General features: G+C 62.6%; 223 protein-coding genes, 5 tRNA genes and 2 pseudogenes (1 of these 230 only partly in view). 159 read left to right on the forward strand and 71 right to left on the reverse strand.

Features of this window, described 5'->3' with window-relative positions; translation table 11 throughout:
- The 6 genes from OW521_RS16305 to OW521_RS16330 all read left to right on the forward strand — a co-directional run.
- Nucleotides 1-255, forward strand: partial view of a GAF domain-containing protein gene (locus OW521_RS16305; RefSeq protein WP_268020654.1) — the end only. 1110 nt of this gene lie to the left of the window's left edge; only the last 255 of its 1365 coding nucleotides appear in the window; its start codon lies beyond the left edge, outside the window; the stop codon is at nt 253-255.
- A gap of 83 nt (nt 256-338) precedes the next feature.
- Nucleotides 339-944 (forward strand): hypothetical protein, encoded by a 606-nt coding sequence (locus tag OW521_RS16310; protein ID WP_268020655.1) that lies wholly within the window; start codon nt 339-341, stop codon nt 942-944.
- Between the two features lie 125 nt (nt 945-1069).
- A complete protein-coding gene (gene exaC, locus OW521_RS16315; protein WP_268020656.1) occupies nt 1070-2593 on the forward strand; it encodes an acetaldehyde dehydrogenase ExaC in 1524 nt (507 codons plus the stop codon).
- Between the two features lie 119 nt (nt 2594-2712).
- Nucleotides 2713-3735, forward strand: a complete 1023-nt coding sequence (adhP, locus tag OW521_RS16320) for an alcohol dehydrogenase AdhP (RefSeq protein ID WP_268020657.1) — start codon at nt 2713-2715, stop codon at nt 3733-3735.
- The gene (locus OW521_RS16325; RefSeq protein WP_268020658.1) at nt 3735-4151 is read left to right on the forward strand and encodes a DUF779 domain-containing protein; all 417 of its coding nucleotides are present in this window, start codon (nt 3735-3737) and stop codon (nt 4149-4151) included. Before adhP ends, OW521_RS16325 begins: the two co-directional genes overlap by 1 nt.
- A gap of 112 nt (nt 4152-4263) precedes the next feature.
- Nucleotides 4264-5844: an amino acid permease gene (locus tag OW521_RS16330; RefSeq protein WP_268020659.1), complete on the forward strand. Its 1581-nt coding sequence runs from the start codon at nt 4264-4266 to the stop codon at nt 5842-5844.
- A 128-nt stretch (nt 5845-5972) separates the two neighbouring features.
- On the opposite strand, the gene OW521_RS16335 is transcribed toward OW521_RS16330, so the two are convergent.
- The 3 genes from OW521_RS16335 to OW521_RS16345 all read right to left on the reverse strand — a co-directional run bounded on the left by OW521_RS16335 (nt 5973) and on the right by OW521_RS16345 (nt 8849).
- Nucleotides 5973-6608 (reverse strand): DUF2461 domain-containing protein, encoded by a 636-nt coding sequence (locus OW521_RS16335; RefSeq protein ID WP_268020660.1) that lies wholly within the window; start codon nt 6606-6608, stop codon nt 5973-5975.
- A 269-nt stretch (nt 6609-6877) separates the two neighbouring features.
- Complete coding sequence (locus OW521_RS16340; protein WP_268020661.1) at nt 6878-8362, reverse strand: catalase; 1485 nt, start codon at nt 8360-8362, stop codon at nt 6878-6880.
- A gap of 7 nt (nt 8363-8369) precedes the next feature.
- Nucleotides 8370-8849 carry a Fur family transcriptional regulator gene (locus OW521_RS16345; RefSeq protein WP_268020662.1) on the reverse strand — a complete coding sequence of 160 codons (480 nt, stop codon included), beginning with the start codon at nt 8847-8849 and terminating at the stop codon, nt 8370-8372.
- A 97-nt stretch (nt 8850-8946) separates the two neighbouring features.
- On the opposite strand from OW521_RS16345, the gene OW521_RS16350 reads away from it, so the two are divergent.
- Together OW521_RS16350 and htpX are read left to right on the forward strand one after the other, a co-directional pair.
- Nucleotides 8947-10218 (forward strand): MFS transporter, encoded by a 1272-nt coding sequence (locus OW521_RS16350; RefSeq protein WP_268020663.1) that lies wholly within the window; start codon nt 8947-8949, stop codon nt 10216-10218.
- 193 nt (nt 10219-10411) lie between these two features.
- Nucleotides 10412-11281 carry a zinc metalloprotease HtpX gene (gene htpX, locus OW521_RS16355; RefSeq protein ID WP_268020664.1) on the forward strand — a complete coding sequence of 290 codons (870 nt, stop codon included), beginning with the start codon at nt 10412-10414 and terminating at the stop codon, nt 11279-11281.
- Between the two features lie 136 nt (nt 11282-11417).
- On the opposite strand, the gene OW521_RS16360 is transcribed toward htpX, so the two are convergent.
- The 5 genes from OW521_RS16360 to OW521_RS16380 all read right to left on the reverse strand — a co-directional run bounded on the left by OW521_RS16360 (nt 11418) and on the right by OW521_RS16380 (nt 16365).
- Complete coding sequence (locus tag OW521_RS16360; protein ID WP_268020665.1) at nt 11418-12077, reverse strand: hypothetical protein; 660 nt, start codon at nt 12075-12077, stop codon at nt 11418-11420.
- The gene (gene efeB, locus OW521_RS16365) at nt 12074-13468 is read right to left on the reverse strand and encodes an iron uptake transporter deferrochelatase/peroxidase subunit (protein ID WP_268020666.1); all 1395 of its coding nucleotides are present in this window, start codon (nt 13466-13468) and stop codon (nt 12074-12076) included. The genes OW521_RS16360 and efeB overlap by 4 nt, the downstream gene beginning before the upstream one ends.
- A complete protein-coding gene (gene efeO / locus OW521_RS16370; RefSeq protein WP_268020667.1) occupies nt 13465-14661 on the reverse strand; it encodes an iron uptake system protein EfeO in 1197 nt (398 codons plus the stop codon). Before efeO ends, efeB begins: the two co-directional genes overlap by 4 nt.
- Nucleotides 14662-14700: 39 nt before the next feature.
- On the reverse strand, nt 14701-15555 hold the full coding sequence (gene efeU, locus OW521_RS16375) for an iron uptake transporter permease EfeU (protein WP_268020668.1): 855 nt from the start codon (nt 15553-15555) through the stop codon (nt 14701-14703).
- A 318-nt stretch (nt 15556-15873) separates the two neighbouring features.
- Nucleotides 15874-16365 (reverse strand): YajQ family cyclic di-GMP-binding protein, encoded by a 492-nt coding sequence (locus OW521_RS16380; protein ID WP_059387254.1) that lies wholly within the window; start codon nt 16363-16365, stop codon nt 15874-15876.
- A 187-nt stretch (nt 16366-16552) separates the two neighbouring features.
- Between OW521_RS16380 and OW521_RS16385 the strand changes: the two genes are divergently transcribed.
- Together OW521_RS16385 and OW521_RS16390 are read left to right on the forward strand one after the other, a co-directional pair.
- Entirely contained in the window at nt 16553-16819 is a 267-nt protein-coding gene (locus tag OW521_RS16385) for a hypothetical protein (RefSeq protein ID WP_268020669.1), read from the forward strand.
- A gap of 129 nt (nt 16820-16948) precedes the next feature.
- A tRNA-Tyr gene (locus tag OW521_RS16390) sits at nt 16949-17030 on the forward strand.
- Nucleotides 17031-17216: 186 nt separating this feature from the next.
- On the opposite strand, the gene OW521_RS16395 is transcribed toward OW521_RS16390, so the two are convergent.
- Nucleotides 17217-17441: a hypothetical protein gene (locus OW521_RS16395; RefSeq protein WP_268020670.1), complete on the reverse strand. Its 225-nt coding sequence runs from the start codon at nt 17439-17441 to the stop codon at nt 17217-17219.
- A 139-nt stretch (nt 17442-17580) separates the two neighbouring features.
- Between OW521_RS16395 and OW521_RS16400 the strand changes: the two genes are divergently transcribed.
- Nucleotides 17581-18126 (forward strand): acyl-CoA thioesterase, encoded by a 546-nt coding sequence (locus OW521_RS16400; RefSeq protein ID WP_268025926.1) that lies wholly within the window; start codon nt 17581-17583, stop codon nt 18124-18126.
- An 82-nt stretch (nt 18127-18208) separates the two neighbouring features.
- Here OW521_RS16400 and OW521_RS16405 read toward each other — a convergent pair whose 3' ends face one another.
- Genes OW521_RS16405 through OW521_RS16415 form a run of 3 tightly spaced genes read right to left on the reverse strand, consistent with a single transcriptional unit; the run spans nt 18209 to nt 20626 of the window.
- Entirely contained in the window at nt 18209-19009 is an 801-nt protein-coding gene (locus OW521_RS16405) for an ABC transporter permease subunit (protein WP_268020671.1), read from the reverse strand.
- On the reverse strand, nt 19002-19964 hold the full coding sequence (locus OW521_RS16410; protein ID WP_268020672.1) for an ABC transporter ATP-binding protein: 963 nt from the start codon (nt 19962-19964) through the stop codon (nt 19002-19004). Before OW521_RS16410 ends, OW521_RS16405 begins: the two co-directional genes overlap by 8 nt.
- Nucleotides 19961-20626: a TetR family transcriptional regulator gene (locus OW521_RS16415; RefSeq protein WP_268020673.1), complete on the reverse strand. Its 666-nt coding sequence runs from the start codon at nt 20624-20626 to the stop codon at nt 19961-19963. The genes OW521_RS16410 and OW521_RS16415 overlap by 4 nt, the downstream gene beginning before the upstream one ends.
- 164 nt (nt 20627-20790) lie before the next feature.
- Between OW521_RS16415 and OW521_RS16420 the strand changes: the two genes are divergently transcribed.
- A complete protein-coding gene (locus OW521_RS16420; protein WP_265981735.1) occupies nt 20791-21162 on the forward strand; it encodes a thioredoxin family protein in 372 nt (123 codons plus the stop codon).
- 39 nt (nt 21163-21201) lie between these two features.
- On the opposite strand, the gene OW521_RS16425 is transcribed toward OW521_RS16420, so the two are convergent.
- Nucleotides 21202-21480, reverse strand: a complete 279-nt coding sequence (locus tag OW521_RS16425) for a putative quinol monooxygenase (RefSeq protein WP_268020674.1) — start codon at nt 21478-21480, stop codon at nt 21202-21204.
- Between the two features lie 102 nt (nt 21481-21582).
- Between OW521_RS16425 and OW521_RS16430 the strand changes: the two genes are divergently transcribed.
- A complete protein-coding gene (locus OW521_RS16430) occupies nt 21583-23256 on the forward strand; it encodes an AMP-binding protein (protein ID WP_268020675.1) in 1674 nt (557 codons plus the stop codon).
- Nucleotides 23257-23387: 131 nt separating this feature from the next.
- Nucleotides 23388-24308, forward strand: a complete 921-nt coding sequence (locus tag OW521_RS16435; RefSeq protein ID WP_268020676.1) for a hypothetical protein — start codon at nt 23388-23390, stop codon at nt 24306-24308.
- Nucleotides 24309-24388: 80 nt separating this feature from the next.
- Here OW521_RS16435 and OW521_RS16440 read toward each other — a convergent pair whose 3' ends face one another.
- Nucleotides 24389-25381 (reverse strand): DNA-3-methyladenine glycosylase family protein, encoded by a 993-nt coding sequence (locus tag OW521_RS16440; RefSeq protein WP_268020677.1) that lies wholly within the window; start codon nt 25379-25381, stop codon nt 24389-24391.
- 151 nt (nt 25382-25532) lie between these two features.
- On the opposite strand from OW521_RS16440, the gene OW521_RS16445 reads away from it, so the two are divergent.
- On the forward strand, nt 25533-25937 hold the full coding sequence (locus OW521_RS16445; RefSeq protein ID WP_268020678.1) for a VOC family protein: 405 nt from the start codon (nt 25533-25535) through the stop codon (nt 25935-25937).
- Nucleotides 25938-26047: 110 nt separating this feature from the next.
- On the opposite strand, the gene OW521_RS16450 is transcribed toward OW521_RS16445, so the two are convergent.
- The gene (locus OW521_RS16450) at nt 26048-26476 is read right to left on the reverse strand and encodes a VOC family protein (RefSeq protein ID WP_268020679.1); all 429 of its coding nucleotides are present in this window, start codon (nt 26474-26476) and stop codon (nt 26048-26050) included.
- Between the two features lie 124 nt (nt 26477-26600).
- Here OW521_RS16450 and OW521_RS16455 point away from each other — a divergent pair, with 124 nt between their 5' ends.
- The 4 genes from OW521_RS16455 to OW521_RS16470 all read left to right on the forward strand — a co-directional run bounded on the left by OW521_RS16455 (nt 26601) and on the right by OW521_RS16470 (nt 31234).
- Nucleotides 26601-27986, forward strand: coding sequence for a cystathionine beta-synthase (locus tag OW521_RS16455; protein WP_268020680.1), 1386 nt, complete (start codon nt 26601-26603; stop codon nt 27984-27986).
- Nucleotides 27987-28000: 14 nt separating this feature from the next.
- Nucleotides 28001-29164, forward strand: a complete 1164-nt coding sequence (locus tag OW521_RS16460; protein WP_268020681.1) for a cystathionine gamma-synthase — start codon at nt 28001-28003, stop codon at nt 29162-29164.
- 157 nt (nt 29165-29321) lie between these two features.
- On the forward strand, nt 29322-29873 hold the full coding sequence (locus OW521_RS16465) for a winged helix-turn-helix transcriptional regulator (protein WP_268020682.1): 552 nt from the start codon (nt 29322-29324) through the stop codon (nt 29871-29873).
- Nucleotides 29870-31234, forward strand: coding sequence for an MFS transporter (locus OW521_RS16470; protein WP_268020683.1), 1365 nt, complete (start codon nt 29870-29872; stop codon nt 31232-31234). Before OW521_RS16465 ends, OW521_RS16470 begins: the two co-directional genes overlap by 4 nt.
- A 13-nt stretch (nt 31235-31247) precedes the next feature.
- On the opposite strand, the gene OW521_RS16475 is transcribed toward OW521_RS16470, so the two are convergent.
- Nucleotides 31248-32432: an acyl-CoA dehydrogenase family protein gene (locus OW521_RS16475; RefSeq protein WP_268020684.1), complete on the reverse strand. Its 1185-nt coding sequence runs from the start codon at nt 32430-32432 to the stop codon at nt 31248-31250.
- A gap of 93 nt (nt 32433-32525) precedes the next feature.
- On the opposite strand from OW521_RS16475, the gene OW521_RS16480 reads away from it, so the two are divergent.
- The 5 genes from OW521_RS16480 (at nt 32526) to OW521_RS16500 (ending at nt 38600) form a co-directional block, all read left to right on the forward strand.
- The gene (locus OW521_RS16480; protein WP_268020685.1) at nt 32526-34010 is read left to right on the forward strand and encodes a sensor histidine kinase; all 1485 of its coding nucleotides are present in this window, start codon (nt 32526-32528) and stop codon (nt 34008-34010) included.
- Nucleotides 34007-34681 carry a response regulator gene (locus OW521_RS16485; protein ID WP_268020686.1) on the forward strand — a complete coding sequence of 225 codons (675 nt, stop codon included), beginning with the start codon at nt 34007-34009 and terminating at the stop codon, nt 34679-34681. Before OW521_RS16480 ends, OW521_RS16485 begins: the two co-directional genes overlap by 4 nt.
- Before the next feature lie 21 nt (nt 34682-34702).
- The gene (locus OW521_RS16490) at nt 34703-35365 is read left to right on the forward strand and encodes an MOSC domain-containing protein (RefSeq protein ID WP_268020687.1); all 663 of its coding nucleotides are present in this window, start codon (nt 34703-34705) and stop codon (nt 35363-35365) included.
- Between the two features lie 427 nt (nt 35366-35792).
- Nucleotides 35793-38039: a DEAD/DEAH box helicase gene (locus OW521_RS16495; RefSeq protein ID WP_268020688.1), complete on the forward strand. Its 2247-nt coding sequence runs from the start codon at nt 35793-35795 to the stop codon at nt 38037-38039.
- Nucleotides 38040-38207: 168 nt separating this feature from the next.
- Nucleotides 38208-38600, forward strand: coding sequence for a LysM peptidoglycan-binding domain-containing protein (locus OW521_RS16500; RefSeq protein WP_268020689.1), 393 nt, complete (start codon nt 38208-38210; stop codon nt 38598-38600).
- A 53-nt stretch (nt 38601-38653) separates the two neighbouring features.
- Here the strand turns inward: OW521_RS16500 and OW521_RS16505 are convergent, their stop codons facing one another.
- Complete coding sequence (locus OW521_RS16505) at nt 38654-38938, reverse strand: hypothetical protein (protein WP_268020690.1); 285 nt, start codon at nt 38936-38938, stop codon at nt 38654-38656.
- Between the two features lie 163 nt (nt 38939-39101).
- Between OW521_RS16505 and OW521_RS16510 the strand changes: the two genes are divergently transcribed.
- Nucleotides 39102-39173 (forward strand) — tRNA-Thr (locus OW521_RS16510).
- Between the two features lie 62 nt (nt 39174-39235).
- Nucleotides 39236-39309 (forward strand) — tRNA-Met (locus tag OW521_RS16515).
- Between the two features lie 208 nt (nt 39310-39517).
- Here the strand turns inward: OW521_RS16515 and OW521_RS16520 are convergent.
- A complete protein-coding gene (locus OW521_RS16520) occupies nt 39518-40486 on the reverse strand; it encodes a LysM peptidoglycan-binding domain-containing protein (RefSeq protein WP_268020691.1) in 969 nt (322 codons plus the stop codon).
- A gap of 541 nt (nt 40487-41027) precedes the next feature.
- On the opposite strand from OW521_RS16520, the gene OW521_RS16525 reads away from it, so the two are divergent.
- Nucleotides 41028-41684 (forward strand): NAD(P)-binding oxidoreductase, encoded by a 657-nt coding sequence (locus OW521_RS16525; protein ID WP_268020692.1) that lies wholly within the window; start codon nt 41028-41030, stop codon nt 41682-41684.
- Nucleotides 41685-41779: 95 nt separating this feature from the next.
- Nucleotides 41780-43351 carry a Na+/H+ antiporter gene (locus tag OW521_RS16530; RefSeq protein WP_268020693.1) on the forward strand — a complete coding sequence of 524 codons (1572 nt, stop codon included), beginning with the start codon at nt 41780-41782 and terminating at the stop codon, nt 43349-43351.
- A 36-nt stretch (nt 43352-43387) separates the two neighbouring features.
- Here the strand turns inward: OW521_RS16530 and OW521_RS16535 are convergent, their stop codons facing one another.
- Nucleotides 43388-44587, reverse strand: a complete 1200-nt coding sequence (locus OW521_RS16535) for an ROK family transcriptional regulator (RefSeq protein ID WP_268020694.1) — start codon at nt 44585-44587, stop codon at nt 43388-43390.
- Between the two features lie 107 nt (nt 44588-44694).
- On the opposite strand from OW521_RS16535, the gene OW521_RS16540 reads away from it, so the two are divergent.
- Nucleotides 44695-46389, forward strand: coding sequence for a glycoside hydrolase family 13 protein (locus OW521_RS16540; RefSeq protein ID WP_268020695.1), 1695 nt, complete (start codon nt 44695-44697; stop codon nt 46387-46389).
- 168 nt (nt 46390-46557) lie between these two features.
- Nucleotides 46558-47523, forward strand: a complete 966-nt coding sequence (locus OW521_RS16545; RefSeq protein WP_268020696.1) for an aldo/keto reductase — start codon at nt 46558-46560, stop codon at nt 47521-47523.
- Between the two features lie 19 nt (nt 47524-47542).
- On the opposite strand, the gene OW521_RS16550 is transcribed toward OW521_RS16545, so the two are convergent.
- Complete coding sequence (locus OW521_RS16550) at nt 47543-48322, reverse strand: FadR/GntR family transcriptional regulator (protein WP_268020697.1); 780 nt, start codon at nt 48320-48322, stop codon at nt 47543-47545.
- Between the two features lie 141 nt (nt 48323-48463).
- Between OW521_RS16550 and OW521_RS16555 the strand changes: the two genes are divergently transcribed.
- The 7 genes from OW521_RS16555 (at nt 48464) to OW521_RS16585 (ending at nt 55472) form a co-directional block, all read left to right on the forward strand.
- Nucleotides 48464-49759 carry an ABC transporter substrate-binding protein gene (locus OW521_RS16555; RefSeq protein ID WP_268020698.1) on the forward strand — a complete coding sequence of 432 codons (1296 nt, stop codon included), beginning with the start codon at nt 48464-48466 and terminating at the stop codon, nt 49757-49759.
- Between the two features lie 82 nt (nt 49760-49841).
- On the forward strand, nt 49842-50795 hold the full coding sequence (locus tag OW521_RS16560) for a carbohydrate ABC transporter permease (RefSeq protein ID WP_268020699.1): 954 nt from the start codon (nt 49842-49844) through the stop codon (nt 50793-50795).
- A complete protein-coding gene (locus OW521_RS16565; RefSeq protein ID WP_268020700.1) occupies nt 50792-51673 on the forward strand; it encodes a carbohydrate ABC transporter permease in 882 nt (293 codons plus the stop codon). The genes OW521_RS16560 and OW521_RS16565 overlap by 4 nt, the downstream gene beginning before the upstream one ends.
- Before the next feature lie 9 nt (nt 51674-51682).
- Complete coding sequence (dgoD, locus tag OW521_RS16570) at nt 51683-52831, forward strand: galactonate dehydratase (RefSeq protein WP_268020701.1); 1149 nt, start codon at nt 51683-51685, stop codon at nt 52829-52831.
- A gap of 5 nt (nt 52832-52836) precedes the next feature.
- A complete protein-coding gene (locus OW521_RS16575) occupies nt 52837-53487 on the forward strand; it encodes a bifunctional 4-hydroxy-2-oxoglutarate aldolase/2-dehydro-3-deoxy-phosphogluconate aldolase (RefSeq protein ID WP_268020702.1) in 651 nt (216 codons plus the stop codon).
- Complete coding sequence (locus OW521_RS16580; RefSeq protein ID WP_268020703.1) at nt 53484-54470, forward strand: sugar kinase; 987 nt, start codon at nt 53484-53486, stop codon at nt 54468-54470. The genes OW521_RS16575 and OW521_RS16580 overlap by 4 nt, the downstream gene beginning before the upstream one ends.
- Before the next feature lie 138 nt (nt 54471-54608).
- Nucleotides 54609-55472 (forward strand): HpcH/HpaI aldolase/citrate lyase family protein, encoded by an 864-nt coding sequence (locus OW521_RS16585; RefSeq protein WP_268020704.1) that lies wholly within the window; start codon nt 54609-54611, stop codon nt 55470-55472.
- A 486-nt stretch (nt 55473-55958) separates the two neighbouring features.
- Here the strand turns inward: OW521_RS16585 and OW521_RS16590 are convergent.
- A protein-coding gene (locus OW521_RS16590; RefSeq protein ID WP_268020705.1) for an IS3 family transposase occupies nt 55959-57247 on the reverse strand; the annotation gives its coding sequence in 2 pieces (ribosomal slippage) (nt 55959-56974 and nt 56974-57247; 1290 coding nt in all).
- A gap of 275 nt (nt 57248-57522) precedes the next feature.
- Between OW521_RS16590 and OW521_RS16595 the strand changes: the two genes are divergently transcribed.
- The 7 genes from OW521_RS16595 to OW521_RS16625 all read left to right on the forward strand — a co-directional run bounded on the left by OW521_RS16595 (nt 57523) and on the right by OW521_RS16625 (nt 63976).
- Nucleotides 57523-58749, forward strand: coding sequence for an IS110 family transposase (locus OW521_RS16595; protein ID WP_268020706.1), 1227 nt, complete (start codon nt 57523-57525; stop codon nt 58747-58749).
- A 75-nt stretch (nt 58750-58824) separates the two neighbouring features.
- Nucleotides 58825-59052: a DUF3188 domain-containing protein gene (locus OW521_RS16600; RefSeq protein WP_268025928.1), complete on the forward strand. Its 228-nt coding sequence runs from the start codon at nt 58825-58827 to the stop codon at nt 59050-59052.
- Nucleotides 59053-59082: 30 nt separating this feature from the next.
- A complete protein-coding gene (locus tag OW521_RS16605; RefSeq protein WP_268020707.1) occupies nt 59083-60582 on the forward strand; it encodes an FAD-dependent monooxygenase in 1500 nt (499 codons plus the stop codon).
- A 64-nt stretch (nt 60583-60646) separates the two neighbouring features.
- Nucleotides 60647-61096 carry an FAS1-like dehydratase domain-containing protein gene (locus tag OW521_RS16610; RefSeq protein WP_268020708.1) on the forward strand — a complete coding sequence of 150 codons (450 nt, stop codon included), beginning with the start codon at nt 60647-60649 and terminating at the stop codon, nt 61094-61096.
- Nucleotides 61097-61098: 2 nt separating this feature from the next.
- Nucleotides 61099-61536 carry a MaoC family dehydratase gene (locus OW521_RS16615; RefSeq protein ID WP_268020709.1) on the forward strand — a complete coding sequence of 146 codons (438 nt, stop codon included), beginning with the start codon at nt 61099-61101 and terminating at the stop codon, nt 61534-61536.
- A complete protein-coding gene (locus OW521_RS16620; protein ID WP_268020710.1) occupies nt 61533-62855 on the forward strand; it encodes an MFS transporter in 1323 nt (440 codons plus the stop codon). Before OW521_RS16615 ends, OW521_RS16620 begins: the two co-directional genes overlap by 4 nt.
- 53 nt (nt 62856-62908) lie before the next feature.
- The gene (locus OW521_RS16625) at nt 62909-63976 is read left to right on the forward strand and encodes a UDP-N-acetylmuramate dehydrogenase (protein WP_268020711.1); all 1068 of its coding nucleotides are present in this window, start codon (nt 62909-62911) and stop codon (nt 63974-63976) included.
- Between the two features lie 17 nt (nt 63977-63993).
- Here OW521_RS16625 and OW521_RS16630 read toward each other — a convergent pair whose 3' ends face one another.
- Complete coding sequence (locus tag OW521_RS16630) at nt 63994-64464, reverse strand: hypothetical protein (protein WP_268020712.1); 471 nt, start codon at nt 64462-64464, stop codon at nt 63994-63996.
- A 109-nt stretch (nt 64465-64573) separates the two neighbouring features.
- Here OW521_RS16630 and OW521_RS16635 point away from each other — a divergent pair, with 109 nt between their 5' ends.
- Nucleotides 64574-65692: a winged helix DNA-binding domain-containing protein gene (locus OW521_RS16635; RefSeq protein ID WP_268020713.1), complete on the forward strand. Its 1119-nt coding sequence runs from the start codon at nt 64574-64576 to the stop codon at nt 65690-65692.
- Between the two features lie 81 nt (nt 65693-65773).
- Here the strand turns inward: OW521_RS16635 and asd are convergent, their stop codons facing one another.
- From asd to OW521_RS16675, 8 genes are all read right to left on the reverse strand, one after another.
- Nucleotides 65774-66913, reverse strand: coding sequence for an aspartate-semialdehyde dehydrogenase (gene asd, locus OW521_RS16640; RefSeq protein WP_268020714.1), 1140 nt, complete (start codon nt 66911-66913; stop codon nt 65774-65776).
- 107 nt (nt 66914-67020) lie between these two features.
- Nucleotides 67021-67242, reverse strand: coding sequence for an NF038396 family protein (locus OW521_RS16645; protein WP_268020715.1), 222 nt, complete (start codon nt 67240-67242; stop codon nt 67021-67023).
- 2 nt (nt 67243-67244) lie between these two features.
- Nucleotides 67245-67832: a dihydrofolate reductase gene (locus OW521_RS16650; protein WP_268020716.1), complete on the reverse strand. Its 588-nt coding sequence runs from the start codon at nt 67830-67832 to the stop codon at nt 67245-67247.
- Nucleotides 67829-68632: a thymidylate synthase gene (locus OW521_RS16655; protein ID WP_326493969.1), complete on the reverse strand. Its 804-nt coding sequence runs from the start codon at nt 68630-68632 to the stop codon at nt 67829-67831. The genes OW521_RS16650 and OW521_RS16655 overlap by 4 nt, the downstream gene beginning before the upstream one ends.
- Nucleotides 68633-68650: 18 nt before the next feature.
- Complete coding sequence (locus OW521_RS16660) at nt 68651-69619, reverse strand: NUDIX hydrolase (protein WP_268020717.1); 969 nt, start codon at nt 69617-69619, stop codon at nt 68651-68653.
- 12 nt (nt 69620-69631) lie between these two features.
- Nucleotides 69632-71881 carry an RNA degradosome polyphosphate kinase gene (locus OW521_RS16665; RefSeq protein WP_268020718.1) on the reverse strand — a complete coding sequence of 750 codons (2250 nt, stop codon included), beginning with the start codon at nt 71879-71881 and terminating at the stop codon, nt 69632-69634.
- A gap of 103 nt (nt 71882-71984) precedes the next feature.
- Nucleotides 71985-72956 carry a mycothiol synthase gene (gene mshD / locus OW521_RS16670; RefSeq protein ID WP_268020719.1) on the reverse strand — a complete coding sequence of 324 codons (972 nt, stop codon included), beginning with the start codon at nt 72954-72956 and terminating at the stop codon, nt 71985-71987.
- Nucleotides 72957-73205: 249 nt separating this feature from the next.
- Nucleotides 73206-73904, reverse strand: a complete 699-nt coding sequence (locus OW521_RS16675) for a winged helix-turn-helix transcriptional regulator (protein ID WP_265979258.1) — start codon at nt 73902-73904, stop codon at nt 73206-73208.
- 303 nt (nt 73905-74207) lie between these two features.
- Here OW521_RS16675 and OW521_RS16680 point away from each other — a divergent pair, with 303 nt between their 5' ends.
- The 7 genes from OW521_RS16680 to OW521_RS16710 all read left to right on the forward strand — a co-directional run bounded on the left by OW521_RS16680 (nt 74208) and on the right by OW521_RS16710 (nt 80352).
- The gene (locus tag OW521_RS16680; protein WP_268020720.1) at nt 74208-74942 is read left to right on the forward strand and encodes a permease; all 735 of its coding nucleotides are present in this window, start codon (nt 74208-74210) and stop codon (nt 74940-74942) included.
- Nucleotides 74943-75108: 166 nt separating this feature from the next.
- The gene (locus tag OW521_RS16685) at nt 75109-75708 is read left to right on the forward strand and encodes an FABP family protein (protein ID WP_268020721.1); all 600 of its coding nucleotides are present in this window, start codon (nt 75109-75111) and stop codon (nt 75706-75708) included.
- 105 nt (nt 75709-75813) lie between these two features.
- The gene (locus OW521_RS16690; RefSeq protein ID WP_268020722.1) at nt 75814-76536 is read left to right on the forward strand and encodes a flavodoxin family protein; all 723 of its coding nucleotides are present in this window, start codon (nt 75814-75816) and stop codon (nt 76534-76536) included.
- Between the two features lie 22 nt (nt 76537-76558).
- Entirely contained in the window at nt 76559-77644 is a 1086-nt protein-coding gene (ygfZ, locus tag OW521_RS16695; RefSeq protein WP_268020723.1) for a CAF17-like 4Fe-4S cluster assembly/insertion protein YgfZ, read from the forward strand.
- Entirely contained in the window at nt 77641-78054 is a 414-nt protein-coding gene (locus OW521_RS16700) for an ankyrin repeat domain-containing protein (RefSeq protein ID WP_268020724.1), read from the forward strand. Before ygfZ ends, OW521_RS16700 begins: the two co-directional genes overlap by 4 nt.
- Nucleotides 78055-78195: 141 nt before the next feature.
- On the forward strand, nt 78196-78756 hold the full coding sequence (locus tag OW521_RS16705) for a PadR family transcriptional regulator (protein ID WP_268020725.1): 561 nt from the start codon (nt 78196-78198) through the stop codon (nt 78754-78756).
- A 54-nt stretch (nt 78757-78810) separates the two neighbouring features.
- Entirely contained in the window at nt 78811-80352 is a 1542-nt protein-coding gene (locus tag OW521_RS16710; RefSeq protein ID WP_268020726.1) for a DHA2 family efflux MFS transporter permease subunit, read from the forward strand.
- Between the two features lie 78 nt (nt 80353-80430).
- On the opposite strand, the gene OW521_RS16715 is transcribed toward OW521_RS16710, so the two are convergent.
- The 5 genes from OW521_RS16715 to OW521_RS16735 all read right to left on the reverse strand — a co-directional run bounded on the left by OW521_RS16715 (nt 80431) and on the right by OW521_RS16735 (nt 84640).
- Nucleotides 80431-81162, reverse strand: a complete 732-nt coding sequence (locus tag OW521_RS16715) for a GNAT family N-acetyltransferase (protein WP_268020727.1) — start codon at nt 81160-81162, stop codon at nt 80431-80433.
- Nucleotides 81163-81236: 74 nt separating this feature from the next.
- Nucleotides 81237-82262, reverse strand: coding sequence for an ATP-dependent 6-phosphofructokinase (locus tag OW521_RS16720; protein ID WP_268020728.1), 1026 nt, complete (start codon nt 82260-82262; stop codon nt 81237-81239).
- A gap of 247 nt (nt 82263-82509) precedes the next feature.
- Nucleotides 82510-82767 carry a PspC domain-containing protein gene (locus OW521_RS16725; RefSeq protein WP_268020729.1) on the reverse strand — a complete coding sequence of 86 codons (258 nt, stop codon included), beginning with the start codon at nt 82765-82767 and terminating at the stop codon, nt 82510-82512.
- Nucleotides 82768-82812: 45 nt separating this feature from the next.
- Complete coding sequence (locus OW521_RS16730) at nt 82813-83112, reverse strand: hypothetical protein (RefSeq protein WP_268020730.1); 300 nt, start codon at nt 83110-83112, stop codon at nt 82813-82815.
- Nucleotide 83113: 1 nt separating this feature from the next.
- Nucleotides 83114-84640 (reverse strand): PspC domain-containing protein, encoded by a 1527-nt coding sequence (locus OW521_RS16735; protein ID WP_268020731.1) that lies wholly within the window; start codon nt 84638-84640, stop codon nt 83114-83116.
- Nucleotides 84641-84765: 125 nt separating this feature from the next.
- On the opposite strand from OW521_RS16735, the gene OW521_RS16740 reads away from it, so the two are divergent.
- Together OW521_RS16740 and OW521_RS16745 are read left to right on the forward strand one after the other, a co-directional pair.
- A complete protein-coding gene (locus tag OW521_RS16740) occupies nt 84766-86193 on the forward strand; it encodes an ATP-binding protein (protein WP_268020732.1) in 1428 nt (475 codons plus the stop codon).
- Complete coding sequence (locus OW521_RS16745; protein ID WP_268020733.1) at nt 86190-86861, forward strand: LuxR C-terminal-related transcriptional regulator; 672 nt, start codon at nt 86190-86192, stop codon at nt 86859-86861. Before OW521_RS16740 ends, OW521_RS16745 begins: the two co-directional genes overlap by 4 nt.
- 197 nt (nt 86862-87058) lie before the next feature.
- Here OW521_RS16745 and OW521_RS16750 read toward each other — a convergent pair whose 3' ends face one another.
- The gene (locus OW521_RS16750) at nt 87059-88288 is read right to left on the reverse strand and encodes a pyridoxal phosphate-dependent aminotransferase (RefSeq protein WP_268020734.1); all 1230 of its coding nucleotides are present in this window, start codon (nt 88286-88288) and stop codon (nt 87059-87061) included.
- Nucleotides 88289-88597: 309 nt separating this feature from the next.
- Between OW521_RS16750 and OW521_RS16755 the strand changes: the two genes are divergently transcribed.
- The 9 genes and pseudogenes from OW521_RS16755 to rplL all read left to right on the forward strand — a co-directional run bounded on the left by OW521_RS16755 (nt 88598) and on the right by rplL (nt 95123).
- A tRNA-Trp gene (locus OW521_RS16755) sits at nt 88598-88670 on the forward strand.
- Between the two features lie 81 nt (nt 88671-88751).
- Nucleotides 88752-89033 (forward strand): preprotein translocase subunit SecE, encoded by a 282-nt coding sequence (secE, locus tag OW521_RS16760; RefSeq protein ID WP_265979286.1) that lies wholly within the window; start codon nt 88752-88754, stop codon nt 89031-89033.
- A 114-nt stretch (nt 89034-89147) separates the two neighbouring features.
- Entirely contained in the window at nt 89148-89936 is a 789-nt protein-coding gene (gene nusG, locus OW521_RS16765) for a transcription termination/antitermination protein NusG (RefSeq protein ID WP_268020735.1), read from the forward strand.
- 129 nt (nt 89937-90065) lie between these two features.
- Nucleotides 90066-90497, forward strand: coding sequence for a 50S ribosomal protein L11 (gene rplK / locus OW521_RS16770; RefSeq protein WP_024365990.1), 432 nt, complete (start codon nt 90066-90068; stop codon nt 90495-90497).
- Nucleotides 90498-90629: 132 nt separating this feature from the next.
- Nucleotides 90630-91337: a 50S ribosomal protein L1 gene (gene rplA / locus OW521_RS16775; protein WP_234749040.1), complete on the forward strand. Its 708-nt coding sequence runs from the start codon at nt 90630-90632 to the stop codon at nt 91335-91337.
- Between the two features lie 204 nt (nt 91338-91541).
- Nucleotides 91542-92633 (forward strand): GNAT family N-acetyltransferase, encoded by a 1092-nt coding sequence (locus OW521_RS16780; RefSeq protein ID WP_268020736.1) that lies wholly within the window; start codon nt 91542-91544, stop codon nt 92631-92633.
- Nucleotides 92612-93762 (forward strand): annotated as a pseudogene (locus tag OW521_RS16785) (GNAT family N-acetyltransferase). Before OW521_RS16780 ends, OW521_RS16785 begins: the two are co-directional and overlap by 22 nt.
- A gap of 301 nt (nt 93763-94063) precedes the next feature.
- Nucleotides 94064-94669 carry a 50S ribosomal protein L10 gene (rplJ, locus tag OW521_RS16790; RefSeq protein ID WP_234749043.1) on the forward strand — a complete coding sequence of 202 codons (606 nt, stop codon included), beginning with the start codon at nt 94064-94066 and terminating at the stop codon, nt 94667-94669.
- 76 nt (nt 94670-94745) lie between these two features.
- On the forward strand, nt 94746-95123 hold the full coding sequence (gene rplL, locus OW521_RS16795) for a 50S ribosomal protein L7/L12 (protein WP_268020738.1): 378 nt from the start codon (nt 94746-94748) through the stop codon (nt 95121-95123).
- Nucleotides 95124-95264: 141 nt separating this feature from the next.
- Here rplL and OW521_RS16800 read toward each other — a convergent pair whose 3' ends face one another.
- Both OW521_RS16800 and OW521_RS16805 read right to left on the reverse strand, forming a co-directional pair.
- A complete protein-coding gene (locus OW521_RS16800; protein ID WP_268020739.1) occupies nt 95265-95732 on the reverse strand; it encodes an aminoacyl-tRNA deacylase in 468 nt (155 codons plus the stop codon).
- A 42-nt stretch (nt 95733-95774) separates the two neighbouring features.
- Nucleotides 95775-96983 (reverse strand): acetyl-CoA C-acetyltransferase, encoded by a 1209-nt coding sequence (locus tag OW521_RS16805; RefSeq protein ID WP_268020740.1) that lies wholly within the window; start codon nt 96981-96983, stop codon nt 95775-95777.
- Between the two features lie 398 nt (nt 96984-97381).
- On the opposite strand from OW521_RS16805, the gene rpoB reads away from it, so the two are divergent.
- From rpoB to tuf, 6 genes are all read left to right on the forward strand, one after another.
- Nucleotides 97382-100888, forward strand: a complete 3507-nt coding sequence (gene rpoB, locus OW521_RS16810) for a DNA-directed RNA polymerase subunit beta (protein ID WP_268020741.1) — start codon at nt 97382-97384, stop codon at nt 100886-100888.
- A 102-nt stretch (nt 100889-100990) separates the two neighbouring features.
- Nucleotides 100991-104890 (forward strand): DNA-directed RNA polymerase subunit beta', encoded by a 3900-nt coding sequence (locus tag OW521_RS16815; RefSeq protein WP_268020742.1) that lies wholly within the window; start codon nt 100991-100993, stop codon nt 104888-104890.
- A 449-nt stretch (nt 104891-105339) separates the two neighbouring features.
- A complete protein-coding gene (rpsL, locus tag OW521_RS16820) occupies nt 105340-105714 on the forward strand; it encodes a 30S ribosomal protein S12 (protein ID WP_009358312.1) in 375 nt (124 codons plus the stop codon).
- A 1-nt stretch (nt 105715) separates the two neighbouring features.
- A complete protein-coding gene (rpsG, locus tag OW521_RS16825) occupies nt 105716-106186 on the forward strand; it encodes a 30S ribosomal protein S7 (protein WP_059387355.1) in 471 nt (156 codons plus the stop codon).
- A 68-nt stretch (nt 106187-106254) separates the two neighbouring features.
- The gene (gene fusA, locus OW521_RS16830) at nt 106255-108369 is read left to right on the forward strand and encodes an elongation factor G (RefSeq protein ID WP_268020745.1); all 2115 of its coding nucleotides are present in this window, start codon (nt 106255-106257) and stop codon (nt 108367-108369) included.
- 237 nt (nt 108370-108606) lie between these two features.
- Nucleotides 108607-109797 (forward strand): elongation factor Tu, encoded by a 1191-nt coding sequence (gene tuf / locus OW521_RS16835; protein ID WP_234749052.1) that lies wholly within the window; start codon nt 108607-108609, stop codon nt 109795-109797.
- Between the two features lie 356 nt (nt 109798-110153).
- Here the strand turns inward: tuf and OW521_RS16840 are convergent, their stop codons facing one another.
- Entirely contained in the window at nt 110154-111581 is a 1428-nt protein-coding gene (locus OW521_RS16840; RefSeq protein ID WP_268020746.1) for a GH1 family beta-glucosidase, read from the reverse strand.
- Between the two features lie 388 nt (nt 111582-111969).
- Here OW521_RS16840 and rpsJ point away from each other — a divergent pair, with 388 nt between their 5' ends.
- The 23 genes and pseudogenes from rpsJ to map all read left to right on the forward strand — a co-directional run bounded on the left by rpsJ (nt 111970) and on the right by map (nt 124879).
- Nucleotides 111970-112278 (forward strand): 30S ribosomal protein S10, encoded by a 309-nt coding sequence (rpsJ, locus tag OW521_RS16845; RefSeq protein WP_038464699.1) that lies wholly within the window; start codon nt 111970-111972, stop codon nt 112276-112278.
- 18 nt (nt 112279-112296) lie between these two features.
- Nucleotides 112297-112947, forward strand: coding sequence for a 50S ribosomal protein L3 (gene rplC, locus OW521_RS16850; RefSeq protein WP_028265107.1), 651 nt, complete (start codon nt 112297-112299; stop codon nt 112945-112947).
- 4 nt (nt 112948-112951) lie between these two features.
- Nucleotides 112952-113569, forward strand: coding sequence for a 50S ribosomal protein L4 (rplD, locus tag OW521_RS16855; RefSeq protein WP_265979315.1), 618 nt, complete (start codon nt 112952-112954; stop codon nt 113567-113569).
- A complete protein-coding gene (gene rplW, locus OW521_RS16860) occupies nt 113566-113871 on the forward strand; it encodes a 50S ribosomal protein L23 (RefSeq protein ID WP_059387362.1) in 306 nt (101 codons plus the stop codon). The genes rplD and rplW overlap by 4 nt, the downstream gene beginning before the upstream one ends.
- 29 nt (nt 113872-113900) lie before the next feature.
- Nucleotides 113901-114740: a 50S ribosomal protein L2 gene (gene rplB, locus OW521_RS16865; RefSeq protein ID WP_028265104.1), complete on the forward strand. Its 840-nt coding sequence runs from the start codon at nt 113901-113903 to the stop codon at nt 114738-114740.
- Nucleotides 114741-114752: 12 nt separating this feature from the next.
- Nucleotides 114753-115033, forward strand: a pseudogene (gene rpsS / locus OW521_RS16870) (30S ribosomal protein S19).
- A 38-nt stretch (nt 115034-115071) separates the two neighbouring features.
- Entirely contained in the window at nt 115072-115437 is a 366-nt protein-coding gene (gene rplV, locus OW521_RS16875; protein WP_028265103.1) for a 50S ribosomal protein L22, read from the forward strand.
- The gene (gene rpsC, locus OW521_RS16880) at nt 115438-116274 is read left to right on the forward strand and encodes a 30S ribosomal protein S3 (protein WP_268020747.1); all 837 of its coding nucleotides are present in this window, start codon (nt 115438-115440) and stop codon (nt 116272-116274) included.
- Nucleotides 116274-116690, forward strand: a complete 417-nt coding sequence (rplP, locus tag OW521_RS16885; protein ID WP_234749058.1) for a 50S ribosomal protein L16 — start codon at nt 116274-116276, stop codon at nt 116688-116690. The genes rpsC and rplP overlap by 1 nt, the downstream gene beginning before the upstream one ends.
- A 2-nt stretch (nt 116691-116692) precedes the next feature.
- On the forward strand, nt 116693-117016 hold the full coding sequence (gene rpmC, locus OW521_RS24210) for a 50S ribosomal protein L29 (RefSeq protein WP_269995957.1): 324 nt from the start codon (nt 116693-116695) through the stop codon (nt 117014-117016).
- On the forward strand, nt 117013-117312 hold the full coding sequence (gene rpsQ / locus OW521_RS16895) for a 30S ribosomal protein S17 (protein ID WP_323054727.1): 300 nt from the start codon (nt 117013-117015) through the stop codon (nt 117310-117312). Before rpmC ends, rpsQ begins: the two co-directional genes overlap by 4 nt.
- 349 nt (nt 117313-117661) lie before the next feature.
- Nucleotides 117662-118030 carry a 50S ribosomal protein L14 gene (gene rplN / locus OW521_RS16900; protein WP_003803789.1) on the forward strand — a complete coding sequence of 123 codons (369 nt, stop codon included), beginning with the start codon at nt 117662-117664 and terminating at the stop codon, nt 118028-118030.
- Between the two features lie 3 nt (nt 118031-118033).
- Nucleotides 118034-118393, forward strand: a complete 360-nt coding sequence (gene rplX, locus OW521_RS16905) for a 50S ribosomal protein L24 (RefSeq protein ID WP_268020748.1) — start codon at nt 118034-118036, stop codon at nt 118391-118393.
- Nucleotides 118393-118971: a 50S ribosomal protein L5 gene (gene rplE, locus OW521_RS16910; protein ID WP_268020749.1), complete on the forward strand. Its 579-nt coding sequence runs from the start codon at nt 118393-118395 to the stop codon at nt 118969-118971. The genes rplX and rplE overlap by 1 nt, the downstream gene beginning before the upstream one ends.
- Nucleotides 118972-119048: 77 nt before the next feature.
- Nucleotides 119049-119447 (forward strand): 30S ribosomal protein S8, encoded by a 399-nt coding sequence (gene rpsH / locus OW521_RS16915; RefSeq protein WP_028265096.1) that lies wholly within the window; start codon nt 119049-119051, stop codon nt 119445-119447.
- 18 nt (nt 119448-119465) lie between these two features.
- Entirely contained in the window at nt 119466-120002 is a 537-nt protein-coding gene (gene rplF / locus OW521_RS16920; RefSeq protein ID WP_236812277.1) for a 50S ribosomal protein L6, read from the forward strand.
- A gap of 3 nt (nt 120003-120005) precedes the next feature.
- The gene (gene rplR / locus OW521_RS16925) at nt 120006-120389 is read left to right on the forward strand and encodes a 50S ribosomal protein L18 (protein WP_265979331.1); all 384 of its coding nucleotides are present in this window, start codon (nt 120006-120008) and stop codon (nt 120387-120389) included.
- Between the two features lie 29 nt (nt 120390-120418).
- On the forward strand, nt 120419-121090 hold the full coding sequence (rpsE, locus tag OW521_RS16930) for a 30S ribosomal protein S5 (protein ID WP_268020751.1): 672 nt from the start codon (nt 120419-120421) through the stop codon (nt 121088-121090).
- A gap of 2 nt (nt 121091-121092) precedes the next feature.
- A complete protein-coding gene (rpmD, locus tag OW521_RS16935; protein WP_059387371.1) occupies nt 121093-121299 on the forward strand; it encodes a 50S ribosomal protein L30 in 207 nt (68 codons plus the stop codon).
- Entirely contained in the window at nt 121299-121781 is a 483-nt protein-coding gene (gene rplO, locus OW521_RS16940; protein ID WP_184740612.1) for a 50S ribosomal protein L15, read from the forward strand. The genes rpmD and rplO overlap by 1 nt, the downstream gene beginning before the upstream one ends.
- A 185-nt stretch (nt 121782-121966) precedes the next feature.
- Nucleotides 121967-123277: a preprotein translocase subunit SecY gene (gene secY, locus OW521_RS16945; RefSeq protein WP_268020752.1), complete on the forward strand. Its 1311-nt coding sequence runs from the start codon at nt 121967-121969 to the stop codon at nt 123275-123277.
- A 5-nt stretch (nt 123278-123282) separates the two neighbouring features.
- Nucleotides 123283-123852, forward strand: coding sequence for an adenylate kinase (locus OW521_RS16950; protein ID WP_268025936.1), 570 nt, complete (start codon nt 123283-123285; stop codon nt 123850-123852).
- Nucleotides 123853-124051: 199 nt separating this feature from the next.
- Entirely contained in the window at nt 124052-124879 is an 828-nt protein-coding gene (map, locus tag OW521_RS16955; RefSeq protein ID WP_268025938.1) for a type I methionyl aminopeptidase, read from the forward strand.
- Between the two features lie 77 nt (nt 124880-124956).
- Here the strand turns inward: map and OW521_RS16960 are convergent, their stop codons facing one another.
- The 3 genes from OW521_RS16960 to OW521_RS16970 form a co-directional block, all read right to left on the reverse strand.
- Entirely contained in the window at nt 124957-126303 is a 1347-nt protein-coding gene (locus OW521_RS16960) for an ABC transporter substrate-binding protein (RefSeq protein WP_268020753.1), read from the reverse strand.
- Nucleotides 126304-126410: 107 nt separating this feature from the next.
- The gene (locus tag OW521_RS16965) at nt 126411-127349 is read right to left on the reverse strand and encodes a carbohydrate ABC transporter permease (RefSeq protein WP_265979339.1); all 939 of its coding nucleotides are present in this window, start codon (nt 127347-127349) and stop codon (nt 126411-126413) included.
- Complete coding sequence (locus OW521_RS16970; RefSeq protein WP_268020754.1) at nt 127346-128296, reverse strand: carbohydrate ABC transporter permease; 951 nt, start codon at nt 128294-128296, stop codon at nt 127346-127348. The genes OW521_RS16965 and OW521_RS16970 overlap by 4 nt, the downstream gene beginning before the upstream one ends.
- 235 nt (nt 128297-128531) lie before the next feature.
- Between OW521_RS16970 and OW521_RS16975 the strand changes: the two genes are divergently transcribed.
- From OW521_RS16975 to OW521_RS17010, 8 genes are all read left to right on the forward strand, one after another.
- Nucleotides 128532-129482 carry a P1 family peptidase gene (locus OW521_RS16975; RefSeq protein ID WP_268020755.1) on the forward strand — a complete coding sequence of 317 codons (951 nt, stop codon included), beginning with the start codon at nt 128532-128534 and terminating at the stop codon, nt 129480-129482.
- A gap of 255 nt (nt 129483-129737) precedes the next feature.
- Nucleotides 129738-129959, forward strand: coding sequence for a translation initiation factor IF-1 (infA, locus tag OW521_RS16980; protein ID WP_009358723.1), 222 nt, complete (start codon nt 129738-129740; stop codon nt 129957-129959).
- A gap of 74 nt (nt 129960-130033) precedes the next feature.
- Nucleotides 130034-130147 (forward strand): 50S ribosomal protein L36, encoded by a 114-nt coding sequence (gene rpmJ, locus OW521_RS16985; RefSeq protein WP_011775570.1) that lies wholly within the window; start codon nt 130034-130036, stop codon nt 130145-130147.
- Nucleotides 130148-130338: 191 nt separating this feature from the next.
- Nucleotides 130339-130716, forward strand: coding sequence for a 30S ribosomal protein S13 (gene rpsM, locus OW521_RS16990; RefSeq protein WP_011775569.1), 378 nt, complete (start codon nt 130339-130341; stop codon nt 130714-130716).
- Nucleotides 130717-130761: 45 nt separating this feature from the next.
- The gene (gene rpsK, locus OW521_RS16995; protein ID WP_028265083.1) at nt 130762-131163 is read left to right on the forward strand and encodes a 30S ribosomal protein S11; all 402 of its coding nucleotides are present in this window, start codon (nt 130762-130764) and stop codon (nt 131161-131163) included.
- Between the two features lie 143 nt (nt 131164-131306).
- Nucleotides 131307-132317 (forward strand): DNA-directed RNA polymerase subunit alpha, encoded by a 1011-nt coding sequence (locus tag OW521_RS17000; protein WP_136321891.1) that lies wholly within the window; start codon nt 131307-131309, stop codon nt 132315-132317.
- 66 nt (nt 132318-132383) lie between these two features.
- Nucleotides 132384-132953 carry a 50S ribosomal protein L17 gene (rplQ, locus tag OW521_RS17005; protein ID WP_268020756.1) on the forward strand — a complete coding sequence of 190 codons (570 nt, stop codon included), beginning with the start codon at nt 132384-132386 and terminating at the stop codon, nt 132951-132953.
- A 32-nt stretch (nt 132954-132985) separates the two neighbouring features.
- Nucleotides 132986-133876, forward strand: a complete 891-nt coding sequence (locus OW521_RS17010; protein WP_268020757.1) for a tRNA pseudouridine synthase A — start codon at nt 132986-132988, stop codon at nt 133874-133876.
- A gap of 156 nt (nt 133877-134032) precedes the next feature.
- On the opposite strand, the gene OW521_RS17015 is transcribed toward OW521_RS17010, so the two are convergent.
- The 10 genes from OW521_RS17015 to OW521_RS17060 all read right to left on the reverse strand — a co-directional run bounded on the left by OW521_RS17015 (nt 134033) and on the right by OW521_RS17060 (nt 142112).
- Nucleotides 134033-134923, reverse strand: coding sequence for a type II secretion system F family protein (locus tag OW521_RS17015; protein ID WP_268020758.1), 891 nt, complete (start codon nt 134921-134923; stop codon nt 134033-134035).
- A gap of 9 nt (nt 134924-134932) precedes the next feature.
- Complete coding sequence (locus tag OW521_RS17020; RefSeq protein ID WP_268020759.1) at nt 134933-135880, reverse strand: type II secretion system F family protein; 948 nt, start codon at nt 135878-135880, stop codon at nt 134933-134935.
- A complete protein-coding gene (locus OW521_RS17025) occupies nt 135877-137316 on the reverse strand; it encodes a CpaF family protein (RefSeq protein ID WP_268020760.1) in 1440 nt (479 codons plus the stop codon). The genes OW521_RS17020 and OW521_RS17025 overlap by 4 nt, the downstream gene beginning before the upstream one ends.
- Nucleotides 137313-138509: an AAA family ATPase gene (locus OW521_RS17030; protein ID WP_268020761.1), complete on the reverse strand. Its 1197-nt coding sequence runs from the start codon at nt 138507-138509 to the stop codon at nt 137313-137315. Before OW521_RS17030 ends, OW521_RS17025 begins: the two co-directional genes overlap by 4 nt.
- Nucleotides 138506-139261 carry a Flp pilus assembly protein CpaB gene (cpaB, locus tag OW521_RS17035; protein WP_268020762.1) on the reverse strand — a complete coding sequence of 252 codons (756 nt, stop codon included), beginning with the start codon at nt 139259-139261 and terminating at the stop codon, nt 138506-138508. The genes OW521_RS17030 and cpaB (OW521_RS17035) overlap by 4 nt, the downstream gene beginning before the upstream one ends.
- Before the next feature lie 50 nt (nt 139262-139311).
- Nucleotides 139312-140250: a pilus assembly protein TadG-related protein gene (locus OW521_RS17040; RefSeq protein ID WP_268020764.1), complete on the reverse strand. Its 939-nt coding sequence runs from the start codon at nt 140248-140250 to the stop codon at nt 139312-139314.
- Between the two features lie 68 nt (nt 140251-140318).
- Nucleotides 140319-140732 (reverse strand): TadE family protein, encoded by a 414-nt coding sequence (locus tag OW521_RS17045; protein WP_268020765.1) that lies wholly within the window; start codon nt 140730-140732, stop codon nt 140319-140321.
- Between the two features lie 11 nt (nt 140733-140743).
- Nucleotides 140744-140905: a Flp family type IVb pilin gene (locus tag OW521_RS17050; RefSeq protein ID WP_268020766.1), complete on the reverse strand. Its 162-nt coding sequence runs from the start codon at nt 140903-140905 to the stop codon at nt 140744-140746.
- An 88-nt stretch (nt 140906-140993) separates the two neighbouring features.
- Nucleotides 140994-141188, reverse strand: a complete 195-nt coding sequence (locus OW521_RS17055; RefSeq protein WP_268020767.1) for a Flp family type IVb pilin — start codon at nt 141186-141188, stop codon at nt 140994-140996.
- 270 nt (nt 141189-141458) lie between these two features.
- Nucleotides 141459-142112, reverse strand: a complete 654-nt coding sequence (locus OW521_RS17060; protein ID WP_268020768.1) for a prepilin peptidase — start codon at nt 142110-142112, stop codon at nt 141459-141461.
- Between the two features lie 295 nt (nt 142113-142407).
- Between OW521_RS17060 and rplM the strand changes: the two genes are divergently transcribed.
- Together rplM and rpsI are read left to right on the forward strand one after the other, a co-directional pair.
- Nucleotides 142408-142851, forward strand: a complete 444-nt coding sequence (gene rplM / locus OW521_RS17065; RefSeq protein ID WP_024817563.1) for a 50S ribosomal protein L13 — start codon at nt 142408-142410, stop codon at nt 142849-142851.
- A 35-nt stretch (nt 142852-142886) separates the two neighbouring features.
- Nucleotides 142887-143396 (forward strand): 30S ribosomal protein S9, encoded by a 510-nt coding sequence (gene rpsI, locus OW521_RS17070; protein ID WP_234749102.1) that lies wholly within the window; start codon nt 142887-142889, stop codon nt 143394-143396.
- Nucleotides 143397-143498: 102 nt separating this feature from the next.
- Here the strand turns inward: rpsI and OW521_RS17075 are convergent, their stop codons facing one another.
- The 3 genes from OW521_RS17075 to OW521_RS17085 are packed head-to-tail and all read right to left on the reverse strand — an operon-like array spanning nt 143499 to nt 146631.
- A complete protein-coding gene (locus tag OW521_RS17075; protein ID WP_268020769.1) occupies nt 143499-145427 on the reverse strand; it encodes an ArnT family glycosyltransferase in 1929 nt (642 codons plus the stop codon).
- Nucleotides 145424-145846 carry a GtrA family protein gene (locus OW521_RS17080; RefSeq protein ID WP_326494040.1) on the reverse strand — a complete coding sequence of 141 codons (423 nt, stop codon included), beginning with the start codon at nt 145844-145846 and terminating at the stop codon, nt 145424-145426. Before OW521_RS17080 ends, OW521_RS17075 begins: the two co-directional genes overlap by 4 nt.
- 32 nt (nt 145847-145878) lie before the next feature.
- On the reverse strand, nt 145879-146631 hold the full coding sequence (locus tag OW521_RS17085) for a glycosyltransferase (RefSeq protein WP_268020771.1): 753 nt from the start codon (nt 146629-146631) through the stop codon (nt 145879-145881).
- Between the two features lie 196 nt (nt 146632-146827).
- Here OW521_RS17085 and glmM point away from each other — a divergent pair, with 196 nt between their 5' ends.
- A complete protein-coding gene (gene glmM / locus OW521_RS17090) occupies nt 146828-148192 on the forward strand; it encodes a phosphoglucosamine mutase (protein ID WP_268020772.1) in 1365 nt (454 codons plus the stop codon).
- A gap of 110 nt (nt 148193-148302) precedes the next feature.
- Here the strand turns inward: glmM and OW521_RS17095 are convergent, their stop codons facing one another.
- Together OW521_RS17095 and coaA are read right to left on the reverse strand one after the other, a co-directional pair.
- Nucleotides 148303-149172 (reverse strand): M15 family metallopeptidase, encoded by an 870-nt coding sequence (locus OW521_RS17095; RefSeq protein WP_268020773.1) that lies wholly within the window; start codon nt 149170-149172, stop codon nt 148303-148305.
- Between the two features lie 5 nt (nt 149173-149177).
- Nucleotides 149178-150188: a type I pantothenate kinase gene (coaA, locus tag OW521_RS17100; RefSeq protein ID WP_268020774.1), complete on the reverse strand. Its 1011-nt coding sequence runs from the start codon at nt 150186-150188 to the stop codon at nt 149178-149180.
- 133 nt (nt 150189-150321) lie between these two features.
- On the opposite strand from coaA, the gene glmS reads away from it, so the two are divergent.
- From glmS to OW521_RS17140, 8 genes are all read left to right on the forward strand, one after another.
- Nucleotides 150322-152214: a glutamine--fructose-6-phosphate transaminase (isomerizing) gene (glmS, locus tag OW521_RS17105; RefSeq protein WP_268020775.1), complete on the forward strand. Its 1893-nt coding sequence runs from the start codon at nt 150322-150324 to the stop codon at nt 152212-152214.
- Nucleotides 152215-152218: 4 nt separating this feature from the next.
- Nucleotides 152219-152566 carry a holo-ACP synthase gene (locus OW521_RS17110; RefSeq protein ID WP_265976849.1) on the forward strand — a complete coding sequence of 116 codons (348 nt, stop codon included), beginning with the start codon at nt 152219-152221 and terminating at the stop codon, nt 152564-152566.
- A 13-nt stretch (nt 152567-152579) separates the two neighbouring features.
- Nucleotides 152580-154124, forward strand: a complete 1545-nt coding sequence (locus OW521_RS17115; protein WP_268020778.1) for an NAD(P)H-hydrate epimerase — start codon at nt 152580-152582, stop codon at nt 154122-154124.
- 74 nt (nt 154125-154198) lie between these two features.
- On the forward strand, nt 154199-156538 hold the full coding sequence (gene glgX / locus OW521_RS17120; RefSeq protein ID WP_268020779.1) for a glycogen debranching protein GlgX: 2340 nt from the start codon (nt 154199-154201) through the stop codon (nt 156536-156538).
- Complete coding sequence (gene treY / locus OW521_RS17125) at nt 156535-158865, forward strand: malto-oligosyltrehalose synthase (protein WP_268020780.1); 2331 nt, start codon at nt 156535-156537, stop codon at nt 158863-158865. The genes glgX and treY overlap by 4 nt, the downstream gene beginning before the upstream one ends.
- Before the next feature lie 57 nt (nt 158866-158922).
- Nucleotides 158923-160743, forward strand: a complete 1821-nt coding sequence (gene treZ / locus OW521_RS17130) for a malto-oligosyltrehalose trehalohydrolase (protein WP_268020782.1) — start codon at nt 158923-158925, stop codon at nt 160741-160743.
- Nucleotides 160740-161777: an L-glyceraldehyde 3-phosphate reductase gene (mgrA, locus tag OW521_RS17135; RefSeq protein ID WP_268020783.1), complete on the forward strand. Its 1038-nt coding sequence runs from the start codon at nt 160740-160742 to the stop codon at nt 161775-161777. Before treZ ends, mgrA begins: the two co-directional genes overlap by 4 nt.
- A gap of 166 nt (nt 161778-161943) precedes the next feature.
- Nucleotides 161944-163029: an inositol-3-phosphate synthase gene (locus tag OW521_RS17140; protein ID WP_268020785.1), complete on the forward strand. Its 1086-nt coding sequence runs from the start codon at nt 161944-161946 to the stop codon at nt 163027-163029.
- Nucleotides 163030-163203: 174 nt separating this feature from the next.
- Here OW521_RS17140 and OW521_RS17145 read toward each other — a convergent pair whose 3' ends face one another.
- From OW521_RS17145 to mshA, 3 genes are all read right to left on the reverse strand, one after another.
- Nucleotides 163204-163842 carry an endonuclease domain-containing protein gene (locus OW521_RS17145; RefSeq protein WP_268020787.1) on the reverse strand — a complete coding sequence of 213 codons (639 nt, stop codon included), beginning with the start codon at nt 163840-163842 and terminating at the stop codon, nt 163204-163206.
- 488 nt (nt 163843-164330) lie between these two features.
- The gene (locus tag OW521_RS17150; RefSeq protein WP_268020789.1) at nt 164331-166025 is read right to left on the reverse strand and encodes a formate--tetrahydrofolate ligase; all 1695 of its coding nucleotides are present in this window, start codon (nt 166023-166025) and stop codon (nt 164331-164333) included.
- A 105-nt stretch (nt 166026-166130) separates the two neighbouring features.
- Complete coding sequence (gene mshA, locus OW521_RS17155; RefSeq protein WP_268020790.1) at nt 166131-167375, reverse strand: D-inositol-3-phosphate glycosyltransferase; 1245 nt, start codon at nt 167373-167375, stop codon at nt 166131-166133.
- Between the two features lie 188 nt (nt 167376-167563).
- Between mshA and OW521_RS17160 the strand changes: the two genes are divergently transcribed.
- From OW521_RS17160 to tsaD, 7 genes are all read left to right on the forward strand, one after another.
- Complete coding sequence (locus tag OW521_RS17160) at nt 167564-168094, forward strand: GNAT family N-acetyltransferase (protein WP_442781168.1); 531 nt, start codon at nt 167564-167566, stop codon at nt 168092-168094.
- 76 nt (nt 168095-168170) lie between these two features.
- A complete protein-coding gene (locus tag OW521_RS17165; RefSeq protein WP_268020791.1) occupies nt 168171-169277 on the forward strand; it encodes a PfkB family carbohydrate kinase in 1107 nt (368 codons plus the stop codon).
- Between the two features lie 52 nt (nt 169278-169329).
- Nucleotides 169330-170535, forward strand: coding sequence for an alanine racemase (alr, locus tag OW521_RS17170; RefSeq protein WP_268020792.1), 1206 nt, complete (start codon nt 169330-169332; stop codon nt 170533-170535).
- Nucleotides 170536-170546: 11 nt separating this feature from the next.
- A complete protein-coding gene (tsaE, locus tag OW521_RS17175) occupies nt 170547-171122 on the forward strand; it encodes a tRNA (adenosine(37)-N6)-threonylcarbamoyltransferase complex ATPase subunit type 1 TsaE (RefSeq protein ID WP_268020794.1) in 576 nt (191 codons plus the stop codon).
- Nucleotides 171122-171793, forward strand: coding sequence for a tRNA (adenosine(37)-N6)-threonylcarbamoyltransferase complex dimerization subunit type 1 TsaB (gene tsaB, locus OW521_RS17180; RefSeq protein WP_268020795.1), 672 nt, complete (start codon nt 171122-171124; stop codon nt 171791-171793). The genes tsaE and tsaB overlap by 1 nt, the downstream gene beginning before the upstream one ends.
- A gap of 44 nt (nt 171794-171837) precedes the next feature.
- Nucleotides 171838-172278, forward strand: coding sequence for a ribosomal protein S18-alanine N-acetyltransferase (gene rimI, locus OW521_RS17185; protein ID WP_268025940.1), 441 nt, complete (start codon nt 171838-171840; stop codon nt 172276-172278).
- The gene (gene tsaD, locus OW521_RS17190; protein ID WP_268020796.1) at nt 172275-173402 is read left to right on the forward strand and encodes a tRNA (adenosine(37)-N6)-threonylcarbamoyltransferase complex transferase subunit TsaD; all 1128 of its coding nucleotides are present in this window, start codon (nt 172275-172277) and stop codon (nt 173400-173402) included. The genes rimI and tsaD overlap by 4 nt, the downstream gene beginning before the upstream one ends.
- Before the next feature lie 6 nt (nt 173403-173408).
- Here tsaD and OW521_RS17195 read toward each other — a convergent pair whose 3' ends face one another.
- The gene (locus tag OW521_RS17195) at nt 173409-174560 is read right to left on the reverse strand and encodes a glutamate--cysteine ligase (RefSeq protein ID WP_268020797.1); all 1152 of its coding nucleotides are present in this window, start codon (nt 174558-174560) and stop codon (nt 173409-173411) included.
- A gap of 227 nt (nt 174561-174787) precedes the next feature.
- Between OW521_RS17195 and OW521_RS17200 the strand changes: the two genes are divergently transcribed.
- Nucleotides 174788-175606, forward strand: a complete 819-nt coding sequence (locus OW521_RS17200; RefSeq protein WP_268020798.1) for a shikimate 5-dehydrogenase — start codon at nt 174788-174790, stop codon at nt 175604-175606.
- A 6-nt stretch (nt 175607-175612) separates the two neighbouring features.
- On the opposite strand, the gene OW521_RS17205 is transcribed toward OW521_RS17200, so the two are convergent.
- Complete coding sequence (locus OW521_RS17205; RefSeq protein WP_268020799.1) at nt 175613-176848, reverse strand: class I SAM-dependent methyltransferase; 1236 nt, start codon at nt 176846-176848, stop codon at nt 175613-175615.
- Nucleotides 176849-176925: 77 nt separating this feature from the next.
- Between OW521_RS17205 and OW521_RS17210 the strand changes: the two genes are divergently transcribed.
- The 13 genes from OW521_RS17210 to OW521_RS17270 all read left to right on the forward strand — a co-directional run bounded on the left by OW521_RS17210 (nt 176926) and on the right by OW521_RS17270 (nt 194645).
- A complete protein-coding gene (locus OW521_RS17210) occupies nt 176926-177336 on the forward strand; it encodes a hypothetical protein (RefSeq protein WP_268020800.1) in 411 nt (136 codons plus the stop codon).
- A 223-nt stretch (nt 177337-177559) separates the two neighbouring features.
- Nucleotides 177560-177856: a co-chaperone GroES gene (groES, locus tag OW521_RS17215; RefSeq protein WP_265976870.1), complete on the forward strand. Its 297-nt coding sequence runs from the start codon at nt 177560-177562 to the stop codon at nt 177854-177856.
- Nucleotides 177857-177941: 85 nt separating this feature from the next.
- Entirely contained in the window at nt 177942-179552 is a 1611-nt protein-coding gene (groL, locus tag OW521_RS17220; RefSeq protein ID WP_234749153.1) for a chaperonin GroEL, read from the forward strand.
- A gap of 353 nt (nt 179553-179905) precedes the next feature.
- Complete coding sequence (locus OW521_RS17225; protein ID WP_268020801.1) at nt 179906-181858, forward strand: acyltransferase family protein; 1953 nt, start codon at nt 179906-179908, stop codon at nt 181856-181858.
- A 183-nt stretch (nt 181859-182041) separates the two neighbouring features.
- Nucleotides 182042-183553, forward strand: coding sequence for an IMP dehydrogenase (gene guaB / locus OW521_RS17230; RefSeq protein WP_268020802.1), 1512 nt, complete (start codon nt 182042-182044; stop codon nt 183551-183553).
- Nucleotides 183554-183685: 132 nt separating this feature from the next.
- Nucleotides 183686-184822, forward strand: coding sequence for a GuaB3 family IMP dehydrogenase-related protein (locus OW521_RS17235; RefSeq protein WP_265976874.1), 1137 nt, complete (start codon nt 183686-183688; stop codon nt 184820-184822).
- 104 nt (nt 184823-184926) lie between these two features.
- A complete protein-coding gene (locus tag OW521_RS17240; RefSeq protein WP_268020803.1) occupies nt 184927-186687 on the forward strand; it encodes a glycerol-3-phosphate dehydrogenase/oxidase in 1761 nt (586 codons plus the stop codon).
- A gap of 38 nt (nt 186688-186725) precedes the next feature.
- Nucleotides 186726-187214 carry a PTS sugar transporter subunit IIA gene (locus OW521_RS17245; protein ID WP_268020804.1) on the forward strand — a complete coding sequence of 163 codons (489 nt, stop codon included), beginning with the start codon at nt 186726-186728 and terminating at the stop codon, nt 187212-187214.
- 65 nt (nt 187215-187279) lie between these two features.
- Nucleotides 187280-188113, forward strand: a complete 834-nt coding sequence (locus OW521_RS17250) for an SURF1 family protein (protein WP_268020805.1) — start codon at nt 187280-187282, stop codon at nt 188111-188113.
- Nucleotides 188110-188628: a DUF3817 domain-containing protein gene (locus OW521_RS17255; RefSeq protein ID WP_268020806.1), complete on the forward strand. Its 519-nt coding sequence runs from the start codon at nt 188110-188112 to the stop codon at nt 188626-188628. The genes OW521_RS17250 and OW521_RS17255 overlap by 4 nt, the downstream gene beginning before the upstream one ends.
- A gap of 107 nt (nt 188629-188735) precedes the next feature.
- Nucleotides 188736-190343 (forward strand): glutamine-hydrolyzing GMP synthase, encoded by a 1608-nt coding sequence (gene guaA, locus OW521_RS17260; RefSeq protein ID WP_268020808.1) that lies wholly within the window; start codon nt 188736-188738, stop codon nt 190341-190343.
- Between the two features lie 127 nt (nt 190344-190470).
- Nucleotides 190471-194502 carry an AAA family ATPase gene (locus OW521_RS17265; protein WP_268020809.1) on the forward strand — a complete coding sequence of 1344 codons (4032 nt, stop codon included), beginning with the start codon at nt 190471-190473 and terminating at the stop codon, nt 194500-194502.
- Nucleotides 194499-194645: a hypothetical protein gene (locus tag OW521_RS17270; RefSeq protein ID WP_268020810.1), complete on the forward strand. Its 147-nt coding sequence runs from the start codon at nt 194499-194501 to the stop codon at nt 194643-194645. Before OW521_RS17265 ends, OW521_RS17270 begins: the two co-directional genes overlap by 4 nt.
- A gap of 20 nt (nt 194646-194665) precedes the next feature.
- On the opposite strand, the gene cpaB (OW521_RS17275) is transcribed toward OW521_RS17270, so the two are convergent.
- The 3 genes from cpaB (OW521_RS17275) to OW521_RS17285 form a co-directional block, all read right to left on the reverse strand.
- Nucleotides 194666-195349, reverse strand: coding sequence for a Flp pilus assembly protein CpaB (gene cpaB, locus OW521_RS17275; RefSeq protein ID WP_326493970.1), 684 nt, complete (start codon nt 195347-195349; stop codon nt 194666-194668).
- 235 nt (nt 195350-195584) lie between these two features.
- The gene (locus OW521_RS17280) at nt 195585-195839 is read right to left on the reverse strand and encodes an FmdB family zinc ribbon protein (RefSeq protein WP_268020811.1); all 255 of its coding nucleotides are present in this window, start codon (nt 195837-195839) and stop codon (nt 195585-195587) included.
- A gap of 157 nt (nt 195840-195996) precedes the next feature.
- Nucleotides 195997-196602 carry a 5-formyltetrahydrofolate cyclo-ligase gene (locus OW521_RS17285; RefSeq protein ID WP_268020812.1) on the reverse strand — a complete coding sequence of 202 codons (606 nt, stop codon included), beginning with the start codon at nt 196600-196602 and terminating at the stop codon, nt 195997-195999.
- Between the two features lie 116 nt (nt 196603-196718).
- Here OW521_RS17285 and galU point away from each other — a divergent pair, with 116 nt between their 5' ends.
- From galU to OW521_RS17320, 7 genes are all read left to right on the forward strand, one after another.
- Nucleotides 196719-197630, forward strand: a complete 912-nt coding sequence (gene galU / locus OW521_RS17290; RefSeq protein ID WP_268020813.1) for a UTP--glucose-1-phosphate uridylyltransferase GalU — start codon at nt 196719-196721, stop codon at nt 197628-197630.
- A 6-nt stretch (nt 197631-197636) separates the two neighbouring features.
- Nucleotides 197637-198257 (forward strand): GNAT family N-acetyltransferase, encoded by a 621-nt coding sequence (locus OW521_RS17295; protein WP_268020815.1) that lies wholly within the window; start codon nt 197637-197639, stop codon nt 198255-198257.
- 308 nt (nt 198258-198565) lie between these two features.
- The gene (locus OW521_RS17300) at nt 198566-199291 is read left to right on the forward strand and encodes a hypothetical protein (RefSeq protein ID WP_326493971.1); all 726 of its coding nucleotides are present in this window, start codon (nt 198566-198568) and stop codon (nt 199289-199291) included.
- A 6-nt stretch (nt 199292-199297) separates the two neighbouring features.
- Nucleotides 199298-200098 carry an SDR family oxidoreductase gene (locus OW521_RS17305; protein ID WP_268020816.1) on the forward strand — a complete coding sequence of 267 codons (801 nt, stop codon included), beginning with the start codon at nt 199298-199300 and terminating at the stop codon, nt 200096-200098.
- 31 nt (nt 200099-200129) lie between these two features.
- Nucleotides 200130-200202: transfer RNA gene (locus OW521_RS17310), tRNA-Ala, on the forward strand.
- Between the two features lie 583 nt (nt 200203-200785).
- Nucleotides 200786-201454: a hypothetical protein gene (locus OW521_RS17315; RefSeq protein WP_268020817.1), complete on the forward strand. Its 669-nt coding sequence runs from the start codon at nt 200786-200788 to the stop codon at nt 201452-201454.
- A complete protein-coding gene (locus OW521_RS17320) occupies nt 201451-204312 on the forward strand; it encodes a hypothetical protein (RefSeq protein ID WP_268020818.1) in 2862 nt (953 codons plus the stop codon). Before OW521_RS17315 ends, OW521_RS17320 begins: the two co-directional genes overlap by 4 nt.
- 289 nt (nt 204313-204601) lie before the next feature.
- Here OW521_RS17320 and OW521_RS17325 read toward each other — a convergent pair whose 3' ends face one another.
- From OW521_RS17325 to OW521_RS24420, 4 genes are all read right to left on the reverse strand, one after another.
- Nucleotides 204602-204871, reverse strand: a complete 270-nt coding sequence (locus tag OW521_RS17325) for a hypothetical protein (protein WP_326493972.1) — start codon at nt 204869-204871, stop codon at nt 204602-204604.
- 65 nt (nt 204872-204936) lie between these two features.
- Nucleotides 204937-205572 carry a hypothetical protein gene (locus OW521_RS17330; RefSeq protein WP_268020820.1) on the reverse strand — a complete coding sequence of 212 codons (636 nt, stop codon included), beginning with the start codon at nt 205570-205572 and terminating at the stop codon, nt 204937-204939.
- A gap of 219 nt (nt 205573-205791) precedes the next feature.
- Nucleotides 205792-206007, reverse strand: a complete 216-nt coding sequence (locus OW521_RS17335; protein WP_268020821.1) for a helix-turn-helix domain-containing protein — start codon at nt 206005-206007, stop codon at nt 205792-205794.
- The gene (locus OW521_RS24420; protein ID WP_442781169.1) at nt 205913-206650 is read right to left on the reverse strand and encodes a winged helix-turn-helix domain-containing protein; all 738 of its coding nucleotides are present in this window, start codon (nt 206648-206650) and stop codon (nt 205913-205915) included. Before OW521_RS24420 ends, OW521_RS17335 begins: the two co-directional genes overlap by 95 nt.
- Here OW521_RS24420 and OW521_RS17340 point away from each other — a divergent pair.
- Nucleotides 206546-207049 (forward strand): hypothetical protein, encoded by a 504-nt coding sequence (locus OW521_RS17340; RefSeq protein WP_268020822.1) that lies wholly within the window; start codon nt 206546-206548, stop codon nt 207047-207049. The two genes, OW521_RS24420 and OW521_RS17340, sit on opposite strands and share 105 nt — an antisense overlap.
- Here OW521_RS17340 and OW521_RS17345 read toward each other — a convergent pair.
- Nucleotides 207003-207326 (reverse strand): ArsR/SmtB family transcription factor, encoded by a 324-nt coding sequence (locus OW521_RS17345; protein WP_268020823.1) that lies wholly within the window; start codon nt 207324-207326, stop codon nt 207003-207005. The two genes, OW521_RS17340 and OW521_RS17345, sit on opposite strands and share 47 nt — an antisense overlap.
- Before the next feature lie 307 nt (nt 207327-207633).
- On the opposite strand from OW521_RS17345, the gene OW521_RS24425 reads away from it, so the two are divergent.
- From OW521_RS24425 to OW521_RS17420, 16 genes are all read left to right on the forward strand, one after another.
- On the forward strand, nt 207634-208419 hold the full coding sequence (locus tag OW521_RS24425; protein ID WP_442781170.1) for a sigma factor: 786 nt from the start codon (nt 207634-207636) through the stop codon (nt 208417-208419).
- 144 nt (nt 208420-208563) lie between these two features.
- Nucleotides 208564-209196: a hypothetical protein gene (locus OW521_RS17350; RefSeq protein ID WP_268020825.1), complete on the forward strand. Its 633-nt coding sequence runs from the start codon at nt 208564-208566 to the stop codon at nt 209194-209196.
- 299 nt (nt 209197-209495) lie between these two features.
- Nucleotides 209496-210314: a C40 family peptidase gene (locus tag OW521_RS17355; RefSeq protein WP_268020826.1), complete on the forward strand. Its 819-nt coding sequence runs from the start codon at nt 209496-209498 to the stop codon at nt 210312-210314.
- A 367-nt stretch (nt 210315-210681) separates the two neighbouring features.
- Nucleotides 210682-211302, forward strand: a complete 621-nt coding sequence (locus tag OW521_RS17360) for a DUF6308 family protein (protein ID WP_268020827.1) — start codon at nt 210682-210684, stop codon at nt 211300-211302.
- An 861-nt stretch (nt 211303-212163) separates the two neighbouring features.
- Entirely contained in the window at nt 212164-212340 is a 177-nt protein-coding gene (locus tag OW521_RS17365; RefSeq protein ID WP_268020829.1) for a hypothetical protein, read from the forward strand.
- 34 nt (nt 212341-212374) lie between these two features.
- Nucleotides 212375-213280, forward strand: a complete 906-nt coding sequence (locus tag OW521_RS17370) for an SDH family Clp fold serine proteinase (RefSeq protein ID WP_268020830.1) — start codon at nt 212375-212377, stop codon at nt 213278-213280.
- Between the two features lie 305 nt (nt 213281-213585).
- Nucleotides 213586-213873 carry a hypothetical protein gene (locus OW521_RS17375; RefSeq protein WP_078108165.1) on the forward strand — a complete coding sequence of 96 codons (288 nt, stop codon included), beginning with the start codon at nt 213586-213588 and terminating at the stop codon, nt 213871-213873.
- Nucleotides 213874-213885: 12 nt separating this feature from the next.
- Nucleotides 213886-215283 carry a type IV secretion system protein gene (locus OW521_RS17380; protein WP_268020831.1) on the forward strand — a complete coding sequence of 466 codons (1398 nt, stop codon included), beginning with the start codon at nt 213886-213888 and terminating at the stop codon, nt 215281-215283.
- Nucleotides 215276-216763, forward strand: a complete 1488-nt coding sequence (locus OW521_RS17385) for an SCO6880 family protein (RefSeq protein WP_268020832.1) — start codon at nt 215276-215278, stop codon at nt 216761-216763. Before OW521_RS17380 ends, OW521_RS17385 begins: the two co-directional genes overlap by 8 nt.
- Nucleotides 216760-218220 carry an ATP-binding protein gene (locus tag OW521_RS17390; protein WP_268020833.1) on the forward strand — a complete coding sequence of 487 codons (1461 nt, stop codon included), beginning with the start codon at nt 216760-216762 and terminating at the stop codon, nt 218218-218220. Before OW521_RS17385 ends, OW521_RS17390 begins: the two co-directional genes overlap by 4 nt.
- Nucleotides 218220-220037: a type IV secretory system conjugative DNA transfer family protein gene (locus OW521_RS17395; protein ID WP_268020834.1), complete on the forward strand. Its 1818-nt coding sequence runs from the start codon at nt 218220-218222 to the stop codon at nt 220035-220037. Before OW521_RS17390 ends, OW521_RS17395 begins: the two co-directional genes overlap by 1 nt.
- Nucleotides 220024-220533: a hypothetical protein gene (locus tag OW521_RS17400; RefSeq protein ID WP_268020835.1), complete on the forward strand. Its 510-nt coding sequence runs from the start codon at nt 220024-220026 to the stop codon at nt 220531-220533. Before OW521_RS17395 ends, OW521_RS17400 begins: the two co-directional genes overlap by 14 nt.
- A gap of 129 nt (nt 220534-220662) precedes the next feature.
- Entirely contained in the window at nt 220663-221775 is a 1113-nt protein-coding gene (locus OW521_RS17405; protein WP_268020836.1) for an ArdC-like ssDNA-binding domain-containing protein, read from the forward strand.
- Between the two features lie 54 nt (nt 221776-221829).
- Nucleotides 221830-222342 (forward strand): single-stranded DNA-binding protein, encoded by a 513-nt coding sequence (locus OW521_RS17410; RefSeq protein WP_268020837.1) that lies wholly within the window; start codon nt 221830-221832, stop codon nt 222340-222342.
- 595 nt (nt 222343-222937) lie between these two features.
- Nucleotides 222938-224206, forward strand: a complete 1269-nt coding sequence (locus OW521_RS17415; RefSeq protein ID WP_268020838.1) for an SIR2 family protein — start codon at nt 222938-222940, stop codon at nt 224204-224206.
- A gap of 89 nt (nt 224207-224295) precedes the next feature.
- Nucleotides 224296-224445: a hypothetical protein gene (locus OW521_RS17420; RefSeq protein WP_268020839.1), complete on the forward strand. Its 150-nt coding sequence runs from the start codon at nt 224296-224298 to the stop codon at nt 224443-224445.
- On the opposite strand, the gene OW521_RS17425 is transcribed toward OW521_RS17420, so the two are convergent.
- Nucleotides 224427-225574 (reverse strand): IS3 family transposase gene (locus OW521_RS17425; protein ID WP_268020581.1). Its coding sequence is split into 2 segments (ribosomal slippage): nt 224427-225301 and nt 225301-225574, totalling 1149 coding nucleotides; the frame shifts between segments, so codons are not numbered across the junction. The two genes, OW521_RS17420 and OW521_RS17425, sit on opposite strands and share 19 nt — an antisense overlap.
- A 192-nt stretch (nt 225575-225766) precedes the next feature.
- Between OW521_RS17425 and OW521_RS17430 the strand changes: the two genes are divergently transcribed.
- The 3 genes from OW521_RS17430 (at nt 225767) to OW521_RS17440 (ending at nt 229146) form a co-directional block, all read left to right on the forward strand.
- Nucleotides 225767-226030, forward strand: a complete 264-nt coding sequence (locus OW521_RS17430; protein WP_268020840.1) for a hypothetical protein — start codon at nt 225767-225769, stop codon at nt 226028-226030.
- Nucleotides 226017-228158, forward strand: a complete 2142-nt coding sequence (locus OW521_RS17435) for an ATP-binding protein (protein WP_268020841.1) — start codon at nt 226017-226019, stop codon at nt 228156-228158. Before OW521_RS17430 ends, OW521_RS17435 begins: the two co-directional genes overlap by 14 nt.
- Before the next feature lie 493 nt (nt 228159-228651).
- Nucleotides 228652-229146, forward strand: a complete 495-nt coding sequence (locus tag OW521_RS17440; RefSeq protein ID WP_268020842.1) for a hypothetical protein — start codon at nt 228652-228654, stop codon at nt 229144-229146.
- Nucleotides 229147-229407: the final 261 nt, after the last annotated feature.

Genomic DNA, 229407 nt, shown 5'->3' on the forward strand with positions numbered 1-229407 from the left:
TACAAAGGCGCCGTCCTACCGCATTCGGAAGCCCCCGGCATTGTGGAGCTCCGCCAGAAGGTCTCCGCGCTCTTGCGCGAGGCGGTCCTCAACGACGGCAGTGCCGAGGCGCTGCTCAAGTATGCCGGGCTGCCTGAGGCAAAGAACGACGTCGACGTCCGGCTCGCTGCCCTCAAGCTCCTGCCGCCGCGCTCGCCCAAGCGGGCCGCCGTCGTCGCCGAGCTCGAACGCCTGGAAACGGAGATGTCGGCCTGACGCTGGCCACCCGTGTGGCACTCGGCAAATACGAAGTTTCGGCCCGTATCGTAGAACCGAGCCAAACGAAAGAAGCTTCCTCCGTGTTGAACAAACGCCTCGCCGTCGCCCTGACCGTGTCCGGACTCCTTGCCGGAGTCACAGCCTGCGGAGCACCTGCCCAGACCGCGCCATCGTCAACGGCTTCTGCTTTGGCAACTACCGCTTCGCCCGCATGGGAACTCGATCCCGCCGCGGGCGCTCAAAAGATCAAGGCTGCCGGCCTGGACATCCTCACGGCCGAAGGCACTGCCGAGCATTACCACGCCCATCTGGACGTGTTGGTGGACGGCAAGCCCGTCACCGTCCCGGCTGAAATCGGCTTCAGTTTCGGGGCCGACGGGCGGCCGGACGGAATCTCGGCCCTGCACACCCACGACACATCCGGCATCCTCCACATCGAAGCGCCCACCGCCGGACTGAAGTACACGCTCGGCCAGGTCCTCACCGAATGGGGCGTCCTGGACGGCAAGGACGCCACCGGAGCACCGCACGGCGGAACCGGCGGCTGGACAGCCTACGTGAACGGCTCAAAGCAGGATGTTCCAGTAACAGACGTGGTTCTCAAAGCCCACGACGAGGTAGTGCTCTCCTTTGGATCGGCGCCCTCCCGGCTTCCGAGCTCCTATGCGTTCTCCGCTGGCCTCTAGGCCTCAAGCCTTCGAACCGGCCTCAAAGTGATCTGAACCACAAGGTTGCAACCTGCTTGCAACCTTCCCGCTCCTACGCTGATGGCACAGCAAAGCCACGATCATGTTCAGCAAAGGAGCTACAGATGACTGTTTATGCACAGCCGGGTGCCGAGGGTTCGAAGGTCACATTCAAGGACCGTTACGAGAACTGGATCGGCGGCGAGTGGGTTGCCCCGGTCAAGGGGCAGTACTTCGAAAACATCACCCCTGTGACCGGGAAGGCCTTCTGCGAGGTTGCCCGGGGCACAGCCGAGGACATCGAGCTCGCATTAGACGCCGCCCACAAGGTGGCTCCGTCCTGGGGCAAGACGTCAGCGACCGAACGCGCCGCAATCCTGAACAAGATCGCCGACCGCATTGACGAGAATACCGAGCTGCTGGCCGTGGCCGAGAGCTGGGACAACGGCAAGCCGATCCGCGAAACCCTGAACGCGGACATCCCGCTCGCGGCGGACCACTTCCGCTATTTCGCCTCCGCGATCCGCGCCCAGGAAGGCCACCTGTCCCAGCTGGACGAGGACACCACCGCCTACCACTTCCGCGAGCCGCTGGGCGTGGTGGGCCAGATCATTCCGTGGAACTTCCCCATCCTGATGGCCGTGTGGAAGCTCGCCCCGGCACTGGCCGCGGGCAACGCCGTCGTCCTCAAGCCCGCAGAGCAGACCCCGTCCTCCATTCTCGTCCTGATGGAACTGATCAGCGACCTGCTGCCTGCCGGTGTGGTGAACGTCGTCAACGGCTTCGGCGTCGAGGCCGGAAAACCCCTGGCGTCCAGCCCCCGGATCCGCAAGATAGCCTTCACCGGGGAGACCACCACGGGCCGGTTGATCAGCCAGTACGCGTCCCAGAACCTGATCCCGGTGACCCTTGAACTGGGTGGCAAGAGCCCGAACATCTTCTTCGACGACGTCGCCGCGCAGAACGACGCGTTCTACGACAAGGCCCAGGAAGGCTTCACCCTCTTTGCCTTCAACCAAGGCGAAGTCTGCACCTGCCCGTCGCGCGCCCTGGTCCAGGAAGGCATCTACGACTCCTTCATGGCGGACGCCGTGGCCCGGACCAACAAGATCATCCAGGGCAACCCGCTGGACACCGGGACCCAACTTGGTGCCCAGGCCTCCAACGACCAGCTCGAGAAGATCCTCTCCTACATCGACATCGGAAAGCAGGAAGGCGCCAAGATCCTCACAGGCGGCGCCCGTGCCCAGCTCGACGGTGACCTGGCCGGCGGCTACTACGTCCAGCCGACCATCTTCGAGGGCCACAACCGGATGCGGATCTTCCAGGAGGAGATCTTCGGCCCGGTGGTATCCGTGACGAAGTTCAGCGACTACAACGACGCCATCGGCATCGCCAACGACACCCTGTACGGACTCGGGGCCGGCGTCTGGTCCCGCAACGGGAACGTCGCCTACCGGGCAGGACGGGAAATCCAGGTCGGCCGCGTCTGGGTCAACAACTACCACGCCTACCCGGCCGGTGCCGCGTTCGGCGGATACAAGTCCTCCGGCATCGGACGCGAAAACCACGCCATGATGCTGGACCACTACCAGCAGACCAAGAACCTCCTGGTCAGCTACAACGAAAACAAGCTCGGCTTCTTCTAGGCCGCACCAAACCCTGCGGGGAGGGATCAGCATAGGCCCTCCCCGCCAACCATCCTGGCCACCGCTCACTCAAATGACACCACCTAGACCACCGCTTTAACGACGCAAGGATTTCGCCAATGACGACAACAATGCGAGCAGCCGTAGTAACCGAATTTGGAAAAGACCTTCAGATCCAGTCCCTTCCCATTCCTACTCCTGGCCGAGGGGAAGCGCTGGTCAGGGTCATCACCACCGGCGTGTGCCACACCGATCTGCACGCCGCGGAGGGGGACTGGCCGGTCAAGCCCTCCCCGCCGTTCGTGCCCGGCCATGAAGGCGTGGGCGAAGTTGTGGCCCTCGGTGAAGGCGTCACTGACCTGGCCGTCGGGGACCTTGTGGGTAACGCCTGGCTCTGGTCCGCCTGTGGCGACTGCCAGTTCTGCCGGACCGGCTGGGAAACGCTGTGCGAAGCCCAGAAGAACGCCGGCTACAGTGTGGACGGCTCGTTCGGGGAGTACATGCTGGTGGACAGCCGGTTCGCCGCGAGGATTCCGGCAGGTTCGGACCCCGTGGAGGTTGCCCCGGTGCTTTGCGCGGGCGTCACCGTCTACAAGGGATTGAAGATGACCGAGGCCAAGCCGGGCCAGTGGGTCACTATTTCCGGCATCGGCGGACTGGGGCACATCGCGGTCCAGTACGCGGTGGCCATGGGCCTGCGTGTCGCGGCGGTGGACATCGCCGACGACAAGCTTGCCCTGGCCAGGAAGCACGGCGCGGAACTCACGGTCAACGCGCTGCATGAGGATCCTGCCGAAGTCATCCAGCGCGAAACCGGAGGCTGTCACGGCGTCCTGGTCACGGCCGTGCATCCGTCGGCATTCGGGCAGGCGATCGGCATGGCCCGGCGCGGCGGGACCATCGTCTTCAACGGTCTTCCGCCGGGAGACTTCCCGGCACCGATCTTCGAGATTGTGCTCAAGGGCCTGACCGTCCGCGGCTCGATCGTGGGGACACGGCAGGACCTGGAGGAAGCGCTGGACTTCTACGCGCAGGGCAAGATCCACCCGACCGTGTCCACACGTGAGCTCTCCGAGGTCAACGCAGTCTTTGATGAGATGAAGCATGCCAAGATCGACGGCCGCGTGGTGTTGAGGTTCTAATGCCCCACAACAGGCTTGACGCCGCAGTGACGCTGCCCGGGGAAAACTTTTCCCGGGTGGCGCTCACCGCCTCCTCCATCGTATTGCTCAATAAGTTGTGGGAGCAGCATGGGCCGCTCATGTTCCACCAGTCCGGTGGTTGCTGCGACGGTTCCTCGCCCATGTGCTACCCGGCAGGCGAGTTCATTACCGGCGACTCTGACGTTTTGCTCGGCCTTTTCGACATCGGCAACCTCGAACGGCCGCAGCCTTTGGAGTTCTGGATGTCCCGGGAACAGTTCAACTACTGGTCCCACACCCACCTGACCGTGGACGTGGTGGCCGGCCGTGGGAGCGGCTTCTCCGTGGAGTCGCCGGAGGGCAAACGCTTCCTCATCCGCTCCACCTTGATGGATTGGATCGTCCCCAAGATTTGATGCCGAGCCACCCTTGCGTCTCACAATCTGGGACAAATGTGGGAGTCCGCTGGCTGGACACTACCCTTGATGAGTCTGTTTCCAACACCCCGTCAAGATTGTGGACTCTTCTATGAACCTCTTCCGGACCAAGTCAATCGAGCAGTCCATTGCGGACGCCGATGAACCCGGACGCAAGCTCAAGCGTTCCCTCAGCACCTGGGATCTGATGATCATGGGTGTCGCCGTCGCCGTCGGCGCCGGGATCTTCTCCGTCGGCGCTAAAGCCGCGGCAAACTTTGCCGGCCCGGCCGTGACGATTTCCTTCGCCGTCGCAGCCGTCACGTGTGCCCTGGCCATCATGTGCTACGCCGAATTCGCCACCGCCATCCCGGTGGCGGGGTCCGCCTATGTCTTCACCTACGCCACCATGGGTGAAGTCCTCGCCTGGATCATCGGTTGGAACCTCATCCTTGAACTCTTCACCGCCGCTGCGGTCATCGCCAAGTACTGGGGCATCTATCTGAGCAAGGTGTTCGGCCTCATGGGCGTGGAGATGCCGCCGGCCTTGAACATCGCAGGCGTGGACCTCTACTGGGGCGCGTTCCTGATTGTCGCGATCTTCACTGGGCTCCTGGTGCTCGGCACCAAGCTCTCCGCCCGCGTGGGCAACATCTTCACGCTGATCAAGATCGCCGTGGTGCTGTTCGTGATCGTGGTCGGCTTCACGTACGTCAAGTTCTCCAATTACGCGCCCTTTGTCCCGGCATCGCAGCCGACCGGTGGCAATGGCGGCGCAGACGTCATGAAGCAGTCCTTCTTTGGCTTCCTCACCGGCGCGGTTCCGGCACAGTACGGAACCCTGGGTATTTTTGCCGGCGCAGCCCTGGTGTTCTTTGCGTTCATCGGGTTCGACGTGGTTGCCACGTCCGCGGAAGAGGTCAAGAACCCGCAGAAGACCCTGCCCCGGGGCATCTTCGGCGGACTGGCGCTCGTGACGCTGCTGTACATCCTGGTCTCCCTGGCCCTGACCGGCATGGTGTCCTACACACAATTGGCGGAAGCCAAGAGTCCCACCCTCACCACGGCCTTCGAGGCTGTTGGAAATACCGACGCGGCCAAGGTCATTGCCTTCGGGTCCCTGATCGGTTTGACCACCGTCATCATGGTGCTGCTCATGGGCCTGGCCCGCGTGGTCTTGGCCATGAGCCGCGACGGATTGCTCCCGCGCTCGCTGTCCAAGACGAGCGAAAAGCGTTCGACGCCGGTCCGCCTCCAGATCATCTGCGGCGCGGCCGTGGCGATCGTGGCCGGCCTGACCAATGTGGATCTCCTTGAGGAAATGATCAACATCGGCACGCTCTCAGCCTTCGTCATGGTGAGCCTGGGCATCCTGGTGCTGCGTAAGAAGCGCCCGGACCTGAAGCCGGCTTTCCGTGTTCCTTTCGGCAAGGTACTTCCCGTGGTTTCGGCTGTCCTGTGCCTCTACCTCATGACGAACCTGGCCGTGGAAACCTGGATCTTCTTCGCCATCTGGCTGGCAATCGGACTTGCCATCTACTTTGCCTACGGTCAGCGCCACTCCCGCCTGAACGAGAAGTTCGCTGCGGCGAGGGCTGCGGTCTCCGGCACGAGCAGCGACTCCAGCGATTCAACCGACTCAAACGATTCAACCGCCTCAAGCGACGACGAGGACAGCCTCAGCAAGGTCTGATGCCCCTGGCTGGTTCCATGGCCCCCTCAAGCTTCGGCTTGAGGGGGCTTCCTATTGGACTCCAACACGTGCGGCTCCAACGCTTGCGGCTCCAACACGTGCGGCTCCAACGCTTGCGGCTCTAACGCTTACGGGGCCGCGTGCTCGTTGACCCACTCGACGAGCGGCCGCAGTACCTCCCAACGTTGGGCGATCTCCTCCTTGGCTGAGGGCTGCGACATCCATTCCGGTTCTCGCAAGCTCACCCCGGCAGACAGGGACTTGTGCTTGAGGAGCTCGGCGCGCGGATGGTCCTTGTCGAAACCACGCGGCACGGTCTTGAGTTTCTCCCCTTCAACCGCGAAACCTGCCGCTGCGATGTCATCAACGATTTTCTGGAGTTCTTCTCCGCTGGCCGGTGCATCCGTGGCGGCGCGGAACCGGGCAATCTGCTCAGGGGTTCTAGAGTGGCATCCGCCGCCCACGAGCAACCCGTCTGCACTGAGCTGGAGGTAGAAGCCCACGCCCTCCTTGTCCGCCGCAAACGCTCCCTGTGCCGTCTTGTAGGGGGACTTGTCCTGGGAGAAGCGGACATCCCTGTTGGGGCGGAAGACCTTGCCCGGCCCGAATCTTGGCTCAAGCTCCTCCAGCAACAGCGTCAGTGGCTCCTTCACAGCGGAGTCGTAGATGTCTTTGTGCGCCAGCCACCATTCGCGGTTGTTGTTCTCTTCAAGTTCGGCATAGAAGGCTATCGCCGCTGCGGGGATCCCGGTAAATGTGCTCATGTAAGGATCCTATGGACGACAATGCCGAGCTAGCCAGAGCCATTGCCGGCTATGTGGAAAACTCGCCGTGGAACCCCGTCGTCGGAACCCCGCCATCGGAACCCCGCCCTGGAACCCCGTCGCGGAGGCACGCCACCAGATCCGTACCTTGTTTCGAGTTCCGCCAGCTACAAGCCCAGGAACGGCAAACAAGCCACGGCTTTGATGCGGATTAAAGAGCAACCCCGCTGCGGAGATTCCGCAGCGGGGTTGCCCGTTATGGGACGTTGTTAGAGCTTGTTGGCCGCTTCAGCGGCCGACTCGCCCTGGCCGGCTCCGAGGTTGGCGCGCAGCTTGGCGCCGAGTTCGGCGTCGACGTTGGTCCAGTACTGGATGGCGCGTTCCTTGATGCCGGGGCTCTTGACGCCGCCCACAGCGCCCGTGATGGTGTCCAGCAGGCGGGCCTTGGCGCCGTCGTCGTACACGTCGCGGTACAGTGCGCCGGCCTGGACGAAGTCGCCGTCCTCGGCGTGCAGGGAGTGTGCGGAGAGCGTCAGCTCACCGTCGTTCTCCCAGCCGCCGGCAGGGTTCTGAGGTTCAACAGCAGCCGGGCCACCCACGGAGTTCGGTGCGTAGACCGGAACCGAAGGAGCGTTGAACAGGTAGCGTCCCGCGCCGTCCTGGCTGTAGTTGTTGACCTGGTTCTTCGGCTGGTTCACCGGGATCTGGGCGTGGTTGGTGCCGACGCGGTAGCGGTGTGCGTCAGCGTAAGAGAAGATGCGGGCCTGCAGCATCTTGTCCGGGGAAGCAGCGATACCCGGAACGAAGTTCGACGGCGCGAAGGTGGCCTGCTCGATCTGCGCGAAGTAGTTCTCCGGGTTCTTGTTGAGCTCCATGGTGCCCACGTGGATCAGCGGGTAGTCCGCGTGCGGCCAGACCTTGGTGAGGTCGAACGGGTTGAAGCGGTACGTCTTGGCGTCCTCGTAGGGCATGACCTGGACATGCAGTTCCCAGGACGGGAAGTTGCCGGCGGTGATGTTTTCCTGGAGGTCGCGGATGTAGAAGTCCGCGTCCGAGCCGGCCAGCTCTTCGGCCTGGTCGCCCGTGATGGTCTTGACGCCCTGGTTGGACTTGAAGTGGTACTTGACCCAGAAGCGCTCGCCCTCGGCGTTGATCCACTGGTAGGTGTGCGAGCCGTAGCCCTGCATTTCACGCCAGGAAGCCGGCAGGCCGCGGTCGCCCATGAGCCAGGTGACCTGGTGTGCGGACTCGGGGGAGAGGGTCCAGAAGTCCCACTGCATGTCGGCGTCGCGCAGGTGGGTGCCCGGGAGGCGCTTCTGGGAGTGGATGAAGTCGGGGAACTTGATGCCGTCGCGGATGAAGAACACCGGGGTGTTGTTGCCCACGAGGTCGTAGTTGCCCTCGGAAGTGTAGAACTTGACGGCGAAGCCGCGGGGGTCGCGCCAGGTGTCCGGGGAGCCGTTCTCGCCTGCAACCGAGGAGAAGCGGATGAGCATGTCCGTCTCGACGCCGGGCTGCAGGAAAGCAGCCTTGGTGTACTTGGAAACGTCCGAAGAAGTCTTGAAGGTACCGAAAGCGCCGCCGCCCTTGGCGTGGACAACACGCTCCGGGACGCGCTCGCGGTTGAACTGGGCGAGCTTTTCCACCAAGTAGTGGTCGGTCAGGATGATGGCACCATCGGCACCAACGGACTTGGAATGCGCGTCCGAGGTGACGGGGGCGCCCGACTGGGTGGTCGAGATGTTCGCGGTCATCGTTCTCCTATTTCGTGGTTACTTGCGTTTGAGTAGGAAGCTGTTGTTTGGCTTGGCAGTCCTGGCAGATGCCTTGGTACAGGACGTCTGCGATCTGGATGGTCATGGGTTTGGAGTGCTCATCCCAGTGCGGGGTGAGGCAGGGGGCATGGCCTACGGCGCAGTCGACATCCTCCACCCGGCCGCAGCTGATGCAGACGGCGTGGTGGTGGTTGTCGCCCACCCGCGTCTCGTACAGCGCGGGAGAGTGGGGCGGTTCGAACCGTCGCAGCATCTGTAGGTCCGTGAGGTCGCTCAGCACCACATAAACAGACTGCGCTGTCAGTTCGGGAAGATCCTTGCGCGCGGCAGCCAGGATGCCTTCGGCCGGGGAATGTGGATTGTGCTGAACGGCCGCAAGGACCGCCAAGCGCTGTTTGGTCACGCGGCGTCCGTGGGAATGCAGGGCGGAAGCCCACACTTCCTGGTCTGCCGAGTGATCTGCCATACCCTCATTGAAGCACTTATTATGAGTACTTCACAATAAGGCTAGGCTAACTTCGGATGAATCGAGCAGGCGGCGGCCCGATGGGTAGGGTTGGACGGTGGCAAAACTCCTGGCTGACATGACCCCGCTTCGCGAAAGCCCGGCCTTCCGCCGCCTGTGGCTCGGGTCCTCCGTGTCGATGGTCGGATCCCAGTTGACGCTCGTTGCCGTGAGCCTTGAGGTCTACAGCATCACCCAGCAGAGCCTCTACGTAGGCCTGCTGAGCGTCTTTGCCTTGGTTCCGCTGGTGATCGCGGGTTTGTTCGGTGGTGCCATTTCCGACGCTTACGACCGACGGAAAGTCGCGATCGTTTCTTCCCTCGTTTTGTGGGCCTGCAGCGTCGCCCTCGCGCTCCAAGCGTGGTTCCAACTCAACAATGTCTGGATCCTGTTTGCGCTCGTTGCGATCCAAAGCGGCGCCCAAGGCATCAACGGGCCCGCACGCAGCGCCATCATTCCCTTGCTGGTCCGGAAGGAGCTGCTGCCCGCCGCCAACGCGTTGAGCATGCTCAACATGGGTATTTCCATGACCGCAGGCCCCTTGCTTGCCGGTGTGCTGGTTGCGTCGAGCGGTTTTGGCTGGACTTACACGATCGACGCGTTCAGCTTCGCTTTCGCGCTGTGGAGTCTGTTCAAGCTTCCGCCCCTGCCCGCGGCCGAGAACGCGTCGGCACCCGGCTTGCGCTCCGTCGTCGAAGGCTTCCGCTTCCTGGGCACCCGGCCCAATCTCCGCATGACCTTCATCATCGACCTCATCGCGATGATCTGCGCCCAGCCGCGCGCCCTCATGCCGGCCATCGGCGCCACCATGATCGGCGGCGGTGACACCACCGTGGGTGTGCTGCTCGCCTCCGTGGCAGTGGGCGCCTTCCTGGCGGGGTTGTTCTCCGGACCCCTGGGAAGGATGCGGCGCCAGGGCAGTGCGGTGGTATGGTCCGTGGCCGGATGGGGCTTCTCGATCGCAGCTTTCGGCTTGGTGGTAGTCCTTGCGGGCGACTCCGGTCGCGACGGCGTGACGCCTTGGATAGTCCCCGCCGCCACCTGTTGTGCCCTCGCCGGAATCTCGGACTCTGTCAGTGCGGTCTTCCGCACCACGATCCTGCAATCGGCCACTCCGGACCACATGCGGGGACGGTTGCAAGGCGTGTTCATCGTGGTGGTTGCCGGAGGTCCGCGAGTAGGGGACGTGCTCGCCGGTGGCGTCACCAAAGTTCTCAGCGAAGGCTGGGTACTACTCCTGGGCGGCGTGCTGTGTGCGGTCCTGGCCTGGCTCGTGCCTCGCTGGCAGCGCGGATTCCTCCGATACGACTCCGTTCACCCTGTGCCCTAACCCGGTGCCCAGCCTCACGCGCCCAAGTAGCTGACAGTTGTTGTCGTTAAAGCGGCTCATAACGACAACAACTGCGACTCAGTTGGGCGGGCGGGCGGCCCCGCATTCCGCAGCCCAGGCTGGAACGTCTGGACCGCCGTCGGCGTTAATCGGAACAGAGACAACAGCGAGAGAACTGCAAGAAAGTAGTGAAGTGCACAATCATCACAATGGCCTGAAGACCGCAGCGCTGTTCGGTGTGCTGTGGGCGGTGCTGCTGGGACTCGGTGCCGTGATCGGTGCGGGCACCCGCAGCGCGGCGCCCATCTGGATCATGGCCCTGGTTGGCGTCGCGACAACGGCCTACGGATATTGGAACAGCGACAAGATTGCCATCCGGTCCATGGCCGCCTACCCGGTCACGGAGGCGCAGGCTCCCCAGCTGTACCAGATCGTCAGGGAGCTCTCAGTGCGGGCAAACCAGCCCATGCCGCGGATCTACGTTTCTCCGACGATGACCCCCAACGCCTTCGCCACGGGACGCAACCCGAAGAACGCCGCAGTGTGCTGCACCGCGGGCATCCTGAACGTGCTCGACGCCCGCGAACTCCGCGGCGTCCTCGGTCATGAACTCATGCACGTCTACAACCGCGACATCCTCACCTCGTCCATCGCGGCCGCCGTCGCCGGCGTCATTACCTCGGTGGGCCAGATGCTGCTCTTCTTCGGCGGCGGGGACCGGCGGAACGCCAATCCGATTGCCATGCTCGCCATGGCGCTCCTGGCGCCGTTTGCCGCCTCGCTGATCCAGCTCGCCATCTCCCGTACCAGGGAGTACGACGCCGATCACGACGGTGCGGAGCTTACCGGCGATCCGCTGGCGCTCGCCTCAGCCCTGCGCAGGATCGAAGCGGGTGTGAAGCAGGTGCCGCTCCCACAGGATCAACGCCTCGTGAATACCTCGCACCTCATGATTGCCAACCCGTTCCGTGGCGGCGCCATGACCAAGCTTTTCGCTACCCACCCGCCCATGCGCGAGCGCATCGAGCGGCTCGAGCGGATGGCTGGACGGCCGCTTTCCTAGCAGGCGGTCCCCAGAGTCACCGAACTGGCGCCGCGTTCGACGACGGGCGGCTTCATGCGAACAAGCCCTCACCAATGAAGCCGCCCGCCATAATGCCCGGGGGCACAGCAAGCAGCTCGGGGCACCGCCACGGACGCTAGTCGCCCGCCCAACGCCGCAGTGTGCTGTTCAGCAGTCCCACCAGCACGGCCGTCCACCAGCAGCCTTGGGAAATGCACAAGGCCACGAGCAACCGCGCTCGCAGTCGGAGCGCCACGGACTTGAAGTGGGTTCCGACCGGGAGCGCATGGAGCCGGCGCATTGCCGGGGCCAAGGCGATCCCGTTCAGCATGAGCACCAAAACACACAGGAGCTTGACCTGGGTGACAGGGCTGGTGATGTCCGGCTTGATCAAGGCTCCGGACACAAGGAGCACGGCCAGGCCACCCCAGATCAGCGGTTGGGCGGCGGTCTCGAGGCGGCGGGTGTCATGGATATCCCGCTTGCCCATAAGCCAGAGGAAGCCCACCCAGTCGACAACCAGGATGGCCCCGAAGGACAGCACCAGCGCAATGATGTGGCACGCCAGGCCGGCACGGTGAAGGTCCGGACCGCAGTCCACCAGGGCACCGGCCGAGACCGATGCCGCCCACGCGACAGTGCAGACACCGCTTAGGACGAGCGCTTTCCGGCGGCCCGGTTGCCGGGCCAGATTGGGGGACGGCCGGCTGCCGTCCCTCTCCGCCACCGGGGCGGCTTTCTCCGTGTTCTCTGTGCTGCTGGTGCCGCCGCCGGGTTCGACGACGGCGGTGCTCATGCGAACAAGCCCTCACCGATGAAGCCTCCCGGCTTGATGCCCGGTGGCACCGCGAACAGGCCGGAGCCGGTGTGCTTGAGGTACTCCAGGGCCAGCTTGTCGCTCTTTGCCATGGCCATCTGCATGGGTACGTAGTGCGTCCGCGGGTCCTTGACGAAGGCGATGAAGAACAGGCCCGCATCGAGGTGGCCGAGTCCGTCCGAGCCGTCGGTGTAGTTGTATCCCCGGCGGAGCATCTTCACGCCGTCGTTCTGGCTCGCGTGCGCCAGCCGGACATGGGAATCGACGGCGATCAACGGCCCGCCGTCGCGGCCCTTGAGCCCGAAGTCCGGTGCCGTGAATTCCTCTCCTCCGGACAGGGGCGCTCCGGCACCCTTGGTGCGGCCGATCAGTCCTTCCTGCTCGCGCAGGGAGGTCCGGTCCCAGATCTCGATGTGCATCCTGATCCGCCGGGAAACCAAGTAGCTTCCGCCGGCCATCCAGGCTTCGCCGGAACGGCTTCCGGCGGTGGCCCACACGTGCTGGTCGAGCAGAGTGCCGTCCTCCACCTTCAGGTTGGCCGTGCCGTCCTTGAAGCCGAAAAGGTTGCGCGGGGTCGTTTGGGCCCGTGACGTGGACGAGGTCCGGCCAAAGCCCAGTTGGGACCATCGGACGCGCACCTTGCCGAAGCCGATGCGCGCCAGGTTGCGGATTGCGTGCACAGCCACCTGGGGGTCGTCGGCGCAGGCCTGGACCACAATGTCGCCGCCGGTCCGTTCTGGCTGGAGGGCGTCGCCGGGGAATCTCGGTAAGTCGATCAGGGCGTCCGGTCGGCGACCGTCCAGGCCAAATCGCGCCTTGCCGTCCTTTTCGAAGAGTCCCGGGCCAAAGCCGAAAGTCAGGGTCAGCTTGCCGGCCGCGAGGTCAATGGCCTCACCTGTGTCCTCCGGCGGAGCATCGTAGGGGCCGTCGACGGCGCCAGTCCGGCCCGTTGTGCGGGCGGCGGTCATTGCTTCGGCCGCGGCAGTCCAGTCCTTCAGCAATTTGATCACCGCGGTCCGGTCCTCAACGGTCACGTCGAAGGCAGCCATGTGAAGGCGGTCCTGGGCCGGTGTGACGATACCCGCCTGGCGTTCGCCGTAAAACGGAACCACATCGCCCGCGGTGCTGGCTGGGGCCGCCTCAGCTGGCACAGCATCATGGCTCAAGTAGCCGGCGGCGAGGCCGGCCACGGCACCGCCCACGCCGGCGAGGGAAAGCAGTCCTCGACGCGACAAGCCGCGCTTGGGGGACCCGACGTCGGACGCGACCGCCGGCTCGGGAGCGGCGGCAGGTGCGGACCCGACCGCGTCAGCCTGGGTGCCGCCGTCGGGCGCCTCAGGGGACGTGCCGCCGAAAGGGCAGCCGCTCACAGGACTACGGCCGAGGTGAGCTTGGACAGCGGCTCTCCCAGGGCATCGACGAGTGCGGCGAGCTGCTGGACCTCGGTGGCGCTGAGCTCGTTGTAGTAGGCGAAGCCGTCACCCGTGGCGTGCTTCTTGAGCTCGGCCTGCAGGGCTGAGAACTTCTCGTCGAGGCTCTTGGCGAGGGCGGCATCTTTCTGCGTGAGCGCGGGCTTGAGGCTTTCGAAGGCGATCCGGGCGCCGTCGACGTTGGCCTGGAAGTCCCAGAGGTCCGTGTGGGACCAGATTTCTTCCTCGCCGGTGACCTTGCCGCGTGCAACTTCGTCCAGGAGTTCCTTGGCGCCGTTGCCGAGCTTGTCCGCGGAGAGTTCCACGGTGCGGGTGCGTTTGCCGAGCTCCTCGGTATCGGCCACGAGTTGCGTGGCGATCTTGGCGCGCTCTGCTGCCGTCAGCGCCGTGTAACCCGCCGGCGGGAACAGGTCCTTCTCCGCGCGGTGCCAGCCGGTCCATTCCTGGCCGGGCTCGAGGTCGGCTTCCCGGGCGTCGAGCTTGGGGTCCAGGTCACCGAAGGATTCCGCGACCGGTTCGATCCGCTCCCAGTGCATGCGGGTCGCGGCGTAGAGCTCACGGGCCTTGCTGGTGTCACCTGCAGCGTAGGCGTCAGCGAACGCCTTGGTGCCTGTGACGAGCTGTTCGGTCTGGTCCTTGACGTACGCCGCGTACTGCTGGACGCCGGTGTCCGCGAGCTTCTGGAAATCGGCGTCGACAGCGGTTTTGTTTCCGGAGTCGGTCACTTCAAAGGCGGAGCGGATGCCGTCGCCCTGCATGCCGGGCTTGCACGCGGTGGTGTACTTGCCTGCCGGGGCGGTGACCACCAAGTTGCGGGTCAGGCCGGGACCGATGTTCTCCACTTCGCCGACGATCCGCAAGCCGTCTTCGGCGAGGAGGTAGAACTCGGTGATTTCCGTGCCTTCGTTTTTGACCGCGAAGCTCAGGTTTCCGCTGGGGACGCTGCCGGTGGAAACCTTGCATTCGGTCTTGGTGCTGGTGACCTGGATCGGTCCGGCTGAGGCGTTGGAGCCGGGGGTCTTTGCGTTGTCTGCGCAGCCCGCGAGGACAAGCGGAACGGCAGCGGCTGCAGCGACGAGTGCGAGAGACTTCCGGTGGCGGGAAGCCATTTTGGGCAGGGGAGTGCCAGGCATGGGGATTTCCTTCTGTTTTTTGGGGGGTGCGGGGAACGTTTAGGCGGCTTTGGCGGCGTGGGGAGCGGCGGCGTTGCCGGAAGATTTCGCGGGAGCGGAACCGTTGGCCCGGATGTAGAAGTAGAGCACCGGAATCACATACAGCAACCAGGCTCCGGCTTCGAGCCACGTGGTGGCCGGGGACAAGTTGAGGGTGCCCTTCAGCAGGGTGCCGTACCAAGACGACCGCGGGATGGCGGCGGAGACGTCGAACGCGAGGCTGTGGAGCCCTGGCAGGATTCCTGCCTCCTGGAGGTCGTGGATGCCATAGGCCAGCACGCCGCCCGCGACCACGATGAGTCCGACCCCGGTCCAGGTGAAGAAGCGCGAGAGGTTGACCTTGAGGACCCCGCGGTGCAGGAGGTATCCGAGCCCGGCGGCAACGGCCAGGCCGAGCAGGGCCCCTAGCAGCGGCTGCGACGATTCGCCAGCGGCTTGGGCAGCAGCCCAAAGGAACAGTGCCGTCTCAAGGCCTTCCCGGCCCACCGCGACGGCGGCCACAAGGACGAGACCCCACGCGGCGCCGTCGGCCATCTTGTCCACTTGTGACTTGAGCTCCCCGCCGAGGCTGCGGGCAGTGCGCGCCATCCAGAAGACCATCCAGGTGACGAGCGCGACGGCGACAATGGACAGTCCGCCCCCGATCGCCTCTTGCGCCGCGAAGGTCAGTCCCTGTGGGCCGAAGGTGAGCAGCGCCCCGAAAGCGATGGACACTGCCACCGCGATGCCGACGCCGGCCCAAAGCCTGGGGAGCAGGGAGCGGCGCCCGGTCTTGACCAGGTAGGCCATGAGCAGGACAACAACGAGCGTGGCTTCAAGGCCTTCGCGCAGGCCGATCAGGAAGTTGGCGGTCATGTGGAATCCTTCGTTAGGGGAGCCACACTTAGGCTCGCCTAAGGAAGTACAGTACCCGCTTGATGCCATTACGCAAACAAAGCGTGTCGTAATTATATTGAGGTTACGCAGGGGTGATTGTCACGCGCGGCAGTCTTTTGACCTCTGCGGATCGGTGCAGTCGCGGAATCTCGGGGTCTTCACCAGGCCTCGACCCCAAAAAGTTGCGCGGCGTGACGCGCCTATCCCCTTTAACGACGACGACGGCGCGTTGCCCGCTCAGGGGCAACGCGCCGTCGTCGTGCTTCTGGATGGCGGCCTGGGCCGCCTGAACCGGGCCTAGCTGCGGAAGTTCACAAACTGGAGATCGGCCTCTTCGAATTTCTTCAGGATGTTCATGGTTTCCTGCAGGTCATCGCGGGACTTCGACGTGACGCGGAGCTCGTCGCCCTGGATCTGGGACTTGACGGACTTCGGGGCCTCATCGCGGATGATCTTGTTGATCTTCTTCGCGATGTCCTGGGCGATGCCTTCCTTGATGGAGCATTCCAGGCGGAATTCCTTGCCGGAAGGGTAAGGCTCGCCCTGGTCGAGGGACTTCAGGGAGATACCGCGCTTGATGAGCTTGGATTGGAACACGTCCAGAACGGCGAGAATGCGGTCCTCGGAGTTGGCTTTCATGAGGATCTTTTCACCGCTGAAGTCGATCTCGGCGCCGACGCCCTTGAAGTCGTATCGCTGTGCGATTTCCTTCTGGGACTGATGGAGCGCGTTGGCGACTTCCTGCTTGTCTACCTTGCTGACGACGTCGAATGTGGATTCGCCTGCCATGACTCTCCTTCTGATTGGTGCGTTGCGGCCCGGAAAGGGGCGGCTTTGTCTGCCATCCAGCCTAATACGGAAGCTCCCGGTGTGTGCCCTAGGTTCACAGTTCGCTCACAGCACACGTATGGCCGGAACTGAGACTGCCCCGACAGAGTTGTACCAGTTTGAAGAGCCCATCCTGAAAGGGAGCACTATGAGCAACCAGGCCGTCCGATACGTCACCAAGTCAGCTGCCGCCGCCGCCGGTTCAATCGGAGTCGCCGCTGCCACCGCTGCGACCGCGGTTGCAGCCGCGGCGCTCGCGGCCTCCGTAGTCCTAAGCCCGGTCCCGGACGCGGCATCCCGGATGGATGGTGTCCACGCCGACCTGCTGCGGGCGGTGCAGCTCAACCAGATCACCATGGAGCAGGCTGCCAGTTTCGAGGCCAAACTGGTGGGCCGGATACTCGGAGATGCCTGAGATTTCCGCTGATTTTGGGGCTCCGAGGGCTCGATTCGATTCTTCGGCCGAAGTTCTGTAAGGTTGTCTTGCTCGCGCTTACCGGATCGGAAACGAAACGATGATCGGGAGTGACTTCTTTTGAAGTTCGGCAGATTACCCGAGCGGCCAAAGGGGGCTGACTGTAAATCAGCTGGCAACGCCTACGGGGGTTCGAATCCCTCATCTGCCACAAAATTAAATCCCGGAACCATGTGGTTCCGGGGATTTTTTGTTGCGCCGGGATCTGGGCACCCGCGCCGTCCTGACCTTGTTTGACGGGTCCGGCCGTCGAAATGACGCGACTCGCCGTGTCGCAAGCGCTTTCCGAATTCAAAGAGGGTCAGGACGGCGCGTGAACACCGACGGCGCGGCCAAGTTAGCTCGCGCTGCCCGGCTCCAGCCAGTATCCATCCAGGTGGTGCACCAGCTGGCGACCCAGCCCACCGGACAACTGGATCCACAGGGTACTGCGGTCGCTGGTCATGCCGTCCAAGGTGCCGACGATCCTGTTGCCGCGGGTGTCCTGCAGGATCAATTCCTGGTGAAGCGGAAGTTCCGGCCACACATCTGCGTGTGTCTTGGTGATTTGGGTGGTGCTCACGGGACCTCCTTGATACCTTCTTCAATTTGTTTTCAGACATTCTGCCGGTGGCACGTGAACCCGCGGTAAACGTCGTGCCATGCAACGACACACAATACAAAGCTATCGTCGGATGTTACTCAGGAGTAACATGGCGGTTATGCATCTGCTTCTCCGAACTCTCCTGCTCTTGTTCACTTCGTCCAAGCGGAGCCGGCTCAGCGTTTGGGGTACGTCCTCGTTGCCCATGCGTGTGCTGCCCACGGACATCGACATTGCAATGCATGTCAACAACGGCATGTATTTCTCGCTGATGGATCTTGGACGCTTCGACCTCATGGTTCGTGCAGGAATCTGGCAAAAGATGCGCCACCGGGGCTGGAATCCCGTGGCTGCGGGGGAGACCATCGCGTTCCGGAAGTCGTTGCAGCTTTGGCAGCAATACACCATCGAGTCCAAGATCATCGGGCTTGATTCAAAGGCCATCTACTTTGAACAGCGCATGGTGGTGGATGGCGAGATCTACGCCCGCGCGCATATTGCCACGCGGCTTGTCGCCAAAGGCCGGCCCGTGAGCCAGGAGGAAATCCTGGCCGAGTTCGGCGAGCCTCCCGCAGACCTCGAGCTTCCGGAATGGATCCACGAGTGGCGTGAGAACAACGGGCTCCCCGGCGCCCGCAAAGCCGCGCCGCACCTCTGGCACTAGCACCCCTAGTCTCGCTCGGCCCCGAGGGGCCGGGCGAGACTAAAGCCGCCCGCACCGAGGGGCCGGGCGCCCGCATGCCGCGTTACGCCCCGACGTCGCGCCTTTGCAGCGCAACCGCGCTCAGCAGCACCAGTCCTGCCGAGATTCCCCACAGCCAGCCGGCCGCGGTCCAATCCGCTCCATTGGTCACCGGTGAGTTGCCGTAGGCCCAGTGATACGGGGAGAGATTGAGGAGCCATTCCACGTCCGGGCTTTGACGCCCGACGGCGTTGAATACGTAGCCCAGAACGCCCACCGCCGTCCCGGCGGCTAGCCCGTAGGTCTTTCGTCCGGTCAGGGTCCCCACGAACAGTGCCGCCGTGCCGCTGAGGAGTGCGAGTCCGGCAAAGAGGACAGTTGCGCCGAACAGGTTCCCGGGATTGATTTTCAAACGGGCGGATTCATTGAGCATCAGGACCATCCCGAAGACGATGGCCGACAGCAGCGTGATGCGCAAGACCATCGACATTGCGCGTTCGAGCACAAGTTGGACGCGCGTGACACCGTGGGCCAGGGTGAGTTCCAGCTGCCCTGATTCTTCGTCGCCGCCTACCGCTGCGGCACCCCATGCCACCGAAGCGATGGTCATGAGGAGGAAGCCGATGAGTCCGTACACCGTTGCCTGGGTGTAGCCCGGTCCGGTCGCGATCTGATCATAGTTGAGCGCTTTGGTCATTTCCCGAGGCATTGCATCGATCATGGCCTGCATCTGGGATCCGCCGGCGATGGCCGGGAAGATTGGCACGTAGAGGGCGATCACGCCTGCAAGGCCCGCTGCCCACCCGAGTGTTGAACGCCAAGGGTCCAGGAATGCGCGCCTGAAGAGAGGCAGTTTCCTATTCATTGCCGGCTCCTTTCGTTGCCTCCAGCACCCTGCGGCCGTTGCCGTTGCCTGTCATCCCGTACAGCTTCAGCACCGATTCCTCCAGGTCGGGCTCTTCCAACACCAAGTGCGTCAGTTGGAGCGTGGACAGCGCTTGTACCAGCGGCTGGATGTCTCCTTCCAGAACCGCGGAGACCTCCACGCCGTCGCCCGCTTTGAGCACCTCAAGCGCCCCGACGCCGGGCACCCGCCCTAGCAGTGCGACGGCGTCGTCCGCTGTGATGCCGGTGGCGGCGAGGCGCAAGTGCCGGAGAGCGGTCTCGCGGAGGGCATCGACGGTGGCCACTGTGACGATCTTGCCGTCCCGAAGGATCGCCACCTCGTCCGCGGCCTGCTGGACTTCGCTCAGGACATGCGAACTCAGGAAGACGGTTTGCCCGTTGTCGCGGGCTTCCCGCACCATGGCCAGGAACTCCTGTTGGACCAAGGGATCCAGCCCGCTGGTAGGTTCGTCCAGAACCAGGAGCTCGGGGGTGTGCATGAAGGCCTGGACCAGCCCAAGCTTCTGCTTGTTGCCTTTGGAAAGTTTGCGCGTGTGGCGGTCGAGGTCCAGGTCCAAACGCTCAGCGAGTTCGTCGATGCATCCGGGTTTCACCGGACCGCTGATCGCTGCGTAGTGGTCCAGGAGCCTGCGTCCGGTGATGCGCTGTTCCAGGAATAGCTCGCCCGGGAGGTAGCCGATCCTGCGTCGCAGTTCGGGTCCGGCGTAGCGCGGATCTTCGCCGAGCACCTGAACATGTCCACCGCTTGGGCGGATGATGTCCAGCAGGCAGCGCATGGTGGTTGTCTTGCCAGCACCATTGGGGCCGATGACGCCGAACACGCTGCCCGGTTCCACGCTGAAGTCGATGCCGTGCAGGACTTCCCGACGGCCGAACGTCTTGCGCAGGCCTTCGACGAGGATTGCCTGTTTCATGATGCGGTCTCCGTTCCAGTGGGTTCCGGTGCCGGTCCCTGCAGTGCTGCGCGGGAGGCATCGAGGAACCGGGTGTCTGTGTAGAAGCCGTGGGTATAGAGGTCGATGGTGGGGAGCGTCAGTGCGCGGAGCATGTCCGGACCCAGCTCACTGGTCCCGACTGCCCGGGCCGCGTGCCTGCCGAGCACCAGCGTCGAGAGGCTATTCGTCGCGACCACGACGGCGGTGGTTGCCACGTCGTCGAAGGCTCGGATAGTGCCGCTAGCGATTCCAGCCTCAATGATGGCCCGGGTCTGGGCCACCACGGCGTCAAAGAAGGCGTCACCGGCGTCGGACTCGTCGCTGAGGGATTGCCGGACATACGCGATCTCGTGGGCGTATTGCTCAGGGTGGGACAGGAAGTCCTGGATCTGTGTGCCCACCGCCTCAGGATCGGTCTTCCGGATGCCCTGGCCTGCGGTTTCGGCCAACACGTGGTTGTCGCAGGCTTCGCGGAGGCCGGCTTTGCTGCCGAAATGGTGGATCACGAGGCCAGGGCTGACTCCTGCCTCGGTGGCGACGGCCCGGATGGTGGCGGCCGAGAAGCCTTGCCGACCGAACAAGGCGATCGCGGCATCCCGGATGCGGGCGCGAGTGCTGAGATCATCAGCTGTTGAACGCATGTTTAACATGCTAAACATCTGTTCAATGTCTTGCAAGGGTTTAGCGATTTTCCCTCGGCGGCTCCGCTCGACCGGGTCTTAGCGGCCGCCGTCGTGCTTTATTCCCGGTTTGCCGGGTAGCGAACAGAGGCGACTTAGGCGGCGCGGTCGCGTACCGTGGAAGCATGGCTACAGTTGACATCACCGGCGAGCAGTTCGCATCGACCATTGAGGGCAATGACATTGTCCTGGTGGATTTCTGGGCAGCGTGGTGCGGCCCGTGTAGGCAGTTTGCCCCCACATACAAAGCCGCTTCCGAGAAACATGACGATGTCTTCTTCGCCAAGGTGGACACCGAGGCCGAGCAGCAGCTCGCCGCCGAAGCCGGTATTTCCTCCATCCCCACGCTCATGGCCTTCCGCGAAAAGGTCCTCGTGTTCTCCCAGCCGGGCGCACTGAACGGACCCCAGCTGGAGCAGGTCATCGAGGCCGTCAAGGGTTTGGACATGGATGAGGTCCACGCGCACATCGCAAAGCAGCGCGCCGAAAACTCGTAGAAGCAGGATCGGCTGCTCCGTGGGAGCAGCCGATGGAATTTAAAGGCGCTCGAGCTTGACCGGCTCTGCCAACAGCGCGCTGAGGGATTCGTTGAGGTCCTGGACCGCGATGCCCTTGGAATGGATGTCGAGGTGTTCCTCGGACACCCACTGCTCGGTCAGGACCAGCTTGTCCTCGTTGGCCTCGGTGAGCTCGTAGCGGATGCAGCCGGGCTCGTTCACCACCTCGTCGATCGCGATTTCCAGGGCGAGCTTAACGCGGAAGAATTCGCCATCGTTGGGAATGAACGTGGCCTGCAGGTCAATGGGTGCACTCATGGGATTCACATTACCGGCTCGCCCGGCAAGTCCTCGAAATATTTTGTAGGACTTCCAAGCAAAAGCCTTCTCTTGGGCGGACGTAGTTGGTAGCGTGCGTTCATGCTTTCCTACACAGCCGGGGACACTGACGTCCCCCTGCTTGAAGAGACAATCGGCGCCAACTTTGAGCACATAGCGGCGCAGTTCCCGCTGCGGGACGCGCTGATCGAAGCAGCTCCCGTGCCCGGCGGGGAGGCCCGGCGCTGGAGTTACGAAAAGCTGAACGACGACGTCGACCGGCTCGCGCGTGCGCTGCTCGCCACGGGCGTCGCCAAGGGGGACAGGGTGGGCATCTGGAGCCCGAACTGCGCCGAGTGGACCATCCTGCAATACGCCACGGCGAAGGTGGGGGCGATCCTGGTCAACGTCAACCCGGCGTACCGTAGCCACGAACTCGAGTTCGTGGTCCGACAGAACGGCATGCGGATGATGGTGGCCGCGCCATCGGACAAGAACAGCGACTATGTGGCCATGGCCCGGGAAGCTTTAGGCAGTTGCCTCGAGCTCCGGGAGCTCGTTTTCCTTCCCGATTTCGGACTGGACATGCTCGACGCCGGTGTGCCGCAAAACTCAGCGGAGCTGACTTTTGCCGAGCTGCTCAGGCGGGCGGACGACGTCGCTCCCTCAACGCTCAGGGCGCGCATGGCGGAACTGGACCCGCACGATCCCATCAATCTGCAGTACACCTCGGGCACCACCGGGTTCCCCAAGGGCGCCACCCTTACGCACCACAACATCCTCAACAACGGCAACCAGATCGGCAGGCTGCTGGGTTACACGGAACACGACCGCGTGGTCCTGCCCGTGCCGTTCTACCACTGCTTCGGAATGGTGATCGGGAACCTGAACGCCCTCAGCTTCGGCGCCGCCACCATCATTCCCGGCCGGGGATTCACCCCAGCTGCCGCTCTGGAAGCCGTGCAGGACTTTGGCGGGACCTCACTGTACGGCGTACCCACCATGTTCATTGCCGAGTTGGCATTGCCCGATTTCGCCTCCTATGACCTCTCCACGCTGCGCACCGGCGTCATGGCCGGCTCCCTGTGCCCCATCGAGGTGATGGAGCGCGTCATCGGGGAGATGAACATGCGTGACGTGGCCATTTGCTACGGCATGACCGAGACCTCGCCCGTGTCCACCATGACCCTTGCGTCCGACACCTTGGAGCAACGGACCACCACAGTGGGGCGCACCATGCCGCGGCTGGAGTCCAAGATTGTTGATCCTGGCACTGGCGAAACGTTGGACCGCGGAGAGATCGGCGAATTGTGCACCAGGGGCTACGCCGTGATGGCCGGGTATTGGGACCAGCCCGAGAAGACCGCCGAGGCAATCGACCACGACGGCTGGATGCACACCGGCGACCTCGCCCGGATGGACCCTGACGGTTTTATGGTGATCGAAGGCCGCATGAAGGACATGGTCATCCGCGGGGGCGAGAACGTCTATCCGCGCGAAATCGAGGAGTTCCTGTACCGGCATCCCGCCATCCAGGACGTCCAGGTGATCGGGGTGCCTGATGCCAAGTACGGCGAAGAGCTGATGGCCTGCGTCATCCTCAAGCCAGGGGCAGCTTTGGACCTGGCCGGAGTGCGGGAGTTCTGCCGCGGCAAGCTGGCCCACTACAAGATCCCGCGCTACGTAGACATCCGGGACAGTTTCCCCATGACGGTGTCCGGCAAGGTACGGAAGATCGACATGCGGGAAGAAGCGATCGCTCGCCTGGGGCTCTAAGCCAACGCGGGGTCACTTACGGCCCATGTCGGGCAGCAACATGGGCCGTAAGTGACCCCGCGTTGCTGGGTTTGGAAGTCAGCCTGTGGATAACTCCTTGCCGGCGTCCGTTTGCGGACAAACTGGATCGCATGGTCCGCATCATTCCGTTGCCGGAGGAACTCAGCAAACGTCCTTTCACGGTCTATGAATCCCGTGCACTCGGCGTTGCTCCGAAGCGGCTCCGGGCCAAGGACGTGTCCGACGGCGGCCGGCTGATCTACTTGCCTGCGGCCCGTGAGTTTGCGCTTGCCGAACGGGCGCGGGTTCTCGCGGCGGCAACACCGGGTGCCTGGGTGTCCCATGAGAGCGCCGCGGTGCTGACCCGGCTCGGCCTTCCTCCGTGGCTGGGCAGCAGCGAGACTGTCCACCTCAGCAAGCCCCATGAGCTTCCCCGGGTCCGCCGGACAGGAGTGACGGGCCACCGAGTTCGCGTCCTCCCTGGCGAAGTCACGGAATTAGACGGAATCCCGGTATCCTCCCCGTCCCGGACGTGGCTTGATCTGGCGCATCAATTGCCGCTGCGGTACGTGATCGCTATGGGCGACCAGCTGATCCGCATGCCCCGGCCGGGCCTTGAAGGAAGGGCGGGGCCTTACGCGAATAAGGAAAGGCTGCGGCTTCTTGTCCGGCAGCATCCGAACATGAAAGGCGTGGAGAAGGCCCGGCTTGCCCTTGAAGACATGCGGGTCGGAGCAGACTCGTTTCCGGAGACATTCCTGCGGCTGGCTATGTTGGACGCAGGGCTGCCGGAACCGGAATTGCAACTCCGCATCGATCCGGATGATCTGTGGTCGCCGTCCGCGGACCTGGGGTACCGGCGGTTCCGGATCGCAGTGCAGTATGACGGCGCCCCTCATCTCACGCGGGAACAGCAGACAAGGGACAATCGGAGGGACGAGGCTTTCACCAGCGCAGGGTGGTCCTACTTCAAGGCCAACGCCAATGACTTGGCGGAAGGGTTCAGTGACCTCATCGTCAGGATCAAGCGGACGAAACTCCGTTCCGTTTAAGCCAACGCGGGGTCACTTACGGCCCATGCCGGGCAGCAACATGGACCGTAAGTGACCCCGCCTTGCAGAGGGCGGCTGCGTTAGTGCCCGCGGTGGTCCTGGATGGTCATGCGCGGTCCAAACGTCGGCTTGCGGAAGCCGCTGAGCCCGAGCATCCGGACTACCCGCTGCCGGTGCCCGCGCCAAGGCTCCAGCAGGGCGATCATGCCGGCGTCGTCGGTTTTCCTGCCGGTCAGCGCATAGCCAACGTACGAGGCCAAGTGGTAGTCGCCCACCGCGATCGAGTCAGGGCACCCATGGGTCCGCTGGACAACCTCGGCAGCGGTCCAGACTCCAATGCCCGGAATGGTCTGCATCTTTGTTCCGGCCTCCGCTGCGCTGAGTGAGGCGAGCCGTTCAAGCGCGACGGCGGAGCGCAGGGCCCGCATGACGGTTGCCGAACGCTGGGGACCCACGCCGGCCTTGTGCCATTCCCATGAAGGAACGGCCAGCCATCGGGCAGCGGACGGAGGGACGAGCAGGCCCGACGGCAGGCCTGACATCGAGGAGCGTCCAGCGCTCGGGGCTGCGGTGCCGTACCGGTACATCAGGTAGCGATAGCCCCGCCGGGCTTCGATAGTAGTGACCTTTTGCTCAAGGATCGTGGGCACGAGCGAGTCCACCACCCGCCCGGTGGAGGGCAGCCGGACGGCGAGGTTCCGGCGTCGGGCTTCCCTGACCATTCGCGGGAGGGTGGCGTGAAACGCGGCGTCGTCAAAGTCGGACCAGTCGTCCCCGCTTCCCAGCAGCACAGGGACGGAATTGATCGCAGAAGCTGCGCCGGATCCCCAGGCTTGCGCATCCACATAAGTGTCCGGGCCATTTCCGGCTGAGGTGAGGCGCAGGGTAACCGGACCGTCCGGCGTCGTGAACGCCATCCACACGCCGTCCTGCCGTGCCGCGAAGGACGGATCCCCGTTGCCCCGCATGAGGATCCCAAGGGTCTGGAGGAGGTCTATCGGACCGCCGGGATGCCATCGCGCCGACGCGTCGGCCGCGGCCGCTGCGGCGGGTGGGGCATCGACGATGGTCATTCATTCATGGTCGCACGCTCGTCTGACAACAGTGGACATGTCCGGAAACAAGCAGTCCACGAAGCCCCTTACGCCGGGAAACCCGGACGACTAGACTCCACGTGTGGCGCGGGGCGTCCGCGTCTTCGCAACGCAATCCAGGAGAACGATCATGGCCGGAATCGTGCACTTTGAGATCCCCGCGGATGACCAGGAGCGGGCTAGGAACTTCTACAAATCGGCGTTTGATTGGCAGATCAACCCGATGCCGGAGATGGACTACAACATCGTCATCACCACCCCGAGCGACGAGAAGACGGGCATGCCATCGCAGCCCGGAGCCATCAACGGCGGGATGATGGCAAGGGCCGGCGAGCTCACCACCCCAGTGATCACGGTGGACGTGGAGAGCATCGACACTGCCCTGGCGGAGATCGAACGATTGGGCGGCTCGGTAGTCAAGCCGAAGGATGCCATTCCGGGAATGGGTTTCTATGCCTATTTCAAGGACACCGAGGGCAATGTCCTGGGCCTGTGGGAGAACATCCCGGCCGGGGAGCGAACCTCGGCAGAGTGAGCCAACGAGGCGGGGTCAGACCATCCCGGGGCTAGTTTGTGGTTCCGGGGCTTGTGCCTGTGGTCTCGCAAACAAGCCCCGGGGTTGACCCAGTATCGCCCCGGCCGGCCCTATTCCCCGAAGCGCCCGCGCGCTTCCACCGGAATCAAGGGCTTCTCGGCGCGGACCTTGAGTTCCTGGACTGCCCAGGTGTTGCCGTCGGGGTCGGCGAACCCGAAGAACGTGCCGCCGTCGCGCTCGTCAAAGACGGTGATTTCGCCGGCCTCGACACCGCGGCTGAGCAATTCTTCCCGCGCAGCGCGCGCGTCCGCGACCACAAGCTGCAGTCCCCGCATGGAGCCGGGAGCCATCTCATTCTGGGCAGGGAGGCTGCCGACCACGATCGAGCATCCTGAGCCCGGGGGAGTCAATTGCGCCACGTGCATGTGCTCGTTGGTGGTGTTGTGGTCAAGGTCGAAGCCCACCTTGTCGCGGTAGAACTCGATGGCTCGGTCAATGTCACTCACGGGGAGCACAACCACTTCCAGGGTCCAATCCATGGTGCATGTCCTTTCCTTGGAGGGTGTCACGGCCAGCTTGCCCCGGGAGGCCTTCCCTTGGCTAGACACGGACCCGGCGCGGATCGCACGGGAGCACCCCCGACCAAGCGGTAACTTGGTACCTATGAAGTACGCCCAGTCCGTCCTGGACCTCATTGGCAATACACCGCTCATCAAGCTCAATCACGTGACCGGCGACATCAAAGCTACCATTCTGGTGAAGCTCGAATATGTGAACCCCGGAGGCTCCATCAAGGACCGCATCGCGGTGAAGATGATCGAGCAGGCGGAGCGGGACGGAAAGCTCAAGCCGGGCGGAACTATCGTGGAACCCACCTCTGGCAACACCGGCGTGGGACTTGCCTTGGTGGCCCAGCAAAAGGGATACAAGTGCATCTTCGTTGTCCCGGACAAGGTGGGCGAGGACAAACGCGCCGTGCTCCAGGCCTATGGCGCAGAAGTTGTGGTCACCCCGACCTCCGTGGCCCCGGACAGTCCGCAAAGCTACTACAGCGTCTCCGACCGGCTCGTTTCCGAAATCCCCGGAGCCTACAAGCCGGACCAGTTCTCCAACCCTGCCGCCCCCGGCAGCCATTACGAGACCACCGGACCTGAGATCTGGCGTGATACCGACGGCAAGATCACGCACGTGGTGATCGGCGCCGGTACGGGCGGCACAATCACCGGTACCGGCCGGTACCTCAAGGACGTGTCCGCCAACCGGCCGGAGTCCGACGGCGGCCGCGTCAAGGTCATCGGCGCAGACCCCGCAGGCTCGGTCTACTCGGGCGGCACCGGACGGCCCTACTTCGTGGAGGGCGTCGGCGAAGACATGTGGCCGATCAACTACGACAAGACCGTGCCCGACGACGTCATTGCCGTGAGCGACGCGGACTCCTTCGAGATGACCCGCCGCCTGGCCCGCGAGGAAGGCCTCCTGGTAGGCGGCTCATCCGGCATGGCAGTGGTTGCCGCGTTGCAGGTTGCCAAAGACCTTGGCGCGGAAGCAGTCGTCGTCGTGATCCTGCCCGACTCCGGCCGCGGCTACCTGGCGAAGATTTTCAACGACAAATGGATGCGCTCCTACGGCTTCCTCTCCGGCGGCGAGGAAGCCTCGGTGGGCGAGGTTCTGAAGTCCAAGACCGGCCAGATGCCGGACCTCGTCCATATCCACCCCAACGAGACCGTCCGCGATGTCATCAACATCATGAACGAATTCGGGGTCTCGCATATCCCAGTCCTTTCGCAGGAACCGCCGGTGGTCATGGGCGAGGTCCTTGGCGCGGTCGACGAGCGTACGTTGACCACCAAGTTGTTCCGCGGCGAGGCGAAATTGACCGACAAGATCTCCGAGCACATGGGGGAGCGCCTGCCGGTGATCGGCTCACTTGAAACGATCTCCGCCGCACGGGAGCTGCTGTCCGACGTCGACACCGTCATGGTGACGTTCGTCGGGGCTCCCGTGGGCATCCTGACCCGCCACGACCTTCTCGCCTACCTGAGCAACTGACACTAGGAGTTCATATGTCTGCAAACGAAGCAGGATTCAACACGCGTGCTGTCCACGCCGGCCAGGCCTTCGAACCGCGTACCGGCGCCGTGGTTCCGCCGCTGCACTTCAGCTCGACGTATGCCCAGGACGGCATCGGCGGTCTGCGCGACGGCTACGAGTACGGGCGCGGCACCAACCCCACCCGCGACGCGCTGCAGGAGCAGCTCGCGGCACTCGAAGGCGGCACCCACGCATACAGCTTCAGCTCGGGCCTTGCCGCGGAAGACTCCCTGATCCGTGCCATTGCCCGGCCCGGGGACCACATCGTCCTTGGCAACGACGCCTACGGCGGAACCTACCGGCTGATCAACCGTGTGCTTGGTGAGTGGGGCATCGGCAACACACCAGTGGACATGTCCAACCTTGACGCCGTTGCTGCGGCCGTGGCCGCCAACAAAACGCGCATCGTCTGGGTGGAAACCCCGTCCAACCCGATGATGAAGATCACCGATATCGAAGCGCTCGCCAAAGTAGCGCACGACGCCGGCGCCCTCCTTGTGGTCGACAACACCTTTGCGTCGCCCTACTTGCAGACCCCGCTCGCCCTCGGTGCCGACGTCGTGGTCCATTCGACCACTAAGTACATCGGCGGCCACTCGGATGTGGTTGGCGGTGCGATCGTAGTCAAGGACGCTGACCTGGCCGAGAAGATCGGCTTTGTGCAGTTCGCCGTCGGCGCTGTGTCCGGCCCCATGGACGCTTTCCTTACTACCCGCGGCCTCAAGACCCTCGGCGTGCGCATGGACCGCCACAGCGAGAACGCCCAGGCCGTGGCCGAGTGGTTGCTTGAACGTCCCGAAGTTGAAGCCGTGCTTTACCCGGGCCTGCCTTCCCACCCGGGCCATGAGCTCGCGGCGAGGCAGATGAAGAAGTTCGGCGGAATGATTTCGGTGCAGTTCAAGGGCGGTGAAGCTGCGGCCCGCAAGGTGGCAGAGTCCACCCAGGTGTTCACGCTGGCCGAGTCCCTGGGCGGCATCGAATCGCTCATGAACTATCCCTCGGAGATGACGCACGCTTCGGTCAAGGGCACGGAGTTGGCCGTTCCGGTCAACTTGATCAGGCTTTCCTGCGGCATCGAGGACGTCGAAGACCTCATCGCGGACCTTGAGCAGGCGATCGGCAACATCACGGACTGAGTGCCCCTCAATATCTGACCTGTTTTGAATATTGGATCGGCCGGGACACGCCATCACACTGGTGTGTCCCGGCCGATCCGCGTTCAAACATGGTCAGAAATGGCGCACCTTACGTTAGGACCTAGCTTTCTTTAGAAAAGCCAGCTACTCTCTAGCCATGCCTTTACGATCCGATTGGTCCGAGCGGACGTGCAGCCTGGCCCGTGGCCTGGATATCCTCGGCGACCCGTGGGGAAGCCTGGTGCTGCGGGAGGTCTTCTTCGGCAACGGACGCTTCGACGCCATCAAGTCCCGTCTCGGAGTAGCCGATAACGTCCTGAGCAAGCGCCTGGGTTGGCTGCTTGAGGCCGGCCTCCTTGCCCAGCGGCCCTACACGGATGGCGCTCGCATGCGTCAAGAGTACGTCCTTACGACCAAGGGCGAGGATGTGTTGCCGGTCTTGAACGCCATCATCATCTGGTCCGAGAAACATCTCGACGCACCCGCGGACAACGCCCACATGCGCGTGATCCACAACGGTTGTGGGCTGCCGACGGCGTCGGCCGATACCTGCTCCCATTGTGGGTCCCGGCTCACGGCGGCCAACACCAGCTGGCACAGCCTCACGCGATCAGAACAACCGCTCGCCCTGGCCACGGCCCCGACACTGGCCACCGCCCCAACACTTGCCGCAGTCGCCCTCCCGAACGAATCGGAGCCCTCCGCATGACCGCACCCAACCTCACCGAACTATCCACTGGCAAGCCCCAGCGGAAGCGGCGGCTCCACCCCGCCTGGATGGTGGCCACTGTCGCGTTCCTGGCACTTGTGGGCGCAGCTGGATTCCGGGCCGCACCCGGCGTGCTCATGGTCCCGCTGCAGCAGGAGTTCGGCTGGTCCACCACGGTCCTGTCCCTCGCCGTCAGCATCAACCTGGTGTTGTTCGGGCTCACGGCCCCGTTTGCCGCTGCGCTCATGGAACGCTTCGGCATCCGCACAGTGACCGCGATCGCCCTCTGCCTGATTGGCCTCGGCTCCGCGCTGACAGTGTTCGTGAACCAGTCCTGGCAGATCTTGCTGACCTGGGGCGTGCTGATTGGCCTCGGCACCGGATCCATGGCCTTGGTCTTCGCCGCCACCATCGCCAACACCTGGTTCTCGAAGAACCGCGGACTGGTGATCGGCATCCTGACCGCGGGCAGCGCAGCAGGCCAATTGGTCTTCCTGCCGTTCATCGCGGTCCTTGCCCAGAACCCGGGCTGGCGCGGCGCCTCGCTGCTCATCGCCGCCGGCGCGCTCGCCGTGGTGCCACTTGTGCTGCTCTGGCTCAAAAACTCACCCGCCGACGTCGGGGTTCAACCCTATGGCGCAGAAGAAGAGCAGCCGACGACGGCGGAAGTCGCCGAGGTTGCGGACGTCACCGAAGGTGAAGGTACAGCGACAGCCAGCGGCAAAGTGCCCAACGCGGCCATTCGGGCACTGCAGGTGCTCAAGCGGGCCAGCAAGGTGCGCACTTTCTGGGCCCTTGTTGCCGGTTTCGCCATCTGTGGTGCCACCACCAACGGCCTGATCGGAACCCACTTCATTCCCTCGGCGCACGACCACGGAATGCCCGAAACCACCGCGGCGGGCTTGTTGGCCGTCGTCGGGATCTTCGACATCGTGGGCACCATCGCTTCCGGTTGGTTGACGGACCGCTTCAACCCCAAGGTGCTCTTGGCGGTGTATTACCAATTCCGCGGTATCGGCCTCCTGGTGCTGCCTGTGCTGTTGGGCTCAACGGTGGAACCCAGCATGATCCTGTTCGTGGTCGTGTACGGCCTGGACTGGGTGGCCACGGTGCCCCCGACAGCGGCCATCTGCCGCAAGGTGTTCGGGGCCGACGGTTCGGTGGTGTTCGGCTGGGTCTTCGCCGCTCACCAGCTCGGGGCAGCAGTGGCCGCACTCCTGGCAGGCTACATCCGTGACGCCACGGGCCACTACACCTACGCCTGGATCGGCGCCGCCGCGATGTGCACCGTGGCGGCCGTCATCAGCGCCACGATCCGTAAAGACGCCGGGAAGAAGGAACCCGTTCCTGTTGCAGCCTAGGGCACGGCGATTCCTAGCGGAACGCCGGGATCCCCGTGATGTGCTGGCCAAGGATCAGGGCGTGTACTTCGTCCGTTCCTTCGTAGGTGCGCACTGATTCCAGGTTGTTGGCATGGCGCAATGGCGGGTAGTCCAAGGTGATTCCGTTGCCGCCCAGGATGGTGCGGGCTTCGCGGGCGATTTTGATGGCTTCACGAACGTTGTTGAGCTTGCCCATCGAGATCTGTTCCGGCCGCAGTTTGCCGGCATCCTTGAGGCGTCCCAGATGAATGGCCAACATGGTGCCCTTCTGGATCTCCAAGAGCATGTTGACAAGTTTTTCCTGGGTTAACTGGTAGCCGGCCAAGGGCTTGCCGAATTGCATGCGGCTTCCGGCATATTCGAGCGCTGCCTCGTAAGAGTCGCGGGCCGCGCCCATGGCGCCCCAAGCGATGCCGTAACGGGCCTCGTTGAGGCAAGTGAACGGTCCACGGAGCCCTTGGGCACCCGGGAGGAGGGCCTCCGGACCCAGCCGGACGCCGTCGAACGCTACATCGCATTGGATCGAGGCGCGCATGGAGAGCTTCGCTTCGATGGGAGTCGTGGTGACCCCCGCAGTGCCTGCCGGAACCAGGAAACCCCGGATCCCGTCTTCCGTGTTCGCCCACGCCACCATGACGTCGGCGATCGATGCCATCCCGATCCAGCGCTTGGAACCGTCCAGCACCCAGCCGGCGTCGTCACCGATGCCGTCGCGGCGCGCAAAGCTAGCCATCGACGACGGGTCCGAACCCGCCGTCGGCTCCGTCAGCGCGAAGCAGCCGATCAGTTCGCCGGCAGCCATCCGGGGGAGCCATTGCTCCTTCTGCTCTTCGCTGCCCCACTTGTGGATCGCGGTCATGGCGAGCGAACCCTGGACGGACACGAAAGTGCGAATGCCGGAATCGCCAGCCTCGAGTTCCATGGCGGCAAGGCCGTATTCGACGGCGGTGCGGCCCGGGCAACCATAGCCCTCCAGGTGCATGCCAAGGACGCCGAGTTCACCAAGCTCCGCGGGTAGCTCCCGTGGGAAGACGGCGTCCTCGTACCACCGCGCGATGTTTGGCCGGATGCGCTGGTCCGTAAAGTCACGCACCCTCTCGCGAAGCTCCAATTCCTCGCTACTCAAGAGGGATTCGAGGGCCAGGACATCGGAGGTATTCGTCGTTGAATGGCTCATGCCAGCATCCTAAGGCCGAACATGCTCCACGGGCGGCCTGCGGGACCGCCGACGCCGGCGCGGCTGGCGGCTGCGCCGTGCCAGAATTGAGCCATGGCCGCGGCGGAAGTGAACGGAACAGGACTGCCGCTACCGGCAGTCGAGGGGATCGGACGCCCCCGCATACTGGCCGGCCTTGTCCTGGCCCTGCTGCTTCCTGTCGCCATCGAAGTCCTGGTATCCCTGCTGGACTACCGGAACTTCGCCATGATCATGCTCTTTCAACTGGCTGTCGCAGCGGCCGTCGCCGCCATCGGAGGATTGTGGCCGGCAGTGGTGGCAGGGGTCCTAGGCAGCCTTCTCTTGAACTACTTTTCGGCAGAGCCGGTGGGCTCCCTGTCCATCGCCGACCCCTCGACGCTCTTCACCTTGGTCATCTTCCTGGCCGTGGCGTGTGGGGTGGCGCTCGCCGTTGGCTTGGCAACCCGACGGGCTCAGGAGGCCGCGCACTCCGGCGCGGAGGCCAAGGCGCTGAGCGAATTGGCCCTGCGGATCCTGAGCTCGGACGGCAGCCTTGAGTCTTTCCTGGACAAGATCCGTGTCAACCTCGGGATGGAGGCGGTGACACTGTTGTCCACCGCCGGATCGCCGGAAGGTACTGGACAAAACTGGAGGGTTCTCGCAAGCTCCGGGGTCGAGCCGCCGGTGACGCATGCGGCCGCTGACCATGCCGCCGTCGTCGATCCCAATTACACGCTGCTCCTCCGGGGCGGTCCCCTTTCGGAACAGCACCGCCGCATGCTCGCCGCATTCGGTGCTTTCGTGGTGGCCGTGCGGGATCGACAGCAACTGGTCAGGAGCAGGCAAGACAACGTGCGGCTCGCGGAAGGAAACAAGATGCGCACTTCCATCCTGCGCGCTGTCTCCCACGATCTCCGGACTCCGCTGGCTGGAATCAAGCTTGCCGTCAGCAGCCTACGCCAGGATGACGTGACATTTGCTCCCGAGGACGAACGCGAACTGCTGGCCACCATCGAGGACTATGCCGACCGTCTCGATCATTTGGTGGACAACCTCCTGGACATGTCCCGCATCACCGCCGATGCCGTGAACCCGTTGCTGCGCGGCCTGGGCTGGCACCAGATCCTGCCGGAGGCCTTGCGCGGCGTGCCTGCGGAACATATCCGCAACGAGCTTGCGGCCAACCTTCCGTATATAGAAGCGGACGCCGGGATGCTGGAACGCGTCGTGGCGAACCTTGTGGAGAACGCAGTGAAGTACGCGCCGGAATCGGATGTTGTGCTGGTGGCGCGGGCGGGCGCGGGCATCGCCGTGGATGGACGGCCGGCCAGTGAACTGAGGGTGATGGATCACGGCCGGGGCATTGCGCCCGCGGCCGTGCTGGAGCTGTTCCAGCCTTTCCAACGGCTCGATGATTCCCCCTCCAGCCGGGACGGGCGCTCCGGAATCGGACTGGGGCTTGCCGTCGCCAAAGGATTCACGGAAGCGATGGGCGGTACGCTCATGGCGGAGGCGACGCCGGGAGGCGGGCTGACCATGGTGGTCACTCTCCCCTTGTGGACGGGAGGGCGGCCATGAATCTGGTGCTGATTGTGGAAGATGAGGTCCAAATCGCCCGGGCCATGCAAATCAATCTCCATGCCCATGGCTACCGTGCCATCAGCGTCGGCAACGGAACGGATGCGCTCAAAGCCGCCGCGCAGCAGCCCGTGGACATTGTGGTCCTGGATCTTGGCCTGCCGGATATGGATGGCGTGGATGTCATCAAGGGCATTCGGGGCTGGAGCACCATGCCCATCATTGTGTTGTCCGCCCGGCACGGTTCGGAAGACAAAGTGGAAGCCCTCGACGCCGGCGCCGACGACTACGTCACCAAGCCTTTCGGCCTGGATGAGCTCCTGGCCAGGCTCCGTGCCGCCTCACGCCGGGCAGCTCCGCGGCATGAGGTGCCGACGCTCCAGACCGCGGACTTCTTGGTTGACCTGGCAGGAAAGAAGATCACCAAGGACGGCGCCGAAGTGCGGCTTACGCCCACGGAATGGAACATCCTGGAATTGCTGGTGCGCAACGCAGGCCGCCTGGTCAGCCAGCAGCAGATCCTCACCCAGGTCTGGGGACAGGCCTATGCCAAGGAAACCCAATACCTGCGGGTCTATATTGCCCAGCTCCGGCGCAAACTTGAACGCGACCCCGCTCAACCTCGCCACCTGCACACCGAGGCCGGCATGGGTTATCGCTTCGATCCGTAGCTGCGTACGTAGACTGTATCCATGGATACCGCATCGTTGCTTGCTGTTTGCCGGGTATACGAGCTCCTGCCTGACCCCGAAGGGTCAGTCGGGGTGACGGCCATTGACAAACGCCCTATTGACGGTCCGGTGAAGGTCCACAAGCTGGGGGTCCATGGAGACATCCAGGCCAGCCGGATCCACCACGGCGGGGAGGACCAAGCGCTCTATGCCTACTCCCAGGCCGACGCCGATTACTGGGCCAAGGAACTCCAACGGGACATGCCTCCCGGTATCTTCGGGGAAAACCTGCGCGTTGCCGGAATCGAGACCACCGGTGCCGTGATCGGCGAACGCTGGAAGATCGGCTTGGACGTCGAAGTTGAAGTCACGTCACCGCGGGTGCCGTGCGCGACCTTCCAACGCCGCATGAATGAACCGCAGTGGGTCAAGCGGTTCACTGAGGCGGGACGGGTCGGCACCTATCTGCGTGTGGTGCGGACCGGGACCATTTCGGCCGGGGACTACATCCACAAACTTTTTGTGCCGAAACATGGCATCACGGTGGGGCAATGGTTCAGCAACCCCAACCTGGAAGACATGCAATTGTTGCTCGACGCCGAGGCGGATGGCGAAGTCCTGCTGCAATCCGACTACCACGACACCTTTGAAAAACTCATGCGCCGCAACGGGGTCGATGCCTGAATCCCACTCGGACGGCCGTCCGGAGGGGCGGACTTGAGGGGCATTTGGGGTGCCGATGTGCGCAAGCTCACCGCCTTCGTCGACAGTTGTGTCGCGGGGACGCTAGTCTGTGCCCTACAATTGAAATATCCCCCACTCCGGAAATCCCTTTTTCCTGCCCAATTCTTGAGGCAGGACTGGTCAGTGTTGGGGCCCGCAAAATGTGTGCGGGCAGTTTCATAGGGAGAGCCGGGCGAAGAAAACGCTGTACAGACTGCTGAGATAGCAGCCAAGAGATGCAGCGGGAAGTCCTGCCATGGGATTGCGACAGCGCCGGACTTCTTGCGAGCACCAGAGCCTCCTGGTTCTTTTGCACGCAACGTGTACTGCGGCCAAGCCCAACCGGGCCGCGCCGACTGGCCCCCTATGGATGAGGAAACTTTCCCCTATGCCCGAAAACCTGAACGACCCGTTCGTCGCCGAGTCTGCCGAAACAGCACAGACCGCCGTCGAGACCGTAGAAACCCCCGAAGCTACCGAAGCTCCTGCCGCTGAGTTCATCGAGGCCGCCGCGCCCGTTGAGGCTTCTGCACCCGCCGAGGCCGCCGCGCCCGCTGAAGCTTCAGCCCCGGAGGCTTCGGCCCCGGAGGCTTCGGCCCCGGCCGAATCCCCTGCTGAAGAAGAGGAGGAGGGCGTCCGCTTCGTCGACCTCGGAATCGACCCCCGCGTTCTGAAGGCCCTGCAGGACGTCGGCTACGAGAAGCCGTCTCCGATCCAGGCAGCAACCATCCCGCTGCTGCTCGAAGGCCGCGACGTCGTGGGCCTCGCCCAGACCGGTACCGGTAAGACTGCAGCATTCGCAGTACCGGCACTGTCCCGCCTGGCCGAACTCCACGACCTCAACGGCCCGTCCCGCAAGACCCAGGCCCTGGTTCTTGCTCCGACCCGCGAGCTTGCGCTCCAGGTTGCCGAGGCCTTCACCTCGTACGCTAAGCACATTGATGACTTCACGGTTCTCCCCGTCTACGGCGGCTCGGCCTATGGCCCCCAGCTTGCCGGCCTGCGCCGCGGTGCACAGGTTGTTGTCGGTACTCCCGGCCGTGTGATCGACCACATCTCGAAGGGTTCCCTGGACCTGTCCGAGCTGCAGTACCTGGTACTTGACGAAGCCGACGAGATGCTCCGCATGGGCTTCGCCGAGGACGTTGAGCAGATCTTCCAGCAGACTCCGGAAGACCGCCAGGTTGCGCTGTTCTCTGCCACCATGCCGAGCCAGATCCGCCGCATGTCCAAGCAGTACCTGAACAACCCGGCCGAGATCTCGGTCAAGTCCAAGACCACTACCGGCGCCAACACCCGCCAGCGGTACCTGCAGGTCATGGGACCGCACAAGCTCGATGCGCTGACCCGTATCCTTGAGGTTGAAGAGTTCGACGGCGTCATCGCTTTCGTGCGTACCAAGATGGCCACTGAGGACCTCGCCGACAAGCTGAAGTCCCGCGGCTTCCAGGCTGCCGCCATCAACGGCGACATCCCGCAGCAGCAGCGTGAGCGGACTGTCGACGCGCTGAAGGAAGGCCGCATTGACATCCTGGTTGCCACCGACGTCGCGGCCCGTGGCCTTGACGTTGAGCGCATCAGCCACGTGGTCAACTACGACATCCCGCACGACACCGAGTCCTACGTGCACCGCATTGGCCGTACCGGCCGTGCAGGCCGTAGCGGCGACGCCATCCTGTTCATGACGCCGCGGGAGAAGTACCTGCTGCGCTCGATCGAGAAGGCCACCCGCCAGCCGGTTGAGCAGATGCACCTGCCCACCGCCGAGACGGTCAACACGTTGCGCCTGGGCAAATTCGCAGACAAGATCACCGAGACCCTCGAATCCGAGGACGTTGCGGCGTTCCGTGACTTGATCTCCTCCTACGAGGAGGAGCACAACGTTCCGGCTTCGGAGATCGCCGCCGCTTTGGCCGTCATGGCGCAGGGCGGCCAGCCGCTCCTGGTCAAGGAACTGCCGGCTGCACCGGAATTCCAGAAGCGCGAGCGCTCCAAGGACGGGTTCGGTTCACGTGGCCCCACCCGCACCCTGACCGAGGGCAACGCCACCTACCGGATCGCCGTCGGACGCCGTCAGCGCGTCATGCCCGGTTCCATCGTTGGTGCCATTGCCAACGAAGGTGGTATCTCCTCGGCACAGATCGGCGGCATCGACATCCGCTCGGACCACTCCCTGGTGGAGCTTCCGGCTGACCTGAGCGCCGATCAATTGCGTGCCCTGTCCCGCACACGGATCGGCGGCGAGCTGATCCACCTCGAGCTGGACAACGGTCGCAAGCCGGCCTCTGACCGTGGCGGCGAGCGTGGCGGTTACTCCGGCGGCAGCCGCGGCGGCGACCGTGGTGGCTACTCCGGTGGAGACCGCGGCGGCAACTTCAAGGGCAACGGCGGCTTCAAAAAGGAGTTCCGCAAGACTGAAGGCGACCGTGCCGGCTACGCCGGTGGCGAGCGTTCCTCCGCTGACCGTGGCGGCCGTTCCTACAGCGAGCGCAGCAGCGCCGGTACCGGGACGGGCAGCTACGGCGACCGCGGGCAGAGCAGTGATTCCCGTTTCGGCGGCGGCAGCGGCGCCCGCAAGCCGCGCACTGGCGGCGACGCAGGCAACCGCGATTTCAACCGCAAGGGCAAGTGGTAAACAGGACTAGTTCCTGGATTTCGGTCAGAGGCCGGCTTTCGAGCCGGCCTCTGGCTGTTTAACCCAAACCCTTGGAACTGCCTGCCCCCGTCCGTAGGATCGGTTTTGTTGCGGAAGGGCGTAGTTGCGGCCCTTCCTGGGCTGTCTGCGCGCGTGGAAAGGTCCAAAATGGGATTCCTTGATGGGTTGAAGAAGAACCTCGGCTTCGACAAGGCAGTACCGAAGGCCGCCGAGCGGGCTCCGGGGGCCCCACAGGAGGCGGCCGAACCTTCAGCGGGGGAGACTGTCCAAAGTCCCGGCCCGGACGCCTCAGGCGACGCAGGAGCAGTTGCGGAGCCGGACGCCGTTGCCGCCGATGCCTTACCGGAAGGGGCCGCGCGCGCGAGTGCTGACGCAGCCAGCGCAGGGAGGGTGACCGAGGTGGTGGTGGAGACAGACGACACCCTTAGCGGCATCGCCATGCAGTTCGGCGTTGACTTGGATGCCCTGATCGCGGTGAACGCGGATACCGTGCCCAATCCGGACCACATCTACCCGGGCCAGGTGCTCCGCCTGCCCTAGGGGATCTGCTCTGGCCCCGTAGCGACCCTTCGCGGGACGATTGGCTTGCGCCGCTAGATGTTGTTTGTTACCTCGTAGTGCTTCACGGATTCGATTGTGGCCTTCGAAGGCTGTGTGGCGTCGGCGCGGAGCCGGTTGGCCGCCTCGACGCTGCTTTCCAGAGCTTCTTTGGTCTCCCAGAGCGTGATGCTGATGGCTGTCTTGGAATCCGCGTCCATCAAGAAATACGCGCCTGTGAGGCCCGCGAGTTGTTTGACGGGTTCGATGGCGTCATCGAACCCCTTGCGAAGCGCTTCTCCATCGCCGTCGAAGGCGTAGTTGCTAACCCTTGCGTACATGGTAGAACCTCCTTGAGGCCACCCCCGTTCCAATGTACGCGCGACCGTGTTGGCTGGGAAGAGCATCAGGAGAGGGCCTTTGCAAATTGTGTCGACGCCACTTTTCCCTGTCCTGCAGCCGATTTGTAGCCTGCGAAATCGTCCGGTAGAGTATTTACTCGTTGCCCCCCTAGCTCAGTGGTAGAGCGCGTTCTTGGTAAGAACGAGGTCACCGGATCGATTCCGGTGGGGGGCTCGGAATGAGGGCCTGTGTCAAGGCGGTTTTTGACCGGCTTGGCACAGGTTTTTCTCATTCATGGCGGTGTAGCTCAGTTGGTTAGAGCGCACGACTCATAATCGTGAGGTCGGGAGATCGAGCCTCCCCACCGCTACAGAAACAGCAGACCAGAAGCGTTCAGCTTCTGGTCTGCTTCTGTTTTAGGCCGTTGGAGTCCGAAGAAGCCTCCCGTCTTGACCTTCTTTGGAGTGCACTTTGGAGTGCACGTGGCCCAACACGCCGGCGACACGCCGCTCACCAGGCAGCTTCGGATTCAAAAGGGTCAGGATGGCCACGCTCACAGGCCCGTCCGGGGCCCGTCCCTAGTTGAGCGCGATCACCAGCATCTGGACGGTGCCCGGGATGCAGGTCTGCAGGATTGCCCGCGGGAAGCCGCCGAATACGGCGGCGACGTTGTTGGTTGTCCCGCCTTGGGGCACCTGGCCGCGCGCAGTCACCGTGTACGTGCCGTAACCGGGGATGCTCACTGTCTCGCCAACGCCGATGCCCGAGAAGCGTGCCCACCCTCCGCAGAAATCATGCTCGGTGATGAACAGCGAGTAAGCGTCCGTCGGGGTGAAGTGGATAGGGCCAATGCAGCTGTCCACGGCGGCCTGCCCGCCTGAACCTGCAACGTAGATGGTCCGCACCGCCGGTGCGGGCGCTGGAGCTGGCGCGGCTACAGGTGCGGGAGCAGGGGCGGCGGGAGCCGCGACTGGAACCGGCGGTCCTGTCAGCTTCAGTACCTCGCCCGGCACGATGATGGAATAGGCGCTGAGTCCGTTGGCTGCGAGCATCGCGTTGACGTCGACCCCGAACCTGGCGGCTATCGAGCCTACGGTGTCGCCGCCGGCGACCGCGTAGGTGTTCGTGTCAGGAGCAGGAGCAGGAGCAGGAGCAGGAGCAGGATTAGGAGCAGGAGCGGGAGCCGGGGCAGGCGCAGCAGCCGGGGCAGGCGGCCCTGCGACAGGAGCCGGCGCCTGTGACTGCACCGGAGCTGGCGTGGTGGCTGGAGTGGGGCTCGCTGTAGGCGTCGGATTGGCTGCGGCCGGTGAAGGGGCGGCAATCACGGCTCCCGAGCCGATGCTCGGGGCAACCGTGGCGCTTGTGCCTGCCGGTGCGAGTACCCGTGAGTAGCTTTGGGTCATGATGGCTGCCAGCACGACCGCCGCCACGATTGCCCAGGTGGCGATTGATGCCTTGTACCTGGTGATGGTTTTCACTCCGGCGGATATCAGGGCGAAGACGTTGCCTCCGCTGACCCCGCTGTGCCTGTACTCCTGTTGAAACATCTCAAATCCCCGTAATTTATCGTTTCTGGGCCGGCCGGTTGGTTGAACCGGGAAGTGATACGCAGGCGCAGGGGCGGCGCTTGTTGAGACCCTTTTGCTTAGATGCGCAGCACGGAGTGATCCCTCAATCCATCTGCTTGGATAAATCCATCAAGGGGATGTGTGAACCCTTTTTGATAAATCCATCAATAAGATTTATGAAAGAGAGATTTTCTTTTTCCTGCTGCAGGTAATTTGAGTGTAGAAATAGGGATTTCGCTTCACACGAGTGGGTGCCACTCGCTTTAATACCCCACTCCCCGCAGAACACTCGCAAACCTCCTTAGTTGGTTGGTTGTGGCCGCGTGCGGAGGCCGCATCCCTCTCGTTGAAGGGACGCGAGCTCGCCTCGAAACTAAGTTTGCTTAGCATTTAGTGGTCGTATTTATTCCTCGGGAATTGGTGGAGAAATTGCGTGCGGACGGCAAATTATGGCTCCCATAATCTTTCGCGGAGTTAGTCCGCCATCGCGTGAGCTTGACCGCTGCGACAGAATAGGACCATGAGTCGAATCGCAATTATTGGCGGCCATGGCAAGGTGGCCTTGCAACTGTCCCGCATCTTGAGCAACGAAGGTCATGCGGTCACATCGTTCATCCGCAACCCGGAACACGCGCCGGACGTCGCGGCGACCGGCGCTGCCTCGGTGATCCTCGACGTCGAACATTCGACGACGGCGGAGGTCGCCTCGGCGCTTGACGGCCACGACGCTGTGGTGTGGTCCGCCGGGGCGGGCGGAGGCAATCCGCAACGCACCTATGCCGTGGACAGGGATGCTGCCATCCGCTCGATGGATGCCGCCGCGCAGACTGGCGTGGCGCGGTATGTCATGGTGTCCTACTTCGGTGCCGGGCCCGGCCATGGCGTTCCCGAGGACAACAGCTTCTACGCCTACGCGGAAGCCAAGGCAGCAGCGGACGAATACCTGCGTGCGACCGATCTCGACTGGACGATTCTCGGCCCCGGAGGACTGACCAACAATCCAGGGTCGGCGCTCATTGAGGTGGATCCCGCGGACCCGGGTACCGGGACGGCGACCTCCCGGGCCAACGTTGCCTTGGTGGCTGCCGCGGTCCTGGAACTGCCCGAAACGGTTCGCCGCACTATTGAATTCAGGGATGGCTCCACTCCAGTGGTGGACGCCCTGACGGCGTCCTGACGGCATCCTGGCAGAGTCCTGCCGGGATATGTTGGTAGAGCCAGTCCGCCGCGTGCCGGGGACGCTGCCACTACTACGTTTGGGGAAACGGGAACATGGACCAGTTGGCTCTCATTGTCGGACTGCTGCTTGCAACGGTCTTGGCCGTGGGGTTGGGGGACCGCTTACGGCTGCCGTACCCCGTGCTGATGCTGCTGTTGGCGGCGGCGGTGGCCTTCATTCCGGGTTTCCCCGACTTTGAGCTTTCACCCGAATTGATCCTGCCGATTTTCCTTCCGCCATTGCTATTCGCGACCGCCCAGAAGAGCTCCTGGGCCGTATTCCGGGTCCGCTGGCGGACGCTGCTGCTCATGGCCGTCGCGCTGGTGGTGGTGTCGACGGCGGTGGTTGCCGGAGCCGCGTGGCTCATGATTCCAGGTATCGGCATTCCCGCGGCGATCGCACTGGGTGCCATGGTGGCTCCTCCGGACCCGGTGGCCGTTGAATCCGTGGCCGGCCGCGTCCACATGCCGCGCCGGCTCATTACCGTGCTGCAGAGTGAGGGCTTGTTCAACGACGCCGCCGCTATCGTGATCTTCCAGGCCGCAGTGGCGGCGGCCGTTTCCGGCACAAAGATGGGGGCCGGCGTCGTTCTCCAATTCATCATCGGAGCCGCGCTGGCCGTCATCGTCGGCATCGCCATGGGCTGGTTGACGAGGCTGATCACCAAGCTCGTCACCTCGATGGTGGCGCGCAGCGCAGTCACACTGGTGATTCCCTTTGCCGCCTACATCCTGGCTGAAGAGCTGCACGCCTCGGGTGTGATCGCCGTCGTCGTCACCGCGCTCGAGACACAGCGGCACGCCCGGTCCCAGGACGCCGCGGAACGCGTCACGGGCACTGCCTTCTGGGATGTGGTGGAACTCCTGGCCACGGGCCTGGCGTTCGGGCTGGTGGGGCTGGAGATCCGGCATGTGATCCGGGACGAAGGCGTGGCCATTTTCGGCATGATCGGCACGGCGGTGGTGGTGTGCGTGCTGGTATTTGTCGTCCGCTTCGCTTGGCTGGGGCTTTTGGCGATCTCGGCCCGCAAACGGAAGAACCTGCTGCAGCCGACGTCACCCAAGGAAGTTTTGATCCTCACCTGGTGCGGCATGCGCGGCCTCGCCACCCTCGCCCTCGCGCTGGCGCTGCCGCTCACTATTGCCGACGGCAGTGACTTCCCTGCCCGGCACGAGATCCTGGTTATCGCGTGCGCGGTGCTCCTGGCCACTTTGGTCCTGCCTGGACTCACGCTTCCGTGGCTCATGCGCGTGCTCAAGGCTTCCGAGGACGGTTCGTACGAAAAGGATGCAGCGCGCCTCTTGGCCAAGCGGGCCCAGACTGCGGCCATCTCTGCGCTCAAGGAGCACGATCTGATGAAGGAGCTGCCTGCGGACAAGGTGGCCCTCGTCAAGGAAAAGATGACCCGCCTGCACGCCGAGCTCCTGGACGGGACACTGAAGAATGAGTCCGACGCCGAAAAGCGCCAACGCGGCAGGGAACTGGCCATAGCGGTTCAGACCATCGCCCTGGATGCCGCACGCCAGGAAGTGGTCGCCGCGCGGAGCGAGCCTGGCATGGATCCCGAGGTGGCGGACCGAGTGCTGCGCCAGCTGGACCTCCGCACCATGGCGATGCCGGACTGACGGCTGCAAAAGGGGCGGAGCAACTGTCCCAAGCGGCTACACGCGCCGCAAAGCAAGGTCCAAGGAGTTCTTTTCCACGTGGTCCAAGGCGTGGCGCACCGCGCCGATTCCCACAATCGCGTCGCCCAATGGAGAAGCAGCGAGCCGCGGGGGAGTGGCCGTGTACGTGGCCAGCTTCCGGGCGGTCGGCTCAAGAAGGACCGACGCCGAATCTGCCACGGCGCCGCCGATCACCACGAGTTCGGGGTTGAGCATGATGGCCATCGTGGAGACCACCCTGGCCAGCCGGTCCGAGAGCCGGTCCAGGATGCCCAGCGCCACTTTGTCGCCCTGGGCGGCGGCAGCGAAGACGTGTTGGGCGGTGACCTCACGGGTACCCGCCGTCCGCAGCGTGGTTTTCGATTTTCCAGCCAAGGCTTCCGCTGCCCACAATCTGGCCAGCGCGGCGAGGCCCTCGGCGGAGCCCACTCCCTCCACCATGTCCAAGTAGGCCATTTCGCCTGCTCCTCCGCGGCTGCCATGGAGGAGCTTGCCCGATTCGACCAGGCCTGCACCAAAACGCTCGCCGGCCAGGAGTACGGCGAGGTCTTGGACGCCGCTTCCGGCTCCCCGCCAACATTCGCCCAGTGCCGCAAGGTTGGCGTCGTTCTCCAGCAGTACCGCCCAACCGTGCAGATCGTGCAGCGCTTTCTTCAGTCCGACGTCGAACAGGCTCCAGAATGGCTGGCTGACGAGGATATTTCCGTCCCGGTCCACTGGGGCGGCAAGCCCGACTGTCACTGCGAGGACTTTTTCCGGCGCCGCGCCGGCAGCCTCGAGGGCCAGCAGTGCCGTCTCGCTGATGACGCTGATCCGTTCCTGCGCCTCGATCTCTTGGGCCCGGAATGGCTTGCTGGCCCGTCCCGTGGTGTTTCCGCGCAGATCGGCCACCACCACTGTGGTCTTGAGGACGCCGACGTCGATCCCCAGGACGCAGCCGGCGCTTTCGTCGAGTTCGAAGCGACGTGCCGGGCGGCCCTTTTGGTAGGTGCCGAAGTCACGCTGGTTTTCCAGTTCCCGGATCCACCCCCGGGCCATGAGGTCTTCGCACACGGAAATGGTGGTGGCACGGGTCAGCCCTGTGGCTTCCATCAGCTCCGAGACGGTCACCGCGTTGGAGGAACGGATGACTGCGAGCACGCTGGCCGCATTGACCCGGCGCAGCATCTGCGGAGTGGCGGTCGCGATTTCGGGCATCCCTGTTGACCTCCTGTAGGTATGCGTCACATAATACTTGAAGCACTAAATTTAGATTCTAAATAAACGCCCATCAATAGTCGCGTCGACACAGAACAGGAATCCTTTTGTCCTCCACCGCCACCTTGGCAACTCTCACCGAATCCGAGCGCATGGCCGATCCCAACTGGTGGCGCCAAGCGGCTGTGTACCAGATCTACCCTCGCAGTTTTTCGGATGCGAACGGCGACGGCCTGGGTGACATCAAGGGCATTACCGCCAAGGTTCCGTACCTCAAGTCGCTGGGGATCGACGCCGTCTGGTTGAGCCCGTTCTACCCCTCGGCCCTGGCTGACGGCGGTTACGACGTCGATGACTACCGCAACGTTGACCCGAAGCTGGGCACGCTGGCCGATTTCGATGAAATGGCAGCGGCCCTGCACGCTGCGGGCATCAAATTGATCGCGGACATCGTTCCGAACCACTCCTCGGACCGGCACGAATGGTTCAAGGAGGCGCTGGTCTCCCCCAAGGGCTCGGCTGCCCGTGAACGCTACATCTTCCGCGACGGCCTCGGCGAGAACGGCGAACTGCCCCCGGCGGACTGGGACTCGATCTTCGGTGGCCCTGCCTGGGAGCGCATCACGGAGCCAGACGGTACTCCCGGACAGTGGTACATGCACATCTTCACCAAGGAGCAGCCGGACTTCAACTGGGACAACCCCGAGGTCCGCGAGGACTTCCTGAAGACCCTGCGCTTCTGGTCCGACCGTGGCGTGGACGGCTTCCGCATCGACGTCGCGCATGCCCTCACGAAGGACCTGCCGGAGGTGCTGCCCTCGAAGACCGAGCTGCCCAAGGAAGGCGACAACGCCTTGGGCGCCCACCCCTTCTGGGACCGCGATGAGGTACACGAGATCTACGCCGAGTGGCGCAAGCTCTTCAATGAGTACAACCCGCCGCGCACCGCCGTGGCCGAAGCCTGGGTTCACGCGGACCGACGCGCCCGCTACGCCAGCCCCGAAGGACTCGGTCAGGCCTTCAACTTCGACCTTCTCCAGGCCGATTTCGACGCCGAGCAATTCCGCACGATCATCACCAAGAACCTCGCCGAGGCCGCAGCATCCGGCGCCTCCTCCACGTGGGTCTTCTCCAACCACGACGTCGTTCGTCACGCCACCCGCTACGGCCTGCCCCAGGGCGGTGGCCGCGACGGAAACGGCCAGGACGGCAAGGCATGGCTGCTCGACGGCGGTCTCGCCTCCGACGTCGACGCCGAGCTCGGCTTGCGGCGTGCCCGCGCAGCGTCGCTGCTGATGTTCGCCCTGCCGGGCTCCGCGTACTTGTACCAGGGCGAAGAACTCGGCCTGCAGGAAGTCGGCGACATCGTTGACGGCGAGCGCCAGGACCCGGCATTTTTCCGCAACCCGGGCGTGGACGTTGGCCGTGATGGCTGCCGTGTGCCGCTGCCGTGGACCATTGAAGGTTCTTCCTTCGGCTTCGGCGACGGACATGCCCACTTGCCGCAGCCTGAATGGTTCGCCGGTTACGCCGTGGAGGAGCAGGACAACGTTCCAGGCTCCACGCTGGAGCTGTACCGCAAGGCCTTGGAGCTGCGGTCGGAACTGCGGGCGGCCGAGGACCTTGAATGGATTCCTTCCAGCAACGAGTCGGTGCTGCACTTCGTGCGGCCCAATGGCTGGCAATCGGTGACGAACTTCGGCACGGAGCCCGTGGCACTTCCGGAGGGTACCGTCGTCGTGAGCAGCGCACCGCTCGACGGCGGCAAGCTCCCGGCAAACACGACCGCCTGGCTCGTCTGACCGCTACCTCCTGACCCCTGACCGCTGACCCAACTAGCTCGCAGTTGTTGTCGTTTTGAGCGCTGCAAACGACAACAACTGCGGGGGCCCACGCCGCCAGGGTTCCCTGGCCGAGCCTGCGAGGCGAGGGCGGCGGTGGGGACTAGTTGCATGTGAAAGAGTTGGAAAATGACTGCAACGACTGAAACTGCAAACAGCCGCCTCATCTATGGCTGCATGGGCCTCGGCGGGCCCTGGGAAGGCAACGAGTACGGTAGCGCCTACGTTGATCAGGCCGCGGAAGCGATCGACGCAGCCATGGGCATCGGCATCACGCTGTTCGACCACGCCGATATCTACCGCAGCGGCAAGTCCGAGGCCGTGTTTGGCGACGTGCTGGCCCGGACCCGGGGGCTGCGTGAAAAGATACAGCTACAGACCAAGTGCGGAATCCGGCTCAGCCAGCCAGGAGTCCCAGGACAATACGATCTGAGCAAGGGCGCCATCCTGGAACGGGTCAACGGAAGCCTTCAGCGGCTGAGGACCGATTACGTCGACGTACTCCTCCTTCACCGCCCCGACCCTCTCCTGGACCCTGCCGAGGTGGCATCCGCCGTCGGGCAGCTCATGGCGGAAGGCAAGGTCCGGCAGCTTGGGGTGTCCAACATGTCCGGAGCGCAGATCGCCTTCCTCCAGGACAAGCTGGAGACCCCCATCATCGCCAACCAGTTGGAGATGAGCCTTCACCGGCGCGCCTGGCTCGAGAGCACTGTCCTGGTCAACTATGACGACGCCCTTGGCTACAGTTTCCCGCATGGCGCCTTGGAGCACTGTGTCAGCCACGGGATTGAGCTGCAGGCCTACGGCTCCCTCGCGCAGGGCCGGTACACGGGTTCGACGCCGGATGCCCCGACTGCCGCCGACACCGCGACTGCCGCGTTGCTCGCCGAGCTCGCGGAGGAGAAGGGCGTTACCCCTGAGGCCGTGCTGCTGGGCTGGCTCATGAAGCACCCTGCCCGCATTTCCCCGGTGTTGGGTAGTTCCAACCCGACGCGGATTGCAGCCTGCGCAGACGCCGTCGCCGTGGCTGCGGCGATGACTCGGACCGAGTGGTATCAGCTGTGGGTGGCTGCGCGGGGGAGCAAGCTTCCCTAGTAGTGGGCCAGCAGCTTCGTTAGTCTTCTTTGTTAGTCGGCGACCCGGCAGCGTCGGCATCCTGCGGCTGCCGGGTCGCGTGGTGCTCTGACCAGATGTCGGCCGTTTCCTCCGTGGACTGTTCGACGATCCTGCTCATGGCGGCATGCGCAGCTTCTGCCTCGCCGCGTTGGATGGCACTGGCCACGTCGACGTGCAGTTGCAGGGCCTCATGGTGCGGCAAGTTCGGCATCAACCCGTGCTCCGCACGCCCGGTCAGGACCTCCCGGACGAGGTTGTGCAGCTGAGTGAACATGGGGTTGCCGGAGGCCCGGAGCACTGATGCGTGGAATTCGATGTCCAGCCGGAGGAATTCGTCCTGGTTCCCGCTCCGGCCCGCCGCCCATAACCGGGCGGCCTGTGACACCAGATCGCTGCCGGCGTCCAACGAGACGCGCCCGGCTGCAAGCCGGGCTGCCTGCGGTTCGATCGCGCCGCGGAGCTCATTGAGCGCCTGCAGCTGCTCGAGTCTTTTGGAAGACGCCAGGCGCCAGCGGATGACCTGCGGATCGTAGAGGTTCCAGGATTCTTCCGGCTGCACCACGGTTCCAAGGCGTCGCCGCGATTCCAACATGCCCATCGAGCAGAGCACGCGCGTGGCCTCACGGACCACCGATCGCGACACCTTCTGCTGCGCCTCCAGCTCATCCAGGCGCAGGATCGAGTGCGGTGCCAGAGTCCCCTCGGCGATTGCGAGCCCCAGGTTCTGGACCAACACGGAATGCAGGTCTGCTGTGGACTCCGCCTTTGGGGTTTTCATAAATAAATCATACTGGTGGGCAACAAGGTCTTGTTTAAGTATGCTTTATTTCTCTAAGCTCTCACCCGGAGCAGATGTATAGATGCACTGCGGATGGCCGGATGATGTTGTCCGGCTCTGAACACTAAACGGGGAGTCGTAATGAAGCGGCGTTCAATTGTGAAATATGCGGCATTCGCCGCAGCACTATCGCTGGGCCTGACCGGCTGTGGTGGCGGCAGCGGCAGCAGCGACAGCAAGGCAGCAGGGACCGTTCGGGTCACCCTGGCCAACCATGTCTGGACCGAGGGAATCAAAGCGGCCATTCCGGAATTCGAGAAGTCCACAGGCCTCAAGGTCGAACTCACCCAGCTCGGCGAAGACCAGCTCTCCGACCAGTACAACGTCAAGCTCAACGCCGGCACGGACGAGATCGACGTCATGATGTACCGGCCGCTGCAGGAAGGCAAGGCGTTCGCAAAGAATGGCTACCTCGCCGACTTGACCAGCAAGGTCTCTCAAGACGCCGGCTGGGACTGGAAGGACTACCAGGACGGCCCGGTCAAGGCCAGCACCGTTGACGGGAAGGTGGTGGGAGTCCCCATCATCACCGAGCGCGAAGTGCTCTACTACCGCAAGGACCTGCTGAAGTCGGCCGGTCTCGCTGTCCCAAAGACCATGGATGAGCTTCAGGCGGCCGCCAAGACCATCGCTGCCGCGTCACCTGATACGGCGGGCTTCGTCGCACGCACCGGAAAGTCCGCGGCCGTCACCCAGTTCTCAAGCTTCTTGTACAGCTTCGGAGGCGACTTCGTCGACGCCAGTGGCAAGTCCGCCGTCGGAAGCGATGCCGCGAAAAAGGCCTATGCCTTCTACGGCGGGCTGATCAAGAGCTACGGACCAAAGAACGTCAGCACCGATATGAGCTGGCCGGAGGCCATGGCCATCTTCACGCAGGGCAAGGCGGCCTTCTACACCGAGGCGGACTCGCTCTACAAGAACGCAACCGACCCTGCCAAGTCCAAGGTTGCCGACAATGTCGGCTTCGCCGCCCTGCCCTCGGGCCCCGCGGGTTCCAAGCCGTACAACATCCCGTCGTGGGGTTTGGCCGTCAACAAGGCTTCCAACAACCAGGACAACGCCTGGAAGTTCATCCAGTGGGCCACAAGCAAGGAGCGCACCCTGGCTGCGCAGAAGGCTGGAGTACCCGGCCCCCGTGCCTCGGTCTGGGCAGATCCGGCTGGAACCTCCACCTACCCCAAGGATCTGGCCGAAGCCATCTCCGTCAGCGCCAAGAACGGCGTAGGCCACGACCGTCCCGAGGTAGTCACTGTCGGCAAGGCCCGCGAAATCGTGGGCACGCCGATCGTTTCCACGATCACCGGAGCCGACGCCTCGACGGCAGCTGACAAGGCCAGCGGCGAATTCCAGAAGTTCCTGGACAGCGAAAAGAAGTAGCGCAATTGCCCGGCGGGATGGCTGTTCTGCCGTCCCGCCGTGGCGAGCCCTTCAATTCACCCCCAAACTCTTTAGGTGAACCATGTCTGTACTGACCACTCCCCGCAGCACGCCCTCCCGCGGCTCGGACCGCAAGCCCAGCGCGCGTGAGAATTTCTCGGCTTGGGCCAACCGGCATCGCAAATGGCTCTTCGCAGCTCCCGCGATGATTTTCGTCGGCGTCCTGATCGTCTTTCCCCTGGCCTGGACGCTTTACCTCAGCCTGACTGATTCGCAAGGATCCGTCCGGGCCGCGTCCGAGTTCGTCGGACTTCAGAACTACGTCACGGTCCTTTCCGACGGGGAACGGTTCTGGCCCGCGGTGGCACGCACTTTGTCCTTCACCGGCGTTGCGCTGACCTGCGAAGTCATCCTCGGCATGTGCATCGCCTTGCTCCTTTGGCGCCCCTTCCGCGGCGAGCGCTGGGTCCGCGTCGCCATCCTTCTGCCGCTGGTTGCCACACCTGTGGCCGTGGGCATGATGTGGCGACTGATCTTCGACCCCAATATTGGCTTCGTCAACCAAGTGCTTGGGCTGGTGGGAATCCCTCCGCAGCCGTGGCTGTCCGGACAGGACACAGCGCTTGGCACCACGATCTTCATGGACGTGTGGCAATGGACTCCCATGGTTGTCCTGATCCTTCTTGCCGGCCTGACCTCCTTGTCCGAGGAGCCTGACGAGGCTGCGCGGATGGACGGCGCCAACGCCGTCCAGCGCTTCTTCTTCGTCACCCTGCCCCTCATGATGCCAACCGTGATTGTCGCCATCCTGCTGCGGGGCATCGACGCCCTGAAGACCTTTGACATCCTCTACGCCACGAAGGGCAAGGGCGGCGGCTCCTTCCACGAGGTGGAGACCCTGAACGTCTACGCCTACGGGCTGAGCTTCGACTACAACCAATACGGGCTGTCCTCCGCAGTGCTCATCCTGTTCTTCATGATCATCATCGGCACCATGTGGCTGCTGACCATGCGCAAGAAAGCGGCAAGTAAATGACAGTCCTGACCGAACCCCGCACTTCAGGCCGCGAGCACCGGCTGGCCAATCGCCGTCGGAAGCCCGTGCGCACCCGCGCTTACAAGACCTTCCGCGTGGTTGCCCTGATCGCCGTCGTGCTGTTCCTGATCGCGCCCCTGTTTTGGATGCTCCTTGCCTCGCTCAAGACCAACGTGGACATCTACGACGCCGGCAAGTCCTTCCTGTTCACACCCACGGTTGAGAACTACGCGAACGTGCTGCAGCGAAACAACTACTTTGTCTTCATCATCAACAGCTTCTGGGTTGCCTTCGTATCCACGGCGCTGTCCCTGGTGTTGGGCGTCCCTGCGGCATACGCGATGAGCCGGTTCACCATGGGCCGCTCGGCGCTCGTGGTCCTGATGGCGCGCGTGATCCCGGGCGTTTCGCTCCTGGTCCCTTGGTACTACGTTTTCTCCAACTTGAAGATGGTGGGCGGGTTTGAGGTGCTGATCCTCAGCCACATGTTCGTGGCGCTGCCGCTGATCGTCTACATCATGATGAGCTACTTCGACTCCCTGCCGCTTGAGCTCGAGGAGTCGGCCCAGGTGGACGGACTCACACCGATCGGCGCATTCCGCCGCATCACCCTGCCGCTGTCTGTCGCTGGAATGGCTACTGCCGGAATCCTGTCGTTCATCTTTTCCTGGAACAACTTCATGTTCGCCTTGGTCCTGTCCGGATCCAAGACCAAGACACTTCCGGTGGCCATCTTCGACTTCGTCTCCTACGCCAGCATCGACTGGGGCGGGCTTATGGCGGCCGCCACCGTGGTGACCATCCCGATCATGATCATCGCGCTCTTCACGCAGAAATACATCGTGTCCGGCATGACTGCCGGCGCGACCAAAGGCTAGGTGCGGAGCATGACCAGAATCAGCAGGATCGAAACCTTCCTCGTCCCTCCGCGCTGGCTGTTCGTCCGGATCGAAACTGAGAGCGGAATAGTCGGCTGGGGCGAAGCAAGCTGTGAGGGCCGCAGCGAAACCGTCCGAACCGCCGTCGAGCAGCTTTCCGAGGTGCTCATCGGAAACGATGCGCTCCGCATCGAGGACCACTGGCAGGTCATGACCAAGGGGTCCTTCTACCGCGGCGGACCGATCCTGGCCAGCGCCGTCTCCGGCCTGGACCAGGCGCTTTGGGACATCGCGGGCAAGCACTTCAACGCTCCGGTGCACCAACTCCTCGGCGGCCCGGTCCGTGATCGGATCCGGATGTACGGTTGGGTGGGCGGGGACGAGCCCAACGAGGTGGCAGATCAGATCAGCGCCCAGCTCGAAGTGGGCCTTACCGCCGTCAAGATGAACGCCAGCGGCCGGATGAGCCCGGTCGCTTCAGTTGCAGAGCTCGACGGCGTGGTCCGGCGGGTGGCCGCCGCCCGCGATGTCCTGGGGGACCACCGGGACGTGGCGGTGGACTTCCACGGCCGCTTCAGCCTAGCCAATGCACGCAGGGTGGCGCCCCTCCTGGAACCGTATCGGCCCTTCTTCCTCGAAGAACCGGTTGTCCCGGAAAACACGCACCTCCTGCGCGAATTCACCTCCTCCACCACGACGCCGGTCTCAACGGGCGAGCGGCTTTACAGCAGGCAGGAGTTCCTGCCTGCGCTGCAGGCCGGCATCGCCGTGGCCCAGCCGGACCTCTCGCACGCCGGTGGCATCACCGAAGTCCGCAAGATCGCCTCCCTGGCCGAAATCTACGAGGTCCAGCTCGCCCCGCACTGCCCTTTGGGCCCGCTGGCCTTGGCGGCCTGCCTGCAGGTCGGCTTCGCCACGCCCAACTTCCTGATCCAGGAGCAAAGCATCGGGATCCACTACAACCAGGGCGCTGAGGTTCTGGACTACGTGGTGGACAAGACACCGCTGAAGTTCGTGGACGGGCACATTGAACGCCTGACCGGGCCGGGCCTCGGGATCGAGATAGACGAGGCCGTGGTCCGCGCCGCCGACAAACAGGGGCACAAATGGCGCGGCCCGGTGTGGCGCCACTCCGACGGCTCCTTCGCAGAATGGTGAAAAACATGACTCCAGATCAGTTTCTTGAGGGACTTAGCGGGTCAAGGCTCGTGGCGATCGTGCGTGGAACGGACGGACAGGCAGCGGCGGAAGCCGCCCTGGCCGTCATGGAGGAGGGTTTCCGCTACGTCGAGGTCGCACTCACGACGCCGGACGCCCTCGCGGCTATCACGCGCATCCGTGATTCCGCGCCGGAGTCTTGCTTCGTGGGAGCCGGCACGGTCCTCACTGCACAGGACGTGCACGACGTCGTCGCGGCCGGCGGCCTGTTCATTGTTACTCCGGCCCTGGCCGAGTCGATCGAGGTCGGAGCCAGCCTCGGGCTGCCCGTCCTGGCCGGCGCGATGACCCCCAGCGAGGCGCATGCGGCGATGACCCGCGGCGCGACCGCAGTGAAGCTCTTTCCGGCTTCGTTCGGTGGTCCGGCGTACCTCAAAGCACTCCGGGACCCGTTTCCGCGGATCCCGTTCGTGGCGGTCGGCGGCGTCGGCCTCAACGAGGCTCCTGCTTTCTGGGAAGCCGGCGCCATCGCAGTTGGCCCGGGAGGTCCCCTCATCGGGGATGCGGCGTCCGGCGGCGACCTAGACGCCCTTCGCGAACGCGCCCGTGCTTTCCTTGCCCTTGCTGCGCGCCACGGGGAAGGTAAGCAGTCGTGAGTGCCGCCGTCGACCTCCTGACCTTCGGCGAATCCATGGTCTCGCTGAGGAGTCCCGGCCCGCTGTCAGCGGGCGGCAGCCTGGGCATGCACGTCGCCGGGGCCGAATCGAACGTGGCGGTTGGCATCGCACGGCTTGGCCACACGGTCACCTGGGCCGGAGTGCTTGGGGCAGACCCTCACTGCGAATTCATCCTGCGACAATTGCGTTCCGAGGGTCTCGGCGTGCGGCACCGGGTGGACCCGAGCCGCAGCACCGGCGTCATGTTCCTCGAACAGCGCACGGCCGACGTCAGCCGCGCCTTCTACTATCGGGCAGGTTCGGCCGGTTCCACCCTCCGGCGGGAAGACATTGAGCCGGTACTCGACTCCGGTGCCAAGGTCCTGCATCTGACCGGGATCACTGCGGCCCTGGGACCGCAGCCGCTGGACGCCGTGGAGTACGCGGCTGAGCGCGCTGCCAGCGAAGGGGTTCTGGTGTCGTTGGACGTCAATTACCGCAGCAAACTTTGGTCCCGGGAGGAGGCCCGTACGGCGCTCGCCTCGATTGTCCGCCATGCCGACGTCGTGATCGCTTCCGAGGACGAGCTCGATCTGCTCGCCCCCGATCATGCGTCCCTCGGCGTCGGAAATGGCGGATCCGACGCTGCGGAGGCCACCATGGCGGCGGGGTTGCTGGATAGCGGCGTGCGGGAGGTCGTCGTCAAGCGAGGAGCCGCTGGCGCCTGCGCGTACACCGTCGCCGGCCGTCTGGAACAACGGGCGGTGCCCGTCACCAGTATCGACACCGTGGGAGCCGGAGACGCTTTCACCGCCGGTTACCTGTCAGCCGTGCTCGACGGCGAAGACGTCGCCGGGCGCTTGCAGCGGGGCGTCCTGGCCGGCGCTTTCGCCGTCAGCACGGCGGGCGACTGGGAAGGACTGCCCCACAGAGGGGAACTTGGGTTGTTGGGTGCCCACCCGAGCGGGAGCACCCAGCGCTAGGCCGCAGTGTGGCAAAGGTGGCGCCCGTGGCAAAGACCTCGATGGCGCTCGCCTGTCACAATCGTTTTGTTCGTATTGATGCTCACACCTACGCCCGATTCTTAGCGTTCCTGGCGGCTGGCCGGATACGGTAGATACATGACGTCTAGCACCGCCGCCGAGTCCATTCGGTCCACCCGCAGAATTCCCGCCGACATCGCCCGCTCCTGGCTCCTCGTGAACGCCATGAAGACGGAGCTCTTCGACCAGTCGGCCTCATCGCGCGCGGACGCCATCATCCTTGACATCGAAGACGCCGTGGACCCGTCCCAGAAGGACATTGCCCGCGGCAACGTCATCGACTGGCTGACTGCCGGTGGCCAGGCCTGGGTCCGCATCAACGACGCCACGAGCCCGTTCTGGGCCGATGACCTCGCCGGACTCCGCGGTACGCCCGGCCTGTTGGGCGTCATGCTGGCCAAGACCGAGTCCGCGGACCAGGTCACCGAATCTTTCCACCGCATGGACGGCAAGACGCCGGTGGTCGCCCTCGTGGAGTCGGCCCTCGGTATCGAGGAAGCCAACCACATTGCCCGCGCCCAGGGTGCCTTCCGCTTGGCCTTCGGTTCGGGCGACTTCCGCCGGGACACTGGCATGGCCGCCACTCCTGAGGCGATGGCCTACCCCAGGGCCAAGCTGGTTGTCGCCAGCCGTGTGGGCAATCTCCCGGGCCCCATCGACGGCCCGACCGTCGGCACCAACCACCCGATCCTGCGCGAGCAGACCGGCATCACGGTGACCATGGGCATGACCGGCAAGCTCTGCCTGGCCATCGACCAGACCACGGTCATCAACGAGGTCATCAGCCCCACACCGTCGGACGTCGCTTGGGCCACCGACTTCATGAACGACTTCGAAGCCAACGGCAGGGTCATCCGCGACGGTTCCGACCTCCCGCGACTCGGCCGCGCTGAAAAGATCATGAAGCTCGCCGTGGCCTTCGGGGTCCAGCCCTCCCTGTAAGGACGCAAACGGAGCGCGCCCCTGTCGCGACGCTCGCTCACTCTTGTCGGGTCCTGACCCGACGCTCGCTCACCTTTGTCGGGTCCTGTCGCGACGCTCGCTCACCTTTTTCGGGTCCTGACCCGACGCTCGCTCGCCTTTGCCGGGTCCTGTCGCGACGCTCGCTCACCTTTGAGGGCAATCCCCGAAACCCTCCTCCAGGTGATCTGAGCGAGCGTCCGCCCACAACCGTTGATACGTGAGCGAGGGTCCGCGGATTGGCGGCTATAAGTGAGCGAGCGTTCATTGGAGTCAAGGGGGATTGGCGGTGTTCGGTTGACGACGGCGTTCCCGTCCACCGACGCTCGCTCACCTTTGTCGGGTTCTGACCCGGCGCTCGCTCACCTTTGTCGGGTTCTGACCCGGCGCTCGCTCACCTTTGTCGGGTTCTGACCCGGCGCTCGCTCACTCTTGTCGGATTTTCTGCAGGCTGAACCGTCCCGGGAATCATGCCGCCTGTTTGTTGGCGGCGACGTCGGGTAACGAGCCGATTTCTCGAGCATAGTATGCCTGCTCGAATTCCTCGGGCGTCTGGTGGTCCAGTGCGGAATGCAGGCGTTCGGTGTTGTACCAGTGGACCCACTCGAAGACGATCTCCATCACCTCGGTTTCGGTCTTCAACGCGCCGGCGCGGAAGGGTGAATCCTTCGCGACAGCTTCGTTCTTGAAGAGCCCCATCACGGTCTCCGCGGCAGCGTTGTCATAGGCATCACCGACGCTGCCAATGGATGGCTGCAGGCCCTCCAGGGCCAGGGTCTCGGTGTACCGGATGGAGGTGTACTGGCTGCCCGCATCCGAGTGATGGATCAGTCCTGCCGGTACCGGCCGGCCGGTGTGCTCGCGGCGCCACAGTGCCATCCGCAGGCAGTGTTCGACGAACGCGGTGTCCTTGATCGTTGAGGTCTCCCACCCGACGATTGCCCGGGAGTACAGGTCGATGACCAATGCGACGTAGACGAATCCGGAGTAGACCGGCACGTAGGTGAAATCGGTCACCCAGATCCGGTTCGGGGCCGGGGCGGTGAAGTCCCGATTCAGCAGGTCGCCAGCGCGCCGGCCGTCCTTGCCGGGGATTGTGGTGCGGGTCTTGCGGCCTCTGATGAGGCCGTTCATGCCTTCTTCGCGCATGAGCCGGTCCATGGTGTGCTTGGAGGTTTCCGGGAAGCCGTTACGGCGCAGCCACTGCGTCATCTTCCGCCTCCCGTAGATAATCTCGGGCCTGGGGCGTCCCTTCGCATCGGGGACTTTCAAGCTGCGGAGTGCGTCGGTGATACGTGCGTCTTCGATGGTGCGCGGGGCCGGCGGGCGTTTCTTCCACGCCCGGTAGGTTCGTGCGGCGACCTGCGCGCCCTGCTCCCGCAGGACGGCGCAGATCGACTCGACCGCATAACCAACAGCCCGCATTTCGTCGATGAACCGGCAGATCAGCGGCGGCGAGGGTCGAGCTCCCTCGCGAAGAAAATCGAGGCCTGTTTCAGGATCTCGTTGGACTCCTTCAAGTCCCGAACCTCGGCCCGAAGCCGCTTGATCTCCTCCAGCTCGTCACTGCTTGGTCCGGTCTTCTCACCGGCATCGACCTGGGCCTGGACAACCCAGCGGCGCAGCGACTCAGGACCGACTCCGAGCTTCGGGGCCAGCGCCTTGCAGGCAGCATAAACAGACGGGTATTCGGACAACCGATCCAAGGTCATGCGCACAGCACGGTCACGGACTTCGGGCGGGAACTGCTTGGGCATAATCACTATCTTTCTCACAGAAGATAGCGGCATCAAACGGTAATACTGGAACCGGTCTTGAGCCGGTGTGGCTCACACTCAAACTGACGTGCTTTCGGGCACTGTCTTTCCCGGGATCTGTCCACCGGCTCAAGGTCCGTCAAGGGTGCGTTGAGCCAGGCGGACATGACTTCATAGGAGCCTGATTCGACCAGTCCCATTACCGTTTTGTCTGCCCACCTGGCCCGCGCCCCCGTCAACCAGTCATTGAACTCGAATGAGGGGCAGTCTCCATCTTGGCAAACGAAGCAACCGATGTCATCGTCGGTATCGACACCCACGCCGACACGCACCACGTGGCCGTCATCACCGGATACGGCAAGCCTCTCGCGGACCGGGAATTCCTGGCGGTGGGGTCCGGATACCGCAAGATCTTGGACTTCATTGCCAGCCACGGCACGGTCACCGCGGTGGGCATCGAAGGAACAGGTTCATACGGTGCCGAACTCGCCAGGACCCTCCGCGGCGAAGGGCTGACGGTGCTGGAGGTGAACCGTCCGAACCGGGCCGAGCGCCGTCTGAAAGGCAAGTCTGATCCGCTGGACGCCTACCAAGCCGCTCAATCGGTGCTCGCCGAGCGGGGCATCTCGGTTCCGAAAGCCAAGGACGGCCCCGTTGAATGCCTGCGCATCCTGCGAACCGCGCGCTCTTCGGCAGCGAAAGCCCGCACCGTCGCGGTCAACCAGATCAAGGGTCTTCTCGTTTCGGCTCCGGAAGGACTCCGGGCGAAGTACCGGGGGCTGGGGACGCCGGCGTTGATCATGGCCCTCCAACGGGCCAGGCCCTCCGGCCACGTCGCCGACCCCGAGTACATGACCTTGCTGACGTTGAAAGCCCTGGCCGTTCGTTACCATTCCCTGGCGGCAGAGATCGCCGCTGCGGACGCCTCACTGCAGGAAATCCTCGACACCTACGCACCGATGCTCTGTGACCTGACAGGGGTCGGGACGGAAGTGGCCAGCCAGCTACTGGTCACTGTGGGAGACAACCCGGATCGGATCGGCAGTGAACCTCAGTTCGCGGCCCTCGTCGGGGCCGCGCCCATTCCGGCATCATCGGGGAAAACGACTCGTCACCGGCTCAGCCGGGGAGGCGACCGCAACGCCAACCGCGCCCTGCACCAGGTGGTGCTGGTCCGTATGTCATCGTGCCGCCGGACCAGAGACTACGTGAACAAACGCACTGCCGAAGGCAAGAGCAAGCGGGAGATCATGCGCTGCCTCAAACGGTACGTGGCCCGGGAAATCTACCGTCAGATCACCAACCCCCAACCGGCGCCAAGCAATGCCGACCTGCGCCAGCAACGCACCAAACTCGGATTCACCATCAATGCCGCCGCCGGCCATCTCGGCCAATGGCCCTCCGTCATTTCCCGCCTTGAGCGAGGGCTCATCCGCAACGACTCCCTTGCCGCGACCTACCGGCAATGGCTGGCCGACCAGACACCGCAAAACGCGAATTGACAACTATAGGAGCATCCCGGGACGGTTCAGGCCTAGTTGTAAAGGTATCGGGAGCGAGTGGCCTAAACTTGGGTGGTGCTGAACGAATTCTGGGCCACCGCCTCCACCACCTACAAGACGCTGGTTTTCAGCGCGATGGGGCTTATCGCCGTCGGAATCATCCTGACGATTGTCGGCAACACCTCCCACAACCAAGGGCTTGCGGTAGCCTCGCTGGCCGTGATCGGCCTCGGCCTGGTCTTGCATGTGGTGGGCATGGTGGTCCGCGGGCAGCAGATCCGCAAGGGTTTGCAGAAGAAGTAACCCAGCCATGATGCTGACCGGAGTGTAGCGATGACCGCGCATGCCGTAGTGATCGTCGGAGCAGGTCCCGCTGGGCTCATGCTGGCGGGCGAGCTGGCCTTGGCGGGCGTCGACGTCGGCATTGTCGAGCGGCGTGCAAACCAGGATCTCGCCGGCTCACGTGCAGGCGGTTTGCACTCGCGCACCATCGAGGTCCTCGATCAGCGTGGAATTGCTGATCGCTTCCTGTCGGAGGGGCAGGTAGCCCAGGTGGCGGGGTTCGCCGGAGTCCACTTGGACATCAGCGACTTTCCCACACGTCATAACTACGGGCTCGGGCTGTGGCAGAACCATATCGAGCGCATACTGGCCGGCTGGGTCGGCGAGCTGGCGGTGCCGGTCTATTACGGACGTGAGGTGACCGGTTTCGCGCAGGACGGCACCGGCGTCGACGTCGAGCTGTCCGACGGCGAGGCGTTGCGCGCGGAATACCTCGTCGGGTGCGACGGCGGACGCAGCTTGGTCCGTAAAGCAGCCGGCATCGAGTTCCCCGGGTGGGATCCGACCACCAGCGCTCTGATCGCCCAGGTCGAGATGGCCGAGCAGCCGCCATTGGGCGTCCACCCCAATGCCTTTGGCATCCACTCCTTCGGCAAGCTGGATTACAAGATTCTCGACGGCAAGGTGGTCTACGCGGATGGCGGGCCCGTGGGGGTCATGGTGACCGAACAGCACGTCGGAGCCACGACTGAACCCACCCTTCAGGACCTGAGCGAGGCGCTCATCGCCGTATGCGGGACGGATTACGGGATCCACAGTCCTATCTGGATCTCCAGATTCACCGATATGACCCGGCAGGCCGCGAGCTACCGCGACAGACGAGTCCTTCTCGCCGGCGACGCGGCACACGTGCATGCCCCGGACGGCGGACAGGGCCTCAACACGGGTGTGCAGGATGCCGTGAATCTGGGATGGAAGCTGGCCGGGGTGGTCAAGGGGACGTCGCCGGAAAGCCTCCTCGATAGCTACCATGCGGAGCGTCACCCGGTGGCTGCGCGCGTGCTGCGCAACACGATGGCGAGTGTCGCGCTTCGCCGCCCGGACGAACGCACGAAGGCCGTGGGCGAAACCATCTCCGAGTTGCTGGGCATGGATGAGCCGCGCAGACGATTCGCCGCGATGATGTCAGGCTTGGACATTCACTACGACCTCAGCGAAGGACACCCGCTGCTCGGGCGCCGAATGCCCGATCTCGAACTGGCGACCTCCGAAGGCCCGCTGCGGGTCTTCACCTTTCTTCACGAGGCCCGTCCGATGCTCCTCAACCTCGGTGAGCCCGGTGGCATCGACATCACTCCATGGGCAGATCGGGTTCAGCTGATCGAGGCCACATACCTTGGTGTGTGGGAGCTCCCGGCACTCGGGGTGGTCACGGCTCCGACCGCCGTGTTGGTTCGACCGGACGGATATGTTGCCTGGGTGGGAGACGGTACCGAGCTGGGCCTCGCTGACGCGCTGGCCACGTGGTTCGGACCGCCTACCGCGGCGTAGTAGCGCCGGTTTCGACGATCATTCTGTTAGGTGGAGACACGTCCCGGGCCGATAGGGTTGGACCATGACTATTAACCCGGACTTGCAGGGCCGCAGCTACCCTGCCGCAGAGGTGTACGACGTCGGCCGCGAAAAGATCCGGGAGTTCGCCCGGGCCGTGAAAGCCACCCACCCCGCCCACTTCGACGTCGAAGCCGCCAAAGCCCTGGGGCACAGCGACCTCGTCGCCCCGCCGACCTTCGCCATCATCGTTGCCCAGCGGGCCGATGCCCAGTTGATCGAGGACCCCGATTCCGGGATTGACTTCAGCCGCGTGGTCCACGCAGACCAGCGTTTCACGCACCACCGCGCGATTATTGCCGGGGATCAGTTGCGGGCCGAACTGCACGTCGACGGCGTCCGCGCCATGGGCGGCGGGGCCATGATCACCACCCGTTCGGAAATTACCACGGTGGACGGCGAAAGGGTCGCCACCACCACCTCGTCCATCCTGGTCCGCGGAGAGGGACAGTAGCCATGAGCTTGAAACTTGAAGAACTCACCGTCGGGCAGGAAATCGGTACCCGCAGCATTGAGGTTACCCGCCAGGACCTGGTCAAGTACGCGGGCGCGTCCGGCGACTTCAACCCGATCCACTGGAACGAATCCTTCGCTACCGGCGTCGAACTTCCCGGAGTCATCGCCCACGGCATGTTCACCATGGGTTCCGCCGTGCAATTGGTGAGCGACTGGGCCGGCGACCCTGCCGCCGTCGTCGACTACCAGACGCGCTTCACCAAACCGGTGCTGGTCGCAGATACTACTGGTACAAGTGAGCCCGGCGCGGTGATTGAGGTTTCCGGCGTGGTGGGAGCGCTCGACGCCGATGCCCGCACCGCCCGCATCGACCTGACCGTCACCTTTGGCGGCCAGAAAGTCCTGATGAAATCCCAGGCCGTTGTGAAGCTCGCTTGAGCAGGCTGCAACAGTCAGCACCACGCGCCACCGCGGCGGAATTGTCGCGGTGGCGCAATGCTGTGGTGGTTGCGTACGGCGCGAGCGGCCTGGCTTTCTCTTCCTGGGTGTCCAGGTTGCCGGCGATCCGCGATGGACTGAACCTGACACCTGGCACCGTCGGCCTTCTGCTGATGTGCATGACGGTGGCATCGTTCGTTTCCGTCTCCGCGTCCGGAGTGATCGTGATCCGGCTGGGATCACGGTTGACCACCCGGATCGGCGGCGCCATGGTGGGCGTCGGCCTGGCGGTCGCCGGTTTTGGCACGTCCGTGCTGGCAAACCCGGTGGTGGTGGCGGCCGGGCTCATGGTGATCGGCCTCGGCACAGCCAGCTGGAACACGGCATCCAATGTAGAGGGAGCCTCGCTGGAACGCGCGCTTGAGCGGCACATCATGCCGCGTCTCCATGGATCGTTCAGCCTGGGCACCGTTGCGGGGGCAGGACTTGGTGCTTGGGCCGCCGCAGCTGGCCTGCCGGTCTTTTGGCATCTGGCTGCGGCCGGCATGGTGGTCGCCGTCTCCGTAGTCACCGCGGCCGCCTGGTTCCGAGCGGACGCCGCACGCCATTCCACAGCACGAGGTACCGCAAAGGCCTTCAAGCCCGAAAAGCCGGACACCTTTGAAGATCCTTCAACCGGCCCCTTGCCCATCATCCAGCCCGGCCAGCAGAAACCGGCCGAACCGCTGGACAGCAAGCGCATGGTGGCCCGGGCCTGGCGCGAACGCCGGACCCTCCTGCTCGGACTGCTCGTCCTGGGGCTCGCCCTGGCAGAAGGCGCAGCAGGGGATTGGGTGGCCCTGGCGCTGGCCGATGGCCACGGTCAATCCGATGCTGCCGGAGCCGTGGGTTATGGAATCTTCGTGACGTTCATGACAGTGGGACGCTTCGCCGGGACTGTGGTCTTGGATCGCTTCGGCCGCGTCCCGGTGATGCGTTGGTGTTCTGCCACGGCCGTAGTCGGTCTGGCACTCTTTGTCTTTGCCCCGGTGCCGTGGCTCGCCTTCGCGGCCCTGGCCATCTGGGGGCTCGGTGCCTCCTTGGGCTTCCCGGTGGGTATGTCGGCCGCCGCGGACGATCCAACGCACGCCGCGGCCCGGGTTTCCGTTGTCTCCACGATTGGCTATGGGGCTTTCCTTTGCGGTCCGCCGCTGTTGGGGTTGCTGGCGGAGCACTTCGGCATCCTGCATTCATTGCTCGCTGTCCTGGTCCTGCTCGTCGCGAGTTTCTTCCTGGCGCCCGTCTCGCGGAAGCGCGCCCCTGAGCCAGCCCATCCCTGAGCCAGCGCGCCCCTGAGTCGGCTGGGGCAAGCAATCCCCGCTAGGCTTGTTTGGTGACCCAGACGATGCTCTCTGAACTGACCACGGCCGCCGTTGGCGGCCCTGCCGGCACCTTTGTGGAAGCCCGCACCGAAGAGGAAATCATCGACGCCGTCCGTTCGGCGGATGCGGCCGGCGAGAACCTGCTCATCATCGGTGGGGAATCCAACCTGCTGATCTCCGACGCCGGTTACCCGGGCACCGTGCTCAAGATCGCGTCACAGGGATTCACCGTCAGCTCGGAGGATAGTTGCGGAGGAGTCTCGGTGGTGGTCCAGGCTGGGCACAACTGGGACGCCCTCGTGGAACATTCCGTGCTGCACGCATGGTCCGGGCTGGAGGCCCTCTCAGGCATCCCCGGAGCCACAGGTGCTACTCCCGTGCAGAACGTGGGCGCCTACGGTGCAGACGTCTCTCAGACCATCGCAGCCGTCCGCACCTGGGACCGCGAACGCAACGCGGTGCAAACCTTCACCAACTCAGAGCTCAAGTTCGGCTACCGGGACTCCATCCTGAAACAGACCACTGCCGAGGGCTCACCCCGTTACGTGGTGCTGACGGTGGAATTCCAGCTGCCGCTCGGACGCATGAGCGCCCCCATCCGGTACGCAGAGCTGGCCCGGTCCCTCGGGGTTGAGGCCGGGAAGCGCGCATACTCCAACGATGTCCGGCGTGAAGTCCTGCGCCTGCGTGCCTCCAAGGGCATGGTCCTCGACGCTTCGGACAGGGACACGTATTCCACCGGTTCCTTTTTCACCAACCCGATTGTTCCGGCCGCGGCGGCTGCATCTTTGCCCGAGGGGGCACCGCAGTACCCGGCTGGAAACGATGGTCTGGTGAAACTGTCGGCAGCTTGGCTGATCGACCAGGCCGGCTTCGGCAAAGGCTTCGGACTTGACCCCGCGAGCGTGTCCGGCGGACGTGCCTCGCTCTCCACCAAACACACCCTCGCCATCACCAACAGGGGAGGAGCCAGTGCGGAAGACATGGTGGCGATCGCGCGCGAGGTGCGCCGCGGCGTCGTCGAACGCTTTGGCATTGAACTGCATCCGGAACCGCTGCTGATCGGTTTGGCCCTTTAGGGCCTGCTAGGAAGCGCTCAGCGCTTTCCGGTGGGAAGCACCTTGTTGAGCAACAGGAACGTCAGCCCGCAGCTTGCCGCCCCCAGAAGGAAGATCTGGCTGAACGCTATGCTCTGCGGCGACGGGCCGCCGGGCGAAATCCAGCCCGCGGCAGCGAAGCCTATAACGCCGAGCAGCATGACGACGGCGGCAAACAGGAAGCTGCGTACCTGATCTGCGGCGCCTGCCTGGAACCCCGATTCTGGATCGTCAGCCTGCCCGCCGGACGACGGCTGGTACGCGGCGGCAAGGCCGAGGAGGAGGGCCGCAGCGCCGGTGGCGGCGAGGCCCACCTCTTGGACGGTCTGCATGGACGGCGACAATCGCACTCCGGCACCGACGGCTATGGCCAGTCCGCAGACAAGCCCGACGGCGGCAGCGCACCAACCTGCGGCCGCTAACCGCCGGCTGAGCGGCCGCAGCAGCGGACCCAAATCACCGAACAGCATTCCTTCAGAGTAGGAGGGCCCGCTGGAAGGCCCCTGTGAGCGGGATGGGAGTTCCTCCTGCTTGTCATTGCGGACCGAAGCTGTCCGCCGTGCGTCCTATGATGGGCCCATGACAGCTTCGGCGAAGATCCGCGTCACTCCCAAAGTCATGGGTAGGCTGCGCTTGGCCAGCCAGGGTTTGCTCGGTGGATTCAGCAGCGTGGAGGAGTGCGTGTCCAGGATGGGCGCCATGCAGGCTCAAGACCTCGCCTCGGCGTTCTGGGCGGTGGGGCAGCGAGTCCCCGGTTCCGGCCTCTCGAATGTGTTGGAAGCGCTGGAGAACGGCACAGTGGTCCGGTCGTGGCCCATGCGCGGCACGTTGCACCTGGTTCCACCGCGGGACTTGCGTTGGATCCTGGACATCACCACAGATCGTTCCATGCGCTCGGTGGCCGCACGGCACCGGGAGCTCGGCATCGAAGAGGCCGACGTCGCCACGTGCCGGGACCTTGCCCTTGAACGCGTCGCCGGGAGTCCAGGCGCCACGCGCGAGGAACTTTTCAAGATCTTCGAATCCGCTGGCCAAGTGACCGTGGCCCAACGCGGCATCCATTTGCTCTGGATTCTGTGCCAGAACGCTTGGCTTGTCCAAGGACCCCCGGCGGGCACGGCAGGTAAAGCGCTCGGGCAGCAACTGTTCGTTGCATTCGATGAGTGGATTCCGGAATCCAGGGCATTGGGCCGCGAAGAGGGGATCGCCGAATTCCTGCTCAGGTACCTGCGAAGCCACGGACCGGCCACGCTCTTGGACTTCGCGTGGTGGACTCAGATCCCCAAAGCCGAAGTCCGAGCAGCCCATGAGGCTATTCGCGGCCAACTTGTTGAGCTCGTCTTCCGGGGAACGTCCTATTGGATGTCGCCCCAGACGGCAGCACTGCTCGACGACGGCGTTCCGGGCTCGCGTACGGTCCTCGCCTTGCCGGGATTCGATGAATTTCTGCTGGGGTATACGGACCGCAGCCTTGTCCTGCCCCCGGAGCATTCCCAGAAGGTCGTCCCGGGCGGCAACGGTGTTTTCAAGCGGATGATCGTATCCGGCGGCGAAGTGGTGGGCACTTGGTCGCGCAGCGGCACCGGCCGAAGCGCCGGCGTCGAGCCTGAACCGTTCGCCTCGAAAGGCCTGACCCCGGCGGCCAGGCGTTCCTTCGAGCTCCAGGCCGCGAAGTACCTGAGGTTCATGCAGAGTTGAGGAGTCTTAAGACACCGATGGCCCGCCATGCAGTCGCGGGCAGCGACCGGATGACGGGCCTAGGACGTTAGGTGCGGGCGCCTAGAGGGTGCCGGTAGCGATCTTCAGCATGCGGCGCAGCGGCTCGGCTGCACCCCAAAGGAGCTGGTCCCCCACGGTGAAGGCGCTGATGTACTCAGGGCCCATCTCGAGCTTGCGGATACGGCCCACGGGGATCTCCAAGGTGCCCGAGGCAGCCACCGGGGTGAGATCCGACATGGAGGCTTCCTTGGTGTTGGGCACAACCTTGGCCCACTCGTTGTCAGCGTCCAGGAGCTTCTCGATTTCAGCGACGGACAGGTCCTCGCGCAACTTGAGGGTCAGTGCCTGGGAGTGGGAGCGCATGGCGCCGATACGGACACAGAGGCCATCCATGACCACATAGTCCCGGCCGGTGCCGTTGCCAGTGCCGAGGATCTTGTTGGTTTCCACCCCGGCTTTCCACTCTTCCTTGGACTGTCCGTTGCCGAGGTCGGCGTCGATCCACGGGATCAGGGAGCCGGCCAATGGCACGCCGAACTGGGTGGCGTCGACCCCGGAGCGCTGGGCAGCCAGAACCTTGCGGTCGATTTCCAAAATCGCCGAGGCGGGATCATCCAGTTCGCTACTGACTTCGTTGTTGAGGGTGCCGAACTGGTTGAGCAGTTCGCGCATGTGGCGGGCACCGCCGCCTGAGGCCGCCTGGTAGGTCATGGAGGTACCCCATTCGACCAGGTTGTTCTTGAATAGGCCGCCGAGGCCCATGAGCATGCAGGAGACGGTGCAGTTGCCGCCGATGTAGTCCTTCACGCCGCTGGACAGGCCTGCGTCGATGACGTCGCGGTTGATGGGGTCCAGGACAATGATGGAGTCGTCGTTCATGCGCAGCGTGGACGCGGCGTCGATCCAAAGCCCATCCCAGCCGCGGCTGCGCAGCTCGCCGTGGACCTGCTTGGTGTAGTCGCCTCCCTGGGCGGTGACAATAATCGGCAGCTTGGCAAGCGTCTCAATATCGAACGCGTTCTCGAGCTTGCCTGCGCCGTCAGCAAAAGACGGCGCGGCACCTCCAGCGTTCGAGGTGGAGAAAAATACCGGGTTGATGTTGGCGAAGTCGCCCTCTTCCTGCATGCGGTGCATCAGGACGGAGCCGACCATGCCACGCCAACCGACCAGTCCAACGGACGGATTAGCTGCTGTAGTCATTGGACTAGTCTAGACTTTCGCGGCTCCCGACACCCACTCCGTGACCCGGACCCAACTGACTGGCAGTAAGTGTCGTTTTGGTGGCTCAAAACGACACCTACTGCGAGTTACTTGGGCAAGTCGGGCTCCTGAAGCAGGGCTGCCTTGCGGGCGCGCAGGGCGTAGAAGGCGCCAAAGGCGAAGACCTGGGTCACCACTACCAGGACGATGATCCCCAGGATCTTGTTGCCACCCAAGATCATGGTGAGGCCGATAATCGCGGACAGCAGCGCGAACAGTGGCAACAACATGTAGCCAAGCACGAACAGGGTCTCAGGTTTTTTCAGCATTCTCAGTCTTCCGTCCGGCGCCACGTGGCAATCCGGTAGTTGGTGCCGTTCTTGGAGGTGAGCCAGCCTTCTGCGGGCCGCGTCGACTCAAGATCCCAGGCCTCGCCGAACTCCGGCGCGAAAGTGTCGCCGTCGATGTCGGCATCGATGACCGTGACGATGGCGACATTCGCGATGTCCATGGACTGCCGGTAAATTTCGCCGCCACCAATGATCCAGACGTTCTGGCCGCCAGGTGCGAACTGGGACTCGAGCAGGGCGGCGTCAAGGGAGGAGACGACGACGGCGCCAGTTGCGTCGGGCGAGTCCGACCAGCCCTGTTGCCGGGTCACCACAATATTGGTGCGGCCGGGCAAGGGCCGGTACTTCGCGGGGAACGACTCCCAGGTTTTGCGGCCCATGATGACCGGATGCCCTGTTGTCAGCGCGCTGAAGTGCTTCAGATCTTCAGGGACGTGCCAGGGCATGGTCCCGCCCTTGCCGATCACGCCGCTGGCTGTTTGCGCCCACACAAGGCCGATGCCGGTCATCGCTTCCGCGGCCTCCTTGGAGGAAGGTGTCTCCGGAGGGGGATTTTCCTGGGTGCTCATACCGCCACTGGCGCCTTGATGGAAGGATGGTGGCGGTACCCGACTACCTCGAAGTCCTCGAAGGTGTAGTCGAAGATTGAGTCCGGCTTGCGGTTGAAGCGCAGTTTCGGATACTCGTAGGGCTCCCGGGAGAGTTGCTCCGTGACTTGCTCCACGTGGTTGTCATAGACGTGGACGTCCCCTCCGGTCCAGACGAAGTCGCCGGGCTCAAGATCGAGCTGCTGGGCAACCATGCAGGTCAACAGGGCATAAGAGGCGATGTTGAAGGGGACGCCGAGGAACATGTCTGCCGAGCGCTGGTACAGCTGGCAGGACAGCTTGCCGTCGGCGACGTAGAACTGGAAGAACGCGTGGCATGGGGGCAAGGCCATGTCCTTGATTTCGGAAACATTCCAGGCCGAGACGATGTGACGGCGGGAATCCGGGTTGGCTGCGAGGCCCTTCATGAGTTCGGCGATCTGGTCAATGTGTCCGCCATCGGGGGTCGGCCAGCTGCGCCACTGCACGCCGTAGACCGGGCCGAGTTCGCCGTCGGCGTCTGCCCATTCATCCCAAATGGTGACGCCTTGTTCCTGGAGCCACTTGACGTTGGATTCACCGCGGAGGAACCACAGAAGCTCCAGCGCGAGCGATTTGAAGTGCACACGCTTGGTGGTCATGAGCGGGAAACCCTGGCTCAGATCGAAGCGCAGCTGGCGGCCGAAAACGCTCCGCGTGCCGGTGCCCGTGCGGTCCGACTTGTGCGTGCCGTTGGCCATGACATCGCGCAGGAGGTCTTCATATGGGGTTGGGATGCTCACGCACCCAGCTTACTGGAGTCAGTCGTCGAAGGGCTTGATCTGCTCCACGGCCACCACGCGCTGGCCGTTTCCCCGGGCCACGTGGCACACGATCATCTCGCCAGGGGCCAGGTAGGGGTCCTGGGCAGGCAGGATCTCGTGAAGCTCCGGGCCCATGCGCTCGCCGAGCTTCTTCAAAATGGTGGGGAGTGCCGGCCTGTGGGTACACAAGGCAACCGCACGCTGCTTGTCGAACAAGCCCTCGACGACGGCTGATGTCTTCTTGGGGCTCCGCTGGTGATTGTGCTCCGTCAGGGCCTCCACAAGTTTCACTTTGGCTCCGGCCGCCTTGGCGTACGGTGCGATGGTGGATACGCACCTTGCCCACGGACTGCTCACGATCCGGAGAGGCTTCCACACGCCCAGAAGCCGCTCTACCGCCAGCGCCTGCCGCAGGCCCGTGGCCGCCAAGGGCCTGCTGCCTTCGGCCTTGGTCCAGGAAGACCGTGGCTTGGCTTTGGCATGCCGCACCAGAATCAGCGGCCATGTCTCTAGCTCACCATTCAGGTGGGTCTTCGCTAGCGCCTGGAGCGGGCTCACATCCGTGGGGTTGCTCAAGAACCGGGCGGCCTTGTCCGGCGCGGCCCACATGTAGGCGTCCACTTCCTCGCCATCCGGCTTGATGACGGAGCCGTTGACCTGTGTGGCCCAGTAGTGCACCACTTTCAGTCCCGCTGCCACGTGGTAGTGAGTGGGGGGCAATGGGATTCCGAGGGCCGCATCGAGGCCGATTTCTTCCCTGATCTCGCGGACGGCGCATTCCGGGATGGTTTCCCCGACGTCGAGTTTGCCTTTGGGCCAGGACCAATCGTCATACTTGGGCCGATGGATCAGCAGGACCTCAAGGGCCCCCTTGGTGACGCGCCAGGGAATCGCCCCTGCCGCCGTTACGTCGATGGGCTCCCCGGGATGGTCCGTCTGATCTGCAATGGGTGTATCGCTCTTCAACTTTTTCTCTGCCTACCGCCGGGCGACTGCACGTTGGCGGGACCGTGAGGCAAGCAACCAGGACTGAATGTCCAATAGCGGCGTGCCGTCTTCGGCCTGGTGGAACCTGGTCCAGTGACCTTCGTTGTTGAGATGCCAACTTGCAGTACCCGGGTCCAGGTAACGGCGCAACAGGTCCATGACCTCGGCTGTGTCTTCGCGGTTGGCGAGCTGCACCAAGGCTTCGACCCGACGGTCGAGGTTACGGTGCATCATGTCCGCGGAGCCGATGTAGACCACGGGGTCGTTGGCATTCGCGAAGGCAAACACGCGTGAGTGCTCCAGGAAGCGGCCCAGCACGGAACGAACCGTGATGTTTTCGCTTAGTCCAGGTACTCCGGGACGCAGCGAGCATATGCCACGGACAATGACATCAACCTTTACCCCGGCCTGCGACGCCCGGTAGAGGGCGTCGATGGTGGCTTCGTCCACCATGGAGTTGACCTTGATCTGGACCTTGGCGGCGATTCCTGCGCGGGCGTTGCGTATCTCAGTCTCGATCCTGTCGATCAGCCCCGACCGCACCGAGCGTGGCGCCACAAGAAGCCGCTTGAACGTGGACTTGGGAGCGTATCCGGAGAGCTGGTTGAAGAGCTTGGACAGGTCCTCGCCCACTTGCTCGTTCGAGGTCAGCAGGCCCAGGTCCTCGTAGTAACGGGCCGTGCGCGGGTGGTAGTTGCCCGTTCCGATATGGCAGTAGCGGCGCAGGCCGTCCACTTCCTGGCGGACTACCAAGGACAACTTGCAGTGAGTCTTGAGTCCCACGATGCCGTACACAACGTGCACGCCGGCCTGCTCCAACTTGCGGGCCCAGGAGATGTTGGCCTGCTCGTCGAAGCGGGCCTTGATCTCCACGAGTGCAAGGACCTGCTTGCCGGCCTCGGCGGCGTCGATCAGGGCGTCAACGATGGGCGAGTCCCCGGAGGTGCGGTACAGGGTCTGCTTGATGGCCTGGACCTTTGGGTCGGCGGCCGCCTGCTCCAGGAAGGCCTGGACCGACGTCGAGAACGAGTCGTACGGGTGGTGCAGCAGGATGTCGCGGCGGCGCATGGCCGCGAAGACGTTGGCGGCCTTGGAGGTCTCTGATTCGTTCAAGTACCGCGAGGTGTGGGGCACGTGCTTCGGGTAGTGAAGGTCGGCGCGGTCGATTCCACCGATGACCGAAAGTCCACGGAGGTCCAGGGGTGCTGGAACGGAGTAGACCTCGGACTCCTCGACGCCGAGTTCCCGCACCAGGAGCGCGCGGATGTTCGGGTTGATATCCGTGGTGACCTCGAGCCGGACGGGCGGGCCGAAGCGGCGGCGCAGCAGTTCCTTCTCAAGCGCCTGCAGGAGGTTCTCGGCGTCGTCCTCTTCAACCTCAACGTCCTCGTTGCGGGTCACGCGGAAGCTGTGGTGCTCCATGACTTCCATGCCGGGGAACAGCTTGTCCAGATGAACCGCAATAACCTCTTCGAGGGCGATGAAGCGTGCCACCCGGCCCGGGACTGCGCCGGCCCGCGGGCCGTCGATCGAGACAAGGCGGGGCAGCTGGTCCGGAACCTTGACGCGCGCGAACAGTTCCTTGTCACTCACGGGGTTGCGGACAATCACTGCCAGGTTCAGGGAAAGGCCGGAAATGTAGGGGAACGGGTGGGCGGGATCGACGGCGAGCGGGGTGAGGATCGGGAAGACCTTCTCGCCGAACATGATGCTCAAGCGGTGCTGCGCTTCGTCGTCGAGTTCGTCCCAGCGCATCAGGTGGATGTGCTCGTAGGCCAAAGCGGGGCGGATCTGCTCGGCAAACACCCGGGCGTGCCGTTCCTGCAGCTTGTGGGCGGCCTCGCCGATCTGCTCGAGGACTTCGATGGGGCTCAACCCGGCGGGGGAGGGCACCGCGAGCCCGGTTGCGATGCGGCGCTTCAGGCCGGCAACGCGCACCATGAAGAATTCATCCAGGTTTGAGGCAAAGATCGAGAGGAAGTTGACACGCTCCAGCAGGAAAAGATCCGGGTCCTCGGCGAGCTCAAGAACGCGCGAGTTGAAGGCAAGCCAGCTAAGTTCGCGATCCAGGAAACGGTCCGGGGTGATGTCGCCTTCCGGTTCCAGGGAAGGGGCAAATTCCGGAATGTCGATGCGGTCCTGAGTGGCCCGCGCCGCCGGGACTTCGGAAGAACCGAAGCGCGGAGGCAAGGTTGCGCCCTTGACCTCGGTTCTGGTTGTTCCGACCGGGTCCGGATTCATCGGGCTCTCCTTCGTTCAGCGCGGGGGTTTGCTTCAACCCTACAAGGATTCCACGTGCCGGAATCCTAGATGTCCTATCCTTTCGGATGAGCCTTGGTTCCGGCTACTTCCGGGCCAACGGTGCATACATGACGTCGACGTCCCAGCGCACGAAGCCCAGCTTCTGGTAAAGGGCAACCGCGGCGGTGTTGTCGGCGTCCACGTACAGCATCACGGAGTGAAGCTCGTGGCTCTGGAGGTACCTGATCCCGGCGACAGTGAGCGCCTTGCCAAGCCCCAAGCCTTGGGCCGCGGGCGTCACACCTACTACATAGACCTCTCCGATCGACGGATGGGGTCCTTGCCGGGGGTGAACCTTGGTCCAATGAAAGCCGAGCAATTCCCCGGCTGTGTTCACGGCGAGCAGGAAGCCTGCGGGGTCAAACCAGTCCTCAGCCATGCGGGCGTCGAGGTCGGCCCTGGTCAGGGACCCCTGCTCGGGATGATGCGCAAAAGCTGCCCTGTTGGCAGCCAGCCACGCGGACTCATCCTGCCCCGGCACAAAGGCGCGCAGCGAGACTCCCTCGGGCAGTCCGGCGTCGGGCATTTCAGCGGTGGAGGACATGAGCCGCATCTTCCACAGTTCACGCACCGGACCGTAGCCGTAGCGGGCGGCGAGGTCTGCGGCGGCCTCATGGTTCCCGTGGGACCAGGCACTCAGCCCTGAAAGCCCGCGGCCGTCGCGGAGCGCGTCCAACAGCCTGCCGGCGACTCCCTGGTTGCGGTAACTGGGGTGGACGGCCATTTCCAGGACTCCGGTCCCGTCGTCCGCTTCAACGACGACGGCGATTCCCGCCAGATCCTGGCCGCTTGCGGGATCGGACTGCTCGTCCGGGGCATACAGGGCAAGCGTGAGCAACGAGTGGTCGCCGGCGTCGGCTCCACGCAGCATGACCAAGGTTTGTTCGGACAAGGGGGGATTGCCGTCCGACTCCTCCGCGGCTGCGGCGAGAGTCTTGATGTCTCTCAACAACTCGCGATCCGAGGCGCCTTTGACGACGAGGACGGGCCAGTTCTCCGGGTGCGCAGGGCTCATGTTGCAAGGCTATACGTCCGCGGCCGGTTTGGCGGGATGGATTTTGCGGGCACTACCTCGGCCGTGTAAGGTCTATAACTCGTCCGGCTTTGAGAAGCTGGAAGCGAGGGGGATCCACCAGTGGGGTGGCCGCGATACGTTCGACCCGTATGTCCTCCACTCAAGCTGACAACCGGCGCAAGCCGGGAACAGTCGGCAAAGGAAAGGCCCGGACTCAGTGAGTCCGGGCCTTTCTTTTGCTGCGGAAACTCAGGCTTCCGTGAGTTCATCTTCTTGCAAACGGACCAGCGTCAGCCGATAACCAACGTTGCGTACCGTGCTGATCAGGTTTTCGTGGTCCACGCCCAGCTTTGCACGCAGGCGCCTCACGTGGACGTCCACGGTGCGGGTGCCTCCGTAGTAGTCGTAGCCCCATACTTCCGTGAGGAGCTGCTGACGCGTGAAGACCCTGCCCGGGTGCTGCGCCAGGTACTTCAAGAGCTCGAATTCCTTGAAGGTCAGGTTGAGCGGCTGTCCGTTCACCCGGGCCGTATAGCTTGCCTCGTCAATCACGACGCCGGCCGCGCGGATTTCGGTGTTGGTTTCCTCTTCGCCGGGGACGGCGCGCGCCATCGCCAGGCGGATCCGGGCCTCGACTTCGGCCGGACCCGCAGAATCGAGGACGATGTCATCCACGGACCATGCAGAGGAGACGGCAGCCATGCCGCCTTCAGTGAGGATCAGGATGAGGGGGGCGCTCAGGCCCGTGGCCTTGAGCAATTGGGTCAAGGAGCGGGCCCCGACAAGGTCCTTGCGGGCATCAAGGAAAACGACGTCGGTGGGATCGGTTTCGAGCAGTGCCGTCGGTTCTGCCGGGAGGATGTGGACCCGGTGGTTCAATAATTCCAAGGCAGGCAGGATGTCTACCGACGACCCGGTGCTGTTCGTCAGAAGCAGGATGTGCGACATAGTTCCTCCAATGGGCGGTCCGCGCATCATCGGGCGTCTGAACCGGGTTTCCACCGGCCGGTAGCTGCTCAAGGGGCGAGGTTCCGTTGTAACGGAAGCGTTGCAACAAGAAGCGCTGTTGACAACCGAGTATACCTAAACGCCCATGCAACGTCAGGGATTCGTGACACCTTCAACCCCTGTTTGCGACATATTTCGGCTGCATAAGGCAGGATTGGCAAGAGGTTGGTCGCTGCGTGGAGCGAAACGGCGCCCCGCGGGGTCCGCAGTGAGGGTCGAGGACACAGCGAGGTCAGGGGCACAGTGAAGTCTTGGAGTATCGGGGTGGTCGGCCTCGTGGCCCTCGCGGTTATCGTGGCCAGCACATACGGTCCCCCGGAAGGCCTGGTGGGCGTCGGAATCGCGGCGTCGGCCGCCGTCGGCATCGGATGGCCCCATTTTCTAGCGGTTCCCGCCAAAAAGACCCTGGCCGCGGTGATCGGGTTGAGCGGTGCCGCTTCAGCCGTGGCTGCCGGTTTCATCCCGGCCCCCGGCTTCCTCGACGCGACTCCCGCCTTCATCGCGGCCGGCGTGATCGCGGTGTTCGTCGTGCAACTAATCCGCGGAACGGGTCAAGCGCAGCGGCTTGAATCCACCCTCGGCAGTTGCGCAGGCGTGTTGTTGAGCTGCCTCGGAGCAGGCTGGATTGCGGGTTCACGGTTCAACGGCATCAAGGAAATGGTGCTGGTTGCCGGCCTGAGTGCCGCGGTTGCCCTTCTCGCCGGACTCTTGCGCTGGCCGGACCGGGTTGTGGCGCCTTTGGGCATCGTCGCGGCCGGATTGGTGGCTCCATTGGCCGGCCTGGTGTTCTCCAATATTTCGATTGTGCCCGCGATCGTCGTGGGTGTCGTCATCGGCTCGATCTTGGTCAGTTTCCGCCGGATGGTCACGCTGCGACTCGGCCGCCTGAACTTCCCGGCCGTCCTGGGAATGGGCGTCGCGCCCGTCTGGGCGGTTGGTGCCCTGTGCTACTTCATCGACAAACTACTCATCTACTAACGGTTAGGATGGCATCATGTCCGTACTTGCATTTGAAATCTTCTTCCTTGTCCTCCTCGGCTTGGCCAGCCTCTCGATGGCGTGGTTTGCCGGTTTTGTCGTTTACCGTCTCTTCAAGGGCCAGAAGTAGAGCTTCTGTACCTTCTGGTCCACTGAGGTAGTTGCTGTGCCCATCGAAATCCCTTCAGACCTGACACCCGAACTGGTACCCCTTTCCTGGCTCATTGGCGAGTGGGAAGGCCGGGGACGGCTTGGAAGCGGCGACGAAGACTCGGATCATTTCATCCAGCACGTCTCCTTCACGCATCACGGCCTGCCGTACCTGGAGTACCGCGCCGAAAGCTGGCTCACTGACGAGGACGGCACCAAGCTGAGGCCACTGACGGTGGAGACCGGCTTCTGGGCGCTGGAGCGGAAAATGATTGACGCCGACGGCGGTCCGGGCCTGATCCCCGCGGATATTGTCCCGGCGTTGAAGACTGCCGACGACGTCGAGGCCCACCGGAACGCTGACGGCGGGTTCGATATCTCGGTGTCGATCGCCCACCCCGGCGGTATCAGCGAGCTGTACTACGGCCAGATCAAGGGGCCGCAGATCCAGATGAGCACAGACATGGTGATGCGTGGCGGCCACTCCAAGGAATACACTGCGGCCACACGCATTTTCGGTCTGGTAGACGGCAACTTGCTGTGGCGTTGGGATGTGTCCACTCCGGGGAAGTCGCTCGAGGCCCATGCTTCGGCTTTTCTGAACAAGCTCTCCTAGGAGAGCCGGTTCGCTGGCTTCAAGTCGCATTGAGCTTCAAGGTCCACCTAAAAAGGTCCCACTGAACGTCCCGTTTCGCAGCTCGATCCAGCAAGGGAGCAGCAAGTGAACGAAGCAGCAAAACCTGCCAGCTATGACGATCTCAAGGCTGTGTTCTTCAACGGGACGCTCAAGCCATCCCCACAGGTGAGCAATACCGACGGCCTGATAGCCATCAGCCGGCGCATCATGGAGAAGCAGGGAGTCAGCACCCGCGTCATCCGCACCGTGGACCACAACGTCGCTGCCGGCGTGTATCCCGACATGCGCGAACACGGATGGGCCACGGACGAATGGCCGGAACTTTATCCGGCGGTGCTGGAAGCCGACATCGTGGTGGTGGCCGGCCCCATCTGGCTCGGCGACAACTCCTCCCAGACCAAGAAGCTCATCGAACGTCTCTACGCCCATTCGGGCCAGCTCAACAGCAAAGGCCAGTGGGCCTACTATCCAAAAGTCGGCGGCTGCCTGATTACCGGCAACGAGGACGGCATCAAACATTGCGCCATGAACGTCCTGTACAGCCTTCAGCATGTCGGCTTCACCATTCCGCCACAGGCCGATGCCGGCTGGATCGGCGCCGTCGGTCCTGGCCCAAGCTACCTCGACGAAGGCTCCGGTGGCCCGGAGAGCGACTTCACCAACCGGAACACCACGTTTATGACCTGGAACCTGCTCCACTACGCGCGGATGCTCAAGGACGTGGGCGGCATTCCCGCCTACGGCAACCTCCCGGAGGAGTGGAAAGCCGGCACACGCTTCGATTTTGAAAACCCGGAATACCGCTGAGCCCCAAGGACTTCTACTACATATGACTTACAAGAGCCCCCTATTGTCGCGCCCCGGAGCTGTAGAAGGCGGCGGCGAGGACTCCGGCGTCGCGGCCCACTACGGCGAACCCCTGCGGGAGCAGCGCGCGCTGGCCGCCGGCACCGCCGTCGTCGATCTTTCCTATCGTGGGGTTGTCACGGTCACTGGACCGGACCGTCTCAGCTGGCTCAACACGCTGTCCTCGCAGCAGTTGACCAATCTCCAGCCAGGTGTCTCAAGCGAACTGTTGCTCCTCACCATCCAGGGCCGCATTGAGTTTGACGCCCGCGTGGTGGACGACGGCGAGACCACCTGGCTGCTGGTCGAAGCCGCCGAGGCTGCCCCGCTGGCGGAGTGGCTCAACAAGATGCGATTCATGTTGCGGGTCGAAGTGGCTGATGTATCGGCCGATTGGGCCGTCGTCGGTTCAACCAAGGCGGTTGACGCCTGGTCCGGACGGCTCGTTTGGGAGGATCCGTGGCCGCATATCGGCGTCGGCGGCTATTCGTACAGCGTGGTGGAGGAAAGCTCCCATCCCGGTCTTGAACGGCCGTGGTTCGAGTACCTCATTCCCGCGGGCGAGCTTGAAGCGGCCGTCGATGGAATGGCCCTCGCTGGCTCGTTGGCTGCGGAGGCCCTTCGCATTGCCGCGTGGCGTCCCCGGCTTGGCGCGGAGACGGACGAGAAGACCATCCCGCACGAGCTCGATCTCCTGCGGACATCGGTCCATTTGAACAAAGGCTGCTACAAGGGCCAGGAAACCATCGCCCGCGTCCACAACCTGGGACACCCGCCCCGGCGGCTTGTCTTCCTGCAACTGGACGGCTCGCAGCACACCCTCCCGGCGCCGGGCAGCGTCGTATTTGCCGGGGAACGCAAGGTAGGTACGCTGACTTCCGTGGCCCAGCACTTCGAAATGGGAGCGGTGGGGCTGGCGCTCATCAAGCGGTCTGTGGATCCGCAGGAAGTGCTGACCGTCCTGGATGGTGAGGAACCCTATCCGGCCGCCCAGGAGGTAATCGTTGCGCCCGACGCCGGACAGGTGGTGGGACGCCAGACCGGATTCCTGAAGGGACCCCACCGATGAGCGAAACAACGGGCGATGAAGCCCAGACGACGGGTGTCGATGAGGAGGCGATCGCCTTGGCGCATGCGTTGCTCGATGCCGCCAGGGAGGGCAACTCCGAGCTCTTGCGCAGCTACCTCAACGCAGGTGCGCCTGCCGGAATGAGCAATGCCGCGGGTGATTCACTCCTGATGCTGGCGGCGTACCACGGCCACCCTGAGACCGTTCAGCTTCTGCTCTACCACGGTGCCGACGCGAACGCCGCGAATGACCGCGGCCAGACGCCGCTGGCGGGTGCGGTTTTCAAGGGCTATACGGAGGTAGCCCGGGTGCTCATTGACGCTGGAGCAGATCCGGACGCCGGAGTCCCCACAGCGCGCGACGCCGCCCGGATGTTTGCTCGCACCGATATTCTCGCGCTGCTTGGATAGGCCAGGGACGCCCGGATAGCAGGCCAGGGAGGGCCGCCGGGCCTCGCCCTCGCTTGGTGGCTGTCTCGTGGCGGCTGCCTTGCGGTCTAATATTCCATGTGGAATAGTTGTTGTGGAATAGTTCGCACGGAGGATGAAAAAATGGCACGAGCCGCACTGACTCCACTTGGGGTCGCTGCACTTGCCCTCCTTGTCGAGGCACCCATGCACCCTTACGAGATGTACCAGCTCCTGATGGCGCGCCACGAGGATCGCTTGGTAAAGGTGCGGCCGGGGACGCTTTACCACGCAGTGGGGCGCCTGGAAGAGAGTGGCTTTGTCGAGGCGACTGGTATTGACCGCGCCGGCAACCGGCCTGAGCGCACAACCTACCGGATCACCGGAGCTGGCCGGGAGGCGTTGACCGAGCGCCTCCAGGACATGCTGGCCGAACCCGTGAACGAATACCCGAGCTTCCCCCACGCGATAGCCGAGGCACACAACCTGCCCTCCGGCGTCGTGCTCGAACTCCTTGACCACCGGGTAGCGAACCTGCAAAACCAACTCGACTTCCTGCTTCGCGGTGAAGAAGCAGTCGCCGCCAAGGGCGTCGAGCCGAAGTTCTGGATAGATATCAAGTACCAACAGTCAATGCTGCGTACGGAAATCGACTGGATCCGCGGCTTCCAGAATGATCTCCGCAGCGGGCAGTTGCCATGGTAACTGCCCCTCCAACGCACCATCTTGCAAGAAATTCAGCACAGTCAAAGGAATCCCATGGAAAACGTAACTAAACCGTGGCCCGCACTGTGGTCCCTCGTGGTCGGGTTCTTCATGATCCTGATCGATACCACCATCGTTTCCGTGGCGAACCCGCGGATCATGGAGGGCCTCCACACCGATATCAACGCCGTCATCTGGGTGACGAGCGCTTACCTCCTCGCGTACGCGGTTCCGTTGCTGATCACCGGCAGGCTCGGTGACCGGTTCGGGCCCAAGAACCTGTACCTGATCGGCCTCGTCGTCTTCACCCTTGCTTCGCTGTGGTGCGGGCTTTCAGACGACATCGGCACGCTGATCACGGCCAGGGTGGTTCAGGGCATCGGCGCTGCCATGATGACTCCGCAAACCATGGCCGTCATCACCCGCATCTTCCCGCCGGACCGCCGTGGCGCAGCCATGGGCCTCTGGGGAGCCACCGCCGGTATGGCCATCCTCGTGGGCCCGATCCTCGGCGGCGTGCTGGTTGACGGCCTCGGCTGGCAGTGGATCTTCTTCGTCAATGTTCCCATCGGCATCGTCGCGTTCGTCCTCGTGACCCGCCTGGTCCCGAAGCTGACCACACACAGCCACAAGTTCGACGTCGTGGGTGTGCTGCTGTCCGCCGCAGGCATGTTCCTGCTGGTCTTCGGCATCCAAGAGGGCCAGAGCTACAAGTGGGGCACTGTTACCGGAACCATTACGGTGTGGGGCCTGATCATCACGGGCCTTGTTGTCCTGGCCGTGTTTGTCCTGTGGCAGTGGCTGCTTGAGCGCCGCGGCGGTGAGCCCTTGCTGCCCCTGGGACTGTTCAAGGACCGTAACTTCTCGCTGGGCAACACCACCATCATGGCGGTGGGGTTCACCATCACTGCGTTCCCGCTGCCCACCATTTTCTACTACCAGGTGGTCCGCGGACTGACTCCCACGCAGTCCGCGCTGCTCATGATCCCCATGGCCGTGATCTCCGGAGCGCTGGCGCCTTTCGTTGGCAAGCTGATCGACCGGATCAACCCGCGGTGGTTCGCCGCATTCGGCCTCGTCTGCCTGTCCGGGGCACTCTTCTGGACCTCGACGCTCTTGAAGCCGGACACTCCCATCTGGATGTTCCTGCTGCCCAGCGCCCTCCAGGGTGTGGCCAACGGTTTCATCTGGGGCCCGGTCTCCAACGCCACCACCCGCAACCTCCCGCCGCGCTCTGCGGGCGCCGGTTCCGGTGTTTTCAACACGACACGCCAGATCGGTGCGGTACTGGGGTCGGCCGCGATTGCTGCCCTGATCCAGTCCCGGCTCGCGGCCGAGCTGCCGGCGGCTCCTCCAGGTGCCGCCCCGGCCGGCGAGGGTGGATTCGCCGGGAAGTTGCCTGAATTCCTACATGGCGGCTTCTCGACGGCGATGAGCCAGTCGGTCTTGCTGCCGGCCTTCGCGATCCTGCTGGGGGCAGTAGCAGCGTTGTTGTTCGGCAAACCCAAAGCCGTCCAGGGTTGGGGCTCCCCGGCGGGTGTTCCCGAGGTCAAACCTGAGACCGTTTCGCAGGACGGCGGCCAGGGGAGCCGTTAGCCCGCGCGAGCTGGCAGCACATGCCTCAAAATTCGATTTCGCGGGCATCGTCTGCCAGTTCGCGGCAGAGAGAGGGCGCTAGCGAAGCAGCACGGAAGTCTGGATACCGCCGTCGACGAATCCAAGCCTCCGCGCCAAGGCGAGCGACCCGCGGTTGTCCAGAGCCGTTCGCCATTGCAGCGTCAGGCCGGAGGCAAGGGCCTCGTGGGCCGCGATCGAGGCGGCCAAAGTCCCCAGCCCTTGCCGGCGCAATTCCGGCGGCACCAGGACGCCCATATCCGCGAGGATCCCCTGCCATTCGGCGTAGGCTCCGCAAGCCACGGGTTGGCGGCCCGGATCGTTGCCATCCATCACCGTGAAATGGTGCTCCATCCTTGAAAGGTGGACTTCATTGACGTCGTCCGGAGGGCATCTGCCCTCCAAATCGATCGCCTCGGGATGGCCGTGGGACACAGTGACCTCGCCTCCGGGTTGGAAGAGGGGAAGGTCGTCGGCGAAGAGCAACGCGGATGTTCCGAGGCCATGGCCCCCGTGCTCGCGGCTGAGTCGCAACAACGCGGAATGCTCGCTCAGCTGATCGTCCGAGAGCTCGACGGCGGCAGCCACCGCCCATGCCGGAGCCACCAGGGCGGAGCGGCCAAAGAGCCGCACGAAGGTGATGGATTCAGCGTCCTCGTCTTCCCGGACCAACCGCTCCCCGAGGCGGGCCGCAGGTGAGCCAGGGACGAAACTGAAGGCTTCGTCGTCGAACCCTAAATGCCGGGCCCAGGCCAGCAGCACAATTTCGGCCGATCCCGCATCAAGTTCCATGACATCGAGTCTAGGCAGTTCCACGAAAAGGAAAGGGCAGCAGGCGCCGCCTGCTGCCCTTTTCCGGATCCGGCCTAGCCGAACAGGACCGCGGCTTCGTCGTAGCGGTTCTGCGGAACGGTCTTGAGCCTGCCCAGGGCAGCTTCGAAGCCCACGTGCTCGATGTCCGTGCCTTTCAGGGCCACCATGGTTCCCCAGCGCCCTTCCACCACGGAATCAATGGCGGCCATGCCCAAACGGGTGGCCAGGACGCGGTCAAACGCCGACGGGACGCCGCCGCGCTGGATGTGGCCCAGGATCGTGGCGCGGGTTTCGATCCCGGTCCGGGCTTCGATTTCCGGAGCCAGCTGGTCCGCGATGCCGCCCAGGCGGGGCCGGCCGAAAGTATCGAGCCCGCGCTCGGAGTGCGGGGCTTCCATGTGGTCGGGGACAAAGCCTTCGGCAACAACAATCAAGGGTGCGCGGCCACGGTCGTGGGCCTCCTGGACCCACTCGGTGATCTGCTCGATGCTGACCTTCTGTTCGGGGATCAGGATGGCGTGCGCGCCGGCAGCCATGCCCGCGTGCAGGGCGATCCAGCCCACGTGGCGGCCCATGACCTCGGCAATCATGCAGCGGTGGTGCGATTCTCCGGTGGTGCGCAACCGGTCGATGGCCTCGGTGGCGATCTGGACTGCGGTATCGAAACCGAAGGTGTAGTCGGTGGCGTCGAGGTCGTTGTCCACGGTCTTGGGAACACCAACGATTTTCAACCCGGCGTCGGTGAGGCGTTTGGCGGCAGCCAAGGTGCCTTCGCCGCCGATGGCAATGATGGCGTCGATGCCGAGGCGGTCCATGTGGGCCTTGATGACATCCGGCCCGCCGCCGTTTTCGAACGGGTTGGTGCGGGACGTGCCGAGGATGGTTCCACCCTGCTTGGCGATACCGCGGACCATGGTGCGGGGAATGTCGATGACATCGCCCTCCACGACGCCTCGCCAACCGTCCCGGAAACCGACGAATTCCTGGCCGTGAATGGCAATCCCCTTGAGGACGGCGCCACGGATAACCGCGTTGAGTCCGGGGCAGTCGCCACCGCTGGTAAGGATTCCAATTTTCATGAAGGCTCAAATCCTGGCTAGGAGGTATACGTGTAGAGCGCCACGCTGAGCTCACAACGATTGTAGGCGGCAATGTGGGGTGGGACACAAACCATGACCGGCGCCTGGGATGAGACTTTTGAAACAGCATGGAAATCTCGCCCGAGAGCCGAGCTTAAGTACCGGGTAAAAGACCAGCGCCTCGCCGGGGTGGCGGAGCGCTGGTTTGAACCCGCCTAGCCCAGTGAATCCCCTGGGCCGGGCTGGTCTATTTCTTGCCTTGCGAACGTTGGTTGAGGAACGTTTCCAGCGCAATGACGCCGCCCTGGTTGGGAAGCAGTAGCCACGCCACCACGTAGATCACCACGGCGGGCCCCGGTAGAAGGCAGAAGAGCAGGTAGGCTACGCGGACGTAGGCCACGTCCACATTCAGTTTGGCGGCAATGCCGCCGCAAACCCCTCCGAGCCAACGCTGTGGACCGCGCTTCAGGCCGATGCCCCGTACGATGCTGAAGAACTTGTTCATGGCTAGAGCCTTCCCTGTTGTGGCCGCTTTGTCACGTGTTGGTTGCTACTGATGGTCGGTATCGGCGGCCCTTGAGCCCGGGCCGGACCCGTTGCCCTTTCGCGAGCGGGCCGACAAAATGCCGCCGATCACGAGTGCCGCGCCAGCCCCGATCATGAGCCCAATCAGCACATAGTTGCCGTTCAGGGCCACGAGTCCGAGCTTCGAAATGATGATCAAGGCTGCGAGTGCCAGGACGATCAGTCCCCAGACCACGGTGCCAACCCTGGCGCCGGCAGCTTGCGCTACGGGCTCGGATGCTGACGGGCCGGTTTCAAATGCCCGCGTAGGTTCGTGCGCGCTCATGTCAGTTTCCTTCCTGGACGGTGACGTTACTGAAGGTGCCGTTGAGCTTGACGACCAGCTTGGCGCCGGGCTTGTCAGTGTTGAAGCTGTCCCGGGTACCACCGTTGCTTTGGGTGACGGCGCTGCCGTCCTGCTTGAGGTTTGCGAAGGTCATGTCCGCTTGGACCTCCACCGGCACGTTCGCCGGGATGAGGAGTTTTATGTTGCTGGCAGTCACGTCCATCGGAACCACGACGTCGGAGCCCATCGGCGCGCTGAGGTTTAGCTTGGTCAAGTCAACGGTCCCATTGGCTCCCGTAATGTCGAAGCCTTTGCGGGCATCGTCGATGCTCACGGGATTCCACTGTCCATTCTGGAGACGGAAGTGGTCGGCATTGGGTGCGATATTGAAGATGCCCCCGATCACCAGCGCCGCAATGGCAAGGAATCCGAGCAGCCCCGACGTGCGGCCTCGAAGCCCGGCTACCAGGATGCCGAGGCCGAGGACTCCGGCGCCCGTGGCCCAAATTACCGCGTTGGCGGCATCGCCGAGGTGGATGACGTTGCCGGCGTCGAGCAGCTTGAGCGTGCCTCCGGCCAGGAGGGCCGCCCCCGCGGAGACGGCTATGATGGCCGCGCCCGGTCCCTGCCGCTTCGGCCGCTGGGGCCGGCTGGATCCGCCACCCGGCGGGTAGGGTCCGGAAGGATTGAAGGGGCCAGAAGGAGTAGCGGGTCCGCCGGTCCCGTAGGCGCCGGTCCCGTAACTGCCAGCCCCGTACTGTCCGGTGTTGGGGGGCGCGGAATAACCAGCGCCCGACGGCGGCACTGTGCCCGACGCCGATACAGCGCCGTGCGCGTGCATGCCGCTTTCATATGAGGTGCCCTGCGCTGCGCCGTAGGCGCCGCCTGGGGTGCCCGGAGCAGGGGCATAGTGTTGGGTTCCCATGGTTCGTCCTCCGTTGCGGGATTTGCTGCGCTGGACCAGGAAGTAGATCAGGTAGATGACGCCGCCTACCCAGAACAGCGTCCAGAAGAGCCCCGGAAGGCCGTTCCAACCCCATCCCCAGAATCCGCGGCCGAGGCCTGGCAATCCGATGATGGTGGTGATCAAGGCGCCGGTCATGCCTCCAGACCACCGGCCTGCCCCTGCTTCCTGGGCGTGGATGCGGCCATCGGGTTCGGGCAGGAGGGCCCAGGCGATGCCGTAGAGCAGGATGCCGATACCGGCGAAGACGGTCAGGACGATGAAGATGCCGCGGACGATCAAGGGATCGATGCCGAAGCGGTGGGCGATGCCGCTGGCCACGCCGCCCATCCACCGGTCCTGGCCGCGGCTGATGCCCTGGCTTCGGATCCAGGTGAAAAAGTTCTGTGGGGGAGCGGGCAATGCGTAGTACGGTGCGCCGCTGCCGCTGCCATCGGCGCTGCCGGCGCTTGGCCGGACGGGTTCTTCCGGCGAGCCGGTTTCCCGGGCTTGCCTGGATTCCTCGGGTTGCCCGAGATCCGCGGGGTGTGCGGATTCCTCTGGATTCATGCTGTTCGGATTCATACTTCGATCTTGCCGTCCGGCGACCGTCCCGTTCTATTGGGGGATACCCTGAACGTTCCCTGAGTGGCCCCCTGAGATGCCCTGCTTCCAGCGTCGAAGGCCTTGATCCGTGTTTGGATGGATTCATGACAATCGCCACCCAACGCCCGCCGCTGGTCCGCAGCAGCGACCGCATCATTGCGGGCGTGTGCGGCGGGCTGGCCGACCACTTGGGCTGGCCCGTGAAGTACGTCCGGCTCGGGATGGTCCTTGCTTCGTGTGCCGGCGGTGCCGGTCTGGCTTTCTACGCTTGGCTTTGGGTCATGGTGCCTACGGCCGATGAGAGCGCCCGCCGCAATAGCCGCCGCCCGGCGTCGCCCATTGCTCCCGCGGTGAGCATGCCTCCGTTCGCTGGCCCTGACCCAGCCGCAGGGGCAGCGCCAGCTCCCAATTGGACTCCGGCTGCTTGGGCTCCGGAGGTCCCCGACGGTGTCGTCGGAAGGGCGCCCGACGTCGGCGCGCAGCCGCCACCGCAGTCCAGCACTGCTCCCGTCTTCGCTTCCTGGTTCAGGGTTCGGCGCATCCAGTACGGGAAAGAGATCCTGCTGGGGGCAGGTCTCCTTCTCGTGGCTGCGATCCTCATCGCCCGGCAGTTCGGCGTCGAGGTTCCCCTCGGCACCCTGATCCCGGCTGCAGCCATTCTTGGTGGCGCGGCGATCGCGTGGATGCAACTGGATGAGACGCGCAGGGCCGGACTGGTGGACAAGACGAAGGCGGACCAAGCCGGCGGGTGGGTCCGCCTCGCTGCAGGACTCGCGCTGGTGGTTGCTGGAGTTTTGGTGATGGTGTCCGGTTCCGGCTCGTGGGAGCAGACATGGCTCGCGTTGCTGGCTTCTATCGCGGTGTTGGGTGGCGTCGCCCTGGTGCTGCTGCCGTGGGGACTGAAGTTCTGGAAGGACCTTGAAACCGAGCGTGCAGGACGCGTGCGCGAGACCGAGCGGGCCGAGATTGCGGCCCATCTGCACGACTCGGTGCTGCAGACGCTTGCGTTGATCCAGCGTCGCGCCGGTTCCGAGCAAGACGTGATCCGCCTGGCACGTGCCCAGGAGCGTGAACTGCGCACGTGGCTGTATCGGGACGCCGCCAAGGATTCGGGACTCCTGGCAGAGCGGATTGCTGCGGCCGCGGCCGAGGTGGAGGACGCGCATGGGCACGCGGTGGACGTCGTCAGCGTAGGGGACGCGGCCATGACGGACAGGCACGAAGCGCTCGTCCTGGCGGCCCGCGAGGCCATGCACAATGCGGCCCGGCATGGCGGCGGAGCCGTGTCCGTCTATCTCGAGAGCTCGGACACAGGCAGCGAGGTTTTTGTGAGGGATCGAGGTCCGGGCTTTGACCCGGATACCGTGCCGGAAGACCGGCTTGGCGTCAAAGAATCAATCATCGGCCGGATGAAACGTCACGGAGGTACCGCAGTCATCAGCAGCGGCTCAGAGGGTACCGAGGTCCGCCTGAAGCTGCCCGTTGAGTACGACGACAAAGCAGAGAACCGAAACGGAGAGACCAAATCATGAGCGCCCTATCAGAGCAAGTAGCGCGGACGGTCCGGGTGGTGATCGTGGACGATCATGCCATTTTCCGTTCCGGGCTGAAGGCCGACCTCGATTCCAGGATCGACGTCGTGGGCGAAGCCGGAACGGTGGAACAAGCCATCGCCGTGATTGCCGAGGTCCGCCCGGAAGTCGTCCTTCTTGACGTTCACTTGCCGGGCGGCCTAGGCGGTGGCGGGCGGGAGGTCATTAGCGCGTCCGCCCCGTTGCGGGGGAGTACCAGTTTCCTGGCCCTGAGCGTGTCCGACGCCGCCGAGGACGTCGTGGCCGTCATTCGGGCCGGCGCCCGGGGCTATGTCACCAAGACCATTTCCGGCCCGGAGATCTCCAATGCAGTAATCCGCGTGGCCGACGGCGACGCCGTGTTCTCGCCGCGCCTGGCAGGTTTTGTGTTGGACGCGTTCGGGACCTCACCTGCGGAGATCGCCGACGACGAACTGGACCGCCTCTCCGCCAGGGAACTGGAAGTCATGCGCCTCATCGCGCGAGGCTACAGCTACAAGGAGGTTGCCAAGGAATTGTTCATTTCGATCAAGACCGTCGAAACCCATGTCTCCGCGGTGTTGCGCAAGCTCCAGCTCTCCAGCCGCCACGAACTGACGAAATGGGCCGCCGAGCGCCGCCTCCTCTGACGCTCGCTTAACCCCAAACGCTCGCTCACCTGTGGTGCCTTAAACCCAAACGCTCGCTCACCTGTGGTGCCTTAAACCCAAACGCTCGCTCACCTGTGGTGCCTTAAACCCAAACGCTCGCTCACCTGTGGTGCCTTAAACCCAAACGCTCGCTCACCTTTATCTCAAGGTGAGCGAGCGTTTGTGCAAGCGAAAGGCTACTTGGCCTGGCCGAGGAACTCCTGCAGGCGTCGAACGCCCTCGGCGAGGTCCTCGTCACCCAGGGCGTAGGACAAGCGCACATAACCTGAGGGACCGAAAGCCTCGCCCGGAACGACTGCGACCTCAACTTCGTCGAGGATCAGCGACGCAAGCTCAGCAGACGTTGACGGACGGACGGGACCGTTCGACGTAGGGAACTCCTTCCCCAGCAGCCCGCGGACGTCGGCGTACACGTAGAAGGCGCCGGCCGGCGTCGGGCATTCCACACCCTCGATCGCGTTCAGTCCAGCGACAATCGCCTTGCGGCGGCGGTCAAAGGCAACCTTCATCTCGTCGACGGCGGTCAGCGGACCGGAGACCGCGGCCAGGGCCGCGATCTGCATGATGTTCGAAACGTTAGACGTCGAGTGCGACTGGAGGTTGGTGGCGGCCTTGATGACATCGGCCGGACCGATCATCCATCCGACGCGCCATCCGGTCATCGCATAAGTCTTGGCCACACCGTTGAGGATGACCACCTTGTCGCCGAGCTCGGGGGCGGCGGTGGCAATCGAGGTGAAGGGCACGCCGTCGTAGGTCAGGTGCTCATAGATTTCGTCGGTGACGACCCAGAGGCCCTTGGCCGCTGCCCATTTTCCGATCTCTGCGACCTGTTCGGCGCTGTAGACGGCACCGGTGGGGTTGGACGGGGAGACGAAAAGCAGGATCTTCGTCTTGTCCGTGACCGCGGCCTCAAGCTGCTCCACGGTGACGAGGTAACCCTGCTCCGGGCCGGCGAAGACCTCAACAGGCACGCCTCCGGCCAAGCGGATTGCCTCCGGGTAGGTGGTCCAGAAAGGCGTGGGGATGATGACTTCGTCGCCCGGGTCAACAAGTGTGGCGAAGGTGTTGTACACAGCCTGTTTGCCGCCATTGGTGACCATCACCTGGGAAGCGTCGACTTTGTAACCGGAATCGCGGAACGTCTTGTCCGCAATGGCCTGCTTCAGTTCCGGCAGACCAGCTGCGGGGGAATAGCGGTGGTACTTCGGTTGGGCGGCGGCTTCGACGGCGGCCTTCACGATGTAGTCAGGTGTCGGGAAGTCGGGCTCCCCGGCGCCGAAGCCAATCACGGGACGACCCGCTGCCTTGAGCGCCTTGGCCTTGGCGTCAACGGCAAGGGTGGCGGATTCGGCGATGGCGGAAATTCGCTGTGAAATGCGGGCGGCAGGTATTCCGGCAGACATTAAAGCACCGTTCTTCGCTGGCAGCTCATGAGCTGGATGGTGGGATTCGACGGAATCTACTTTATGCTGTTCTGCGGAGCTATCGGGCTAACACCGGGAAAGTGACAGTTGAGGCTGATCACACGAGCGGGACGGGCCGAACACTCCGGAAAAGACCCGGTTCGACTATCGCGACGTTGTTGCGTAGACTGGTTCACCGGTGTTGAAAAACATCACAATGGTTCGCGCCCCAGACTGGGTCCGGAATCTCCTGTTCCCAGGGGGTCCTCGGCTTTGATGGACTGCGGCCAAAATATGGATTCGTTCCATAGGGTAGTGGCGCAATTGGTAGCGCAGCGGTCTCCAAAACCGCAGGTTGCAGGTTCGAGTCCTGTCTGCCCTGCGCAGGCTGTTCCGGGGTTCACCCGGAACATGCGCAGCAACCATGGCTCTGATCAGAGTCGGGTCAACGACGTTTGCATAGATGAGTGAGGATCAGGTGACCGAAACAGCTGCGAGCAGCTCGAAGGGCCGCCCTGCCAAGAAGTCCGATTCTGGCCTCTTCGCTCGAATTGCACTTTTTGTCCGCCAGGTAATTGGTGAACTCAAGAAGGTCGTTGCCCCCACCCGTAAGGAACTGGTCAACTACACGCTCGTGGTGCTCGTGTTCGTGGCCATCATGATGCTTGTGGTCACCATCCTGGACCTGGCTTTCGGTACGGGAATCAAATGGGTTTTCGGCGCTACTGGCACCACGAACCACTAAGCGGATCAGTCCGTAAACCGCGTGGAATCCCCGGAAAATCAAGGGATTTCACAGGGTTTGCGGAATTGAGCCATTTAAATAGGCATGTTAGGCAATGAGGAAGCAGGAGACCAAGTGTCTGAGCAGGAGCTCGAGGTAACTGAGACTGAGCTGGATGGGCCGGCTGAAAGTACGGACCACGCCGCGGCTGACGCCACGGAAGGGTCCGAGGTCGATTCTGCTGCGCCCGAAACTGCCGACGTCGACGACGCCGACCAGGATGACGCCGACGCCCTGGCCGCCGCTGCAGCTGTAGCGCCCGCCGACCCCGCTGACGAGTTCAAGGCCAAGCTTCGCCGCCAGGAAGGTGACTGGTACGTCATCCACTCCTACGCCGGCTACGAAAACCGCGTCAAGGCCAACCTTGAGACCCGAATCCAGACCCTGGACATGGAAGATTACATCTTCGAAATCCAGGTGCCCATGGAGGAAGTGGTCGAGATCAAGAACGCCCAGCGCAAGATCATCAACCGCGTGCGCATTCCGGGTTACGTCCTCGTCCGCATGGACCTGACTGACGCATCCTGGGGCGCCGTTCGCCACACCCCGGGTGTCACCGGCTTCGTGGGTAACGCCCACAACCCCGTCCCTCTTCGCCTCGACGAGGTCTTCTCCATGCTGGCTCCGGTCTTCGAAGAGCAGCAGGCCGAGAAGGGCAAGCCGGTCAACAAGCAGCACCAGACCCCGGTCGACATCGACTTCGAGGTCGGAGAGTCGGTCATCGTCAAGGAAGGTCCGTTCGAGACCCTTCCCGCAACGATCTCCGAGATCAAGATGGATTCCCAGACGCTTGTGGTTCTGGTGTCTATCTTCGAACGCGAAACCCCGGTGACGCTCGCATTCAACCAGGTCTCCAAGATCTAGTTGATCCCAGAATTTCGCCCCGCGGTTGCCGGCTTAGCAGCCGCGGAGCGGTCGGTCGCCTTGCCATGGCGGCCACAAACCTGAGGCACGCTCCTGTGTCCTAGGAAGTTATTGAGAGAAGGACCTACATTGGCTCCCAAGAAGAAGGTCACCGGCCTCATCAAGCTGCAGATCCAGGCAGGCGCCGCCAACCCGGCCCCGCCGATCGGTCCTGCGCTTGGCCAGCACGGTGTCAACATCATGGAATTCTGCAAGGCGTACAACGCCGCAACGGAAGCCCAGCGCGGAAACGTTATCCCGGTTGAAATCACGGTCTACGAAGACCGCTCCTTCACCTTCATCACCAAGACCCCGCCGGCTGCAGAGCTCATCAAGAAGGCTGCAGGCGTTGCCAAGGGTTCGCCCACGCCGCACACCGTCAAGGTTGCCAAGCTGACCCAGGCACAGGTTAACGAGATCGCCACCACCAAGATGGAAGACCTCAACGCCACCAGCCTTGAGGGCGCTGCCAAGATAATTGCCGGCACCGCACGCTCCATGGGCATCACCGTCGAAGGCTAATACCAGCCTTCAACCGCCGGGAAACCGGCACCATTGAAATATTGAAAATGTTGGAGATCCACGCCGGATTTCCAACTGTGGCAGGGCCCAGCGCGGTCCGCAGACCACAACTGCACAAGGAGAATAAGCAGCATGGCAAAGCGCAGCAAAGCATATGAGGCAGCCGTAGCCAAGATCGAGGCAGACAAGTTCTACGCCCCGTTCGAGGCCATCAAGCTCGCCAAGGACACCAACCCGTCCAAGTTCGACGCCACCGTTGAGGTTGCTTTCCGTTTGGGCGTCGACCCGCGTAAGGCCGACCAGATGGTCCGCGGCACTGTCAACCTGCCGCACGGCACGGGAAAGACTGCCCGGGTCCTGGTTTTCGCGACGGGCGACAAGGCCGAAGCAGCAATCGCTGCAGGCGCCGACTTCGTTGGTTCCGATGACCTGATCGAAAAGATCGCAGCCGGCTGGACCGACTTCGACGCCGCAGTGGCAACCCCTGACCTCATGGGCAAGGTTGGCCGCCTCGGTAAGGTCCTCGGCCCGCGTAACCTCATGCCGAACCCGAAGACCGGTACCGTGACCGCAGACGTCACCAAGGCTGTCAACGACATCAAGGGCGGCAAGATCGACTTCCGCGTCGACAAGCACTCGAACCTGCACTTCATCATCGGCAAGGTTTCCTTTGACGAGCTGAAGCTGGCCGAGAACTACGCAGCTGCTCTGGAAGAGGTGCTTCGCCTGAAGCCGTCCGCTTCCAAGGGCCGCTACATCCAGAAGGCTACCGTCGCCACCACGTTCGGCCCGGGCATCTCCGTTGACCCGAACGTCACCAAGGTTCTCACCGAGGCGTAAGCCACAGGGAGCATCGACTCTGAATGGACCGTCCGGCCTCGCGCCGGGCGGTCCTTTGTTTGTCCGCTTGCGGAGCCGCCTTCGCGGCATGGTGAAGCGTACGACGGCGGCCCGCACCTCCCGGCGTCGGGCACCTCGAGCGGTGAGGCACCTCCCGGCGTCGGGCACCTATCGCGGCTGGCGGCCGCTGATTAGGCTGAGGACATGACAGGCCTGCTTCCGGACTTCAGCATCTATGAGTTCCATCTGCCGGAGTCCCTGGAAGGGCGGGACGGCGAGGAGTTCCGTGAACTCTCGGCCGCGATGGACGCAATGGTGCTGGAAATTTGGGGAAACTTGGACAGGGCATCGTCGGCGCCCGTCCGGCTTTCTGGATGGCGCGACACCCCCTACGAGGTATCCAGGAACTTTCTTGCGCGGGTTGACGGAGGCATCGTTGGCTACGCTTCCTGCCACGTTCCGGTCAAAGACAACGTCGGCACGGCATGGCTACATGTAGATGTCCTGCAGAGATACCGCCGGCGTGGAATCGGAACCGCCTTGCTCCGCACCGTGGAGGAAGTCGCGAAGGCACAGGGAAGGCATGTCTTGCAGGCGCACACCGAACACCCCGTCGCCTTCGAAGGGGCCGGTCGGCTTGATCCTGCCGCGGGAGCCGGGGGAGTGCCCGGAGATGGTCCGGGCGTCGCGTTCTGCCTCAAGAACGGATACAGACTGGAACAGACAAGTAGGTTCAGCAGACTGGAAATGGACCACGACGCGGAGTGGGCGAACCTTGAGTTCATGGCGCATTCCAAAGCGGATGCCGCATACGGGGTCCTTGGCTGGACGAACCGTTGCCCCGGCGAATACGTGGAGCAGATGGCGGTTCTCATGGGCCGGATGAGCACGGATACTCCCGCGGGAGGCCTTGAGATTGAGGCAGAGGCTTGGGACGCGACACGCGTCAGGCAACTTGAGGACACTACCCTTGCCGAGGGCCGGACCGCCCTTGTGGCAGCTGCACAACATCGCCCAACGGGTGAACTCGCCGCTTACACCGTGATTTACCTCGATCCTGCGAAGCCGTGGATGGCCGATCAGGACGACACCTTGGTGGCAAGTCCGCACCGAGGCCACGGATTGGGGATGCTCGTGAAATTGGCGAACCTGAGGCGACTGCAAGCAGAATATCCGGCTGTCCAACGCGTCATGACTTTTAACGCCGAGGAAAACGAACATATGCTGGCCATCAACGTAAAGCTCGGCTTCCGACCGGTGGGATACGACGGCGAATGGCAAAAGAGGACCAAATGACGAGCACGGTGGAGATCGGCCAACTCTGGATCCCGGATTCCCTTGACGCCGATGACGCGAAGGATTTCCTCGCCGCCGTGGAAGTCAGCCGCAAAGTCCGGATGCAGATCTGGGGGAGTGACGACCTCGCATACACGCCGTTGGAGAAACTGCTCGAACTGGCAGATCCATACGAACGCCAGGTCATTCTTGTGGCCCGCCTCGACGGCCGCATCGTCGGCACCGTCGACATAGCGCTCCCGCTTGCCGACAACATGGACCTGGCGGAATTCACCCTCGATATCCTCCCGGAGTTCCAACGCAGGGGCGTGGGGCGGCAGCTTCTGGAGGCCGCCGAACATTTCGCCAAGAGCGAGGGCAGGACGATGATCATGGTGGACACCAACCACCCTGCCGCGTCCCTGCACGGGGGTGCCGACGAACAATTAGTGCCGGGCAGTGGCCTCGGGTTCGTCCCCCTGGCCAGCCGCGAGGTCGATTTCGCCCGGCGTACCGGCTACACCCTCCAGCACATCGAACAGTTCAGTTCCTGCGCCCTGCCGCTGGACTCGAAGCTCGTCGCCGAGCTCGAGGCCGAAGCGGAGGATGCGAATGCCGGCCGGTACCGCGTCCACCACTGGACGGACCGTTGCCCGGAGCAATGGCTCGAGGCCGTGGCCGCGCTCGAGAACGCTGCCGGCGAAGTTGTGTCGGAGGGCGGCGAGACCGCTGAGGCTGAGCAGCAGCAGTTAGTGTTCGACGCCGGAGTCCTGCGTCAGGCGGAAGACGCCGCCGTCGCGCAGGGGCGCCGAACGGTGGTCACCGCCGTCGAGCACGTCGCCAGTGGGCGCATCGTTGGACTCACTACCATTGGCGTTCTGGCGCAACGCCAGGATGTCGTCTTCCAAGACGACACGATCGTCCTTCAGGAGCACCGGGGAACAAGCTCGGACTCCTGATCAAGGTCGCCAACATGCAGCGCCTTAGCGAGCAGTTTCCGGACGCTCGGGTGATCTACACCTGGAACGCCCCGGAGAATCGGTACCTGCTGACAGTGAACAAGCAATTGGGATTTACCACGGCAGGAGTTACAGGGCTGTGGCAAAAGGAGCTGCCGGACATGGGTCCTAAGGTCACTTCCTCTGAGTGAGGCGGCCTGATTTGGTGATGCACTTGCCCGTCCCGTAAGCTTGAACTACCAAAGACCGTCGGTTGATGGGAACCCACTCCTCTGTGCGCAGCTCAACACTGCAGCCACGCGCGGAAGAATCAAGTGGTTTCCCTGACGAAGGACCCTGACAAAGGGCGGCCGGCGCAGGTGAACGAAGCAAGTCTCCACGATCATGTGATCGCGTCGAGCCAAGCCCCGTGCATCTGCGCGGGGCGTTTTTAGTTGCAGCTCTTTTGAGCGGGGACCCGGAAGACCGGCTTTATTCCCCGGAAGGAGGGTTATGGCAACGCCTAGCAAGATCTCTGCAGTAGCTGAGATCACCAACGATTTCAAGGAATCGAACGCCGCTGTCCTGACCGAATACCGCGGGCTCTCTGTTGCACAGCTCAAGCAGCTGCGTGTTTCTCTCGGCCTGGACACCAAGTTCTCGGTCGTCAAGAACACCCTGACCGCCATTGCAGCCAAGGAAGCTGGTGTCGAAGCATTCGACGGTCAGCTTGCCGGCCCCACTGCAATTGCATTCATCAAGGGTGACGCGGTTGCTGCCGCCAAGAGCCTGACGGACTTTGCCAAGGTCAACAAGCAGCTTGTCATCAAGACCGGCTACTTCGAAGGCAAGGCACTGAACGCAGCAGAGGTTGCCGCACTGGCAGCCCTCGAGTCCCGTGAGCTGCAGCTCGCCAAGGTTGCAGGCATCCTCAAGGCACCTGCTGCCGCTGCTGCACGCATCATTGACGCTCTGCGCCTCAAGCTTGAAGAAGAGGGCGGCGCTGTTGCACCGGCCGCTGAAGAAGCACCGGCTGCCGAAGAGGCTCCCGCCGAGGCTGCTGCAGAAGAGGCTGCCGCTCCGGCTGAAGCCGCTGAAGCAGCAACCGAAGAGAACTAAGTTCTCCCCCATTCAAACTGCGGTGCAGTAACGGACGACGTCCGTGGCAGCACCACCTAAAGGAAGGACGCCAAACATGGCGAAGCTCAGCAACGAAGAGCTCATTGAAGCTTTCAAGGAACTGACCATCATCGAGCTCTCCGAGTTCGTCAAGCTCTTCGAAGAGACCTTCGAAGTTACTGCTGCTGCTGTTGCAGTTGCAGGCCCGGCTGCGGGCGGCGCTGGCGAAGAAGTTGAAGAGAAGACCGAATTTGATGTCATCCTCGAAGCTGCCGGCGAAAAGAAGATCGCAGTGATCAAGGAAGTTCGCGCCATCACCTCCCTCGGCCTCAAGGAAGCCAAGGACCTGGTTGACGGTGCACCGAAGGCTGTCCTCGAAGGCGCCACCAAGGAAGCCGCAGAGAAGGCCAAGGATCAGCTCGAAGCTGCAGGCGCCAGGGTTACTGTCAAGTAACTCGCCTCTTCGGGTAATTCGCTTTACCCAGGAAGCCCCGTCCGGATTCGTCCGGGCGGGGCTTCTTGCATTAAGAGCAACGCGGGGTCACTTACGTCCCACTGGGTGCTGCTGGATGGGCCGTAAGTGACCCCGCGTTGCTTATATGGGGTCGCTGATGTCGGCCACCACGGCCTGCAACGCGGCAGCGAGTTCGTCGGCCTTCACGAAAGCGCTGAATCCGTGTTCGCCGGCACCCAGGGATACCCGCCGTCCCGCGATGCTGGCGTCAGCATAGACCGGCCAAGGCTTTGAGCTTCCCAACGGAGTGATGGTGCCTCGCTCATAGCCGGTGGCCTCGAAGGCAATATCGGCGGAGGGCATGGACAGCTTGTTGACGCCGAGGAGTGCGCGCAGTTTTGGCCAAGAGATCTGGCGGTCGCCAGGAACCAGCGCGAACAGGAACGTGCCGTCCCGGTGTTTGACCACAAGGGACTTCACAATGTCCGACGGCGTGATCCCCATGATGCGGGCCGCTTCCTCAAGACTTGCGGCCGCCGCCCGTTCCACGAGCTGGACCTCCAGTCCGCGGGCGGCTGCGTCGGCCAGGAATCGCTCAGTGCCCCGCATTCATGCCTCATTTCTCAGGTGGCCGCTCCCGCTGCCGGATTCCTAGTCGCGGTACAGGAGCAGTGCTTCGCCTTGACCGCCGCCGCCACACAAGGCGACTGCCGCCTTGCCCTTGCCGCGGCGCTTCAGCTCGTGGGCCGCATGCAGGGCAAGCCGGGCCCCGGAGGCCCCGATCGGATGTCCAATAGCGATTGCCCCGCCATGGATATTGCACTTTTCCAAGGGATAGTCCAAGTCCTTCAAGGACTGCACCGCAACCGAGCCGAAGGCTTCGTTGATCTCGATGAAGTCCAGATCGGCAGTTGTCCATCCGGCGCGGTCCAAAGCCTGCCGGATGGCGTTGGACGGCTGCGAATGCAGGCTGTTGTCAGGCCCGGCCACTTGCCCGGGCTTGCCGAGGACGGCAAGATACTCGAGGCCGTTCTCCTCGGCAAAGCGGCGGCTGGTGAGCACAAGTGCGGAGGCGCCGTCGGACAGGGGAGACGAGTTGCCCGCCGTGATGGTTCCGTCGGTGGCGAAGGCGCCCTTCAAGGGGGCCAAGGTCTCGAGAGTGGTCTGGGGGCGGACGCCTTCGTCGCTTGTCAACACCAGGGGTTCGCCCTTGCGCTGTTTGATCCTGATGGGTGTGATCTCGCCGGAGAACACTCCTTGCTCTGCGGCTGCGGCGGCACGCTGGTGCGAAGCAGCGGCCACTTCATCCTGGGAGCGGCGGTCGATGCCCAGCGACAGGTTCCTGATCTCGGTGGACAAGCCCATCGACTGGCCATCAAAGGCGTCCGTGAGGCCGTCATGTGCCGCAACGTCGAGAGCCTGGATTGCCCCGTAGCTCCACCCCTGCCGTGAGCCTGGCAGCAAATGGGGAGCGCGGCTCATTGATTCCTGACCGCCAGCCACTACAACGGTGGCATCGCCGCTACGGATCATTCGCGCGGCATCGATCACGGCAGTCAGTCCGGAAAGACAGACCTTGTTGATGGTGACGGCCGGGATGTTCCATCCGATGCCGGCAGCTATGGCACTCTGCCGGGCAGGATTTTGACCGGCTCCCGCTTGCAGGACCTGTCCCATGATCACTGCGTCCACTTTGTCCGCCGTGAGTCCGCTCGCCGCGATGGCGCCTGAAATGGCGTGCGCACCGAGCTCGACGGCGGTGAGTCCAGCCAGTTGACCGTTCAACCTGCCCTGTGGGGTGCGGGTGGCGGAAAGGATGACAACGTCGTTGTTGTCCCTTTTGTCTGAAGGGGTGCTCATTTTCTCTCTTCCGATCAAGGGTGGTGAGCCTAGGCTACCGTGGCGCCCATCACCTCTCCATTCAACGATGGAGCCCCGAACAACATTCCGTACGCGGCGGCCGCATAGGTGCCTGCGGCAACCGTGCTTGCATTCGGGCGAAATGTGGGGTAGACAGGTGGGTTGATTTGCCGTATCGTAGATATTTGCGTCTTCCCTGTTAACCTTCAGCCTTCATATAGCGGTGGGCTTTACCCCTCAGCTGCGCCTTTTGATGTGCCGTTTCGAACGTGCATGCTCTTGGTCGGCCGGGGTCCCGGGTCATATAGCGGAACCGGAAAGGTACACTGCGGATTCAATCTGCAGGGTGCAAGCGGGGGAGATCTGAAAACGCCTGAAGGTCTGTGGAAGGATCCCTCTTGGTCGCCTCGAGCACCTCTAATAACGAAACCGCTAATACGGCAAGCACCGATGGTGCAACTCGCCGGCTCTCATTCGCAAAGATTCACGAACCGCTGGACGTTCCGAATCTACTCGCACTGCAGACAGACAGCTTTGACTGGCTGGTCGGAAACGAACGCTGGCAGGCGCGGGTAGCGAAGGCTGTCGAGGAAGGCGACCTGAGCGTCGCCACCACCTCTGGACTTGCCGACATCTTCGAAGAGATCTCCCCCATCGAGGACTTCCAGGCCACTATGTCCCTGAGCTTCTCCGAGCCGGAGTTCGCTGATCCGAAGTACACCATGGCCGAATGCAAAGACCGTGACGCCACTTACTCGGCACCGCTGTATGTCAAGGCCGAGTTCATGAACAACAACACGGGTGAAATCAAGCAGCAGACCGTGTTCATGGGCGACTTCCCTCTCATGACGGAGAAGGGAACGTTCGTTGTCAACGGCACCGAGCGTGTCGTCGTCTCCCAGCTGGTTCGTTCGCCGGGCGCCTACTTTGAGCGCACCGCTGACAAGACCAGTGACAAGGACATCTTCACTGCAAAGATCATCCCGTCCCGCGGTGCATGGTTCGAGCTCGAAATCGACAAGCGCGACCAGGTCGGCGTACGCCTCGACCGCAAGCGCAAGCAGTCGGTCACCGTTCTGCTGAAGGCCCTTGGTTGGACCGAAGGCCAGATCCTGGAAGAGTTCGGCCAGTACGACTCCATGCGTGCAACGCTGGAGAAGGACGCCACGGAAACCCGCGAAGACGCTCTTTTGGACATCTACCGCAAGCTGCGTCCGGGCGAGCCGCCCACCGTCGAGGCTGCCCAGTCGCTGCTGGACAACCTGTACTTCAACGCCAAGCGCTACGATCTGGCCAAGGTTGGCCGTTACAAGATCAACCGCAAGCTCGGCATCGACCGCTCCCTCGGCGACAAGGAAGCTTCGGTCCTGCACGTTGAAGACATCGTCGCCATGATCAAGTTCCTGGTCGCGCTTCACGCCGGCGAGAAGACCCTCATGGGCAAGCGCGATGGTGCAGACCACGAGCTCCGCGTCGAGATCGATGACATCGACCACTTCGGTAACCGCCGCATCCGCGCCGTTGGCGAATTGATCGAAAACCAGGTCCGCACCGGCCTGTCCCGCATGGAGCGTGTCGTCCGCGAACGCATGACCACGCAGGACGTCGAAGCCATTACGCCGCAGACCCTGATCAACATCCGCCCCGTGGTGGCAGCAATCAAGGAGTTCTTCGGAACGTCCCAGCTGTCCCAGTTCATGGACCAGAACAACCCCTTGTCGGGTCTGACCCACAAGCGCCGCCTGTCGGCCCTTGGCCCGGGTGGTCTGTCGCGTGACCGCGCCGGCATGGAAGTTCGAGACGTTCACCCGTCCCACTACGGACGTATGTGCCCCATCGAAACTCCTGAAGGCCCGAACATTGGTTTGATCGGTTCGTTGGCTTCCTACGGCCGCATCAACCCGTTCGGTTTCATCGAGACTCCGTACCGCCTGGTTTCCGAGGGCGTCGTTTCCGATGAGGTCCAGTACCTCACCGCCGACGACGAAGCCGAAGTCCTGATCGCACAGGCCAACGCGCCGCTGGATGCCGACAAGAAGTTCGCGGAAGAAACCGTGCTTGTCCGTGCCCGTGGTGGTGGAGGCGAGCCCGTTCTGGTTCCGGCTGGCGAAGTTCAGTTCATGGACGTCTCCCCGCGCCAGATGGTGTCCGTAGCTACCGCACTGATTCCGTTCCTCGAGCATGACGATGCAAACCGCGCACTCATGGGTGCCAACATGCAGCGCCAGGCTGTGCCGCTGGTCCGGTCCGAGGCTCCGTTCGTGGGTACCGGCATGGAGCGCGCTGCCGCCGTCGACGCCGGTGACGTTGTCATCGCGAAGAAGGCTGGTGTCGTCAATGAAGTTTCCGCTGACCTCGTCACCATGCTTAACGACGACGGCACGGAAACCAGCTACCGCATCAACAAGTTCGCCCGCTCCAACCAGGGCAACTGCTACAACCACCGTGTCCTGGTCAACGAAGGCCAGCGCCTCGAAGTCGGCGGCATCATCGCTGACGGCCCGGCAACGGATCAGGGTGAACTCGCCCTCGGTAAGAACCTCCTCGTGGCATTCATGTCATGGGAAGGCCACAACTTCGAGGACGCCATCATCCTGTCGCAGCGCATCGTCGCTGAGGATGTCCTTTCCTCCATCCACATCGAGGAGCACGAGATCGATGCCCGCGACACCAAGCTTGGTGCTGAGGAAATCACCCGTGACATCCCCAACGTGTCCGAGGAAGTCCTCGCAGGACTGGACGAGCGTGGCATCATCCACATCGGTGCCGAGGTTGAAGCCGGCGACATCCTGGTAGGTAAGGTCACCCCGAAGGGTGAAACCGAACTGACCCCGGAAGAGCGCTTGCTCCGTGCGATCTTCGGCGAGAAGTCCCGCGAAGTGCGTGACACCTCCCTGAAGGTTCCCCACGGCGAGTCCGGCACGGTCATCGGCGTGCGCGTCTTCGACCGCGACAACGACGACGAGCTGCCCCCGGGCGTCAACCAACTCGTCCGCGTCTACGTTGCTGCCAAGCGTAAGATCACCGACGGCGACAAGCTCGCTGGCCGCCACGGTAACAAGGGCGTCATCTCCAAGATCCTCCCGATCGAAGACATGCCGTTCCTTGCTGACGGTACCCCTGTGGACATCGTCCTGAACCCCCTGGGTGTTCCGGGCCGTATGAACGTCGGCCAGGTGCTCGAAACGCACCTCGGTTGGGTTGCCAAGACCGGTTGGAAGATCGAAGGCGAGCCGGAGTGGGTCAAGAACCTTCCGAACCTGCCTCGTGAATCCGGCCAGACCACTGTCGCCACCCCGGTGTTCGACGGTGCACGCGAAGAGGAAATCACAGGTCTGCTGGATTCCACCAACGTGACCCGTGACGGCGACCGCCTGATCGACTCCTCCGGCAAGACCCGTTTGTTCGACGGCCGCTCCGGCGAGCCGTTCCCGGACCCGGTCTCCGTGGGCTACATGTACATCCTGAAGCTCCACCACTTGGTGGACGACAAGATCCACGCGCGCTCCACCGGCCCGTACTCCATGATCACGCAGCAGCCGCTGGGTGGTAAGGCACAGTTCGGTGGCCAGCGCTTCGGTGAAATGGAAGTGTGGGCGCTCGAAGCATACGGCGCTGCCTACACCCTCCAGGAACTGCTGACGATCAAGTCGGATGACATCCACGGCCGCGTGAAGGTTTACGAAGCCATCGTCAAGGGCGAGAACATCCCCGAGCCTGGCGTTCCGGAATCCTTCAAGGTCTTGATCAAGGAAATGCAGTCGCTGTGCCTGAACGTGGAAGTTCTTTCCACGGATGGTACGACGATCGAAATGCGTGACTCTGATGACGCAGTCTTTACGGCTGCGGAAGAACTGGGCATTGATCTGTCTCGCGCAGAGCCCAGCTCCGTAGAAGAGGTCTAACAGCCGCTTTTGGCTGGCGGTGCGAACCGCCAGCCAAGGCAGCTGCCTCTTTCCGTAAATCAAGACTTCAGAATTTAGAGAACAAGAGAGAACAGGGACCATATGTCCAGCGAATCCTCCTTCGGCCTCATGCAGATCGGCCTAGCCACCGCGGAAGACATCCGCGGCTGGTCGTACGGTGAGGTCAAGAAGCCGGAAACCATCAACTACCGCACGCTCAAGCCCGAGAAGGACGGCCTCTTCTGCGAGAAGATCTTCGGCCCGTCCCGCGACTGGGAATGCTACTGCGGCAAGTACAAGCGCGTGCGCTTCAAGGGCATCATCTGTGAGCGTTGTGGCGTTGAAGTCACACGCGCCAAGGTGCGCCGCGAACGCATGGGCCACATCGAACTGGCTGCTCCCGTCACGCACATCTGGTACTTCAAGGGCGTTCCCTCCCGTTTGGGCTACCTCCTTGACCTGGCACCGAAGGACCTTGAAAAGGTCATCTACTTCGCCGCCTACATGATCACCAGCGTGGACACCGAGAGCCGTCACGCGGAACTGCCGAACCTCCAGGTTGAGCACGACCTTGAGAAGAAGCAGCTCGTCGACAACCGCGACAGCGACATCGCCACGATTGCCCGCGACCTTGAGGACGAGCTTGCCCGCCTCGAAGGTGAAGGCGCCAAGGCTGCGGACAAGAAGAAGGCCCGCGACTCCGCGGATCGTCAGATGGCCAACGTCCGCAAGCGTGCGGACGCTGAGATCGAGCGTCTCGAGCAGGTCTGGGACCGCTTCAAGAACCTCAAGGTCGCAGACCTCGAAGGTGACGAAGGACTGTACCGCGAACTGCGCGACCGCTACGGCATGTACTTCGAAGGCTCCATGGGTGCCGAAGCCATCAAGAAGCGTCTTGAGAACTTCGACATGCAGGCAGAGTCCGAGTCCTTGCGCGACACCATCCAGAACGGCAAGGGCCAGCGCAAGACCCGTGCCCTCAAGCGCCTGAAGGTTGTCAATGCGTTCCTGACCACCAGCAACAGCCCGCTTGGCATGGTGCTGGACGCTGTCCCGGTGATCCCGCCGGAACTGCGCCCGATGGTCCAGCTGGACGGTGGCCGCTTCGCGACCTCCGACCTCAACGACCTCTACCGCCGCGTGATCAACCGCAACAACCGACTCAAGCGATTGCTTGACCTCGGTGCTCCGGAGATCATCGTCAACAACGAGAAGCGCATGCTTCAGGAAGCTGTTGACAGTCTCTTCGACAACGGCCGTCGTGGCCGCCCGGTCACGGGTCCGGGCAACCGTCCGCTGAAGTCCCTGAGCGACATGCTCAAGGGCAAGCAGGGCCGTTTCCGCCAGAACCTGCTCGGCAAGCGCGTCGACTACTCAGGCCGTTCGGTCATCGTCGTCGGCCCGCAGCTGAAGCTGCACCAGTGTGGTCTGCCCAAGCAGATGGCCCTGGAGCTCTTCAAGCCGTTCGTGATGAAGCGACTGGTTGACCTCAACCACGCGCAGAACATCAAGTCGGCAAAGCGCATGGTCGAGCGTTACCGCCCGCAGGTCTGGGACGTGCTGGAAGAGATCATCACCGAACACCCGGTGCTGCTCAACCGTGCACCTACCCTGCACCGCCTCGGCATCCAGGCATTCGAGCCGCAGCTTGTTGAAGGCAAGGCCATCCAGCTTCACCCGCTGGTTTGTGGTGCCTTCAACGCCGACTTCGACGGCGACCAGATGGCAGTCCACCTGCCGCTGAGCCCTGAAGCCCAGGCTGAAGCCCGCATCCTGATGCTCTCCTCGAACAACATCCTGAAGCCGTCTGATGGCCGTCCGGTGACCCTGCCTTCGCAGGACATGATCATCGGTCTGTACCACCTGACCACCAAGCGTGTTGGTTCGGCAGGCGAAGGCCGTATCTTCTCCTCGGTTGCGGAAGCCATCATGGCCTACGACGCCCGCGAGCTGCACCTGAACTCCCAGGTCAAGATCCGTCTTGAGGGCTTTGTTCCTTACGCCGGCTGGGAAGCCCCGGAAGGCTGGGAGCCGGGTCAGACCGCTTTGGTCCAGACCTCCCTCGGCCAGGTTCTCTTCAACGAGACCCTCCCGGAGGACTACCCATGGGTTGAAGCTGTTGCCGACAAGGGCGAGCTCTCAAGGATCGTCAACGACCTCGCAGAGCGCTACCCGAAGGTTGTCACGGCTGCAACGCTGGACAACCTGAAGGATGCCGGTTTCTACTGGGCCACCCGCTCAGGCGTCACCGTGGCAATCTCCGACATCGAGGTGCCCACGTCCAAGCCCGCCATCCTGGCCGGTTACGAGACCATGGCTGCCAAGATCCAGGGCCAGTACGACAAGGGCCTGATCGACGACGACGAGCGTCGCCAGGAACTGATCGAGATCTGGAACAAGGCCACCAACGAAATCGCCCAGGCGATGCGTGACAGCCTGTCCCCGATGAACACCATCAACCGCATGGTGTCCTCCGGTGCACGTGGTAACTGGATGCAGGTCCGCCAGATCGCGGGTATCCGTGGTCTTGTGGCCAACCCGAAGGGTGAGATCATCCCGCGTCCGATCAAGTCCTCGTACCGCGAGGGCCTGTCGGTGCTGGAATACTTCATCGCGACGCACGGTGCCCGTAAGGGTCTGGCCGACACCGCCCTTCGTACCGCCAACTCGGGTTACTTGACCCGTCGCCTGGTGGACGTTTCGCAGGACGTCATCGTCCGTGAAGAGGACTGTGGCACCGAGCGCGGTCTCATGACCGCAATCGCCGTGCCGGACTCCAACGGTGAGCTGGTCCTTGACGAGAACGTCGAGAACAGCGCCTACGCACGTACCCTCGCCGTCGACGTCGTCGACTCGAAGGGCGCAGTGCTGGCCGCTGCCGGCACCGACTGCGGCGACGTTGTCATTGCCGAGCTGCTTGCGGCCGGTATCACCGAGGTCAAGGTCCGCTCTGTGCTCACGTGTGAGTCCAAGGTCGGTACCTGTGCGCTCTGCTACGGCCGTTCGTTGGCCACCGGCAAGACCGTGGACATCGGAGAGGCCGTCGGCATCATCGCCGCACAGTCGATCGGTGAACCCGGTACCCAGCTGACCATGCGTACGTTCCACACCGGTGGTGCTGTTTCCGCCAGCGGTGGCGACGACATCACCCAGGGTCTGCCCCGTATCCAGGAGCTCTTCGAAGCCCGTACTCCGAAGGGTGTTGCACCGATTGCTGAAGCAGCCGGCCGCATCGCCATCGAAGAGTCCGAGCGCCAGATGCGCCTTATCATCACCCCGGACGATGGTTCCGAGGAGATCGCCTACCCGGTGCTGCGCCGTTCCCGCCTCCTCATCGAGGATGGCGAGCACGTCAGCGTCGGACAGAAGCTGATCAACGGTCCTGTGGACCCGAAGCAGGTTCTGCGCATCATGGGTCCGCGTGCCGCCCAGAAGTTCCTGGTGGACGAGGTCCAGGGCGTTTACCGCAGCCAGGGCATTGGCATCCACGACAAGCACGTGGAAGTCATCGTCCGCCAGATGCTGCGCCGCGTGACCGTCATCGAATCCGGCGACTCCGATCTGCTTCCGGGCGAGCTCGCTGAGCGTAGCCGCTTCGAGGACGAGAACCGTCGCGTGGTGTCCGAAGGCCGTACCCCGGCTTCCGGTCGCCCGGAGCTCATGGGTATCACCAAGGCATCTCTGGCAACCGAGTCCTGGCTGTCGGCCGCTTCCTTCCAGGAGACCACCCGCGTTCTGACGCAGGCGGCCATGGAAGGAAAGAGCGACCCGCTGCTTGGCCTCAAGGAGAACGTCATCATCGGTAAGCTCATCCCGGCCGGTACAGGCCTGCCCCGTTACACCGAGGTCACCGTGGAGCCGACTGAAGAAGCAAAGGCAAGCCTGTTCACAGGCCCCAGCGCCTTCACCGACTTCTCGTATGACGCCCTGGGAGGCGACGGAGCTCCCGAGTTCCACGCCATCCCGCTGGATGACTACGATCTCGGCAACGACTTCCGCTAGCGGGCACGGCGGGCCCTTTCGTGTCGCGTTCCGCGCCACGTAGGGACCCTGCCGCCCTGCCCTTAGTCTCCAAGTCAAGGTAAGGACCCCGCACTCAGCGAGTGCGGGGTCCTTCCCGTTAGGTGCCGGACGACGGCGGCCCGCACCCGCCGTCGTCGTCCTCCGGCCTTACACCCGATTAAGGCCTCAGATCAAGCCATGCTAGAATTTTGGTAATTGTTCTGTGTGGCAGTGGATGAAGGCCGCCGCAGCATCATTTCGGTTTTGTTCTCATGATGCTTCGGTGGTGCCTGTTTCCGGGTTGCGGGCTACGTGCGCAACGAATGCCGCACTTTTGCACGCCCACTGGATCTTCGGACCAGGGCTACAGGGACAACGCCAAAGCTCTCACGCAATCACAGGCTAACGCTTGGGCGCGGGGCAGAGATCAACCAACGGAGAACACGAAAGTGCCTACGATTAACCAGCTGGTCCGCAAGGGCCGCACGCCTAAGGTCTCCAAGACCAAGGCTCCCGCGCTTAAGGGCAGCCCGATGCGCCGCGGTGTTTGCACCCGCGTTTACACGACCACCCCGAAGAAGCCGAACTCGGCTCTGCGTAAGGTTGCACGTGTGCGCCTCAACGGTGGCGTTGAAGTTACCGCCTACATCCCCGGTGTTGGCCACAACCTCCAGGAGCACTCCATCGTGCTCGTCCGCGGTGGTCGCGTGAAGGACCTCCCGGGTGTCCGTTACAAGATCGTCCGTGGTGCCCTCGATACCCAGGGTGTCAAGAACCGCAAGCAGGCCCGCAGCCGCTACGGCGCAAAGATGGAGAAGAAGTAATATGCCTCGCAAGGGTCCGGCCCCGAAGCGGCCGCTAGTTTCCGATCCCGTTTACGGTTCCCCGTTGGTCACCCAGCTGATCAACAAGGTTCTGATTGACGGCAAGAAGTCCACCGCAGAGCGCATCGTTTACGGCGCCCTCGAAGGTGCACGCGCCAAGTCCGGTGGCGACCCCGTTGCCGCCCTCAAGAAGGCCATGGACAACGTCAAGCCTTCCCTCGAGGTTCGCTCCCGCCGTGTCGGTGGCGCAACCTACCAGGTTCCGGTTGAGGTCAAGCCGGGCCGCTCCACTGCCCTCGCTCTGCGTTGGCTGGTTGGCTACTCCAAGGCCCGCCGCGAGAAGACGATGACCGAGCGCCTCCAGAACGAAATCCTGGATGCGTCCAACGGTCTCGGTGCCGCTGTGAAGCGTCGCGAAGACACCCACAAGATGGCCGAGTCGAACAAGGCCTTCGCACACTACCGCTGGTAAAACTTCCCGTACGCCGCCGGCTCCCTGAGCTGGCGGCGAACGTGTAGTCCATCCGAAAGGGAGACACCGTGGCACAGGACGTGCTTACCGACCTTAGCAAGGTCCGCAACATCGGCATCATGGCCCACATCGATGCCGGCAAGACCACCACCACCGAGCGCATTCTGTTTTACACAGGTGTGAACCACAAGATCGGCGAAACGCACGACGGCGCTTCGACGACTGACTGGATGGAACAGGAAAAGGAACGCGGCATCACCATCACGTCTGCCGCCGTGACTTGCTTCTGGGACAAGAACCAGATCAACATCATCGACACCCCGGGCCACGTGGACTTCACGGTTGAGGTTGAGCGCTCCTTGCGCGTCCTCGACGGCGCTGTTGCTGTCTTCGATGGCAAGGAAGGCGTTGAGCCGCAGTCCGAGACTGTTTGGCGCCAGGCCGACAAGTACAACGTGCCGCGTATCTGCTTCGTCAACAAGATGGACAAGCTCGGTGCTGACTTCTACTTCACCGTAGACACCATCATCAGCCGCCTCGGCGCCAAGCCGCTGGTTCTCCAGCTGCCGATCGGTGCAGAGAACGACTTCGTCGGCGTCGTGGATCTCCTTGAGATGCGCGCCCTGGTGTGGCCGGGCGATGCCAAGGGTGACGTCACCATGGGTGCCAAGTACGAAGTCCAGGAGATCCCCGCTGATCTCCAGGCCAAGGCCGAGGAATACCGCGCGCAGCTCGTTGAGACTGTTGCCGAGGCTTCCGAGGAACTCATGGAAAAGTACCTCGACGGTGAAGAACTCACTGTCGAGGAGCTCAAGGCCGGCATCCGCAAGATGACCATCAACTCTGAGCTCTACCCGGTTCTCTGTGGTTCTGCTTTCAAGAACCGTGGCGTACAGCCGATGCTGGATGCTGTTGTTGACTTCCTGCCGAACCCGCTCGACGTCCCGCCAATGGTCGGTCACGACCCGCGCGACGAAGAGAAGGAACTCACCCGCAAGCCTTCTGCCGAGGAGCCGTTCTCGGCCCTCGCGTTCAAGATTGCCGCGCACCCGTTCTTCGGTCAGCTCACCTTCATCCGCGTGTACTCCGGTCACGTGGAAGCAGGCGCCCAGGTGGTCAACTCCACCAAGGGCAAGAAGGAGCGCATCGGAAAGCTGTTCCAGATGCACGCCAACAAGGAAATGCCTGTTGAAGGCGCTACCGCCGGCCACATCTACGCGGCTATCGGTCTGAAGGACACCACCACGGGCGACACCCTGTGCGACTCCGCCAACCAGATCGTCCTCGAGTCCATGAGCTTCCCGGAGCCCGTGATCTCGGTTGCCATCGAGCCGAACACCAAGGGTGACCAGGAGAAGCTCTCCACGGCCATCCAGAAGCTCTCCGCTGAGGACCCGACCTTCCAGGTCTCCCTCAACGAGGACACCGGTCAGACCATCATCGCCGGCATGGGCGAACTCCACCTGGACATCCTGGTGGACCGCATGCGCCGCGAATTCAAGGTCGAGGCAAACGTCGGCAAGCCGCAGGTTGCTTACCGCGAAACCATCAAACGCGCTGTGGAGCGTCACGACTACACGCACAAGAAGCAGACCGGTGGTTCGGGTCAGTTCGCAAAGATCCAGATCGCTATCGAGCCGATGGACACCGCCGACGGCGAGCTCTACGCGTTCGAGAACAAGGTCACCGGTGGCCGCGTGCCCCGCGAGTACATCCCGTCCGTTGACGCGGGCATCCAGGATGCACTCAACGACGGCGTTCTGGCCGGCTACCCGGTTGTCGGCATCAAGGCCACGCTGATTGACGGCGCGTACCACGATGTTGACTCCTCGGAAATGGCGTTCAAGATCGCGGGCCGTATGGCTTTCAAGGAAGCTGCACGCAAGGCGAACCCTGTTCTGCTCGAACCGCTGATGGATGTTGAGGTCCGCACCCCTGAGGAATACATGGGTGAAGTTATTGGTGACCTGAACTCCCGTCGTGGCCAGATGCAGTCCATGGAAGATGCCGCTGGCGTCAAGGTGATCCGTGCGCACGTTCCGCTGTCCGGCATGTTCGGCTACATCGGTGACCTGCGTTCGAAGACCCAGGGCCGCGCTGTGTACTCCATGACGTTCAACAGCTACGCCGAGGTCCCGAAGGCAGTTGCCGACGAGATCATCCAGAAGAACCGCGGCGAGTAATCACCGACGGAAAATCCAGGATGCTGGCCCGGTTCCGGGAAAGCATCCAGTGCAGGTGGCTGGGACGTGGCCCAGGCCCCGTTCCGGCCCCTGTACGAACAGACTCCAGGAACCAGCATTGGCCCCTGAATCTGCAATTTCACCAAAACCAAAGCCCCCAAGTAGACTTGCTGGAGTTTCTGCCGCGAAAAGCGCGGCCGAGGAGCAACTCACTTGAAATCGTTCTAGGAGGAACCTGTGGCAAAGGCAAAGTTCGAGCGGACTAAGCCGCACGTCAACATCGGCACCATTGGTCACGTTGACCACGGTAAGACGACGCTGACTGCCGCCATTTCCAAGGTGCTGTACGACAAGTACCCCACTCTCAACGAGCAGCGCGACTTCGCGTCGATTGACTCTGCTCCGGAAGAGCGCCAGCGTGGTATTACCATCAACATCTCCCACGTTGAGTACCAGACCGAGAAGCGCCACTACGCACACGTAGACGCTCCGGGTCACGCTGACTACATCAAGAACATGATCACCGGTGCTGCCCAGATGGACGGTGCGATCCTCGTGGTTGCCGCCACTGACGGCCCGATGGCTCAGACCCGCGAGCACGTTCTGCTCGCCCGCCAGGTTGGTGTCCCCTACCTGCTGGTCGCGTTGAACAAGTCGGACATGGTCGACGACGAAGAGCTTCTCGACCTCGTTGAAATGGAAGTTCGCGAGCTGCTCAGCGCTCAGGGCTTCGATGGCGACGACGCTCCGGTTGTGCGTGTTTCCGGCCTCAAGGCACTCGAAGGCGACCCGGTTTGGGTCAAGTCCGTCGAGGACCTCATGGAAGCTGTCGACAACTCGGTTCCGGACCCCGTACGTGACCGTGACAAGCCGTTCCTGATGCCGATCGAAGACGTCTTCACGATCACCGGTCGTGGCACCGTTGTTACGGGTCGCGCCGAGCGCGGTACCCTCGCGATCAACTCTGAGGTTGAAATCGTTGGTATCCGTCCGATCCAGAAGACCACCGTTACTGGTATCGAGATGTTCCACAAGCAGCTCGACGAAGCATGGGCCGGCGAGAACTGTGGCCTCCTGCTCCGCGGTCTGAAGCGCGACGACGTCGAGCGCGGCCAGGTTGTCGTCAAGCCGGGTTCCATCACCCCGCACACCGACTTCGAGGCCAACGTCTACATCCTTTCCAAGGACGAAGGCGGACGTCACAACCCGTTCTACTCGAACTACCGCCCGCAGTTCTACTTCCGTACCACGGACGTAACCGGCGTTATCACCCTGCCGGAAGGCACGGAAATGGTTATGCCTGGCGACAACACTGAGATGACCGTTGAGCTCATCCAGCCGATCGCTATGGAAGAGGGCCTCGGCTTCGCAATCCGTGAAGGTGGCCGCACCGTTGGTTCGGGACGTGTCACCAAGATCATCAAGTAGTTTCTACTTGTAGATCGGTGAAGTACCGGCCGCCTGGCGGCCGGTAGCAAACCAAAGAAGAACCCCGTCACTTTCGTGGCGGGGTTCTTCTTTGCCGCCGCTTATCTATCGAATAGACAAACGGCAAATCCGCCTCCATTAGGGGGACTCACCAGGACCGCGCCCTGATAACGTTGCCTCCAGAGGAGGAGTGCGGAATGGAATGGCTCATTTTTCTCATCGTGGTTGTTGTAGTGGTGGTCGGGATCTTCTGGGGAAGAAGTACTTCCGCCGCGAGATCGAGCGTGCCAAGCGAATCAACCGGTCGAACAAGAAGGAATGATTTAACACGATCGGTCTATTGAACAGACTGTCGATCAGCTTTGGCGCGCCCTGCTCAAAGACCGGTACCAATAGAACGAGTCCTTGGGGGTTCTTTCGAGGGTGTCGAAGTCCACATGCACCAGCCCGAAGCGCTGTGAGTATCCGGCGGCCCATTCGAAGTTGTCCAGCAACGTCCACACGTAGTAGCCAAGAAGTTCGACGTCGTGGGCGATCCCACCGGGCGCGGTGGCCCGCAATGCCTGGCCAAGGTGCGAAGCGAGATAGCTGATGCGGTCAGAGTCGTGAACAGGCCCCGGGGGGTGGTCCGGCTCCGGGAAGCTCGCACCGCTTTCTGTGATGAACAGGGGAGGTAGTGCCGCCCCGTAGCGGTCCTTTAGCTCCCGCAGCAGGATTCCGAGGTGTTCGGGTGCCACCGGCCAACCAAATCCCGTGGTTTCATATTCGGGGAAGGCCGCCAGGTGGAACGGGAGCTTGGCCAGCATGTCGGAGTTGTTGCCCGGCGTGCTTGCGTCGCCGCGGCCAGAAGCGACCTTGACGGGGTAGTAATAGTTCACGCCGTAGAAGTCCAACGGCTGGTGGATCGTCTTGAGGTCCTCGTCCCGGACGTTGCCCAGGGCCCGGAACCACGGTTTCACTTGCAGCGGGGGCTTCGGGTATCTCCCCAAGAGGATGGGATCGGCATAAACCCGGTTGAAGATGAGGTCGAAAGCCTTCGCCATGAGGCGGTCCGTGAGTCTCTTAGTCGCAGGCTGGACTGGCGAGTGCACGTTGGCCACACCAACGGTTCCCGCAACGCCGGCGGCACGCAAGGCCTGGACAGCCAATCCATGCCCCAATAACTGATGGTGGGCGGCAGGAAGGGCATCGAAGAGCAGCCGCCTGCCGGGCGCATGGACGCCAAGGGCATAGCCTTGCAGAGCGACCGAAACGGGTTCGTTCAGGGTGACCCACTGGGCCACGCGGTCGCCGAAGCGGCCTGCGGCCGCAGCGGAATATTCGGCGAACCGCTCCGCCGTCGCACGATTCAACCAGCCGCCGTCGTGCTCCAACGGCAGGGGAGTGTCCCAATGGTAGAGGGTCACCATAGGGGAGATCCCGGCCTTCAGGAGCTTGTCGATCAGGCGGTCGTAGAAGTCCAGGCCCTGCTGGTTGATGGGTCCCTTGCCGCCTGGTTGGATCCGGGGCCAGGAGAGGGAGAACCGGTAGGAATCCACGCCGAGGTCCTGCATGAGGGCTATGTCCTCGTCCGCCCGGTTGTAGTGGTCGCAGGCGACTGCGGGGGAGTGCCCGTCGATGATGGCTCCAGGCTTTTCGGCGAACGCATCCCAACCAGATGGTCCCCGTCCGTCCGCCGTGAGCGAGCCCTCGATCTGGAAAGCCGCCGCCGCGACTCCCAAGGTGAAGGCTGGCCGGATGCGACTGGCGAGGTCTTCCACCATGGCAGCATCTTGGACGGTCATCCCCCTATCATCCTGACGCTATGAGCCGATTGCAATGGTCATTGGGAATCCGATTGGCTTATGCTGGGGAATTCCGGCATACTAGGTGAGTTGTTCAAGCGCTTCTTCGTGTCCCGATCCGGATAATGCCGGGTGTCAGGGTCCAAGCTGAAGCCCAAACATAACCCAGATCCCCAAGGAATGCGGACGAGTGTGCGTGGAAATCGCGACACGCCCGACCGCGGGGGTCGGTTACACCGGCAAGTTGAGGAACCCGGATCCCTCCGGATTCAGCTTGTGCGGCGGGTGGTAGTACTACTTCAAATGCTTCGGCAGCCACATACAACACTTAAGTGAACAGGGCAGCCCTTATTCGAGGGAAGCACAGACTGAAAGAGAGTCAGGCGACATGGCGGGACAAAAAATCCGCATCCGGCTGAAGTCATATGACCACGAGGTCATTGATGTTTCAGCGCGGAAGATCGTTGAGACGGTCACGCGCGCAGGCGCAACGGTAGTAGGCCCCGTGCCGCTGCCCACGGAGAAGAACATCTACTGCGTGATCCGCTCTCCGCACAAGTACAAGGACAGCCGTGAGCACTTTGAAATGCGTACTCACAAGCGTCTGATCGACATCATCGACCCCACGCCCAAGGCTGTCGACTCGCTTATGCGTCTCGACCTGCCGGCCGACGTGAACATCGAAATCAAGCTGTAGGGAGGTGCTGAGAAAACTATGACCGCAACCCGTAACGTAAAGGGCCTGCTGGGCACGAAGCTCGGCATGACCCAGGTCTGGGACGAGAACAACAAGCTCATCCCGGTAACTGTCGTCCAGGCTGACTCCAACGTCATCACCCAGCTGCGCAACGCAGAGACCGATGGCTATGTCGCCGTTCAGATCGGCTACGGCCAGATCGATCCCCGCAAGGTCACCAAGCCGCTGGCTGGTCACTTTGAAAAGGCTGGCGTAACTCCTCGCCGCCACGTCGTCGAACTGCGCACTGCAGACGCCGCGTCTTACGAACTGGGCCAGGAGCTTTCTGTTGAGCTCTTCGAAGCCGGTCAGAAGATCGACGTCGTCGGCACCAGCAAGGGCAAAGGCTTCGCCGGTGTTATGAAGCGTCACGGCTTCCACGGTGTTGGAGCCTCCCACGGTGCGCACAAGAACCACCGCAAGCCCGGTTCCATCGGTGGCGCATCCACCCCGAGCCGCGTCTTCAAGGGTCTGAAAATGGCCGGCCGCATGGGCGCAGAACGTCACACTACGCTGAACCTCACGGTTCACGCTGTTGACGTTGAGAAGTCGCTGCTCCTTATCAAGGGCGCCGTTCCCGGTGCCCGCGGCCAGGTCGTCCTCGTACGCACCGCCGTGAAGGGAGCCTAGTTCAATGACTAGCACTGTCAAGGTAGACCTGCCTGCAGAGATCTTCGACGTCCAGACCAACGTGCCGCTGCTGCACCAGGTCGTCGTCGCACAGCTCGCTGCTGCTCGCCAGGGTACCCACAAGACCAAGACCCGCGCCGAAGTTTCCGGAGCTGGCCGCAAGCCGTTCAAGCAGAAGGGCACCGGCCGCGCCCGTCAGGGTTCCATCCGTGCTCCTCACATGACCGGTGGTGGCATTGTCCACGGCCCGACGCCGCGTGACTACAGCCAGCGCACCCCCAAGAAGATGAAGGCTGCCGCATTGCGTGGCGCCCTGTCTGACCGCGCCCGTAACGGTCGCATTCACGTCATTGCCGATCTGGTCGCGGGCACCAAGCCCTCCTCCAAGGAAGCACTGGCCGCGCTGAAGTCAGTCTCCGAGCGCAAGAACCTGCTCGTTGTTATCGAGCGCGCCAACGATGTTGCGGCACTGTCCGTGCGCAACCTCACAGATGTTCACGTTCTGTACGCAGACCAGCTGAACACCTACGACGTGCTGGTTGCCGACGACGTGGTCTTCACCAAGGCTGCTTTCGAGGCTTTCATCGCTGACAAGGCAAAGAACGAGGAGGATGCCAAGTGAGTGCAGCCACCATCAAAGACCCGCGCGACGTCGTCATTGCACCCGTCGTTTCGGAAAAGAGCTACGGCCTGATCGACGAGGGCAAGTACACCTTCCTGGTGGACCCCCGCTCGAACAAGACCGAGATCAAGCTGGCCGTGGAGAAGATTTTCTCCGTCAAGGTCGAATCGATCAACACCATCAACCGTGCCGGTAAGCGCAAGCGCACCAAATTCGGATGGGGTCAGCGCAAGAGCACCAAGCGTGCGATTGTCACCCTCAAAGAAGGCACTATCGACATCTTCGGCGGTCCGCTCGCGTAGCGGAGACCACTTTAACGAGGAAATGAATTATGGGAATCCGTAAATACAAGCCGACTACCCCGGGCCGTCGCGGCTCGAGCGTAGCCGACTTCTCCGAAATCACGCGATCGACTCCGGAAAAGTCGTTGCTGCGTCCGCTGCACAAGACTGGCGGCCGTAACAACACCGGTAAGATCACTACCCGTCACAAGGGTGGTGGCCACAAGCGCCAGTACCGTCTGATCGACTTCCGTCGCCACGACAAAGACGGCGTCAACGCCCGCGTTGCCGAAATCGAGTACGATCCGAACCGCACGGCTCGCATCGCCCTCCTGCACTACGTTGATGGCACCAAGCGTTACATCATCGCCCCGAACAAGCTGTCCCAGGGTGACTTCGTCGAGGCTGGCCCCGACGCTGACATCAAGCCGGGCAACAACCTGCCGCTGCGTAACATCCCGGTTGGTACCACCATCCACGCGGTTGAACTGCGTCCGGGTGGCGGCGCCAAGATGGCCCGTTCCGCAGGTGCTTCGGTTCAGCTCGTCGCCAAGGAAGGCCGTTTCGCCCAGCTGCGTCTGCCCTCCGGTGAAATCCGCAACGTTGACGTGCGCTGCCGCGCAACCGTCGGCGAGGTCGGTAACGCCGAGCAGTCGAACATCAACTGGGGTAAGGCCGGCCGTATGCGCTGGAAGGGCGTTCGCCCGACCGTCCGTGGTGTCGCCATGAACCCGGTCGATCACCCGCACGGTGGTGGTGAAGGTAAGACTTCCGGTGGACGTCACCCGGTCAACCCGAACGGTAAGCGTGAAGGCCGCACCCGCCGCCCCAACAAAGAGAGCGACAAGCTTATTGTTCGTCGCCGCCGTACTGGCAAGAACAAGCGATAGGAGCCTGGACACATGCCACGCAGCCTGAAAAAGGTCCTTTCGTAGACCAGCACCTCTTTGTAAAGGTCGCCAGGGAAAACGAAAAGGGCACCAAGAACGTCATCAAGACCTGGTCCCGCCGTTCGATGATCGTCCCGGACATGCTGGGTCACACGATTGCCGTTCACGACGGACGCAAGCACATTCCGGTGTTTGTCACTGAGTCGATGGTCGGGCACAAGCTCGGCGAATTCGCTCCCACGCGGACATTCCGCGGCCATGTCAAGGACGACCGTAAGGGCAAGCGCCGCTAAGGCGCTGGCTCTACGGCTTAGACGAGAGAAGGAAAGCAATGGAAGCCAAGGCTATTGCGCGTCACATCCGCGTAACGCCTATGAAGGCCCGGCGCGTCGTCAACCTTGTTCGTGGTAAGCAAGCGAATGAGGCTCTGGCAATTCTGAAGTTCGCCGAACAGGCAGCTTCGGAGCCGGTATTCAAGGTAGTTCAGTCGGCAATGGCAAACGCACGGGTCCTCGCGGACCGCGACGGCGTTGCCTTTGACGAAGGAGACCTCTACATCAGCGAAGCGTTTGTTGATGAAGGCCCGACCATGAAGCGGTTCCAGCCGCGTGCTCAGGGTCGCGCATTTCAGATCAAGAAGCGCACGAGCCACATCACCGTGGTAGTCGCTACCCCGGAGAAAGAGGAGGCTCGCTAAGTGGGACAGAAAGTAAACCCGCACGGGTTCCGACTCGGCATCACCACCGATCACGTATCGCACTGGTTTGCTGACAGCACCAAGGCTGGCCAGCGGTACAAGGACTTCGTTCGCGAAGACATCCGCATCCGCCAGCTCATGTCCACGGGCATGGAGCGCGCTGGTATCGCCAAGGTCGAAATCGAGCGCACCCGTGACCGTGTCCGCGTGGACATCCACACGGCTCGCCCGGGCATCGTCATCGGCCGCCGCGGTGCAGAAGCGGACCGCATTCGCGGCGAGCTCGAAAAGCTCACCGGCAAGCAGGTCCAGCTGAACATCCTCGAGGTCAAGAACCCCGAGATGGAAGCCCAGCTTGTTGCCCAGGGCGTTGCTGAGCAGCTGACTTCCCGCGTGGCTTTCCGCCGTGCGATGAAGAAGGCCATGCAGTCCGCACAGCGCGCGGGTGCCAAGGGTATCCGTATCGCTTGCTCCGGTCGACTGGGTGGCGCAGAAATGTCCCGCTCGGAGTTCTACCGCGAAGGCCGTGTGCCCCTGCACACCCTGCGTGCGAACATCGACTACGGCTTCTACGAGGCCAAGACCACCTTCGGCCGCATCGGCGTGAAGGTCTGGATCTACAAGGGCGACGTCACCGCCAAGGAACTGGCTCAGCAGGCAGCTGCTGCTCCGTCCCGCGGCCGCGGTCCCAGCGACCGCCCGGGCCGCCCGGGTGGCGCAGACCGTGGTGACCGCCGTCGTCGTACCGACCGTCCGGCAGCGGACGCAGCACCTGTTGCTGCAGAGGCTCCGGCAGCTGAAGCTGCTGCTCCCGCGTCAGAAGGAGGACAGGCTTAATGCTTATCCCACGTCGAGTCAAGCACCGTAAGCAGCACCACCCGGGTCGTTCTGGGGCTGCAACGGGCGGCACCAAGGTCACTTTCGGTGAGTACGGCATCCAGGCCCTGAGCCCGGCCTACGTCACGAACCGTCAGATCGAGTCTGCCCGTATCGCGATGACCCGCCACATCAAGCGTGGCGGCAAGGTCTGGATCAACATCTATCCGGACCGTCCGCTGACGAAGAAGCCGGCCGAAACCCGCATGGGTTCCGGTAAGGGTTCTCCGGAATGGTGGGTCGCAAACGTCAAGCCGGGCCGGGTTCTCTTTGAGATCGCCGGTGTCGAAGAATCGGTTGCTCGCGAGGCACTGCGCCTGGCAATCCACAAGCTCCCGTTGAAGGCACGCATTCTGCGTCGCGAAGGTGGTGAATAGAAATGGCAGTAGGATCCAAGGAACTTGCATCCGCACAGCTGGACGGTTTCGACAACGAGCGACTCGTTGAAGAACTCCGCAAGGCCAAGGAAGAGCTGTTCAACCTGCGTTTCCAGTCCGCCACCGGTCAGCTGGAGAACCACGGTCGTCTGCGTGCGGTAAAGAAGGACATCGCCCGCATCTACACCGTTCTCCGTGAGCGCGAGCTGGGCATTCGTGCCGAGGTCGCCGCGCCGGTTGTGGAAGCCAAGGAAGAAAAGAAGTCCAAGAAGGCAGAAGCCAAGGCTGAAAAGGCCGAAGCTGAGGCTGGAGAGGACGCCAAGTGAGCGAACAGAAGGAAACTGTGACGGAAGCAGCAGCCAGCGCTGAACAGCGCGGTTACCGTAAGACGCGTCGCGGCTACGTGGTCTCTGACAAGATGGAAAAAACCATCGTTATTCAGGTTGAAGACCGCGTGAAGCACGCTCTGTACGGCAAGGTCATTCGCCGCACCTCGAAGATCAAGGCTCACGACGAGCAGAACACTGCCGGCATCGGCGACCTCGTTCTGATCGCGGAGACCCGCCCGCTGTCCGCTACCAAGCGGTGGCGCCTGGTCGAGATCCTCGAAAAGGCTAAGTAATCCCGCGTCGGGCTTGTGCCCGGCAGCGATATGGATTGGCAGGAAGGCCCGTGTTCCGGAAGGAATGCGGGCCTTTCCGCGTTTCGGTACCTAGGACAAAACGTGCTAGGATATTGAGTTTGTATGGCGCCAGTTGTGCGTCGACAACTACCTCGTAAACAATCGTGCCGCGGCATACTGCCCCGCGCAGCTATTTCCGCAAGGGAAGCTGATGCTGGCGGCACGGGAGTTTAGGCTTGCTCTGGCAAAATCCAGGCAGGTCAAGAGACACCCCGATCATCCGTTCCGCAAGGCTCATTCCGTATGCTCCATTTCGGTCTGAGAACCGGCGCGACGCAAGGAGTAAAAATTGATTCAGCAGGAGTCGCGACTGAAGGTCGCCGACAACACGGGTGCTAAGGAAATCCTTACCATTCGCGTTCTCGGCGGATCCGGCCGTCGCTACGCAGGCATTGGCGACGTCATCGTCGCAACCGTCAAGGACGCTATCCCTGGCGGCAACGTAAAGAAGGGTGACGTCGTCAAGGCTGTCATCGTTCGTACCAAGAAGGAACGCCGCCGTGCGGATGGTTCCTACATCAAGTTTGACGAGAACGCAGCTGTGATTCTGAAGAACGACGGTGACCCCCGCGGTACCCGTATCTTCGGCCCGGTTGGTCGTGAGCTCCGTGACAAGAAGTTCATGAAGATCGTCTCCCTGGCCCCGGAGGTGCTTTAGTCCATGGCTAAAATCAAGAAGGGTGACCTCGTTCAGGTCATCACCGGTGCCAAGCAGGAGCGCGGCGGCGACCGCGGCAAGCAGGGCAAGGTTTTGCGCGTTTACCCGGAAGCGAACCGCGTTCTGGTAGAAGGCATCAACCGTGTCACCAAGCACACCAAGGTCGGTCAGTCGCAGCGCGGCACCAAGACTGGTGGCATCGAGGTCGTTGAGGCCCCGATTCACGTCTCCAACGTTGCACTTGTTGACCCCTCGACCAAGAAGCCGACCCGCGTTGGTTTCCGCCTCGAGACCGTTGAGAAGGACGGCAACTCCAAGACCGTTCGTATCCGCGTGTCCAAGGCATCCGGGAAGGACATCTAATGACTGAGACTCTCGAGACTCCAGCGAAGATCGTTCCGCGTCTGAAGACGAAGTACGCCGATTCCATCAAGCAGACCCTGGTTGAGGAATTCAAGTACAAGAACGTGAACCAGGTTCCCCGACTGGTGAAGGTTGTTGTGAACATGGGTGTTGGAGATGCCGCCAAGGACTCCAAACTGATCGACGGCGCTGTCCGCGACCTCACCCTGATCACCGGCCAGAAGCCGCAGGTAACCAAGGCCCGCAAGTCCATCGCCCAGTTCAAGCTGCGCGAAGGCATGCCCATCGGTGCACACGCAACTCTGCGTGGAGACCGCATGTGGGAATTCGTGGACCGCCTCGTGTCCCTCGCACTGCCCCGTATCCGCGACTTCCGCGGCCTCAGCGGCAAGCAGTTCGACGGCAACGGCAACTACACCTTCGGTCTGACCGAGCAGGTTATGTTCCACGAGATCAACCAGGACTCCATCGACCGCGTACGCGGCATGGACATCACGGTTGTCACCACAGCAAAGACCGATGACGAAGGCCGCGCGCTGCTCAAGGCGCTTGGCTTCCCGTTCAAATCCGAAGACTAACAACTACGTAGTAGGTCCGGCCGCGGCTGCTTGATCAGCCAACGCGGAAACCATTACGAGGAAGGGCAAGAGCCCAAATGACTATGACAGATCCTGTCGCAGACATGCTTACGCGTCTGCGCAACGCCAACTCGGCATACCACGACACCGTGAGCATGCCGTACAGCAAGCTCAAGGCACGCGTTGCCGACATCCTGAAGGCAGAAGGCTACATCGCTGCCTGGAAGGAAGAGGAAGCCGAAGTCGGCAAGAAGCTGACCATCGACCTCAAGTTCGGTCCGAACCGCGAGCGTTCGATTGCTGGTGTCCGCCGCATTTCCAAGCCTGGTCTCCGCGTTTACGCGAAGTCCACCAACCTGCCTCACGTGCTGGGTGGCCTGGGTATCGCAATCCTGTCCACCTCTTCCGGCCTCCTGACTGACAAGCAGGCCGGCAAGAAGGGCGTGGGCGGCGAAGTCCTCGCGTACGTCTGGTAACGGGAAAGGAAGAGAATAATGTCACGTATTGGACGTCTCCCCATCACCGTTCCTGCCGGCGTTGAAGTCAAGGTTGATGGCTCTGTCATCAACGTCAAGGGCACCAAAGGCGAGCTGAGCCACACTGTAGCCAGCCCGATCGAGGTCACCTTGGACGAGAGCACCTTGACTGTCACCCGCCCGAACGACGAGCGCACTTCGCGTTCCCTGCACGGCCTGACCCGCACCCTGATCGCCAACATGATCGAGGGCGTCACCAAGGGCTACGAGAAGAAGCTTGAAATCGTAGGCACTGGTTACCGCGTTCAGGCCAAGGGTTCTGACCTTGAGTTCGCTCTCGGCTTCAGCCACCCGGTCAATGTCTCCGCTCCGGAAGGCATCACCTTCACGGTGGAGGGGCCGACCAAGCTCTCCGTCGCTGGTATCTCCAAGCAGCAGGTCGGCGAGGTTGCTGCCAACATTCGCAAGCTGCGCAAGCCCGACCCCTACAAGGGCAAGGGTGTCCGTTACGCCGGCGAAGTTATCCGCCGCAAGGTCGGAAAGGCTGGTAAGTAAACCATGGCCATCGCAATTAACAAGAAGCGTACGAACAAGAGCAAGTCTGCTGCACGCAGCCGTCGCCAGCTTCGTATCCGCAAGCGCATCACCGGCACGGCTGTTCGTCCTCGTCTGGTCGTCAACCGCTCCGCACGCCACATCTTCGTCCAGGTTGTCGATGACAGCAAGGGTGTAACCGTGGCTTCAGCTTCCACGCTGGAAGCTGACCTTCGTGCACTCGATGGCGACAAGACTGCCAAGGCCAAGCGCGTCGGCGAGCTCGTTGCAGAGCGTGCCAAGGCTGCAGGCATTGAAGCTGTTGTCTTCGACCGCGGTGGTAACAAGTACCACGGCCGCATCGCCGCCGTCGCTGACGGCGCACGCGAAGGTGGGCTGGCACTGTGACCGTTGAGAATAACGAAAAGGACATTCAGGTGACTGAAGGTGCAGCTGCTGAGGCAACTGAGACCGCTGCTGCCACCGACGACCGCCGCGGCGGCCGTCGTGGCGAGCGTGGTGACCGTGGCCAGGGCCGCGGCGACCGTGGTGGCCGTGGTGGCCGCGACGGCGGTCGCGAGGCCGAGAAGAGCCAGTTCGTAGAGCGCGTTGTAACCATCAACCGTGTTGCCAAGGTCGTCAAGGGTGGTCGTCGCTTCAGCTTCACCGCCCTGGTGGTTGTCGGTGACGGTAACGGCATGGTTGGCGTCGGCTACGGCAAGGCCAAGGAAGTTCCGGCAGCTATCGCAAAGGGCGTCGAAGAGGCTAAGAAGTCCTTCTTCCGCGTTCCCCGCGTTGGCAGCAGCATCCCGCACCGCGTGCAGGGTGAGGCCGCAGCAGGCGTTGTCATGTTGCGTCCGGCTTCCCCGGGTACCGGTGTAATTGCCGGTGGTCCGGTCCGCGCGGTACTGGAATGCGTCGGTATCCACGACGTCCTCTCCAAGTCGCTCGGTTCCTCGAACGCCATCAACATCGTTCACGCGACTGTTGACGCCCTGAAGCGACTGGAAGAGCCCGCTTCCGTGGCAGCCCGCCGTGGCCTGCCGCTGGACGAGGTCGCTCCTCCTGCTCTGGTGCGCGCACTCCAGAACCAGAAGGCAGGTGTTTAGTCATGGCTAAGAACCTGACTCCCTCCGACGCCCAGTTGGAGATCACCCAGATCAAGGGCGTCATCGGCGCCAAGCAGAACCAGCGTGAAACCCTGCGGTCCCTCGGCCTCAAGCGCATCGGACACACTGTTGTCCGTACCGCTGATGCCGTGACCGTGGGAATGCTCAACACGGTTCCGCACCTCGTGAATGTAGAGGAGGCGAAGTAATGGCTGAGAACAAAACCGCCGCAGAGGCTGCCGACAAGCAGAACACTCTGAAGGTCCACCACCTGCGTCCCGCCCCGGGTGCCAAGACTGCCAAGACCCGTGTTGGTCGTGGTGAAGGCTCCAAGGGTAAGACCGCCGGTCGCGGTACCAAGGGTACGAAGGCTCGCTATCAGGTCAAGGCTGGCTTTGCCGGCGGCCAGTTGCCGCTGCACATGCGCCTGCCGAAGCTTCGCGGCTTCAAGAACCCGTTCCGGGTTGAGTTCCAGGTTGTAAACCTGGACAAGCTCAACGAGCTGTTCCCGGAAGGTGGCGTTGTCACTGTCGAGTCCCTGGTTGAGAAGGGCGCCGTTCGCAAGAACCAGCCCGTCAAGGTGCTGGGCACCGGTGACATCACCGTCAAGGTTGACGTCACCGCCCACGCTTTCTCTTCCAGCGCAGCTGAAAAGATTGCAGCAGCAGGCGGAACCACCACAGCCCTCTAAGGGCTCTGGGGCACAGCCTGCTGTGAATCGACTCCCGGTGTGGGGGGCTTTGGCCCCTCGCGCCGGGAGTTTTTCGTGTGGTGCGACCCCCTCGATTGTTCGCATGGCGTATGAAGCCGTTAGACTCGGGTGTTGGGTTTCAATGATCCCTTCGACACCCTTGGACTTTTAACTCAGGAGGACGCTTGCTAAGCGCATTCGGCCGGGCATTTCGGACGCCTGATCTGCGACGCAAGTTGTTGTTCACGCTGGGAATCATCACAATCTTCCGCTTGGGCGCTTTTATCCCCTCGCCTGGTGTGAGCTACCAAAATGTTCAGCAATGTTTGTCAAGCAATCAGGACCAGGGCGGCCTCTACCAGCTCGTCAACCTTTTCAGCGGTGGTGCACTGCTGCAGGTTTCGATCTTTGCCCTGGGGATCATGCCGTACATCACGGCCAGCATCATCGTGCAGTTGCTCCGCGTGGTCATTCCGCGGTTCCAGCAACTGTACGAAGAAGGTGCGTCGGGCCAGTCGAAGCTGACGCAGTACACGCGCTATCTGACCATCGCGCTGGGTCTGTTGAATGCCACCACCCTGGTGTCCCTGGCGCGCTCCGGGCAGCTGCTGCCCAACTGCCAGCTGCCGATCATCCCGGATACCAGCATCATCGCCACGATTCTTGTGGTCATCACGCTGACGGCCGGTACGGGCCTCATCATGTGGATGGGCGAACTGGTCACCGAGAAGGGCGTGGGCAACGGTATGTCCCTGCTCATCTTCACGTCCATCGCTGCCGGCTTCCCGACCTCCCTGGGTGCCATCTGGCGCTCCAAGGGCCCGGGTACCTTCTTCACGGTGTTGGCCATCGGCCTGGTGACCGTCGCGCTCGTAGTGTTCGTGGAGCAGTCCCAGCGGCGCATTCCGGTCCAGTACGCCAAGCGTATGATCGGCCGGCGCACCGTGGGCGGCACCAGCACCTACATCCCCATCAAGGTGAACATGGCTGGCGTCGTGCCCGTCATCTTTGCTTCCTCCATGCTCTACTTGCCCGGATTGGTTGCACAGTTCAACCGGCCGAAGGCAGGAGAGTCACTGGCCCCATGGGTTGAGTGGGTCAACAACAACCTCACCCGTGGCGACCACCCCATCTACATGGCGCTGTATTTCGTCATGATTGTTTTCTTCACGTACTTCTATGTCGCGATCACCTTCAACCCTGAAGAGGTCTCGGACAACATGAAGAAGTATGGCGGGTTCATTCCGGGCATCCGGGCGGGTAAACCGACCGCGGACTACCTGCAGTACGTGCTTTCCAGAATCACGCTCCCTGGCGCCCTTTACCTGGGCTTCGTGGCGTTGATTCCGCTGGTTGCACTCGTCCTGATCAACGCCAACCAGAACTTCCCGTTCGGTGGCACGTCAATTCTGATCATGGTGGGTGTGGGCCTCGAAACCGTCAAGCAGATTGATGCGCAGCTACAACAACGTCACTACGAAGGGCTTTTGCGATGACGAGAATGCTGATCATTGGACCTCCGGGTTCGGGCAAGGGAACGCAGGCTGAGCGGATTTCCGAGCGCCTGGGCGTAGTCGCCATTTCCACGGGCGATATCTTCCGTGCAAACGTCAAGGGCGAAACCCCCCTGGGTATCGAAGCCAAGAAGTACATGGACGCCGGCGATTTCGTTCCGGACAGCGTGACCAACAAGATGGTCCGGGACCGCTTGAGCGAAGGCGACGTCGAAAACGGCTTCCTGCTTGACGGTTACCCACGCACCACCGCCCAGGTGGAATACCTGGACCAGATCCTTGCCGGCACCGAAGAGAAGCTCGACGTCGTGCTTCAGCTCACGGCTGACGACGAGGAACTTGTTTCGCGCTTGCTGGGACGCGCCAAGGAGACCGGGCGCTCGGACGACAACGAAGCTGTCATCCGCCACCGCCTGGACCTCTACCACGAGCAGACGGAAGCCGTGGTGGCCAAGTACGCCGAACGTGGCATCCTGACCAAGGTTGATGGCATTGGCGGCATCGACGAGGTCACTGACCGCGTGTTGCTGGCCATCGAGGCGGCCAAGGCGGTTTAGTCCCGCAATATCTGATTAAGGGGTGTGTCCCGGCGCCGTGAGCGCGGGACACACCCTTTTCTGTTCCCCTGCGCAGGGACCAAAGCGGCGGTGCTTCCTGGACAGATCTCAGGGCCGGTTTCGAACTGGCTCGCTGATGCGGGAAAATAGGGAAGACCTGGGACCGATCGGATCCCGCAGCACACCACAAGAGGAGACCATGGCGTTCGGCCAGCCCCGCATCGAATACAAGACCAACGAGCAAATGCGCAAGATGCACGAGGCCGGATTGGTCCTTAGCAGCGCCCTCGACGCGGCCGTTGGTGCTGCGAAACCCGGTGTCACCACGCGGGAGATCGACGCCGTCTTCGCGGCGGTTCTGATCGACGCTGGAGCCAAGTCCAACTTCCTCGGGTACCACGGCTTCCCTGCCACCATCTGCACCTCCGTCAACGAGGAAGTAGTCCACGGCATCCCCGGTGACCGCGTCCTGCAGGACGGGGACATCATTTCGATTGACGGCGGTGCGATTGTTGATGGTTGGCACTCCGACTCCGCAAGGACCGTGATAGTTGGCACTGCCGACCCCGAAGACCAGAGGCTCTCGGACGTCACCCAGGCCGCCATGTGGCGTGGAATCGCCGCGTTGGCCAAGGGCAAGTTCGTCGGCGACATCGGAAACGCCGTGGACGACTACGTCTCTTCCGTGCCGGGGAAACCGCTGGGCATCTTGGAAGACTACGTTGGACACGGCATCGGTTCCGAGATGCATATGGCCCCTGACGTCTTGAACTTTCGCACCACGCATCGAGGCCCCAAGATCCGGCCGGGATTGTGCCTCGCTATCGAACCCATGCTCGTCCGTGGCGGCATCGAAACCGCCACCCTCGACGACGATTGGACTGTGGTGACCACCGACGGCAAGCGTTCGTGCCAATGGGAGCACTCGGTCGCCGTCCACGAAAATGGCATCTGGGTGCTTTCCGCCCCCGACGGCGGCGCAGAGCAGTTGGTGCCGCTCGGCGTCGTGCCCGTTCCGATTCCCTGACGCCCGATACGCAAAATCCCTGGCGATACCGGAATTCCGGCATCGTCAGGGATTTTGTGTATCGGAGAAGTTTTGCCTTAGCTCTTGAGCTTGGGCTTCACGTCCTTGGTGTAGATTCCGTCGAGGGTTGCCTTGAGGTCCGTCATGGTCGCCTTCACGTCGCCCTGCTGGGTGAGGATCTTCGCGGCAGCCTTGGCCATCTCCTGATCGGCACCGGGTAGGAACACTCGGGCGTTGTCCTGCACCTTGGTGACAGCGAGCTGATCCATGGCCGTCTTGATCTGGGGAGTCTTGGCGAGGACTGCGGTCATGTCCGCGGAAACACGGGTGGGCATGTAGCCCGTTGCGGCGGAGAAGGCCGCGGTGTTTTCCGGTTCGGTCATGAATTTCAGGAAGGTGGCAGCGGCGAGCTGGACCTCTTTGCTGACGCCGCTGGGAATGCCGAGGCCGGCGCCGCCGGTGGGGCAGACGTTGGTTTCAGCCTTGGGGCCACCGGGCATGAAGCCGACGCCGACGTTGAACTTCGCGGACTTCAGCACGCCCAGCAGGTCACCGGTGGAGGAGATTGTGGTGGACGTAATCCCTGCTGCGAAGTCGTCCGCGGCGTTTTTGGAGGAGACTCCAGCCCACTTGTCCTTGTAGATCGAGTCCTGGGCCCATTGCAGTGCCGCGACGGACTCAGTGGAATCGCAGTTGAAGGTCCACCCATTGGACCAGCTACCGCCCCAGCCCCACAGGTTGTTCTGGAGTGTCCAGCCGGCGTATCCGGCGAGGGCCGGGTAGATGTAGGCGTACTTCGCGCCCGAGCTGGCCTGGAGCTTGGGGGCCCACTCGGCAAATTCCTGCCAGGTCTTCGGCGCCCGGTCCGGAAGGCCAGCGGCTTTGAAGTGGTCCTTGTTGTAGTAGAAGAGCGGGGTGGACCGGCCGTAGGGGAGCGCCCACTGCTTGTTGGCGTACTGGTAGTCCGCTACGAGGGACTTCTGGAAGTCATCAATTTTGACGTCCAACTGCTTGATGAGTCCGTCCAACGGAATGATGTTGCCGTTGGTGTAGTAGCGGAACCACCAGACGTCGGAGAGGACCACGAGGCCGGGGAGGGCTGACTTAGCAGCCTGCGACGTCTGGAACTTCTGGGCGATTTCCTCGTAGTTGGCCCCTGCCGTCACGAGGTTCACCTTGATGTCCGGGAACTTCGCCTGGAATTTGTCGATGATGGATTGCTCGACGGTCTGGGACTGTCCGGGGTGGCTGGTCCAGAAGTCGAACGAGCCGGCTGCCTTGACACCGGTGAAGTCGATGTCAGAGGGTGCGCTGCTTGCAACGCTGCCGCCGGTCGACGGACCGCCGCAGGCCGCCAGAGCTGCGGCGCCGACTCCAAGTCCGGCGAGCCCCAGGAAGTTTCTACGGTCAAGATTCATTGCCATGGTTTGTCCTCTCAAGGATGCAAAGGTGGTGAGGTTTGGTTTGGATGCCGCGGCCAGGCCGCAGTACGGCCGGGGTGGGGGAGGCCGCCGGTGATGGTGCGGTGTTGCTAGCCGGTGACGCTGCCCTGGGTGAGCCCGGCAACGATGTAGCGTTGCAACGCCGCGAAGACCAGGAGGATGGGGATGATCACCAGGACTGCCCCGGCCATCAAGATCCCCCAACCGGCGCCGTTTCCTTCTGAGTTCTGGAGCAGGGTCAGGCCGACCGGGAGGGTCATGGTTTCCGGCCGGTCCGTGATGATCAACGGCCAGATGTAGTCGTTCCATTCGCTCACCACGGTGACGAGGGCCACGGTGGCGATGGAGGGGAGCGACACGGGGACGACGACTTGCCATAGCCTGCGCCAATGACCCGCGCCGTCGATTTCTGCGGCTTCGAGGATTGACCCCGGAAGCGTCTTGAAATGCTGCCGAAGGAGAAAGGTTCCGAAGGCTGTGCCGAGACCCGGAAGGATGATTCCCCACAGGGTGTTCTTGCCGCCCATTCCCGCGATCAGGATGTAGTTAGGGAGGATCGACACCTGCGGCGGCACCATCAGGGCCACGAGGATCACAACGAAGATGACATTTTTGAACGGGAACCGGACAAATACCAGGGCGTAAGCCGTCAGGATCGCCAGGATCACCTTCACCGTGGAGCCCACGGCGGTGACGATCAGGCTGTTCAGGAAGAACCGCGCGAACGGCACCGTGGTCATGGCAGTGTGGTAGTTCTCGAGGTTCAAGCCTTGCGGCAGGATTTTGAGATCCGTGGTGACGATCTCGCCGGGCTGCTTGAAGGAACTCAGCAGCATCCACAACAGCGGCAGGACCACCACCAGGGTGGCCACGATCAACGGGATGTAGCCTCCGGCCAGCGTCTGGACAAGGTTTGCGCGGGAGAACGGCCGGTCGCGCCGCACGGGGAGCTCCGGACCGCCGTCGGGAGCTTTCAGGGTCCCGACGCCGGTGGCGGGGTTGGGACTGACGGGAGAGAGCGTGCTCATGAGTAGTGCACCTTCCGTTCGACGAACCGCAGCTGGAGCACGGTGATGATGAGCAGGATGGCGAAGAGCACCACTGAGACGGCGGCGGAGTATCCGGCGCGGTTGTAGGCTCCGAAGGCCTGAAGATAGGCCTCGTAGATCAGCGTGCTGGTGCCGTTGCCCAGCGGCGTCATGATGCGGATCAGGTCGAAGGCCTGCAGCGAGCTGATCATCGTAGTGATCAGCAGGAAGAACGTGGTGGGCGAGAGCAGCGGAACGGAAATGCTCATGAAGCGGCGGAAGCCGTTGGCGCCATCCAGGGAAGCTGCCTCCATGACGTCCTTCGGGAGCGACTGGAGCCCCGCGAGGTACACGACGGCGCAGTAGCCCAGGTTCTTCCAGACGTAGACGATGATGACCATCACGAGGGAGAGCTGCGGATCGTTGATCCACTGGGGGCTTTGCTGGCCAAGGCCCCGGAGCAACCAGGACAGCACGCCGTAACCAGGGTCGAAGATGAACAGCCACACGAGGCCAACACCCACGCCGCTGAGGACGTAGGGGGCAAAGACGGCAGAGCGCGCAAAGGTGGTGCCGCGCACGTTCGCGTTCAAGGCCAGGGCCACCAGCAGGCCCAGCACCATGGAACCGCCGACAGTGACCACTGTGAAGATGAGGGTGGTGCCGAGTACTTGCGGGGCGTCGGAGCTGGTGAAGAAGTTGATGTAGTTCTCAAAGCCCACAACGGTGGCCGACGCTGAGCCCAAGGTCCAGTCAAGGGTTGAGTAATACATGTTGTTGATCAAGGGCAGATACGTGAACACCGCGATCAGCGCCAAGTTCGGCAACGCCAGTGCTAGGAACACGAAGAAGTCGCGACGGGTTCGGCCGGACCAACGTCCCCGGCGCTGGGGGACCGGGACAGTCTGCGCGGGGGCCGCGGGGCTGCCTGTCAATTGTCTTGTCATTGGAAGTCTCTAACGGTTTGCAGATATTGGGGCACGCCAGACTCCGTGGGTTGGGTGAAGGGGCGGCTAGTTTTACCTCACCACACGGGAGGGCCTGTCAAGTCAAAAAGAGAGCCAACTCCGGGATTGTTGGACAAGCCTTCTGCGATCGTTTACTCGATGTTTCGTGGAAGGTGGGGCGCTGTTTACATTCGAGGCACGACTACCGTTTGTGCGGAAGGAGCAGAATAGGCACATGACTTCCAAGATCACCGATGTGCCAGGAATCCGGGTGGGACATGTCCAGTGGATCGGCGATGGCTGGCTGAGCGGGGTGACCGTGGTCCTTCCGCCGCCGGGGACAGTTGGATCGGTGGATGTGCGCGGCGGCGGTCCGGGCACGCACGAGACGGATGCGCTTGACCCCACCACCCTGGTGTCCACAGTCGATGCTGTGGTGCTCACGGGTGGGAGCGCCTTCGGGTTGATCGCGGCCCACGGTGCCCAGCGATGGTGCGAAGAGCAGGGGCGCGGTTTCGCCGTGCCCGGGGGAGTGGTGCCGATCGTTCCCGCCGCGGCAATCTTCGACTTGGGTCGCGGCGGCGACTTCGCCGCCCGACCGGACGAAACCATGGGTTATGCAGCGGCCGCCGCGGCTGCGGCCTCAAGCGAGCACGCCGACGTCGGACGCGGAAACGTCGGCGCCGGCACCGGTGCCGTGATTGGCCGTGGCGCGTTCAAAGGAGGAGTGGGCACGTCCTCCATCACCCTGGACAACGGAGTGCTGGTGGGTGCGCTCGCAGTGGTGAACGCGCTGGGGATGCCCTTTGGCACGTCCCCACATCGCGCGGCGCCCGCTAACACCAATCCGGGGGCGCCCCCGGCGTTGAACACCACGCTTGTTGTCGTGGCTACCAATGCCGTCCTCGACCCCGCTGAATGCAAGCGCACTGCGAGTGCGGCACACGCCGGCCTCGCACGGGCGCTGAGTCCTTCCCATACCCTCGCCGACGGCGACACTGTGTTCGCGTTGGCGACGGGCGCCGTCGGGCTTGACCGCAGTTCGGATCAAGCGAGGCAGGTTTCGCTCATCACGCTGCAAAGTGCCGCGGCAGACGCCGTGCGCCTGGCTGTCCTCGACGGCGTCGCGTCCGCGGAAACCACGACGACGGCGGCAGGGACCTTCCCGTCCTACGGCGCGGTTTAGCGTTTCTAAGGGGATTCCGCGACCCGGGGAAGAGTGACACCGTGCCGGTGTCTGCGCTAGCATGGGCGGATTTAACATTCGCGCCATATTGGCGTAGAGTTGTTTGTTGGTTGTCTGCGCAGCCACGCCCATTTAACAGGTCGCAAGTCCTGCTTTGTGGAGTGGCAGAAGCCGGACGGCCAAACAAACAAAAACGTCCGCAGATTTTCCGGTGCCTAACCGGAGGACTGCGGCAAACAACAGTTAGCGGAGGATATGGCCAAGAAGGACGGGGTCATTGAGATCGAGGGCGTTGTGACTGAGGCGCTGCCCAATGCGATGTTTCGCGTTGAGCTCACCAACAAGCACATCGTTCTTGCACACATCTCGGGGAAGATGCGACAGCACTACATCAGGATTCTTCCTGAGGACCGCGTAGTGGTGGAGCTGAGCCCTTACGACCTCACACGTGGTCGCATCGTCTACCGCTACAAGTAATTGCTGGGCGGCAGCCTTGGGAAACCCGGGTGTAGCCGCAACAGCTGACCAACTGCAACACGCAAAGGAACGCCATGAAGGTCAAGCCGAGCGTTAAGCAGATCTGCGACAAGTGCAAAGTGATCCGCCGTAATGGCCGGGTCATGGTGATCTGCGAGAACCCGCGCCACAAGCAGCGCCAGGGCTAATTCCCCGCAAGGGAACTAGCGCCCGCGAGGGCAACCTGGGTTGCTAACCCACGCAAGTAAATAAAGGCAGCACAAGCTGAATTGGGACGTATAGAGCCCGGACAGCTAACCCCCGGTCGGAGGCTGGGGCCGCACTGAAAGTGCGGGTGTACTGCCTACGACCTCCGGTTTATTCAAGGAGTACTGCCACTATGGCTCGTCTCGCTGGCGTAGACATTCCCCGCGAAAAGCGGTTGGAAATTGCGCTTACTTACATCTACGGCGTGGGCAAGACCCGTGCACACGAAACCCTGGCTGCCACCGGCATCAGCGCTGACGTTCGCGTCAAGGACCTGACTGACGCCGAGCTGGTCCAGCTGCGTGACTACATTGAAGGCAACTACAAGGTTGAGGGTGACCTTCGCCGCGAAGTAGCAGCAGATATCCGCCGCAAGGTTGAGATCGGCAGCTACGAAGGCCTGCGTCACCGCAAGGGCCTGCCCGTACGCGGTCAGCGTACGAAGACCAACGCTCGTACCCGCAAGGGCCCGAAGCGTACCGTCGCCGGCAAGAAGAAAGCCGGCCGCTAGAAATAGCTGCTGACTTTCCCCCGATAACTTTCTGTAGGAGAAATAATGCCCCCGAAGACTCGTGGCGCGGTTCGCAAGCCGCGTAAGAAGGACAAGAAGAATATCGCGCTTGGCCAGGCGCACATCAAGAGCACCTTTAACAACACCATCGTGTCCATCACGGACCCGAACGGTGCTGTAATCTCCTGGGCTTCCGCCGGTGAGGTTGGATTCAAGGGCTCCCGTAAGTCCACCCCGTTCGCCGCCCAGATGGCTGCCGAGGCTGCTGCAAAGCGCGCCCAGGAGCACGGTCTGCGCAAGGTCGACGTATTCGTCAAGGGACCGGGATCCGGACGCGAGACCGCAATCCGTTCGCTGCAGGCCGCTGGCCTCGAGGTTGGCTCCATCCAGGACGTCACCCCCAGCGCCCACAACGGTTGCCGCCCGCCGAAGCGCCGCCGCGTCTAATTGGCTTCTTGGCCTTTGCCGGCCGGGTCCGCTGCTGAACAGCCTGGCTGTTCCGCAGCACCCGGCCGGCACAGCCGGAACCAAGCCGATTTCCACCACCTGTGTTGCGTCATATAGCGGATGCTCGCCGAAAGGAAACCTAAGTGCTCATTGCACAGCGCCCCACTCTGTCTGAAGAAGTAGTCTCCGAGAACCGCTCGCGTTTCATCATTGAACCGCTGGAACCTGGCTTCGGCTACACCCTCGGAAACTCCCTCCGCCGTACCCTGCTCTCTTCCATCCCCGGTGCTGCTGTAACCAGCATCCGGATCGATGGCGTGCTGCACGAGTTCACGACGGTTCCGGGTGTCAAGGAAGATGTCACTGAGATCATCCTGAACATCAAGAGCCTCTCCGTGTCCTCCGAGCACGATGAGCCGGTTGTTGCATACCTGCGCAAGCAGGGCCCCGGAGTCGTCACCGCCGCGGACATCGCTCCACCGGCCGGCGTCGAATTCCACAACCCGGATCTGCACATTGCCACGCTGAACTCGAAGGGCAAGTTCGAACTCGAACTGACCATCGAACGCGGCCGCGGCTACGTTTCGGCAGCTCAGAACAAGTCCGGCGACTCCGAGATCGGCCGCATTCCGGTCGACTCGATCTACTCGCCGGTCCTGAAGGTGACTTTCCGCGTGGAAGCCACCCGTGTTGAGCAGCGCACTGACTTCGACAAGCTGATTGTCGACGTCGAGACCAAGCAGGCTATCGCCCCGCGCGACGCCGTTGCCTCGGCAGGCACCACCCTGGTGGAGCTGTTCGGTCTGGCCCGCGAGCTGAACACCGCAGCTGAAGGTATCGAGATTGGCCCGTCGCCGACGGATGCTGCCTTGGCAGCGGACATGGCACTGCCGATCGAGGATCTGGACCTCACCGTCCGTTCCTACAACTGCCTCAAGCGTGAGGGCATCCACACCGTGGGTGAACTCGTTGCCCGCTCCGAGGCTGACCTGATGGACATCCGTAACTTCGGTGCGAAGTCCATCGATGAGGTCAAGGCAAAGCTGGTTGAACTGGGCCTGTCCCTCAAGGACTCGCCTCCCGGTTTCGACCTGGCAGCCCGCGCCGCAGCCATCGAAGAGGACGACGCCGCGTTCAGCGACGACGAGCTCTAACAAGCAGATCTTGGCCACCGAGTCCACGTTCGGACCCGGAAGGCCTTCATTACAGGAGAAATTACTATGCCTACCCCCACTAAGGGTCCGCGCCTCGGAGGCGGTCCGGCTCACGAGCGCCTGATGCTCGCGAACCTGGCAGCAGCGCTGTTCGAGCACAAGCGCATCACCACGACGGTCACCAAGGCCAAGCGCCTGAAGCCGTACGCGGAGCGCCTCGTGACCTTCGCCAAGCGCGGCGACCTGTCCTCCCGCCGTCGCGTGCTCGGCCTGATCAGCGACAAGGGCATCGTCCACGAGCTGTTCACCGACATCGCCGGCGCCGTTGCCAACCGCGATGGTGGCTACACCCGCATCACCAAGATCGGCAACCGCAAGGGCGACAACGCTCCCATGGCTGTCATCGAACTGGTTCTTGAGCCGGTTTCCCCGAAGCAGGCTGTAGTTGCCGAGGCTACTGCCGCTGCCAAGCGCGACGCTGAGAAGGCTGCTCCGGCTGCCGAAGAAGCCGCTCCGGTCGCCGAGGAAGAGGTTGTTGAGACCGAAACCGCCGAGACTGAAGCCGTTGAGACTGAGGCTCCTGAAGCTGAAGCCGCTGAAACCGAAAAGGCTCCGGCTGCTGAGGAAAAGAAGTAATTCACTGAATTCTTCACAGTAGACTTAAGTCTATGAACGATCGAAAACCCGCTGCCCCCGTTTTGGGGGGCGGCGGGTTTTTGCGTGTCCGGATGGATCTTTCGTACGACGGCGGCCCTTTCAATGGTTGGGCCCTGCAGCCGGGTCTGCGGACAGTGCAGGGTTCACTCGAGGAGGGGCTGGCGTTGATCGTGCGGCGTCCCGTGCGGGTCACCGTGGCTGGCCGCACCGACGCCGGTGTGCACGCACGGGGACAAGTGGTGCACATCGATCTTTCCGAGGGCGAGTGGAGCGGGCTACCGCGGGGCCATGAAATCGATCCCGCCGCTGCGCTGCTCCGGAGGCTTCGTGGAGCGCTGAGCCGCGTCCTGCAGGATGAAACCGGCGCCATTGAAGTGCACGACGTCGGACTCGCGCCTGACGGCTTTGACGCCCGGTTCTCGGCACTGTGGCGCCGTTACAGCTACCGGATTGCCGATGGCCCGGAACGCTGGGACCCTGTCCTGCGCAGGTTGACGTTGTGGCACAAGTCCGCGTTGGACGAGGGCACGATGAACGAGGGTGCCGCGGCGCTGTTGGGGCTCCAGGACTTCCGCGCATACTGCAAGCCCCGCGAGGGAGCCACCACAATTCGAGAACTGCAGCGGCTTGAGTTCATCCGCGGCAGCGATGGCGTGCTCGTTGCCAACGTGCAGGCCGATGCCTTTTGCCACAACATGGTGCGTGCCTTGGTGGGATCGGCATTGCGTGTGGGGGAACGCCTGGAAAGTCCGGAGTGGCTGCACGAGCGGCTGCTTGCGGGGGTGAGGGATGCCAAGTCGGTGCTGGCCGCGCCCCATCCCCTGGTGCTTGAAGAAGTGGCCTACCCGTCCGACGACGAACTGTTTGCGCGGGCTGAGCTGACCCGGGCCCGGCGGGAGTAGCGGGGGTCGGACGGTCAGTCCCAGACGGGGCCCGCCGTTGGACGACCCCCTCCCGGCTCTGGGTACCGTGGAGGGGGCCTGCGAAGACCACCCGCGGGTTCTGGGTATCGCGGGTGGCCGATCAGTAGCGCCCCAGATGCGCTTGGTCCCAGATGGTCAGAATGCACCCACGAAGTTGTTCATGACGTTAATGGCGGCGGGCCCCATGATCACAATGAAGAGCACGGGGAGTATGCACAACATGAGCGGGAACAGCACCTTGATCGGAAGCTTCATTGCCTTCTCTTCAGCGCGCTGACGACGCTTGACGCGCATCTGCGAGGCCTGTGTCCGAAGGACCTTGGCTATGGCGATTCCGTAGATGTCAGCCTGGACCACTGCCCGCACAAAGCTTCGTAATTCCGGAACGTCCGCACGGTTGGCGAGAGCCAGATATGCCTCTTTGCGGCTGCGCCCAGCCTGCATGTCCTGCAAAGTACGCAGGATTTCCGAGGCCAGGGGGCCGGATCCATTCTGACCGGCCCTTGACATCGCTGCCTCGAATCCCAGGCCGGCCTCCACCGAAATCAGCATCTGGTCGAGGGTGTTCGGGAGTTCCAATTGAATGGCTTCCTGGCGCTTCGCCCCACGGCTGTGGATCATGACATCCGGCACCAGGTAGAACAACGCAACGACGAATAGGTACAGCAGGAAGCCCGGTCCGCTAGGTGCGCGGAGGAAGAAGTAGAGGCCCAGAAGCCCGGCAACGAGCGCAAGTGCCGGTTTGGCAATGAGGAGCCGCTCCAACGGCATTCCCGCCGGACGACCGGCCCGGGCGAGGAGCTTGTCCAGCCAACCGACGTATCCCTTGGGCGTGAAACGAACGCCAAGTTCCTTGAAAGGGATCCGCTGGGATTCGGGCCCCGCTTGTTGAGGCCGTCCTGAACTTCGTCTCAAATTCGATCGGACGGTAGCCAGCCCGGCACGGTCGACCGAAATGAAGGACCAAGCCATTCCTGCGATGGGAACGACAATCAGTGCTACGAAAAGCCATGCAATAGGACTCATGACAACTCCTCAGAACTTGATCTTGACGACACGGCTGAGCCAGAAGGCCCCAAGCCCCAGCAAGATGACGGCAGTGACGACCATGATCCAACCGAGAAGATTGGAGTACAGCAGCGCGATGTATTTAGGATTTGTCAGGCTGAGGTATAAAAACATTCCGACGGGCAGAGCAATGAGGATATACGCGGAAAGCCGTCCTTCGGCGCTCAGGGCGCGAACCTGGCCTTTGACCTGTGCCCGCTCACGAATGGTTTCACCGACGTGGTCCAGGACGTCTGCCAGGTCGCCACCTACCTCCCGGTGGATCTCGATGGCCTGGGCCGTCCAGACGAAGTCTTCGCTGTCGAGGCGATCAGCAGCATCGCTCATCGAATCCTTCAAATCGCGGCCGAGCCGTGTTTCCGCGACTATCCGGGCAAACTCGTCGCGGGTAGGAGATTCGGCCTCCTGGGCCACGGCATCTATTGAACGGAGCAGGCTATGCCCCGCTCGCATGCCGCCCGAGAGCATCTGAATGGTGTCACCGAGTTGGAGCTCAAATTTCGCCCTGCGACGAGCCGTCAGGACACTCACGATGAGCTTTGCAACGAAAGGTGTGGCGATCAGCAAAAGCAAGCCGAAAACGACGCCGCTGATAATGAAACCGACTATTCCGGCAACGAAGGCCGAGCAAGTAATCAGCAAAACATAGTCTGCGGGCTTCATTTTGATACCCGCCTTTTCCAAGGTCGCTCGGGTTCCTGATGAGCGGGTTTTCCCCACGGCGTTGTCAACGAAGGCGACTGCAGATGTCGTCACCTTGGTAAGCGCAGAAGTTTGGACTGCCCCACCGGGGCGACGCCTGGACAGGGCTATGTCCGAATTCCGCGAACCAAGGAACACGAACACCACGACGAACAACGCCAGGAACGTGAAGAGAACTCCGAGCGCGAGAAATACGGGATTCGTGGGATTCACCTTAGTCCACCCCCCATGGGCAAGGAGCCAAAAACGGCGGGCGAAATCTGTATTCCCAGATCGGCGAAATGGTCAACGAAACGTGGCCGTACCCCGGTGGGTACTGGCCGTCCGAGGAAGCGGCCATTCGCGTCGATTCCCGCTGAGTAATCGAAAGTGAAGGCGTCCTGCAGAGTCACAATGTCGCCTTCCATGCCCTGAACCTCGGTGACGTGGGTGACGCGCCGTGTGCCGTCGCGAAGGCGCGAGATGTGCACGATCAGGTTGACGGCAGACGCGATCTGTTCCCTGATAGCCCTTAGCGGCAGATCCATGCCGGCCATCAGTACCAGAGTTTCCAAGCGTGCTACAGCGTCCCGCGGAGAGTTTGCGTGCACAGTGGATATTGAACCGTCGTGGCCCGTGTTCATGGCCTGGAGCATGTCCAAGGATTCGCCACCGCGCACCTCCCCGACAACAATCCGGTCGGGCCTCATTCGCAGGGAGTTCCGCACGAGGTCACGAATGGAGATTTCACCTTTGCCTTCGATGTTTCGTGGCCGGCTCTCCAAACGGACAACATGCTCTTGCTGTAGTTGGAGCTCCACAGCATCCTCAATAGTGACGATGCGTTCGTCGGCGGGGAGGAATGACGAGAGAACATTGAGCAGTGTCGTCTTGCCCGTGCCGGTACCGCCCGAGACGATGATGTTCAGACGGGCTTGGACACAGGCATGCAACAATTCCGCCATCTCAGGGCTCAGCGTGCCCAGTCCAATGAGATTTTGGACAGTAAGAGGCACCCGAGCAAATTTACGAATGGTCAGCGACGACCCATTCACCGCCAGGGGCGGGATGATTGCATTCACGCGTGAGCCGTCGGCAAGGCGTGCGTCGACCAACGGCGAAGATTCGTCGATTCTCCGACCCACCTTTGACACGATCCGTTCGATGATTTTGCGAAGATGCTCCTCAGACGTGAAACGGGCACTCGTCAAGTAGAGCTTTCCAGCGCTCTCCACGTAGATACGATCGGCACTGTTGACCATGATCTCAGTGATGTCCTGATCATCAAGGAAGCGCTGAAGCGGTCCCAGTCCTAAGACGTCGTCGGCGATCTCCTGGACAAGCCTTTGACGCTCTGCCGAACTCAGGGGAATTTCGTCCTCATCGATGACCGCGCGGAGTTCGTCCTTGACGAACTGATGAAGCTCGGCTTCGTCCATGTTCGTGTCCGAGGTCCGTGCTCCCATGCGCTCGTAGAGCGCTTCGCTGGTGCGTTCCTTGATTGCCGAGAGTGCTTGGCTGGTCTCCGCGGAACCGGGTAGCGAATCAGTCAGGGAGGGAACCTGGTCAGGGCCGGTGCTTCTCGGAGCGGACCAAGGATCGTCCAGATTTGCCGCAGTGGCGACTGGTTCGATTCCCCGTGCTGAGTCGAGGCGCTTGGAGAGGTTCATTGGACTACCGCCCTTCGGTGCAATTGTTTGTGAGGTCGGGCCTCCCAGTCCGGTTTGAACCGGTCGACCAACTTTCGGAGGCCTTTCGCCGCGGGATCCTTGGAACCGTCTTGCAGCAGCGGAATGCCCTTGTTTGTCGAAAACGGCAGTGCCCTGGAGCGAGGTAGAGTGACGTCGACCGGACAGCCGATTGTCGCTTCAACATCAGCCAACGAGAGCCCACTGCGCCTGTCAGCAAAGTTCAACACCACATGGCGATGCCGTGGTAGCAACCCAATCTCGTCGAGGATGTCCAACCCGGTCCGCAAACCCTTGATGCTGGGGATGTCCATTCCGCACACCCAGACAACGTCGGTAGCATGCTCGAGAGTTGCCAGTACATGCTCGCCAAGTCCCGGGGCCGTGTCCACCACGACGTATTGGAATTCGTTCGCAAGCTGTTCCAGAAGATGTCCAACTTGGTCGGCCGAGATGTGTTCGATCTGGGTCGGGTTGTGAGGCGCGCAGAGTGCGTAAATGCCTGCAGGGTGGACGGAGAGGTATGACTTCAAGACCATGCTGTCCTGAACGGCGGCTCCGGTCACGGCGTCAGCGATCGTCTTTTGCGGCTCGAGGAGAAGGCCGGACGCGACGTCGCCGAACTGTAGATCGAGATCGGCCACCACCACACCCATTCCGGCGAGCTTGCCAAGACCCACGGCAAGGTTGGTGGAAATCGTCGTTTTTCCGACTCCACCCTTGGGCGACATCACAGCGATAATCCGCCCGCCAGGCCGTTCTCCTTCAACTGTCGCGCCCAATCCACGTCGGCGGCCAGCAGCTGCCAGGCTCGCACGCTCAAGCAGAACACGGATCGTATCCACTCCCGAGTCCGGGGGAAGCAAGTCCCTGATTCCCGCACGCATGGCCGGCAACGCCGCTTGTGCCTGGTCGTCGGCGGCCAAAACAACACTGATCTCCGGATACTGCAGATCAAAGAGGCTCGCCAATCTGAAAGCGTCGTCAAGCGCCAGTCCGGGACCGAGGATCAACACCTCCAACAACTCGCCGGACAGGACTCGCAAGACGTCGTCAGGGCTTGGCGGTAGAAAGTCGGCCGCGATGGACTGAACTTCACCATGCATGCCGCCAGTGGCTTGCCGGACCCGGCGTTCAAAGTCTGCGTTCGGAGTTATAACTAGGAAGCGACTCATCGGAGGACCTCTGCCCGCTTGATTGTGACATTGGGGCTCTCGCTCGCAGTCGACGGTTCCTTGGTTAGCCAAATATCTCCATACTTTGCCCCGAAGGCGATCTTCGTGGAGTCGACGTCATTTCGGGCCAAGGTCACGATGAAGGCGCCGTCCGGCAATTGAGTATTCGCCTGTTCCTGGCCAGACTGTGCCTGGCTGGTGGTCTTAGCCTGCGAAACGGCCCGCTGGACGCTGGTGACCAATACCTTGTGGAAGACCATCTGGGCGCTGCCACCTGCTGCGCCTTGGGCACCGGAATCATCGAGCAGAACCACGACGCCAACGGTGTCGCCGGCGGCAAGTCGTCCACCGACGACGCGCTGTGCGTCCAGGTGAAGTGAAATCTCCTGAAGTCCCGCCGGAACCGGCACGGAGCCGGGGGCCGCCAGACTTGTCGGGTCAACGAGTCGGGCTCCTAGGAGTGTCTCTCCGGGAAGCAGGTCGACCCCTGAAACTTTACCGTCGAGCCCATCCAAGCTCTTTAGCGCTCCGTTGGGTACTGAACCGGCGGGCAATGAAGCGAGCTTGACGGCGGCCTTGACCGTTTGCAGGTTAGAGCCGGCCGGAATCTTGCTTTCGACGACCAGAACGTCCACGGGCTGGAGGTCTTTTTGCGCCCGCGCTTCCGATCCTTGTACATACGTAACCAGCAGCAACGTGCCGGCGATTGCCAGGACGATTGCGACTATGCCTCCCAGTAGGCGAGTTTTCAATTTGATTTCCCCTTAGTTTGACTATGGAGTTGCGCTCCCAGTTTGGGTTGTTATTTGGTGAGGTGGACATTAAGGGTTCCGAGGTCTGCCCCGGTTCCTCCGCCCCCACCAGCGGTGCCAATTGATTGGTATTTGATGAACTGTCCGATGATGCATCGATCGTTTCCGCCGGCGCAGGCCAGATTAGGGTTACCGAGCGCGGCGTTTGTGTTGTGATAGAGGTAGGGGCTGCCATTATTACCAAATTTCCAACCCACAATGTTGAACGTGGCGTAGCCAATAATGTGGAACGACCCCGTATTGCCATTCCCGGTTGCTGTGTCGAAGATCGGAAATAGCACTTTCACGGTGCCGCCGCCGTTGAGGGTGTCGACCCAGCCCTGAAGTATCGTCTGGCAAGCGCCTGGAAAGTTGTTACCTGGATCCGACCCGATGCTAGTGCTGCCAGCCTGTGTGGTGGCGTAGCATGGCGAGCTTTGGGTCAACCATCCCCAACCTCCAGGAATGGTGTGGCCGGAGGCGTTGGTGCAGGTGATTCCCGGTTTCCAGGAAATCTTCTGAAGGTCGCCTGTCGGGACGGATCCGCTCAAATCCCAACACTTGTCGGAGAATGCAAGCGGAAAAGCGCCTCCGCTGCTCGGTGGACCCCATGTGGCCTGAGCCGAAGCTTCGATGTCGGTAGTTTGAATGCCGAGCACCCGCGCGAACACTAAGGAGAAATGATTGTTTCCCGAGGTATCGCGCGACTGGGTGGTGATGTCCACCGTTGAAGCTCCCAGATTGACGGTTGCGTTAGGCACATTGGTGACGCCGTCCAAAGCGTTGTTCCCAGCCAGCGTGGTGGCGGCGGCCACCGGTCCAGCACAGTCTGAAGAACTCGGATCTTTGGCGCAGGCTTGCGCGATGGCAAGTGCGGCGGCGTCCGCGCCGTTTTGAAGTTGGGCATGTTCCGAATACATGGAGCCGACGTCGACGGCGAAGGCTGCCATGCCAAGAAGCACCACCATGAGGAGAGCGGTGAGTGGGGCTACCACGCCACGCTCAGGGTCGTCTCGCCTTAGCCGCCACATCGCATAACCCCTTTGCCTTGCAGGTTAAGTTGCGAAGGCATCCCGGGAATCAGACCGGGAAAACCCGTCATCCAGGATGTGCTGTAGGCCACCGTGACGACGACATTGCAGGGGTTTGAGCCCACGGACTGGACGCTGATGTTCGACTCAGACAACGGGACCGATGGAGCGGCGGCAACTCCTGCGTCTTGGGCGGCAGTCACGCTATAGCCGGGATCCGATTGGTGGATGGATGCATAGCGGGCCGCTTCCCGAGCAGCTTCAGTCAGGGAGACCTGGATGTTGAAGCCCCGCCCAAATTCGCAGATGCCAAGCACCAGCACCAGGAAAATTGGAAGTATCAAGGCAAATTCGACTGCGACGGCACCGGCCTCGGATCCTGATTTCTTTTCGGAGCGCATTGCCGGCGCCTTTAGAGATTATCGACGACAGTTTGGAATCCGGCCTGAACTTCCGGTCCAAGGAGCGCCACGGTTGCGATGATGGCTGCCGCGATCAATGCGACGAGGAGACCATATTCGACTGCGGTGGCTCCCGTTTCAGAAACCCGGAGCCTTTGGAAGAACTTGTTCATTGTGTTTCTCCCTAAAAAGGTCCGGGCCGGCCTCGCCTTGAGGATTTCCTCGACGTGACCGGCCCGGGTCGGAGATCGTTGCTCTGATTCAGAGCGCCGAGTTGATTTTGGTAAACGCGGCGTTGATCTGGCCGCCAAGCGCGGCAACTACGGTAACGATCACAGCGGCGATCAAAGCGACAAGCATGCCGTATTCAACAGCTGTTGCGCCTTTCTCGGAGGACATGATGCGATCCTTCACGCCGGCGACGAAAGCAATGACAGAAACCATGAGAGATGACATTGGAAAACCTTTCCCAGATAAGTGAATTTGTCTACGATTCCTCGCCGCTTACATATCTCTTTTGGCGGTTCGGATTTCGATAGGACAAGAATTGCTCCTGGGAGGGTTAACAAACAATGCGTAGTGGTACTCGTCTTTTCTAGTGCAGGCGGCACGGACTACTCGAAGAGCCCCCAGGGGATACTCGGTTTTTCTGCCTAAGCACCACTCAGTTACTGGTACGTATGGGACTCTTGGGGACTGAGTGGACTTGGGAGGCGCGGCGTGGGCTCACGCGATGAGCAGTACCACTCCAATTGCCGCGGCGAACATTGCCGGTCCGTGGGCAACTTCAGCTGGCTTGATTCCGCGCTTCAGGCGCAACATCAGTACCGTCATCACCCCGCCCACCACGAATCCCAGCAGTCCCCCGTAGAACACTTGGCTCCAGCCCAAGTAGCCCAAGTACATTCCGAGTGGTGCCGCGAGCTTCACATCGCCCATTCCGAGGCCGCCGGGAGAAATTAATCCGAGAATTAAGTACCCAAGGAACAAGATGACGGCGCTGGCGGCCGCGCGCACTAGTCCAGACCAGTCCAGAGTCAGTGCGGCGGACATAGTTAACAGACCGAGGCCGGCAGCAAGCAACAACAGCACCAGTGGATTTGGCAGCAAATGGTGCGCCACGTCCACGCGCGACAGCTGTACTGCCAGCACGCCTAAGAGCAGGTAAGCAGCGAGCGTCGGGGAGAAACTGAACCGGAGCGTCAGAAGGGAAAACACGACCGCTGTGGCCACCGCCGTCGTGATTCGGATGGCGCGGGAGGGGAGTCCGCCAATCCGCGGCAGAGATCGGGCTATCAGGACCTCTGCCAGAGGGCTCGTGAGCAGCCCCAGGAGCCCGAAGGCAGCCACAAGCAAGGGCTGGGCGGCAGTTGCTGTCATGGCGTCTCCTAGGAGCTCAGGACGGGTCTCAGTTGTTCACGTTGGTTACCAGCCTATTTTGACCCTGAAGCTCCTTGCCGCTATTGTTGATAGTCGTTGTGCGTGTCCTTTCTCGATGACACATGCCCGCTTGGGGATCCAGTTGCAGGATCGTTAACTCGACAGGCATATCGGGACTTCGGGATGACTGGTACATAGAGCCCTCACCTCTGCTCCGGTAACGCATACCTAGTAGGCACACGCTCCGAGCGTGCCGCCTAAAACATGAACGCCAGAACAAGAACGAGGCAAAACCGTGCGTACGTACACCCCGAAGCCCGGCGATATCAACCGCCAGTGGCACGTCATCGATGCCACCGACGTTGTCCTTGGTCGTCTTGCCAGCCAGACCGCAACACTGCTGCGCGGAAAGCACAAGCCGACCTTTGCGTCCCACATGGACATGGGCGACTTCGTCATCATCATCAACGCTGAAAAGGTCGCCTTGACCGGCGCCAAGCTGGAGCAGAAGCGCGCATACCGCCACTCCGGCTACCCGGGCGGCCTGACCTCCGTCAACTACGCGGAGCTGCTGGAATCCAACCCGGTCCGCGCCGTGGAGAAGGCCATCAAGGGCATGCTCCCGAAGAACTCCCTCGCTGCACAGCAGCTGGGCAAGCTCAAGGTTTACCGTGGTGCAGAGCACCCCCACGCCGCCCAGCAACCCAAGACTTTCGAAATCACCCAGGTCGCCCAGTAGTCCTGGCCACCAACCAACTTTAATCAAGGAGAATCGTGGCTCAGAACGAAGAACTGACCACCGAGGCCGTTGTGGCTGAGGAAAACCTGACCAGCTACACCTCGGAGAGCGGTCCTGCGGAAGCAGAAGCGCCGAAGAAGGAGCGCCCGGCACTGACCGTTGCCGGCGCCGCAGTTGGCCGTCGTAAAGAAGCCGTTGCACGTGTTCGCATCGTGCCCGGCACCGGCAAGTGGATCATCAACGGCCGCGAGCTGGCCAACTACTTCCCGAACAAGCTGCACCAGCAGGACGTCAACGAGCCCTTCAAGATCCTTGATCTTGACGGCGCGTACGACGTATTCGCACGTATCCACGGTGGCGGCATTTCCGGTCAGGCCGGCGCGCTGCGTCTTGGCATCGCCCGTTCGCTGAACGAGATCGACACCGAGAACAACCGCGCTACCCTGAAGAAGGCCGGGTTCCTGCGTCGTGACGCCCGCGTCATCGAACGTAAGAAGGCCGGTCTCAAGAAGGCACGCAAGGCTCAGCAGTACTCCAAGCGCTAAATCCGCTTTCGGGCGCTTCCAGCGCCCTACAGGGGCCCGTTCCGCCGTTTGGCGGGGCGGGCCTTTTGCGCTTTCTGGCTGGGTAGGGCCACGAGGATGAAACTACTGGGTGAGGCTGTAAAAGGACGCGCCGTCGATCATCTCGGCCTGGAAGTTGCTTTCGACCCATTGAACAATGCGTGCAGATTCCCCTCGCCCCTCAACTGTGAAAGGTGGAAGGTTCTGGATCACAAACGATCCGACGCTACCTTGGCGGACCATTGTTTGGAATTGCCCCAGCGTCGGGAAGGGATCTGTGCCGTCGAAACCACCCACTGCCAGGATCGCCCTGGAGCTGTCCAGCTGATAGTTAGCGGCCGTCTCCGAGCCGACGACGGCGGCCGCCCACCGCACTGACGCAGGGCTTGCCTTAATCCTCCTGAGGACTCCCTTAGCCGGCACGTCGCCGAACATGACCGCGGTGAAGGTCGGGGGCGTCCCCGGCTGCAGTTGAGTTCGATCAGGATGATCTGATCGAATGCCCAAGGTGCTAGGCCCGGCCACAACTCCTGCTCCGACGTGCGGACTCAGTACCGTGTTTACGGACCAGATCGTGGGACCCAACAATATTGAGGCTCCTATAAATAGAACGGGTACCGCTTGACGTTGCTTTTTGACGGGTGGAAGCAACGCGATGGCGACTGCCAGGCTTCCTGCGGCCAACATAACCGGAGGCACCCAAGGGAATTCCGAGACGGACCGGGATGCCGTTATGAACCCCAGGATCAGGCAGGTAGCCAACACGAGACCAGACGCCAGGCGGACTAACCCGCTTGCTAAGCGGCGCGCAAAATGGGTTGCCGTAAACGCGGCTAGGCAACTGAGCGACGGTATGGTTGAGATCGCGTAATAGGGATGGACGATGCCTGTCATCATGGCCAGGACCGTGGCCGAACAAACAAACCACGCGGCGCAGAAAACCAAAAAAGAGCGCTGTTGCGACGTGCCATGTCGACGAATAGCGAACCATATGGTGATACCGACTCCAGCAATCGCGAGCGGGAGAAACCATGCGAACTGGGCCGAGAACTGCGGTTGTAGGAAGCGAGTGATCCCCGGGTCAAGCTTCTGGTAGAGATCCGCACTAGGGCCAGATAGCATGTGACTGGCATCCTCGCCGGTCAGCCGATCCAGCCCGTTGTATCCCAGCGTTAACTCCCAGATGCTGTTGGATCGGGAACCGCCTATGAAAGGCCTCCGGGCAGGATCAGCCGTCTGCGCGATCATGAACCACCAGCCCGATGCCACGACTGCCGCGAGCAACCCGGCCCCAAGGTGGAGCAGTCTGGCAAGTACGGAGAACCGGGCGAAAACAACGTATGCCAGTGCGATCGCCGGCAGGATGAGGGCAACCTGTAGCTGCTTCGTGAGGAACCCGGCACCGACCAGGGCTCCCGCGACGAGCAGCCAGCGCAGCTTCCCCCGGTCGATTGCTTCAAGGGCACTGTAGGCGGCCCCGATCATGAGCAGAGTCAGCAGCGCATCCGGGTTGTTGTACCTGAACATCACGGTGGCCACAGGGGTGACCGCGAAGAAAAGCCCTGCAAGAAGGCCAGTTGCTGGGTCGGTGCGCTTCTGCACCATCCGATAGAGCAAATAGACGCTGAGTACTCCCATCAGAGCCTGCGGCAGGAGGATGCTCCATGAGCTGAGTCCGAAAATACGCACGGAGAGGGACATGATCCACAAAGACATCGGTGGCTTGTCAACGGTAATTGCATTGCCTGGGTCGGACGACCCGTAGAAGAATGCCGTCCAATCTTCCGAGCCGGCCATGGCGGCAGCCGAGTAGTAAGAGTTTGCCCAACCGTTTCGGTCGAGTCCCCACATATAGAGGACTGACGTCAGGACCAGGAGACCCAGAAGCGCTGGCCGCACCCACGCCGCATTCGCGGGATTCCCTCGAACCCACTTCCGAATGACCTGGGAATGGCCTCCGATGAGGGTGCCCGGGGCTGCTTGTCCCGGAAGTCGGCTGGTTCTGTTGCTCACATTGCCAGCTGCTTGATGGTGGCCACGCCGCGCCGCTCCTCCGACCGACGAACCCGGAAAACCCAGATCCGTAGCAGAACGAATCGGACAAGAGTGGCGAATATGTTTGCACAGGTCAGGACGAACAACTCAGTACTCGGCGATGCATCCGGGTGAATGGAATGTAGCAGTAGCAGGGAGGAAGAAGTGATCCCCCAGGCAACCAAGAAAACTACAAGGCCTTGAAACTGTTGTGTGAACTGCCGCTCGGGGCCATGGATCCTGAAGGTGAAGCGACGGTTGGCAGCCGTGTTCGCGATGGCCGTGATCAATAGGGCTAGGAAGTTTCCCTGCTGTGGCCCAAACGGGCCTTGGAATAGCAGATACAGCAAAGCAAAAGCGAGCGTGGAGAACGCACCGACGATTCCGAAACGCACCACCTGGCCGAAGAAACTGGGACGTGTTGGCGCGGCTATAGGTCCTCGTCCCAGCTCCGCGTATATCGCCTCCAAAGGAATTCTTCCTTAACCATGGAACTGGCGACGCGCACAAGGCCTCGGAGGTCGTCCATGGCGGTTTGCCGGATATCTACCCTGCTATCCGGATCATCGATCCAGTCGACAGGGATTTCGTGGATACGAAGCCCTGCCCGCTCTGCCAAAATCAACAACTCGGTGTCGAAGAACCAGCAGTTGTCCTCTACATAAGGCAGCAGCCGATGCGCGACTTCTGCCCTGACAGCCTTAAAACCGCACTGGGCATCGGAAAACTGTACCTGCATGGTCCGTTTAAGAATCAGGTTGTAGCTCCGGGAGATGAATTCCCGTTTTGGACCCCTCACGACCCTGGAAGTCCGGCCAAGCCTCGTGCCGATACTGACATCCGAGTGTCCGGAAAGCAGGGGAGCGATGAGCGGAGGCAAGGCCGCCAAATCGGTCGAGAGGTCTACATCTACATAAGCCAGAACTTTGGCTTCTGATGATGTCCAGGCGTCGCGGAGTGCGAAGCCGCGCCCTTTGGTTTCAAGGCGCCGATAACTAACATTTGGGACCTCATCAGCGAGCTCCCGCCCAATAGAACCTGTTGCGTCGGTGCTGGCATTATCGGCAATCGTGATTTTCCAGCTGTACAACAATTCTCGCGACAGATAGTCGGCAAGCCGGAGGATGCTTCTTTCGAGTATGGCGGACTCGTTGAAAACGGGGACAATTATTTCGAGCGCCAAGCCCCCAGAGCTAGGTGTCATGCGGTAATCGTAGATACTCGTTAAGGGTCTTTACTAGAGTGGAGCGGAAAGCGCAAGTCAAGTAGCTGCACTCTTGTGGTCGCGCGGCTGAAGGGGTAAAAGCAAGGCCTGCGGCACTCCTTCCCTCGGCCCCTGCGCCGTCGTCTAGATGCGCCGTCGTCTAGACTGGGACGCGATGGCTAGATTATTTGGAACAGATGGCGTGCGTGGTCTCGCCAATGGATTGCTCACCGCGGAGCTTGCTCTCCAGTTGGCACAAGCCGCTGCGGTGGTCTTGGGCCACGAGCGCTCGGCTAACGGAAAGCGCCCCCGCGCCGTAGTCGCCCGGGATCCGCGGGCCAGCGGGGAGTTTATCGCTGCAGCGGTAGAAGCCGGGCTTTCGAGTTCCGGGATCGACGTGTACGACGCCGGTGTGCTGCCCACTCCCGCGGCCGCTTACCTCATCGCGGACCTCGATGCCGATTTCGGCGTGATGATCTCCGCGTCGCACAACCCGGCGCCGGACAACGGGATTAAGTTCTTTGCCCGCGGCGGCCAGAAGCTCCCGGACGAGGTGGAGGACGCAATTGAGGCTCAGCTCGGCAAGGAACCTTCACGTCCAGTTGGCGGCGATGTCGGCCGCATCCAGCGCTTCTCGGACGCCGAGGACCGTTACATCGTCCATTTGCTCGGTACGCTCCCGCACCGCCTTGAGGGCCTTAAGGTCGTCTTGGACTGCGCCCACGGTGCGGCCAGCGGCTGTTCCCCGCAGGTCTTCGCTAGTGCTGGCGCCGAAGTTGTGGTGATTGGTGCGGAACCCGATGGCCTGAACATAAACGACGGTGTCGGTTCCACGCACCTTGGCCAGCTCAAGGAAGCCGTCGTCAAGCACGGTGCGGACTTCGGCATAGCCCACGACGGCGACGCCGACCGCTGCCTGGCCGTGGACCACGAAGGCACGGAGGTGGACGGCGACCAGATCATGGCGATCCTGGCCATCTCGCTGAAAGAGTCCGGAAAGCTGAAGGACGACGTCCTGGTGGCCACAGTGATGAGCAACCTCGGGCTCAAGATCGCATTGCGTGATGCTGGAATCACCATCCGCGAGACGGCGGTGGGGGACCGCTACGTCCTGGAGGAAATGCGCGACGGCGGCTACAGTCTTGGTGGGGAGCAGTCGGGCCACGTGATCTTCTCCGACTACGCGACCACTGGCGACGGCGTCCTGACCGGTCTGCAGATTGCCGCCCAGGTTGCCGGCACCGGCCGTACCCTCCAAGACCTCGCCCGCGTTATGACCAAGCTGCCGCAACTCATGATCAACGTGAAGGGCGTGGACAAGTCCCGGGCCGCCACGGACGAGGGTGTGGCGGCTGCGGTGGCTGCCGCCGAGCTAGAACTTGGCGATACCGGCCGGGTGCTCCTGCGCCCGTCGGGCACCGAAGCGCTGGTCCGTGTGATGGTCGAGGCCGCAGACATGGAAACCGCCACCCGCATATGCACTGAACTCGCCGGCGTCGTCGAAGACCGCCTCACGATTCCGCGCGAACTGGCGCTCTAGTCCCGGGCGCAGCGAAAGACCGAAAACAACGGTGGCCCGTCTCCGCGAGAAGACGGGCCAGAGTTGTTTCAAGCACGTGCTGATGGACTCGGTTGACGGTTGGTCAACCCTTACAGGTAGCTCGGCGCCGCTTCCAAGCCGAAATATTCCTCGAGGGTGCCGATCCCACGATTGGCCATATCCGTTGCGGCCTCAACCCCGACGAAGCGCAAGTGCCAGGGCTCGTAGTAATAGCCGGTGATTTCATGGAGCATCCACGGGTACCTGACAACAAATCCATATTTGAATGCGTTGGCCTTGGCCCAGACAGCGGCCGGCTGCTCCGCGAAGCAAGGCTGGAAGCTGCACGCCCCGCCACCGTCGCCGATATCGAACGCCCAGCCGGTCTGGTGTTCCGAGAACCCGGGACGGGCGGAGGCCGTGTCCGCTGAAGCCTGGCCGCGCGAATCCACATAGCCGTTGTACGTGGCGGTTTGGGTTCGGAAAGAGCGGTAGCCGGAGGCCAAAGTCATCGTCACCCCTGCCGAGGCCGCTCCGGCGAAGAGCTTTTCTGCCGCCGCAGCAGTTGTGCTGTTGAGCAACGCGGCTTCTCCGCTGACCGCGAGTTGGACATGAGGCTGTACCAGATCAGGGGGGACGAACTGCAAGGGAGTCAACGGACGGTGCTTGTTGACGATGACCCACTGGCTCGCAGGGTCGCTCAGGGAATACTTTTGGGACAAGGCCCCCGACGGCGGCGCCTTGGAGGGCGGTGCGCCCGACGACGGTGCTTCGCTCGCCGCAGGGGCCGGGACCGCCGTCGTGGTCGCCACCGCCGGCGTCGGCGTTGCTGCTTGGGAACCTGAGGGTGACGGGGCCGCAGCGGGTGAAGCGACCTGGCTACCAGGGGTGCAAGCGGCCAAAGCCGTCGTTCCCACGCCCGCCGCCAGAAGGGCTGTGAAGGATCTTCGGCTAGGGCCGGAGTTGTGGCTGTGGCACATCCGTGCTAGACCTTTCGGAGCAGCATGCGGCGGATGGAATGATCGGCATCCTTCGTGAGGACAAGTTGCGCCCGGCCTCGGGTAGGGAGCACGTTTTCCTCAAGGTTGGGCTCGTTGATGCGTTTCCAAATGCCGCGGGCAGTGGCTTCCGCCTCGGCATCGGAGAGCGTCGCATAACGGTGGAAGTAGGATTCGGGCTGGGCGAAGGCCGTGCTCCGAAGCTTCCGGAAACGGTCCACATACCAGTCTTCGATGTACGAAGTCTTGGCGTCAACGTAAATGGAGAAATCAAAGAAGTCGCTCAGTGCCAGTCCCTGCCGACCGTCCTGACGGGGGCGGGCAGGTGCCAACACGTTGAGGCCCTCGACAATGAGGACGTCAGGCCGCCGGACCACTACTTCCTTGTCCGGGACGATGTCGTAGGTGACGTGTGAATACCAAGGAGCCCGGACCTCTTCGGCGCCTCCCTTGATCGCACTGACGAAACGAAGCAGTGCCCGGCGGTCGTAGGACTCTGGAAAGCCCTTGCGCTCAAGTAAATGCCGTCGCTTCAATTCGGCTAGTGGGTAGAGGAATCCGTCGGTGGTGATCAGTTCGACGTTCGGTGTGCCCGGCCAACGGCGGAGCATTTCTCGCAGCACGCGGGCAATCGTGGACTTACCTACCGCCACGGAACCCGCGACGCCGATCACGAAGGGCGTGCGCTGGGTTTGCTCGCCAAGGAACGTCGTGGTGGCTGCATGGAGCTGCTGGGATGCTTGGACGTAAAGGTGCAGCAAACGGGAGAGCGGAAGGTAGACCTCGCGGATTTCCTTCATGTCCAGGGGATCGCCGAGGCCGCGAAGCCGGATGATGTCCTCTTCGTTAAGCGGCTGCTCCATCTGCGCACCCAGCCGGGACCACGTCTGCCTGTCCAGCTCCACGAACGGAGAGGAGCTGTCGCCGTTCGCTTCATTGCGTTGCAAAGTCACTATAGAGATTCTGCCCCTCTGCTGGCTGATCCGGAAATACAGCATGAACGGCGGGAAGAATTTGTGTGACCATGCTCTCCGGAAAGGACGTTGGATCCGGCGAATTCCGGGACCTGGCTTGCTTGTGGGGCCGGATATCCTACGTCCATTTCACGGGGCACCCGCTAGTCTTGTAGGCATGTGTGGAATCGTAGGATACGTTGGCAATTCATCCCGCCGGGCAGATGCCGGGCACTCGGCTCTCGACGTCGTACTCGAAGGACTTCGTCGTCTTGAGTACCGGGGCTATGACTCAGCCGGGGTCGCCGTGGTCGCCAACGGAACCATCGCATCCCGGAAGAAGTCCGGAAAACTCAGCAATCTGTTGAGCGAACTCGAGACCAATCCACTCCCTGACTCGCTGACCGGCATCGGCCACACCCGCTGGGCCACTCACGGTGGACCCACCGACCAGAACGCCCACCCACATCTGGCCGACGGCGGACGCTTGGCCATGATCCACAACGGAATCATCGAAAACTTCGCCGAGCTCAAGCAGGAGCTCATCGCCAAGGGTGTCACCTTCGCTTCGGAAACCGACACCGAGGTTGCAGCGGCGCTTCTGGGCGATATTTTCCGCAACCAGCTCAACGGGGATTCGTCCAACGGCAAGCTCACCAAAGCGATGCAGCTTGCCTGCCAGCGGCTTGAAGGCGCATTTACGCTCCTCGCCGTGCACGCAGAGCGTCCCGACGTCGTCGTGGCCGCCCGCCGCAACTCTCCCCTCGTGGTAGGACTTGGCGAGGGCGAAAACTTCCTCGGCTCGGACGTTTCCGGCTTCATCGACCACACTCGCCGCGCCGTCGAGCTCGGCCAGGACCAGATCGTCACCATCACGGCGGACTCCGTCGAGATCACCGACTTTTTCGGCGCTCCCGCCCAGGGCAAGGAATACCACGTGGACTGGGATCCGGCCTCTGCGGAAAAGGGCGGCTTCAGCTCCTTCATGGAGAAGGAAATCCACGACCAACCGGACGCCGTCACCCAGACCCTCCTCGGCCGCTCGGACATCAACGGCAAGCTGACCTTGAGCGAAGTCCGGATCGACCCCGAGTTGCTGAAGCAGGTCAACAAGATCATTGTCCTGGCTTGTGGCACGGCCGCATATGCAGGGATGGTTGCCAAATACGCCATTGAGAACTGGTGCCGTATCCCCACCGAAGTAGAGCTCGCGCATGAGTTCCGCTACCGCGACCCGATCGTTGATTCCAACACTCTCGTGGTGTCCATCAGCCAGTCCGGTGAAACCATGGACACCCTCATGGCCGTCCGCTACGCCCGCGAGCAGGGCGCCAAGACGATCTCGATCTGCAACACCAACGGATCCACTATCCCGCGTGAATCGGATGCGGTGCTTTACACGCACGCCGGGCCGGAGATCGCCGTCGCCTCGACCAAGGCTTTCCTCGCCCAGATCACGGCGGCCTACCTGCTGGGCCTCTACCTGGCCCAGCTGCGCGGAAACATCTTCTCAGGCCAGATCAAGGACGTCTTGGCGGACCTTGGCAAAATACCCGCCCACATCCAGAAGATCCTCGACAACGCGGGCCCCCTCCGCGAGCTCGCCCGGAGCATGAAGGATGAGAAGTCGGTACTGTTCCTGGGCCGCCACGTGGGCTTCCCGGTCGCGCTCGAGGGCGCGTTGAAGCTCAAGGAAATCGCGTACATCCACGCCGAGGGCTTCGCTGCGGGCGAGCTCAAGCACGGCCCGATAGCGCTCATCGACGAAGGACAGCCCGTCTTCGTGGTGGTCCCATCGCCACGCGGCCGCGACTCCCTCCACGCGAAGGTGGTCAGCAACATCCAGGAAATCCGTGCCCGCGGTGCACGCACCTTGGTGATCGCAGAAGAAGGCGACGAAGCCGTGCGGGCCTACGCTGAGCACGTCTTCTATGTCCCGCAGACACCACCTCTCCTGATGCCGCTGCTCACCACCGTTCCGCTGCAGATTTTCGCGGCAGAGCTGGCCAAGGCCAAGGGATACGACGTGGACCAGCCTCGTAACCTTGCCAAGAGCGTGACCGTAGAATAACCCCATGATTGTTGGCATAGGGGTAGACGTCGTAGACATTGAGCGCTTTGGGCGCCAGCTCGAGCGAACTCCCGGGCTCCGGGACCGTTTGTTCGTTCCCGCGGAACGCGAACTCAACACGCGCTCTTTGGCGGCGCGCTTCGCGGCCAAGGAGGCTGTGGCCAAGGTATTGGGGGCTCCGGCGGGCATGAACTGGCAAGACTGCTGGATCGGCCTTGACCAGAACGGCCCCACCATCAAGGTTAAAGGCACCGTGCTTGCGGTCGCGGATTCCAAAGGCGTGAAACGCTGGCACGTATCCATGAGCCACGATGGCGGCATTGCCACCGCCATGGTCATCGCCGAAGCTTAACAACCCAAGCAACATGATCAGCGCCTTCACCGGAACACAGATCAGGGCAGCGGAACAACCGCTTCTTGATATCGGTGAGGGCGCTGTTCTCATGCAGCGCGCGGCCCATGGCCTGGCAAACGCCGTCGTCCGTGAATTCCGTTCGGAGGGCCGCCGCGTCTACGGCTGCAGCGTCACGGTACTGGCAGGCAAGGGCAACAACGGCGGGGACGGTCTCTTCGCCGCAGCAATGCTTGCCCGCCGTGGCATGCGCACGACGGCGGTGCTCACCGCCGGTTCTGCCCATCCGGACGCTATGACGGCCTTTAGGGCGTCCGGTGGACGCGTCCACGTCCTGAGCGAGGACAATGCCGAAGAGCTAGCCGTGCTAAGTGCCGGCGCCGACGTGGTCATAGATGCCATCCTGGGCACGGGCGCCCGGGGAGGCCTCAACGGTCCAGCCGCGGAACTGATTGCTGCGTTGCAGGAGCTGAGACCGGACTTGGTTGTGGCTTGCGATACTCCCAGTGGCGTGGACGCGGACACAGGCGAAGTCCACTGGCCCGTGCTGACGGCGCGGATAACGGTGGCATTCGGGGGAGTCAAGGCTGGGTTGATGGCCGATCCCGGCGAGGGCTGCGCCGGCCGCGTAATTCTGGTACCCATCGGCATCGAGGGTCATCTTCCGGCACCCCTCCTACGCCGCTTGTCTGTCCGTGACTTGGCTGCCGTCCTGCCAGAACCCGCGCGCCGGGCTCAGAAATACACGAGGGGAGTCCTGGGCGTCGTGGCCGGTTCCGAGCGTTACACGGGAGCTGCAGTCCTCTCTGTTGAGGCCGCGGCGGCGTCCGGCGCGGGAATGGTGCGGTACCTCGGACCGGAAGTTGTGGCGCGGCATGTACTGGTCCGCACTCCCGAGGCTATTTGGGAGCCAGCCGAACCCGGACGGGTCCAAGCATGGCTGCTCGGTCCGGGCCTGGACGGAGCCGAACAATTCAAGCGGGCCCGTGACGTGCTGGCCGCAGCGTCCGGCGCCGGCCAGCCCGCCGTCGTCGACGCCGGAGCGCTGGGTCTCCTGCCGGAACGCTGCCCGCCCAACTGGATCCTGACTCCGCACGCGGGGGAGCTGGCAGACCTCCTTGGCCGCGGCGAAGTACGCTTCACGCGCGAGGATGTGGAGTCCCGGCCACTGCACTTCGTCCGCATGGCCGCGGAACACACGGGGGCGGTTGTCCTCCTCAAAGGTGCCACGACACTGATTGCGTCCCCTTCCGGAGGGGTGTTCAGTCAATCCGAGGGATGCCCATGGATGTCGACGGCGGGAAGCGGGGACGTCCTCGGCGGGATCCTTGGTGCCCTGGCTGCCGCCTTTGCGGTATCCGGGTTGGACGATGACGGCCCCTTCGCTGCCCTGGGAATCGCCAGGGACGAGAGGTGGGCGGCGGTAGCGGCCGCAGCTGCAAGCATCCACGGAATGGCAGGCAGCACCGCCTCCGCTGGAGGACCCCTGACTGCCTCCGACATCGCTCGGGCGGTCCCCGATGTCTTCCGAATCCTCCAGGAATATCGCGCTGGATAATTCCGGATGTTCGTTGAATGTCACTCAACATAGCTAGGCTGGCAACAAGTTATCCGGCACGTGAAGGAGAACACATGGACGTTTGGCCAGGATCCGCATACCCGTTGGGGGCCACCTTTGATGGCACGGGAACCAACTTCGCGCTGTTTAGCGAAAAGGCCGAAAAGGTGGAATTGTGTCTCTTTGACGACGACGGGGACGAAATGAGCTACACCGTCAACGAGGTGGACGGTTATGTCTGGCATTGCTACCTGCCGCAGGTCCAGCCAGGGCAGAAGTACGGATACCGCGTACACGGCCCGTATGACCCTGCCGCCGGCCAGCGCTTCAACCCCAACAAGCTCCTCCTGGACCCTTACGCCAAGGCCATCCACCGGCAGATCGACTGGGACCCGGCGCTTTTCTCGTACAACATGGGGGATCCGGACTCCCGAAACGACAAGGACTCCGCGGCCCACATGATGATGGGCGTCGTCATCAATCCCTTCTTCGACTGGGCCGGTGACCAGCAGCTTCGCATCCCGTACCACCGGTCGGTGATTTACGAGGCGCACGTCAAGGGGCTGACGCAGCTCCACCCGGAGGTTCCGGAGGAACAACGCGGTACCTATGCCGGCGTTGCACATCCTGCCGTGATTTCCCACCTGCAAAAGCTTGGCGTCACGGCCATCGAGCTCATGCCCGTCCACCAGTTCACCAACGACGGCATCCTGCAGGACAGGGGGCTGAACAACTACTGGGGCTACAACACCATTGGGTTCTTCGCGCCGCACAACAGCTACAGCTCCAAGGGCGATACCGGCCAGCAAGTCCAGGATTTCAAAGCGATGGTCAGAGCGTTGCACACGGCAGGCATAGAGGTCATTCTCGACGTCGTGTACAACCACACCGCCGAGGGCAACCACCTTGGACCCACCCTGTCCTTCAAGGGGATCGACAACTCCGCTTACTACCGCCTGATGGAGGGCGACCTTAAGCACTACATGGATTACACGGGCACCGGTAACTCGTTGAACGTACGCAGCCCCCATTCCCTTCAGCTGCTCATGGATTCCTTGCGCTACTGGGTCACCGAAATGCACGTTGACGGTTTCCGCTTCGACCTCGCCTCAACGTTGGCACGCGAGTTCTACGATGTGGACAAGCTGTCGACATTCTTCGAACTCATCCAGCAGGACCCCGTCGTCTCCCAGGTCAAGCTGATCGCCGAACCGTGGGACGTGGGCCCAGGCGGCTACCAAGTAGGCAACTTCCCGCCGCAGTGGACGGAATGGAACGGTCAATACCGTGACACCGTCCGCGATTTCTGGCGAGGCGAGCCCTCCACACTGGGCGAGTTTGCCTCACGGCTGACCGGATCGGCGGACCTCTACGAGCACTCCGGCCGCCGCCCGGTGGCTTCCATCAACTTCGTCACGGCCCACGACGGCTTCACCCTGGCCGACCTGGTCTCCTACAACGAGAAGCACAACGAGGCCAACGGCGAAGGCAACAACGACGGTGAATCCCACAACCGCTCCTGGAATTGCGGTGTCGAAGGCCCCACGGAGTCTCCCGTCGTCCTCGGTCTCCGTGCCCGCCAGCAGCGGAACTTCATCGCCTCCATGCTCCTCTCCCAAGGTGTCCCCATGCTGTTGCACGGTGACGAGCTCGGCAGGACACAGCGGGGCAACAACAACGGCTACTGCCAGGACTCAGAGCTGACCTGGATCAATTGGGATAGCGTGGACCAGCCGCTCGTGGAGTTCACGGCAGCCGTCAGCGCACTGCGCGCCAAGCACCCTACGTTCAGGCGCAGCCGATTCTTCGACGGGCGGCCGGTGCTTCGAGGCGAAGGCGAGCGGCTCCCGGACATCGTTTGGCTCGACATCGACGGATCCACCATGACGCCGTCGGACTGGGACAGCGGCTTCGGCCGCTCGGTGGGCGTGTTCCTGAACGGGGATGGTATCCGCGGCAGGGACAACCAGGGGCGGCGGATCACGGACGTCAACTTCCTGCTCTACTTCAACGCCCACGACGACGAAGTGGGCTTCAAAGTGCCCTCTGACGAATACGCTCCAGCCTGGGACATCATCATCGACACCGCCGGTGGCGGTGCGGACACTGAACCCATGCCCGCGGAATCGGTCCTCACTGTGGGGGCAAAGTCGCTCGTGGTCCTGCGAGCCCACAGCATCCCTGACACCGATCCGGACCACTCCGTCGCTGCCTCGCTAGCCGCGTTGTCCCAGACAACAACCTCTGAAACGGCATCCCTGACTGCGCCGGCCACGCTGACGCCAGTCGCGTCGGCGCCGAACAGGGCTCCGCTCCGGTCAGTGCCGGACCCGAAGCCTGACGCTGAAACCAAGGCTGCCGCTGCGCCGAAGAAGCCCAGAAAGCCACGCGCCCCCAAGAATGGGGGATCATGAGGACGCCTGTCTCCACGTACCGGCTCCAGATCCGGCCCTCGTTCACGCTCCACGACGCGGCGGCCCTCACAGGCTATTTGCGCGACCTCGGGGTTGACTGGGTGTACTTGTCGCCGATTTTGACTGCGGAGGAGGGCTCGGACCACGGTTACGACGTCACGGACCCCTCCACGGTCGATGCCTCGCGCGGCGGTGCCGAAGGGCTCGCCGCGCTTTCCAAGGCTGCGCGGGAGGCCGGTCTCGGGGTCTTGGTGGACATCGTTCCCAACCACATGGGCGTTGCGTCGCCTCCGCAAAACGCCTGGTGGTGGTCGCTCCTCAAGGAGGGCAGGGCCTCGCGCCATGCGGAAGCGTTCGACGTCGATTGGGACTTCGGGGACGGCAAGCTGCGGCTACCGGTCCTCGGCAGCGATGATGACCTCGACAAGCTGGAACTAGTCGACGGCGAATTGCGCTACTTCGATCACCGCTTCCCGCTAGCCGAGGGTAGCTACGTTGTAGGTGACGACGCGCGCGATGTCCATGCACGGCAACACTACGAACTGGTCGGTTGGCGCCGGGCCGACGCCGAACTGAATTACCGCCGCTTCTTCGCGGTCAACACTTTGGCCGGGATCCGAGTCGAAATTCCCTGGGTTTTCGAGGAAGCCCATGCAGAGGTCTCCCGCTGGTTCCGGGACGGGCTCGCGGACGGGCTGAGGATCGATCATCCGGACGGACTCGCGGACCCTTCCGGCTACTTGGCGCGCCTGAAGGAAACGACTGGCGGCTCGTACGTGCTTGTCGAGAAGATCCTGGAGCCGGGGGAGGAGCTTCCGGAGAATTTCGACTGCGAGGGGACCACGGGCTACGACGCGCTCGCCGACGTCGACCGCCTTTTTGTTGATCCCGACGCCGAAGTGCGGCTGGATGCCTTGGACGCCAGACTGAGGGGCACCGAAACGCCGGCCGACTACCAAGCCATGATCCACGGCACCAAGCGGCGTATCACGGACGGCATCCTGCGCTCGGAAATCCTGCGGTTGGCGCGGCTCGTCCCGGAGACTCCGGAACTGCCCAATCCAACGGCGGCGGATCCAGAGGTGGCGGACGCGCTGGCTGAAACCATTGCCTCCTTTCCGGTCTACCGAAGCTATCTCCCGTACGGCAAAGACATCCTGGCGGAGGCTGTTGAGCGGGCCGCCCGGACCAGGCCGGAGCTGGAGCAGGTGTTGGAGCGGCTGCTTCCCCTGCTGCTCGACGCCACCAGTGAATTGGGCCGCCGCTTCCAGCAGACCTCAGGCATGGTCATGGCCAAGGGCGTGGAAGACACCGCGTTCTTCCGCTACACCCGTCTTGGCACGCTGACCGAAGTGGGAGCGGACCCGACGGAATTCGCCCTGTCCCCGGCTGGATTCCACGAGCGCATGATGCACCGCCAGGCGCACATGCCGCTGTCCATGACCACCCTGACCACACACGACACCAAGCGCAGCGAAGACACCCGAGCGAGGATTTCCGCCATCTCGGAGGCCGTACCCGAGTGGGAAGCATTCGTGGACCGGATGCAGAAGGTAGCTCCGATTCCCGACGGGCCACTCGCGGTTCTGGTGTGGCAGGCCATTGCGGGTGCTTGGCCAGCAAGCCGCGAACGCCTCCAGCGCTACGTCGTCAAGGCGGCACGCGAGGCCGGCAATTCCACCAGTTGGACGGATCCGGACGAGGGGTTCGAAGCGAAGGTGGCCTCCGCCGTCGACGCCGTCTTCGATGTGCCGGACGTGACCGCTGCGCTGGAGAGATTTGTCGCGCTCTTGGACCCCTACGGAGCGTCCAACTCGCTGTCAGCAAAAATTGTTCAGTTGACCATGCCCGGCGTACCGGACGTCTACCAGGGAACTGAGTTTTGGGATCGTTCACTCACCGATCCGGACAACCGGCGCCCGGTGGACTTCGAACGGCGGAGGGCCGCTCTCGCAGCCCTCGACGCCGGTGCCCAGACGGAAGCGCGGGACGAGTTGGCCAAGTTGTTGCTGACGTCGCGCGCGCTGCGCCTGCGTCGCGACAGGCCAGAGCTCTTCAGCGGATACAGCCCCGTCTACGCTGAGGGACCCGCGGCCGACCACTTGCTCGCCTTTGACCGCGGAGCGGTCGGCGCACGTGGTGCCATCACGTTGGCCACTCGGCTCCCGCGGAAGCTTGAACTCAACGGCGGATGGCAAAGCACCTTCATCCGCCTCGCGAGCTCGGTCCAGGACGAGCTCACGGGCAACAGTTATCCCGCGGGCGAAGTGCCGCTCGCAAGGCTGCTACAGAGATACCCGGTGGCCCTGCTCGTGTCGATTACCTAGCCAGAGCACCAACGACGGCGGGCAACCGAAGCCCGGACGAGATGATTGAGGGGAGCCATGGCGGAGACGACCAGCGCGAGGAAACGATTCGATGTATGGGCCCCGTTTGCGGGGTCTGTCACTCTGCTTGCGGCAGGCCAGCACCACGAGATGCGGCCGCACGACGGCGGAGCCACCGGGTGGTGGACGGCGGACGTCCCGCAAGGCGTCGGGACGGATTACGGCTACCTCGTGGACGGCGAGGGGCCTTTTTCCGACCCGAGGTCGAAGCGGCAACCGGAGGGCGTCCACGGCCTGTCCCGCACCTTCGACGCCACCTCCTATGCCTGGAACGACGCCGAATGGCCAGGCCGCGGGATTGGCGGCGCCGTCATCTATGAGCTCCACGTTGGGACCTTTACCCCGGAGGGCACACTGGACGCGGCGGTGGAAAGACTCGACTACCTCATTGAATTGGGAGTCGACTTTGTAGAGCTTCTGCCCGTCAATGCCTTCAACGGCACCCACAACTGGGGGTACGACGGCGTGCTGTGGTTCGCGGTCCATGAAGCCTACGGGGGACCAGAGGCCTACCAGCGATTTGTTGACGCCGCGCATGCTGCGGGACTCGGCGTGATTCAGGACGTGGTCTACAACCATCTGGGGCCTAGCGGGAACTATCTGCCGAAGTTTGGCCCGTACTTGAAGTCCGGGGAGGGCAACACCTGGGGCGATTCAGTGAATCTGGACGGACCCGGCTCCGACGAAGTCCGTCAATACATTCTTGATAATGCCGAAATGTGGTTGAGCGATTTTCACGTTGACGGACTGCGCCTCGATGCTGTGCACGCCCTCCGTGACGATCGTGCCGTGCATATCCTGGAGGACTTGGCCAGCCTTGCGGATGGGATCGAAGCTGAAACCGGTGTCCCCAAGACACTGATTGCCGAATCGGATCTGAACAACCCGCGCTTGATCTACCGCAGGGACGCCAACGGCTACGGGCTGGAAGGCCAGTGGAGCGACGACTTCCACCACGCGGTTCATGTGAACCTCACCGGTGAGACCGCCGGGTACTACGCGGATTTCGATTCCTTGACCGCCTTGGCCAAAGTCCTTGAGCACGGTTTCTTCCACGACGGGAGCTACTCAAGCTTCCGCGGAAGGCATCATGGCAGGCCCATCCGCCCGGGTCTGGTCCATCCTGCCGCGCTGGTGGTGTGCAGCCAGAATCACGACCAAATCGGCAACCGAGCCGCCGGCGACCGCCTGAGTTCGAGCCTGTCTTACGGCAGGTTGGCGCTGGCCGCCGTCCTGACCATGACGTCCCCGTTCACGCCGATGCTGTTCATGGGGGAAGAGTTCGGCGCGTCCACGCCTTGGCAGTTCTTCACGTCGCATCCCGAGGAATGGCTGGCCAAGGCCACGGCAGAGGGCCGGCTCAAGGAATTCGAACGGATGGGCTGGGACCCAGCCCTGGTCCCCAACCCGCAGGACCCGGAGACATTCAACCGTTCCAAGCTCAAATGGGAGGAAACCAACGACGGCGATCACGCCCGGCTGCTCGACCTTTATCGAACCTTGGCGAACCTCAGGCGCTCGACGCCGGAGCTTGCCGCCGGCGGGTTCACCGACACACATGTTGACTTCAGCGAAGAGGACCGGTGGCTGGTTCTCAGCCGTGGCGCCGTGAGGGTCGCCTGCAACTTTGGGACGCAGCCTTTGACGAGGAACATTGACGGTAGCCTCTTGCTCGCCACGGACCCCTCGGCCGCCGTCGGGAACGGTAAGCTGACAATCCCGGGGAGAGCGCCGCCGTCGTACGCATTAAGTGACTGCACCCACATGACGGACGCCGCCGTTCCGGCCCGGGAACGGGTGGCAGGATGGTGGGTATGACTTATTCGGCAGCGGAAAACCGCTATGAAACCATGCCCTACCGCCGCGTCGGACGCAGCGGTCTCAAACTTCCTGCCATCTCCTTGGGACTTTGGCACAACTTCGGCGATGACAAGCGTTTCGAGGAACAGCGCGCCATCCTGCGCCGTGCCTTCGATCTCGGTGTGAACCACTTCGACCTTGCCAACAACTACGGCCCGCCGGACGGTTCAGCGGAAACCAACTTTGGCCGCCACCTGAAGGACGACTTCAAGCCCTACCGCGACGAACTCGTCATTTCGACCAAGGCCGGTTACTACATGTGGCCCGGCCCCTACGGGGAATGGGGCTCCCGCAAGTACCTTCTCTCCAGCCTGGACCAGTCGCTGCAGCGCATGGGCCTGGACTACGTGGACATTTTCTACAGCCACCGCCCGGACCCCGAAACGCCGCTGGAAGAAACCATGGGCGCCCTGGACCGCGCCGTCCGTTCCGGCAAGGCCCTCTATGCCGGTATCTCTTCCTACACTCCGGAACAGACTCTTGAGGCGGCCAGGATCCTCAAGGAGATGGGCACGCCGCTGCTCATCCACCAGCCCAGCTACTCCATGCTCAATCGGTGGACCGAGAACGGCAGTCCCAACCTGTACGAGGCACTTAACCAGGTAGGCGCTGGCTCAATCGCTTTCTCCCCGCTGGCACAGGGGATGCTCACCAACCGGTACCTGAACGGAATCCCGGCGGACTCACGCGCGGCCAAGGAACGGTTCTTGTCAGAAGCCGCACTGACGGAGGAAAAGCTGAGCCGGGTGCGTGGTTTGAACGCCATCGCCGATGGACGCGGCCAGACCCTCGCCCAGATGGCTATCGCCTGGATCCTACGCGAGCAGCCCAAGGGTTCAGCTGTGACCTCGGCTTTGGTGGGCGCGTCAAGTGTCGCGCAGTTGGAGGACACCGTGTCCGCGATCAACAACCTCGACTTCACCTCAGAGGAACTGACTGCGATTGACGAGTTCGCCGTCGAATCCGACATCAATCTGTGGGCACAGAAGTAGATTCCGAAAACTTAACAGAAGAACGGGGCCGGCCGGGAACAAAGCCGGCCCCGTTCAGGTTGGCTACAATGCAAAGAGCGCCGAATGGCGCTGTGCCTTTAAGACGCCGTCGTACATTCAGGTACAGACGCGCCAGGCACCTGAGGTTAGTGCTCAAAGGAGTTCCGTGTCTTCACATCCGATTCGTGTCGCCATTGTCGGTGTAGGTAACTGCGCCGCTTCGCTGGTCCAAGGTGTCCACTACTATCGCGATGCCGACCCCCAGGCCACGATTCCGGGTCTGATGCATGTTGAGTTCGGCAAGTACCACGTCAACGATGTCCAGTTCGTCGCCGCTTTCGATGTCGACAGCAAAAAGGTCGGCCTAGACCTTGCCGACGCCATCGGCGCCAGCGAGAACAACACCATCAAGATCGCCGACGTCCCGTCTACCGGCGTTACCGTGCAGCGTGGCCACACCCTGGACGGCCTGGGCAAGTACTACCGCGAGACCATCGTCGAGGCTCCGGAAGAGGCAGTGGACATCGTCGCCGCACTGCGCGAAACCAAGGCCGACGTCATGGTCTGCTACCTGCCGGTTGGTTCCGAGGAAGCCGCGCACTTCTACGCGCAGTGCGCCATCGATGCTGGTGTTGCCTTCGTCAATGCTTTGCCCGTGTTCATTGCGGGCACCAAGGAATGGGCTGACAAGTTCACTGCAGCGGGTGTTCCGATCGTTGGCGATGACATCAAGAGCCAGATCGGCGCCACCATCACGCACCGTGTCATGGCCAAGCTCTTCGAAGACCGCGGCGTCACCCTGGACCGCACGTACCAGCTGAATGTCGGCGGCAACATGGACTTCAAGAACATGCTGGAACGCGATCGCCTGGAGTCCAAGAAAATCTCCAAGACCCAGGCCGTGACCTCCAATGTCGAGGCCAAGCTTCACGCAGACGACGTCCACATCGGCCCGTCCGACTACGTCGCCTGGCTCGACGACCGCAAGTGGGCGTTTGTCCGCCTCGAAGGCCGCAACTTCGGCGATGCTCCGGTTTCGCTGGAGTACAAGCTCGAGGTTTGGGACTCCCCAAACTCGGCCGGCGTGATCATCGACGCCATCCGCGCCGCCAAGATCGGCCTGGACCGTGGTATCGGCGGCCCGCTGCTCTCGGCTTCCAGCTACTTCATGAAGTCCCCGCCCGAGCAGTTCAACGACGACCTCGCCCGCGAAAAGGTCGAAGCCTTCATCCGGGGCGACGTCGAGCGCTAGGCCGCTCTCCCGCCTACCGTCCCTCCCGGACGCTCGCTCACGTTTGTCGGGTTTTTGACGGACGCTCGCTCACTTCTGTCAGGTTTTTGACGGACGCTCGCTCACTTCTAAAGTGAGCGAGCGCCTGTCGTTAACGCTTACTCACCTTGGGTGGGTCGTGCCGATGCTTGCCCACTACACAGCGCGTGCAAAGCCTGATGCGACGGCGGGATCCACCCACGCCGATCGCAGCGCCTTCTTGATCTTCTTGGTTGCTTGTTCGAATCCATCTACAAAGTCCTCCTTGCGGAACACGAGCACAGTCCATCCGGCTGCTTCGAAAGCTTTGTCGCGGCGTCGATCGCTCAGTGACTGGGCCTCCACGAGGTGATGACCGCCGTCGTACTGAATTGCCACGCGCCTTTGGCGGAAGCCCAAATCCGCCGACGGCGAGAACGGATCGGCATCCCGCAGCCTGAGCTGAAGTTCTGGTTCCGGGACTCCCGCGTCCAGCATCGCCAAGCGAAGCAAGGACTCTGGTGCAGAATCCGCGCCCACGCGCATCAGCTCCAGCGCCTGCCGGGCACGCACCACGCCTTGCAAATTCGGATGCCGCTCCACCAGGGCACGCAGCTCTTCAAGGGTCGCGAACGGAGTGTCTCGCCCTTCCAAGGACTGCCGGGGGACGCGAATCAGCTCGTCGCCCATGCAGACGACGTCGTTCAACGGCAGCAGCCTTGCCATGTCCAGCCAGGTACGAGACCGCGTGCTGATCCGAATTCCGTCAGCGACCTCAACCTCGTCCTCGGCCGCGATCACGGTATGGCCGATCACGCCTTTGCGGCGAACTCCGGGCAATGACCGGGGCTTGCTGAGATGCAGCTCGGTTGAGTCCGAGAGCCAGGGGGAAGGCAGGAACGGCGAAGGCGGGCCGCCGTCACATGAGAAATCCAGGCACCGGGCGTAGCGGTAGACAGCGCCCGGGCGGCCGACTCAAGATCGAAGTCCCAGCCGGCCGGGCGATAAAGGCCGCGGCTGACGTTTTCGATGTCGATACGCAGGAGGCGGCCGCGCGGGACACCCTGGGCTTGGGCCTCCGCGAGCGTGAACGGTCGTGAAAGTAGTTCAACGGGAAGGGCAAACTCGTTTCGCATACCCGCATTGTTACCCAAACGGGCGGATGCCTGCAGAAGTTATCCACAGGCTCAGGATTCGGTCGATGGACGGGTCGTCCCGAAGAGGCATAGGTGAGAGAGCGTTCCTGATTTTGGCGGCAAAGTTGAGGGAGCGTCTCAGAAAAAGGCGTCATAGGTGAGCGGGCGTTAGAAGAGGCCCACCGGATTGCCGTGCTCATCCACGTCCATGCGCATCGCGGCCGGCTCCTTAGGTAAACCCGGCATCGTCATGACCGCACCGGTCAGCGCAACAATGAAGCCCGCCCCGGTCTTGGGGATTAGCTCGCGCACGTGCACCGTGAAACCCTTTGGGGCGCCCAACTGCGAGGCATCGTCGGTGAATGAATACTGCGTCTTGGCCATGCAAACCGGCATTCCGCTCCAGCCATTCTTCCGGATGTCCGCCAAGCGCCTGAGCGCGGGGACCGAGAACTCCACGCCGTCGGCACCATAGATTTCCTGCACGATCGTGCGGATCTTGTCCTCCACAGACAGGCTCAGAGGATACAAATGCCGGAAGTCCGACGGCGCTGCTGCCGCCACCGCCGCGGCGACCTTCGCCGCGAGCTGGTCACCGCCGTCGCCCCCTCCACCTCGACCCCAGACATCGGCTACCGCAGCCTGTACCCCCTCCCGGGCGCACCAAGCGAGCAGCCATTCGAGCTCTTCCGACGTATCCGTGGCGAACTTGTTGATCGCGACAACCGGTGTGACGCCGAACTTCTCGACATTGTGCACGTGCCGCTTCAGGTTCTCGACGCCGGCCGCGAGCGCCTCGACGTTTGGCTCCTTGAGCAGTTCCTTCGGGACGCCCCCTTGCATCTTGAGCGCCCTGATAGTCGCCACGACGACGACGGCGGAAGGCGCCACGTCTGCGATGCGAGCCTTGATGTCCATGTACTTTTCGGCGCCAAGATCGGCACCGAATCCAGCTTCCGTGACCACGATGTCTGCGAGCTGTTGGGCCGTTCGCGTGGCAATGAGCGAGTTGCAGCCATGAGCGATGTTGGCGAACGGGCCACCGTGTACCAAAGCCGGGGTTCCCGCGATGGTCTGTACGAGGTTCGGTTTGATGGCGTCCTTGAGCAGCATGGTCAGCGCGCCCTGGACCCCGAGGTCGGCCACGGTGACTGGCATCCGATCGTAGCTGTATCCGAAAGTGATCCGGCCCAGGCGCTCGCGGAGATCGTCCAGATCCGTGGCGAGGCAAAAGACGGCCATGACCTCGGAAGCCACGGTGATGTCGAAACCGTCCTGCCGCGGTACACCTTGAGCAGGGCCGCCCAAGCCGATGATGACCTCCCGGAGGGACCGGTCATTCATATCGAGGACCCGCTTGAAGGTCATGCGACGGGGATCGATGTTGAGCTCGTTGCCTTGGAAGATGTGGTTGTCCACGAGCGCCATGAGGGCGTTGTTGGCCGAGGTGATCGCGTGGAAGTCGCCTGTGAAATGCAGGTTGATCTCGTCCATCGGAAGAACCTGGGAGTAGCCGCCACCGGTCGCTCCTCCCTTCATGCCCAAGATTGGGCCAAGGGACGGTTCTCGCAGTGCGATCATCACTCTGTGACCGGCCCGTGCCAAGGAATCGGCGAGGCCCACCGTCGTGGTGGACTTTCCCTCACCTGCCGGAGTCGGGGACATGGCCGAAACGAGGACTATCTTGCCGGCACGCTTGGCTTCAGGGAACTGGAGCTTGGCCGGATCGACTTTCGCTTTGAACCGGCCGTACAGATCCAGGGCATCGAGATTGATCCCGGCCCGCTCTGCGATCTCCTCGATGGGACGTATGGCTGCGTTCTGGGCAATTTCAAGGTCGCTCAAGATCCTGTTTTCAGACATCTTTGTCCTCAGCTCTGTACGGAACACTGTGCGCGACAATCTATCAGGCGAGTCCCCATAGGTGAGCGAGGGTTTGGAGGATGGGCCTTATAAGTGAGCGGGCGTTTAGCTTGGGCGGACCAGGACGGCGCCGATGGCCGCCTGGTAGCTCTCGAGAGCGATGGCCGCCGTCCTCTGCCAGCCGAAGGCTTCCGCATGTACGGCAGCCGCGCGGCCCATGTCTTCACGGGTGCGGGAATCGTCGTACAAGGCTTCGATGACGTCGGCCCAGCGAGACGGATCGTGGCCGTCCACCAAAATACCTGTCCGCCCGTCCGCAATGGCTCGGGACAGCCCGCCCACATTGGCGGCCACCACCGGGGTGCCGCATGCCTGGGCCTCAAGTGCAACAAGCCCAAACGATTCGCTGAAGGATGGCATCACCACGACGTCGGCCGAACGGAACCAGGCCGCCAGCTTCGGGGCCTTGACAGGCGCGCGGTGGGTCACGACGTCGTCGAGCCCCGCGGCCGCAATGAAGGACTGCAGGTTGAAGTCCTTGGCACCGCTCAGGGCGCCCAGGACGGTCAGCTCGAGGTCGATATCGGGCCGCCGCTTGCGGAGGACCCCGGCGGCTTCGATGAAGACCTGCGGACCCTTGAGTCGTTGGATGCGTCCGGCGAACAAGAGGTGGAAACTGCCGGGCCGCACGCCGAGCTCGGCACGGGACCGGGCCCGGAACGCCGGAGTGAACACGGTGAGGTCAACTCCTGGGGGTGCGACGTCGATGTGGTCGAAATCGGCGTTGTAATGCGATACCAGTTCCTGGGCTTCGGCTGGAGTGTTGGCTACGAGGCGTGTTGCCCCCTCCACGATCCTGTGCTCTCCGTCTTCCCGCAGCCGCGGTTCGGGGCGTTCGCCGGATTGCAGCACGAGGTTCTTGACCTTGGCCATGGTGTGCATCGTATGGATCAGCGGTACGTTCCACAGCGCTGAGAGTTCCAGACCAGCCACACCGGACACCCAGTAGTGCGAATGGATGGCGTCGTAGCGGCCGTGCGGCTGGCGCTGCCGGATCCTCTCGATTTCGGCGACCATGGTGTGGAGGAGCTCAGGAAGTTCCTCTTTGGGCAGCTTCCGGGGCGGCCCCGCCAGGACGTTGTGGACGCAGACGCCGGGACCGGGATGTTCGACGGCGGGTTGCTCGGCGGACGTTGAACGGGTGAAGATCTCTACTTCCACGCCGAGATCGGCCAGCGCCATGGCCAGGGCCCGGACGTAGACATTCATGCCGCCGGCATCGCCCGAACCGGGCTGTTCCATAGGGGAGGTGTGGAGGGACAGGAACGCCACGCGCCGGATCATCGACACGGCCCACCTCCTGTACCCAACGATCAATTCAACAAGTTCCGCGAGGCGCAACCTTCCTGTGCCTCAGCGAAAACACTACTCCTGACATCCGCGGCGTCGCAGCCAATGGCGCAGCCCGGCCAACAGCGCAGCCCGGCCAGCACGGTGGCCAGCGCACCAACGCCAGATTGGCTGCTACCGTAACGGGCGTGAGCCAATCAAACACTGAAGCAGCAACGGCACCAGCCGCAAAATACGAGATCCGGCCGGCGCAGGCAAGCGACTGGCCAGGGATCTGGGCTGTTCTTGAACCCGTGATCCGTGCGGGGGAGACCTTCACCTGGGATCGGGACACGTCCGAAGAAACGGCGCGGAGCAAATGGTTCAAGGAAGCTCCCGGCCAAACTTTTGTGGCGGTGCGCGACGGCGAGGTGCTGGGTACCGGTGAACTGCACGCCAACCAGGGCGGTGGAGGAAGCCACGTGGCCAACGCCGGCTACATGGTCCACGCCAATCACGGAGGGCAGGGCATCGCACGAGCACTTTGTGCCTATTCTTTGGCTGCCGCCCGGGACGCCGGGTTCAAGGCTATGCAGTTCAACGCCGTCGTCGAAAGCAACGTCCGCGCGGTGGGCCTGTGGCAGTCCATGGGCTTCCGCATCCTGGCGACTATTCCCGAGGCCTTCCAGCACCCAACCCTTGGCTATGTGGGCCTGCACGTCATGTACCAGGAGCTCTAGGGCCCAAGCCGTGACCAAGGGAGGATCTGCCTTCCAAGGCTATGCACATACGTGACTGCAGCGTAGTCTGCGGTGCATGGACGCAACGCCCAGGGCTGGATTCGATCCCCTCGCCGCCATCCGCGGAGATGCGAACGGCGGAGGGGATGATTCCGGCTGCGACCTCCTGCTGACGGGCACCGTCTTCCAGGACATCATCTTCACCGGACTGGACCGTAGTCCGGAACCGGGGACAGAAGTGTGGAGCCAAGGCATGGGCACTTGCCCCGGCGGCGTGGCCAACCAAGCGATCGCGGCCGCACGGCTTGGGCTGAGGACGAGCCTGGCGGCGGCCTTCGGAGATGACGGGTACGGGGACTTCAACTGGCGGATCCTCGAGAGCCAGGAGCACGTGGATCTCTCCCTCTCGAGGAGGTTTGAGGGCTGGCATTCCCCGGTCACCGTTTCCTTGTGCCTCGATCACGATCGTTCCATGGTCACTCACGGACACCCTGCGCCCATGACCGCATCCGAACTGATTGGCGAGCCCCCCAAAGCACTAGCCGCCGTCGCGGATCTAGGCGAGGAACCAGAGCCCTGGATGCTTGCCGCGAGCAAAGCCGGCGTCAAACTCTTTGGCGACGCCGGATGGGACCCGACTGGGCAGTGGTCGTCGAAGCGGCTTGACCAGCTCAGCAATTTCCACGCCTTCATGCCCAACCAGCGGGAAGCGATGGCCTTCACCGGCAAGGACAATCCGTGGTCCGCGCTTTACGCGCTCGCCGACCGCGTTCCAGTGGCCGTAGTCACCCTCGGAGCCCAAGGGGCCATGGCCGTGGATTCCGAAACCGGTGAGGAGGAATGGGTGCCGTCCCTTCCGGTGGCGGCATACGACCCCACGGGTGCAGGCGACTGCTTCGGCGCGGCGTTCGTTGTGGGTTGCCTGGCGGGGTGGCACCTGGGGGACAGGCTCCGCTTCGCCAATCTTTGCGCTGCGTTGGCGGTGCAGGAGGTGGGGGGCTCGCTGGCTGCTCCTGGCTGGGGTGACATCGCTGATTGGTGGCAGCGGGCCAACGCCCGGCGGGAGCGGCAGTCCAGCCAATGGCTAAAACGGTTCGCGTTCCTGGAAGACATAGTCCGTGACGTGCCGCCCGGAGCGCAGCGGCGTGCATCGGCGACTATCGCCCACAACTCGGACGCCTGAGCTGCGCTGACCCGAGTCAATCCCTGCGCTGCGGCGGCACTAGAATCGTGAGGTGACTTACGAAGCAGCTGCCAGTTTCGAGCCCGCGACGAAATCGGGTTCGGCAACGGTCCTCGAACGATCAGCCGTCATCGACTTGGATGCTGTCAGGCACAATGTGCGCCAATTCGTGGCTATCGCCTCGCCTGCCAGCGTCATGGCCGTGGTCAAGGCCGATGCCTATGGACATGGAGCCATCCAGGTGGCACGCGCAGCCCTGGACGCCGGTGCCAGCTGGCTCGGTGTCGCCCATATTTCGGAGGCTCTGGCGCTCCGCGCTGCCGGAATCGACGCACCCCTGCTGGCGTGGTTGCACACCACCGAAAGCAACTTCCAGGCGGCAGTTGCCGCCGGCGTCGACGTCGGGATTTCCGGCTGGGAACTGGACGCCGTGGTCGCTGCGGCACGCGAACAGGAACGTCCGGCCCGCATTCACCTGAAGGTGGACACTGGCTTGGGGCGCAATGGCGCGACGATCGACCAATGGGACAAACTGGTGGGCCAGGCCATGGAATACCAGGACGAAGGCCTCCTGCGCGTAGTGGGCATTTTCTCCCACTTGGCCGTCGCCGACGAACCCCACCGCCCGGAAACCGATGAGCAATTGGCGGCTTTCCGGGAAGCGATCGCGGTGGCCGAGGACGCCGGGGTGGACACGGAAGTGCGGCATTTGGCCAACACGCCGGCCACGCTTTCCCGCCCGGACGCCCACTTCAACCTCGTCCGCGTGGGGCTCGGACTGTACGGATTGTCGCCTTTCGAAGGACAAAGCTCCGCGGAGCTGGGCCTCCGACCCGCCATGACGGTCCGCACCCTTGTGTCCAACTGCAAACGAGTGCCCGAGGGCCAAGGTGTGTCCTACGGACTCAACTATCGGACTTCCAGCGAGAGCACCCTGGGCCTCATTCCGCTCGGCTACGCCGACGGCGTGCCGCGCGTCGCCACCGGCGGGCCGGTGCGCGTCAACGGAGTCAACTACCCCGTTGTGGGGCGGATTGCCATGGACCAGATGGTGATTGACCTCGGGAATGCGGGGGTGGAGGCAGCGAGTTTGCTGGGTGCCGAAGCCGTCATGTTTGGCGACGGCGCCGATGGTGGCCCGACGGCGAACGACTGGGCCGCCGCGGCGGGCACCAACAACTACGAGATCGTCACCCGCATCAGCCCCCGGGTCCCGCGGATCTACATTAATGAGACTCCGGAAGCGGATGCCCGGTGAGCGGGACATCCGTGAGTGAGGCAGTGTGGGAGCGCACCGTCACGGTCGCGACGGCGGAGCAGACACACGCTTTGGGCTCGGCACTCGGTGGGGTGCTTGAGCGCGGGGACCTGCTTGTCCTGACAGGCGAACTCGGCGCAGGCAAGACCACCTTCACCCAGGGACTCGGCGAAGGCCTGGGCGTCCGCGCCGGGGTCATCTCGCCCACGTTCGTCCTGGTGCGCATTCACCCCAACCTGCCCAACGGTCCGCGGCCCGGCGGGCCTGATCTGGTCCACGTTGATGCCTATCGGCTTGCCTCCGCAGCGGAGATCGACGACATCGACCTCGAAAACACCATGGACAGCTCCGTGACGGTGGTCGAGTGGGGGCGCGAACGCGTGGAACATCTTTCGGACAGCCGCCTGGACATCGAGATGCATCGGACCGTCGGTGGCTCGGATGCGGCGGTCGCCACCCCGGAAGCGGGTCGGGATGCGGTGCTGGACTTCGACCCCGAGGACGACGACGAACCACGCACTATCGTTTTCCGCGGCTTTGGCCCACGTTGGAGCACCATCCCCGAAATACTGGAAGAGAACGCCTGATGCTGATCCTGGCCATTGATACTTCGGCCGTGGCGAGTGCTGCACTCATCTCGGACGATGCATTGGAGGGCGTGGTGGAATCCTTCGCTACCGAAGACACCCGCAGCCACGCCGAGGTCCTGGCACCTGGCATTGAGAAACTCCTGAGCGACGCCGGTGTCAGCGCGGCAGATATCGACCTTATCGTCACCGGCGTCGGGCCTGGTCCGTTCACGGGGCTCCGTTCGGGGATCGCGACCGCCCGCACATTGGCATTCGCCTGGAACAAACCGCTATTCGGCCTCATGAGCCTCCACGCGATCGCCTTGGAAGTGGCAGAATCCACCGAGGCGCAGGCCGAGTTCCTCGTGGCGACGGATGCCCGCCGCAAGGAGGTCTACTGGGCGCGCTACACGCTCAATGAAGGCCAGCTCCCCGAACTCGTGGACGGCCCACATGTGGGCTTCGCCTCGGAACTGCCCGATCTTCCCGTCTTCGGGGCCGGCGGCGGCATCTACGCCGACGTCGTCAACGCGAACGAGGAATTCAGCACCACCCAACCCGACGCCGCCTCACTGGGCCAGTTCGCCATGGCCCTGATCGCGGCTGGCGGAAAGCTGCCGGACTCCACGCCCTTGTACCTGCGGGAATCGGATGCTCAAGTGCCCGGTCCCAGGAAGCGTGCCCTGTGAGTGCCTCGCACCAGTTCAAACTCGACGGCGTGACCTTGCGTGACATGACCGCCGACGACGTCACCGCCGTCGAGGCCCTGGAACGGCGGCTATTCCCGGTGGATGCCTGGCCGATGCAGATGTTCTTCGATGAACTTGCCCAAGTGGATACCCGCCGCTACGTAGTGGCCGAAGCCGGCGGGCAGATTGTGGCCTACGCCGGCCTCATGTGTATCGAGCCAATCGCAGATGTGCAGACGATCGCCGTCGTGCCCGAATTCGAAGGCAGGGGGATCGGCTCCGCTATCCTCACCGAACTCATTGAGGAGGCCCGAGGGCGCGGCGCGACCGAAGTCCTTCTCGAGGTCCGTGCCGACAATCCCCGCGCCCAGGCGTTGTACGTGCGGTTCGGCTTCGAGCAGATCCACGTGCGGCGGCGCTACTACCGTGACGGCACGGACGCCCTCATCATGAGGCTGACATTGGCTGAAGGGATCCCGGCGTGAACCTGCACAGCCACCTGAACCACTCCAACACCGTCCAGCCGCTCGTGCTGGGGATCGAGTCCTCCTGCGACGAAACCGGCGTAGGGATTGTCCGGGGCACGAGCTTGCTCACCAACACAGTGTCCTCCTCGATGGATGAGCATGTCCGTTTTGGCGGCGTCATTCCGGAGATCGCTTCCCGTGCGCACTTGGACGCCTTCGTCCCCACGCTGCAGGAAGCCCTGCACGAGGCCGGAGTGACGCTGGACGACATCGATGCGATCGCCGTGACCTCCGGGCCTGGTTTGGCAGGTGCGCTCATGGTGGGTGTCTGCGCTGCGAAGGCCCTCGCTGTTGCCACGGGCAAACCGCTCTATGCCATCAACCACTTGGTTGCCCACGTCGGCGTCGGGCTCCTTGACGGAAACGTGGGCGGCGCTGCAGGACTCGGCGCCGGTGGGCGGCTGCCGGAGAACCTCGGTGCGTTGCTGGTTTCCGGTGGACATACGGAAATCCTGCGTATCCGCAGCATCACGGACGACGTCGAGATGCTGGGTTCCACCATCGACGACGCCGCAGGCGAGGCTTACGACAAAGTGGCCAGGCTGCTGGGCCTTGGCTACCCCGGCGGGCCGGCCATCGACAAACTCGCCAAGCAGGGCAACGCCAAGGCCATCCGCTTCCCGCGCGGCTTGACCCAACCCAAGTACATGGGAACCGTCGAAGAGCCGGGACCGCATCGCTACGATTGGTCCTTCAGCGGGCTCAAGACCGCCGTCGCGCGCTGTGTAGAGCAGCTCGAAGCGCGCGGCGAGGACGTCCCCGTAGCCGATATCGCCGCCGCATTCCAAGAAGCAGTGGTGGACGTCATCACCTCCAAGGCTGTGCTGGCCTGCAAGGAGAACGGCATTACGGATCTCCTGCTCGGCGGTGGCGTTGCAGCCAACTCCCGGCTCCGCGAATTGACAGGGCAGCGGTGCAGCTCAGCGGGGATCACGTTGCACGTGCCGCCGTTGTCGCTGTGCACCGACAACGGCGCCATGGTTGCGGCCTTGGGGTCGCAGCTCATCATGGCGGGAATCGGTCCAAGCGGCGTCGCTTTTGCTCCGGATTCTTCCCTGCCGGTCACTACGGTTTCGGTGTAGGCGCCGCTAGGCGGTCGGCACGGACCGCATTTGCTGTACGAGGTCCTGGACGACGGCATGAAGATCACCGTCGTGCTGGGCAGCGACGCGGCGTTGGCGCTGGTAGCCCGCACCGCGGGTGATGATCTTTTCGACGTCGGCCAATTCCTCCGAGCAGCCGAGCTTTTCCGCGATGGGCGCCAGCCGGAGGAGGGTTTCCTTCAGGTGATCGGTGACAAGCTGCTCATTGCCTTCGGCATCGAGGATGATGATCGCCTCCATGCCGTAGCGGGCCGCGCGCCACTTGTTTTCCTGGACATGCCATGGCGGCATGGTGGGAATGCTGCCGCCGTTGTCCAGGATGGTGGAGAACTCGTCCACCAAGCACTGGGTCAGGGCGGCAACAGCGCCGACTTCCTCGAGAGTGGCCAAGCCATCGCAAATGCGCATCTCGATGGTGCCCAAATTCGGCACGGGACGGATATCCCAGCGAATTTCGGACAGGGTGTCGATCACTCCTGTGGTGAACATGTCCTGGACATAGGACTCGTATTCAGCCCAGCTGGGGAACTGGAAAGGCAATCCGGCCGTGGGCAGCTGCTGGAACATGAGGGCGCGTTGTGACGCGTAGCCAGTGTCTTCGCCGCCCCAGAAAGGGCTTGAGGCGGACAATGCCTGGAAGTGGGGGAAGTAGTTGACCAGACCGTCGAGGATGGGGAGCGCCTTGTCTCTCCGGTCCAGGCCGACGTGGACGTGGACTCCGTAGATGACCATTTGCCGCCCCCACCATTGGGTGCGGTCGATCAGTTTGGCATAGCGCTCTTTGTCCGAGACCGGCTGAAGCTGCGGCGGGCTGAAAGGATGGCTTCCGGCGCAGAAAAGCTCCACACCCATGGGGTCCGTAACCTCCCTGACGGCCTGCAGGGACCGGGCTAGGTCTTCCTTGGCTTCCTTGACGGTGTTGCACACGCCTGTCACAAGTTCCACGGTGTTCAGGAGCAATTCCCGCTTGATGTGCGGATGCTCGTCGTCTTCGTTCAGGTCCGGATGCCGGGACGCCACGCCGCGGAGGACCTCATTCGCGACCGAGACCAATTCGCCGGTGCGTGCGTTGACGAGCGCCAGCTCCCATTCCACCCCAAGTGTCGACTGCTTGGATGGAGCGAAATCAATCTGCACGTAGGTCCCCTCGGTGATATGCCAAAATGCCTGAGCAACGCCCGCCGTGGGGCCGTCAGCGGTTGGCTCAAGTCTAATGCAGGGGCGGTACGGTACCGCATGGGAGGAAACCTCAGGAAAACGAGCTCCTTGTCATCAACAAGCTGAATCCGCGCTTCAAGGCGCGCCAAGGCTAGCGCCCCGTCTAGGCTGGGCACAGAACCCCGCTACGTGAAGGAAGCCCCGTTATGCCGATCCTCAATAAAGACATGACGCTCTGTATCTCCCTCTCGGCCCGGCCGAGCAACAACGGAACGCGCTTCCACAATTTCCTGTACGAGGCGCTGGGCCTGAACTGGATCTACAAGGCCTTCGCCCCCACGGACTTGGCCAACGCGATCGCCGGCGTGCGCGGCTTGGGCATCCGCGGTTGCGCCGTTTCGATGCCCTACAAGGAAGACGTCATCGCGCTCGTGGATCGCATGGACGTATCGGCCGCCGCTATCGATTCGGTCAACACGATTGTCAACGACGCCGGTGTTCTGACGGCCTACAACACGGACTACACGGCGATCGCCCAGCTGATCGAGCGCAATGCGATCGACCCGGCGTCGTCCGTGCTGCTCCGCGGCTCCGGCGGCATGGCCAAGGCCACCGCAGCGGCCTTCCGCGACGCTGGATTCTCGCGAGTCACCGTCGTTGCCCGGAACGAAAAGCTCGGGCAGTCCCTTGCGGGGCTCTATGGCTTCGGCTGGCAGGCCGAAGTAGGGGAGTCGACGGCGGACGTGCTCGTCAACGTGACCCCTATCGGAATGGCCGGCGGACCTGAGTCCGGCTCCCTGTCCTTCCCCGAGGAGGCGGTGGCGGCCGCGCACGTGGTGTTCGACGTCGTCGCCCTCCCCGCGGAAACCCCGCTCATCAAGGCCGGCCGCGCGGCAGGCAAGACCCTGATCAGCGGCGCCGAGGTAGCCACCATCCAAGCGCTTGAACAGTTCGTGCTTTACACGGGAATCACCCCGACACCGGAGCAAGTGGCCGCGGCGGAAGAGTTCACGCGCGCCCAGTAGCCCTGTTCAGGAAGCTACCGGCTCCACCACAACAGCTACCTTTTCCTCGCCGATCCTGGTGAGGACCAGGGTGGCTGTTTTGTTGCCGCGTGCCTTTGCCGGGACTTTTCCGGCCGGCAGCAGTTGTTTCCGCAGTTCCTCGGGGGTGACAGAGGTGCCGCGCTTCTTGATGTCCAGGACACCAACACCGTTGGCCTTGACCCACGCTTTGAGGGCCTTGACGTTCAGCGGCATGAGTTCCATGACTTTGTAGGCGCGGGCGAACGGGGTCTCCACCAGTTCCGGAGCGCAAATGTAGGCAATGTGCTGGTCCACCAAGTGGCCGCCGAGCCGCAGCGCGACGTCGGCTACCAGGCCCGCCCGGATCACGGCGCCGTCCGGTTCGTACAAGTATCCCTCCACCGGTCCGACGTCGGGCACCGGGCCGCCGTCAAAATCCTCGCCGCTGGTGATCTCGGCCGCGCCTTGCGACCCGAGGACCAGGGCCGCCCGGCGGATGCCGGGTCGCGCGACGTCGTTGAACCACAGCGTCACCTCGGTGACGTCCCCTCCGACCGAAACCCACTGCGCCTCGCAGCCAGCCGGAACCGATTCATGCGGTATCCCCGGGCCCATCTTGACGCCGACGGACTTGCCGGTAGCAGCCAGCGATTCAACGAAGGAAAATGGCGGCGAGAACGCCTCCGGATCCCAGATCCGTTTGGTGCCCGACGACGACGTCGTGCGGCGGGCCGGATCGAGCCACACGCCGTCGACGTCGTCGAGGGGAACCGACGTGGCGTCGGAGTGCACCACCGTTGCGTGCGGGAAAGACATGAGGTTGATGGTGGCGCAGGCGGCGGTAGTCTCGTCGAGTTCCACGGCAGTGACCTTGATGTCCATCGAGGCCATGGCCATGGAATCGGCTCCAAGTCCGCAGCCCAGGTCCGCCACATGCCGCGTGCCTGCCTTGGCGAAGCGTTCGGCGTGCCTGGCCGCCACATTGAGCCGGGTGGCCTGTTCCAGGCCGGCCTGGGTGAAGAGCATCTGCCGGGCGAATTCGCCGAACTTGGCCTCGGCCCGGGTGCGGAGCCTGGACTGGGTGAGTACCGCGGCCACGAGTGCTGGGGAGTGGCCGTCTTTGCGCAGCCGCGCATTCAGGGCGAATGCTTCGCTATCGCGATATGGTCCCAAGGACGCCAGCAGTTCCCAACCCTCAGTTGTCAGCAGCGGGGCAATCTGGTCTTGGGGTGTGTCAGCCATGGGAACCAGCCTACTGGCCGCCCGTCATACGGGGCGGAGGGGGCTCCGAGAGCATCTGGGCCGATATGGTTGATGCCATGGAAGACAACCCAGTACGCCAGCCTGACGACGCCAATGGTTCTCCCTCCGCCTCCGATAAACGTCCCTTCGCCGGAAATCTCTCGAAGTATGCCCGTCCTGCGCTCATCGTGGGTGCTGCGATTGCCGCCGTCTGCATCGCGCTCTTGATCATTATTTTCTTCCTCGACTCCTTCAACGCGGCCACCTACTCCATGACCGGAAAGAGTATCGAGGACGCCACGGATGAGGCCCGCGACATCCGGGACACTTACACAGGTGCCCGTATCGGCGCGATCGTCGGGCTGGTGGTGTCCGGCGTCGTCGCGCTCGCCAGCGGTGTACTGCTCTACCTGAGCCGCGGAACGGCGCCGGAAGAAGAGTACGACGACGGCGAGGACGTGGACTTCGACGATCTCGCCGGGCAATGAGCGTGTGGGCCGGAGGTGGCCCTGCCGCCGTTCACCCGTGACGGAATTCTGGCACTCGCCTTGACCGAGTGCTAATGCTTACATAGAGTCTTGATTAGCACTCTCCCTAGGCGGGTGCTAATCATGCCGCCAGGCACTTACCGGCACCGCGACGACGGTAAGCCCGCCACGGCACCCCTGGTTTGATAGTCCATGTACTACCTCACGTAAAGGAGAGATCCGAGTGTCGGTCTCCATTAAGCCTCTCGAGGATCGCATTGTTGTCCGCCCGCTCGAAGCAGAGCAGACCACGGCTTCCGGCCTGGTTATCCCGGACACTGCACAGGAAAAGCCGCAGGAAGGCGAAGTTGTTGCAGTTGGCCCCGGCCGCTTCGATGACAACGGCAACCGCGTCCCCGTCGATGTAACCGTTGGTGACGTCGTCCTCTACTCCAAGTACGGCGGAACTGAAGTCAAGACCGGCGGCAACGAATACCTCGTTCTGTCCGCCCGCGACGTTCTGGCGATCGTCGTTAAGTAATTTCCTGGATCCCGCATCGCAGATCGAGTCGAACTTCTTCTGACTGATCGGCGGTGCGGGTTTTCCGTCTTGAAAGGACACAACCATGGCAAAGCAGCTAGCGTTCAACGACGCTGCCCGCCGCTCGCTCGAAGCAGGCATTGACAAGCTCGCCAACACCGTCAAGGTGACCCTTGGCCCGCGCGGCCGCAACGTCGTTCTGGACAAGAAGTGGGGCGCACCCACCATCACCAACGACGGCGTGACCATCGCCCGTGAAGTCGAGCTGGACGACCCGTACGAGAACCTTGGCGCACAGCTGGCCAAGGAAGTCGCCACCAAGACCAACGACGTCGCAGGCGACGGTACCACCACGGCCACCGTGCTGGCACAGGCACTCGTCAAGGAAGGCCTGCGCAACGTTGCCGCAGGCGCCGCCCCCGGTGAAATCAAGCGCGGCATCGAGGTCTCAGTCCAGGCCGTTGCTGCCCGCCTCCTGGAGAACGCCCGCGAAGTAGAAGGCACCCAGGTTGCCAGCGTTGCGGCGATCTCCGCCCAGAGCGACGAGGTTGGCGAACTGCTTGCCGAGGCTTTCGGCAAGGTCGGCAAGGATGGCGTCATCACCATCGAAGAGTCCTCCACCACCCAGACCGAACTGGTCCTCACCGAGGGCATGCAGTTCGACAAGGGTTACCTGTCCCCGTACTTCGTCACTGACGCGGAACGCCAGGAAGCTGTCCTCGAAGACGCGCTCATCCTGATCAACCAGGGCAAGATCTCCTCGCTGCAGGAATTCCTGCCGCTCCTTGAGAAGGCCCTGCAGGCAGCAAAGCCGCTCTTCATCATTGCCGAGGACATCGACGGCGAGGCACTGTCCACGCTGATCGTGAACCGCATCCGTGGCACCCTGAACGTCGTTGCAGTCAAGGCCCCGGGCTTCGGTGATCGCCGCAAGGCCATGCTCCAGGACATCGCCACGCTGACGGGCGCACAGGTTGTCTCCCCGGAGCTCGGCCTGTCCCTGGACCAGGTTGGCCTCGAGGTCCTCGGCTCTGCACGCCGCATCACCGTCACCAAGGACAACACCACGATCGTTGACGGCGCCGGTACGGCTGAGGACGTCGCAGCGCGCGTCGCCCAGATCCGTGCCGAGCTGACCCGCACCGACTCCGACTGGGACCGGGAAAAGCTGCAGGAACGGCTTGCCAAGCTCGCCGGTGGCATCGGCGTCATCAAGGTCGGTGCAGCCACGGAGGTTGAGCTCAAGGAAAAGAAGCACCGTATCGAGGACGCAGTGTCCTCCACGCGTGCTGCCCTTGAAGAAGGCATCGTGTCCGGCGGCGGCTCTGCCCTCATCCACGCCCTCAAGGCGCTGGACGAGGACGCTGCCGTCAAGGCCCTCGAAGGTGACGCGGCTGCCGCCGTCGGCATCGTCCGCCGCGCGCTGACCCAGCCGCTTCGCTGGATCGCGCAGAACGCCGGCTTTGACGGCTACGTCGTCGTCGCCAAGGTTGCCGAGCTGGAAGACAACCACGGCTTCAACGCCAAGTCCGGCGTGTACGAGGACCTGATCGCCGCTGGCGTGATCGACCCCGTCAAGGTCACCCGCTCCGCACTCCAGAACGCCGCCTCCATCGCAGCCCTGGTTCTCACCACCGAGACCCTGGTTGTCGAGAAGCCGGCCGAGGAAGACGAGCACGCAGGCCACAGCCACTAATCCTGGTTGTTTGATGCGCGAGGCCCGGTCCCCTTGGGGGCCGGGCTTCTTGCGTTTGCGGTGACGCGTGATGACAACACAGCACTCGCAGAACGGCATGGAGGATTGGCCCAGAGAACGTTCCGGAAGCTCCCAGCCGCCTGTGTCCTAATGGATCAAAGGAAGGTCGTTCAACCCGGCCTCAATTGACCGTGAACGTTTCGAATCAGTAGGGTAGGCGGTTTGAGTAGCACCCTGGAGGCAAGACTTTGACAACCACGCGCCCAATTGCGCCCACTCGGCACCAAAGGGGGCCGGTAAGATCCACGGCGTTCCGACCCGAAATCCAAGGGCTTCGTTCTGTTGCCGTGCTCATGGTTGTCACCTATCACATTTGGTTCGATCGGGTCTCCGGCGGCGTCGATGTGTTCCTCCTTATCTCTGCATTCCTCATGACGCTGCAGTTCACCAGGCGGTACTCGGATGGGCGCCAAACGGCGCTGATCAGGCACTGGCTGCACCATTTCCGCAGGCTCTTGCCCGCAGCAGTGACGGTCATCGTTGGAACGCTGGCCGCAACCTACGTCTTCATGCCGGCCACGCGCTGGTTGGACGCCATCCAGCAGGGTTGGGCTTCACTCTTCTACGTCGAAAACTTCCTCCTGCAGTCCCAGGCAGTCAACTACTATGCGGCGGACCACAGCCTGGCCAGCCCGCTCCAGCATTTCTGGTCGCTGTCCATCCAAGGACAGGTCTTCATCGTCTGGCCGATCATCCTGGTGGGAGCAAGCTGGGTGGCGAGGCGGTACCGGCTCGCCTACGTTCCCCTTCTTCGCTACATCTTCGGCTTGGTCTTCCTTGTTTCGCTGGTGTATTCGGTGGTTTTCACCGCAACGGACCAATCGGCAGCGTATTTTTCGACGGGGGCCAGGCTGTGGGAGTTTGCCCTCGGAACACTTCTGGCCCTCTTCCTTCCCATGGTGAAAATCCCGAGGTCAGCGAGGATCGTCCTTGGGTGGATCGGCATCCTGGCGATGCTCAGTTGCGGGTTCATTCTCGATGTCGAGGCGGCGTTCCCTGGGTGGGCCGCATTGTGGCCCACCCTGGCCGCGGCATGCTTGCTCGCGGCGGGACAGACGGACAGCCGGTTCGGAGTCGACCGAATTCTCAGTTCCAAGCCGCTGGTCCGCATGGGCAACAATTCATACGCCCTCTACCTCTGGCACTGGCCCATGTTGGTCATCTATTTGGCATGGTCTGGAAAGACGCACGCCGGTTGGTTGTCCGGCACTGTGATCATCATTGGCGCTCTCCTCTTGGCGGTTTTGACCACGAAGTTCGTCGAGAAGCCGTGGCGGGAGTGGACGTGGCCCGAGGTCAATCGACGCAGGAGCGTGATTTCGCTGGTTGCCGTAGCGACCGTGGCCATCTTGCCGCTCACGGGTTGGCCCCTGCAGATCGAGCAGACAAACCGGGCGCTGGAAGCAAGCGCGGGAACCCGCAACCCTGGCGCAGCAGCTGTTGGCGGGGATCTCGTGTACACCCCCGATCCGAGCGTGCCCTTGGTTCCAAGCATGACCTCTGTTGATGCTGACTGGCCGGTTTTCCCGACCCCCTGCAAGGGGACTACCGACGCGCAGGACTTCGTTAATCGCTGCACCAACGGGATCACGAACGGGACGAAAAACGTCGTCGTCATAGGCAGCTCGCACGCCCACGTGCTGAACACGCCGCTGCTGACCATGGCCGCAAAGAACAACTGGAGCCTTACGTCCATCACCAAGGGATATTGCCCACTTGGCGAGGACACCGCGGCAGACATCACGCAGAGCTGCGTTGACTTCAACAAGGCCACGCTCGCAGAGGTCCTGAAGATGAAGCCGGATGTTGTGGTGACAACCAGCACGCGTACCAATGCGCAGAGCAACATCCCCGAACGGCTCGATCCTTCATGGGTCACGGAGGTGAAGACGCTCAACGACGCGGGAATCCAAGTGGTTGCCCTCCGAGACACTCCACGCACAGCGCAACCCGTTCCGGCCTGCCTTGAGAAGAACCCCGGAGCATATATAGCCTGTGGTTCCCAGCGTGCCGAAATCTACTCTGAGGATTCCCCCACGGCGGCGGTGGCCGCGGAACTCCCCGACACGAAAATCTTGGATCTCTCCAAATATTTCTGCCCCGATGCAAACTGTCCGGCCGTGATCGGGAACGTCATGGTCTATAAGGACGACAACCATGTGACCGCCACCTACATGAAGACGTTGACTCCGTACTTCGAGAAGGCGTTCATGGCTGCCACGGGGTGGCCTTCATTGGACGGATAGCAAGAGGTGGCGCGGCCTAAGGTGCCGTTGCTCACATTGCCCGTGCGGAATATGGGGATCGGCGGCGAGGTTCTACTATTTATTCAGAACCTTTCTGCACAGGCCAGTCCCGTAATGACGGGCTGGTCATCAGCTGCAACCCCTACCAGAGCAACCCCAAGAATCAAGGTAAGAGGCGCACTCATGACCCAGCCCGAACACGACCCCTTTGGCTTTATTGGCCTGACTTATGACGACGTCCTGTTGCTGCCTGGGCACACCAACGTCATCCCGTCCGAGGCCGACACTTCCTCCCGGATATCCAAGCGCATCTCGGTTCAGACGCCCCTGCTGTCCGCCGCCATGGACACCGTGACTGAGTCACGCATGGCCATCGCTATGGCCCGCCAGGGTGGTCTTGGCGTGATCCACCGCAACCTGTCCATCGAAGACCAGGCCGATCACGTTGACCGAGTCAAGCGCTCCGAGTCCGGGATGATCACCAACCCCCTGACTATCCACCCGGAAGCGACCCTGCAGGAACTGGACGAGCTGTGCTCCCGTTACCGGGTTTCCGGCCTCCCGGTGATTGACCCGGATGGCCGCCTGCTGGGTATTGTCACCAACCGAGACACCCGCTTTGTGCCCGAGTCCGATTTCCCGCTGCGGCTTGTCAGCGACGTCATGACCAAGATGCCCCTCATCACGGGCCACGTTGGCATCAGCCGCGAAGAGGCCTCGCACAAGTTGGCCACTAACAAGATCGAGAAGTTGCCCCTCGTCGACGAGCAGGGGCGCCTCAAGGGCCTCATCACCACCAAGGACTTCACCAAGGCCGAGCAGTACCCGCTCGCAACGAAGGACGAGGAAGGCCGCCTCCGGGTCGGCGCCGCCATCGGGTTCTTCGGCGATGGTTGGGAACGGGCCATGACGCTGATTGACGCCGGCGTGGACGCATTGTTCGTGGATACCGCCAACGGCCACTCGCAGGGCGTCCTGGACTTGATCACCCGCCTGAAGTCCGATCCCGTTGCCGCACACGTGGACATCATCGGCGGTCAGGCTGCCACCCGCGAAGGCGCCCAGGCGCTGATCGACGCCGGTGCCGATGGCATCAAGGTGGGCGTTGGTCCGGGCTCCATCTGCACCACCCGCGTTGTTGCCGGTGTTGGCGTCCCCCAGATCACGGCCATCTATGAGTCCTCCAAGGCGGCCATCCCTGCCGGTGTGCCGCTCATCGCCGACGGCGGCCTGCAGTACTCGGGCGATATCGGCAAGGCCCTCGTGGCCGGCGCCGACACCGTCATGCTCGGCTCTTTGTTGGCTGGCTGTGACGAATCTCCGGGCGAGCTGATCTTCGTCAACGGCAAGCAGTTCAAGAGCTACCGCGGCATGGGTTCCCTCGGCGCCATGCAGTCCCGTGGCAAGAACACGTCCTACTCGAAGGACCGGTATTTCCAGGCGGACGTTTCCGGCGATGACAAGCTGATCCCCGAAGGCATCGAGGGCCGCGTCGCGTACCGCGGTCCACTCTCCTCGGTGGCATACCAGCTGGTGGGCGGCCTGCGCCAGACCATGTTCTACACGGGTGCGCCAACTATCGCCGAGCTCAAGGCGCGAGGCAAGTTTGTGCGCATCACCGCGGCCGGGCTGAAGGAGTCCCACCCGCACGACATCCAGATGACCGTCGAGGCTCCGAACTACGGTTCACGCTAGACAGTCTGTTTCAAAGCAAGCCCGCCGCCGTCGTCACGAGGTGGCGGGCTTGCCTATTTCCGCGGCCTTGCTGCTCGTCACTACGACGCCTCGCTGCCGGTACATGGCGCCGCACTGGGATAACCTAGAGCAGTGACTTATGAGATTGAGATTGGCCGTGGCAAGCGTGGGCGTCGTGCCTACTCCCTGGATGACATCGCGATCGTCCCCAACCGCCGGACGCGTGACCCCAAGGACGTCTCCGTCTCATGGCAGATTGATGCCTACAAGTTTGAGATGCCGGTGATCGCCGCGCCGATGGACTCCGCCATGTCGCCTGAAACTGCCATTGCCCTTGGCCGGCTTGGCGGTCTGGGCGTACTGGACCTTGAAGGCCTGTGGACCCGCTACGAGGACCCGCAATCCGTGTTGGACGAGATCTCCGCCCTTGAGGATGAAACTGCCAGCCCTGCCGTCACGCGGCGCATGCAGGAGCTCTACAAGGCCCCCATCCAGCCCGAACTGATCACCAGCAGGCTCGCGGAAATCCGTGCTTCCGGAGTGACCGTGGCCGGCTCGCTCACGCCGCAGCGCACCCAGGAGCACTACAAGACGGTCGTTGCTGCCGGTGTTGACATTTTCGTCATCCGGGGGACCACTGTCTCGGCTGAGCACGTCTCCAAGAACCACGAACCGTTGAACCTCAAGCAGTTCATCTACGAACTCGACGTTCCGGTGATCGTCGGCGGGGCCGCCGGATACACCCCGGCCCTGCACCTCATGCGTACCGGCGCGGCCGGCGTTTTGGTGGGCTTCGGAGGAGGCGCAACCACCACCACGCGCCGTGCACTCGGCATCCATTCGCCCATGGCCTCGGCCATTTCCGACGTCGCCGCTGCCCGCCGCGACTACATGGACGAGTCCGGTGGACGGTACGTGCATGTGATCGCCGACGGCGGCATGGGTTCTTCGGGTGACATCGTCAAAGCCATCGCGATGGGCGCCGACGCAGTCATGCTCGGCAGCGCCTTGGCCCGTGCCGAAGAAGCGCCGGGCAAGGGCTGGCACTGGGGCCAGGAAGCCCACCACCTCGAACTGCCCCGCGGTGACAGGGTCAACGTCGGCACGGTTGGACCGCTTGAGGAAGTGCTCTTCGGGCCGGGCCACCACACCAACGGCACGTCCAACCTGATCGGCGCGCTACGCCGCTCGATGGCCACAACAGGCTATTCGGACCTGAAGGAATTCCAGCGGGTCGACGTCGTCGTCTCGCCTTACTCGGGTCAGTAAGCGGCCGTCCAGGCCACCCTGGCCGCCGGGTGAAAACCCTGCCCAAGCCCGCGCACAAGAAGTAGTGTGGGGAACTACGGGCTTTGTGCGATGGGAGGCGTCCGATGAGCAGTGTTGCAGATGGTTCGCAGAGGGATGATGCATCAGCCGGTGCATTGAGTCCGCAGGCGCGGGCCAGATCCATCGAAGTCCTGAAGGGCACCACGGAGCCCGGCCAGGAACTCGACATCCTGATCGTCGGCGGAGGAGTAGTCGGGGCCGGGGCTGCCCTGGACGCAGTGACCCGCGGGTTGTCTGTGGGCATCGTCGAGGCCCGGGACTGGGCTTCAGGCACGTCGTCGAGGTCCTCGAAGCTGATTCACGGCGGGCTGCGCTACCTGGAAATGCTTGACTTTGCCCTGGTCCAGGAGGCGCTCAAGGAACGCGGGTTGCTGATCCAACAAATCGCGCCGCACCTTGTCCGGCCGGTCCCGTTCCTGTATCCGTTGACCCGGCGCTTTTGGGAACGGCCCTACGTGGGCGCCGGCATCTTCCTCTACGACACACTTGGCCTCACCTCAGGCCACAGCCGTGGCGTCCCGATGCACAAACACCTCTTCCGGCGTGGAACACTGCGGGCAGCCCCCAGCCTCAAGAGCGATGCGTTCGTCGGCTCCATCCGGTACTACGATGCGCAGGTTGACGACGCCAGGCTGGTGGTCAACGTCGTCCGTACCGCGGCACACTACGGAGCCCATGCCGTGAACAGGATGCGCGTGGTGTCGTTCGTACGCGAAGGCGAACGCGTAGTGGGCGCGAAAGTGGAAAACCAGGAAGACGGCAGCATCATCGAAGTCCGCGCCAAGCAAGTGGTCAATGCTACGGGGGTCTGGACGGACGAGACCCAGGCAATGGTGACGGATCGCGGCCAGCTCAAGGTCCGTGCTTCCAAGGGCATCCACCTCGTGGTTCCGCGCGACCGCTTCCAGTCCACCGTCGGATTGATCCTGAGGACCGAGAAGTCCGTGCTGTTCGTCATCCCCTGGGGCAGGCATTGGATCATCGGCACAACGGACACCGACTGGAAGCTGGACAAGGCGCACCCTGCCGCGTCCACCAAGGACATCGACTATGTTCTGGAGCACGTCAACCGCGTCTTGAAACGGCCCCTGACGAGGGAGGACGTCGAGGGCGTGTATGCAGGCCTTCGTCCACTGTTGGCCGGGGAGAGTGATTCCACCGCCAAACTTTCCCGCGAACACGTCGTGGCACACCCCGTTCCAGGGCTTGTGGTGGTTGCTGGCGGCAAATTCACAACATACCGGGTCATGGCCAAGGATGCGGTCGACGAAGCAACCCGGGCGATGGACGAGCGTGTTCCTGCGAGCTGCACGGATACCATCCCGCTGCTGGGCGCCGAGGGATTCAAGGCCGCATGGAACCGCCGGGGGAGAACCGCGGATGAGGTTGGAATCCACGTCGCCAGGGTGGAACATTTGCTCAACCGCTACGGTTCGATGACTCCGGAGGTCCTGGCTGTCATCAAGGACAACCCGGCCATGGCTGAGCCGCTTCCCGGTGCCGACGACTACCTGGCGGCAGAAGTCGCATACGCCACGACCCACGAAGGCGCCCGTCACGTCCACGATGTCCTGACTCGCCGCACCCGCATCTCGATAGAGTCGTGGGACAGAGGTGTTTCCGCGGTCCCTGTTGTCGCTAAGCTGATGGGAGAAATTCTTGGCTGGAGCGACGCGCAGCGGGAAAGCGAAATCAAGCACTACCTGGCCCGGGTGGAAGCTGAACGGCTCAGCCAACAGCAGCCCGACGACGAATCGGCCGATGCTGCGCGCATGGGCGTCGATGACATCGTTCCCCTGCGCTGAGCGCCCTGGGGCGGCTGGGCACACTGGAGGGAAACGACTTGGCGGAACCACTGGACCCGTATGATGCCGAACTGACGACGCCGGAGACCGTCATCCTGGAGATGGAAGCGGTCGACAAGACAGACGCCGCAGGCCAGCTCGCGGAACGGCTCTTTGCCGCCGGGCGTATCACGGACCTCGAGGGCTTCCTCGAACACGTCAACTCCCGGGAACACCAGCTTGCTACCGGGCTACCTGGCGGCATTGGCCTACCGCATGCCCGCAGTGAGTTTGTCTCCCGAGTCTCCATCGCTGTTGGTGTCACGAAGTTCGGACACTCATTGGACTTCGGTGCCAGCGACGGTCCGGCCACCCTGGTCCTGCTGATCGCCACACCGGCCAGTTCATTCTCGGACCACCTGGAAGTCCTCGCGACCTTGGCGCGGTCGCTGTCCAAAGAATCATTCCGGGAATCCCTCCGGCGAGCCCACGATCCAGAGGTCATCGCCGAACTGATCAACTCAAGCCTGGTGTTCTTCGACCACTGAAGAGTGGGGCAGGCTGCCCCACTCTCGTTTAGCTGTTCTACAGCTTGACGAAGTACGGTTAAGGGGTGTTGAAAACCGCTCTGAAGCCCCGCTGGATCGCAGGACTTGTCTTCGCGCTCCTGCTCTCCGGGGTGTTCGTGCTGCTCAGCCAGTGGCAGTTCGGCAGATCCACCCAGAGTGACGTGCCAGTTGATCCCTCCGCGGAGCAAGTCAGGCCCCTCACCGGAGTCCTGCAGCCCGGTACCTTCTTTCCTGGGTCCGTGTCGGATCAAATGGTCAGTGCTAAAGGCAGCTACGACCCCGCCAAGCAGGTCCTTGTGGAGGGCCGTCTGCTGGCTGGGCAAAAAGGATACTGGGTGGTAACCGCATTTGCGGTCGATGGTGCGCCCGTTCTCCACGGCGTTGGCGCTTCGCCGAAGACCTGGATCCCCGTGGCGCGCGGTTGGGTCGCCGAGCCCGCCCAAGCCAGCCCGCCGCCGTCGGGCACTATTGAATTGACCGGACGCCTCCTGCCGTCCGAGGCGCCAGTGCCAAACGTCGACGCCGGAACGGGCCGCGCGTCCGCGGTTTCGGTCGCGGAACTCATCAACACGTGGGAAATTTCGAGCTATCCGGGCTTCGTGGCCGCGACGTCGGAAGCCTCGGCAGGCAAGACCCTCGCGCTTCCGGCGGAGCTGAAGCCCCTGAATATCCCGGCCCAGCCGCCCAACCAACAGATCAACTGGCTCAACCTTTTCTACTCCGTGGAATGGGTGGTCTTTGCAGGATTCGCCCTCTACATCTGGTGGCGCATGGTGGCCGACGACTACCGGCGTACCCTCGAAGAGGAAGAGCCCAACGACGAATTCCCATCAGACGATTTGCCGGCAATTACGAAGCCAGAACAGGTAAAGCCATGATTGAACCCAAACCGGCCATCCAGCCCGAACAGTCCGGAGACTCCGGCCCGAAGCCAGCCACGGCCAAGAAGCGCCGCTTCGGTGGAACCACGGCCCAGATCCGCTCGGCCCTGAAGTTCTACAAGGTCATGGCTTACCTCACCGGCACCATGCTCTTGCTCCTGTGCGCCGAGCTCGTGGCTCGTTATGTGTTCGGCGTGTACCTTTTTGCCGGGGGGACCAACGCCATCACCGGGCAGCCCTTCGGCTTCGGATTCGCTGACGCGGAGTCGAAGGCGGTCCTCGGCGGCGTCAACGTCTCCGTGACGGTACTGATCGTCCACGGCTGGATGTACGTGGTTTACCTCATCTCGGACTTCCGTCTGTGGTCCCTCATGCGCTGGCCGTTCACGAAGCTCATCCTCCTTGCCTTGGGTGGGGTCGTTCCGCTCATGTCCTTCATTGTGGAGAAGAAGTTCCACTCGGAGGTAGAAGCGGAACTGGTCGCCAACCCGCAGGCATCCAAGCGGTACTGATCGGCCGGTCGCGGCCGGCATTGTGAGATCGCTAACGTCGGGGCCGGTTTGCCGGCTTCACGACCGGTTTCAAGGTGCACCGGGGCATCCCGGCAAAGTAGGCTGTTATGGTGACTACTCCCACCGCACCCTTCAGTTCTGAAGCTCAGACTTCCCAGAAGCCGGTGCTGGTTGTTGACTACGGTGCCCAGTACGCGCAGCTGATTGCCCGCCGCGTCCGTGAGGCGAATGTGTACTCGGAAATTGTTCCGCACACTTTCACCACCGAGCAGCTTCTGGCCAAGAACCCGGCAGCGATCATCCTTTCCGGCGGTCCTTCAAGCGTTTATGCCGAGGGTGCCCCGAGGGTTGGCGCAGACCTTTTCGAGGCCGGCGTGCCTGTCTTCGGTATTTGCTACGGCTTCCAGGCCATGGCCAACGCGCTGGGCGGCAAGGTCGCACAGACCGGACTGCGCGAGTACGGCGCTACTGAGGCCACCACGGTTGGCGAGGCACGCTCCATCCTGGCGGGCATCCCGGACTCCCAGAGCACCTGGATGAGCCACGGAGATTCCGTGCATGTTGCCCCGGCAGGCTTCGAGGTCCTGGCGACCACCGCCGGCGCACCTGTAGCCGCTTTCGCGAACGAGGAAAAGCACCTCTACGGCGTGCAGTGGCACCCGGAGGTCAAGCATTCGGCCCACGGCCAGCAGGTTCTGGAGAACTTCTTGTTCAACGGAGCGGGCCTGAAGCCGAACTGGACCACCGGCAACATCCTCGAAGAGCAGGTGGATCGGATCCGCCAGCAGGTCGGTGATTCCAAGGTCATCTGCGGCCTCTCTGGCGGCGTCGACTCGGCCGTTGCCGCGGCCCTCGTGCAGCGCGCCGTGGGAGACCAGCTCACCTGCGTGTTCGTGGACCACGGTTTGCTGCGTGAAGGCGAAGCCGAACAGGTCGAACGCGACTTCGTTGCCGCAACCGGCGTCAAGCTTTACGTGGCAAACGAGCAGGAGCGTTTCCTCTCCGCACTGGCCGGGGTCAGCGATCCCGAGACGAAGCGCAAGATCATTGGCCGCGAGTTCATTCGTGCGTTCGAAGAAGCAGAGCGGGCCATCATCGCCCAGGCCGCGTCCGAAGGCGAGAGCATCAAGTTCCTCGTTCAAGGCACCCTTTACCCGGATGTCGTCGAATCCGGCGGAGGCGAAGGTGCTGCGAACATCAAGAGCCACCACAACGTGGGTGGCTTGCCTGAGGACCTGCAGTTCGAACTCGTTGAGCCGCTCCGCGCACTGTTCAAGGATGAGGTTCGCGCCGTAGGCGCGCAGCTTGGCCTGCCGCAGGAAATCGTTGGACGCCAGCCGTTCCCTGGTCCAGGCCTTGGCATCCGAATTGTCGGGGAAGTGAACAAAGAACGCCTGGACCTGCTGCGCAAAGCAGACGCCATCGCGCGCGCCGAGCTCACTGCGGCCGGACTCGACAACGATGTCTGGCAGATGCCGGTGGTGCTGCTGGCCGATGTCCGCAGCGTTGGCGTGCAAGGTGATGGACGTACCTATGGACACCCGATCGTGCTTCGTCCCGTTTCTTCCGAGGACGCCATGACTGCTGACTGGTCCAGGCTCCCTTATGATCTCCTCGCGAGGATCTCCAACAGGATCACCAACGAGGTAGACGGAGTCAACCGAGTGGTACTGGACGTCACCAGCAAGCCCCCTGGCACCATCGAGTGGGAATAGCGTTCTGAGTGACCGGTCTCTTTCCAGAGACCGGTCACTTTGCATTTCCCCCGAGATCACGGGTAATTTGCCTTTCCAGCAGTGTTGCGGTGCGGAGTGCCGGTCGATTCCCGCTACCCTCGAAAGTATGCCGATTTGGTCCAAGTCGTCTCGAGCTAGAACAGAAAAGAAGGCAGCGGTGTCAGTAGGTCAAAGCCATGAGGAGAGCTCTGCAGAGCTCCGGAAATGGCTGTCGGGGCTCAAGCCTGTGACTGGCGCGGACACGATGCTGCGCTTCGTCAAGACGCCGGAAGGGTCGATCGACCTCAGCAACGGCCACCCTTCAGGGCTCGCACAGCTCCTCGCGGGACGTCGAACCCGTCTTTCCACCCTGATCCGGGATCGCCAGCAATATCTTGTTGCCGCCCGTGCAGCCAGGAACCTTCGCTCGAAGATCTTCGAGTTGGGCAACGACCGGGGGATCGACGCCGGGTACTTGTCCTGCGGAACGGTCGTTTGGACATCGGCTGTCGGGGGTAAGCCCCAGCGTGTTTCTGCTCCTGTCATGTTGGCAGCCATTTCGCTCACGGCTCGGCCGGGCGAAGATGACTACGAGCTGCAACTCACGGAGCAAGCGGGCATCAATCCTGCGTTGGTCCGGCATTTGAAGACCGTCCATGGAATTGTCTTCGACGTCAATGCCGTGAGCCGCATGGCCTACAACACCGCGCGCCTCGATCCCCAGCCGGTCCTTGACCGCCTTGCCACGCTGGTGCAGCCGATCCCTGGTGCCGAGGTAACCCCCAATCTCCTCATTACAACTTTGGCGGATCTGTCCGGGAACTTGGACGACCCCTGGATCAACGAGAACAGCAGCGTCGTTGCATCCTTGTTTGGGGCCGCCAACCGAGGGGACATCGAACCTGAGCCAATTAAGTCCGGGCGCTTCCCGAAACTTGACGAGCGGGATCCTGCCGAGGAGTCGCTGCTCCTGGATGCCGATGCTGACCAGCAGTACGTCGTGGATGCCGTCCGAGCAGGCGATTCGCTGGTGGTCAGCACCCCACCAGGCAGCGGCCAGACCCAAACGGCCATCAATGCCATCGGCGCGCTTGTCAACGAGGGCAAATCGGTACTGGTGGTGGGCGACCGGCGAGCGAGCCTCAATGGCCTCGCCAGCAATTTTGAAGCCCTTGGCCTTGAGTCGATGCTGTTCAGGCCGGGCAATGGTGCCACGGCCCAGCAGCTCAAGGGCCAACTGGTCAGTGCGATCATCCGCAACGAGAAGTCGCTGGAACCCCAACTTGCGAATCTTCACAAGACCTTGACCGAGCACCGCCATGCACTCATGGACCATGTTGCGTCTTTGCACAACGTCCGCCAGCGCTGGGGATGCTCGCCCTATCAGGCAATGCAGTCCCTCGCGGAGCTGACCTCCATCCAGCCTGCCCCCGCCACCACAGTGCGCTTGAAGCGCAGTGTCCTGGACAACATCAAAGACCGCGCTGAGCTGGCCGCAAGGCTGCGCCGCGCCGCCGAACTTGGCAGCTTCAGCAAGGCATCGACGTCGAGCCCCTGGTATGGAGCGCGCCTGGTCACTCGCAAGGAGACTGAGGAAGCCCAGCAACTGGCCGGCACCGCCGCCGAGCACCTTCCCAAGCTGCGGGAACGGATGAACCAAGTTGCGGAGCACTCTGAAATCCGGCTCGGGGCGAACTTCGCCGAATGGGGCTCGCAACTTGAGCTGTTGATGGCGGTACGGGAAAGCCTGGATAAGTTCACCCCGGATATCTTTGACCGGCCGGTCCACGATCTGATCTCGGCTACTGCCACCTCCGCATGGCGGCGTGAGCAGGGCCTCGAGATGCCGTCGATGCAGCGCTCCCGCTTGCGTCGCGTGGCCAAAGAATACGTCCGTCCCGGTGTCCACATCGCGGATCTGCACAGTTCCTTGGCGCTTGTTCAGGAGCAGCGGGCGCTTTGGGCTGGGTATGCCACCACCCAACGCCATCCCGCTGTGCCATCCGGGCTCGCGGACTTGGGCGCCACGTACCGTGAGCTGGACCGGGATCTCCGCCGTCTGGGGGACTGCCTCAAGCACACGGCCGACGGCGGCGACCTCCACGCGACCCGCTACGAAGCCCTCATGGAGCGTCTTGAACGTCTTGTCGCGGATACGGGAACTCTCGAGACTCTGCCGGAACGTACGCTTCTGGTCGAGAACATGCGCGAGCATGGACTCGGCGAGCTTCTTGCGGATTTGGCGGAGCGCGAAGTCCCTGCCGAATCCGTTCGTGCGGAACTGGAGCTTGCCTGGTGGCAGTCCGCCCTGGAAGCCATGATCAGTGGTGATGACTACCTTGCCATGTCCGACGGAGATTCCCTCCGCCGTCTCGAAGCCGAGTACCGCCTGGCGGATCAGGCGCATATTGCAAGCGGTGGAGCCCGGCTGCGCTGGAAGCTCGCCGAAATGTGGCGCGCTGGAATTGCGGAACATCCGCGCCAGGCAGAACTCCTGCGGAATCTGATCAAGGATGGCCGCGTTACTCTCTCGGCGCTCAGCGCCCAGGCGCCGGCCTTGGTTTCCCGGCTGGTGCCGGTGTGGTCCGTCAGCCCGTACCTGCTGACCGGGCTTTTGCCTGCCGAACAGAAATTCGACGCAGTGGTGATACTTGATGCCGAGAGCACGTCTTTGCAGGCTGTGCTGCCGGCCATCGCCCGGGCCGAACAAATCATCGCCTTCGGTGATGCGAAGATTGCCAATGCCCGCACCTTTAGCGTCGCCGTGGAGCCTCCCATGGCAAGCGTCACGAGCCAGGACACGGTGGACAGTGCCTTCAGTGCATTGGCCCGCGTCTTGCCGACTTGGCAACTGAATTGGGTGTATCGGGCTGTTGATGAAGATCTGGTACTGCAGCTGAGCAAGAATTACTACGACGGCGGCCTGCGTCGGCTGCCGGACGGCCAATCCGTAACGGGGCTGGACCGTTCGGTTGTGGTTGAGTACATCCCGGACGGCACCGGCCTGCCCGGTTCGGATCACGAAGGTGTGGAATCGGTCGCAGCCGAAGTAAACCGTGTGGTGGATCTGGTTTTTGAACACGCCAGACTTCGGCCCCGCACCTCTCTCGCCGTGGTGACCGCAAGCCTGCGCCATGCTGCAAGGATCGGCGAAGCCATTAGGCTCCAGCTGCCCAACTATCCTCTCCTGTCCGGTTTCTTCAACGCGGCTGCCGAGTCCTTCCGCGTGGTGGATTTGGAGCGTGCTCAAGGATTGGTCCGCGACCACATCATCTTCTCCCTGGGCTTCGGGCGTACTCCGCATGGCCGGGCGCTGCACAGTTTCGGTCCCCTGTCCGTCGAAGGTGGCCGCAATAAGTTTGCTTTGGCAATGACCCGCTCGCGCAGATCTTTGCACGTCTTGAGCTGCTTCCGTCCGGAGGACCTGGACCTGGACAGATTGGCTCACGGGGCGGTTGATTTCCATGAACTCCTTGACCGCGAACTCTCGGGCAATTCGGATCTGGGGACGCCGGCAACCAGGGCAGCGGCCAGCGAGCAGGCGCTCGGTGAGGATCCGTTGGTGGCGGATCTGGGCGAGCGGCTCCGTGCTCGTGGAGCCCGGGTGTGGCATCAGTACGACGGAGCGCTGGACATCGCCGCGGCGGCCGATCCCGTGCACACCATCGGCCGTGATGACACCGAAATGCCAACGCCGGTGGCCATTGAATCCGACGGCACGGAACGATACCGCCGCATGAGCGTCCGGGAGCGCAGCAGGCTCCGGCCCCAGCTCCTGGAGCGCCTCGGCTGGCGGTACATGTCTTTGTGGACCATCGAAGTATTTACGGACCCCTCGTCGTGTGCGGACCGCATCGGCTCCTACCTTGGACTCGAAAAGCCGGTCGCGCCCTCCTATGGCGCCGTCCAGCATGGATTCCTTGACATGGATGTTGAACAATTGGAACTGGGCCCTCAGGCGGACAGCCAGGGGGACGGCGTAGCCAGACGGAGTCGGCTCCAGCCAAACTCGCCGGTACGCAAGGTCCCCGCCCGGGGCCAGCCATCCCCTAAGGAAGCGCAATGCCGGAAAGAAAGAGCACAAAGGCCAAATACCCCGCGGACGATTATGCAGCGGAGGCCGGCACACAGCTGGACAAGCAGGAGAAGACGGAATTGAAGCCCGAACCGGAGTCGAAGCCGGCAGGAGAAGGCATCCTGCCCAAGAAAGCCTCCGAGGATGATCCACGCCGCTGGGGTGACGAGCCCGGTTACGATCACGACGCTTGGCTCAAGGAGCAAAGGCCTCCACACTGGGGCTGAACATTCCACGATGAGCCTGACTATCCACGAGGAGTTTCGGTTTGCCGGGTGCCCGCAGGATTGACCAAGACAAAGAACAATTTCCCCCGAGTGGAAGCTCCGGCCAGGATTTCTGCCTGTTGCGGATTCGCGGCGACAACCACGAGGCCATCGGACTCGTTCGTACCTAGCCACTGGCTGGCCTTGCCTCCATTTGCCGACGTCCACAAAACCGGGACGGCCGCAGCCAGGAGTTCGGATTTCTTGGCAGGCCCTTCAAATCCATCAGCTGCCGTGAGCACAACGTTGACCAACTGGCCCGGGGAAACAAGCTGGATTGAAGCGGGATCGGCCATACGCAGTGGAACGGCTGCTGTTGCCGGCGCGGCGCCGGTCAGCAGACCCGGACCCAGGAATTGGGCGTCCGTGGGGACCTGCCCTTTCTGAAGGGGTGAAGCAAGCTGCTTCCCTCTGTATTCAAAGCCAGAGGTGAGTGCTCCGGCGGGAGCTCCTCCGGGAAGAACTTCAAGAGGTTTGAGGTCGGAATCTGCCAAGGTGGACCCGGCCGCAAGATCCCTGGCCGCGGCCAGAACCGTCACCCGTTGTTCAGAAGCAGGAGTCAGCTGGTGGACCACAATCCCGGCGGCGACACACAGCAGGAGTGCCACCATGAGGCGGCGGTTGCGGTTCAGCCAGCTGCCCAGCCTGTGGTGCTTGGAATGCACCGGGAGGGGGCCAGGGACGCGGGCTCCCCGTGGAAGAGCCAGAATAGTGCGAGGGATGGCACTGGTGACCGGCGCGGGGCGGCTATTGCGTGGAATCGAAGAAGACCCCGCTGAAGGGGGGCCTTGGGATGCAAACGGGGTAGCTGGCATGCTGCCACGCTAACCGTGCGAGTAGTCCGGTGACAGGGTCTTAATGAGCTATGTGGAAAAGCGGTATCAAGTGGAAAACCGCAAATCAGCTGGCGGCGGCCGCCGGAACCGACGCTGGAGCCGGGGATGCCGCTGGCGCAGCGGAAACGGCGCTGCCCTTTGAGTCCCGGGAGTCCGTACGGTAGAAGCCCGATCCCTTGAAGACGACGCCCACGCTGTTGAATTTCTTGCGCAAGGATCCTTGGCATTCGGGGCAGTCAGACAGGGAGCTGTCTGTGAAGGCCTGAACAATGTCAAAGGCGTGGCCGCAGTCTTTGCAGGCATAGGCATATGTGGGCACTGGCAATCCTCCTCCGGGACGAACTACAGGTCCTGCGCTGCATTTGCGGATTGTTCTATCCATTAGCAGTCCAAGGGCCTGAGTGCCAATTCTATCATCCGACATCGGAGTCTCCACCAAGGAATGTGGTGGAGGAACAAAGGGCCCGAAGGGCGGTTCAGTCGGCGTGGGTTAGCCCGACGACGCGCCGGGGGGTAAGTGCCTCTGGCACGGGCTTGTCGAAAGGTTCGGCAGGGATGGTGCCTGCCGGCAGGACCTCATCGTCATATACGACGGCGATAGTCGGGGGACGCTGTCCGGTTGCGTCCAACTTGTCGAGGAGTCGGTCGTAATATCCGCCGCCCTGGCCAATGCGGTTGCCGCCTTCGTCGACTGCAGTAGCCGGAAGGAAGATTCCGGCCGCATCCCTGACGACGTCACTGTCGAATCGTTCGCCTACGGGCTCATCGATGGGGGCATACCTTGAGCGGGCAAAGGTCGTCTCCGGGGTCCAATACACCCAGCTCAGGCGGCGCTCCGGTTCACAGACCGGAAGAAGAATCCTGTGCCCAACGGCATGGAGCGCTTCGAGCAAGGGCATTGTTGGCGGTTCGGCTGCCACCCCCACATAGGCGGCAAAAGTCGCCTGTCTCCCGTGGGCAACAGCATCGGCCCATGAGAGGCCACGGCGGGCAATGCCTATTCCGGCGTCGGCGCGCTGCTGTACTGTCAGGGCGCGCCGACGGTTGCGGTGCCCCTGACGGATATCGTCTTTCAAAGTCACTTTCGCTCCAGTTCTTCCGTCTGCCTGGCGCCGGGGATGTTGGGAAACGTCGGCCCCTCTTTCCTCCATCGGCGTACTTTTGCCTAATGTCCAGTTCCTTCCGTTAGATTAGTCCGGTGACTTCCAATAGCTGCGCTAGCGCTGTCCGCAAGGCCGTTATCCCCGTTGCGGGGCTCGGTACCAGATTCCTGCCTGTCACCAAGGCGATGCCCAAGGAGATGCTCCCGGTAGTCGACAAGCCGGCCATCCAGTATGTTGTCGAAGAAGCCGTGAGCGTGGGCCTCAATGACATCCTCATGATCACGGGCCGCAACAAGCGCGCATTGGAGGACCACTTCGACCGCGTGCCGGCCTTGGAAGCGACCCTTGAGGCCAAGGGAGACACCGTCAAGCTGGACTCGGTTCAGGCTACTAGCAACCTCGGTGACATTCACTATGTTCGCCAGGGTGATCCCAAAGGCCTGGGCCATGCGGTGCTGCGCGCAAAGCAACACGTCGGCTACGAACCTTTCGCAGTCCTCCTTGGCGACGACCTCATCGATGCGCGGGACACTCTCCTCAGCGACATGATTGAGGTCCAGCACAAGACCGGTGGATCCGTCATAGCCCTCATTGAGGTGGAGCCGTCCCAGATCAGCGCCTATGGCTGCGCCGACATCGAGGACATCGGCGAAGACGGCTACGTCCGCATCAAGCAACTTGTGGAAAAGCCTTCTGTCGACGAAGCTCCCTCCAACTTGGCCGTGATTGGTCGCTATGTGCTTCACCCCTCGGTGTTCGACGTTCTCGAGCAAACCGAGCCTGGCCGTGGAGGAGAGATCCAGCTGACGGATGCCCTCCAGGTTCTGGCTGCCGGCGAGGGCGAAGGCAGCGGTGTCTACGGAGTGGTCTTCCGCGGTCGCCGGTACGACACCGGAGACAAGCTCAGCTACCTTAAAGCCTGTGTCCAGCTGGCATGCGACAGTGAAGACCTCGGACCCGGCTTGCGCGAGTGGCTGCCGGGCTTTGCCGACAGTCTCAGCAAGTAGTTCCTCGTGTGGGGATCGGCCATTTGGCCGGTGACGCTTGAATGTGGCGACCTCATTTTGCGGCCCATTCGCTACCGGGACAAGAAGGAATGGACCGAAGTCCGCTCGCGCAATAGTGACTGGCTCGCCCCCTGGGAAGCCTCCAACCCGGCCCCTGGTGGCCGCCTACCAAACTACCGGCAGATGGTGGCTTCCCTCAACCTCCAGGCCCGGCAGGCGAGTGCCCTTCCTTTTGTCATCACGGAACGCATTCCGGGGTATCACGAGCCCAGGATTGTAGGGCAGTTGACGGTCTCTTCCATTGTTTGGGGATCGGCGATGACCGCCACCCTTGGCTACTGGGTAGATCAGGCGAGGGCAGGGCGCGGGATTGCTCCCACCGCGGTTGCCCTGGCCACCGACCATTGCTTCGCGACCCTCGGCTTGCACCGGATGGAGATCAACATCAGACCCGAAAATGGGCCGAGCCTGCGCGTTGTTGAGAAGCTTGGATTCCGCGACGAGGGGCGCCGTGAGCGTTTCCTTCACATCAATGGAGAATGGGCTGACCATAGAAGCTTTGCCCTGACCTCGGAAGAGGTCCCGGGAGGCTTGCTGGCTGCTTGGCTTGGGCGCGAAGCCAATTAGTCCGTTTGGGTGAACGACTGTCATAAATCCATTGATTTGCCGACTCTCCGACGACACACCGCGGGGAATGCGGTGGCCCCTGCGTATTTGCTTCTACGGTTTTGATTGTGGACTTCCCTCTCAGCAGCTCAGTGATATTGGTGATTGCTGTGGCGCTGTGGATCGTTTGGGTTGCGCCATACATGTTGCGGAACCGCCGCCTGCACGTCCAGGTCGCCGGTGACGTGCCAGTGGATGACAGTGAAGATGACGCTCACGAACTGCAATCCGGGGTGGTTCTGTCAATTGCCCCTCGGCAGGAGAAAGCAATGGAAACCATGCAGAGCACCGCAACCGCATTGCCAACGGAATCCGCCGGCTCCGGCGAACGGCGTGATGCTGCAACGGATCCCTCGGTCTTCAAAGTCAGATATGGGCGCTGTGCCCTTGCCCTTGCTGGCCTTCTCCTGTTGCTCACAGCGGCCGTTTCCGGCATCTTGCGTATTTTCGACCTTGTTTCGGCCTGGCTGCCGTTGGTCTCCATAGTTGGTGTCGTTGGAACTGTCTTCATTCTCCGCCGCCTGGCCATCAGGGACCGCAGGGCGAAGATGAACGCGGCCTTCCGCAACGCCATGGGTCCCACCGTTGAGAATCCCGGCACCACCACGAAGGCAGCGGACCGCCCGGCGACCAAGATATTCGATGCGGAAGCCCATTCCCGCGAAACGAACCGCCTGACCGCCGTCGAACTTCGTCAAGCCGCGCTCAACGTTGCCGTCGCCGCTGGCGATAACACCGTCCGTTTTGCAGACGGGGCCAAGGACGCTGAGTGGCAGCCGGTCGACGTGCCCAAACCAACCTACGTTGACGCTGCAAAGGCACCGCGGCCGGCCCCGGAACCCCTCGATTTGCCTGAGGCCCCCAAACCCCTCGGCAGGCCCACGTTGAAGCAAACCAGCGCCCCGTCCACTGACCCCGCGATCCAGGCGCAGCAGGTCAAGCCTCAGAGCGCCCTCAGCAACCTTGACGACGTCCTCCAGCGCCGCCGGGCATAGCCGGGCATGACTTCCGTCTGCGTAGCAGGTGGCACAGGGCAGGTGGGCCGTGAAGTCGTCCGTTTGGCGCTGGACGCCGGACTCGACGTGACGGCACTGAGCAGACGCCCGCCGTCGGGCACTTCAAAGGCCCATCACGACGGCGTCCGCTACTTTCAGGCGGACGTCACCACGGGCGCTGGCTTGGCAGAGGCCCTGCAAGGGGCCGACGTCGTGATCGACTGCCTGGAAGGCCAGTTCGGCAAAGCCCGCAAGAATTTCGCCGACGGCGGTGCGCGCCTGCTCGCCGCGGCCACCGGTGCGGGCGTCCGCAAGGCGGTCCTCCTTTCGATCATCAACTGCGACAAGAGCAATGCCGCCTTTTATGTTTCCAAAGCCGAGAAAGAACGCGTATACGCGCGGTCGGCGCTTGAGACTGTCGTAGTGCGGGCCACCCAATTTCACAGCCTCGTGACGGCGGTTTTCCAGGCCGGAGCGAAACTCCGCCTTATTCCGGTCTTCAAGGGCGCGCGCTTTCAAACGATTTCCCCGTCCGATGTGGCTTCCGTGTTGCTTGCCGAAGCCTTGGGGGAGGCTTCGACCGTCCGGCATCGGACTCGGACGATCGGCGGGCCGGACATCCGGACCATGCGTGAACTCGCTGAGATCTGGCGAACGGCTTCGGGCCACACTGGACGGATTGTGCAGGTTCCGTTGCCCGGGGCGATGGGCAAATTCCTTCGGAGCGGGCTGAATTTGGTCCCAAACGAACGAACCGGGACGGACACGTTCGAGTCCTGGTTGGCAAAGCGCCAAGATAGTTTGTAGCCTAGGGGCACTGGCACCACGCGGTTGACCAGGGGCTATAGCTCAGTTGGTAGAGCGCTTCGTTCGCATCGAAGAGGTCAGGAGTTCGAATCTCCTTAGCTCCACAGTGAAGGCCCTTTGACCTGCGGAAACGTGGGGACGGAGGGCCTTTTTCGCGGCGAAAAAGGGGCCAACCCGACGTTTACCCAACGTTTTGGGATGAAAAACGGTGGCAGACGATGGCGATCTTTCAATGTTCTTCAACTTGGCGGTAACGCCCCGAAGACTCCAGGAGCAACGAACTGGCATGGGGAACGGCGCCGCTATCCGACACGCACATCGCTCCCGAGTTGAGGCGAGCTCCGGCATTGTGGATAAGTGCTTTTTGACCTGTGTTGAGTAGTGCCCTGTGCTGCCATGTCTGTGGCTGCTGATAACTTTGGAACCACAGGCCCGAGCAAAATGACCCCCGAAGGTGCGAGAGAGCCCAAACAAGGAGATGGCTGCAAAGACCGACGTAGCGCGACACTCCGTGATCTCCACCAGCCGATCTGGCGGATCACGAATGATCGGCGCGACAGCGGCAACGTTTTGGGACCTAAAGTCTTGCGTGCTGGGTATCCGGGTCTCCCGGCTCGCTTCAAAGAACTACTCCGCCGGAGTGGAGGTCAACGAGAAAAGTGCTGGTCTTAGTGGCCGGGGAGGCGAATGATGGTAGGCGGCGCTGAGCGTGACGTGCGTCAGACCCGCGTGCTCGAAGCGTTGCGAAGTAGCCGAAGCGCGAAACTTGCCGGGATCTACCACGCGGCGATCGAGACGCTTGCTGTTGCTCCTGTTTCCGGGTTCGAATTGGCGCGGGTGTCGGTCATATGTCACTGCGTGCGCGAGCTCATGAATGGTGTCCCCTCGGCGATGTCGGGAATTGATATTCCGCGGCCGGATCCAAACTCCGATGCTCTAAAGAATCGTTTACCGGACCTTCTCAAAAAAGTCGATCTTGCGGTGGACGACGACCAAGAATCAGTTCCTGTTCCCAATAAGGCGGCGAAGACCCTCGACGAGCTGATCAAGTCGGTTGCCCAGGAACAGGGCCGGAATCGGCGCCTCGCGATTGCGTTCATCACGGATGGCTCGGACGACAAACATCCGGCGATACGGCAGTGGATGTCGGCACAGCGGTTCTTCGCAAGGTGGACGCACCTGGACCGTAAGGAGGACGGCGACCGCGATGCACCCACCGACGTCGTCATCCTTGCAAATCTGCGGATCGTCGAGGACGTCATCGAGACTCGGGCTGGACTCTTTTTCGCGAACCTCGACGCGATCGAGGACATACTGGCTGCAGCGAACGCCGCTGACGCAGGAGGTGAAGCATGATGAACTACCAAAACCCGACGAGCGAGCAGGTCGATGAAGCCGTCCGACGGCTCCTCACACCACAGCTTCGCCGCGCGTTCTTCGAGGGCCTGAAGAATCCGCTCTGGCTTGAGCCCCTTGCCAAGAAGGCCCTGTTCACCAATCCTCCGGAGCCGGAGAAGACCGACGACGGCCTAACCCGCGACATCTACTGGCCGGAACTTGATTATCTTATCCGGGTCGCACACCAGGAGCCGGAGGCCGTCATTGGCATCATCTCGAAGCTCTCGGCGAGCAGCAACTCCTGGGTCCGGAGGGCAGCCTTCACCATCGGCGCACTCGTACCCGCCGGTGAAGCAGCACGGCTCAAGACAGTGCTCAAGGCTTGGCTGCCCACCGGTTGGGGCTGGCGGAGCGATCCACGCGAGATCGTCGACTTCGCGTGTAACTTGCTCGACGGCGGAGAAGTCACGACGGGAAGGTGGGTCACGAACGTACTCTTCCGCCCCGGGCCGGCGGGGGATAGCCGAGCTCCGAAGACGTTTCTTGAGGACTACTGGTACGAGGACGGTCTTCCTCGAGTTGTTGAGGCGCTTGGCGATGACGGTCTGTATGTCGTTCTCCCATGGCTCACGGCTTATGAACGTGAGAGCGGCCGTGTAACCGAGGCGTCCGACTTCACCGTTTTGTCTCGAGATTCGATCCGGACACGTTCCGGTCTCAGTGTCCACGGCTCCGTTGAGCAGTCTCTGATTGACGGAGTACGCGACGCCGCCGTGAAGGCCATGCTCGTTGATCCGGCGAAGGCTAAAACCTCACTTCTTGCATCCCGAACGGTCCTCACGCGCAAGCTCGCTCTCTTCGCAGCCGCTGCAGCGCTTGAATCGGCGGGACTGACCGAGGAACGGACCGATAGTCTCGTTACCGCGGCGACCGAGCTTCTTTTCGATGACGAGTCCCGTGACGATTCATGCCTTATCGAGTACGGGGAGCTCGCTCGGGGAGTTGCCTATGTTGATCGCGCGGCTCTCGAACCTCTGTCGGATTTCCTGGCAAGGGGGCCATCGGTGGGTGTTGAGGATCTTCGGGAGCGTCTCCGCAAGGACCCTGATGAGACTCCGGAAGCGGTCGAGGAAAGGGTTGAGTCGTACCTTTCGGGCTGGAGGCATCGCTGGTTTGCGGCGATCGGAGACGATGCGCTTCCGGCTGACCTGCGGCCTGTGCTCGCTGACCTTGACGCCAGACTTGGCGTGATTGAGGACCCGCTTGCTCCGCCAGTCACCCGTATGCGCTGGGGCGGACCAAACACCCCCATCTCGGCCGATGAGATGGCTGCAATGAGTCCCACCGAGCTCCTCGGCCATCTCGAGAGCTGGCGTTACACCGGGCAAGGTTGGGGGCCCGAACCTTCGCACGAAGGCCAAGGACGCGAGCTAACCAGCCTGCTAACAACGACCCCCATGGCAATCGCCGGCACGAGCGACCTCGTCGACCGTCTGCGCCCAACATACCTACGGGCGATTTTGCAGGGTTGGGAAGCCGCGCTGAAGGCCGACCTCGCGCTGGACTGGGGCCAGACGTCGGAGCTCATCAAAGGCGTACTCATGCACTCGGACAGGTCTGACTTCCCGGTCGAAGGCCGGGACTTTGACGACGATCGAGACTTCCGTTGGGCGAAGGCAGCTGCGGTCAGTCTGCTTGTGCAACTGGTTCGCAAGCGCGAGCACGAGCTGGTGCCATCTGGCGAGCTTGAGAGATTTGCTGAGCTCCTAATCAGCGACGCTGCCGACGAGACGGCCTGGACAGAATACGACGCCGACCGCGAGAGTGGAATGGATCCGCTCACTATTTCACTCAATTGGCAATGGCCCGTCAGACTGCGGGGCCTGATCTATCTAGCTGGACATGGAACGGATGCGCCCTGGGCACAGGCTGCATTGGCTGCGCTGGAGATCGAGGTTGCCCGCACCGACAAGTATGGCGCTGGACGTGCTGTAGTTGGGGAAGGCCTGAGCAGGCTCCTTGTCGGTGTTCCTGTTTGGCTGAACGCACATCTCGAACAGCTCGTCGGATCCGATCAAGGCGTCTCCTCTGCGCAGCAAATCGTGTTGTCGACTGCAATCGCAACTCACTACTACCACCGCGACATGTACGATCTGCTCAGCAGTTCTATGGTCGCTGCTGTAACAGCCGGCGGGTCGATCGAGGCGGGATGGCGGCGCGAATTCAGTCCATTACAGCGGATCGGCGAATGGGTCATCGACGCGTTGATCTACGGGCACAAGACCTTTGATGATTCGTTGGTCAACACATTCTTCGCCGCGGCCGATGCCGCCGTGCGGGGCGATTCGATGGGCAGAGTGGCGTGGTCGTTGTTCCACGCGGATACGGTAGACAACGCGATCCGCGACCGGTTTGCCCACCTATGGGACGAACGCATCCACCATGTTGAAGATCACCCGGACGACCGGGAAGAACTCAAAGACTTCTACTGGCTTGCGAAGGGGAACAAGTTCGCCACCGAGTGGTGGCTGCCACGACTGAGGACAGTAATAGAACTCGAGCCAGGCCTCGTATCCTCGCGATTCATCATCGGCAAGGAGCTCGCTCAGGCTTCGGGCGCGGACCCGAAGAACGCTCTCGCTGTTCTCCAGCAGCTGCTCGGCGGTCACGACCAGCCCGGGATGGTTTCCTACGATCTCACCCAGAACGCGGTTCCGGTGGTAATTGCGAACGCGATCCGATCTGGCGATGACGCTCTGAAGAGCAAAGCCGAGGTGTTCATGAACAAGCTGGGAGCTGAGGGCTACCTTACGCTCAAGTCGGAAGTCAACGCGGTGCTTGAAGGCTCCGTCACTGCAGACGACGTAAAGGACTAGCGTCGTAGCCCGAGCACATCCCGCGGTGGGCTCTGCGGCATACGACGCAATTGCGTCTAATGCCGCTCGTGTTTCACCTCGTCGGGCACCACTTCGACCACAGTGGCTGAAGACCCTGATATCTCAGCGCCCCGTAGTTTCGGATAGCTTCCCAGGATGTACACCATGAAGGCCCTCCTGGGTAAGGGGGCCACGTATCGCCTGTTTGGGCCAACCCGATGTATTGAGACGGCGATGCCCACCCCACCTTTGAGGATTTTCCCTCGACGGAGAAGCTCGTCTCTAGACCTTAGGCCGTCGGACCGCCGTAAGCTTCCCGGCCACCAAACCGCTCAAGCGCAGCAGTAAGATCCGGGGATTCCGTGGCCTTGGCGATGTAGTGCTTTTCCGTAATGGCGGTTCCTGAATGGCCGAGCTGTGCCGCGGCATGTTTCGAGCTGTATTCCTGGTCGATGAGCGTTGCGACTGACTTTCGGAATACGTGCGGGGTAACCCATTCATAGGGGGAGCCGGCGCGTGCGTCCCGCCACTGTCTGCGGAAGTTGTGTGGGCTGCGCACCGTTCCCGTCGACGAGGGGAACAACATGTCCTCGGGCTCGGGCTGTTCGGCCGCGTACTTGCGCTCTAGCGTATGCGCGGCGAAAGGGGGAGCTTCATGGTCCTGAAACCGGCTTTTGTCTTGGGGTGGTCTTGCCGATAGGCACCTCGGCCCTTTTCCATGACAACTGTCCCAGAGATTGTGATGGTTGGTGGCTTTGCTTGCAGGTCGATGTCTTGCCACCGGATAGCAAGGACCTCGCCAATGCGGGCACCGGTTGCCAGGAAGATGTCGAGCACATCAAGCAGATCTGTTGTCCGCGGCCGTCCCTGATGGGCACCGTCGTTCTGCCAGTCGCGGATGATCGTACGGAGCTTCTGAACATCTTTGACGGAGAGGGCTTTGACGTTCTTCGTAGCGATCTTGATGGGTCCGACGTCACGAATCGGATTGCTGTGGAGGGCATCGTGTCTTACGGCCAGCCCGATGATTCCTGTGAGAACGATCTTCGAGTGTCGTGCGGTGGCCGGGTGGTCAGCCGCAACGTTCTTCAAGAAGCGGTCGAGACGGCCGGTAGTAAGTTCATTCAGTCGCAGCCCTGACAGGGCAGGTGCTATGACACGGTTGTAGGTGTCCTTGTAACCGTCGATGGTCCGCCGACCGGCGCGGCCGCTGCTTTCGATCTCGGCGAACCACAGACCGCTTAGCTCCGACAGACGCATGCCACGATTGATCTCGGATTGAATCGGAGCCTGGCGATCCTTGAACATCGACACGAGAGCGCGTTCTGCAGCAGCGCCGGTGTCCCCCCAGGCTTCAGCGGCGCGAGTTATTCCGTCTGTGTCGCGGTATCTGGCAGTGGCCCGCCATCTGCCGCCTGGGATCTTTTGGCGCCGGATTTTGCCCCACGTCCCGAGTGGGAGCGGTGGTCGCGGGGACATCTAAGCTTCTAAGCGAGAGGACAACCACAAGTTGAAGTCGCTACGGCTGATCCGGAGATGTCTGCCGATTCGGTAGGCGCGGGGCCCGAGGTGCTTCACACGCCACTGGTAAAAGGTCTGCTCAGGAATCTGCAACTGGGTGCAGATGTCCTTCGGGGTCAGCCATTGTTCGTCGGCAGACTCTGTCGTGATGCTGCGTTCTGGCGTCGTGGTCATCAGTGTCTCCGTCATGTCCGAGGGTTGATCGCTGGCAGAAGGGCCAGGTGTGTTCCTCGTTCATGGGAACAGACGAGCTAGGCGGCATGACGGTGTGGTGGAAGCTCGCGCCCAAGTCATGGATTTGACGCTGGACTTGTTCGGGGGAGGCGTCGAACTCCCCGGAGGATTGTTGTACGAGACCGGCACGACGCAGCAAATTGAGGTGGCGGCGAATAGTCGACGACGATGCTTGGAGCTCAGTTGAAATTTCGGTGCACGTGGCCGGTCCGTTTCTGACCAGGAACCTGACAATCCGACTTCGCGTTCTATTCATCAAGATGTTCGACATGGAGACCAACAGCCAGAGTATTGATGAAGGATGAGTTGCTGTAGACGGGTCTACAGCAGCAGGGTACGCTTCGCGATGCCGTGTTGGAAGGACCCCGCGCGAATCCCCTTGTTGATTGCTCGGGCATCCCACTCGCGGAATACTGGGATCCAGAGACTCGAGTTCGAGCGGAGCTGTCCGGCGCCGGCAGGCGATGAGGAGTGGGTAATGCGAGAAGACGGGACACGGCGTGGCGACTCGTTGTCTCCCCAGGCGCAACTTGCCCGCCGTCTGAATCTGTTGCTCGACGTCGTCGTTGCCGAGCGCGGGCATCCGGTGACTTTCAAAGAAGTTCAATCGGAACTCGCCGCCAGGGGCATCAAACTCTCCCGGGCCCGCTGGTTTTACATGAAGGAAGGCTCCGGTCGACTGGTCACAGACCCGGTTCTCCTGACCGGCCTGTGCGACATCTTTAACGTCGATCCCTCCTATTTGGTAGGAGGTGACGCCGTTTTGCCTGAACGCATCGATTCCCAGCTTGAGTTCGTCAAGTCCCTCCGTGCGGCCCGGGTCAAGTCTTTTGCTGCTCGAACCCTAGGGGATGTGTCGCCGGAAACGCTGCGCGCGATCTCCGAATTCCTCAATAGGGACATCGGGCTCCACCCGGAAGGGGAACGCGCTGCGGCTATTCCTCCAGCAGATACTGAAGATGAGCCGCCAGTAGTTCCTTGATGCGCTCAGAGTTGGCTGAGTATCGCGGTGAGCGGCCGTGCCTCCGACCGGGTTCCACATCGACGATGATCGCTCCAGACTCTTCAAGGGCCAGGAGGTGTTTGGCCACGCTTGGCTCGCCGGCACTCACCGCATCCACGATGTCTCCGCGGGTTGCCGGGCCGTGCGCTGAAAGATAGCGGAGGATTTCGTTCCGCGACCTATTGCCGAAGGTCGCGACGGCAGCCTCGACGTCGGACGACCAAGCGTCGTCGTGGGGCTGGGTAATCCGCGGCATGGAACCATTCTTACCGAACGCGTAGAGAAAAGTAAGACTCGCAGTCTTGACGATACTTTAATTATTCTTGACAATAGTTTGCATAGCTTTGTTGCGATTGTGGGTGGGGTCGATTCTGGGTGTCACCCCTCTTAGGCGCCGGCGGTTCCGGCGCCGGACTCATCTGAATCTGTTTGTCGAAACGGTGAAGACCATGAGTGTCGATGCCAGGGCAAATCAAGCCCAACAGAAACAACCAACGCCAGCGACCATTGATGTTTCTCTATCCAGGCCTCCCGAGCCTGTACCAATCCCGGTTGACCAGATCATGACGGCCGTCGAGGGGGTGCGACGTTACGTTGTTTCCCACCTATCCCGCATCGGCCGGGCGAGTGACGTGGACGACGTCATGCAAGACGTCCGAGTGGCCGTCTGGGACGGGGTCGCCCGCGGCCACTACCGTCAGCTCCCCGGGGTGCGGTTTGGCGCGTGGGTACAGGGGGTGACTGCCAATGTGTGCGCGGCGCATATCCGTCGCGAACTGTCACATCAGACGCTACCGCTACTGGTCGAACCAAGCTGCGTTGACGGCCCGGCTTCGTCTGACGCGCTCGCTCTCTTGGCTATCGACCGGAACTGGGACAGAGGCGCCGAAGGGGTTATCGACCAGGAGTGGGCGCGAACAATTATCGCCCTGACCCACGCCAGCGTTCATGAGGGGGTCTGGGAGCTTGCCCTAGACAGCCTCAACGGGCCTCGGCGGTACGGACCGCCCTCGCCACAGGACCGCCGCAGATGGCATGCGGTGACAGTAGTCCGCCAGACGGCGCGGACTGTTCAAAGGGCTCTGGACGTGGAGCCTTCTGAGCTTCAAAGCATCGAGGACGTTTGCCGGCATGCTGTTGAATGCTTGCCGACGCCAGTCCTCCGCCGAGTTGCGTCCAGCATCGTTCGTCGAGATGTTCGTGGGCCGGAGAGAAGCCGAGCCGTGGAATCCTTGGCCGCTGAGCTGGGAGTTACCGAACGCTATGTGGCTGTGCAGATCGGCTTCGCCCGACGCCTATACCAAGCGTCGTGGAGGATTCTCCGGAATGGAATGGCGCCGGCCTCCTGAGTCATGTCGTGAGCCCGTACTGCTTGCAATGAAGGGGACGAGGAGGCAAACATGGGGCTGTTGCGGAGGCGTATTCTGCTGGGCTCAGGGAAAAGGCGGTCGTTGTGGATCAGCGTCCTAGTACTTCTGAGCTTGGCGGCAGCAATGATCGTTCTTGCACTCCCTGCGGGCGGAACCCGAACGGAGCCTCCTTCACCTTCGACGGCGGGCCCGGCAACCACAGGACCGGCCACGTCGTCGACCTTCTCGCCATTCGCATCGCCGACCGCAGCTTCCGCGTCGGAAACGCCCCGCGCAATCGGCGAACCGCGCACAACGGACTTCCGCAGACTCGCCGGCACGGCAGCGACGGCGATTTACACCTGGGACACGCGAACGGCGTCGTACTCTGAGGTTTACTCCCGGCTCCGGGACTGGTGGGACGTTCTGCCCGACGGGTCCAACCCCCTAACGGTGTTTGTCCAAGAGTTCGAAGCAACCGGCGTCAACGCGGGAACCTTTGCATCCTTGGCGGGGGAGCGGGCGCGCCGTTCGGCGACGGTCCAGTCCCTTGTGTGCGACGGCGAGCTGGCCAAGGTGCGCGACCACCCGGCGCCGTGGGTTGGCCTTCACGTCTGCACAGCCACTCTGAGCGTTGTGGATCAATCGAACTCGGACCGCAACGCCTATGCAGCTCCCGTGAGCGTCATTCTGAATTGTCCTCCGGCCACTACAGCCCCGATCGATCATTGTGTAGTCGTTGGCTTCTACGCGACGCCGAGCAGGATCGTCTACTGATGCCTTCTCCCGTGGTTCTGGCCGGATTAGCGAAGCGCCGCGCTATTCTGCGGGAATCGACGGCTGTAGTTACGGCACTGACCCTGATCTGTGCCTTGGCGTTTTGCGCTGGAGTGGCAGTGTTTGCCGCCAACTCGGCGACCACCTCTAGTAGTTGCTCGTTCGGTACGATCCCCAATGCACAGCCGACATCGGACGAAGCCACTGGTCTGGAGATTCAGCCACCCAGCCAGGCCCCGGCCACTCTAACTCCCGCACAAGTGGCAGTTGCCCGGATTTACATTGCAGTTGGACAACAAATGGGCGTCCCCAGGGACGGCCAAATCATCGCGATCATGATGGCCCTCCAGGAATCCGGATTAAGAGTCCTGGCGAACACAAACGTTCCTGCTTCGCTCTTGATACGGCATGACGGAGTCGGCAGCGACCACGACTCCCTCGGCACCGCCCAGCAACGTCCATCCTCCGGCTGGGGGACCGTCGAGCAATTGATGGACCCTAACTACAACGCTCGGGCCTTCTATGGTGGACCCACCGGTCCAAACCATGGGAACCCGCCCGGTCTGCTTGAAGTCCCGTCCTGGCAATCCATGGATAAGGGCAGGGCTGCCCAAGCTGTTCAAGTGTCGGCCTTTCCTGAGTTGTACGCTCGGCGGGAACCGGAGGCAACGGCAATCGTTGACGCGCTCGCAGGCGGCACTGCGCCAGCGTCTTGCGACAGCTCTCCTAACGGTTCGGCGGCGCCGGGAATTACGTCAAATTTGAGCCAGATCCGGAAGGACATCCTGCACTTCGCTCAAGAAGGGTTGGGCGGGGCCTACGTGTGGGGTGGAACGGCGTTCAAATCCTGGGACTGCTCGGGTTACGTTCAATGGATCTACAAGCAGGTGGGGATCAACCTCCCACGTGTAGAACAGTGGACCGTGGGGCATCAAACGGACAATCCGCAGCCCGGGGATTTGGTGGTGCAGAACCCGCAGGGGCCCAACAACTGGGGGCATGTCGGCATCTATGCGGGCGCTGGCATGATGTACAGCGCGCTGAACCCGGCTGCTGGGACGTTGCGGCATCCTGTCGATTGGAACACGGGCACGGCATATTTTGATCTCCTGAGATAATTCAGGCCAAGTTCGGCGAAAGACACAATGAAGCAGAAGGGGCTCACGACCATCCTGCTCAATGGCGCTAGGCATCCTGGCGACGCCCCCGGGGACCGTGCGGGCCTGTCTCCGGTCGTACTAGGACTTGGGCCTTGAGGATGGCCGCTTGACTCGGCGAGGGCTACGGACGGCCTGCCAGCCGCCCGCGTTTCCGTACCCCGGCTGCACGTTCGCTTCACCATCCAGGCTCTGAACGGATAACCGCAGACGTCGTCGACGGAGAGCCTAAAGCATCTGCAAATTATGCGCGCCTTTGGCTATTTGAGGTGGGACAGTTAGCTGGACATGACATCGGACAGGACGGAATCAGAAGGCTATGACCAGAATGAGTTTGGCTTCGCTCAGAGCGACGGCACCCGAGGTTCTTGACCGGTACTGCTCTCCATCAAGCCACTATGCCTTCAACACCTATGACGTCCAGGGTGATATTGCTGCCCCACTCTCGCCAAGCGATGTTCTAATGGCCAACCTCTTGAGCTTAAGCCTGCGCTGGCAAGAGGTTATTCCACTGTTTGCCGAGGGTGTTGGGCCGCAACAGCGCCTGCGCGTCGCCCTCGACGTCGCATTGGCTGAATTGAAGGATTTGCCACCCTTCGAGTCGTACGAGACATACGAGGCGCTTGAAGCGGCAGTCGCAAGTCTGTCTGCGGCCAACACCGCCACGGACGGCTATACGAAATGGACTCCGACGACAGTGTCCAAGGTTCTGCACCGCCGTCGGCCTCAAATTGTCCCCTTGAATGACTCGTATGTCCGCACTTTCTACGGCGTGCGGAACAGAAGGGATTCGGCGGCTTTACGGAAGGCTCTGTGGGAGGATCTCCAGGAGCACGGCCCCTGGCTGACGGCACTCGCAAGCACAAAGAAGACGCCGGACGGACACCCACTCACCGTGCTGCGGCTCGCTGACATCCTCATTTGGATGCACATGAAGGACAGGACATAGAGTCTGCTTCGAATGGCTCTCCACAAGAGGGGTCGACCACCGCGGTTAACGTAACTTAGGCGACGAGTTGCGCATCCCTATTCATGCGGCCCTAGCGGGCCGTACCCTTGGCGTCATGACCGTGGGGCCGGCCGGCGAAATCACGTAGGAGGGACTCGCATGATCAGTGCAAGGCTGCTGGCCATAAGCATCACTTTCGTACTGCTTGGTGCGACTGGATGCGGTGCTACAGAGCAATCGACGGTCAGCCGCCCGTCCGCGTCGGCGACTGACGCGCCCACGCCGTCGCCATCACTCATACCGACATCGTCGCCGACAGTTGGACAAGCTACTTGGGGGGATACTGTGACGCTGCCATCTGGGCTTGCTTTTACGGTCACATTCCTCGGGCTACAGCCTGTCCCCTCTGGTCTCAGCGATGTTGGGCCCACATCGGTTTTTCAGGTCACCGTGCACAACGGGACCGCGCAGCAGTTGGATGGCTCTGAATTCGTTTCTATGGGTGGTAGCCCGTCTGTAACTTACGGATCCCTGGGGGAGCAGGCAAACTTCGGGCGCTGGGAAGGCTGGGTGTTTCCGAAAATGTGGACACTGCTCCCAGGGGACACGCAGACAACCAAGGTGGGCTACTACATTCCACCGGCCGGCCAAGACGCCGTGCGCCTAGGGTTTGACGTGCCGCGCTACCTCAGCCCAAGGCCGGCCGTCTTCAAGGGAGCGGTGAGGTAGGCCCGGCGGGGTAAAAGTCAATCCGCCCGGGCAGCCTCATTGAGGCCGCGTGGCAGCAGCTACGGCCGAATGGTTGCGCTAGTATCGCAAGCAGTTGGCGCAAGGAAGCGAACCAGACGAGGGAACGGGATCATGATGGAAACGCACGAAGAAAGCAGTTTGAGTGCATCGCTGTTGGAACTTGGGCGCGGCACACTTCAGGAGTACGCCGAACTCGTAAAGCTGTCGTCTGCGGTTGAGGCTCCTTCGACGCTGCCCGAGTTCTACGCACCGAAGCCCGCGCCGCTTACTTTGTCGATGGCAAGGTAGAAATTTGTCGACTTGGAATGCCCTACTGGACGAATTGAACGCTCTGCCTGACGCCGAGGGCAAGGATAAGTGGCTGACTGACGGCTTCACGGATTCCTTGGCAAAGATCTCGTCGCTGCGCAGTGACCGGAATGTTATCTTCTATGGCTCGGCATTCCTTCAGAAGCAGGCCGTGCCGCAAGAGAACCTCATAATCACGCGTGAAGACATCAATGGATTCATGGGAACTATCAATGGATTTGACAGGAGCAAGGGTCTCACTCTGATCTTGCACACTCCTGGGGGCGTTACGAATGCGGCTGAGAGCATCGTTTCTTACTTGCGCCAGATGTACTCTAGCTTTGAGGTCATCATTCCTGCATATGCCATGTCAGCCGGGACGATGATCAGCTTGGCATCGGACGAGATCGTAATTGCTAAGCATGGTCAGCTTGGACCTATCGATCCTCAGATGCAGTTCACTGCCGGGCGAAGTCATTCTGCACGCGCAGTGGTTGAGCAGTTTCAGACAGCCCAGGCGGCGATCGTAGCCAACCCGATATTGGCCCACGCATGGGCACCAGTAAATTCGGTGCTGGGTCCGTCATTGCTCCAGGAAGCACAGGATGCCCTCGACTATTCTGAACAGATTGTTGGTGACTGGCTGGCACGATACATGTTCAAGCAGGACTCCGATCCCCAAGGCAAAGGGCTGGCTGTGGCGCGGCATTTCAACGATGCCTCAAAGCATAAGAGCCATGGCAAGCGTATTGGCTTCGAGGAAGCCGTTGGCCAGGGGCTGAAAATTTCCCTCCTCGAGGATGACTCCGAGCTTCAGGAGGCGGTTCTTACTGCGTATCACAGAATGACGATTGCCTCTGAGCAGACTCCTCTCACCAAGTTCATTTGGGGCTCCCACGGTTCTCGATGGATCAAACAATGGGCCGGGCAGCAAGTCTAAGTAAGCACGCATCTCTGAACGCCAGTTCGTTCATTGAGGACGCTTCTTCTCCAGGGGGTGTTCCGCGATCCGACTCCTCGTCTATGGGGTGGCCAAATGCGTCAACTCACGTGTGATGCTGCGGTGACGTGGGCAAACGTAATGGGTACGACGGGACTCAAACCCGATTAACGACGGATTTGTAGCGGATTCAGTTGACCCATCCCGAATGCGCGAAAGATGTCATGTCGCTCCGCGCCGTCGCCTCCATGAAGTCGTGAGCCCAGACAGCTCATTCCTCTGGAAGACGACGGACGGAGCACTCGATGTTGTTGGCAGCGGTGGATCCTGGGATCACCCCGAATCCTAACTTTCCCTTTCTTGCCTCGCTCAAGGAGATCGGCGGCGGCATCCTGGTCGGTGCCTTCATTGTCATCGCGATCGTGGCGATCGTTGGTGCGGCAATGCTTTTGGCTGGCAAGTTGAGCCAGTCGTCGCGGCTGGCGTCCGGGGGCGGCATGATCTTGCTCTGGACTGGTCCGGTGGCTGCGATCCTTGGCGGGATCAACGGCTACATTCTTTGGTCCCAGTCGGCGTTCCCGCTCGGATTCTAGGGTCGATCCGTAATGCCGGTTCAGTGTGACCTGAACGGATGGTGGCCGCCCGGGTGTGGCCTTGTCTCCCAGGCGAACGATGGTTTCCTCGGAGCAGTCACGGCCCTTTTTGCGGATATTCTCCAGAACATCGCGTCCTGGATCTGGTCATTCATCACGGGAGCCTTCAGCGTCTCGAATGTAGATGATTCGCAGTGGATCGCCGTGCAGGGGCTGACAAATTGGTGGGTTGTCGTCATGATGACCCCGCTCGTCGTTGCCATGATCCTTCAGCTGCTATCCGGTCTGATCAGCCAGCAGCCCGGCCGCTTGGTGAGGGCCTTAGTTGGTGGCGCCGTCGCCATTCCCATGGTGGCGGGCGCGGTATTCCTGGCCCGTCAGCTCACCAAGGTCGGCGATTCCGCTGCCGCAGCGCTCCTCGACTCCATGGGGACGGATCCCTACGTGGTGTTCATGCGGCTCTTCGGCTTCGAGCGGGCACCTGCGGGATCCGGCCGGGACTGGAACGTGGTGTCGTTGGCTCCCGGCTCGAGCAGCGGGGCGGCCGGGGCAGTGATCGTCACGGCGATGGCCGTCATTGTTGTCTGGATTTTGGCCTTCATCCTTATGTGCTCGATGATCTTCCGGTCATTCGCGCTCATCGTGCTTGCCGCCGTCGCCCCGGTCGCCCTCATGCTCATGCCGTGGGAGAAAACGAAATCCTGGGCACGACGGTGGTGCGAGATCGTCATCGCGCTGCTCCTGGCCAAGCCTCTGGCCGCGACGGTTCTGGCGGTTGCTATCAAACTTTTCGCCGAGTCGAAGTCGTTCGCTGGACTGGCTGCCGGCGTCGTGGGCATGACCCTGGCGTGCGGCGCTCCTCTGATGGCCTTACGGCTTGTTAGTTTTGCCGGCGGGGAGCTGGCGGCGGCTGCACAAACCGCGGGCGGCGGCCACATCCTTTCGCGCAGCTCCAGTTTCACTGCAAGGCAGATCAGCCGACAGGCGGGGGGCCGATTCACGCTCGCCGGGATGGCTGCCCGATCGGCCATGACTCGCCCGATCTCGTCGAGCCGTAAGCAAAACCCGCCACAGGTATTGCCACCAAGAGTGCCGCGGCCGGGGACGCCTTCGGACGCTACGCCGTCCCGGAGTCCCGGTGGCAAACCAGCAGCGATGCTCGAGGCCGCGCCCTCGGCTCCGGATCGAACGTCCCGTCGGGCGCAAAGTGTCGGCGGGCAGCCGCGATCGAATTCGGTGTCACCGACTACGGGGCCGGTTTCCAGCGTCGTTGACGATCCACCTCTGCCTTCGGCGTCGCGTCCCTCGCCAGTTCCTGAGGCCTCTCCTTCGATAGCGCCGGCGGCGACCCCATCGCCCCGCTCACAAACGGTCATGCCGCCCCCGAAAGACGGTGATTCCCGTGTCTGAGAATTCGCGAACCCTCGAGGCCGTCAAGTTTCCTCGTTACGAACGTCGCGGCCTGTTCATGGGCTTGAAGTGGTATCAGTTGCTCCTGCTGGCGTGTGGCGTCCTCGTGGCAAGTGTGGCCTCGGCCGCTAACGGAGCGGTCGGGCTATTCGCGTCGGGGCCGATGTGGCTCGCCCTGATGTTGCTCGGATTGCTGCAGTACTCGCGGATTCCCTACCCCGTATGGGCATGCCATGCTGTCCTGTTCTTCCATCGATCGCTGGTTAGGCAGACCCGGTTTCTCGTACGGCCGGAGAAGGCGGTCCTGGCAGGCCGTCTGGCACTGCCCGGCGGATTGGGAAACCTCGAATTGCGGAGGACGTCGACCGGTGAGTGCATCATCGTGGACCCCCGCGGCAGGGAGGCCATCGCGGTGCTGCGGTGCAGCACAAGGTCTTTTGCGCTTCTGGATACCGACGACAAGGCCTGGGCTGTGCAGGCCTGGTCACGTGTTCAGGCAGGTATGGCCCAGCGCAGCACTGTGGCGAGAATTGCCGTTCAGGACTACACGGTTCCGTATCCGTCGCAGGCGTTGCGTGACTTCTACGAACACGCCGTACCGCATCGGATCGGAGACACAGGAGAACTGAGCTGGGGCGAGCGTTCGTATGAGGATCTGATTTCTGCAGCTGGGTCGGCGATGAGCCACGATCTGCTTTTGACTCTTGTTGTGGACACGGCCAAGGCCCGACGGCGGATCAAAGAGTCGGGCGGGGGTCTGGTGGGCGTTGAACGTGTGCTCCGGCTGGAGGTGGAGGCGATAACCACGGCTCTGGGAACCCACAGCGTCAAGGTCGAGGAGTGGCTCCCCGAGGACGGGATTCTTGACGTCCTCCGCGGCGCCTTCGACCCGGCCGCCGTCGCCGTTCACCGGCCGGCACCAGCCACCGAACCCGAGCGCCACAGCGATACGGCGTCCACGCAGCCGTCAGGCCCTATGGCCGTCGAGGAGCACTGGACCTATGTGCACACCGACTCCGGTTTTCATCAAACGTTCTGGATCGCTGAGTGGCCGCGGCAGAAGGTCTTTCCGGGCTTTCTGCATCCGCTGATCTACGTGGGAGATTTCCGCCATACGGTGACTGAAGTGATCCGAGCAGTGCCCACAACTGAGGCGCTGCGGGATATCCGTTCTGCCCAGGAAGCCCATGAAACCCGGCGTCGAATCAACACAAGGTTCGACAGGCCCCTCACGCGTGAGCAAAGGGCAGAAGAAGAGGAAGTCGCCCAGCGGGAGGAAGAGATCGTCGCGGGCCACGGTGACGTGCGGCCCGCTGCATACGTCACGATAACCGCAGCAACGCTCGAGGATCTGGCGAGACACAGGCAGGAGCTTGAATCGGCGGCTGCAGGGGCCTTCGTTGAATTGCGGTTGCTGGCCGGGCAGCAATGGGCGGCGTTCGTTGCCGGTGCCCTTCCGTTCGGGAGGGGGCTCCGATGAAGCGGACCACCCAAAATGTTCAATACCTCCCGTCGGGTGGCAACCGCCGGGAAAGGAAGGAACGACGCCGGCACGACGGAGCGGGGGAGAGCGGACCGTGGTTGTCTGCCTTGCAGAGCTTCGGAGAGAGGCTCGACGACCGGCTGGATGGTACCGAACACGGTGGGGACTGGGGAAGTAGGGAACCAAACTCTTTGCGCGGTCCGCACCGGCTGCGTCCAGCACCCCACCGCGCTTCCACGCTGACGTTTGCGGCGGCCTATCCGTTCATCACTGAATCGGGTCTGGGCCACGAGGGAACGTACATCGGCACGGACGTCTTTGGATCCGGGGCCTTTTCCTACGATCCGTGGATTCTCTATGACAAGGGCGTCATCAGCGGCCCATCGATCGTTGTCATCGGCACCGTCGGCACCGGCAAATCCATGTGCGGGAAATCCTTGGTGGCCCGCTCGATCACGCTGGGACGGAAGGCGGCCGTGGCGTCTGACCCCAAGGGCGAATGGGTTGCCGTGGCCAAGGCCGTTGGCGGCAAAGTCATTTCCGTCGGCCCCGGTCGCTCAGCCCGTGTGAACCCCCTGGACGCGGGTCCGCGTTCCAGCGCGCTGAGCGAGGCGCAGTGGCAGGCCGTCGTCCGCCAACGCCGTCGCTACCTCTTGGTGGCTTTGGTATCCCTCATGCGGCAGGGCATGTCCCTTCGCCCGGTGGAGCACACGGCGTTGGACATGGCGCTGATGGAGACGGTCGCACAGAACTCGAACCCGACGCTACCCATGGTCCTGGACCACCTGTTGAACCCTTCGAAGGAAACGATCGGGCTCGTCGGCAGGGACGGAGGCACCGCTGTCAGCCACTCGCTGAGGCGCACCGTATCAGGCGACCTGGAAGGCATGTTCGACGCACCTTCCACAGTCGCCTTCGACGCCGACGCACCCATGATGGTGATGGATACCTCCGCCCTGATCGGCGCTTCTGAGCAGGCGCTGTCACTCGCCGCAGCGTGTGGCGCGACTTGGCTGGAGGCGGCGGTCACCAATCCCGACGGCGGCAAACGGCTGGTTGTCTATGACGAGGGTTGGCGGATGCTTGCCGATCCTTACATGCTGGCCAAGATGAGTGAACAGTGGCGACTGGCCCGCACCTACGGGATCGCGAACCTGCTCATCATGCACAAGGTAGCTGACCTCAACGAGATCGGCGACAGCACCAGCGGACACCGCCAAAAAGCCCTCGGGCTCCTCACCGAGGCCGACACCCGCATCATCTACCGCCAGAAGCACGATGCCATGCGCCTGACCAAGGAAGCCCTCGGGTTGACCGAAGCCGAATGCAAACACGTGGAGAACCTTCCCAAGGGCGTAGGGCTTTGGAAAATCGGGAACCGCTCCTTCATCGTGGCCAACCGCGTCACGACCGACGAGCTGGAAGTCTTCGGCACCGACGACCGGATGATCTGATGTTCACTCACCCACGAGCAGGAAACACGAGCCCCCTGATCACCGCCGGACTCGTCACGCTCTCCGGGTTCGTCAGTCTCTCCTTCTTCGTCCAGGGAGCAGCCCGCCTCGTCGTCACGTGGCAGTGCGGCACCACGCCGCCGTCGCCCCCAAATCCGGCGGCCGCCGTCGGACTCCTGACGGGTCGGATCGAATGGATTGTGCGCCGCGATCCCGGCTGCGAGGTCAGCACGGCCGATGTGTGGTGGCTGGTCGGACCTGTGCTCGTCGCGGTCGCCGCGCTCACGGTGTGCGGGATCTGGGCTTGGCGCAGGTGGACGCAGTCAGGGTCGTGGCTGCGGCAGGAGATCCTGAACCGCGACGGCATCGCGCGCCGCTCCGAGATCCTGCACGATTTCGGGGCCAGAGCTGTCCGTAGGCGCGGGAAGTTCACCCGTCCCGGGCTAAGCGACCCGACTGTTCAGGACGTGGCCTGGACGCTCGGCCGCTCACGCGGCATCACGATTCACGTCTCAACAGAAGAATCGATGGTGATCCAGGGGGCACCTCGTTCCGGTAAGGGACTCTACGTGGTGATCAATGCCATTCTGGATGCGCCAGGCGCCGTGGTGACGACGTCCACCCGGGCGGACAACCTCGTGGTCACGATGAAAGCCCGCGCCACGGGCGACAGGCCCGTGACCGTATTCGACCCACAGGGAATGTCAGGACTGCCATCCACGCTGCGCTGGTCTCCGGTCCGCGGCTGCCGGGATCCGGATATCGCCACACGCAGGGCCCTGGTTATCACCGCCGACACGGAGATGAAAGGCGAAAACGCTGCCTGGCAGAAACGCTCCCTATTAGTCCTGCAGTGCCTTCTCCACGCGGCGGCATTGTCCGGCGAAGGTGTCCGTGCATTTCGGCGTTGGTCCTCTAGTCCGGTGCTCGCCCGTGACGCGCTGGAAGTTCTCAGCCGCCCGGGTGCTGCACTGGGGTGGCAGGCCGACCTGATGGGAATCCTCGAAGACGATCCCAGGAATACCTCCAATTCCTGGATCGGGGTCTCGGCCGCCGTCGCGCCCTTGTCTTCGCCCAAAGTGTTGGCTGCACTAGACCCACACGACGAGTCGGAGGAATTCGATCCGAAGAGCTTCATCCGTGATCGCGGAACGCTCTATCTGATCGGCACAAGAGCAGGAGCCGCAGCGGCAGGCCCGTATCTGTCGGCGCTGATAGACGACATTGACTATGCCGCCCGGGAAATGGCGTTCGTCTCGCCGGGCGGTCGACTCGATCCACCCTTGTCTCTGATTCTCGACGAAATCGCCAATCTCGCTCCGTGGCCGGGTTTGCCTATTGCCCTTTCGGACGGCGGCGGAATCGGCATCTCAACGCTCGTGGTGTTGCAGTCGCTGTCCCAGGCCCGGACCGGGTGGTCCATCGACGAGGCCGCCACCATCTGGGATTCGGCCATCATCAAGGTGATCTTCGGCGGCGGCTCCGACGAACGGGACCTCCGCTCACTCGCCGGACTACTGGGGGAGCGGAGCCTCACACTCACCACGCGCTCATGGTCCTCCCAAGGCCGTCAGGACGGAGAACAGATCCGGGAGAGTCCCGTCATCGCCCTCGATGAGATCCGCCGGCTGCCTGCCGGCACGGCCCTCATGCTTGGCCGGCGCACCAGACCGATCCTGTTGGACCTGCGCGAATGGCACAAACGCAAGGACGCAGCCGAACTTGGACGCTCCAAGGCTGAGACCGAACGCGCACTCACCGAGGGACACAAGTTGCGACAGCAAATAGCCGAAGGAACCAACGATGGGGAACTATGACGACGTCGAACACTTTGACATTCCCTCAGCCGGAGCTGACGACGACGAGCTAACAGCCGAGCTGTTCCGCTCGGCCTTCCGAGCTCCGAACGGTTTGCAGGGGACGACCTATCGCTGGCGGGACATGAGCCCTCAGCAGGCCGAAACCGTCTGGGCTGCGCTCGCAGACTGGGTGAGATGGCTGGTCGCGACCTACCAGCTGACGACGTCTGTGGTGCCCGATTGCTGGTGGAAGCACTCCGAGATCGTCGCCGAGCTCTACGCCCTTCAGCGGGCAGAACAGGTCTCCTACGCCACCGACGATGCCGGCTTCGGACCGTTGGCCTTTCACGAGCGGCTCCCACACGCCGTCGAACGCCTAAGAACCCACACCCGCACGGCCGGCTGCGTCGGCCTGCAAACGCACAAAGAACCAGCCCCGAGGCTCCTCGCGGTTGAGGAACCGGAGTTCCTGGAGTGGCAGACCGCTCACCATCAAACTGGTGTTGAGCTCTGAGGTCATGCCGTGAGCCCGGCAGGGGGACATGAACGGATATCCGCGTGTGCGGTTTCAAGAGGCATGGAGGTGGCCGTTGTGGCTTCCAGAGGTGAGAGCGCTCCGCGTTCAAAGTGGCCAGACTCCGGTGTGACCCGGCCCGCTACGCCGGGGCTGACGCCGGAAGAACGCATCGCGGCACTTACGGATGGTCTCCACTCGATCCTGGAAAAGGCTGTTGAATCGCCGTCTTACTGGCAGGTGCTGTTGGACGCTTCGGCCACTCTCTGGCGATACTCCGGCGGCAACGTCGCTCTGCTGATGATTCAGATGGCCCAGCGCGGCACCGAGGAGCCCACCCTGGTGGCCGGGTTCAGGGAATGGGAACGCCACGGCCGCACTGTCCTCAAGGGCGAACACGCGCTGTGGGTGATCGCTCCGCGCACGGCACGTATGCAGGAGTTCACGCTTCCCGACGGGACCCGGCAGCGGATCCGGGTAGGGGAGAAGCCTCCCACGGGCGCCGCCGATGAGGGAAAAAGGACGGTCATCACAGGCTGGCGCGCGCAAACCGTCTTTGATGTCTCGCAGACTCAAGGGACTCCGCTGCTGGTGCCGCGGGACGTGGCTCGGCCCGGCGTCGTCGCCTCGGAGCTCTTTGACTCGCTGGCGGAGGTCGCACACAAGCATGGCTTCGAGGTCCACGTCGATGACCCACAGTACGGGCTGACCAGCGGTTACACGGACTTCGCCAAGCACCGAGTCCAGGTGGGTGCGTGGCTGAGTTCAGAGGAACGCACCGCGGTGCTCGCGCACGAGCTCGGACACGTCCTCCTGCACGGCCCGGACGATGCTGTCGGACGCCTTTACGGCAGCAGTGCGGACCACCGCGGGCTGGCCGAAGTCGAAGCGGAATCGGTCGCCTACACAGTTCTGCGGGCGCACGGGATTGACCGCGGATCCCAGTCGGCGTCGTACCTGGCCGGATGGGCAGACGCCGTGATCGAGACAGAGACCGGTGCATCGGGGTGGGATGCGGGCAGCAGAATGCCTGCCTCCCGTGTGGATATCGCGAAGTCCGTGCTCGGACGAGTCACGGCTGCGACAAGGGGGATCCTTGAAGTCACTCATCCACCTGGGTTCGGTGGCAAGGTCCCCGCCGTCGAAGCCGGTCCTCGCCTGACTGAGCCGGTGTCCTACTCGGGCGTTGGGCTGCCTAGGCCATCGGTAGACGGACCTTCGATCGCGGGCCCTGGACTTTGACTCCAGCTAATTGTCCGGCGGGAGAGACCCGTCGGCGTCGGAAAGGACAAAACTATGAGCACCAAAATCCCGATCAGCATCGCCGGCAACCTCGTCGCCAACCCAGAACTCACCTACGGCGACTCTGGTGTAGCCCACGCCAAATTGCGCGTCGCCGTCAACCAGCGAATCCAGGGACCGGACGGGACCTGGCAGGACGGTGAACCCGTCTTCCACAACGTCTCGGCCTTCCGTGCGCTCGCAGAGAACGCATCGAACTCCCTGAAGAAGGGCGACCCAGTTACTGTGGCGGGCGAGCTCGAATTCCGTTCGTATGAGAAGGACGGCGAAAAGCGAGAGGCACGTCGCATCGTTGCCGACACGATCGGCCCGGACCTGCGCTTCGGCACTGCCGTCTATCAGCGATCGGCGCACACGGCCGTTGCTGGGCCGGATTCTGGCGTTGTGACCGATCTCCAGGCGTCAGCCGCAACGGAGACCGCCTCGCCTGTGTACAACATCGCGACGAAGAGCCCGGCGGTGGTGCCCCCTTTCGGGGCAGCGGCGGGGAATGAGATGAGCTACTAGCACAGGAAACTCGTCTGGATTGGTGATGGGACCGGGCACAGGAACAACTTTGCTGTTTTTTGAGGGCCGAGGGATGTGTCCGGTCTCAGCATTGCTGAGTCCCGACGTGGGAATTGACAGGTTGAATGGGACGAAGAACGGTCGTTGCCGTCTCAACTAAGGTGTCAGTTCCATAAGGTCCGCCGGCCAGACTGAGAACCTCGAGGCTTCCGTTATTGGCGCAGTCGGGGCACCATTGCGACAGGTCGCGACAATCGCGACAGAGCAGTTAGCGGTTGGCTAAGAAGGGTTTGTGCTGGCGGAAGCAACAACCTGTTAGCGTTCCGCCTGCTGTGTTTGCTGAACAGTCCAATAGGAAAGTATCCCCACTTGGGCAAGGTGTGCGACACCTGCGCCCCCGCGCTCCGAGCGACCACATTGGCCCTTTTGCCCCACCGATGCTTGTGTGTCCACGCGTACTTCGGTGCCGTTACTGGGCAGTCACCATGAGCGATCGACTGGGCCATGTTGCCACTAGACTTGCGACATGCTTCATACCCCGTCCCCGGTTAGGGCTAACGTTCCGCCATATGCGGTTGATCTGGCAGCTCAAGCAATGTCTGCCAGGAAGATAGTGATCTACGCCGGCGCGGGCATCAGCCTGTCCCCGCCAACCAGCCTCCCGACGGGCGCCGCTCTTGCAAAAGAACTGCACACCCGGCTTAAGGCGGCCTTCCCGGTTCTCGACGCCGTTGACCCCGGGGATCTTCTTGCCGTTGCGGATAAGGTTGCGGCGCTTCCCGGCGGCGAAAGCGCTTTGCGTCAATCATCTGCCATAGCGGCAAACTTCAAGTCAGCTAAGCCCGGCTATGCTCACCGTATCTTGGCTCATCTAATGCTCGAAGGGGCCATTGACGTCCTCACGACGAATTGGGACAACTGCATAGAGCGGGGAGCTGGAGAGGAGCGCCTGCCGACAGTCACCAGCAGCCGTGACCTAGTGGATATCACACCACCCTCGGTTCTCAAGATTCACGGCTGTGCGTCACAGCCGAGTACCTTGCTGGTGACGAGCGGCCATCTAGCAGACCCACCTCCTTGGGTCCGGGAACAGACGCACGCACGGCTCGGCAATGCCGTTGTGGTGTTTATAGGCATCGGTGACGTCGCCGGGTATGTTAAGCGGCGCATCGAGGAGGCAATCCACGAGGTTGAATCCGTCGACAACATTCGTGTCGTTACGCCAACCATCCAATCCGGCTGGGAGACTTCGCAGTGGAGGACCGTCGCGCCGAACCTTGGGGAGGACTACAAGATCCCCGCAACGGCCGACGTATTCATGGAGCAGTTCGCTTCTGCCTATATCATGGCGCAACTTAGTGAGCACAGTACCGGCCTGTCATCTGACGAAGGGCTCAAAGCTGACCTAGATAGGGCAACTGAAGGGTTGTTGGAGTCTGATTCATTGACTGTGCTCAAGTGGGCACGTGAGGTCGACATCGACCCGCGAGCTGGTGAGCCAGTCCTCAAGAGCCCGGAGCTGGCTAAAGTGCTCATAGCTTTAGGGCGTCTCGCGGGGAACTCCGCCCGACTCAGCCAGAATCAAGTATTGAACAGCGCTCAGGGCCCAATTGAGTTACTGGTCGCGACTCGTACGGTGCCGGTGCGGCGCCTCGTCCAAGCTGCGGAGTATCGGTTGCATGCCCACGATAACCAGGGGCAGCCTCATCCACGGTTCGTCGTTGCTGGCGGCGTGGGGCCGATCCCGAAGCCCCGGTCACTGCCCAACAACATCATGGGTGAATCGGACGAACGAGACATCGTTGATGGACCTCTTACGTTGGCGCCTGACATTACACATGCGGATGATGTGATCGCGGCGTGACAACCACGTCATTGTCTAGCCGGTCAGACGACGAACTCCTAGGTTTCACTAGGACAGTACTGTCCGAGGAGGGTTTTCACATTGAGACCATGAGTGAGAACATCGACCTGATCCTGGCGGAGAACAGCTATTTTGTCGTCGCCGTTGCCGCCATGAACACCATTCAAAACCTAATCCTGGCGGAACCCATATGGTTGGGCCCCCGTTGGCAGTCCAGCGTCTATGCGATAGCTAGTTGATTTTTCTGCGTCCAGTTCTCCCAGTAGCGTTTCGGCGTCATGCCGTCCAGGGATCCGTGGGGCCGTTCATGATTGTAGATAGCTTTCCATTCCTCGGCCAAATACCTTGCCTCGGCCATGGTGTCCATGATTTCTCCTGTGAGTTGTTCCCTTCTGAATTGGGCGTTGAAGGATTCGATGAAGCCGTTCTGCCAGGGTGATCCGGGGTCGATGAACGCGGTATCGACCCCGGCGGTGTTGCACCAGTCAATCAGTGCCGCGGCGGTGAATTCAGGTCCGTTGTCGCAGCGGACGTAGGTCGGTGCGGTGCCGGTCTCGGCGATGATGTCCTCCAGCACGGCGACCACGTCGGAGGCCTTGAAGGACCGGCGCGGAATGACTGCCAGGGCGGTGCGGGTGTATTCGTCGATGACATTGAAGAACCGTATGTGCCGGCCGCAGGAGGTCACGTCGGACTGGAAGTCGAAGCTGACCACGTGCATCGGATACTGGGCGGTGAGGCGCTTCTGTTCCCCGGCGCCGGGCCCGGTCCTGCGCCTCTTCCGTGCCCTGGGTTTACAGGCCAGGCCTTCGTCACGCCAGAGTCGGCGGACCCGCTTCCTGTTCAGCGCCACCCCGTCCCATGCAGGCTGGGCCAGGAGGTGCCAGCGGGCCTTCCGCCAGCCCCACGCGGGATGCTTCACGGCCACGGCCCTCAGGTCCGCCCGCAACTGGGCCTCCTGGAATCCCATGTCGGGTTTCTTCTTGCGGAACACGGACCGGTTCTGGCCCAGAATTCTGCAGGCAAGGCGCTCGGACGCCCCGAACTTCTCCACTGCCATGCGCACGGCACGGCGGCGCGGTTCGGGGCTCAGAATTTTCCCTTCGCGACCTCGTTCAGGATGTCGATGGCCAGTTCCTTCTCAGCCAGCAGCCGCTTGAGCCGGGCGTTCTCCTTCTCCAGTTCCCTGGTCCGCCTGGATGCCTCGGCGTTCTTCTCGGAACCGTACTGGTTCAGCCACCGGTACCAGGTCGCCTCGGTGATCTGGAGTTCCTTGATGACTTCGACCATCGGGCGTCCGTCGTTGAGCATTTTCTGCCCCTGCCGGACCTTCGCGATGACCTGCTCGGGGGTGTGTCTGCGTGCCATGATGCGTGAAATTCCTCCTGCGTCCATTCTCGGACACGAAACTCACACAAACACTGGACTCCTACCCGGGGACCCAACCACATAGTCTTTGAGGCTGTCTCACGACGCATCGAGGCTGTCGCTCTTGGGCCGAAAAAGTGGGACACATACCTCGTCCTCCTCACGCAAGAGAAGTCGGCCGAAGATGACGCCGTGACTCGCGACCTCTACGCCATCAACCACGATACGTCACGGGTGCGCCGCATCGTTCACACCGGCGTCGACCCGACGCCAGAAGCGGTCAGGCATGCTCTAGCAACCTTTATCGAGCCGATGAGCCCTGCGACACCTGTCGCACTCACCGACGCCCTTGAGTCGCTACTGCACACACTCATCACACAGGGCGTTAGCGAGGATCTTGCGCAACGCGCCGTTACTGCTTTCGAACAGGGGGCATCTCTCGATGACGTCCTTTAAGCCCACCATCGACCGACTACGAATTGAAGCGTTTCGCGGTTTTCGTGACGCCCGCGAGTTCGATCTGTCGGCATCTGCAGTTGTCGTCACCGGACCGAACGGAACCGGAAAGACAAGCTTCTTCGATGCGCTGCAATGGGTCTTGCTCGGCAAGATCGAACGTCTTGAAGCTCTTCGCTCACGACGAAACGTCGAGCATGTCGTAAACCAATATCGAATAGGGGTAAAGGCTTTGGTCGAGATCGACCTTAGCCTTCCGTCTGGGCAGGTGATGCTGCGACGTACTGGCGATCAAGGCGGAAGCACTCTTGAACTCAGCCAACAGGGCGGAGCCCCGTTGTTTGGCGAAGAAGCAGAGGCACAGCTTCGACGCATTTTCTTGCCCCACAGCGAATTGTCCCTCCATTCGGCCCTAACCACTTCTGGTCTGATGCAGCAAGACGTGCTGCGGAGCGTGCTGGAAGCCAAGCCGGCGGAACGGTACCGGCAGTTGAGTACAGTTCTCGGTCTTGGCGCGCTAGAGGACTTTGAGGACGCTACGAAATCCGTCGCGAAGCAAGCTGCAGACCGTGAAGGACAAGTTCGGGTTGAACATTCCAAACTATTCGTTGCGCTGACCCAAGCTCAGGACCGACTCGAGACAGCGCAAGCACGATTGGCGAGCCGACCCCAAATCGATGCCGTGCGGAATGAAGTTCTTGAAAAACTGCGGGCAACGCCCGCCGGGATGTCACTAATCGCAGCCAACGTGAAGCTAGCGCTGCCAGACGATGTTCGACTCGCTGCGACAGCGTTTGGTAGGGCGGCCGACCTAGTAGACTCCGCTCACGAGCTCATCCGTGGTGCGTCTCAGCTACGGGAAGGCTTGGAGGATCCTCCTAGCACTGACACGATCGAGGCACTCCAGGCCGCTGTCGAACGAGCGACATCGAAGAAGGACGCGGCCGCAGCCTTACGAGGTGCGGCACAGTCAGCGCTGAACACGGCACGGCTGACCGCTGCCGACGTGGCTAAGTTGGCTGCGCTTGCAGTACCGATGCTTTCGGACAATTGCCCCGTGTGTCGTCAGCCCATCGACCGTGAGCATGTGGAACGTGACCTGGTTCAGCGGGCGGAGGCAACTGGAACCCTCCTAGGACTGCAGAAATCGTTCATCGAGCGTGCGAACGCCTTCAGTGAGGCTTCAACTGCCGCCTCCGAGGCTGCGGAGACGCTTGCCGCAGCGGAGAAACAAGCTGAGCGCTGGCGCGCGTCAAGTGCCGCAGACCAGGCAGCCAGCATCGCCGTCGAAGCTCTCGCAGCAGACGTTTCTCTCGTGAGGTTTGACCAATACTCCATAGACTTTCTTGATTCACTCGCCGTTCCGGCATCGGAATATTTCCGCGGAGCGCGCCGGGTCCTTCACGACCTTTTGGAGACTTTCGATAGGCAAAACGACCAAAACGCAATAGAGCGGGTCGCCGCGGAATGCACGAGTTTGGAAGCTGCACTCGCCGCCGCGGTGGTGCAGTTGGCCACTCAAACTGCCCGTTCCGCGAGGCTCAGGGCACTCGCCGAGAAAACGCTTGATGCCCGAGTTGAAGTCACTGAAAAGCGGCTGCGTTCCATTCAGCCGTTGGTAGCGGACATATTCCGCCGGCTGGATCCGCATCCCGCCTTCAAGACTGTCGAGTTCGAACTAGATACCTACTATCGGAGGGGGACTACGAGCCCCTTGGTGATTGACCAGGTGGCGGGCATAGCTGCCGACCCGCTCCTGATCTTCTCGACGTCGCAGGCCAACATTGTTGCTTTGTCCTATTTCATCGCGATGAGCCTGTCGATGGATGACAGCGGACTACCCTTCCTACTGCTGGATGACCCAGTCCAGTCAATGGATGACGTAAATGTCCTCGGTTTTGCTGACTTGTGTAGGCACCTCAGGGGGCGGCGACAGCTTATTGTGTCTACACATGAGCGGCGACTCTCTGGGTTGCTTGAACGGAAGTTGGCGCCCAGATCTGAAGGCGCTCGGACGAGAATCATCAGGTTTACAGGGTGGGACCGCAGCGGACCCACGGTCGATGAGCGCGACGTCGATGGGCAGTTGCTGGAGGAACCGATTCGGGTACTCCGTCGAGTCAGCTGACCTCTAGGCTGTGATCGGGCGCAGGAACGCTTGTGGCCGGCAGTACAGGTCCTCCAGCGCTGCCCGAAAGTAGCGAGAGAAGGCGAACTCAACGAGAGGATTCACTTATCTCGGCACACGAGGTGCAGGGTCACAGTTGACGCCACGAACACTGCTGCTGCAAATCAGGATGAGGCTCATCTCAGGGGGCGCCGCTGCTGCGGCACCTCTGATTTCTGCATAATTGATGCCGAGATTCGGGATGGTGGGCCCGATCAGCTATGGTCAGGTCGTGAATTTCAACAACGCGGTGATCCCACTTCTGGCCTTTCCACACGGAAACGTAACCCAGCACGTCATAGGCAGTGGATTTCTTGTTCGGATCAACGACGAGCTCTTCCTTGTGACCGTCGCACACCTTGGGGATCACGTACGCATGCCCAGGCTGGATTGGTCTTTCTGGCCAGCCACGATAGTCCTCGTGAACAGGGACTCCGATCCGAATGAAGTGTCAATGGTCGCAGAACTTTCGCTTTTCGACCTTGGGCCCGGAGGCGAACGATTGCCCCGGTTCAAGTACGCCCACCGTCCGGAAGCAGGGGTACCTGGAATCATCCAGGACATCATCCTCCTCCCGATCCAGGAAGACGACTACATGGCCACTCTGTACAGGATCTTCGACCTCCCCGCAGAACGCGGCGAACACGAGTTCGGAGCCACGGTCACCATGCTGGGACGTCGTAACGAGTTTCCAGAGCTGAGCGCAGTTCAGCATACTCTCACCATTCAGGGTGGACCGGCCCGTTACATGGTTCCGGAGGGACAAGAGGGCGACTCGGGCGGACCTGTCGTTACAGCCCGGGGCTTATTAATCGGTATGAACGTCGGCACACACAAGCAACTACCGGGACACGCGATGTTGATCTCAACAGAGGCCATAGAAGCTGTAGCCACCTCAGTCGACGGCAACACCAACGACTGGCCAACCGCAGAGGTCCCCCAAGTCTAGTTGTCGCGCCAGTGAGATGCCGTACCGGCCAAGCTTTCCCAGTCGCCCGATCTCCGGGCCGATGGCGCTGCAGCCACTACTCATGGCAGAAGCATGCCAGTACGGCTAGCCCCGGGTGAACGCTCTGGCAGGATCGATGTTGCATTGAGGGACTGAAGTTGTCATGGGTGGTTACGTCCGGGCTCGTAGCGGGTAGGGGCTAGCGTTTGGTCTATGTCGGGACATTGCTCTGATGACGACCGGGAAGGTGACCAAACCTCA

Origin of the sequence: Arthrobacter sp. MMS18-M83 (assembly GCF_026683955.1) — a bacterium.
In the GTDB taxonomy this organism is placed as follows: Bacteria; Actinomycetota; Actinomycetes; order Actinomycetales; family Micrococcaceae; genus Arthrobacter.

Coding starts and splice junctions, on each gene's coding strand:
- exaC (WP_268020656.1), top strand. CDS start 1,070: ATGACTGTTTATGCACAGCCGGGTGCCGAGGGTTCGAAGGTCACATTC.
- adhP (WP_268020657.1), top strand. CDS start 2,713: ATGACGACAACAATGCGAGCAGCCGTAGTAACCGAATTTGGAAAAGAC.
- OW521_RS16325 (WP_268020658.1), top strand. CDS start 3,735: ATGCCCCACAACAGGCTTGACGCCGCAGTGACGCTGCCCGGGGAAAAC.
- OW521_RS16330 (WP_268020659.1), top strand. CDS start 4,264: ATGAACCTCTTCCGGACCAAGTCAATCGAGCAGTCCATTGCGGACGCC.
- OW521_RS16335 (WP_268020660.1), bottom strand. CDS start 6,608: ATGAGCACATTTACCGGGATCCCCGCAGCGGCGATAGCCTTCTATGCC.
- OW521_RS16340 (WP_268020661.1), bottom strand. CDS start 8,362: ATGACCGCGAACATCTCGACCACCCAGTCGGGCGCCCCCGTCACCTCG.
- OW521_RS16345 (WP_268020662.1), bottom strand. CDS start 8,849: ATGGCAGATCACTCGGCAGACCAGGAAGTGTGGGCTTCCGCCCTGCAT.
- OW521_RS16360 (WP_268020665.1), bottom strand. CDS start 12,077: ATGAGCACCGCCGTCGTCGAACCCGGCGGCGGCACCAGCAGCACAGAG.
- efeO (WP_268020667.1), bottom strand. CDS start 14,661: ATGCCTGGCACTCCCCTGCCCAAAATGGCTTCCCGCCACCGGAAGTCT.
- efeU (WP_268020668.1), bottom strand. CDS start 15,555: ATGACCGCCAACTTCCTGATCGGCCTGCGCGAAGGCCTTGAAGCCACG.
- OW521_RS16380 (WP_059387254.1), bottom strand. CDS start 16,365: ATGGCAGGCGAATCCACATTCGACGTCGTCAGCAAGGTAGACAAGCAG.
- OW521_RS16385 (WP_268020669.1), top strand. CDS start 16,553: ATGAGCAACCAGGCCGTCCGATACGTCACCAAGTCAGCTGCCGCCGCC.
- OW521_RS16400 (WP_268025926.1), top strand. CDS start 17,581: ATGCATCTGCTTCTCCGAACTCTCCTGCTCTTGTTCACTTCGTCCAAG.
- OW521_RS16405 (WP_268020671.1), bottom strand. CDS start 19,009: ATGAATAGGAAACTGCCTCTCTTCAGGCGCGCATTCCTGGACCCTTGG.
- OW521_RS16410 (WP_268020672.1), bottom strand. CDS start 19,964: ATGAAACAGGCAATCCTCGTCGAAGGCCTGCGCAAGACGTTCGGCCGT.
- OW521_RS16415 (WP_268020673.1), bottom strand. CDS start 20,626: ATGCGTTCAACAGCTGATGATCTCAGCACTCGCGCCCGCATCCGGGAT.
- OW521_RS16420 (WP_265981735.1), top strand. CDS start 20,791: ATGGCTACAGTTGACATCACCGGCGAGCAGTTCGCATCGACCATTGAG.
- OW521_RS16425 (WP_268020674.1), bottom strand. CDS start 21,480: ATGAGTGCACCCATTGACCTGCAGGCCACGTTCATTCCCAACGATGGC.
- OW521_RS16430 (WP_268020675.1), top strand. CDS start 21,583: ATGCTTTCCTACACAGCCGGGGACACTGACGTCCCCCTGCTTGAAGAG.
- OW521_RS16435 (WP_268020676.1), top strand. CDS start 23,388: ATGGTCCGCATCATTCCGTTGCCGGAGGAACTCAGCAAACGTCCTTTC.
- OW521_RS16440 (WP_268020677.1), bottom strand. CDS start 25,381: ATGACCATCGTCGATGCCCCACCCGCCGCAGCGGCCGCGGCCGACGCG.
- OW521_RS16445 (WP_268020678.1), top strand. CDS start 25,533: ATGGCCGGAATCGTGCACTTTGAGATCCCCGCGGATGACCAGGAGCGG.
- OW521_RS16450 (WP_268020679.1), bottom strand. CDS start 26,476: ATGGATTGGACCCTGGAAGTGGTTGTGCTCCCCGTGAGTGACATTGAC.
- OW521_RS16455 (WP_268020680.1), top strand. CDS start 26,601: ATGAAGTACGCCCAGTCCGTCCTGGACCTCATTGGCAATACACCGCTC.
- OW521_RS16460 (WP_268020681.1), top strand. CDS start 28,001: ATGTCTGCAAACGAAGCAGGATTCAACACGCGTGCTGTCCACGCCGGC.
- OW521_RS16465 (WP_268020682.1), top strand. CDS start 29,322: ATGCCTTTACGATCCGATTGGTCCGAGCGGACGTGCAGCCTGGCCCGT.
- OW521_RS16470 (WP_268020683.1), top strand. CDS start 29,870: ATGACCGCACCCAACCTCACCGAACTATCCACTGGCAAGCCCCAGCGG.
- OW521_RS16475 (WP_268020684.1), bottom strand. CDS start 32,432: ATGAGCCATTCAACGACGAATACCTCCGATGTCCTGGCCCTCGAATCC.
- OW521_RS16480 (WP_268020685.1), top strand. CDS start 32,526: ATGGCCGCGGCGGAAGTGAACGGAACAGGACTGCCGCTACCGGCAGTC.
- OW521_RS16485 (WP_268020686.1), top strand. CDS start 34,007: ATGAATCTGGTGCTGATTGTGGAAGATGAGGTCCAAATCGCCCGGGCC.
- OW521_RS16490 (WP_268020687.1), top strand. CDS start 34,703: ATGGATACCGCATCGTTGCTTGCTGTTTGCCGGGTATACGAGCTCCTG.
- OW521_RS16495 (WP_268020688.1), top strand. CDS start 35,793: ATGCCCGAAAACCTGAACGACCCGTTCGTCGCCGAGTCTGCCGAAACA.
- OW521_RS16500 (WP_268020689.1), top strand. CDS start 38,208: ATGGGATTCCTTGATGGGTTGAAGAAGAACCTCGGCTTCGACAAGGCA.
- OW521_RS16505 (WP_268020690.1), bottom strand. CDS start 38,938: ATGTACGCAAGGGTTAGCAACTACGCCTTCGACGGCGATGGAGAAGCG.
- OW521_RS16520 (WP_268020691.1), bottom strand. CDS start 40,486: ATGTTTCAACAGGAGTACAGGCACAGCGGGGTCAGCGGAGGCAACGTC.
- OW521_RS16525 (WP_268020692.1), top strand. CDS start 41,028: ATGAGTCGAATCGCAATTATTGGCGGCCATGGCAAGGTGGCCTTGCAA.
- OW521_RS16530 (WP_268020693.1), top strand. CDS start 41,780: ATGGACCAGTTGGCTCTCATTGTCGGACTGCTGCTTGCAACGGTCTTG.
- OW521_RS16535 (WP_268020694.1), bottom strand. CDS start 44,587: ATGCCCGAAATCGCGACCGCCACTCCGCAGATGCTGCGCCGGGTCAAT.
- OW521_RS16545 (WP_268020696.1), top strand. CDS start 46,558: ATGACTGCAACGACTGAAACTGCAAACAGCCGCCTCATCTATGGCTGC.
- OW521_RS16550 (WP_268020697.1), bottom strand. CDS start 48,322: ATGAAAACCCCAAAGGCGGAGTCCACAGCAGACCTGCATTCCGTGTTG.
- OW521_RS16555 (WP_268020698.1), top strand. CDS start 48,464: ATGAAGCGGCGTTCAATTGTGAAATATGCGGCATTCGCCGCAGCACTA.
- OW521_RS16560 (WP_268020699.1), top strand. CDS start 49,842: ATGTCTGTACTGACCACTCCCCGCAGCACGCCCTCCCGCGGCTCGGAC.
- OW521_RS16565 (WP_268020700.1), top strand. CDS start 50,792: ATGACAGTCCTGACCGAACCCCGCACTTCAGGCCGCGAGCACCGGCTG.
- dgoD (WP_268020701.1), top strand. CDS start 51,683: ATGACCAGAATCAGCAGGATCGAAACCTTCCTCGTCCCTCCGCGCTGG.
- OW521_RS16575 (WP_268020702.1), top strand. CDS start 52,837: ATGACTCCAGATCAGTTTCTTGAGGGACTTAGCGGGTCAAGGCTCGTG.
- OW521_RS16585 (WP_268020704.1), top strand. CDS start 54,609: ATGACGTCTAGCACCGCCGCCGAGTCCATTCGGTCCACCCGCAGAATT.
- OW521_RS16605 (WP_268020707.1), top strand. CDS start 59,083: ATGACCGCGCATGCCGTAGTGATCGTCGGAGCAGGTCCCGCTGGGCTC.
- OW521_RS16610 (WP_268020708.1), top strand. CDS start 60,647: ATGACTATTAACCCGGACTTGCAGGGCCGCAGCTACCCTGCCGCAGAG.
- OW521_RS16615 (WP_268020709.1), top strand. CDS start 61,099: ATGAGCTTGAAACTTGAAGAACTCACCGTCGGGCAGGAAATCGGTACC.
- OW521_RS16630 (WP_268020712.1), bottom strand. CDS start 64,464: ATGCTGTTCGGTGATTTGGGTCCGCTGCTGCGGCCGCTCAGCCGGCGG.
- OW521_RS16635 (WP_268020713.1), top strand. CDS start 64,574: ATGACAGCTTCGGCGAAGATCCGCGTCACTCCCAAAGTCATGGGTAGG.
- asd (WP_268020714.1), bottom strand. CDS start 66,913: ATGACTACAGCAGCTAATCCGTCCGTTGGACTGGTCGGTTGGCGTGGC.
- OW521_RS16645 (WP_268020715.1), bottom strand. CDS start 67,242: ATGCTGAAAAAACCTGAGACCCTGTTCGTGCTTGGCTACATGTTGTTG.
- OW521_RS16650 (WP_268020716.1), bottom strand. CDS start 67,832: ATGAGCACCCAGGAAAATCCCCCTCCGGAGACACCTTCCTCCAAGGAG.
- OW521_RS16665 (WP_268020718.1), bottom strand. CDS start 71,881: ATGAATCCGGACCCGGTCGGAACAACCAGAACCGAGGTCAAGGGCGCA.
- mshD (WP_268020719.1), bottom strand. CDS start 72,956: ATGAGCCCTGCGCACCCGGAGAACTGGCCCGTCCTCGTCGTCAAAGGC.
- OW521_RS16675 (WP_265979258.1), bottom strand. CDS start 73,904: ATGTCGCACATCCTGCTTCTGACGAACAGCACCGGGTCGTCGGTAGAC.
- ygfZ (WP_268020723.1), top strand. CDS start 76,559: ATGACTTACAAGAGCCCCCTATTGTCGCGCCCCGGAGCTGTAGAAGGC.
- OW521_RS16700 (WP_268020724.1), top strand. CDS start 77,641: ATGAGCGAAACAACGGGCGATGAAGCCCAGACGACGGGTGTCGATGAG.
- OW521_RS16705 (WP_268020725.1), top strand. CDS start 78,196: ATGGCACGAGCCGCACTGACTCCACTTGGGGTCGCTGCACTTGCCCTC.
- OW521_RS16710 (WP_268020726.1), top strand. CDS start 78,811: ATGGAAAACGTAACTAAACCGTGGCCCGCACTGTGGTCCCTCGTGGTC.
- OW521_RS16715 (WP_268020727.1), bottom strand. CDS start 81,162: ATGGAACTTGATGCGGGATCGGCCGAAATTGTGCTGCTGGCCTGGGCC.
- OW521_RS16720 (WP_268020728.1), bottom strand. CDS start 82,262: ATGAAAATTGGAATCCTTACCAGCGGTGGCGACTGCCCCGGACTCAAC.
- OW521_RS16725 (WP_268020729.1), bottom strand. CDS start 82,767: ATGAACAAGTTCTTCAGCATCGTACGGGGCATCGGCCTGAAGCGCGGT.
- OW521_RS16730 (WP_268020730.1), bottom strand. CDS start 83,112: ATGAGCGCGCACGAACCTACGCGGGCATTTGAAACCGGCCCGTCAGCA.
- OW521_RS16735 (WP_268020731.1), bottom strand. CDS start 84,640: ATGAATCCGAACAGCATGAATCCAGAGGAATCCGCACACCCCGCGGAT.
- OW521_RS16740 (WP_268020732.1), top strand. CDS start 84,766: ATGACAATCGCCACCCAACGCCCGCCGCTGGTCCGCAGCAGCGACCGC.
- OW521_RS16745 (WP_268020733.1), top strand. CDS start 86,190: ATGAGCGCCCTATCAGAGCAAGTAGCGCGGACGGTCCGGGTGGTGATC.
- OW521_RS16750 (WP_268020734.1), bottom strand. CDS start 88,288: ATGTCTGCCGGAATACCTGCCGCCCGCATTTCACAGCGAATTTCCGCC.
- secE (WP_265979286.1), top strand. CDS start 88,752: ATGAGTGAGGATCAGGTGACCGAAACAGCTGCGAGCAGCTCGAAGGGC.
- rplA (WP_234749040.1), top strand. CDS start 90,630: ATGGCAAAGCGCAGCAAAGCATATGAGGCAGCCGTAGCCAAGATCGAG.
- OW521_RS16780 (WP_268020736.1), top strand. CDS start 91,542: ATGACAGGCCTGCTTCCGGACTTCAGCATCTATGAGTTCCATCTGCCG.
- rplJ (WP_234749043.1), top strand. CDS start 94,064: ATGGCAACGCCTAGCAAGATCTCTGCAGTAGCTGAGATCACCAACGAT.
- rplL (WP_268020738.1), top strand. CDS start 94,746: ATGGCGAAGCTCAGCAACGAAGAGCTCATTGAAGCTTTCAAGGAACTG.
- OW521_RS16800 (WP_268020739.1), bottom strand. CDS start 95,732: ATGCGGGGCACTGAGCGATTCCTGGCCGACGCAGCCGCCCGCGGACTG.
- OW521_RS16805 (WP_268020740.1), bottom strand. CDS start 96,983: ATGAGCACCCCTTCAGACAAAAGGGACAACAACGACGTTGTCATCCTT.
- OW521_RS16815 (WP_268020742.1), top strand. CDS start 100,991: ATGTCCAGCGAATCCTCCTTCGGCCTCATGCAGATCGGCCTAGCCACC.
- rpsG (WP_059387355.1), top strand. CDS start 105,716: ATGCCTCGCAAGGGTCCGGCCCCGAAGCGGCCGCTAGTTTCCGATCCC.
- OW521_RS16840 (WP_268020746.1), bottom strand. CDS start 111,581: ATGACCGTCCAAGATGCTGCCATGGTGGAAGACCTCGCCAGTCGCATC.
- rpsJ (WP_038464699.1), top strand. CDS start 111,970: ATGGCGGGACAAAAAATCCGCATCCGGCTGAAGTCATATGACCACGAG.
- rplC (WP_028265107.1), top strand. CDS start 112,297: ATGACCGCAACCCGTAACGTAAAGGGCCTGCTGGGCACGAAGCTCGGC.
- rplD (WP_265979315.1), top strand. CDS start 112,952: ATGACTAGCACTGTCAAGGTAGACCTGCCTGCAGAGATCTTCGACGTC.
- rplB (WP_028265104.1), top strand. CDS start 113,901: ATGGGAATCCGTAAATACAAGCCGACTACCCCGGGCCGTCGCGGCTCG.
- rplV (WP_028265103.1), top strand. CDS start 115,072: ATGGAAGCCAAGGCTATTGCGCGTCACATCCGCGTAACGCCTATGAAG.
- rplP (WP_234749058.1), top strand. CDS start 116,274: ATGCTTATCCCACGTCGAGTCAAGCACCGTAAGCAGCACCACCCGGGT.
- rpmC (WP_269995957.1), top strand. CDS start 116,693: ATGGCAGTAGGATCCAAGGAACTTGCATCCGCACAGCTGGACGGTTTC.
- rplX (WP_268020748.1), top strand. CDS start 118,034: ATGGCTAAAATCAAGAAGGGTGACCTCGTTCAGGTCATCACCGGTGCC.
- rplE (WP_268020749.1), top strand. CDS start 118,393: ATGACTGAGACTCTCGAGACTCCAGCGAAGATCGTTCCGCGTCTGAAG.
- rpsH (WP_028265096.1), top strand. CDS start 119,049: ATGACTATGACAGATCCTGTCGCAGACATGCTTACGCGTCTGCGCAAC.
- rplF (WP_236812277.1), top strand. CDS start 119,466: ATGTCACGTATTGGACGTCTCCCCATCACCGTTCCTGCCGGCGTTGAA.
- rplR (WP_265979331.1), top strand. CDS start 120,006: ATGGCCATCGCAATTAACAAGAAGCGTACGAACAAGAGCAAGTCTGCT.
- rpmD (WP_059387371.1), top strand. CDS start 121,093: ATGGCTAAGAACCTGACTCCCTCCGACGCCCAGTTGGAGATCACCCAG.
- rplO (WP_184740612.1), top strand. CDS start 121,299: ATGGCTGAGAACAAAACCGCCGCAGAGGCTGCCGACAAGCAGAACACT.
- OW521_RS16950 (WP_268025936.1), top strand. CDS start 123,283: ATGCTGATCATTGGACCTCCGGGTTCGGGCAAGGGAACGCAGGCTGAG.
- map (WP_268025938.1), top strand. CDS start 124,052: ATGGCGTTCGGCCAGCCCCGCATCGAATACAAGACCAACGAGCAAATG.
- OW521_RS16960 (WP_268020753.1), bottom strand. CDS start 126,303: ATGGCAATGAATCTTGACCGTAGAAACTTCCTGGGGCTCGCCGGACTT.
- OW521_RS16965 (WP_265979339.1), bottom strand. CDS start 127,349: ATGAGCACGCTCTCTCCCGTCAGTCCCAACCCCGCCACCGGCGTCGGG.
- OW521_RS16970 (WP_268020754.1), bottom strand. CDS start 128,296: ATGACAAGACAATTGACAGGCAGCCCCGCGGCCCCCGCGCAGACTGTC.
- OW521_RS16975 (WP_268020755.1), top strand. CDS start 128,532: ATGACTTCCAAGATCACCGATGTGCCAGGAATCCGGGTGGGACATGTC.
- infA (WP_009358723.1), top strand. CDS start 129,738: ATGGCCAAGAAGGACGGGGTCATTGAGATCGAGGGCGTTGTGACTGAG.
- rpmJ (WP_011775570.1), top strand. CDS start 130,034: ATGAAGGTCAAGCCGAGCGTTAAGCAGATCTGCGACAAGTGCAAAGTG.
- rpsM (WP_011775569.1), top strand. CDS start 130,339: ATGGCTCGTCTCGCTGGCGTAGACATTCCCCGCGAAAAGCGGTTGGAA.
- rpsK (WP_028265083.1), top strand. CDS start 130,762: ATGCCCCCGAAGACTCGTGGCGCGGTTCGCAAGCCGCGTAAGAAGGAC.
- rplQ (WP_268020756.1), top strand. CDS start 132,384: ATGCCTACCCCCACTAAGGGTCCGCGCCTCGGAGGCGGTCCGGCTCAC.
- OW521_RS17010 (WP_268020757.1), top strand. CDS start 132,986: ATGAACGATCGAAAACCCGCTGCCCCCGTTTTGGGGGGCGGCGGGTTT.
- OW521_RS17015 (WP_268020758.1), bottom strand. CDS start 134,923: ATGAGTCCTATTGCATGGCTTTTCGTAGCACTGATTGTCGTTCCCATC.
- OW521_RS17025 (WP_268020760.1), bottom strand. CDS start 137,316: ATGAACCTCTCCAAGCGCCTCGACTCAGCACGGGGAATCGAACCAGTC.
- OW521_RS17030 (WP_268020761.1), bottom strand. CDS start 138,509: ATGAGTCGCTTCCTAGTTATAACTCCGAACGCAGACTTTGAACGCCGG.
- OW521_RS17040 (WP_268020764.1), bottom strand. CDS start 140,250: ATGGCAGCCTTCGCCGTCGACGTCGGCTCCATGTATTCGGAACATGCC.
- OW521_RS17045 (WP_268020765.1), bottom strand. CDS start 140,732: ATGCGCTCCGAAAAGAAATCAGGATCCGAGGCCGGTGCCGTCGCAGTC.
- OW521_RS17050 (WP_268020766.1), bottom strand. CDS start 140,905: ATGAACAAGTTCTTCCAAAGGCTCCGGGTTTCTGAAACGGGAGCCACC.
- OW521_RS17055 (WP_268020767.1), bottom strand. CDS start 141,188: ATGTCATCTCTCATGGTTTCTGTCATTGCTTTCGTCGCCGGCGTGAAG.
- OW521_RS17060 (WP_268020768.1), bottom strand. CDS start 142,112: ATGACAGCAACTGCCGCCCAGCCCTTGCTTGTGGCTGCCTTCGGGCTC.
- glmM (WP_268020772.1), top strand. CDS start 146,828: ATGGCTAGATTATTTGGAACAGATGGCGTGCGTGGTCTCGCCAATGGA.
- OW521_RS17095 (WP_268020773.1), bottom strand. CDS start 149,172: ATGTGCCACAGCCACAACTCCGGCCCTAGCCGAAGATCCTTCACAGCC.
- coaA (WP_268020774.1), bottom strand. CDS start 150,188: ATGCTGTATTTCCGGATCAGCCAGCAGAGGGGCAGAATCTCTATAGTG.
- glmS (WP_268020775.1), top strand. CDS start 150,322: ATGTGTGGAATCGTAGGATACGTTGGCAATTCATCCCGCCGGGCAGAT.
- OW521_RS17110 (WP_265976849.1), top strand. CDS start 152,219: ATGATTGTTGGCATAGGGGTAGACGTCGTAGACATTGAGCGCTTTGGG.
- OW521_RS17115 (WP_268020778.1), top strand. CDS start 152,580: ATGATCAGCGCCTTCACCGGAACACAGATCAGGGCAGCGGAACAACCG.
- glgX (WP_268020779.1), top strand. CDS start 154,199: ATGGACGTTTGGCCAGGATCCGCATACCCGTTGGGGGCCACCTTTGAT.
- treY (WP_268020780.1), top strand. CDS start 156,535: ATGAGGACGCCTGTCTCCACGTACCGGCTCCAGATCCGGCCCTCGTTC.
- treZ (WP_268020782.1), top strand. CDS start 158,923: ATGGCGGAGACGACCAGCGCGAGGAAACGATTCGATGTATGGGCCCCG.
- mgrA (WP_268020783.1), top strand. CDS start 160,740: ATGACTTATTCGGCAGCGGAAAACCGCTATGAAACCATGCCCTACCGC.
- OW521_RS17150 (WP_268020789.1), bottom strand. CDS start 166,025: ATGTCTGAAAACAGGATCTTGAGCGACCTTGAAATTGCCCAGAACGCA.
- OW521_RS17165 (WP_268020791.1), top strand. CDS start 168,171: ATGGACGCAACGCCCAGGGCTGGATTCGATCCCCTCGCCGCCATCCGC.
- tsaB (WP_268020795.1), top strand. CDS start 171,122: ATGCTGATCCTGGCCATTGATACTTCGGCCGTGGCGAGTGCTGCACTC.
- rimI (WP_268025940.1), top strand. CDS start 171,838: ATGACCGCCGACGACGTCACCGCCGTCGAGGCCCTGGAACGGCGGCTA.
- OW521_RS17200 (WP_268020798.1), top strand. CDS start 174,788: ATGCCGATCCTCAATAAAGACATGACGCTCTGTATCTCCCTCTCGGCC.
- OW521_RS17205 (WP_268020799.1), bottom strand. CDS start 176,848: ATGGCTGACACACCCCAAGACCAGATTGCCCCGCTGCTGACAACTGAG.
- OW521_RS17210 (WP_268020800.1), top strand. CDS start 176,926: ATGGAAGACAACCCAGTACGCCAGCCTGACGACGCCAATGGTTCTCCC.
- groL (WP_234749153.1), top strand. CDS start 177,942: ATGGCAAAGCAGCTAGCGTTCAACGACGCTGCCCGCCGCTCGCTCGAA.
- OW521_RS17225 (WP_268020801.1), top strand. CDS start 179,906: ATGGTTGTCACCTATCACATTTGGTTCGATCGGGTCTCCGGCGGCGTC.
- guaB (WP_268020802.1), top strand. CDS start 182,042: ATGACCCAGCCCGAACACGACCCCTTTGGCTTTATTGGCCTGACTTAT.
- OW521_RS17240 (WP_268020803.1), top strand. CDS start 184,927: ATGAGCAGTGTTGCAGATGGTTCGCAGAGGGATGATGCATCAGCCGGT.
- OW521_RS17255 (WP_268020806.1), top strand. CDS start 188,110: ATGATTGAACCCAAACCGGCCATCCAGCCCGAACAGTCCGGAGACTCC.
- guaA (WP_268020808.1), top strand. CDS start 188,736: ATGGTGACTACTCCCACCGCACCCTTCAGTTCTGAAGCTCAGACTTCC.
- OW521_RS17265 (WP_268020809.1), top strand. CDS start 190,471: ATGCCGATTTGGTCCAAGTCGTCTCGAGCTAGAACAGAAAAGAAGGCA.
- OW521_RS17300 (WP_326493971.1), top strand. CDS start 198,566: ATGGAAACCATGCAGAGCACCGCAACCGCATTGCCAACGGAATCCGCC.
- OW521_RS17305 (WP_268020816.1), top strand. CDS start 199,298: ATGACTTCCGTCTGCGTAGCAGGTGGCACAGGGCAGGTGGGCCGTGAA.
- OW521_RS17315 (WP_268020817.1), top strand. CDS start 200,786: ATGATGGTAGGCGGCGCTGAGCGTGACGTGCGTCAGACCCGCGTGCTC.
- OW521_RS17320 (WP_268020818.1), top strand. CDS start 201,451: ATGATGAACTACCAAAACCCGACGAGCGAGCAGGTCGATGAAGCCGTC.
- OW521_RS17330 (WP_268020820.1), bottom strand. CDS start 205,572: ATGCGTCTGTCGGAGCTAAGCGGTCTGTGGTTCGCCGAGATCGAAAGC.
- OW521_RS17335 (WP_268020821.1), bottom strand. CDS start 206,007: ATGACCACGACGCCAGAACGCAGCATCACGACAGAGTCTGCCGACGAA.
- OW521_RS17340 (WP_268020822.1), top strand. CDS start 206,546: ATGCGAGAAGACGGGACACGGCGTGGCGACTCGTTGTCTCCCCAGGCG.
- OW521_RS24420 (WP_442781169.1), bottom strand. CDS start 206,650: ATGCCCGCGCTCGGCAACGACGACGTCGAGCAACAGATTCAGACGGCG.
- OW521_RS17345 (WP_268020823.1), bottom strand. CDS start 207,326: ATGCCGCGGATTACCCAGCCCCACGACGACGCTTGGTCGTCCGACGTC.
- OW521_RS24425 (WP_442781170.1), top strand. CDS start 207,634: ATGACGGCCGTCGAGGGGGTGCGACGTTACGTTGTTTCCCACCTATCC.
- OW521_RS17350 (WP_268020825.1), top strand. CDS start 208,564: ATGATCGTTCTTGCACTCCCTGCGGGCGGAACCCGAACGGAGCCTCCT.
- OW521_RS17355 (WP_268020826.1), top strand. CDS start 209,496: ATGGGCGTCCCCAGGGACGGCCAAATCATCGCGATCATGATGGCCCTC.
- OW521_RS17360 (WP_268020827.1), top strand. CDS start 210,682: ATGAGTTTGGCTTCGCTCAGAGCGACGGCACCCGAGGTTCTTGACCGG.
- OW521_RS17365 (WP_268020829.1), top strand. CDS start 212,164: ATGATGGAAACGCACGAAGAAAGCAGTTTGAGTGCATCGCTGTTGGAA.
- OW521_RS17375 (WP_078108165.1), top strand. CDS start 213,586: ATGTTGTTGGCAGCGGTGGATCCTGGGATCACCCCGAATCCTAACTTT.
- OW521_RS17380 (WP_268020831.1), top strand. CDS start 213,886: ATGCCGGTTCAGTGTGACCTGAACGGATGGTGGCCGCCCGGGTGTGGC.
- OW521_RS17390 (WP_268020833.1), top strand. CDS start 216,760: ATGAAGCGGACCACCCAAAATGTTCAATACCTCCCGTCGGGTGGCAAC.
- OW521_RS17395 (WP_268020834.1), top strand. CDS start 218,220: ATGTTCACTCACCCACGAGCAGGAAACACGAGCCCCCTGATCACCGCC.
- OW521_RS17400 (WP_268020835.1), top strand. CDS start 220,024: ATGGGGAACTATGACGACGTCGAACACTTTGACATTCCCTCAGCCGGA.
- OW521_RS17410 (WP_268020837.1), top strand. CDS start 221,830: ATGAGCACCAAAATCCCGATCAGCATCGCCGGCAACCTCGTCGCCAAC.
- OW521_RS17415 (WP_268020838.1), top strand. CDS start 222,938: ATGTCTGCCAGGAAGATAGTGATCTACGCCGGCGCGGGCATCAGCCTG.
- OW521_RS17420 (WP_268020839.1), top strand. CDS start 224,296: ATGAGTGAGAACATCGACCTGATCCTGGCGGAGAACAGCTATTTTGTC.
- OW521_RS17435 (WP_268020841.1), top strand. CDS start 226,017: ATGACGTCCTTTAAGCCCACCATCGACCGACTACGAATTGAAGCGTTT.
- OW521_RS17440 (WP_268020842.1), top strand. CDS start 228,652: ATGGTCGCAGAACTTTCGCTTTTCGACCTTGGGCCCGGAGGCGAACGA.